The sequence below is a fragment of the Saccharopolyspora terrae genome (genome assembly GCF_004348435.1).
GTDB lineage: Bacteria > Actinomycetota > Actinomycetes > Mycobacteriales > Pseudonocardiaceae > Saccharopolyspora > Saccharopolyspora endophytica.
Map to the genome: position 1 here is coordinate 1 of NZ_SMKS01000007.1, position 168550 is coordinate 168550.

Sequence of the window (168550 nt, forward strand, 5' to 3'; positions counted from 1 at the left end):
GAGTCACAACCCCACACCCCCGAACTCCCCACCAGCCCGACGACACCCACGCCCCGATTACGGCAGTAATCCGTGTCCCGATTACGGCAGTAATCCGTGCACCGACCGGCAGTCGCACCGCCTCTCCCCCAGGTGGGCCTCCCGATTTCAGTGGAAATCCTCTGTCGGATTTCAGTGGAAGTCGGAACCCGGATTTCCACTGAGATCGGGAAGCAGGGTGACCACCGCGGGTCTGGACGGTCCCACCGACCGCGCCGACAACCACCCTGATCAGGGGCGTGATTGTCGGCGTGATCTGGTGTTCTGGACGGGACTAGCGGCTCTTCGGTGTCGACCGGTCTGGCCGTGGTCCACGTCCTGAGTTGGGGGTGTGGGGTTTCGGGGGGTGTCGGGTCAGGGCTTGGTGGTGGTTTCCAGGGCTGTTCGGGTTCCGAGGAGGAGCATCGCTGCGCCGGTGGTGGTTTCGAGGGTGCGGCGGACGGTGTCCCGGGCCAGGGCGGTGCGGATCGCGCCGACCAGCCAGGAGGTGATGCGCCACCAGAGCAGGGCCACTGCGACGAAGACCAGGGTCAGCACCGCCGAGGTGAGCGCTCTCGGTTCGGTGGGGCCGATGAACTGCGGCAGCAGGGTCAGGAACAGCAGCGCGATCTTGGGGTTGAGCAGGTCGCTGACGAAGCCCTGCCGGAACGCCGTCCTGCGGTCGATGCCAACGCCGTCGGCCGATCCTGCGCCGAGGGCGCTCGCGGGTTGGCGGCGGTCGCGCCAGGTCTTCCACAACGTGCTGGCACCGAGCCACAGCAGGTAGGCAGCTCCGGCGAGCTTGACCACCGCCTACGCCTCCCCCGAGGCCGCCAGCACCGCGGACAGGCCCACCACCGACGCCGCGGCGTGCACGAACATCCCGCGGCACACGCCCAAGCCCGTCCACCACATGGCGGTGCTGCCGCCGCGCAGGCTGTTGCGCAGGCCCAGTGCCGTGTCCGGTCCGGGGACCACGGTGAGCACGACCACCAGGACGAGGAACGGAAGCAGCTGCTCAGGAATCACTCCCCCGGTCACGGACGGCACCTTAGCAACGACGAATGCGGCCCCGCCTCGGACAGGCGGAGCCGCATTCGCGGGCTCGGTCAGGCCGGCTGCTTGACCGCCGGTTCCGGATCAGGGGTTCCCAGGACCTCGTGCTCGATGGCCTCCAGGCTCTTGCCCTTGGTCTCGATCAGTCCACGTTGGACGAACCAGAAGGACAGCACCGCCATCAGCGCGAAGAACAGGAACATCGCGCCCGGACCGGTGATGTCCAGCAGGACCGGGAAGACCAGGGCGACGGCCATGTTGAACAACCAGTTGAACACCAGGCAGATGCCCACCGCGGAACCGCGCATGCGCAGCGGGAACAGCTCGGGGAGCATCACCCACTGCACCGGCCCCCACGACACCGCGAACGAGGCGATGTAGACCAGGATGCTGCCCAGCGTGATCGCCACCAGCAGCGGACCGTAGGAGACGCCGACGACGTTGGCCACGCCGAGGACCAGCATCGACACGAGCATGCCGATGCTCCCCACCGCCAGCAGCGACTTGCGGCCGACGCGGTCGATCATGCGCAGCGCGGGCAGCGTCATCAGCACGTTGACCACGCCGATGCCGACGTTGGCCAGGATCGCCCCGGAGGTGCCGAAGCCCAGCGTCGTCAGCAGCGTCGGGGCGTAGTAGATGATGGTGTTGATCCCGATGAAGTTCTGGAAGAACACCAGCCCCAGGCCCAGCAGCACGACCCGGCGCAGCCTCGGGGTGAGCAGTTCCCGGACGCCGACGGCGTTCTCGGCTTCCTTCTCGCGATCAGCGGCCTGGATCTCGTCGAGCTCCTGCTCGACCTCCTCGGCGTTGGAACCGCGCAGGCTCGTCAGCACCGCGCGGGCCTGGTCGGCTCGACCGTGCTTGACCAGCCAGCGCGGGCTCTCCGGCTGGAAGTAGATGCCGATTCCCAGCAGCACCGCCGGGACCGCGCCGAGACCGAGCATCCAGCGCCACGAACCGGTGTCGGCCAGCGCGTAGTCGGTCACGTAGGCCACGAGGATGCCGACGGTGACCAGCAGCTGCATCGGGACGTGAGCCCGCCGCGCGACTGCTTCGGCGCGAGCTCGGTCAGGTACAGCGGAACCACCACCGAGGCGATGCCGACACCGATGCCGATGACGAACCGGAAGGCGACCAGCATCCACGCCGTGGTGGCGAGCATCGCGCCCACCGTTCCGGCGGTGAACACCACTGCGGCGCACAGGATCAGCCGGCGCCGGCCCCACACGTCGGCGAGGCGCCCGGACGCACCGGCACCCGCCATCGCACCGACCAGCAACCCGCTGACCACGAGTCCCTGCTGGAACGGGGTCAACGGGATGTCCTGCTTGATGAACAGCATGGCACCGGAGATCACTCCCGTGTCATAACCCCACAAGATCCCGCCCAGCGCCCCGAATATCCAGATCAGCGCGTTGCGCGTGCGCGAACGCGCCGGTGCGGGGGTGGTTGGCGTCATTGCACGAAACCCTTCGTCGAATTCACAGGAGGACGTCTCGCCACGCGCGCCGCGGCGGAGACGCCTAGGAGAGCTGTTGAGGAATGCGGCGGAGCCGCTGTTTCAGTTGTGGGACTCAGCCCGCACCGCCGCGCAAAGCAATTCCTCAAAAGCCTCTAGCGCGCGATCGGGGACACGTGGATCTTGTGGCCCTCTCCGGCGCGGAACTTCTTGATCGCCTCGGCGTAGTCCGCCAGCGGCAACGTCGCGGACACCAGCTGCTCGACGTCGAGCGCACCGGAGGCGATCAGTTCGATCGCCGGCTGAAAACCGTTGTGCACGGCCATCGAACCGAGGATGTCGATCTCCTCGTGGTAGACGCGGAACGGCGAGAAGCTCGCGGTCGCGTTGGGGTCCGAGACGCCGAACTGCAGGAACGTGCCGCCCTTGCGGACCCGTCCGAGACCGTCCTCGATCGCGGGCACCGCACCGGTGGCGTCGATGACCACGTCGTAGCCGTCGGGCTGTTCCAACTCGTCGGCCGAGGTGGTCGCGCGGTCGGCGGCGAAGGACTGCGCGAAGTCGAGGCGCGAGGCGTTGAGGTCGACCACCGACACCGACGCGGCCCCGGACCTGCGCACCAGCGCCGCCATCAGCAGGCCCATCGTGCCCGCGCCGTAGATCAGGTAGTGCGAACCGGGCAGCCTCGGCAACCGGCTCACCCCGTGGACCGCGCAGGACAGCGGTTCGACCATCGCCGCGGCCGTGTAGGAGACCCTCGAGGGCAGCGCGAAGCAGATGTCGGCGGGAACGGCGACGAGTTCCGCCGCCGCGCCCGACCGGCTCACGCCGATGGCGTCCCAGACCTGGCAGAGGTTTCCGCGCCCCGCCCGGCACCAGCGGCAGGTGCCGCACGGCAGGTTCGGGTCGACCGCGACGCGGTCGCCGACCGCGAGGCCGATCACGCCCTCACCGAGTTCGACGACCTCGCCGGCGAACTCGTGCCCGGGAGTCAGCGGGTAGTCGGTGGGCAGGACGCCGTCGACCAGGTGCAGGTCGGTTCCGCACAGTCCGCAGGCGTGCACCCGCACGACCACCTGCCCACCGGCCGGTGTGGGGTCTGCGACGTCCTTGACGACGGCCTGACCTGGTCCTTCGATCACTACGGCTTGCAAGATCACTCATTCCGATTCCGCGTGCCCTCGGCGCACGCACGCTGGTGCACACCCGACGGAGGGCCGCGGAATCCGCCCGCTCCGTCGCGATGTGCCGCACAAGCTAGCTTCGAGTTAAGCGCTTAGGCAAGCGCTTAACTCCATGTTAAATTCCCAGCCCGAAACCGGGAACGAGGGAGCTCCGCGAGGTGGAGATCGGAGATTTCGGGCGCGCGTCGGAGTCGGCGCCATCACGACTCGACGACACCCGGCAAGCGCGCCGGAGAACCTGAAAAGACCCGAGCGACAACGGGTTCAGGTCAGCTGGGGTTTCTCGACTTGCGCACCGCGGGGTCTGGCCGGGGGCAGTTCTGGTCCGGCATTTCGGACGTCATCCGTGGAGGGTTCGGACCAGAACCGCCCCCCGGCAACAGCTCGTGACGAGCGGGGCTACTTCTTGAGTCCGGTGCCGTGAATTCCGTGCTTCTCGACGACGGCGAGCTCCTCGTCCGTCAGCGGCGGGAACTCCAGCGCCTGGACGTTGTGGTCGAGCTGCCAAACCGAGCTCGCACCGATGAGCGCGGAGGTGACCTCCGGCCGCCGCAGGACCCACTGCAGCGCGAGCTGGGCCAGCGACTGTCCGCGCTGCTGGGCGAGCTCGTTGAGCGCCGCCGCGCGCTCGCGGTAGGTCTCGTCGATGACGTCGGGCGACAGGAACGCGCTGTTCTCCGCGCGCGCCCCGGAGGGGACGCCCTTCAGGTACTTGTCGGTGAGCAGGCCCTGCGCCAGCGGCGAGTACACGACCAGGCCGAAACCGTCATCAGCGGCGAGATCCAGCAGGCCGTTGTTCTCCGGCGTGCGGTCGAAGATCGAGTAGCGCGGCTGGTGGACCAGCAGCGGCACGCCCGCCTCGCGCAGCAGCTCGGCGGCGCGGTGGGCGCGGTCCGGCTGGTAGTTGGAGACGGCGACGTAGAGCGCCTTGCCCTGCTGCACCGCGCTGACCAGCGCACCCACCGTCTCCTCCAGCGGGGTGCTCTCGTCCGGGCTGTGGCTGTAGAAGATGTCGACGTGGTCGGTGCCCAGATCGCGCAGGCTGTGCTCCAGCGAGGACAGCAGCGACTTCCGGGAGCCGCCCTTCTGGTACGGGCCGGGCCCGATGGGGTTGCCCGCCTTGGTCGACAGGATCAGCTCGTCGCGGTGCGGCGCGAGGTCCTTGGCCAACACCTTCCCGAAGAACTTCTGCGCGGCGCGGTGCGGCGGGCCGTACCGGTCGGCGTTGTCGAAGTGCGTGATGCCCAGGTCGAAGGCGTGCAGCACGATCTCGCGCTGCGTCTCGTACGGGTAGTCGGTGCCGAACTTCTGCCACAGGCCGAAGGAGAACGCGGGCAGGTCCAATCCGGACGCCCCTGCGCGCCGGTACTCCATCTTCTCGTAGCGGTCCTCGCTCGCCGCGTAGGTCTTCTCGTAAGCCCCGTGGCCCATCGGTCGTCTTCCTCCGGTCTGTCGGGTTCAACTCCCCCCGGACCTCGCTCGGTCCAGGTCACGACCCGTCATGCAACCACTTCGGACGCCGGGGAGCAGCTCGATCGTCTCCGGTCTCACAGGGCAGCACGCGGCCGGCGGGTTCTCCCCGAACCCGCCGGCCGCCGGAGCTCAGCTCCGCTTCGCGTACTCGCTGGCGCCGTACCAGTCGACGAGGACGACGTCCTCGTCGCCCACCACCCAGGCGTCGTGGCCCTGCGGCAGGGAACTGACCCAGCCGGGGCCGACGTCGAACTCGTTGCCGTCCGACATCTTCACGTGCAACGTCCCCGAGACGTGGTACTGGAAGTGGGGTGCCTCGCACCAGTCGGTGCCGGCGATGGGTTTGACGTCCTTGCTCCACTGCCACCCGGGGTGCAGCACGAGACGACCGATCGTGCCGCCCGCCATCTCGAGCACCTCGGCGCGGCCGTGCTCGAACTCGCGCACGTCATCCGGCCGGTCGAAGCCGCGGCATTCGACCGCTTGCGTGCTGTGCATGGTCATGATCCGCTCCTTCCGAGCGCTACCCCACCAGCGTGGGCCCGCCGCGAACCAGGAGCCAGGGGCTTTCTGCCCCGCCCCTCACGCCGGCCCGACGGTGACGCGGAAGTTGCCGCGCTGGACGTGCATCGTCCAGAGCTTCTCGGCCAGCGCGTCCGGGGCGAACATCGGGTCTCCCCCGCCGATGGTCCCGGGAACGACGAGCTGCCCGACGTGGATCCGGGGCGCGAGGGCGTCGTGCAGCATCGTGCCGTAGGCGGACTCACCGGCGAACGCGACGGAGGTGCCCGCGACGTTGCCGTTGGGCGTCGCCGCGCTACCGCCGTTGACCAGCAGGACCGTGCCCTTGCCCAGCTCGGTCATCCCGGGCAGCACCTGCTGCACGGCGGTGACCGAGCCGTGCAGCGAGAACTCGACGGCGGCGGCGAAGTCGTCGACGCCGGTGTCGAGCACGGGCCGCAGGAACTCCCGGCGCGGTGCCGGGCTGTACTGCAGCACCTCGATGGGTCCGAGATCGTCGGCGGCGGATTTCAGCGCCTCCACCACGCGTTCCCGGTCCTGCACGTCGGCGGAGTACCCGCGAGCGCGGACCCCGCCGTCGCCGAGTTCGGCGGCGAGGCGGTCGACGTTGTCCTGGGTGCGCGAGATCAAGGCGGCGGAGAAGCCCTCCCGCCCGAACCTGCGCGCCGCGGCGGCGCCCAGTCCCGGACCGGCACCGATGATCGCGATGGTGGTCATGACTCCCCTTTCAGCGGACGAACGTCCGGCACGTCGTGCCTGCCCCTCGGATGCGCCGGGCCTCCATACAACACCTCCGAGGCCGCTCCGGCGAGGCCGTCAGGCCGGTACCTCCGCCGAGAGTTCGGCCAGGGTCTCGCGGATCGCGGTCATCCGCTCGCGGTACTTCTCGACCGCATCGAGCTTGATCTGCTCGTAGCCGCGGATCATGTCGGGCAGTCCGGCGAGTTCCACCGCCGCGGGCAGGGTGGTTCCGCTGAGGGCTGGCAGCGCTTCCTCGACGGCCGTGCGGTATTCGGCGATCAGGGCGCGTTCGACCTTGCGGACGTGGGCGTGTCCGAACGGGTCGAGGGCGCTGCCGCGCAGCCGCCGGAGTCCGCGCAGCACGCGGAACGCGGGGCGGAACCACGGGCCCAGCGCGATCTTGCGCCGCATGCCCAGGGCCCGGAGCACGGGCGGGTGCAGCCGGTAGCTCACCTTGGCGCCCGGTCCCCACTGCGCGCGCACGGCGTCGTCCAGCGCCGGGTCGAGCGAGAGCCGGGCGACCTCGTACTCGTCCTTGTAGGCCATGAGCTTGAACAGGTGGCGGGCCACCGCCTCGGTCAGCGCCGTGCTGCCCGGGACCACTTCGTCCTCACGGGCGCGGACGTGATCGACGAAGCGCCGGTAGTCGGCGGCGTAGCGGGCGTGCTGGTAGTCGGTGAGCTCGTCGGTGCGGTGCGCGATCAGCTCGTCGAGGCTCATCGGCTCGGGTTCGGGCGCGGCGTTGCCCACGAGGGCGCGGCGGCCGTGACCGAAGGCCAGCAGGTTCTCCTCGACGCGCACGCCGTTGAGGCGGATCGCCTGTTCGACCGCCTCGGCCGGCAGCGGGAGCGCCCCGGCCTGGAAGGCCGCCCCGACCAGCAGCATGTTGGCGAACTGCTCGTCGCCGAACAGCTCCAGCGAGAGCCGGTCGGCGGCGAGGTGGTGCGCCCGCGCCACGTGCTCGTCGACGGCCGAGCGGATGCTGCCCTGGTCGGGGAAGGTCGCGGTGGGGTCCACGACCATGCGTCCGGTGGGGACCTCCGCGGTGGACACGACCGCGATCGTGCAGTCCTGGCTGGTGGCCTTGAGCTGGCCGGGGTCGGTGGCCACGAGGGAGTCGCACCCCAGGTAGAGGTCGCATTCGCCGTCGGTGATCTTGGCGGCTCGTGCGATCGGGGTGGTGCTGATCTTGACGTCGGAGACGACCGCGCCGCCCTTCTGCGCCAGGCCGGTCTGGTCGAGGGCGCGCACGTGCCTGCCGTCGATGGCCGCGGCGGTGGCCAGCACCTGGGCCACGGTCACCACTCCGGTGCCGCCGACTCCGGTGATGCGCAGGGTGAAGTCGTCGACCGGGACCTGCGGCTCCGCCTCGGGCAAGGGACCCACCGGCGGCACGACCGGGGTCGCGGAGCGCTTCTCGGCGTCGGGGACGACGGTGACGAACGACGGGCAGTCGCCGTCCAGGCACGAGTAGTCGAGGTTGCAGGAGGACTGGTGGATCTGCGTCTTGCGACCGAACTCGGTGTCGACCGGGCGGACCGAGAGGCAGTTCGACTTCTGCCCGCAGTCACCGCACCCCTCGCACACCCGCTCGTTGATCATGACCTTGGTCGCCGGGGTCGGCTGCGATCCGCGCTTGCGCTTGCGCCGCTTCTCGGCCGCGCACTCCTGGTCGTGCACGAGGACCGTCACGCCCGGTTCGCGGGACAGCTCGGTCTGGACCTCGACGAGCTCGTCCCGGTGGCGCACGCTCACCCGGTCGCGGAGCACCCCGGCTCGGCGCAACGCCTTCCGCACGCGTTCCGGCCGGTCACCGGTCACGACGATGCGGGAGACCCCTTCTGCCAGCACGGTTTCCACCAGCTGCGGCAGGCCACCGCGAGCGCCGACCGCGTCCTGCCCGCCGGTCATGGCAACCGTCGAGTTGAACAGGATCTTGAACGTCATCGGTGACCCGGCGGCCACCGCCGCCCGGATCGCGAGGCTGCCCGAGTGGGCGAAGGTCCCGTCGCCGAGGTTCTGCAGGTAGTGGGTGGTGCGGACGAACGGCGCCATGCCGATCCAGTGCGCGCCCTCCCCACCCATCTGCGTGAGCCCGGTCACGGTGCCGACCTGCTCCTCCGGCATCAGCAGGACCATCGCGTGGCAGCCGATGCCACCGCCGACCAGCGCTCCTTCCGGAGGTTTCGTCGAGGAGTTGTGCGGGCAGCCGGAGCAGAAGTAGGGGGTGCGGGCGGCCAGCGGCAGCACGATCCGCTCGGGCCGCTTCGCGTCCTGCGTGGACTGAACGGGGAATCCGTTGTCGCGCAGGCGTCGTCGCAGCCCGGCCGCGGCTGCGCTCGGGTCGAGCTCGCCGACGTCGCTGAACAACCGGGCGCCGTGCGGGTCCCGCTTCCCGGTCACGCGGGGAGCACCCGGAATCCCGTAGAGAATCTCCTTGACCGCGACCTCCAGGAAGGCCCGCTTGTCCTCCACCACCACGATCTCGTCGAGCCCGCTGGCGAACTCGCGCACGATCTCCGGTTCGACCGGGACCACCGCCCCCAGCTTCAGGAGGCGCACTCCCAGTTTCTCGCAGGCGGATTCGTCGAGGCCGAGCTCGTCCAGCGCCTGCCGCACGTCGAGGTAGGTCTTGCCGGCCGCGACGATCCCGATCCGGGCCGGGCCGGCCGCGCCCAGGATCCGGTTGACGCCGCTGCGCCGCAGGTACTCCAGCGCGGTCGGCATCCTGACCTGGTGCAGGCTGCGCTCCAGCTCGGCGAGGTCGGGGCCGAGCAGTCGCGCGTGCGGGACGTGCGAGTAGGCCCGCAGGCCGCCGGGAAGCCCGTCCACGTCGGGCGCGGTCCACCGCGGATCGACGTGCGCGGTCGTGGCGCCGTCGGCGACGTTGGTGGCGACCTTCATCGCCGTCCACAGCCCGCTGGCGCGGGACAGCTCGACCGCGTGCAGACCGTGGTCGATGACCTCCTGGGAATCCGCCGGGTAGAAGGTCGGCATCTGCAGGTCCGCGAGCGCGGGTTCGGACGAGCAGGGCACGCTGGAGGACTTCGCGCTCGGGTCGTCGCCGACGAGCGCGACGACGCCGCCCTTCGGGGACGTGCCGATCAAGGCGGCGTGCCGGATCGCGTCGGTGGCCCGGTCCAGTCCCGGGGCCTTGCCGTACCAGAAGCCTGTGACCCCGTCGGTGGTCAGCTCGGCGACCTGCCCGGCGATCTGGGTGCCGACCAGCGCGGTCGCGGCGAGCTCCTCGTTGAGCGCCGGCGCGTGCACCACGCCGTGGTCGGCCATCAGCCGCGCGCGGCGCTGGATCTCCAGGTCGTAACCGGCCAGCGGTGATCCCTCGTAGCCGGTGACGTACAGCGAACCGCGGTGCCCTTCCCGCCGGTCGTGCCGGCTCCGGTCGAGCAGGACTCGCACGAGCGCCTGCACGCCGGTCAGGTACACCGCACCGTCCTCGGCCAGGTAGCGGGCGTCGAGCGAGAACGAACCGCGGGTCGGCGTGTCGATGGTCGTGCTCAAGCCGGCACCTCTTCCAGCGCGTCGAGACGAGACGCGGGTCACGTTAAGCCTGGTCACCCGGTTGTTCAACTGATGCAACATTTTCTAGGCCAACGGCCAGATTTCACCGTGTCGCGAGATCCACAATCTGTGCCAGCGGTCGCCTCAGATGTACTTCTGGTGCACAACCGAACGTCGAGGCGCGATTCACTGATCACCTGGCACCTCGTGGCCAGCAAAATCATGATCGAATTGCACAACTGGTCCAGAAATCGTCTCCACTATTTACGCACTGGACACCGGCGGTTACGTTCTCGCTCCACAACGGCCCAGCCGCAGCCCTCACGACAACGAGGTCCGATCGCTCAGCGCCGAGCGCGACATGGGGATGCAACCGCCATGACCAACAGCCTGATCCTGCTCAACACCGCGTTCGCGATCCTCGCCGCGGTACTGATGATCACCCGGTTCCGGGTCAATCCCGTGATCGCACTGCTGCTCAGCTCCTCCTACCTCGGAATGACCTCCGGTCTGGGCGTCGACGGCACCATCGAGGCCATCACTCGCGGCTTCGGCGACCTGATGGCCGAGATCGGCCTGCTCGTGGCCTTCGGCGTCCTCGCGGGATCGCTGCTGCAGCGGTCGGGCGCGATCGAGCGGCTGATCGAAGCCCTGCTCAAGCGGATCGGCCCGAAGCGCATGCCCTACGCGCTGTCGGTCAGCGTCGCGACCGTGCTCCAATCGATCTTCCTGGACGTGCTGGTCGTGATCGTGGCACCGCTGGCGCGCGGACTGGGCGTGCGCATCGGCAAGGCGGGCACGCCCCGGATGATCTCGGCGATGGCGATCGGCATGGAGGTCGGCGTCGTCATGGTCGTGCCGGGCATCGCCGCGCTCGCCCTTGCCGGCGTGCTCGGCGTCCCGCTGGGAACCATGCTGTCGCTCGGCCTGCTCGTCGCGGTTCCCACCACCGTCATCTCGGTGGCGATCATGCAGTTCGTGTTCCGCCACGGCTGGTGGGACGAGACCAAGGACGAACTTCCCGCATCCGCTGCGATCACCGGCAGCGGAACCGAGGGCGCATCGGACCCGCTGGGTTCGGGCGGTGCGCGGTCGACGAAATCCGTTGCGCCCAGCGCTGTCGCGTCCGAAGCGGGGGTCACCACGACCTCCCGGCCGCCGCTGCTCCTGCTGTTCGCCCCGGTCCTGGGTGCGCTGGTGCTGATCGCGACCGGTGCGTCCCTCGACGTCGTCGGGCTGGAGATCGCGCCGCTGGCCTTCGTGTGCGACCCGGTGATCGCGCTGCTGGTGGGTCTCATCGGCACGATCCTCGTCACCCGGCGCGCGGTCGGGAAGGCAGCGATGGACGAGGCGCTGGGCAACGGATTCCGCGAGAGCGGGCAGATCCTCATCCTCAACGGGGTCGGCGGCTCGCTTGCGCTGACGATCGAGAACATCGGTCTCGGCGACATCCTCGGCCGGCACTTCTCGGCGAGCACCGCCTTCCCGCTGCTGATGGTGTGGGTGATCGCGGCGATCCTGCACGTCGCGGTCGGCTCGGTGTCGATCTCGGCGATCACGGCGGCCGGGATCCTCGCGCCCCTCGCGCCGGTGATCGGGCTCGACGCGGTGTGGATCGCGCTGGCGGCAGGCGCCGGATCGCTGTTAACCATCCACGTCACCAGCAACACCTTCTGGCTGTTGCAGTCGTTGACCGGACTGACCACCCGCGGCACGCTCAAGACCTTCTCGGCCTCGGTCTCGGTGGCCTCCGTCGTAGCCATCGCGGTGATCGTTCCGTTGTCGATGGTGCTCGGATGAGGCGCTCAGCGGCCGAGTTCGTCGTGCAGCTTGCGGATGAGCAGCGAGATCCTCGGCATGATGCGGCGGCTCAGCACCACCTCGGTGGAGATCCGCTCAACGCCGTCCACGGCGATGATCTGCTGCAGCACCTCCTCCAGCCCCGCGTTGTCCTTGGCGACCACGCGGCACAGCAGGTCGGCGTCACCGGCGACCGCGTTCGCCTCGATGACCTCGGGAATCCGGCTGAGGCCGTCGAGCGCGCGGTCCAACTTGCCCTGCGCGAGGTTGAGCCGGACGTAGGCCAGGCCCTGGTAACCCATGGCGGCCGGGTCGAACTGCGGTCGCCAGCTGATCAGGACGCCCAGGCGCTGCAACTTGTCCACCCGGGACTGCACCGTCGCCCTGGCCACGCCGAGCCGGCGGGCGTACTCGCGCACACCGGCCCGGGGTTCCTCGGCGATCAGCCGGAGCACGGCCATGTCCAGCGGCTCGAAGGGGGATGACATGCGCGCTCCTCCAGGGGCGAGTGGTCCGACGGCCGGACGTTGGCATCCGACGTGGTCGATCTGTTGTACCAGATGTTCACACATCCGGTAATGAACTGATCCAGAGGTCAGCTGGACCCAGCCCGAACGAATCCGACGAGCTGAACGAGGAGGCCCCGTTGGCCCGGACCCTGGCCGAGAAGGTCTGGAACTCCCACGTCGTGCGCACCGACGGCGCGCAGGACCTGCTCTACGTGGACCTGCACCTGCTCCACGAGATCAACACCCCGATCGCGTTCGACGGCCTGCGCGCTGCGGGACGCGCGGTCCGCCGACCCGACCTCACCCTCGGCACCGAGGACCACCTGGTCCCGACGCAGAACCTGTTCAAGCGCATCGAAGAACCCGCGATGCGGCGGCAGGCCGCGCTGCTGGCCGAGAACTGCGCGGAGTTCGGCATCGAGGTCTACCGGCGCGGTGATCCCGAGCGGGGCATCGCCCACGTCATCGGCCCCGAGCTCGGACTCGTCCACCCCGGCATGACGGTCGTGTGCTGCGACTCGCACACCACGACGATGGGCGCGTTCGGCGCGCTGGCGATGGGCATCGGGACCTCGCAGGTCGAGCACGTGCTGGCCACCCAGACCCTACCGCTGACCAGGCCGAAGACGATGCGAGTCACCGTCACCGGGACGCTCGGCACGGGTGTCACCGGCAAGGACCTGATCCTCGCGCTCATCGCCCAGATCGGCACCCTGGGCGCGCAGGGGCACGTCGTGGAGTACCAGGGCCCGGCGATCGAGGCGCTGTCGGTGGAGGCGCGGATGACGGTGTGCAACATGACCGTCGAGGCCGGTTCCCGCGCAGGCATGATCGCCGCCGACGACACGACGATCGACTACCTCGCGGGCCGCCCGCACGCGCCCACCGGGGCGGAGTGGGAGGCCGAGGTCGCCCACTGGCGGACGTTGCGCTCCGACGACGACGCCACCTTCGACACCGAGGTAGTCGTGGAGGGCGACGAGATCCGCCCGTTCGTCACCTGGGGGACCAATCCCGCGCAGGGCGCGCCGATCGACGCGACCGTACCCGATCCCGCCTCCTTCGCCGACCCGCAGGAACGCACCGCGGCCACCAGGGCTCTGTCCTACATGGACCTCAAGCCGGGCACGCCCTTGCGCGACATCGAGATCGACGCGGTCTTCATCGGTTCCTGCACCAACGGCCGGATCGAGGACCTGCGCGCCGCCGCCGACGTGCTGCGCGGCCGCTCCGTCGCCGACGGGGTGCAGGTCTACCTCGTGCCCGGCTCGGACGCGGTGCGCGGGCAAGCCGTCGCCGAAGGCCTCGACGAGGTGTTCACCGCCGCCGGGGTGCAGCTGCGCACCTCCGGGTGCTCGCTGTGCGCGGCGGTCAACGAGGACCGGCTGCGTCCCGGGCAGCGGGCAGCGTCGACCAACAACCGCAACTTCGAGGGCCGCCAGGGCAAGGGGGCGCGCACGCACGTCGTCTCCCCTGCCGTTGCCGCCGCCAGCGCCGTCACCGGCCGTCTCACCTCCCCCGCGGACCTGGAGCGCTAGATGCAGGAGTTCACCGTCCACACCGGACAGGCAGCACCGCTGCGCGCCGGTGACGTCGACACCGACCAGATCATCCCGGTCCGGTTCCTCACCCGCCTGACCAAGGCCGGTCACGGGCAGGACCTGTTCGCCGACTGGCGCGACGACCCCGGTTTCGTGCTCAACGTCGAGCCCTACTCGGCCGCGACGATCCTGGTGGCGGGCCCGAACTTCGGCACCGGTTCGTCTCGCGAAGGCGCGGTGTACGCGCTCACCGACTACGGGTTCCGCGCGGTCATCGCACCGCGCTTCGGTGACATCTTCGCCGGCAACGCCCACCAGAACGGGCTGCTGCCGGTGGTCGTGCCCACTCCGGTCGTCGAACGGCTGTGGAGGCTGCTCGAAGCCGAGCCGACCGCGCCGGTGACCGTCGACCTCATCGCCCGGCGAGTTCGGGCACGCGGGATCGACGAGCCCTTCCCGATCGAGCCCGACGTGCGCGAACGCATGCTCGCCGGGCTCGACGACATCGGCCTCACCCTGCACCACACCGACGACATCGCGGGCTACGAATCCCGACGACGTCCGGCCTTGCCCACCACCGGCCGGAGGTGGGCGGCCGATCGCCGGTGATCGGTCAGGTGCTGCGGGCGAGGAGGGTTTCGGCGCGGAGGGCGATCTCCATGGTGAGGCGGTCCTCGGGGTCGTTGAGGCGGTCGCCGAAGAGCTGTTCCAGCTTGTTCATGCGGTAGCGGACGGTCTGCGGGTGCACGCCCAGGCGATCGGCGAGTTCCCTGGCGCTGCCGCGTGATTGGAGCCAGACCAGCAGGGTTTCGCTGAGCCTCGCCCGCTGCTTGACCGTGAGCTCGCCGAGCGGGGCGAGGCAGTGGGCACCGATCTGGCGGACCAGGAACTCGTCGCTGAGCAGCCACAGCGTGGTGAGGTGCTCGGCGCAGCGAGTCAGCGGGCGGTCCGGGAGGACTCCGCGCTGCACCAGGTCGATGGCTTGCCGCGCCCAGCGCAGCGAGCGGGCCGCATCGCCGAGCCGGACCTTCGGGCCGATCGCGGCGCGCCTCCCGCGGAGCTCGGCCGCCAGGCCCGCCGGGTCGGCCGGTTCGTCGGGAACGAGCATGCACGGCGTGCTGCCGTCGACGTTCGCCAGCACCTCGCCGAACGGTTGGGCGGGGTCCTGCGCCAGCTCGTCGGAGCTGGGTTCGAGGGCGATGAGGGTGACCCACTCCGGCACGTCCCACCGGGCGCTGTCGGCGAGGTCCCCGATGGCCTGCGGGGACGCCGGCGTGTCGGCCAGCAGCAGTTCCAGGAGTCGGCGCCTGCGCCGGGCCAGCGTTCCCACCTCGCGCTCCTGGGCGATGGTGTAGCCCTCGATCGACAGCTTGGAGAGGTCGTCGACGTAGGCGAAGATCGCCTCGGCGCACAGGCACAGCAGGTCGACCTGGACGTCGAGGCGCTTGCCGAACTCCGCGAAGTGCCGCCAGGCGACCCGGCCGCCCACCCGGTAGGCGGTCTGCAGGCTCTCCAGGCCGCGGCCCGCGGCGAACTCCAGCTTGCCCAGCAGGCGGAAGTACTGCGACCAGCTGTCGACTCCGTCCTCGCCGTCGTCGCGAATGTTGTTGAGCGGCTGCAGGATCGCGTGCTCGATCCCCCGCGTGAAGTACACGCCGAAGGCGGTGTCCAGTGGTTGCGCGTACTCCGGGACCACGCCCTGGATCTCGCGCACGATCGCCTTGGCCAACGGGGCGACGTAAGGCCGGAAGCCTTCGCCGATCTCCTTCGGCAGCGCGGTGAACAGCGTTCTGGCCCGGCCGATCTCGGCGATCCCCGGCCTCATCTCGTTGTGCGAAGCTGGAATCCGACGCCGGGGGTCCATCCGCTGGCCGACGCCGCCGAACTGGGTTCTCCCGCGCGACCCTCCTTCTCGGACAGCTCCGGACCCGACGTCGATCGGCATATCTCTCCCCCAAGCGGCGAATCGGGGCTCAACGCGTTTCATTCGATAACACGTTCGCAATCATGAGAACATATGGACGACAGCCGGAACTGTCAACGCATCACCCTTCCGGTTTGCGTCCGCACATGCCGCTTTCGGCTATTCGGGTGGTGATTCTTTTGGCGAGTGCCAATTTTGCGGATTCCGCTTGTGCCGGAGATGACAAAACCCGCTCGCGTCGTCGCGTTCACACCTGCGGACTCCCACTTAAGCATCATGACCAGGACTTCGCGAAGAAGATTCACATCACCGTTCTTCCCAGTTTTCTCGGCTGGACGCGCTCGGAGCAATTGATTCAAAGTGACTAATGGGTCCGTTTTGACGAATTCCGGTCCGGTCCGTAACCGATTCCACCGGGGGCGGAATTCAACCCGAGAGCCGGAGCGAGTACCGGCCAGGCGGATCTCAGTTCCCGCTGCCAGTAGGGCCAATCGTGCGTTCCGCTCCCGTAGAAGTGCGCGGTCACCGCAATTCCTTCGGCGGCCAGCCGATCGGTGAAGCTCTTCGACGTGGCCAGCGACGCCGACTCCAGCGGGTCCATCTGCCCCGGCGGATCCAGCGGTCCCGTCAGCCCGTTGCCGGACGAGATGTGCACACCGATGCCGCGCAGCTCCTCCACGTGGTCGAACGGGTTGTGCTCCGACCAGATCCGATGGTTGATCACCTCGTCCCCCCACAGCGCCAGCGGGTTGAGCCCCTCGCGCACCAGGAGCCCCTTGATCACCGAGGGCGCGCCGGGGTGCAGCGTGTTCGGGATCCCGCTGAGCGACGCCGCGGCGCCGAACATCCCGCGGTGCCGGAGGGCGTAGGCCAGGGCGCCGTACCCGCCCATGGACACGCCGGCCACCGCCCGCTCGGTGCCCGCGCGGTAGCCGCGCTCCAGGATCTGGCGCAGCTCGGTGACGTGGAAGGTCTCCCAGTCCGGCGTCCCACCCGCGCCGAAGTTCCACCACGGCGAGTACATCCCGGCCGGTCCGCCGCTGGGCATGACGACCAGCACGTCCTCGTCCGCGGTGAACTCCTCGACGTCGGTGAACCACGTCCACGCCTGGTAGTCGGCCGTTTCGCAGCAACCGTGCAGCAGGTACAGCACCGGCCACGCCCGGTCCGGCTCCGCCGCCCAGCGGGTGGGCAGCAGCAGCCGGACCATCGCGGTTCCGCCCAGCGCGGGCGAAGCGATCTCCAGGTCGACCTCACGATCGTCCACTCTGAACTCCCGGATCACCCTCGCCCCGTCGTCCGCCGCCGCGCCGGGCGGTGCCGCCGCGCTGGAACCGGCACCCAGCAGCATCGCTGCCACGACCAGCACCGCCAGCACCCTCGAGGAACGCGCTGCCCGCGTCACAGCGGCATGTTCCCGTGCTTCTTGGCGGGCAACGACTGCCGCTTGGTGCGCAGCATCCGCAACGCCCGCGCGACGTGGAACCGGGTCCGCGAGGGCTGCACGACCATGTCCACGTGCCCGCGCTCGGCCGCCCGGTAGGGGTTGGCGAACGCCTCCGCGTACTCCGCGGTGAGCCGCTCGTGCAGGGCGTCGCGCTGCTCGTCGTCGGCCTCCCCCAACTGCTTCCGGTGCAGGATCGCCGCAGCACCCCGGGCTCCCATCACGGCGATCTCCGCGGTGGGCCAGGCGATGTTGACGTCGGCGCCGAGGTGCTTGGAACCCATCACCGCATAACCACCTCCGTACGCCTTGCGCACCACCACGGTCACCTTCGGCACCGTGGCCTCCGCGTAGGCGTAGATCAGCTTCGCCCCGCGCCGGATGATCCCGCTGCGCTCCTGCGCCACGCTGGGCAGGTACCCGGGCACGTCGGCGAGGGTGAGCAGCGGGATGTTGAAGGCGTCGCAGAACCGCACGAACCGCGCCGCCTTCTCCGAGGCGTCGATGTCGATCACCCCGGCCAGCCTCTGCGGCTGGTTGGCCACCACGCCGACCGTGCTTCCCTCGATCCGCGCGAACGCGCAGATCATGTTGGGGGCGAACCTCCCGTGCGCCTCCAGGAACTCCCCGTCGTCGACGATGCGCTCGATGAGCTCGTACATGTCGTACGCCTGGTTCTCCGAGTCCGGGACCAGGCGGTCCAGCTCCTCGTCCGACGCGGCCGGCTCCTCGGGTTCGTACGCCGGGGGCGCTTCCAGGTTGTTCGCGGGCAGGTAGCCGAGCAGGGTCCGCACCCAGGAGAACGCGTCCTCCTCGTCGGAGGCCACGTAGTGGGCGTTGCCGGAGACCTCGCCGTTGGTGGCCGGGCCTCCCAGCTCCTCCAGTCCCGGGCGCTCACCCGACACCGCCTGCACGACATCGGGTCCGGTGACGAACATGTGCGAGCTGCCGTCGACCATCACGGTGAAGTCGGTGATGGCCGGCGAGTACACCGCGCCGCCCGCGCAGGGGCCCATGATCATCGACAGCTGCGGGACCACGCCCGAGGCGTGGGTGTTGAGCCGTCCCAGCTCCGCGTAGTAGGCCAGCGACTCGACGCCCTCCTGGATGCGGGCACCGCCCGAGTCGTTGATTCCGACGACAGGGCAGCCGATGCTCATCGCCAGCTCCATCACCTTGAGCACCTTGCGCCCGAAGGTCTCCCCCATGCTCCCGCCGAACACCGTGAAGTCCTGCGAGAACACGCACACCGGACGGCCGTCGACCGTGCCGTGGCCGGTGACCACGCCGTCCCCGAACGGCCTGCTGCGGTCCATGCCGAAATCGGTGCACCGGTGCCGGGCGAACTCGTCGATCTCCACGAACGAATCGGCGTCGAGCAGCAGGTCGATGCGCTCGCGGGCGGTGAGCTTGTGCTTGGCGTGCTGGCGGTCCCGCGCGCGCTTCTCGGCCGCCTGCGTGACCTCCTCGTGGCGAGCGGCCAGGTCGGCTATCCGATCCGCGGTGGTGGCGCGATCGACGGTCGCTTCGAACATGCCAGTTCTCCCTCCAGGTGTTGCGCGATCACCGAGACGTGCGGCGGGTCGATCATGGACACGTGGTCGCCGGGCACCCGCACGATCCGCAGATCGGAGCAGAACTCGTCCCACCCCAGCGAATCGTCGGTGCGCAGGTAGCGCGGGTCCAGCGAGGTCGTCAGCGGATGCGGTTCGCTGGAGCGGAACAGCACCACCCGGCCCGGGTAGGGGCGCGGCCGGTACCGCTCGGCGATGCGGGCGTCCACGTAGGACGTGTACTGGTGGTGCAGCACGGCTTCGCCCATGTCGGGAACCCGCTCGGCGATGCGGTCCATGACGAAGCGGATCTGCTCGTCCTCCGAGAGCCCGCCCAACTCCTCGACGCGGATGCCCAGGCTGGTGCCGTAGGTCTGCTCGACGTACTCCAGGAACCGGCCGTACCGGCTCAGCAGCAGGTCCTGCTGCGCGTTCTCCGCCGCGGGCAGCGGCAGGATGCTGTCGATCATGGCCACGAACTCGACCTGCTCGCCGAGTTCGGTGAGCCTGCGGCCGACCTCGTAGGCCAGGCAGCCGCCGAACGACCAGCCCGCGAGCCGGTACGGTCCGCCGGCCTGGATCTCGCGCAGCATCCCGATGTAGCGCTCGGCGATGTCCTCGACCGAGTTCGCCTCGTCCAGCCGCTCGAAGCCGTAGCAGGGCTGCTGGTCGTCGAGCAGGTCCACCAGCGGCCGGTAGACGCCGGTGGAGCCGCCTGCCGGGTGGAACAGGAACAACGGGGTGCGGTCGCCGCGATCGCGCAGGGCCAGCACCGGCTCCGCTGCGACCTCGACCTCCGGCCGCAGCAGGTCGGCCATCGCGGCGATGGTCGGTCTGGCGAACAGCTCCTCGTGACCGGGTGCCCCGGGGTGCTGCTCGACGACGCGCGCGTGCACCTGCTGGGACAGGGCCTCATCACCGCCGAGGGCGAAGAAGTCGTCGTGCACGTCGAGGGTTTCGACGCCGAGCGCCTCGCGCCACAAGGTCGCCACCCACCGCTCGACCTGCTCGCGGGGTTCCAGCACCGACCGCGCGGTCTCGGCCTGCTGGGGTTCCTCGGCCGGTCGCAGCCCCAGCTCGGCGGCCACGTGCGCGGCCACCTCGGCCAGGCTCGCGCCCCGGAGCAGCATCGGGATCGGGACCGTCATGCCGAAGTCGCGCTCGAACGCGGTTCTGGCGCGCATCGCCATCAGCGAGTCCAGGCCGAGCCGGGTCAGCGGTGCGCCGGTGTCGATGTCGGCCTCCGCCAGGCCCGTCAGGGCACCGATGCGACCGACCAGGGCGTCGAGGATCGTCCGGTGGGCCTGCTCGGGTTCCAGCCCTCGCAGCGCCTCGACGTCGGGTCCGGCCTCGTCGAACTCCGCCCCGTCCGGGCCGGCGGTGACCTCCGCGGCGAGTTCGCCGAACATCGGGCGCCGGGCCAGTTCGGGGAACAGCGCCAGCGTGCCCGCCACGTCCAGACGCGTGATGCCCGTCGCGGCCCGCCCGCTGGCCAGCACCGCTTCCAGCGCTTCCACGCCCTCGGCCGGGGTGAGCGGCCGCAGCACGGCCGAGTCGCGGCCGACGGCACCACCCAGCTCGTCCCACGGGCCCCAGTTGATGGTCGCCGCGGGCAGCCCCCGCGTGCGCCGCCACTGGACGAAGGCGTCCAGCCAGGCGTTGGCGGTGGCGTAGGCGGTCTGGCCGGGCGAGCCGAACAGCGCGGCCGCCGACGAGAACACCAGCCACCAGTCCAGTTCCAGTTCGGCGGTCGCGTCGTGGAGCCTGATCGCGCCGACGACCTTCGGCCGCCACACCCGGGCGAGATCGGACTCGGTCATGGTGCTGACCGTGGCGTCGGCCAGCACGCCCGCCGCGTGCAGCACGCCCCGCACCGGCATGCCGTCGGTTCCGGCCTCGCCGACGAGCTGTTCGGCCACGCCGCTCTCGGCGGTGTCGCCGAGGACCACACGCACGTCGGTCCCCCTGTCGCGCAGCTCCTCGAACACCGCCTCGGCCTCCACCGACGGGGCGCTGCGCCCGCAGAGCACGACCCTGCTCGCGCCGCGCTCGGACAACCAGCGCGCCACGAGCAGCCCCAGGCCGCCGAGACCTCCGGTGATCGCGTAGGCGCCGTCGCGCACCGCCGGAACCGCCGCGGATTCGGGGATCTCGGCCCGCGCGAGGCGGGCCGCGTACCGGGTTCCGGCCCGCCAGGCGACCTCGTCGTCCGGTGATCCCGCGTCGAGCTCGGACATCAGCGCACCGGGGCTGGCCAGATCCAGGTCGAGGTGGGTGACGTGCAGCTCCGGGTGCTCGAAGGCCAGGACCCGGACCAGGCCCCGCAGGAACGCCGCGCCGGGTGCTCCCGGCTCGCCGTCGCGCACCGCGACCGCGTCCTGGGTGACCAGCCACAACCTGCCCTCGGCGGCGGTCAGCTCGTTGGCCGCCGTGGCTGCGTTGAACAGCAGCCGCCGGGAGTGCTCCGAGGAGTCGTAGTGCTCGGACGATCCCGCCACCAGCAGCACGCCCGCCAGCGGCGCGTCAGAGCCCGCGTTGGACTTCGCCTCGCTCAGGCTCACGATGTCCGATGTGGACAGGATCAGCGGATCGTCGCCGCTGTCGGCGATCTCGGCGGCCAGTCGGGCGACCTCCGGGCCGGCCGTGCCGTCAGCGAGCAGCAACCAGCTCCGGCGAGGCCTGTCCCGCTGCCGCTCCGGCGGGTCCGCGACCTGCCAGCGGAGCTCGAAGCTCTTGTCCTCCAGCGGAACCGGGATCGGTGTCCGCAACCGGCGCAGGTACACCTCGGCGATCTCGACGACCACCTGGTCGGCGCGATCGACGAGCTGCACGGTGCCGACCAGCCCGTCCTCCTGCTCGTCGGCGGGGTCGAGGACGGCGTCGCAGCGCACACCGTCGGACGGGTCGCCGAACACCCGCACCGAACCGATGGACATCGGCAGGTAGAGCGCCTGCTGCTCGGTGACCCGGTCGGCGGCTGCCGCCGCCAAGGTGTGCAGGCAGGCGTCGGCCAGGGCCGGGTGCAGGGTGCAGCGCCTGCTCGGCGGTGCCGCGGAGGGCAGCGCGATGCTCGCCGAGGCCCGGCCCGGTGCCGCGCGGACGGTGCGCAGACCCCGGAACGCGGGGCCGTAGCGCTGCCCGATCTCGGCGAACTCGCGGTAGACGTCGAGCGGGCGCGATCCGGGGGTCTCGTCGGTGACCTCTCCGATGAGCACCGGGTCGGGCCGGTCGGGGGACTCGGCCCGCACGGTCGCCGCGGCGTGCCGGATCCAGCGGCCCGCCGCGGACTTGGCGTGCACGCCCACCTGCACGGAGTCGGGTCCGGTCTTGCGCAGCGACGTGTGCACCGTGGTGCTGCTGGTCAGCGGCAACGGCTGGCGCAGCTCCAGGTCCCGCACGCGCAGCGGCCGGTCGGCCCCGAACGCCACGCGCGCGGCGGACAGCGCCGCCTCCAGGTACGCCGTCGCGGGCAGCACCGGCACGTCGTGGACCACGTGGTCGGCCAGCCACGGCTGCACGTCGGTGCCGACCTCGACGCGCCACACGTGGTGGTCGCTGTCCGGGACCTCGATGTGCGTGCCCAGCAGCGGGTGCTCACCGGGTGCCGTCCGGCGCGGGCGCCGGACCCAGTGCGGCTGGTGCTCCCACACCGGTCCGGGCAGGTCGACCACCGGGGCCTGCGGGTACCGGCGCGCCAGCGCGGACGCGTGCCCGGTCACGTGCAGCGCGGCCAGTCCGCGCAGCAGGCTGATCTGGTCGTCGGCGTCGCGGACCAGCGTGGGGATCGCCGTGACCTGGTCGATCCCGGCTGCTCGGGCGGTGCCTTCGACGGCGAACCGCGCGATGGGGTGCGGGGAGATCTCCAGGAAACCGCGGTGGCCGTCGGCCATCGCGGCGGCCAGGGCCTGGGTGAAGCGCACCGGACGCCGCAGGTTGCTCGCCCAATAGTGCTCGTCGAACTCCGGCACTGCCGTGACGTCGTCGAGAACCGTGCTGTAGCAGGTGATCTCGGGTTTGGCCGGGTTGAGCTCGCCGAGGCGGACGACGAACTCGTCCAGGACCGGGTCGACGGCCGGCGAGTGCCCGGCACCCCGGACGTCGAGCGTGCGGGCCATCCGACCCATCGACTCCACACGCTCGACCAGGGCGTCGACCTGGGTCGCGTCGCCGGTGACGGTGCACTGGGTCGGCGAGGCGTGCACCGCGATGGACACGTCGGGGTAGTCCTCGGCGAGTTCGCCGAACTCGGCGCTGGAGAGCTCGATCGCGGCCATCCGGCCCGCGCCGGTGGCGTCGATGACGCCCAGCAGCCGGGAGCGGAGTGCCATCACCCGCAGGCCGTCGGCGACCGGCAGCGCACCGGCGACCACGGCCCCGGCGACCTCGCCCATCGAGTGGCCGACGATCGCAGCGGGTTCGACGCCGTGCGCGCGCCAGGTCTCCGCCAGCGCCACCTGCATCCCGAACAGGACCTGCTGCCGGGCGGCCAGATCCGGTGCCGGGGCATCGCCTCGGAGCACGTCGCTGAGCGAGAAGTCCGACTCCGACCGGAAGATCGGGTCCAGTCCGCTCACCGCGGAGCGGAAGGCGGGTTCGCTCTCCAGCAGTCGGCGTCCCATTCCCGGCCACTGCGATCCGTACCCGGAGAACACGAAGACGACTCCGGGATCCGCGGTGTCATCGACGAAGGCGTCCTCGTCCGGGCGGGCCCGCGCGACCGCCCGCAGCCGCTCGGCCAGTTCGTCGCGGTCGGCGGCGACCACGGCCGCGCGCTGCGCGAGGTGGTCCCGCCGCGTGGCCAGCGCTGCGGCCACGTCGCCGAGCCGGACGTCGTCGTCGAGCCAGTCGGCGAGGTCGGCGGCTCGACGGCGCAGCGCCGACGGGGTGCGCGCGGAGAGCGCGAAGACGTGCGGGACGCCGCCGGGTTCCGGATCGGGTTCGGCGTCCGGCCACTCCTCCAGCACGACGTGGGCGTTGGTGCCGCCGAACCCGAACGCCGACACGCCCGCTCGGGCGATTCCCGAGTAGCGCGGCCACCGCGCACCGGTGCCGGCCACGCGCAGCCGCTCGGCGTCGAAGTCGATGTGCGGGCTGGGTTCGTCGAGGTGCAGGCTCGGCGGGATCTTCCCGTGCACCATCGCCAGCACGACCTTGATCAGCCCGATGAGCCCGGCGGCGCCCTCCAGGTGCCCGAGGTTGCTCTTGACCGAGCCGAGCAGGAGCGGGCGGTCGGCGGAGCGCGAACCACCGAGCACCGCACCGAGCGCCTCCGCCTCGATCGGATCGCCCAGGGCCGTCCCCGTCCCGTGCGCCTCCACGTAGTCCACGACGGACGGATCGAGATCGGCGGCGGCGTAGGCGTCGCGCAGCAGCGCGCGCTGCGCGTCCGGGTTGGGCGCGACGATCCCGTTGGAGCGGCCGTCGGAGTTGGTCGCGGTGCCGCGCACGAGCGCCAGCACCCGGTCTCCGTCGCGACGGGCATCGGTGAGGCGCTTGACCAGCACGACGCCGCACCCCTCGCCCCGCACGATGCCGTCGGCGGAGGCGTCGAAGGGCTTGCAGCGCCCGTCGGGTGAGAGCACGCCCGCGCGGTGGAAGTTCGCGGTGATCCCCGGCGAGAGCATCAGGTTCACCCCGCCGACCAGCGCCAGGTCCGTCTCCCCGGCGCGCAGGCTCGCCGCCGCCTGGTGCACGGCGACCAGCGACGACGAGCACGCCGCGTCGGTGGTGAGGCTCGGCCCGCGCAGGTCGAGCAGGTACGACAGCCGGTTCGCGGCGATCGCCGCCGCGGCCCCGGTGCCCGTCCACGCGTCGACCCCGTCGAGCTCGCCCATCGTCAACGACCCGTACTCGCTGGAGGACAGCCCGACGAACACACCGGTCCTGCTGCCGCGCAACGACTTCGGCGGGATGCCCGCGTGCTCCAGGGCCTGCCAGGTCACCTCCAGCAGGATGCGCTGCTGCGGGTCCATCGCCGCAGCCTCCACCGGGGTGATGCCGAAGAACCCGGCGTCGAAACCGGCGACGTCGTCCATGAACCCGCCGCGCCTGGGCAGGTCGGTCCACTCCTCGGCCGGGGCGAAGTCGGTCCAGCGCCCCTCGGGCAGGTCCCGGATCGCCTCCTGGCCGTCGTCGAGGAGCCGCCAGAAGTCCTGCGGTGAGTTCACTCCCCCGGGCAACCGGCAGCCGAGCCCGACGATCGCGATCGGCTCGTCGCGACGGATCCGCGGTCGCGGGATCTCGATCTCCTCGTCGTCGTCATCGTCGCCGGACAGCCGCGTCGCCAGGGCCGCGATCGTCGGGTTCTGCCACACCAGGGTGGGCGACAGCCGCCTGCCGAGCCGTTGCCCCAGCTCCGCAGCGAGCGCGACCGCGTCCCGGGAGGACAGGCCGAACTCGTGCAACGGACGGTCCACCTCGACGCGGTCGGCAGGCAGGCCGCTCGCGTGCGCGATCCGCTCGACCAGCCACTGCCGAACCTCGGCTTCGCTCATCGTGTTTCGGGCGTTCATCACGAGCTCCCTCGCAGAGTTCCGGTGAGGTAGTGCTTGCGCGCCGCCGAGCGCGAGATCTTGCCGCTGGAGGTGCGGGGCACCTCACCGGGATCGAGGACGACGAGTTCGCGGACGTTGAGCCCGTGCCTGCCGGTGACCGCGCTGCGCACGGCCTGGCGCAGCGCGTCGAGGTCCACCTCGTGCTCGGCGAGCCGGCTGGCGCGCTCCACCGCCACCACGGCCGACTCGCCGTCGTCGGTGGGCACCGCGAACGCCGCCGCCGAGTGCCTGCGGACGGCCGGGTGCGCCTGCTCGACGGTCTCCTCCACGTCCTGCGGGTAGTGGTTCCGGCCGTCGACGATGATCAGGTCCTTGATCCGTCCGGTCACGTACAGCTCGTCCTCGTGGATCACGCCGAGGTCACCGGTGCGCAGCCAGTGCCCAGCGCCGTCGGCCGCGGGGACGAACGTGCACGCCGATTCCTCCTGCCTGCGCCAGTAACCGCGTCCCACGTTGGCGCCGCGGACCCAGATCTCGCCCACCTGGTCCTGCGGGAGCTCCTGCTCGGTGTGCTGGTCGACGATGCGCACCAGCTGGTCCACCGGAAGCCCGCAGGAGACCAGCGTGCTGACGTCCTCACCCGTCGCAAGCACCGCCCGGCCCGCGGCCAGCCGCTCGCGGTCGAGGTGCACGCGCCGCGGTGCGGCTCCGGCCGGGCTCGCCGAGACCAGCACGGTGGCTTCGGCGAGCCCGTAGGAGCTGCGGTGCACCCGGGCTTTGAGGCCGCACTCGGCGAAAGCCCCGTGGAAGCGATCGATCGCGCCCGCCTGCACCGGTTCGCTGCCGTCGATCAGCGCGCGCACGTGGTCCAAGCGCAACCGCACCTTGTCGGTGTCCTCGACGCGCGCCGCGCAGTAGGCGTAGGCGAAGTTGGGGGCCGCGCTGATCGCGCCCGGGTTCGCCGACAGGGCCTGCAACCACCGGACGGGCCGCTCGATGAACGCCACGGGGTCGATGAGCACCGAGCGGGTTCCGGCGACCAGCGGTGCGGCCAGCGCCAGCATCAGCCCCATGTCGTGGAACAGCGGCAGCCAACTCACCGTCGGGGTGCGGCCGGCGACGGCCTCGTAGGCCGACATCGCCTGCGCCGCGTTGGCCACCACGTTGCCGTGCGTGATCATCACGCCGGTCGGGGCCTTGGTGGAACCCGACGTGTACTGCAGGTACGCCAGCTCGCCCGGCCCCTGCTCGACGGGTTCCCAGTCGTCGGCGGCGGATTCGGGAACCTCGTCGACGGCGACGACCTGCGGGCCGTCGAGCTCGCGTTCGCGCAGGAAGTCCCGCACCGGGTCGAGCTTGTCGGCCACGGTGAGCACGACGCTCGGTTCGCAGTCGGCGAGCACTCCGGCGAGCCGGTCGGCGTGGCCCGGCAGGTCCGGTGCGAACAACGGCACCGCGACCATCCCGGCGCGACAGGCGCCGAGGAAGGCCACGAGGTAGTCGACCCGCTGCGGCACCAGCACCGCCACCCGATCTTCGGCGGACGAGAGCCGTTGCAGCGCACCAGCCACCGCGCTCGCCCGGCGGTCGAGCTCGGCCCACGTCAACGACACGGCGAGACCTTCCGGGCTCTCGCCGTAGTCGAGGTGCGTGACCGCCAGGCGGTCGCTCATCTCCTGCCCGCACCGCGCCAGCAGCGCGGACAGCGACGCACCTTCGACGTCCCGGAGCCACGAAGCGGGCGCGTCGGCGATGACCTCAGCAGTCGTTCGCATGATTCTCCAAACGGTTGTGCGGAAAATGCGGATCCGGGCAGGAATCGACCCGGAACGCATTCGACGGAAGAGGAGAAGAACAATTCCCGTTGGGCGAATTTCTCGGACGGGTCACTCGCCACCGGAATCGGCGGTTTCCCGGCGCTGGTCGAATTGGCGGGACCGGAAGCAGGCGAAGGTCACCGCGGCGGCCAGCAGTTCCACCACCGCAGCGGTGACCAGGCCGGCGGTGAATCCCGAGGCCAGCGCCTGCGGTTCGGGCGCACCGGCGGACAGCTCGGCGCTCTGGCGGACGGTGAGCACGAGCCCGATCAGGGCGACCCCGAGCGCGCTGGACAGCTCGCGGGAGGCGGTGAGCGCACCGGAGGCGATGCCCGCGTCCCGAGTGGCGACCACTTCCAGCGAGTACGACGTCAGCGGCGTGGTGAACGCCGACCCCGCACCGATGAGCAGCAACCCCGGGATGCGCGGCGGGATCGACGGGACGTGGTTGACCACAGCGATCGCCAGCAGCCCCGCGCTGACCAGGATCAGTCCGACCAGCACGGTGCTGCGAGGGCCCCAGCGGTCGACGGCCGGTGCCACCAGCGGTGTCGCGGCGACGATCGCGACCGCGACCAGCACCAGCGGCAACCCGGCCCCGGTGGGGGTCAGTCCCAGCGACTCCTGGTGCAGCAGCGGCGTGAAGAAGAAGACGCCGCTGACCCCCAGTCCCCAGAGCAGCTGCACCGACACCCCACCGAGGAACGCCCGCTCGGCCACCAGAGCGCGCGGCAGCATCGGGTGCGCGGTGCGGCGCTGGACCACCACGAACGCCACCAGCGCCAGCGCGCCCAGCCCGGCGGGGACGACGCGGCCGAGCAGATTCGGGGTCTGCTCGCCCGTGCCGACCAGCGCCATCAGGAGCAGGATCATCGCCGCGGTCACCAGCAGCATGCCCCAGACGTCGACCCGGCCCGGCGCGGATCGCCGGGTCGTCGCCGCGACGGGAGCCAGCGCGGCGGCGGCCACCGCGAAGGGCACGTTGCTGAAGAAGATCCAGCTCCAGTGCAGGTGTTCGCTGAGCATGCCGCCCGCGGCCGGTCCGACCGCGATCGCCACGGCCAGCGCCGCCGTCCAGATGCCCGCGCCGATCGCCCGGCCCCTGACGTCGAGGTTGGTGCGCAGCAGGCTCAGGGTCGCCGGCACCAGGACCGCCGCGGCGGCGCCCTGCACGACGCGGGCGGCGATGAGCGCGGCGGCGTCGCGGGCGAAACCCCCGGCCAGGGCCGCCGTTCCGAACACCAGCAGCCCGAGCAGCAGCGCGCGGCGCTGACCCCACCGGTCGACCAGGTTGCCCGCGACCAGCAGCAGACCCGCGAACGGCAGGATGTAGCCGAGGCTGATCCACTGCAGCTCGGTCAACCCCAGCCCCAGCTCCCTGCCGATGGAGGGAACCGCGGCCGCCACGATGTTGTTGTCCAGCGTCGTGACGAACGCGACCAGGGCGATGATCAGCAGCGTCGGCAGGGCCGCGCCGCGCGGCTGCGCGATGCCGATCGGCCCGGTGAGTCGGCCGGACACCATGATCACATCTCCACGTTCTGGTTCTCGGCGAGCGCGGCGTCGTCCTCGGCGCCGAACTGGTCCTCCAGGCGTTCCGGGCTGTAGTCGACGTCGATCGCGGCCACCTCCGCACCGCGCGCGGCCTCGATCGAGCTGAGCCTGCGGGCGGCCCGGTCGGTGGCGTAGCCGAACACATCGCCCAGGTCGAAGCCGAAGGGGTCGTCGTCGAGCTGGTCGAGCGAGTGCTGGATCTGGGTCATGACGTGCGGCAGGAGCACGTCCATCTGGTCCTGCACGATCGCCCAGTTGGCGTCGTCGGCGGCGACGTGCCGCCGGCAGGTGAAGGTGCCCCAGGCCATGTGCCTGCGCTCGTCATCACCGATCCGGCGGATGAGCTGCTGCATCCCGGGCAGGATTCCGGCGTGCTTGCACGCCTTGTTCCACACGAAGTAGCCGGTCAGGGCCAGCACGCCCTCGACGATGTGGTTGTAGGTCACCGAGGCGCGGATCTGGTTCTCCGGGCTCGGATCGTCGTGCAGCCGGCTCAGCGCCTCGGGCAGGGCGTCGAAGAAGATCGCCCGGTAGCCGGGGTTGTCGCGCACGTGGTGGTGCAGGTCGTCGGTGAGCCCGACCGCGTCCAGCCACAGCCGGAAGACCTGCGCGTGCTTGGCCTCCTCGAAGCAGAACTGGGTCAGGTACATCTCGTCGGCGATGCGCCCCTCGGCCCGCATCGCGGCCAGGAACGGCTGGATCTCCTCCGCGACGGCCTCCTCACCGCCGAGGAACTGGGCGCACAGCATGGTCCCGGCGAAGCGCTGCTGCTCGTCGAGTCCCGCCCAGTCGTCGGCGTCCTGGCTGAAGTCGAGCTCGGCGGGGTTCCAGAACTTGGCGTTGCCCTTGTCGAACAGGCGGAGCGGGAGCGAGTCCCAGTTCAGGCCGCCCTCCTGCAGCGAGTGGAAGCCCTCTCGGGAGCGCTCTCGCGGGCGGGCGTCGATCACGTTTCCGGTCACCGTGGTGTCCCCTCTCCACGTCCTACGGGAATGTCCACATGGGATGGATCCGCTTCCGGTGAGGTGAGCGCGACCCGCCCTCCGCCGGAGTTCCAGTCGATGAACAGCGGATCCTTGGTGTCGATCACCAGTCCCAGCCGGTGGTCGGCCGGGATGTCGTACGCCGTCGGCGAGAACCGCAGGTCGAAGGCCTCGGGCTCGCCCGGTGCGCCGTCGGTCCAGCTCATCGGCAAGTAGTTGATCAGGCGCCCGCCGTCGGCGGGGTCCACGTCGTAGAGGTAAGCGACGATCGTGCCGGTCGGGGCTGGCGGGACCACCGTCACGCGCACCGACACGGCCCCGCGCACCGGAAGCCGTTGCGGCAGTTCCGGGCTGGTCCACACCGCGCCGCGCTCGCGGTCGACGGCCGGCAGCCACGTCCTCGGGGGTTCGCCGGAGAGCGCCTCGAAGCTGTAGCTCGCCAGCGGCACCCCGCCGTAGGCCGCGGTGTCGCGGTCGGTGTCGATCTCGACGGTCCACCCCGGTCGCGGTGCATCGCCGATCACGCCTTCCGATTCGTCCTGGCCGGGACCGAGGTAGAAGCGCCTGGGCTCGCCTTCCGCGGACCGCCAGCCCGGGTGGAACTCGGGCTCGTGGGTGCCGGGCCGGGCCCGCAGCACCACCGGCTGCTCCCGGAGGATGGAGGGGTCGGTGCCGGCGACGGTGGCGTCGAACCACCGGTGGACGGTGTCCCAGGTCTCGCTGGGAAGGCCCAGCAGACCGCCGGATTCGGCCGAGGCGTGCTCGCCCGGGATCAGGTCCAGGCGCTTGACCCCGGCGTAGTCGTTGAACAGCTCGACCATCTGGTCCGGCGGGAACACCGTTTCGCTCCAGGTGTGCCCGATCAGCAGCGCCGGCCGGTTCTCGTTGAGCCGGCCGAGGTACCGGCGGGGCGAGCGGACCCGGGCCCACTCGTTGATCACCTCCCGGTCGACGGGGTCCGGGGTGGGGTCGAAGAAGGTGCGCAGCATCCAGTCGGTCTCGGGGCTGAGCCTGCCGTGCGCCCAGCCGGAGGTGTAGAGGATCAGCGCGACGAGACCGCGCCGGGTCTCGTTGCCGTACAGCGAGTGCACCAGGTCGTACCAGCCGCTGAGCGAGACCACCGAGCGGATGCGCTGGTCGAAAGCGGCTGCGATGAGGCCGATTCCGGCTCCGTAGGACACCCCGGCGAGCCCGATGCGGGCCGGGTCGGTCGCGGTGTTCGCGCAGGTCCAGTCGAGCACGGTGGTGACGTCGCCGATGTCCTCGGGACCGGCGGTGTCGACCTCGCCCTCCGATTCGCCGAATCCCCGCGCCCCGTAGGCCACCACGACGTATCCGTGGGAGGCCAGGGTGCGGGCGGGCATGACGTTCTGGGTGGATCCGCCTCCCCACGCGCTGACCAGCACCACGGCCGGATGTGGTCGCGGCGTGCGGGGTTCCAACACCATCGCTTTCAGCGCGACGCCGTCCGCGGCGATGATGTCGACGAAGCGCGTGGTGAAACCCGTCTCCGCTCGCGCTACGGGCGCGGCGGCGCCGAGGAGGGCCAGCGCCGAGACCGATACAAACGTCCTGCGGCTGTGCATTTCGTCCGCCTTTCGTTGTTCGCCATTCGCGACTCGCGGCGACGGGGCGGAACCATAAGCACGGAGTTCAACTTCCGGCAAGGACGCGCATTTCCGTTTCCGCGCACGTGACAAACGCCGAAAACGTTTTTGTCATGCGGCGTACAACTAATCGGTCAAGGCCTCGACATTGCGTTCAGCTCCGCTAATCTCGCCCATCCCAACCAGCTGAGCAATCGGAGGTCGGTAGTGCCTGAATTAGCACATCGCAAGCGGGTTGTCGCGTTGGTGGTGACCGCGCTGGGCGTCGCGTGCTGCACCGCAGCGGTCGCACCGGCGGCCACCGGCGAGAGCCCTGCCGGGGTCGCCCGGGCCGCGCAGCAGCCGGGTCCGTTCGACGACACCTTCTACGTGCCACCGGAAACGCTGCCGGCGGGCGAACCGGGTGACGTCATCCGGTGGCGGCCGGCGTTACCGGCGCTGAACTCCGCCAACGCCGACGCCTGGCAGGTCATGTACCTGTCGACGAACGCGCTCGGCGAGCGCAACGCCGTCACCGCAACGGTCCTGGTCCCGAAGAACGCGGATCCCGCGAAGGCACCGATCGTCGGCTACGCGCCCGGCACTCAGGGACCGGCGTTCAAGTGCACCGCGTCCAAGGCGATCGAGCGCGGAACCCTCTACGATCAGCCCGCCGTCAACGACCTGATCAGCCGGGGGACACCACCCACGACCCGCTGCCCACCCCGCAGTGGCAGGCGCGGATCGAGGAGAACCGGCTGGGCACCAAGGCGATTGAAGTCCCGGTGTTCCAATACCACGCGACCACCGACGAGATCGTCAACACCCCTCAGGCCGACGCGCTGCACCACCGGTACTGCGACATGGGCGTCCCGGTGACCTGGAAGACCTACGTCTCCGACCACCTCTCGGGGATCTTCGCGGGCAACGCCGACGCCGGGCAGTTCCTGGCCGACCGGTTCGAGGGCAAGCCGGCCGAACCGAACTGCTAGCACCTCACCTGGACGCCACCCCGGTTCCCCGTCCGGGGTGGCGTCTTCCAGCGCGAGCGCGTCAGTTCGCGTCGCCGAGGACTTCGTCGATGCCGTCGCCGCTGCGCCAGTCCCGGAGCAGCTGCTGGAACACGGCCGGGCCGGGGCCGAAGGTGCGGCGCGGTCGGGCCGCGCCCTCGTTGTTGTAGTAGCCCGGCGTGCACTCGGCGTCGAACCAGGCCCGCTCGGGCGAGGTGGCCTCGATCGTGGCGACCCAGTCGATCTCGGCTTCCACCGCGGGTTCGACGCACTTCACGCCGCGCTCGCGCGCTGCGGCGATGACCTCGCCGACGTGGATCGCCTGCTCGTCGAGCACGTGGACGAAGTTCACCGAGGGGGCGTTCTGCAGCGCTCCCAGGTGGAACAGGTTCGGAAAGCCGTTGCAGCAGAAGCCGTGCAGCGTCCGGACGCCGGTCTCGCGCCAGGCGTCCAGGAGCCGCGTGCCGTCCCTGCCGTGGACCGGGAGGCGGCCGGTCATGACGTCGGACTTGCCGACCTCGAAGCCGGTCGCGAAGATCACGCAGTCCACTTCGTACTCCTGCCCACCGACGACCACGGAGTTCTCGCTGAACCGCTCCACCCCGCCGTGGTCGGCGGTGTCGACGAGCGCGACGTTGGGCCGGTTGAACGCCTTCAGGTACTCGTCGCTGAAGGTGGGCCGCTTGCAGCCGTACCGGTACCAGGGCTTGAGCAGCTCGGCCGTGGCCGGGTCGTCCACGACCTCCTCGACCCTCGCGCGCAGCCGGTTCATCTTCTCGAAGTCGAGCAGCTCCTCGACCCGCTCCCACTCGTCGACGTCCCAGTCCGCGCGCGCGTCGGTGGCGATGATCTTGCCGAGCACGTTCGCGCTCGCCGTCCAGGCGTCGTCGACGAGGTCCACCTCCGCCGGTCGCCCGGTCACGACGGCCTGGAAGTTCTCCCGCCGCCGCGCGTGCCAACCGGGCTCCAGCGAGGCCGCCCACTCCGGATCGGTCGGGCGGTTGTCGCGCACGTCCACGGAGGACGGAGTTCGCTGGAAGACGTGGAGCTGCGCCGCGTCCCGCGCGACGTGCGGCACGACCTGGATCGCGGTCGCACCGGTACCGATGATCGCGACCCGCTTGTCGGCCAGCCCGTCCAGACCGCCGTCCGGCCCGCCTCCGGTGTAGCCGTAGTCCCAGCGGCTGGTGTGGAAGGTGTGCCCGCGGAAGGACCCGATGCCCGGGATGCCCGGCAGCTTCGGGTGGTCGAGCGTGCCGTTGGAGACGACGACGTAGGTGGCCCGCATCTCATCGCCCCGGTCGGTGCGCACGATCCACTCGCCGTCGTCCCATTGGAGCTCGGTGACACCGGTCTGGAAGCACGCGTCGCGGTAGAGGTCGAAGGTGCGGCCGATCGCCATCGCGTGCTGCCGGATCTCCTCCCCCGGCGAGTACTTCCACTTCGGCACGTACCCCACCTCCTCCAGCAGCGGGAGGTAGACGTAGGACTCGATGTCGCAGTGGATGCCCGGGTAGCGGTTCCAGTACCAGGTGCCGCCGAAGTCACCGCCCTTCTCGATGATCCGGATCCGCTCCAGCCCGGCCTGGCGCAGTCGCGCGCCCGCGCACAGGCCGCCGAACCCACCGCCGAGCACGATCGCCTCGACCCGGTCGTGGAGCGGTTCCCGGTCGAACTCCTCGGCGTGCGGGTCCTCGGCGTAGTAGCCGAAGCCGCCCTCGGCCCGCGCGTACTGCGCGCTGCCGTCGGGCCGCACCCGGCGTTCACGCTCCGCGCGGTACCGCTGACGCAGCGCGTCGACCTCGGCGTCGGAGAACTCGGGGATCGAGGGAGGGAGCGTCGACATCTCGGCCTTTCTCGCTGCGCGCCTGCGTCCGCGGGGCGCGACGACCTTGGATTTAAATCAGGTGACTTATTTCCAAGCTAGCACGTCACGCGCCGGCGATTCGCACCAGAGCCGACACACCGGGCACCGCGGTCCAGGAGGCGAGAAGACACCGGCGGTGGCCGGAGCGACCCGCAGGTGCTCGACGACCACCGCCGGTGGATGCGCGATCAGCGCATCGGCGAGGGAGCTTCACTCTCCGATCTGCGCTTGCGCAAGTCGTGGGCGCGCCGGGTCAACCAGTGGTTCAGGGCCAGCAGGAAGAAGGCGAGCAGGGCGAGGCCGAATTGAGTCCACTCCGGCAAGATGACCTCCATGAGCGTCCGGTCAGCCGTCGTTCTCGCGCGGCAGGCCGGGGTTGCGTTGTTCCAGTGCGTACTCGGTGGCGATCCGGAGCAGCATCTCCTTCTCCGTGCGCAGGAGCCTGTTCTCCTTGCGCAGCCATTCGAGCTCGCGGCGTTCGGTCGCGGACAACTCGCCGGTCGTCATCGCAACGGGTCGAAAGGCCGCAGCGCGGCGGGACGTTCGCCGGTCACGATCTGCTCGGACAGCAGGCGCCCGGTGATCGGTCCGAGCGTGAGCCCCCACATGCCGTGCCCTCCGGCGATGTGGACGCCGGGCATCTTCGACGCCCCGATCAGCGGCAGGCCGTCGGCGGTGACCGGCCGGGGGCCGACCCACTCGTCGTGGCGGCCGTCCCAGTCGACACCGCGCAGGAACGGCCGGGCGGACTGCACGATCGCCTCGATGCGGCGACCGTCGAGCGCCGCGTCAGGCGCGCGGAACTCCATGGTGCCCGCCACGCGCAGACCACCCTGGTACGGCGTGCAGGCGACCCGCACCGCAGGCAGGTAGATCGGGCCGGGCACGGGCTCGGAGACGGGCAGGGTGAACGAATACCCGCGCCCGGCGCGCACTTGCCGCTTGACGCCGGTCTTCACGGCGAGCTCCGGGAGCCACGCACCCGTGGCCAGCACGACCGAATCCGCTGAGACGTAGTCGTTCTGCGTCGACTTCACGAGCAGCCTGCCGCCGTCGCGGACGACGTCGCGCACGGTGAAGCCGGTGTGGATCCGCCCGCCCCGGCCCTCGACGGCCTCGGCGAGCGCCCGGGTGAACTCACCCGGGTCGATGTAGCGCTGGTCCTCGATCCGCAGCACCGTGCTCACCAGCGACGACAGCTGCGGAACCTCGGACGCGGCCGCGTCGGCGAACCAGGTCTCCTGGCCGCTGCGGCGGGCCCGCTCGAACTCCTCGCGCAGTTCTCGCGCCTGCTCGGGCTTTTCGAAGGCGGCCATGACCGGGGCGGTCTTGGTGGGCGCGCCGACCCCGTCCTTGGCGAGCTCGTCGAAGGCGTCGAGGCAGTCCTCGTTGAGGCCCGCCAGCGAGCGCATGGACCGCTGCCAGGTGCGGTGGGTGCAGTTCCGCGCGAAGCCCGCGAGGAACGCCCACAGGCCCGGGTCCACGGTCCGGGGCACGTACAGCGGGGCGTTGGGGTCGAACAGCGAGCGCAGCCCGTAGCGCAGCACGGCGGGTTCGGGCAGCGGAACGCTGAACGCGGGGGCGACGTAGCCCGCGTTGCCCCACGACGCCCCAGCGGCGACACCGCTGCGATCCACGACCGTCACGTCGACGCCGTGCTCCTGCAGGAACCACGCGGTCGACAGTCCGACCACACCGGCGCCCACGACGACGGCCGTGCTCGGCGCGCCGCCCACTGCAGACCCCATGACCACGCTCCTTCTCGTCGCCACGAAGCATGCTCGACCACGACGAGGAGGGCACTGTGGATTCCGCACAACCGGCTAGCGACCCGTTGTGCGGGTTCCACTACTGCTCGGCGGCGAGAGCGATGACCAACGCGAGCCGGGTGTCCGGGTCCTCCAGGTCGAGGGCTCCCACCTGCGTCACCTTGCGCATCCGGTTGCGCACCGTGTTCGGGTGGATCTCCAGGCGAGCGGCCGCGGCACCGAGGTCGCCCTGCACCTCCAGCCAGGTCCGCAGCGTCGTGATCAGCCGGGTCCCCTGCTCCTGGTCGTGGCGGCGCAGCTCGGCCACCGGACCGCGCGCGGGCGTGCGCCCGCCCGCGGCGACGTGCTGCAGCCGGCGCAGCAGGATCTCGTGCCAGGAGTCGTCGTAGACCACGACGGGCGATCCCGCCGGCTTCGCGGCGTGCACCGCCAGGCTCTCGTCCGCTTCCCGCCTGCTGTCGACGAGTTCGTCCGGACTCGCGGGACCGCCGATCCCGGCGAAGACCTCCACGCCCTCCGGCATCTCGCGCGCGAGCGCCCGCACCCATTCGCGCGCGGCCGCCCCGTCCTCGTGGGGCAGGATCGTGTAGACGGTGTTGGCGAACAGGGCGCTGCGCCCGGGCCGCGACCAGCCGAAACCCACGGTCGCGAGTTCGAAGACGAGCAGCGCCGCCGAGTCGTGCTCCCCCTGGTTGTGCGCCTGGACCGCGACAACGCGGAACCGGTCGCCGCGGAAACCGAGCCGGCTCAGCACGGTGGCGACGTCGGAGTGGCCCTCGACCAGCCCGATCACCAGGTCCGATTCGACCTGCCGCTCCAGGTCCGCGCTGGCGCGGGTGCGCAGCAGGTGCGCGGCGGCGGTGCGGGACGCCTGCACCAAGGCGCTCTGGCGCTCGGCGTCCAGCGGCGACGAGGTCCCGACCCAGATCGAGCCGAGCAGCGCCTTGCCCGCGCGAACGGCGACCACGGCCCGTCCCCGACGGGAACCGGAGGGCTCGACGAACACCGGTTCGTCGGACTCGGCAAGGTGCTGGAACACCCCGCGCTCGCTGAGCTCGCGGCGGACCTCCTCCGGCACCCTCCTGCCCAGGATCGTTTCCAGCCGTGCCTGGTCGGCGGTCTCCTGGCGCTGCGAGTAGGCCAGCACGCCCGAGCGGTGGTCCTCGATCGTGACCGGACCGCCGACCGATTCGGCCAGCGCGTCCGCCAGCGCGAACAGGTCCGTCGGTCCCCGGCCCGCCTCGGTCTCGCGCCCTTCGAGCACGAGCCCGTAGACCACACCCGCGAGCTGCCCCCAGGACACGGCGGGGTCGACGAGCAGCACCGCGACCTTCCGCTGCCTGGCGACGGCGAGCGCGTCGTCCTCGATCCGGTCGAGCCGGAACACCACGACCACGGCGCTGGTCTCCGACAGCACCTCCGCCGCTCGCCGCTCGTCGACGCCGACGGCGAGCAGCACCTCATCACCACCCGGCACCTGCTCGTCAGGGTCGTGCAGCGCCACCGCCCGCAACTCGGTCGACCGGCTGCGCGGCGAGCACACCAGCCGCGCCCCGTAACCACCGAGGACGTTGATCAGTCGGTCCAGCTTGACCATGCACCCATGATCAGGCTTGCAGCGCCGAGCGCAGGGCCGGGGTCGTCCCAGCCGGACCGGGTTAGACTTCGCCCATCGCCTGCGCGCGGTGCACCGGGCCTGCACCGCCCCGGACCTCCGCGAAGCGCAGTTCTGGCGATTCCGAACCACCCACCTCGCACTCGACGAGGTCTCCCCCGCGAGCGGCGAGTTCCACCCCGCACGTGGCCACCCGGCACGAGGAAATCACCCGTCCGGGTCCCGGTGGCCGATGCGGGCACCACCATCCGCGTGCTGTCCGCCAACACGAGACGCAGATCCACGAGCAGAATCGAGCCGAAGAATGACCTGGTCGATACCGCACATCATCACCGGAGCCGAACGCCACTTGCTCGAAGGCTCCCTGGACCGCAACCGAACCGAGCTGGTCAACACGGCGCGCGGCCTGTCCGAGGCCGACGCCCGCCGCCGGCTCGTCGCATCGCCGACCACCGCGATCGGTTTGCTCAAGCACGCCGCGGTCGCCGAGCGGATCTGGTTCCAGCAGGTCCTGGCACGGCTGCCCGCGAGCGAGTGCGACGGTGGCACGACGGCGGGCGACACGAGTTTCACCGTCGCCGACGACGAGACCCTGCCCGACGTGATCGCCGAGTTCGAACGAGCCAGCGAGCGCTCCCGCGCGCTCGCCGCCCACTTCGACCTCGACCACACCACCACCCACCCCGTCCTCGGCGAGGTCAACCTGCGCTTCATCTACCTGCTCCTCATCGAGGACTTCGCCCGCCACGCAGGCCACGGAGACATCCTCCGCGAACAGCTGAAAAACCCGAGCTGACGGCAACGCGCCTCTCGCCGGTTGAACTAGGTGTTGTTCATAGCCGCGGCGGTAGCCGCTGTTTCAGGTGTGGGACTCAGCTCGCACCGCCGCGGGTTCTGACACGTCTTCTGGGGAGGACAGCCGTAGCGCCGTGTATTGGCATACATCAGTCTCGGATCCCGGAGCCAGAAGACGTGTCAGGTTCCGCTACCCGCACCGCCACGCAAAACAACCCATCAAAAGATCTAGAGAGAGGTCGGGAGGATCACAGCAGCCCACGCCAGGAGTGGCGCACCCACGACGACGAGTCCGCTGAAGGCGAGCATCCTGCGTTGGAACGCCCGCCGGTCCTCGACCTGCGCCTGAGCGAGGACGATGATCCCGTTGGTGGAGAACGGACTCACGTCGACCACTGTGGAGCAGAAGCACAGCGCGACGATGAACCCGGCAGCGCCGAGACCGCCCAGTTCCAGCAGCGGCAGAGCCAGTGGCCTCGAGGACGAGATCGCCGTACTGGGCGCCCGGATCCTCGTCGACCACGCGCGACAGCGGTGCCGCCAGGCAGATCGCGGCGATCACGTCTCCCCGGTACCGCACCTGAGCGCTGACCGACCCGAGTCCGGGTGTCCGCTCGGAAACACTGGTGAACCAGGGCGAACCCGTCCGCGCAAACGGCGCGACGAGGGCCTGCGCAGCCGATCCCTTCGCCGACAGCGGCAGCGCGGTTCCGACCGGAACAGCCGCCCGCAGCTCGGCCGCGGACTCCTCGCTGGCCACGCACAACCGGTCCTCGCCGCGCAGCACCCACAGCTGCGCGGTCTCCCCGGTCTCCTCCCGAAGGCGACGGAGCACCGGCGCGGACGCCGCGGTGAGCGCCGACGAGGCGAAGCGGGGGCCGATGTGGTGGCGCCCGTTGTCGTCGCGGTTGAGCAGACCGTGCTTGACCATGGCCGACACGAGGCGGTGCGCAGTGGGAACCGACAGACCGAGCTCACGCGCGATGTCGCTTGCCCCGGCTGGGTTTTCCTCCACGGCGTCCAGGATCGCGACCACCCGGTCCAGCACGCCTACGCCAGTGGTCGTCCGCTCCCGCGGGCTCCGCTCATCGCTGTCCACGCGGACGACGATAGCGCTTGCACGATCGGAGTACCGGAGGTTGGGGACTGGACAACTTGCACAGCGCGATGCCGCTGTTGCTCGGCAGAGCGGACAACCTGAGCAGTGGAGAATCGCACTGTTGCACGGTCGGGGACCCGGTGCGCACTCTTTCGTTCATGGACGACGCAGATCTCCGCGAGCTCTTCCGCCTGATGGTGGTGACGCGCCGCCTCGACGAGGAGGCGGTCGCGTTGCAGCGGCAGGGCGTGCTGCCCGCCTACGCCCCGGTCAGGGGCCAGGAAGCCGCTCAGATCGGGAGCGCGGCAGCGCTGGACCGCGCCCGCGACTTCGCCTTCCCCACCTACCGCGAGCTCGGCGCGGCGGTCGCGCTGGGGGTGGATCCGGTCGCCTACATGGCGATGCACCTCAACATCTGGCACGGCGGCCTCTACGACCCGAACGTCGCCCGCCTCGCGCCGCCGAACGCCGTCGTGGGCGGACCCGTGCTGCACGCCGTCGGCTGGGCGATGGGCGCGAAGCTGGACGGCACCGGCGGGGCGGCGCTGACCTACTTCGGCGACGGCGCCAGCTCGCAGGGCGACGTGCACGAGGCGATGAACTTCGCCGGCGTCTACCGGCTGCCGGTGGTGTTCTTCTGCCAGAACAACGGCTGGGCGATCTCGCTGCCCACCGGCTCCCAGGTCGCGGGCGGTTCGGTGGCGGCGCGCGCCGCCGGGTACGGCATCGAGGGCCTGCGCGTGGACGGCAACGACGTCACCGCGGTGTTCGAGGCGACCCGGGCCGCGCTCGAACGCGGCCGCGCGGGCGGCGGGCCCACGGTGATCGAGGCGATGACCTACCGGCTCGGCCCGCACTCCACATCGGACGATCCGAGCCGCTACCGCAGCGCCGAGGAGGAACGCCTCCGCGCCGAGCAGGATTCGATCACCCTGGCGATGCGATCGGTGCCCGCCGAGGAGATCGCCGACGCCGAGGAGCACGCCGCGGCCGTCGTGCGCAAGACGACCGCGGGCCTGCACGCCATGCAGCCGCCACCGGCCGACGAGCTGTTCAGCTTCGTCTACCGGGAGCCGACCGCCGCCCTGCTCGATCAGCACCGCGCTTGGAAGGAGTCGCAGGATGCCTGAGCTTTCGCTGCAGCAGGCGCTCAACACCGCGCTGCGCCACGCTTGCGAGGACGACGACCGGGTGCTGATCTTCGGCGAGGACGTGGGCACGCTCGGCGGCGTGTTCCGGGTGACCGACGGCCTGCAGGACAAGTTCGGCGAGCAGCGGGTCTTCGACACCCCGCTTGCGGAGTCGGCGATCATGGGCATGTCGGTGGGTCTGGCGATGGCGGGCTGGCGCCCGGTCCCGGAGATCCAGTTCGACGGGTTCAGCTACCCGGCGATCGACCAGATCGTCAACCAGGTGGCCCGCATGCACTACCGCAGCCGGGGGACGCTGGGGATGCCGATCACGTTGCGGCTGCCCAGCTTCGGCGGGATCCGGGCACCGGAGCACCACGGTGAGAGCTTGGAGTCGCTGTTCGCGCACGTCCCCGGGCTCAAGGTCGTCTCGCCGTCGAGTCCGTCGGAGGGCTACCACCTGCTCCGCCAGGCGATCGCCGACCCGGACCCGGTGATCTTCATGGAACCCAAGTCCCGCTACTGGCAGCGCGAGAACTTCGACCCGGCCGAACCGGTCGAGGCGCTGCCGGTCGGACGCAGCCGGGTCGTTCGCCGGGGCAGGCACGCCACGCTCGTCGCCTGGGGCGCGATGGTGTCGCGCTGCGAGCAGGTCGCCGAGCTCGCCGCGGAGGACGGCGTCGAGCTGGAGGTGCTGGACCTGCGCTGGCTCAAGCCGATCGACGCCGAGGGGCTGGCCGAATCCGTCGCCCGCACCCGCCGCGCCGTCGTCGTGCACGAGGCTCCGCTGACCGCCGGTCTGGGCGGCGAGGTGTCCGCGCTGATCACCGAGCGCTGCTTCGGAGAGATGCGCGCCCCCGTTCAGCGCGTCGCGGGCTTCGACGTGCCCTACCCGTCGGGTTCGCTGGAGGACGAGTACCTGCCCAGCATCGACCGCGTCCTGACCGCCGTGCAGACCGCATTGGAGTACCGCCGTGGCTGAAGTGACCTTCCCGCTGCCCGACCTCGGCGAAGGGCTGATCAGCGCCAGGATCCTGGAATGGCTCGTGGCCGAGGGCGACTGGGTGGAGCGCAACGCCCCGCTGGTGGAGCTGGAGACCACCAAGTCCGCGGTCGAGATTCCCTCGCCGCAGACCGGCCGCGTGTCGCGGCTGCACGTCGGGGAGGACGAGGAGCTCGCCGTCGGCGCCCCGCTGGTGACGTTCACCGTCGAGGACCACGCGGGCATCGTCGGCACGGTTCCGGTCGACCACAAGCCGCAGCGTCGCGTCCGCCTGACCCCGCCGGAGGACTGACCGATGCCCGCGACCGCTCGTGACGGCGTGAAGCTCTGGTACGACGTCGAACCCGGTCCCCGGCCGGTGCTGTTCCTGCACGGGTTCGCCTCCGATTCGGAGCAGACGTGGGAGCGCACCGGCTGGCTCCGCGCGGTGGCCGATCGCGGCCACGTGGTCACCGACCTGCGCGGACACGGCCACAGCGAACGCGCCACGACGGGCTACTTCCCCGACGACCTCGCCCGCGACGTCCTCGCCGTGCTCGACGCGGCGGAGGTGCCGGTGGTGGACGTGGTGACCTATTCGATGGGCGGCGTCGTCGGCTGGGCGCTGGCCCGGCTGGCTCCCGAGCGGGTCCGCGCGCTCGCGCTCGGCGGGATCGGCGGCGGCCCGATCGAGCGCGAATCCATGCTCCGCGTCCAGCAGGCCCTCTCCGGCGAGGACCTCGGCCCGTGCGTCGAAGGCATGGCGGGCCAACGCCTCTCCGGCCGGCCCCCGGCACCCGTCCTGCTCGCAGCGGGGGACGAGGACGAAGTGGCCGCGGACGCGCGCTCTTGCGCAGCGACGCTGAACGCCCCGTACGTCTCGCTGGGCCGCCGCAACCACTTCAACGCCGTGTCGAGCCGAACCTTCAAGACCGCGGCCCTGGAGTTCTTCGACGGCTGAGACCGGTTTTCCGTTGCGGGAATGGGGATTTTATGGCCTCCGCGGCATGCCGTTAGCGTCCGATCCATGGATGAGAACTTTCGGCCGGCCGGAGAGCTGGCGGCCGCGTTGCGCGCTGGTGAGGTGTCCTCGGCGGAGCTGACCGAGGCGGCGATCGCCGGGATCGAGCGGCATGACGGGGAGATCAACGCGATCTGCGTGCCCGACTTCCATCGCGCCCGGGCGGCTGCTCGTCGTGCCGACCAGGCGCTGCGCCGTGGCGAGGACCGGCCGCTGCTGGGGGTCCCGGTCACGGTCAAGGAGTGCTACGACGTGGCCGGGATGCCCACGACCTGGGGCATGCCGCAGCACCGGGACTTCGCACCGGCCGAGGACGCGGTGCAGGTGTCGCGGCTGAAAGCCGCCGGTGCGGTGGTGCTCGGCAAGACCAACGTGCCGTTGGGCTTGCAGGATCTGCAGAGCTTCAACGAGATCTACGGCACCACCAACAACCCGTGGGATCACGGCCGCACGTCCGGCGGGTCCTCCGGCGGGTCGGCGGCGGCCCTGGCGTCCGGGTTCGGTGCGCTGTCCATCGGCTCCGACCTCGCCGGCTCGCTGCGCACCCCCGCGCACTTCTGCGGCGTCCACGCCCACAAGCCGACGCTCGGCCTGGCCGCGACCCGCGGCATGGTCCCGCCTCCAGGTCCGGCCTTGCCGATCGACCACGATCTCGCCGTCGTCGGTCCGATGGCGCGCACCGCCCGCGACCTCACGCTCCTGCTCGACGTCATGGTCGGACCGGACCCGCTGACGTTCGGCAAGGCGCACCAGCTGACGCTGCCGCCCCCGCGCCACGATCGACTCCGCGACTTCCAGGTCCTGGTCCTCGACGAGCACCCCTTCATCGCGACCAGCGCCGCGGTGCGAGCGGGCGTGAACCGGGTGGCCGACGCGCTCGCCGCCGGTGGCGCCCGCGTCGAACGGCACAGCCCCCTGCTGCCCGATCTCGCCGAAGCCGCGACGCTGTACACGCAATTGCTCTTCTCCGGCTCCGTGGCGCGCTTTCCGATCGACGAGTACGAGCAGCTGCGGTCCCGCGCGGCCGCGCTGAGCGCGGACGACCAGAGCCTCGACGCGGCGCGGCTGCGCGGGATGGTGTTGAGCCACCGCGACTGGATCGAGGTGAACAACCGTCGCGAACTCCACCGCCACGGTTGGCGGCAGCTGTTCGACGAGTTCGATGCCGTGGCGTGTCCGATCACGCCGACTCCGGCGTTCCCGCACGACCACAACCCGGGTCTGCTCGACCGCCTGCTCGACATCGACGGCGTCGAGCACCCGTACTTCGACCAGCTCGTCTGGGCCGGTCTCGCCACCATGCCCGGCCTGCCCGCCACCGCAATTCCCACGGGCTGCTCCACCGAGGGGCTTCCGGTGGGAGTACAGCTCATCGGTCCGACGTACGAGGACCGAACCCCGCTGCGCCTGGCCGAACTGCTCGAAGAACACCTCGGCGGCTTCCGACCACCGAACCGAGACGAGGCGGAGCAACCACTGAGGTAACCACCTGCGGCACACCCGATTCCAACGCGCTCCCTGGCGCAGCGTCCCCAAATCCCGCCAGACCCGTTCCCCAACCCCGATGCAGCTGAGACCCGAACGCGGCGGCACTCAGAACGAGGATTACTGCGGTATTCGGGTACCCGAATACCGCAGTAATCCGGTACCCGATTACGGCGGTATTCAGGGCAACTCGGTCTGGGGCGCTCCACCGCGAGGCGCGACGGACCGGGGTCGGGGAAACCTGGGTGCTTCGGCGGGCAGCGGTCCGGTAGCGTGCCCGTCATGTCGAGTCCTGAGTCGGACGAGGTGGGGGCTTTCGGTCACGCCGTCAGCCCCCTGAACCACTGAGCTCGTAGCCGCTGTGCGTCGCGCCGCTGCCCGCGGCGTGACGAGTGCGCGCTCGGGGCTGGCCGCGGTGACGAGATGACCCTCTCGTTCTCACCTCGGAGCCACTCGATGCCTCTCCCTCTGCACCTGCTCGCCGTGGCGGTCTTCGCCATGGGCACCTCGGAGTTCATGCTCGCCGGCCTCCTGCCGGACCTCGCCTCGGATCTCGACGTCACGGTCGGAACAGCAGGCGCCCTCACCTCGGCCTTCGCGATCGGCATGGTCGTGGGCGCTCCCCTCGTGGCCGCGCTCGCCCGCACCTGGCCCAGGCGCTCCAGCCTCCTCGGGTTCGTCCTCGCTTTCGCGGCAGCTCACGCCGTGGGCGCGACGACCTCGAGCTTCGCCGTCCTGTTCACCACCCGAGTCGTCGCCGCCCTCGCGAACGCGGGGTTCCTCGCCCTCGCCCTGACCGCTGCCACCGCGCTGGTCCCGCCCGACAGGAAGGGACGAGCGCTGGCCGTGCTGCTGTCGGGCACGACGGTGGCCACGATCGCCGGTGTCCCCGGCGGGTCGCTGCTGGGCGCGGTGCTCGGCTGGCGGGCGACCTTCTGGGCCGTCGCCGCCCTCTGCCTGCCCGCCGCTCTCGGCGTCCTGAGGGGAATCCCGGCCGGGCGCGACGAATGGGAGGCGACCGGCACGCCCGCCTTGCGGGCGGAACTCGCCCAGCTCACGAGGCCACCGCTGGTCCTGGTGATGTTGCTCGGCGCGCTGGTGAACGCGGCGACCTTCGCGAGCCTCACCTTCCTCGCCCCCGTGGTGACCGGCAGCGCGGGCTTGGGCGAGTTGTGGATCTCCGCGGCGCTGGTGCTCTTCGGCGCCGGTTCCTTCGTCGGCGTCACGGTCGCCGGTCGGCTGTCCGACCGGAGCCCCGGTCAGGTCATCGCGGTCGGCGGCCCGCTGCTGCTCGTCGGATGGCCGGCCACGGCGATGCTGGCCAGCGAGCCGGTCGCGCTGCTGATCCTCGTGCTCGTGCAGGGAGCGCTGTCGTTCGCGCTGGGCAGCACGCTGATCGCGCGAGTCCTCCACGAGGCCGAGGGAGCTCCCACCATGGCCGGCTCGTACGCGACCGCGGCGCTGAACGCGGGCGCCGTCGTCGGACCCGTCATCGCTGCGGCGTGCCTCGGCACCGAGGCCGGGGACCTCGGCCCGTTCTGGGCGAGCGGACTCCTCGTCGCGGTGGCGCTGCTCATCGCGCTCCCCCTGCGCACCACCATCACGGCCCGCAGGAGCACCGACGTGCTCCGCTGACGCGTGCGAACGTCCCTCGCCGCCGGGGGACGTTCGCACCCGCGGATCGGTGGATCAACGGCCCGTGCTGAGATGCTGCTCCAGCCACATGGTGTGGACCGGGCCCGCTGCCAGTTCCGGGTCGTTGGTGAGTTCTCGGTGCAGCGCTGCTGTGCTGGCCACGCCTTCCACGTGGAACTCGGTGAGCGCCTGCCGGGCTCGGGCGTAGGCCTGGTCCCGGTCCTCGCCCCAGCAGATGAGCTTCGCGATGAGCGAGTCGTAGAACGGGCTGATCCGGTCGCCCTGCGAGATGCCCGTGTCGACCCGGACTCCGGGCCCGCCCGGCAGTCGCAGGACGGCGATCTCGCCGGGGGTCGGGGCGAAATCGCGCTCCGGGTCCTCGGCGTTGATGCGCAGTTCGACGGCCGCGCCACGACGCTCGATCGAGGCCTGGTCCATCGACAGCGGCTCGCCTGCGGCGATGCGCAACTGCTCCGCGACGATGTCCACGCCGGTGATCGCCTCGGTGATCGGGTGCTCGACCTGGACCCGCGCGTTCATCTCGATGAAGTAGAAGTTGCCGTCACCGTCGACCAGGAACTCGACCGTGCCCGCACCGCGGTACCCGACGTGCTCGGCCAACCGCACCGCCGCGGCGGTGATGGCCTGCCGGGTCTCCTCGTGCAAGGCCGGTGCCGGCGCCTCCTCGATGAGCTTCTGCCTGCGCCGCTGCACCGAGCAGTCCCGCTCGAAGAGGTGCACCACGTTGCCGTGGTCGTCGGCGAGGACCTGCACCTCCACGTGCCTGGCGTTGGCCACGGCGCGCTCCAGGTAGACCGCCGGGTCTCCGAACGCCGAACGCGCCTCCGCCTGGGCGGCGGGAAGTGCGTCCAGGAGACCTTCGAGGTCGTGGACCGGCCGGATGCCGCGTCCACCGCCGCCTGCCGCCGCCTTGAGCAGCAACGGGAATCCGAGCTCCGCGGCCAGCCGGGGGACGTCGGCCGGATCCTCGATCGGGTCGGTTCCGGGCACCACCGGCACACCGGCCGAGGCGGCCGCACTGCGCGCGGCCGCCTTGTCACCCATCTGCTCCAGGACCGCCGGTCGAGGACCGATGAACACCAGCCCCGCCTCGTCGATCGCCCTGGCGAATGCGCCGCTCTCGGAGAGGAAGCCGTAACCCGGGTGCACCGCGTCGACCTCGGTGGCACGGGCCGCCTTGAGCAGCGCGTCCGGATCCAGGTACGACTTCTGCGCGGCGGAACGGCCGATGTGCACCGCATCATCGGCCATCCGAACCCATTTCGAGCGCTCGTCGGCGTCGGAGTAGACCGCCACCGCTTCGACACCCGCAACGTGGCACGCACGGATGATCCGAACCGCGATCTCACCGCGGTTGGCCACCATCACTCGCCGCAGGCCGCTCATACGTCATCGACCTCGAACATCGTCTGGCCGATGTCCACCTCGTCACCGTCGTCGAGCAAGATCTTGCTGACCCGGCACTCGCGGTCGGCCTTGATCTCGTTGAAGGTCTTCATCACCTCGATGAGCCCGATCGTCTGCCCGGACCGCACCACGGTTCCGGGCTCGATGTACGGGTCCGATTCGGGCGATGGACGCCGGTAGAAGACACCGGGCATCTGAGCATCCACTGTGGACATCGTTTCCCCCTCCGCCGGCTCTAGGCGCCGGCTACCGCCGCCCGCGCTTTTTCAAGACGTGCACGCCGCTCCGACCGGGCGGCCACCGCACCATCGATGTCCACCCGCTCGAACTGCACCTTGCTGCCGGTCCTGGCCTGCGCCATCCGATCGCGGTCCACCGAGATCACGGTGCCGATGGTCGCGTACCCGCCACCGGTGACCGCGTCGTTGAGCAGCACGATCGGCTCGTCACCGCCGGGAACCTGCACCGAGCCGACCGGGTAGCCGAGGTCGACGACGTTGGCCTGATCGCTCCCCGCGCCGAACGGCTGCTCCCGCTCGACGAACTCCAGCGAGCCGCCGCGCAACCGGTAGCCCACCCGGTCGGCGTCCTTGGTGACCTTCCACTCGGTGGTGAGGAACGACTCCAGCGCTCGCTCGGTCAACCGGTAGGCGCACAACCCGACGACCAGGCGAAGCACGGTCGCGTCCGGGAACTCCGGAATGAGTTCGGCGGGGATCTCGGTGCCCAGCGCGGGTGATTCGACCGCCCCGCCGAGCGGGAGCCGGTCGCCGTCGACCAGCGCGCGACCCTCGAAACCGCCGATGCCGGTGAGCATGTAGGTCGAGCGCGAGCCGAGGTAGAGCGGCACGTCCACCCCGCCGCTGATCGCGATGTAGGGCCGGGCACCCGCGCGCACGGCCTTCACCGCCAGGACGTCACCGGCCTTCACCCCCAGCGTCTGCCAGGTCGACGCCGATTCGCCGTTGATGGTGACGACGCTGTCGGCGCCGGTGACCGCGACGCTGCGGGAATCGGTGAACTCCAGCTCCGGCCCGATGTAGGTCGCCTCCAGCACGGCGGCGCCGTCGGGGTTGCCGACCAGCAGGTTCGCGACCGCGTAGGAGTACTGGTCCATCGCGCCCGAAGGCGGCATACCGATGGCGTACTGGCCGTCCCGGCCCGAGTCCTGGACCGTCGTGGACAGGCCGCTCGTGCGCACGATCAAGGAACTCATCTGTACAGCACCTCCAACAGCCCGCGGTTGACCGCGTCCGGGTCGGCGAGCAGTTCCGCCGGAAGGAGTTCCGCCTCGCGGATCCGGTAGCGGAACCGGCCCTCCTCGACCTCCACGCGCGTGCGGTCGTACTCGTCCCGGTCGATCGCCCGGTACCGCAGCACATCGCTGGGTCGTGGGAACGCGATGTCGTCGGCGAAGTCGGGAAGCCGCTGCGCCAGGTCGAAGACCGGAGCGGGGGCGATCCCGAACAGCTGGTACCCACCGGCTCCGCGCACCGGGTACACCACGGAGAACGCGCCGCCGTAGCCGAAAGCGCGCTCGGGCGTGTCGGTGCGCGGGCGCACGTACTTGGGCACCTCGATCTGCCGGTCGCGCGGAACCATCTGGTAGCAGAACGGAAGCCCCGGGACGAACCCGAGCATCGTGACCAGGAACGGCGCCGAGGTGATCGACTCGATCAGCGACGGCACATCGGAGAACCCGTTGATCCTGGCGGCGTATTCGAGGTCGGTGACCTCGGGGTCCTGGTGGCGATCGCGGAACCTCATCAGGGTTTCGCGCGTCCACGGGTCGTCGAAGAGCACCGGCACGTCCACGATCCGGGTGCTGACAGCGTCATCGCTGCGCAGCTCGCCGGCCGTGCGCTCCAGTCGGCGCAGTTCCTCGACGAGTTCGGTCGGATGCAGGCGATCCGGATCCAGCCGAACGAGGTATGAAGCGTTCGACGGGCAGATGTCGATGACCCCGTCGATGTTCTCCCGGCGCAACGCGCCGGTGATGGCCATGGCCTTGAGATTGGCCTCCAAGCTCATCTCGCGGTCGATTTCGACGAAGATGAACTCATCCCCGCCGAATTCGTACCGAGCCGGTGGTAGTTGAACCTCCATCACGGTCACGGCGCACCTCCGCATCCCCCGACGAGTGCCAGTCGAGAATGCGCCGCGGGACGGCTCGACGCAGCGCGTCGGTCACCAATCGACCACCTTCGAGTGAGAGGATAGGCTGATTGATCTGCGTGCGCAATCACCGGAAACTAAGGTGGGCGCCCGGATCCGGAGGTGAGTCCATGCGCACTCTCGTCGATCTCAACGCTGATGCCGGGGAGAGCTTCGGGCGGTGGCGTCTCGGTGACGACGCCCGCCTCATCCCCCTCGTGACGTCGGTGAACATCGCTTGCGGCTGGCACGCCGGGGACCCGGCGACGATGCAGCGGTCCGTCGAACTGGCACGCGACGGCGACACCGCGGTCGGCGCGCACCCGGGTTTCCCCGACCTCGCCGGTTTCGGCAGGCGGGCCATGGCCCTGAGCCCGGAGGACGCCGCGCGCGCCTGCCTGTACCAGTTCGGGGCGCTGCAGGCGATCGCCGCTCGGTGCGGTGAGACGATCCGGCACGTCAAGCCGCACGGCGCGTTCTACGGGCTGACGCTCAAGGACGAGGGGGTCGCCGAAGCCATCGTGGAGGCCATCGCGACCGCGGCTCCCGGCGTGCGGGTCGTGCTGCTGGCAGGGCCCGTGTCCGAACGCCTCGCCGAACGCGGGTTCCCGGTGGTGCGGGAGGCCTTCGCCGACCTCGACTACGACGACTCCGGGCACATCATCATCGAACCGGAGCCGCTGCCGAAGTCGCCGCAGACCTGCGCGGACCAGGCGGAGGCCGTCCTGCGGGGTGAGGTGCGCTCCGTGACGGGCAACCCCATCCCGGTGGACGCCGACACGATCTGCCTGCACGGCGACCGGCCGAACGCGGTGGACATCGCGGAGGCGATCCGCGAGCGGTTCGCCTCCGCGGGTGTCCGTCTGGCCCCGATGGCCGAAGTGGCGGACGCTCGGGGCTGAATCAGACTGCGGGCAGCAGCCTCTCGGATTCGGCCATCCGCGAATCGCTCAGGTGATCACCTTCCGGGCTGAACGGCGGCACCGCTTCCGGCAGGCAGTCGGCCAGCAGCAGCGAGTCCACCGCGCGTTCCTCCGGGCCCGCGCTGACCACCGGGGAGCCGTCCGGCGCCCAGATGCCGGAGTTGCCCCGGTACTCCCACTGGCCGCGGTCGGACACCTCCCAGCCGCGGCGGTTGGCGTAGGCCACGAAAACCCGCCAGACGGCGGCCATCGCGGGGATGATGTGCTCGGTGGCGTCGGGGTAGGCCACCAGCGTCGGGTTCCCGTTCTGGAGCGTGAAGTGCCGGTCGGCGGCCGTGGGACCGACGATCAGCCGCGCTCCCCGCCGCACCAGGCTCTGGTACAGCGGCGGGAACTCGCACTCGTAGCAGTTGAGCAACCCGACCGGGAACCCGTTCACCTGAAGGACGGGTGGCAGGTCGTGCCCCGGCGTGAAGTTCACCCGTTCGGCGTCACCGTAGAGGTGGGTCTTGCGGTAGTTGGCCTTGAGCTCTCCGTCGGCGACGAGGGCCACCGAGTCGTGCAGCGCATCGTTGGCGCCCCGTTCCACGTAGGGCAGGGCGACGGCGATCTCGTGCTGCGTGGACAGCTTCTTGGCCAGTTCGACGCTCCTTCCGTCACTCGGCTCGGCGAGCTGCTCGCAGAGCTCGCGGTTGAGCGCGTAGCCGGTGTTGAAGCACTCGGGGAAGGCGCACAGCTGGCTGCCGTAGCCGGCGGCGAGCGCCAACACCTCCTCCATCCGGAGGAGGTTCTCCGCCACCGCCTCGGGAGTGCCCGAGGGGTTCTCGCCCTGGAACAGCGCGAGGCGAATCCCGGTGCCGGCCCGCGGTGGTTCGCGGTCGGTCAACCGGCTGACGATTCGGACGGGACGCATGGATGTTCTCCTTTTCCGATCAGTTCGCGTGGGAAACGAATTCCTCGACAGCGGTCGCGAGGTTCTCGACCGCTTCCGACGTGAGATCACCGCGCACGACGATGCGCATCACCTCGACGTCGTCGAGCTTCGGCGGGAAGGTGTAGACGGGTACGGACCAGCCGATTTCGGCCAGTCGCTTGGACACCTCCCGCAGGTCGATGGGTCGTTCCGCGGTCACCACGACCACGGGTAACTCGCTGCCGTCGCCCAGCACCCGGAGCCGTCCGGTCGCCTGCAACCGCGTGGCCAGCCGCTGCGCGAGCGACCGGGACCGGGCGTGCACGGCGCGGAAACCGGCGAACCCGAGGCGCACGAAGTTGTAGTACTGGATGACCACGGGGGCCGCCGACCTGGAGAAGGTCAGCTCGTAGTGGGCGTCGTCGCCGCCGAGGTAGTTGATCCGAACCCCCAGTTCGGGACGGCGACGGCTGCGGTCCCGCCACAGCAACCAGCCCAGGCCCGGCAGCACCATGCCGGACTTGTGACCGGACGCGTTGATCGAGACCACTCGCGGGATCTGGAAGTCCCAGAGCAGCTCGGGATCCAGGAACGGTGCGATGAAACCGCCCGATGCGGCGTCGACGTGCAGCGGAACGTCGATACCGCGCTGCTCCTCCAGCTGGTCCAGCCTCTCCGCGATCTCGGCGATGGGTTCGTAGCGGCCGTCCAGAGTGGACCCCAGGATCCCGACGACTCCGATGGTCCGCTCATCGCAGAGCCGCTCGACCGCGCTGCCGTCGAGCGCGGGTCCGCCGCCGGTCGCCGGGGCGACGCGCGCCTCCACCCCCCAGTGGCGGCAGAACTTCTTCCAGCACGCGTGCGCGCCCGCCCCCATGACGATGTTCGGCCGGGTCCGCCGATCTCCGGTGCGGTCCTGCCAGGTCCGCAGCAAGGACGCACCGGCGAGCATCGCCGCCTCGCTGGACCCGGTGGTGGCACTGCCCACGACCTTGCTCGCATCTCCGTGCCACAGCGCACCGATGATGTCGACGCACTCGCGCAGCAGCGCGTCGATGGCCGGGTACTGCTCTCGGTCGACGAGGTTGTAGTTCAGGTACTCGCGGTACAGCCGGTGAGCCTCCGGTTCGATCGATGTGGTCAGGAAGGTCGCGAGGTTGCGTTCCGGCGGGCCGTCTCCGCTCAGCCTTTCCGTGACGGCGTTGAAAGCCTCATCCGCGTCCATTCCGAATAGAGGGATCCCGCCCCGAAGTTGCGTCGAGCAACCCGACGATTCCTCGAACGCCTTCGGCAAAGCAGACATCGTCGAATGCCCCTTTTCCTGGTTGTGTGCGGAACACGATCAACGCTACGACCAGGCAGGACCCAGGTGCCATGAACAATTCGCCCCAGATCTTCCGAACTAGTTCCAGGCCGCTGGGACTGGTCCACACGGGGCAATTCCCCACTCATACGAGGGATTCGCGGACAGGGTCGTAATTCGCGCGTAATGCTGTGGCGAAATGGGAAGTAGGAGAGGACGGGTGCAGGGTGCCCCCGGACGATCCGCCCGAGTGGAGGCATCTCATGGCCCGTTCCTCTGACCGGGCTCTGGACCGGGCGATCACCGCGTTGCTGCACGAGGCCGTCGAGCACTCGCGTGCGATGCGTCAGGTTCTGAACCAAGTCGGTCAGTTAGCTTCATTAAGGATCAACATGCTCGAATCATCGGACTCCTCCGAAACCACGCTGACCGAGGTGCTTTCGCCGCTGACCAAGCGGGAGCGCGAGGTCCTCGATCACCTCGCTCGCGGCTGCTCCAACAGGCAGATCGGACGATCACTGGGGATATCGGAACGCACGGTCAAGAACCACCTCCGAAACATCTTCACGAAACTCGGTGTGGGCGACCGGACTTCGGCCGTCGTGAAGGCGCTGGGCCGCATGGGCTAGCTCGTGGGAGTGGTACCGCCGAACCGCTCGAGGTCGACATCCAGCCCCTCGTACACCTCCGGGCGCCTCGCCCGGAGGTGTGCCGCGTGGGCGAACCCGCCGAGCGCGACGACCGGCAGCAGCCACGGCAGTGCGGTCACGTAGGACGCCTCGGATCCGGCCAGCAGTCCGAAATTGGCCACCGCCATCACCGAAATCGAGAGCAGGCCGAGGAAACCGAGCCCGGGTGCCACCAACGTGGACCACATCCGGGGATCGGCCGCGCGCCGGAAGTGCACGACGATCGACAGCGCGGCCAGCGCCTGCAGCACGATGATGCACAGCGTCCCGAAGCCGACCATGACCGGTACCAGCGTGGTGATCACGTCGAGTCCGAACGCGGCGAAAGCCCCCGCGACCACGGCGGCGAACACCGCGTTGACCGACAGCGCCCCCTGCGGCACGCCGTTGTCGCGGGTGCGCGCCAGCCCGCCGGGCAGCACTCCCGCGCGGCCGAGGGAGAACAGGTAGCGCCCGGCGACGTTGTGGAAGGCCAGCTGCGCGGCGAACAGGCTCACCACAAGCAGGACCACCACGACCCCGAGGAGGAACCCGCCCAGGTAGTCGTCGATCAGCGCGAACAGCAGGTCGCCGTCGGCCAGGTGCTGCTCGGCGACGCGCTGCGCGTCGGCCACGCCGACCGCGCTGACCACGGCCCACACCGTCACCCCGTGGATCAGCCCGATGAGCGCGATCGCGAGGTAGGTGGCGCGCGGGATGGTGCGTTCCGGTCGCCTCGCCTCCTCGCTGAACAGCGATGTCGCTTCGAAGCCCAGGAAGGCGGTGGAGGCCAGCAGCAGGCCGACGGCCGGCGCTCCCCCGGTGATGGCCTCGGTGCTGAACGCGTCGAAGCTGAACCCGGTTCGGATCAGCACCGAGGCGCTGAAGGCGACGAGCACGAGGACTTCGAGCACGAGCGCGATGCCCAGAGCCCGGGCGCTGATGCTGATCCCCGATCGGGCGAACAGGAACGCGGCCGTCATGATGACCAGGGCGCTGAGGTACCAGTGCACGTCGATCCCCAGCAGGTCGGCCAGCGCCGACGAGGTGTAGAACCCGGCCGTGCCCATCGCTCCGGCGACGAAGAAGTTGTAGCCCGTGGTGGCGATGAACCCGGCCACCAGACCCGCGGGCCGGCCCAGTCCTCGCACCACGAACGCGTAGAACCCGCCCGCGCTGACGACCTCTCGCGACATCTGGGCGTAGCCGACCGCGAAAAGCAGCAGCACGACCGCCACGGCCAGGTAGGCGACGACGGTTCCACCACCACCGCCGAGCCCGATCGCCAGGCCCGCGACGACGATGGCGGCGGTCAGCGGCGCGACCGCCGCCAGCACCAGGAACACCACTCCGGCGGTGCCCAGCTGATCCGGCACGAGCCTGCTCGACGATGCAGCGCTGGACGTGGCCACATCAGCTCCTTCCGACCGAACGGGATCAGACGAGTGGAGGTGGCGGGGAGCGGATCTCGAGGAGCAGAGCGCCACCGTCCGACAGAGTCGACCAGGCACCCGATCAGTTCAATACGGCAAGGAGGTGGTTGTCGGTTCTCAGGGCAGGGTTCCGCCTTCGACGCGCTGCGCTCGTGCGGTGCCGCTCAGGTCGTGGCCGCTGGTCTCGCTGAGGGCCAGCACGCACCCGACGGTGAGGGCGCAGAAGGCGGTGATCGTGCCGGAGAGCGCGATCGTGCCCGCTCCGCTGCTCTGCAGCTGCGCGAACAGCACCGGGGCGAGACCGCCGCCCAACCCCGCCAGCTGGTAGCCGAGGGAGGCTCCGGTGTACCGGCTCCCGGTGCTGAACAGCTCGGTGTACAGGGCGGCGAGCGGCCCGTACATCATCGGGTGCAGCACGCCCTGCCCGAGCACCAGCGCGATCACCAGCAGGGCGCCGCTCCCGCTGTCGACCATCGGGAACAGGGCGAAGCTGTAGACGGCCATGGCGATGGCTCCCACCAGCACGACCGGTCGCCTGCCGAGGCGGTCCGACGCGGCCGACCACGCGATGATGCCCACGACCGCGCACGCGGAGGAGATCGTGATCGCGTTGAGCACCGCCTGCCTGCTGAACCCGGCCTGCACGCCGTAGGCGAGCACGAAGGTGGTCAGGGTGGACTGCGCCACGAACGCCGAGAGCCCCACGCCGGCGCCGAGCGCGAGCTGCTTCGGCCTGGTGCGCAGCACCTCGATCAGCGGTGCCCTCCTGGCCGGCTCGGATTCCTGGAACAGCCGGGGTTCGGCGACCTTCAGCCGCACGAACAGCCCCAGCACCAGCAGCGCGATGCTGAGCAGGAACGGGATGCGCCAGCCCCAGGCCAGGAACGCGTCGTCGCCGAGGATCGCGGCCGTGCCGGTCAGCACCGCGGTGGACAGCACCATGCCGCAGGGCGCACCGGCGTTGGCGAAGCTCGCCCAGAGACCGCGTCGCGAGGTGGCGTGCTCGGCCGACATCAGCACCGCCCCGCCCCACTCACCGCCGACGGCAACACCTTGCAGGACCCGCAGCAGCACGAGTCCCAGCGGCGCCCACACGCCGATCTGCGCGTAGGTGGGCAGCAGCCCGATCAGCGAGCTGGCGATGCCCATCAGCAGCATCGTGAGCACCAGCATCCGCTTGCGGCCGAGCCGGTCTCCGAAGTGGCCGAAGACCAGACCGCCGATCGGGCGCGCCAGGTACCCGGTGGCGAACGTGCCGAAGCTGGCCACTGTCGCCACCAGCGGGTCGAGGTTGGTGAAGAACACCTGGCTGAACACGACCGCCGACGCCGTCGCGTAGAGCAGGAAGTCGTAGTACTCGATCACGCTGCCCAGGAAGCTGGACGCGACGGCGCGTCGCAGCTGCGCCGGTGGAGGTGTGGCCGAATCTGCCATGCTTGAAGACCCTCGTCGTCGGGGTGCCACCGGCACCAACGCGGATTGACCGTCCACATCGGATGGTTTGATCAGTCGTCGAGGTCGTGGGGGCGCGGGTAGGGGTCGGGTTGGTATGGGGCGTAGGCGTGGTCGGCGCCGGGTTCGGCCACTTCGGCGCGAGCGTTCATCGCAGCGGGCTCGGTGCTCCCCCACCGCCCGGTGTCGAGGCGGGTTTCCACGGTGTGCAGGGCGGCGAGCTGTTCGCCCGCGGTGAAGTTGCAGTGGCCGGGGCGGTCGACGTAGGACTGCCGCAGCAGCCGGGACGCCCCTGCCTCGCTCACCGCGTCGCGGTGGGCGCTGGCGACCTGCACGGGGACCAGGCCGTCACCCGTGGTGTGGATGTCCAGCTGCGGCTTGGTCAGCTCACCGGTGAAGGCCACGTTGCGGGTCATGTAGTCCACGGCCCCGGGTTCGGCGGTGATGCGCGGGCCGCCGGCCAGCGCGGTCAGGTCGTCGTGCAGCGACAGCCCGGCAGCGGCGTAGAGCCCTTCGACCTCAGCCGCGTAGGGCGAGTCGGTGAGCATCGCCGCGTAGTCGACGCCGGTGTTCCAGGACATGTTGCCGCCTGCGCGGGATTCGGCCTCCTGGCGCCACTCCATCGCCGTGGTGGGGAACCGCGTCATGACCTCGTACTGGTTGCGCTGCTGCGCTTCCCAGTCGCGGTCGCCCGGTTCGGGCTGGGCGGGGTCGTTGTGGCCGGGAATGTTGTGCAGCGCGGCGGCGAGGGCGATTCGCGCGCGCCCCTGCGGGGTCGACTGCGCCTGATCGACCACGCCGGTCATGGCGGTGGCGGCCCTGGAAGCCGCCACCTGGTCGGGGAAATCGACCAGCGGCAGGTCCGACCCGGGATCCAGCAGGGTTTTCACCGCGTACGCGGCGTCGAGCGTGCTGTTCCAGTTGGCGACGCCGCCGTGCACCAGTCCGCACATCGACAGAGTTCCGTCGATCCGATCGGCGTTGCGCTCGGCGATCGTGGTGGTGACCAGCCCGCCGTAGGACTGGCCCCACGCGATCGTCCGCCGCGCTTTCCCGAACCGCGTGGTGAATTCGTCCAATGTGGCCAGTTGATCGGGTACGGCCTGCTCGACGGCCCATCCGGTGGTGGCGTAGGACGAGCCGATGAGGGCGTAGCCCTGCCGCAGCGCGATCGCAGCCGTCTGCTCGCTCGGCGCGTTCTCAGCGGGATTGGGTTCACCGGAAGCCCGGTAACCGTGGCTGAACAGCAGGACGGTGCCGTTCCAGTTCTCCGGCACGTCCATCACCCAGGTGGCGCCGCTGGCCAGCGCACCCTCGACGTGGGCGGGTCCGTCCGCGGCGAAGGCCGGCACGGCCGCGGACGCCGTGAGCACTGCGGACGCAGCGAGCGTTGCGAGGCGGTGTCTCATCGCCCATCTCCTCAACAGCAGTGGCGCGGGGGCCTACTTCAGCCCGAGCAGAGTGACCGCGTTGTCCTTGAGGATCTTCGGACGGACGTGCGGTTTCATGTCGAGCTTCTCGAAGTCCGACAGCCACCGGTCGGGCGTGATCACCGGGTAGTCGGAGCCGAACAGGACCTTGTCCTGCAGCAGCGAGTTGGCGTAGTGCACGAGCTGCGGCGGGAAGTACTTCGGCGACCAGCCCGACAGGTCGATGTAGACGTAGGGCTTGTGCGTGGCCACCGCCAGCGCCTCGTCCTGCCACGGGAAGGACGGGTGCGCCAGGATGATCCGCAGCTCGGGGAAGTCGACGGCCACGTCGTCGACGAGCATCGGGTTCGCGTGCTTCATGCGGATACCGCCACCACCGGGCACTCCCGCACCGATGCCGGTCTGCCCGGTGTGGAACAGCGCCGGGACGCCGAGCTCCTCGATCGCCTCGTACAGCGGATAGGCCATCGGGTCGTTCGGCGAGAACCCCTGGATGCTCGGGTGGAACTTGAACCCTCGCACCCCGTGCTCGGTGACCAGGCGGCGCGCCTCCCGCACACCCGCCTTGCCCTTCCACGGGTCCACGCTCGCGAACGGGATCAGCACCTCGGGGTGCTCGGCGCAGCTCTCGGCGACCTCCTCGTTGGCGATGCGCGGGTGCCCGGTGGCGTGTTCGGCGTCCACGGTGAACACCACCGCCGCCATCCGCCGCTGCCGGTAGTGGTCGGCCATCTCGGTGATGCTCGGCTGCCGGTGCCCGTGGGCCTTGAAGTACTCCTCCGACGCTCCGAACAGCTCGGGGCTGAGCGATCCGTGCCCGTCCTTGGAGATCTCGGCGTGGGTGTGCACGTCGATGGCGACCAGTTCGTCGACGTTCATGGCGTGTCCGGTCATGGCAGTCGGAGGTCCCTTCCGCGAGCGTGCCGACCGGACTGAAAGTACGGCGATTTGATGACGGCCGTCAACATTGTGCCCAACATTGGACGTGACTACGCTGGTCACGTGACCACCTCCGCCGATGACGCGCTGACCTACTCGGCCCGGCCGCAGTCGCTGATGCTCAGCTTCCTGGGCCTGCACGTGCTCGGCCGCGGCACGGCGGTCTACTCGGGCAGCGTCATCGACGTCTTCGACCGGATCGACGTCTCGGAGGAGGCGGTGCGCTCGACGCTGAGCCGCATGGCCAAGCGCGGGCTGCTGACCCGCCACCGCCAGGGCCGCCGCGTCTACTTCGGACTCACCGAGCACGCCGGCCAGGTCCTCGAGGACGGCGAGCGGCGGATTTGGCACACCGGAGCGGTCAACCGCGACTGGGACGGCACCTGGACGCTCGTGGCCTTCTCGCTGCCCGACTCCCGGCGCAGCGACCGCCACGACCTCCGCTCCAAGCTGATCTGGGCGGGGTTCGGCCCGCTGCAGAACGGCCTGTGGATCGCACCGGGCGAGACCGACGTCGTCCGGATCGTCGACGAGCTCGGGCTCAACGACAACGTCACGGTGTTCACCGCGCAGCGGGCGAAGCCGACGGAGGCCGCGGACCTGGCCCGCAAGGCGTTCGACATCGACGCCATCGCCGAGCGCTACCGCGCCTTCCTCGCGCGCTGGGACACCCCGTCCCCGCTGCCCTCCGCCCCGGACGACCTGGCGCGACAGCTCGTGCTGCACACCGACTGGTTGCAACTGGTCCGCCAGGACCCGCACCTGCCGGCCGAACACCTCGACGCCGACTGGCCCGCCATCCGCGCGGAAGGCCTCTTCCGCGATCTCGCCCGCCACTACGACACGACCGCCTCTCCCCTGGCCGAGCAGGCGATCGAGCAGATCCGACCCGCCAGGCCGTGAGTCCCGCGCCGCTGGGGCGCTGCACAATGGGGGCATGGTCGAGCAGAGCGTGTGGATGCAGAAGGTGGCGGCTGACCCGGGACATTCCGCCTGGTACATCGGTCGGATGCGCGGTCTGGCCGAGGCCGGTGAGGACCTCGCGGGTGAGGCTCGGCTGATCGACTCGATGGCCGCGCGCGGCTCGCGCATCCTCGACGCCGGATGCGGTCCGGGCCGGGTCGCCGGTGCTCTCGCGGCGGCCGGTCACGACGTGGTCGGGGTGGACGTCGACGCGGCGCTGATCAAGGCCGCCGAGGAGGACCACCCGGGGCCGCGCTGGATCGTCGACGACCTCGCAGAACTCGATCTCGCCGCGCACGGCATCAGCGAACCGTTCGACGTGATCGTGTGCGCCGGGAACGTGATGACCTTCCTCGCCCCGAGCACGCGTCGCACCGTGCTGCAGCGGTTCCGCGAGCACCTGGCGCCGCGGGGCCGGGTGGCCATCGGGTTCGGGACCGGACGCGGGTACGAACCCGACGAGTTCTTCGCCGACGTGGAGGCCGCCGGGCTCACCCAGGACCTCGTCCTGGCCACCTGGGACCTGCGTCCGCGCCGCGCGGACTCGGACTTCCTCGTCGCGATCCTCAGCCCGGCCGAGTGATCTCGTCGGTGGTGCCGAGCACTCCCGCGTCGACGAGGCGTTGCACGTCCTCGTCGGCGATCCCGGCTTCCGCCAGGACCTCTCGGGAGTGCTGGCCCAGCAGCGGGGCCGGTCGCGGTGGTGGCGGGGGCGTTCCGAAGTCGATCGGTCGCCGGGCCAGCCGGACCGGGCCCACGCCCGGCTGATCGACGGTCTGGAAGAAGTCGGTCGCCACCAGCTGCGGATCCGCGAAGAGGTCTTCGATCGAGTTGACCGGCCCGTGCGGGATGTCGGCGCGTTCGAACGCCGCGCTCCACTCCGCCGAGGTGCGGTGGACCATCTCCTCGGCCAGCAGCGCGTAGAGCTCGTCGATGTGGGTCGTGCGGGCCCCGATGTCGTGGAAGCGGGGGTCGTCGGCGAGCTCCGGGCGGCCGACCAGGTCGAAGAACGCGATCCAGTGCTTGTCGGCGTACATCATGACGGCCAGGTGACCGTCCGCGGTGGCGTACGGGCGCCGGTGCGCGGAGTCGGTCCTCGGGTAGCCGGTGGGACCTGACGGCGGGTCGGTGAGCCAGCCGCCCTGCCGGTCGAGCAGCATGAACGACGCCATCCCCTCGAACATCGGGACCTCCACCGAGCGGCCGGCACCGTCGATCTCGCGAGCGCGGAGGGCGGCGCAGGTGGCCGCTGCGCCGTAGAGGCCCATCACCTTGTCGGACGCGGCCGAGCGCCAGTACTCCGGCTCACCGCCCGCGGCGGCCTGGGCGTCGGCGATGCCGGAGGCCGCCTGGATCACGTCGTCGTAGGCGGGCCGGTCGGCGTGCGGGCCGTGCCTGCCGTAGCCGCGGAACGCGCACAGCACCAGCGCCGGGTTGACCTCGCGCAGGTCGTCCCAGGTGAGTCCGAGCCGGGCCGCCGCCGGCGGGCGGATGTTGTGCAGCAGCACGTCGGCGTCGCGCACCAGCGCGTGCAGCACGTCGCGGGCGTCGTCGCTCTTGAGATCGACGGCGAGGGAGCGCTTGCCCCGGTTGGCGTTGACGAAGATCGGCCCCGCCCCGGCTCCCGAGGTGTCCCCGACGCCCCGCACCTGGTCGCCGCGCAGGGATTCGACCTTGACGACGTCGGCGCCCCACTCGGCGAGGACCTGCGCCGCGTAAGGCCCCATGAACACCGTGGACAGGTCGAGGACCCGCACTCCGGCCAGGAGTTCGCCGCTCATCGGTGACCTCCCGGGAGGGCGGGCGTGTCGGCCGAGCCGCCGAGGACGACGTCCCACAGCGACGAGGTCCTCGTGGTCTCGCCGAGGAAGCGGTCCCAGTCGCGGGTGGTGCCGAACTCGCCTCGCCAGTCGAGCGCGGGCAGCGTGAACAGCTGCAACGGGTGCTCCTGGGTCGTGCCGATCGCGCCGTGGACCTGGTGGGCGTTGCGCACCACGACCGACACCGCGTGACCGGCGCAGGACCGCGCCGCCGCGACCTTGACCGCCGAGAGCGCACCGGTCTCGGCGGCATCCAGCACGGCCGCGTCCACCGCAGCCCGCGCCAGCGCCGCTTCGGCGGCGGCATCGGCCACCAGGTGCTGCACGGCCTGGAACTTCGCGATCGGACGCCCGAACTGCACCCGAGTCCGGCTGTGCTCCACGCACAGCCGAACCACCGCGTCCAACGCCCCCACGACCTGCACCGCCCGGGCCAAAGCCCCCCGCAACACCAACTCGTCCAGAACCCCCGCACCCACCTCCACAACCCCAGGAGGTTCCTCAACCTCCCGCATTTCCCCCCGAGGCAACCCGGACCGGGCACCCGGATTACTCCCGTAATCAGGTACCGGATTACGGGAGTAATCCGGGGTTGGGGAGGGGGTTTCGGCTACGGCGTAGGTGCCGTTGGGGCGGCGGAAGAGGAGGACCGCGGGGACTTGGTCCAGCCACGGGACCGCGCGGGCTGTTCCGTCGGGTTCGACGATCGCCAGGGTCAGCGGCGTTGCCGGGTCGTCCGCGGGAGATCCGGCGGTGCGGAGGAGCCAGTGGGCCAGCAGGTCGCTCTCGGCGAACGGGAGATGTCGTGCTGCTGCCGCGCTTTCGCTCAACAGGGCTGCTGCTTCGAGCCAGCCCGCACCTGAGCCGCCCTGCTGCTCCGGGGCGGTCAGGGCGGTGAAACCGAGTCGGCTCAAGCGTTCCCACAGCTCCGCGTCGAAGGCGACGCCGCCGGTGGTCTGGTCGAGCCGGTCGTGGAGATCGCCGGCGAGGACCTCGCGCAGCACGTCGCGCAGCTCAGGGTCGACGGTGGTCATCAGCGCATCCCCAATCCGCGTGCGACGACGCCTCGCAGGATCTCGTTCGTCCCGCCGCGCAACGTGAACCCGGGCCGCTGCTGCACGGCGCGACGGGTCAGCGCGGCGACGTCGCCGGTCTCACCGGACGAAGTCTCGAGGTCGGCCAGCTCGGCGATGTCGCCTTCGAGGACGGTTCCGAGCACCTTCACCAGCGCTGCCGGAACGTCCGGCCGGTCTCCGCGCTGGAGCGCGGCGGCGATGGACAGCGACATCTGGTGCAGTCCCGCCAGCCTGCCGGTGATCCTGCCCGCTTCGGCCGGTTCCAGGCTCGCCACCAGGGATTTCGCCAGCTGGTAGGTCGACAGGAACCGCTCCGGCCCGGAGCGCTCGAACGCCAGCTCCGAGGTGACCTGGTGCCAGCCCGCCCCGATCTCCCCCACGACGTGATCGTCGGGCACCACGACCTCGTCGAGGTGGACCTCGTTGAAGTGGTGCGATCCGTTCGCCGAGATGACCGGCCGGATCTCCACGTCCGGGGAGTCCAGCCGCACCAGCAGCTGGCTCAGCCCACCGTGGCGGTCCTCCTCCTGCGGGGAGGTGCGGACGAGCGCGATGAAGGCGTCCGCGACGTGCGCACCGGACGTCCAGAGCTTGGTGCCGCGCACCCGCCAGCCGCCGTCGATCCGTTCCGCCCGCGTGCGCACGCTGGCCAGGTCGGAGCCCGAATCCGGCTCGCTCATCCCGATCGCGAAGAACATCTCACCGGTCACGATGCGCGGCAGGTACTCCCGCTTGAGCCGCTCGTTGCCGAAGCGCAGCAGGTTCGGCGCGACCTGCCGGTCGGAGATCCAGTGCGCGGCGACCGGCGCACCGGCGGCCAGCAGCTCCTCGGTGACCACGAACCGCTCCAGGAACGTCCTGCCGTGGCCGCCGTACTCGGTGGGCACGGTCATGCCCAGCCATCCCCGCTCGGCGAGCGCGCGCGTGAAACGCACGTCCCACCCGCTCAACCAGCTGTCCACGGTCGGCTCGAACACGCCCGCGGCGACCTGCTCGACGAGGAAACCCCGCACCTCCCGGCGCACCGCGTCCAGCTCCTGGTCCTCGCGAACGGGCGGCGGCATCAACGACGGCATCGACCACTCCTGCACTGGATCCGGAACGGTTGCGCACACCACGTAACCGGCACGCACGTCCCAGGTCAACGGGCCTTGCCGATGACCTGGTGGCGCACGTGCACGTAGGGTGTCGCCGAGTCAGGCCCGGCTGCTTTGGAGGAACGCTTCTCATGTCCGATGTGCTGCTGGTCGAGCGCGCCGATCACGTGGAGACCTGGACGATCAACCTGCCCGATCAGCGCAACCCGATCTCCGGCGGGGACCTGATCGAGGCGTTCGAGGACAACGCGCGGCGGGTGCAGCAGGACCTCGACGTGCGGTGCGTGGTGCTCACCGGAGCGGGCAAGGCGTTCTCCGCCGGCGGCAACGTCAACGACATGCGGGAGAAGGCCGGCATGTTCAGCGGAAGCCCGTGGGAGATGCGCAACGGCTACCGCGACGGCATCCAGCGGATCCCGCTGGCGCTGTCCGAGTGCGAGGTCCCGATGGTGGCCGCCGTCAACGGGCCCGCCGTCGGAGCCGGATGCGATCTGGCCATGATGTGCGACCTGCGGGTGGCCTCCACCAACGCTTGGTTCGCCGAGTCCTTCGTGCAGCTGGGCATCATCCCCGGCGACGGCGGGGCCTGGTTCCTCACCCAGGCCATCGGCCCGCAGCGCGCGGCGGAGATGGCGCTCACCGGCGACCGCGTCACGGCTGCGAAGGCTCTCGAATGGGGCATGGTCGCGCACGTCGTCGAACCGGAGCAGCTGCTCGACGAAGCTCGCGCGCTGGCAGCGCGGATCGCCAAGAACCCGCCGCACGCCACCAGGATGGCCAAGCGCCTCCTCAAGGAGTCCCGCACCAACGACCTGCGCCGCGTCTTGGAGCTCTCGGCCACCATGCAGGCCCTCTCCCACCACACCGCCGACCACGCCGAAGCCATGAACGCCGTGCTCGACAAGCGCCCGGGCAACTTCGAGGGCCGCTGACCGCCACGCCGGCGGCGAACCGGATTTCAGTGGAACTCCGGTCCCGACTTCCACTGAAGCCCGGCCCCCAAGTTCCACTGAAATCCGGTTCGCGGGTTCCACTGAAATCAGGGTTGGGGTGGGTTCTCCGGGGTCAGGACGCAGCGGGAGCCGGTGAAGATGGTGACCATGCAGCGGTTGTTGTGGTTGCACAGGGACCGGGTGCCGGAGTCCGCGGCGATGCGGTTGATCAGGTCGGGTTCGCGGAGGAGGGCCCGGCCCATCGCCACGAACTGGAAGCCCTCCCGCATGGCCGTGTCCATGATCTGCCGGTTGGTGACGCCTCCGAGCAGCACCATCGGCAGGTCCACCGCCGCGCGGATCTGCCGGGCGTCGTCCAGCAGGTAGCCGTCCTGGTAGGGGTATTCGCGCAGGAACCTGCTGCCGACCAGCTTCACGCCGGTGCGGATGGGTTCGCGCATCACCGAGGCGAACTCGCGCACCGGTGCGTCGCCCTTGAACAGGTACATCGGGTTGAGCAGCGAACTGCCCGCCGTCATCTCCAGCGCGTCGACGGTGCCCTCGGCCTCCAGCCACTGCGCCACCGCGATCGCCTCGTCCAGCCAGAACCCGCCGGGCACACCGTCATCCATGTTCAGCTTGGCCAGGATCGCGATCCGGTCGCCGACCGCTTCACGGACCGCGCGCATGATCCGCAGCGCGAACCGGGCCCGGTTCGCGAGGCTTCCGCCGTAGGAGTCGGTGCGCTTGTTGAGCTTGGGGCTGAGGAACGAGCTCGCCAGGTAGTTGTGTCCCAAGTGGATCTCGACGGCGTCGAAACCGGCTGCCACGGCCATCTTCGCGGCTTCGCCGTGCGCCTGGACGACCCGGTCGATGTCGGTCGGCGTCGCGGCCTTGACCGGGCGCAGCGATTGCAGGCTCAGCGACCTGCTCGGCCCGAGCGCGGGCAGCTTCGTCTTGGTGGAGTCGGCGACCGGCCCGGAGTGGCCGACCTGCGCGGAGATCGCAGCGCCCTCGGCGTGCACGGCTTCGGTCAACCGCCGCAGGCCCGGGACGGCCTCGTCGCGCCAGACGATCTGGTGCCCGTCGGTGCGCCCCTCGGGTGAAACCGCGCAGTAGGCGACCGTGGTCATGCCGACACCACCGGCCGCGTGCCGCACGTGGAAGTCGATCAGCTCGTCGGTGACCAGTCCGCGACGGGCCCTCTTCTCGTAGGTCGCGGCTTTGAGCACCCGGTTGCGCAGCCGCAACGGCCCCAGCACCGCCGGGGCGAGCACGTCGGGCATGACCTTCTCGCGCATCGCTACGTCCTCACCTCGTCGGAAGTCCCGCGTTGCGATCGGCACCCTACCAGCATTTTGGCGCATCCCGCCAAAAACTTCTGCCCGGCGGTTGACCAGCGCGGGGACCTCGGTCGACTATCGTCGGCGAGGTGAGCAACAGCGACGCCTCCGCACCGCAGCGCGGCCGCCCGACCGTGCTCGACCGCGCCGCCATCGCCACCGAGACCTTCCGGCTCTGGACCGAGCGCGGCTACGACGACGTGGGCTGGAAGGACATCGCCGAGGCCACCGGCGTCAGCGTCCGCACCCTCGTCCGGCACTTCGCGCGCAAGTCCGACATCGCCTGGATCGGCGTACCCGTCGCCACCCGCCGACTGCGCGACGCGCTCGGCGACACCCCCGCGGACGCTCCCGTCAGCGACGCCGTCCGCCGCGCGATCGTCGCGTCCATTTCGGACGATCCGATGACACCCGCAGGCCCCGACTGGATCCGGGTCGTGTGCGCCGAACCCGAGATCGCAGGCACCGCCCCCACCGCCTACCAGCCCTGGATCGCCGAACTCGCCCGCTTCATCGAGCACCGCGTCCCCGGCATCACCCCCGCCGCCGCCACCGCCCTGGCCAGCGGGTACCAGGCGGCCACCTTCGCCGCCCTGGTCGCCTGGAGCGAGAGCGGCTCCCACGAGCGCGCGGCCGCGGCGGCGGACGAAGCCCTCGCCTGGTTGTCGATCCCCGCGCCGTGAAGCCGCACCGGCGAATCCGGATCGATTCGCGTGAATCGCAAGTCCGGCGCCGTGGAAATCACAATTCAGAATGATTTCACCGCACACTCCAAAAGCTTCGAATGATGCCGGAATGCTTTCTGCTATACTACTGATGTACCAGAATTCGATGTGTCAGAACTCTGTTCTGATGAAGTCGGGGCGATGATGACTGCTGCGAGCGAGGAGCACCCGGGCAACCTGTCCATGGCGGAGAAGGCCTACCTGGCGATCAGAGACCGGCTGATCATGCTGGACATCCCGCCGATGACGGCCATCGACGACGCGGCGCTGGCGCGCTCGCTGGAGATCGGCCGCACCCCTGTGCGCGAGGCGCTCAAGCGCCTGGAGATCGACCGGCTGGTCGTGTCCTACCCGCGCCGGGGAACCTTCGCCACGGCCGTGGACATCACCGATCTGGCCTACATCTCCGACCTGCGCGTGCACCTCGAACCGCTGGCCGCCCGGCGAGCCGCGGAGATCGCCGTGGACGCCGACCTGGAGGAGATCGGCGGCCTCGTCGACCAGCTCGACGGCATGGACTTCCGCTCGATGGCGCGCGACGAGGTCATGCGCTGGGACCTGCACGTGCACCGCACGATCTATCACGCCGCGGGCAACCCGCACCTCGAGGACACCCTCATCCGCTACGACAACCTCGCAACGCGGATCTTCTGCGTCTTCCTGGACCGCATGCAGGACTTCGACAGCCACGTCATGGAGCACTCGGCGCTGCTGCGAGCCATCGGATCGCGCAAGCCGGACAAGGCGGAACAGCTGGCCAGGGAGCACGTCCTCAACTTCGACAAGGCGATGCGCTCCCTGGTGTGAGAGCTGTTGAGCGATTGCTCTGCTTGGCGGTGCAGGTGGCGGAACTGAGCGGCTTCGTGGACTCCGTGCGCCACGACTTGTGCATGTCCCATACACGGCGTCCCGGCGCATTCGCCGCGAAGCCGCTCAGAACCCGCGGCGGTGCCGGCTGAGTCCCACACCTGGAACAGCGGCTACCGCCTCATCGCTCAACCGGACGACAGGCGCTGCGCGAGCTTGCGGCGCCATTGGCCGAAGGGCCGGGCGCGATCGACCGCGAGCACTCCGACGGGCTCTTCCGCCGCGTCGAGGTAGAGGGCCAGGAAGTCGCCGGATTCGGGGTCGCCCTCCTCGATCTGAACGGCGCAGTCCTCGGTGCGGTGGCCGGCGAACTGGATCTTGTGCCCGTACTGGTCGGACCAGAAGTAGGGAACCGCGTGGTGCGCGGGCGCCGAGTGCTCCCGGCCGAGCAGCGCCGCCACCGCGGCAGCCGGTTGCTGCAGCGCGTTGGTCCAGTGCTCCAGCCGCATCGGACGCGCGGTGTAGTCGCGGTAGGAGTGCGCGCAGTCGCCCGCTGCCACGACCTCGGGCACCCCGGTCCGGCCGCGCGCGTCGGTGCTGACGCCGTGGTCGACGTCGAGCCCGGACCCGGCGAGCCATTCGGTGTTCGGCTCGGCCCCGATGCCGACCACGACCACGTCCGCGGGCAGCTCCCGCCCGTCGGACAGCCGCACCCCGGTCACGCGGGACTCGCCCAGCAGCTCGGCGACGCCGGACAGCGGGTGCACCCGGACGCCGTTGCGGGCGTGCAGCCGAGCGCACACCTCACCCATGTCGGCGCCCAGGGCTCGTCGCAGCGGAACCGGGCCGTTGTCGACGACGTCGACCTCGCACCCGAGCGCGACCGCCGTCGAGGCGACCTCGGCGCCGATGAACCCGGCGCCGACCACCACCAGCCGGGCTCCCGCGAACAGCTCCGCGCGCAGCGCCCGCGCGTCGTCCAGGGTCCGCAGGGTGTGCACGCCCTGGAGCTGCATTCCGGGCAGCTGCCGCGCCCGCGCACCGGTGGCCAGCACGACGCCGTCGGTGCCGATGCGGGTTCCGTCGGCGAGCACGACCGCGCGACCGGCCGTGTCGAGCGCGCCCGCGGGCTGCCCGAGCCGCCAGTCCACGTCGAGCTCGTCGTCATCGGAGTCGGTGAGCCGGATGTCGTCCTCGTCGATCGCCCCCGCCAGGAACTCCTTGGACAGCGGCGGCCGGTCGTAGGGGCGGTGCGGCTCGTCGCCGACCACCGCGATCTCGCCTTCGAAACCCTGCTCGCGCAGCGCGCGGACCGCCGAGAGCCCGGCCAGGGACGCGCCGACGACCGTGATGTGGCGCATCAACCGACCTCCTCCGCGACGGTGCTGCCGACGCGAGTCGACTCGTGCACGTAGACCATCCCGTCCTCGACCGTGACGGCGTGCGTGCGGACCGGCTTCTTGGCGGGCGGGCCGCTGGGCATTCCGGTTCGGAGGTCGAAACAGGCCGCGTGCAGCGGACATTCGACCGCGCAGCCCTCCAACCACCCGTCGGACAGCGACGCGTCCTGGTGCGAGCAGGTGTCATCGATCGCGTAGAGCTCCCCGTCGACGTTGAACACCGCGATCGCCACGTCGCCATGCACGCGGACCGACTCCCCCGGCGGCAGGTCGAGCAGCTCACCAACCAAGATCATTACGCCTCCTGTTGCAGATAGCGGAACACCGCGTGCTATGCGCAACAACAGGATGGGGGCCCGCCGCCCGCTCGTCAATGGGAGATTTTCGCCCGAAACAGGGATTTATCAAGGGTTTCCGACCCCCGGGCGCGCTCGATCGCGAGGCCGCGCGCTGCCGCGTCACGACCTCGTGGACGGGTGATGGGGGGTTGAGGTGTTGCTTCGGCGATGCCGAGGGGATACCTTCTCGCCAACAGATATATCAGTAGTGGGTCGCGGCCACAACCGCGACGTCGCCACTCCGGTGGCGGCATCCAGCGCACCGCGTCGCACCCGGGGGACCCATGACCGACCGCCCCAGACGGCCTCGGCGAGGTCTGAGACCGCCTGTCGTGCAGGAGGAACGCACGGTCCACCGCGCGGTCGCGGCCGCCTCGGTCGGCAACGTCGCCGAGTGGTACGACTTCGGGATCTACTCCTACCTGGCCGCCGGGGTGCTCGACCAGGTCTTCTTCGCCGACTTCGGCCCGTGGGCCGCGGTGTACACGCTCGGCGCGTTCGCCGCCGCGTTCGTGATGCGCCCGCTGGGCGGCTTCGTCTTCGGGCGTCTCGGCGACCGCTTCGGGCGCACCAAGGTCCTGTCCGCCACGGTGCTGATAATGGCGGCGGCCACGGTGCTGCTGGGACTCCTCCCCGACTACGGCGCGGCCGGCCTGCTGGCGCCCGTCCTCGTGCTGCTCGTGCGGATGCTGCAGGGCTTCTCCGCGGGCGGCGAGTACACCGGGGCGCTGACGCTGATCGCCGAGTACGCGCCGGACCGCCGCCGCGGCTTCTTCGGCAGCTGGCTGGAGTTCAGCACGCTGACAGGCTACGCGCTCGGCGCGGGCACCTGCGGCGCGGTGGTCGCCCTGCTGCCGCCGGACGCGCTGCTGACGTGGGGCTGGCGGGTGCCCTTCATGCTCGCGCTGCCGCTCGGGCTCATCGGGCTCTACCTGCGCATCCGCCTGGAGGACACGCCGGCGTTCCGGCAGCTCATGGAGCGCTCGCCGGTGCTGGCCACGATGACGACGCGGCGCGCGGGGCAGATCGTGCTGCGCCACTACCGGACTCCCGCGCTGGTGGCCGCCGGGATCGTCGTGGCGTGGAACGTCACCAACTACGTGCTCACCAACTACGTCCCGACCTACCTGACCAGCACGCTCCCCCGCCACGGCGAGGGCGACACCAGCAACGCGGTCGCGACGGGCATGCAGGTCGCGGTCATGGTGGTGATGCTGTGCGCCATCGTCGGCGTGGGCAGGCTCAGCGATCGCATCGGCCGCAAACCCGTGCTGATGACCGGAAGCGTCGCCCTGGTGCTGCTCGGGCTGCCCGCCGTGTGGCTGCTTCGCGCCGGAACAGGTGGTCAAGCGCTCGGGCTGCTCATCATCGGGTTGTGCCTGATGTGCTTCGCGGCGGTCTCACCGTCGACGCTGCCCGCGCTGTTCCCCACGATGATCCGCTACAGCAGCCTCGCGGTCATCTTCAACCTGTCGGTGTCGTTGTTCGCCGGCACCGCACCGACGATCATCGAGGCCGCCGTCACCGCGACCGGCAACCTGGACTGGCCGGGCTACTACCTGATCGGTGCCGGCCTCATCGGGATCGTCGCCACGCACTTCCTGCGCGAGCACGCGGGCAAGCCGCTGGACGGAGCCGCGCCGCTGACCTCCAGCGCCGAGCTACCACCCCCGCCGCTGTCCGAAGACGGCGTGCCGCTGGAACTACCGCGCTAGAACGACCTTCCGCTCGGCGGCGCCGGCGCGGACTGGTCACCAGAAGGACAACAACGCCCGGATTACCGCCGTGATCAGGTACCGCGGCGTCGGCCGAGGTCCTGGAACGCGCAGAAGTGGCCTCGCACCCGTCCGGTGCGAGGCCACCTCCTCAGCCGCGGTCAGCCGGTGCGTTCGCGGACCCAGTCGTGGAACTCGGCGATGTGGTGCTCACTGGGCACCAGCACGCCGCCGGAGGCGTAGGAGCGGGAGTCCATGGCCAGCTGGCAGCGCTCGCAGGCGTCGAAGTCCTGCTGGTTGACCCGGTGGAACAGCTCCACCGAGCGGTCGATGTCGGCACCCGAGTCGACGACCTCGGGCAGGTACAGCCAGTCGCAGCGCACCAGCGTGCGGTCGGGCGCCAGCGGGAACATCCGGTGGAAGACGACGTGGTCGGGCACGAGGTTGATGAACACCTGCGGCCGGACGGTGATGGCGTAGTAGCGGCGGTCCTGCTCCTCGTTGACGCCGGGCAGCTTCGCCAGCCCGGCCGAGCCGTCCACGGTGAACCCCTCGATGTCCTCGCCGAACTCGGCGCCGTGACCCACGAAGTACTGCGCGGCCAGGCCGTCGGCGAACTCCGGCAGGACCTCGGTGAGCTCCGGGTGGATCGTGGCGCAGTGGTAGCACTCCATGAAGTTCTCGACGATCTGCTTCCAGTTCGCCTTCACGTCGTATTCGATGCGCCTGCCGAGCTTGAGGTCGGCGACCTGGTAGCCGACGATCGCGTCCGGCGTGCCGAGGCGGTTGGTGACGTCGCCGATGACGGTGTCGTCGAACGACGGCGGTTCCTCGGCCAGGCACAGCCACACGTACCCGAGCCATTCCCGCACGTGCACTCCGCGCAGGCCGTACTCGGTGCGGTCGACGTCGTCCATGGCGTTGAGGTTCGGCGCGGCGATCAGCTCGCCGTCGAAGGAGTACGTCCAGGCGTGGTAGGGGCATTGGAAGGACCGGCGCACCTCGCCGGACTCCTCGGTGCACAGCCGCGCGCCTCGGTGCCGGCACACGTTGAGGTGCGCCTTGACGGCGCCGCTGCGGTTGCGGGTGACCAGCACGCTCTCCCGGCCGATCTGGACGGTCTCGAACTGGCCCGGCTTGGCCAGGTCGGCGCTGCGCACCGCGCAGAACCAGCCGGCCTCGAAGATCGTCGCCTGTTCCAGGCGGAAGATCCCCGGCTCGGTGTAGTAGTGCCCCGGCAGCGTCTCGCGCAGGCTCTCGGGCAGCTGGGACTCGGTGGTGGGAAGCTCACCGGTGGTCATGGGCACAGGCTCCTCAGCGCTGAAGTGGGTTCAGGGGAACACAACGGTGCTGTTGCCGTTGAGCAGGACGCGGTGCTCGCAGTACCACCGCACCGCGCGGGACAGCGCGAGCGCTTCGGCGTCGCGGCCCACGGTTTGCAGGGATCTCGGGTCGTGGGTGTGGTCGATGCGGATGACCTCCTGCTCGATGATCGGTCCCTCGTCGAGGTCCGGGGTGACGTAGTGCGCCGTGGCGCCGACGAGCTTGACGCCCCGGTCGTACGCCTGGTGGTAGGGCTTGGCGCCCTTGAAACCGGGTAGGAACGAGTGGTGGATGTTGATCGCCCTGCCGTGCAGCGCCTTGCAGGTCTGGTCGGAGAGCACCTGCATGTAGCGGGCGAGCACGACCAGGTCCGCGGCGTGGTCGTCGACCAACCGCAGCAGCCGCGCCTCGGACTCGGGCTTGGTCTCCGGCGTGACCGGCACGTGGTGGAACGGCAGGCCGGCTGCCTCGGCCATCGGGCGCAGGTCCTCGTGGTTGGAGACCACGGCGACGATCTCGGCGCCCAACGCGCCCGCGCGCCAGCGGTAGATCAGGTCGTTGAGGCAGTGCCCGAGCTTGGAGACCATCACCAGCACGCGGGCCGGACGCGCCGAGTGGAACGCGTAGTCCATGCCGAATTCCGTTGCCACCGGCTCGAACCCGCGCTCGAGCTCGTCGAGGTCGGCGTCGCCGCTGGCCTGCACCCGCAGGAACAGGCGTCCGCGCACGGCGTCGTCGAACTGGCGGTACTCGCCGATGTCGCACCCGTGCTGGAACAGGAACGAGCTGACGGCCTGGACGATGCCGGTGCGGTTCTGGCAGCTCAGGGTGAGGGTGAATGTCACGGGGTTCTCCTCAGCATTCCACGATGTTGAGCGCGAGGCCGCCGAGAGCGGTCTCCTTGTACTCGTCCTTCATGTCGGCTCCGGTGTCGCGCATCGTCTTGATGGCCTTGTCCAGCGAGACGTGGTGCTTGCCGTCGCCGCGCAGCGCCATCCGCGCGGCGGTGATCGCCTTGATCGCCGCGACCGCGTTGCGCTCGATGCACGGGATCTGCACGAGTCCGCCGATCGGGTCGCAGGTCAGCCCGAGGTTGTGCTCGATGCCGATCTCGGCGGCGTTCTCCACCTGCTCCGGCGTTCCGCCCAGCAGCTCGGCGAGTCCGGCGGCGGCCATCGAGCAGGCCGAACCGACCTCGCCCTGGCATCCGACCTCGGCACCGGAGATGGAGGCGTTCTCCTTGAACAGCGCGCCGACCGCCCCCGCGGTGAGCAGGAAGCGGACCGCCGCGTCGTCGTCGAAGACCGGCAGGAAGCGGTGGGCGTAGTGCAGCACCGCCGGGACGATCCCGGCGGCGCCGTTGGTCGGGGCGGTCACCACCCGGCCGCCCGCCGCGTTCTCCTCGTTGACCGCCAGGGCGTAGAGGGTCACCCACTCCATGGGGTCGGCGTCCTCGTCGAGGCGGGCGTGCAGATCCCTGGCGCGGCGGCGGACTTCGAGCCCGCCGGGCAGGACGCCGCCGGTGCGCACGCCCTGCTCGACGCACTCCCGCATCACCTGCCAGATGTGCAGCAGGTGCTCGCGGGTCTCGCTCTCCGGGCGCCAGCTCGCCTCGTTGGCCAGGACCACGTCGCTGATGCGCCCACCGGTCTCCGCTGCGCGGACGAGCAGTTCGGCGCCGGTGCAGAACGGGTGGGCGACCGGCGCGGCGTCCTCGACGAGCGCCGGGCGATCGGTCTCGTCCTCGTCGAGCACGAATCCGCCGCCGACGGAGTAGTACTCGCGGCGCACGAGCCGGGCTCCGCCGTCGTCGAAGGCCTCGAAGGCCATGCCGTTGGTGTGGAAGTCGAGCCGTTCACCGCGGTGCAGCACGATGTCGGCGTCCACGTCGAAGGTGATCTTGTGCTCGCCGCCGAGGCTGATGCGGTGCTCCTCGCGCACCGCGAGCACCTGCGGTTCGACGGCGACCGGGTCGACCAGGTGCGGTTGCTCCCCGGCCAGCCCGAGCACGACGGCCTTCACGCTGCCGTGCCCGTGCCCGGTCGCGCCCAGCGAGCCGAACAGCTCGCAGCTCACCCGGGTCGTGCGGGTCAGCGCCCCGGTCCGGCGCAGGTGGTCGACGAACCGGAACGCCGCTCGCATCGGGCCGACCGTGTGCGAACTCGACGGCCCGATGCCGACCTTGAACAAGTCGAAGACGGACAGGCTCATGCAGTGCTCCTGATCGGTTGGGGGCGGAGCGAAGTGCTCGATGCCCGGCAGGTGGCGGTGCTGGTCCGAAGTGCCCGGGCGACGCGGACATCGATCACGGGCGGTTCGGACCAGAACAGCCCTTGCTGCCGGGGGTTCAGCGGCGGATGCGGTGCATGTCGGGGTCCACCAGGGGCTCGGCCGCGACCGCGGCGTCGACCATGCGGTCGAAGTACTTGATCCGGACGCGGGTTCCGGGCACCGCCGTCGCCGGGAGCCAGGCGTAGGCGATGGGCACTCCGAGGGTGTGCGCGAAGGCCGCCGAGGTGACGTAGCCCGACGGCACCCCGTCGACGAAGACGGGTTCGGAACCCAGGACCACGCTGCGTCCGTCGTCGATGGTCAGGCACGACAGGCGCCGCGTCACCGCGTCGGGTTCGAGGCGCGCGAGGGCGTCGCGGCCCACGAACTCGCCCTTCTGCGGCCGGACGGCGAACCCGACACCGGCCTCGTAGGGGTTGTGCTCGGTGGTCATGTCCGCTCCCCAGGCGCGGTAGCCCTTCTCCAGCCGGAGGCTGTTGAACGCGGCCCGCCCGGCGGCCACCACTCCCAGGTCCCGGCCGGCTTCGAAGAGCACGTCCCACAGCCGCTGGCCGTACTCGGCGCTGGTGTAGAGCTCCCAGCCCAGCTCGCCGACGTAGGACACCCGCATGGCGGTCACCGGGATCCCGGCGATGCGGATCTGCTTGCAGCGGAAGAACTTCAGCCCCTCGTGCGACAGGTCGTCGCGGCTCAGCGGCTGCACCAGGTCGCGCGCCAGCGGCCCCCACGCGCCGATGCAGCAGGTGCCGCCGGTGATGTCGCGCAGGACCACGCTCCCGTCGTCGGGCAGGTTGCGCCGCAGGTGCTCGTGGTCGAGGTTGCCGTTGGCGCCGACCTGGAACAGCTGCTCCCCCAGCCTCGCGACGGTGAGATCGCTGCGCACGCCGCCGGCCTCGTCGAGCATCAGCGTGTAGGTCACCGAGCCGACCGACTTGTCCACCTTGTTGGTGGTGAGCCGGTCGAGGAACGCCAGCGCGCCGGGCCCGCTGACCTCCAGGCGCTTGAGCGAGGTCATGTCGTAGAGCGCGACGGCGGTGCGGGTCTTCCACGCCTCCACCGCGGCGACGGGGCTGTGGTACATCGCCGACCAGGCATCCCGCGCGGGCGGCTGCCACTCCATCGGCAGGTCCTTGACCAGCGGAGCGTTGGCCTCGAACCAGTGCGGGCGCTCCCAGCCGTGGGCTTCGAGGAACACCGCGCCGAGTTCCTTCTGGCGCGCGTGGAACGGGCTGACCCGCAGCTCGCGCGGCGAGAACTTCGGCTGCAGCGGGTGCTTGACGTCGTAGATCTCCACGAAGTTGCGCGAGGAGGTCTCCTCGACGTAGTCGGGAGCGGTCTCCAGCTCGTCGAAGCGGTGCACGTCGCAGCCGTGCAGCTCGACCTCGCTGCGGCCGTCGACCAGCAGCTGCGCCACGGATCGCGCGACACCGGCGGAGTGCGTGACCCACACGGCCTCGGCGATCCAGAACCCCTGCACGTCGGGGGATTCACCGACGAGCGGTCCGCCGTCGGGGGTGAAGGAGAAGACGCCGTTGAAGCCGGTGTCGATCTTGGCGGTCTCCAGCGCGGGCAGCAGCCGCTTGCTGTGCTCCCAGGAGGGGGCGAAGTCCTCCTCGGTGAACGGCAGCATCGACGGCATCGCCCGCTCCGAGGTCTCCTCGTCCTGCGGGAGGTCGCTCAGCCGCACCGGAATCGGGCGGTGGGCGTAGGTCCCGATGCCGAGGCGGTCGACGTGCTCGCGGTAGTAGAGGTCGCGGTCCTGGTGGCGCAGGATCGGCAGGTTGGCCTCGGTGCGCTCGTCGTTGCGCCCGGCGAGTTCGGGCAGCGGGTCGGTCTTGGCGTACTGGTGCGCCATGGGCAGCAGCGGCACGGTCATGCCGACCATCTCGCCGATGGCCTGACCCCAGAAACCGGCGCAGGACACCACGATGTCGGCGGGGATCTCGCCGTGGTCGGTCTCGACGCCGGTGACCCGGCCGTGGCTGTGGTTGATCCCGGTGACCGTCACCGCGCCCCGGAAGCGAGCTCCCCGCGCCACCGAGCGCCGGGCGAGCGCGACGACGGCGCGGGCGGCCTTGGCGAGCCCGTCGGTGGGCGTGTGGAACCCGCCGAGGACCTTCTCGGCGTCGAGCAGCGGGTGCAGCTTCGCGCACTCGTCGGGTCCGATGACCTCGCCGGGAACGCCCCAGGAGGTGGCCCATCCCTGCTTGCGGTGCAGGTCGGCGAGCCGTTCGGGGGTGGTGGCGATCTCCAGGCCGCCGACCTGGTTGAAGCAGCGGTCGCCGTCGTCGTCGAGGCCTTGCAGCTTCTCGACGGTGTAGGTGGCGAACTCGGTCATCGTCTTCGACGGGCCGGTCTGGTAGACGAGGCCGGGCGCGTGGGAGGTCGAGCCGCCGGTGAGCGGCAACGGCCCCTGGTCGACGACGGTGACCTGGTTCCACCCGCGACTCGTGAGCTCGTCGGCCAGGTTCGCGCCGACGATCCCGGCTCCGATGATGACGACGCGAGGGGTCGTGCTCATGGTGGTCTCCTAACGAGCGGATGTGAAGCTGGGGAGACTCCGCCTGCGACGAGGCGGGATGCGTTGCGAGGAGCTTTTCCGGCACCGAGTGGAGCCGCGCGGAGGTGATCGACGCCCTCTGACTGAGGACTGATATATCAACTGCACATCAAAAATAAGCGTCCTCGGTGGCGCGGTCAACACGCGGCGCCGAAATTCCACCGACGGGCACGACCCGCACCCCGCGCACCCGCCCTTCCGAGCGCTCCCACCAGCGCCAACGCCACACTCTCCAGCCCGACCGGGCTTCAGCCCTTGACCACGCGGCACGTGCTGCTACCTTTGGTATCCATCTGATATGTCAGTTGTCCATAAGTGCCTCTCCCCCTGTCGAGCACTCGCTCACCGCACATCGAACGGAGGGCTCTCATGCCGCGCACTCCCGGCGCCGACTTGCCTGAGCACCCGGACTGGCTCTGGGGCCCCGCCGACCCGAAACCGTCCTACGACGTGGTGATCGTGGGCGGCGGCGGTCACGGCCTGGCCACCGCCTACTACCTCGCCGTCAACCACGGCATCACCAACGTCGCCGTGCTCGAAAGCGGTTGGCTCGCAGGCGGGAACATGGCCCGCAACACCACGATCATCCGCTCCAACTACCTCTGGGACGCCAGCGCCGGGCTCTACGAGCACGCGCTGAAGCTCTGGGAGGGGCTGGAGGAGGAGCTGGACTACCCGCTGCTGTTCTCCCAGCGCGGCGTGCTCAACCTCGCCCACTCCCTGCAGGAGGTCCGCGACGGCGTCCGGCGGGTGGGGGCGAACCGGCTCAACGGCATCGACGCCGAGTGGCTCGATCCGCAGCAGGTGGCCGAGATCTGCCCGATCATCAACACCTCACCGGACCTGCGCTACCCGGTCATGGGCGCGACCTGGCAGCCCCGGGCGGGCATCGCCAAGCACGACCACGTCGCCTGGGGATTCGCCCGCGCGCTGGACCGGATGGGCGTGGACCTGGTGCAGAACTGCCAGGTCACCGGCTTCGACCGGGTGGGCGACAAGATCGTGGGCGTGCGCACCACGCGCGGTGACATCGCCACCGGCAAGGTCGCGCTGGCCGCCGCCGGGCACACCTCGGTGCTCGCCGACGAGCTCGGCCTGCCGCTGCCGCTGCAGAGCCACCCGCTGCAGGCCCTGGTCTCCGAACTGCTGGAACCGGTGCACCCGACGGTGGTCATGTCCAACGCGGTGCACGTCTACGTCAGCCAGGCGCACAAGGGAGAACTCGTCCTCGGCGCCGGCATCGACGCCTACAACTCCTACGGGCAGCGCGGGTCCTTCCACACCATCGAGCGCGAGCTGACCGCCGCGGTCGAGCTGTTCCCGATGTTCGCCCGCGCGCACGTGCTGCGCACCTGGGCGGGCGTGGTGGACGTGACCCCGGACGCCTCGGCGATCATGGGCCTCACCCCGTTCGACGGCCTGTACATCAACTGCGGTTGGGGCACAGGCGGTTTCAAGGCGACACCCGGTGTCGGCTGGTGCTACGCCCACACCATCGCCCACGACGAGCCCCACGAGCTCAACGCCCCGTTCAGCCTGGACCGCTTCACCACAGGCGCCCTGGTCGACGAGCACGGCGCAGCCGGCGTGGCGCACTAGTCCGTTCGAAAGTGGCGGAGCCACTTCCTCTTTTAGGTGAGCGCCATGCAACTTGCACCACCGGGGGTTCTGAGCGGCTTCGTGGCGAGTACGCCGGCCGGGACGCCGCGCATTCGAATACTCAAGGAGCGGCGCACGGAGTCCACGGAGCCGCTCAGGTTCCCCCACCCGCGCCCCCGAGCAGCTCAACCCCGCACATCCCACAAGGAGGCTCCCATGATGCTGATTCCCTGCCCGTGGTGCGGGCCGCGCAATGAGACCGAGTTCCACTACGGCGGTCAGGCCGACGTCGCCTACCCCGCCGATCCGCAGGCGGTGTCCGATGTGGACTGGGCTCGATTCCTGTTCTACCGCGCCAATCCGAAGGGCGCCTTCGCGGAGCGGTGGAACCACCAGGCGGGTTGCCGGCGCTGGTTCACCCTCCGCCGCGACACCAGGACCAACGAGATCCTCCACGACGACGGGGCGGTGACGAGGTGAGCAACGAGTTCAGGCTGGCCGAAGGCGGCCGGATCGACCGGGACCGCACCCTGCGCTTCCGGTTCGACGGACGGGAGTACGAGGGCTTCGAAGGCGACACCCTCGCCTCGGCGTTGCTGGCCAACGGCGTCCACCAGGTCACCACCAGCATCAAGCACGGCCGCCCGCGCGGGATCATGGCCGCGGGCCCCGAGGAACCGAACGCGCTGGTGCAGATCGACGAGCCGTTCCCGGAGCCGATGCTCACCGCGACCACCGTCGAACTGCGCGACGGCCTGGCCGCCACGGGGCTGCCCGGCCAGGGACGGCTGGCGACCGAACCCGACCCGGCCCGCTACGAGTCGACGCACGCGCACTGCGACGTCCTCGTGGTCGGTGCCGGACCCGCCGGTCTCGCGGCGGCGCTGAGCGCCGCGCGCAGCGGAGCCCGGGTGATCATCGCCGATGCGGGCACCGAGTTCGGCGGCCAGCTGCTGGGCAGCGGTGAGCAGCTGTCGGGCAGGCCGGCCGACAGCTGGGTCCAGCGGGTCGTGGCCGAGCTCGACGCCGCCCCCGAGGTGACCGCGCTGCCGCGCACGACCGTGTTCGGCCACTACGACCACAACTACCTCGTGGCCGTCGAGCACCACGGCGAGGACTCCTTCGTCCGGCAGCGCACCTGGCACATCCGGGCTCGCGAGGTCGTGCTGGCCACCGGTTCGCACGAGCGCCCGCTGGTGTTCCCCGGCAACGACCGCCCCGGCACGATGCTGGCCGGGGCCGCCCGCACCTACCTGCACCGCTACGGCGTGCTCGCGGGCGAGCGCGCGGTCGTGTTCACCACCAACGACAGCGCCTACGCCGCCGCGATCGACCTGCACGACGCCGGGGTCGCCATCGCCGCGGTGGTGGACGTCCGGCCGGTCGTGTCGACGGTGTGGGCCTCGCGCTGCGTGGAGCGCGGCATCCCCATCCGCAACGGCTCCGCCCTGATCGGCACTTCGGGCACCAGCCGCGTGAGCGGCGTGACGGTGCAGCGGAGGGGCGAGGAGGCGACCGACGAGCTGGACTGCGACCTGCTGCTGGTCTCCGGTGGCTGGAACCCGGCGGTGCACCTGCACAGCCAGTCGCGCGGAACCCTGCGCTACTCGGCGGAGATCGGCGCGTTCGTGCCGGACCGCAGCGCGCGCGGTGTGCGCTCGATCGGCGCCGCCGCAGGGGTTTTCGGCACCTTCGACTGCCTGCGCACCGGTTCCGAGGCGGGCAGCGACGCGGCGCGGGAGACCGGGTTCGACGCCGACTTCGCCGAGGTGCCCGCGGTGGCGTGCCCGCCGGTCGTCGCGCCGCAGCCGACGTGGCTGCTCACCTGCGCGTGCGAGGACGAGCAGTACGTGGACCTCGCGCGCGATGCGACCGTGTCCGACGTCCGCAAGGCCGTCGGCGCGGGCATGGACTCGGTCGAGCACATCAAGCGGTTCACCACCATCGGCACCGCCCACGACCAGGGCAAGACCTCCGGCATCCTGTCCTCCGGGGTGATCTCCCGGCTGCTGGGCGTCGAGCTCTCCGAGGTCGGCGCGACCACGTTCCGCCCGCCCTACACGCCGGTGGCCTTCGCCGCGTTGGCCGGGCGGGACCGGGGCGACCTCTACGACCCGGCCCGGGTCACCGCGATGCACGACTGGCACGTCGAGCAGGGCGCGCCGTTCGAGGACGTCGGCCAGTGGAAGCGGCCCTGGTACTACCCGCTGCCGGGCGAGGACATGCAGGCGGCCGTGCTGCGCGAGTGCGACGCGGTGCGCACCGGCGTGGGCATGCAGGACGTCTCGACGCTCGGCAAGATCGACGTGCAGGGCCCGGACGCCGCCGAGTTCCTCGATCTCGTCTACACCAACAAGATGAGCACCCTGAAGGTCGGCCGCATCCGGTACGGGCTGATGTGCACCGCCGACGGCATGGTCTTCGACGACGGCACGGTGATGCGCACCGGCGAGCACCGGTACCTGATCTCGACCACCTCCGGTGGTGCCGCCGGGGTGCTGGAGTGGCTGGAGGACTGGCTGCAGACCGAGTGGCCGCACCTGCGCGTGCACCTGACCTCGGTCACCGAGCAGTGGGCCACCATCGCGCTGGCCGGGCCCCGCTCCCGCGACGTGCTGGCGGCGGTGTCCTCCGGCTTCGAGCTGGACAACGAGTCGTTCCCGTTCATGGCCTGGCAGGACGGCCTCGTCGCGGGCCGCCAGGCGAGGGTGTGCCGGATCAGCTTCTCCGGCGAGCTGGCCTTCGAGATCAACGTGCCGCGCTGGTACGGCCGCGAGGTGTGGGAGGTGCTGCACGACGCGGGCGTGCCGTTCGGCATCACCCCGTACGGCACCGAGACGATGCACGTGCTGCGCGCGGAGAAGGGCTTCCCCATCGTCGGCCAGGACACCGACGGCACGGTGACCCCGCACGACCTCGGGATGAGCTGGGCCGTGTCGAAGAAGAAGGACGACTTCCTCGGCATGCGCTCGTTCACCCGCGCGGACACCACCCGCTCCGACCGCAAGCACCTCGTCGGTCTGCTCCCGCCCGCCGACTCCCCCGTCGTACCGGAGGGATCGCAGCTGGTGGCCACCGGTGAGCTGCCCGAACCGCCGGTGCCGATGCTGGGGCACGTCACCTCCAGCTACCGCAGCGCGGCTCTGGGCCGCCCGTTCGCGCTCGCGCTGGTCGCCGGTGGTCGCGACCGCATCGGGCAGACGATCTACAGCCACGTGGGCGACCAGCTGGTGCCCGTGGAGATCACCGAACCGGTCTTCTACGACAAGGAAGGAGCCCGCCGCGATGGCTGAGCCCTACGGCGAATCCCCGCTGGCCTCGCACGCCGACGTGCTGACCGACTCCTCGGTCCCCGGAGATCTGCGCCTGTCCGAGGTGTCCTTCACCGCCCAGGTCACGCTGCGCGTCGACCCGAAGAGCCCTGCCGCGGAACGCATCGGCACCGCGCTCGGCACGATGCTGCCCAACCAGGCCGGGCAGGTGTCGCGCACCGAACGGCTGCTCGTCGCCTGGCTCGGACCGGACGAATGGCTGCTGGTCGGCCCGGAAGGCGAGGCCGACCGGATCCAGGCGACGGTGGCCGAGGCGCTCGGCGACGAGCACGGCGCCGTCGTGGACGTCTCGGCGCACCGCACGATCATCGAGGTCGCCGGGCCGAAAGCGCCTGAGCTGCTGGCGAAGGGCTGCGCGCTGGACCTGCACCGGCGCAGCTTCGGACCGGACCGCTGCGCGCAGACCCTGCTGGCCCGCACCGGTGTGGTGCTGCTGTGCCGCGACACCGAACCGCCGAACTACTGGATCTTCGTGCGCGCCTCGTTCGCGCGCTACCTCGCCGACTGGCTCCGCGACGCGGCGGCCGAATACCACCAGAACCGTTGAACAGGAGCGTTGACGTGATCGAAGCTCGTGCGGTCGTGTCCACCGGGAAGGGCAAGCCGGTCGAGGTCACCACCATCCTCGTGCCCGATCCGGGCCCGGGTGAGGCCGTGATCCGCGTGCAGGCGTGCGGTGTCTGCCACACCGACCTGCACTACCGCGAGGGCGGCATCAGCGACGACTACCCGTTCCTGCTCGGCCACGAGGTGGCCGGTGTCGTCGATTCCGTCGGCGACGGGGTGAGCAACGTCGAGCCGGGCGACTTCGTCGTGCTGAACTGGCGGGCGGTGTGCGGGAACTGCCGCGCCTGCAAGCGCGGTCGCCCGCAGTACTGCTTCGCCACCCACAACGCCTCCCGGCCGATGACGCTCGCCGACGGCACCCCGCTCTCGCCGGCGTTGGGCATCGGCGGGTTCGCCGAGCGCACGCTCGTCCACTCCGGACAGTGCACGAAGGTGGACCCGGCGGCGCGACCGGCGGTGGCCGGGTTGCTGGGGTGCGGTGTGATGGCCGGGATCGGCGCCGCCGTCAACACCGGGCAGGTCGGGCCGGGCGATTCGGTGGCCGTCATCGGCTGCGGCGGCGTCGGCGACGGGGCCATCGCCGGGGCGGCCATGGCGGGTGCGCGGCGGATCATCGCCGTCGACAAGGATCCCGAGAAGCTGGAGTGGGCGCGGGGTTTCGGCGCCACGCACACCGTCAACGCCTCCGAGTCCGACACCGTGGAGGCGATCCGCGAGCTCACCGGTGGTCACGGAGCGGATGTGGTCGTGGACGCGGTGGGAGTGCCCGCGACCTACGAGCAGGCGTTCTACGCCCGCGACCTGGCGGGCACGGCCGTGCTGGTCGGCGTGCCGGACCCGTCGATGCGGCTGGACCTGCCGCTGCTGGACGTCTTCGCCCGCGGCGGGGCGCTGAAGTCCAGCTGGTACGGTGACTGCCTCCCCGAACGGGACTTCCCGATGCTCACCGAGCTCCACCTGCAGGGCCGGCTGCCGCTCGAGAAGTTCGTCAGCGAGGAGATCTCCCTTGATGATGTCGAAGCGGCCTTCGCGAAGATGGGCCGCGGCGAAGTGCTGCGTTCGGTGGTGACGTTCCCATGAGCATCCGGCTCGACCACGCCACCGTCGAGGGGAAGTTCTCCCTCGACGGCGAGGTCCACGAAGTCGAGAACAACCTGTGGGTCGTGGGTGACGACCACCAGTGCCTCGTCATCGACGCGCCGCACGACGTCGACGCCGTCCTCGACCTCGTCGCGGGCCGCGAGGTGGTCGCGGTGCTGGCCACCCACGCCCACGACGACCACGTGCGGGTGGCCCCGCAGCTGGCCGACGCCGTCGGGGCACCGCTGTACCTGCACCCGATGGACCGGCCGGTGTGGGAGCTGACCCACCCGGACCGGGCACCGGACGGGCGCCTGGTGGACCGCCAGACGTTCCACATCGGGCGGTTGAGCCTGCAGGTCGTCCACACCCCCGGCCACACCCCGGGGTCGGTGTGCTTCTACTGCCCGGACCTGGCGACCGTGTTCACCGGCGACACCCTGTTCGCCGGCGGGCCGGGCGCGACCGGGCGCTCGTTCTCCGACCGCGACGCGATCATCGACTCGATCCGGAACCGGCTGCTGCCGCTGCCCGCGCGGACCAGGGTCCGCCCCGGGCACGGTCCGGGCACCACGATCGGTGAGGTCGTGGCGCAGTTCGACGAGTGGGTGTCCCGGTGAGCGCGGCGCTCACCTCCGCGCTGCGCAACGCCTCCTACGAGGTGCTGCCCTTCGCCAGCACCGAGGAGAAGGTCCTCGCCCACGTCCCCCGGGACGTGGTGCTGACCGTCACCACCACCGAGGCCAGGGGGCTGGAGCCGACGGTCGACCTGGCCGTCCGGCTCGGCAAGAACGGCTACGCCGCCGCCCCGCACCTGGCCGCCCGGCTCGTGCGCGACCGGGCCGAACTGGACGAGATCGCCGCGCGGCTGCTGGAGTCGGGCGTGGACCGCCTGTTCGTCGTCGGCGGTGACGCCGCCGAGCCCGCCGGCGAGTTCCCCGACGCCGAGAGCCTGCTGGTCGCGCTCGCCGAGGGCGGGCACGACTTCTCCCACATCGGGATCGCCGGGTATCCCGAGGGCCACGGCACGATCCCGGACTCGGTGATCGCCGAAGCGTTGCGGCGCAAGACGGTTCACGCGAACGAGATCGTCACCCAGCTGTGCTTCAACCCCGCGACCACCATCGACTGGGCAGGGGGCCTGCACGAATCCGGCATCACCACGCCGATCCGGGTGGGGGTTCCGGGCAGCGTGAACCGGCAGAAGCTGATCCGGGTCTCGGCGGGTCTCGGCCTCGGCCAGTCCGCGCGGTTCCTGGCCAAGCAGTCGGCGATGTTCTGGCGGTTCTTCCTGCCCAGCGGCTACCGACCGGACAAGCTGGTCACCGGCCTGACCGACCAGATCACCTCACCGGCCAACGCGATCAGCGGATTCCACCTGTTCACCTTCAACGACCTGGCCGGAACCGAGCGCTGGCGGCAGGCCCGGCTCGCCGAGCTGTCCTAGGAGTTGTTTAGGAAGGCGGCGGTAGCCGCTGTTTCAGGTGTGGGACTCAGCTCGCACCGCCGCGGGTTCTCAGCGGTTCTCTGGGGAGGACAGCCGTAGCGCCGTGTATTGGCATACATCAGTCTCGGATCCCGGAGCCAGAGGACCGCTGTGCCTTCCCCGTTCGGGGGTTTCCGCCACCCGCACCGCCGAGCAAAGTAATTCCTAAACAGCTCCTAGCCCTCCTGCTCGCGGCGGCGCTGCTCCTCGCGGTAGCCGTAGGCGGCCTGGCGCACGGCCTGATCGGATTCGAGGCTGGAGCCCAGGGCTCCCGCGACCACTCCCATGGTGGTGAATCCCCAGGCCAGCGCCAGGTAGCGGGTGAAGTCGGCGGGATGGCCGAGGCTGCTGGCCAGCAGGTTCGGTGGCACGAGGAACAGAGCCACGACCAGGTTGATCACGAACAGCCCGAGGTACATGACGCCGATCCCGATGGTCAGCGTCGCCACCGTGGAGGTGTTGTAGAGCAGCACCTGATCGCGGTCGTTCTCGCTGTTGTCGCGCCGCTTCTCCCACAACCCGTGCGCGAGGATCATCCAGCCGACCAGCAGCGCCACCGACAGCACCGCGGCGATGACCTGCCGGAACGCTCCGAGCTGGTCGCCGATCTGCCAGATCGTGCTGGACGACAGGCCGAAGGCGCTGGTGGCCACGGCGGCGGCCAGCGCGCTGCGCAACCCGAAGACCAGCTGCGCGGGTTCGTTGGAGCGCACCATGCCGCTGAGCAGCCGCAACCGGCCGCGCCTGCGGGTGGTGGTGTAGCGGACGTCCGCTTCGTGCTCGCCGTCGTGCTCCTGGCGCTGCACGGGCGCCAGGAGTCTGGAGAGCGTGCTGTCCAGGCCGTAGCGGTTCTCGCCACCGCCCTCGCGGCCGGTGAGCTCGTCGACCATCTGCAGCATGACCTGCTTGGACCGCCGGTACACCTGGGTACCGCCCAGCGCGGGCAGCGACACCACGGCCACGTCGCGGTCGAGGTCGGCCTCGGCCACCACCGGGCGGCCGTTGGCGCGCACCGGGAGATCGGTCAGGCAGATCGCGAGGTCCCACTGGTGGTGGTCCATCCGCTCGCGGGTGGAGGCCAGGATGTCGCGGGTGTTGTGCCTGCCGGCGGTCACCGGGTCGACATCGACCTCGACGGCCCACGACAGGTCCTCGTCGCTGAGCAGTTCGGGCAGGTCGCGGGCGAGCCGCCGGGTGACGCGCTCGGGCATGTCCGGGTCGGCCACCAGCCCGAGGCGTCGATCGGGCGGCTCCGACTCCGGCTCGCCGCGTTCAGCGAGGGGTTCGGCCTCCTGCTGGTCCTCGGAGCGCTCGTCGTGCTCTTCCCCGCCCGGGTCGCCGGCTTCACCGGAGGCTTCACCCCGGTCCCGCTCGGCCATGCTCGGTCCCCTCTCGGTGTTCGTCGCGCCTGGTGCGTCGCGTCCGACCGGTGCGCACGTCGGCGCTGGTCGTTCCAACGACGGCAGTCGCGACGTTACAGATCGTCCCCACTGCTCGCAGGGGTGCCCCGCTGGGGGCGGAAGTGGTCGGTGGCCCGCACGAGGGCCTCGGCCAAACTGCCTGCGGCGCGGTGACCGGCGTCCACGAGCTCCAGTTCGGCTCCCGGCCAGGCGGCTTCGAGCTGCCACGGGGTGCCGAGGAGGTTGCCCAGGTCCAGCACTCCTTGGAGGAGCTTCGCGGGAATGCCCGCCAGAGCGCCGGTTCCGCTCAGGAGCTGCTCGTCGTCCAGCCAGGAGCCGTGCCGCCAGAAGTGGGTGACGACGCGCGCGAACCCGAGGGCGAAGTCCGGGTCGTCGAACATCGAGTTCGGCGGGGAGCCCGGGACCAGCGCCTCCTCCCAAGCGGCCCAGTTCCGCGCCGCTGCGCGGTGCACGGCGGGATCGGGGTCCATCAGCAGCCGGTGGTAGGCGTCGGCGAGGTCGCCGTCGCGGTCGGGTTCGGGCACGCCGTCGCGGAAGCGTTCCCACGCCTGCGGGAAGATCGCGCCGAGTCCGCGCGTGAGCAGGTCGGTTTCGGCGCGCCGACCGGTGGCCAGGCCGCACAGCACCATCGCCGACACGCGGTCCGGGTGCCGCTGGGCGTAGGCCAGCGCCAGCACGCAACCCCACGACCCGCCCTCCACCAGCCAGCGGTCGACGCCCAAGTGCTCGCGCAGCCGTTCCACATCGGCGATCAGGTGCTCGGTGGTGTTCGCCGACAGGTCGGCGCCGGATTCGGCGGCGTGCGGAGTGCTGCGACCCGACATGCGCTGGTCGAACAGCACGATCCGGTATGCCGAGGGATCGAAGAACCGGCGCATCCCGGGCGTGCAGCCCGAGCCGGGACCGCCGTGCAGCACCAACGCCGGCTTGCCGTTCGGGTTACCGCACACCTCCCAGTACACGCGGTGGCCGTCGCCGACCTCCAGCATCCCAGAATCGAACGGCTCGATCACCGGATACACGTCGTCTCCTCTCCCAGCACCCCCGAGGCTGCCACTCCACCAGCTTCCCCGGAGTGACATCGACGGAGTGGGCACCCGCTGCCTACGCACGCGACCACCGACGGCCCTGCAACCGACGCCGTCCCCGCTCTCACTCGCGCTGGGAGCGGCGATGGGCGGGGTCGGTGGTTCGCGGCGGGCGGTTCGGGTCCGAGCCGGCCTTGATCGGTGTCCGGTGTGCCCGGTCGGTTCGGAGCGAAATCGGCCGTGGTGGGCTCAGTTCTCCAGGTGGCGGGAGAGGTTGAGGATTCCGAGCTCGTCGATGGTGTCGGGGTCCGGGTCGACGCAGGACTGGAGCCGCCGGGTGAGGTCCTCGGTGTCGAGGTCGGTGCCGATGAGGACGAGGCTGGTGGCCCGCGGGCCCTTCCACCTGGTCTTCTCGAACGCGGCGTAGACGCCGACGGTGTGGAGCATGAAGCGGCGGTCGTCGCCGGACGGGCCGAAGTCGATGGGGCCCTTGATGCGGTAGACGCCCCGGCTCCGCTCGTTGAGGAAGCGGAGGAACGCCGAGGGATTCAGCGGCCGGTCGGAGATGAACTCCATCGACTCGTAGGCCGCGTGCATGTGCTGGTCGTGGTCGTGATCGTGCTCCTCCAGGTCGGCGAAGGACAGCTGCCTCGCCCCGAAGTCGCGCACCTCGACGTCGTCGAAGAGGATGCCCGGCGAGATCCTGCCCCGCTCGGCGGGCAGCACGGCGCCGTCGGCGATCTCGCGGACCGCACCGATCACCCGGTCCCGGTCGGCCTCGTCGACGCGGTCGATCTTGTTGACGACCACCAGGTCGGCGAGCCGCACGTGATCGTCGAGCTCCGGGTGCCGGGCCCGCGTGTCGTCGAACTCGGCGGCGTCGACGACCTCCACCAACCCGCCGAACTCGATGTGCGGGTTCTGCGAGGACAGCACCATCCGAACCAGCTGCCGGGGTTCGGCGATGCCGCTGGCCTCGATCACGATGACGTCCAGCGGGGCGCCCGGGTAGGCCAGCCGCTCCAGCATCGGGTCCACGCCGTCGGCGTCGACCGCGCAGCACAGGCAGCCGTTCTCCATCGACATCGCGATGTCGACCTGCCCGGCGACGTTCATGGCGTCGATGTTGATGCTGCCGAAGTCGTTGACCAGCACGCCGATCCGGCGTCCGTCGTCGTTGCGCAGCAGGTGGTTCAGCAGGGTGGTCTTGCCCGAGCCCAAGTAGCCCGCCAGCACGACCACCGGAATCCGCGCCGTCACAGCTCCCCCACGTTCATCAACTCGCTCACCGGCGGTCATCCTCGCACGCCACCGCTCCCCAGCCGCGAAGGCCCTGACCAGGGACTCTGCCTAGCAGCTGGTTGAGAACGCGGCTGAGCCGCATCCTCTTCCACCACCCGAAGCACTGGTTCTGATCGCCTTCATGGCCCACGAAGGCGGTCAGGTTCCGCTACCCGCACCGCCACGCAAAGCAATTCCTCAACAGCTCTCAGCGGAGCGGGATGTCGAGGCCGCGTTCCGCCTCCGGGCGGGGTCCTCGGAGGCGGCGGTCGGCCTCGTCGATGGCGACGTCGTTGATGCTGGCCTCGCGGCGTCGCATGAGGCCGTGCTCGTCGAACTCCCAGAGCTCGTTGCCGTAGCTGCGCCACCACTGGCCGGCGGCGTCGTGGCACTCGTACTGGAAGCGGACCGCGATGCGGTCCTCCCCGAAGCTCCAGAGGCTCTTGCGCAGCGCGTAGTCGAGCTCGCGCTCCCACTTGCGGGTCAGGAAGTCGACAATCTCCTCCCTGCCGCTGAGGAACACGTCCCGGTTCCGCCACTGCGAATCGGGCGTGTAGGCCAGCGCCACGCGCTGCGGATCACGCGTGTTCCAGGCGTCCTCGGCCGCCTGGACCTTCTGCAGCGCGGTCTCGCGGGTGAACGGCGGGTAGGGCGGGCGATCCTCCGGCACGACGACCTCCTGAAGACGGGGAACCCCCATTCTCGCCCCAGCCCCGGACGAGGCGGAGCGGACACGCCCGCGGGTCAGCGCCGCGTGAGGCGGAGGTGGTGGCGGGACCGGAGTTCGATCTCGACCACCGCTCTGCCCGTGGCATCCGCGGTGACTTCCCGCGCGGTGGCTCCGTCGACGGTGTAGGTGCGGTGCGGGATCAGGCGGTCGAAGCCGAGCCGGTGGCGGCGCTGAGCGGCGTCGGTGCCGCGGAGGATCGCCTCGTGGGACCGGCCGTCGGTGGTCGCGGTGACGACCGCGATGTCCGGCCAGGGCACTTCGGTGAGGCGCGGGCCGGGGTGGCGCGACGGGGTGAGCAGCATGTCCCGCCAGGTGCGTTCGTCGGTGACCGCGCCCAGGCCGAGGATCCCGTTGGCGTGCACCGACGCGTCGAACATCCGGAACTCCGCGGGCGGGTTCTCCAGGTTCCGCGCGGCGTCGCGGAGCCTGCGGTACCAGGGCGCGCTGCGAGCCCGGGCGAGGAACATGCTCCAGCCCAGGGCGTTCGCGCGGTTCGCGCCCCCGCCCCAGTCCGCGTCGGTCGGGGACGGGCTTCCGGCTCGGTCGGTGCGCGCGTAGTGGCGCTGACAACCCGTCAGCAGACCGGCCACGACCGCCAGCAGCACGACGAGGTTCAGCAGCAGCCACGGCACGAGCTCGGCGGACCAGTCCGGCGTGGGCGTCGCGTAGACGATCCCGAAGCCCGGGACGAGCCCGGCGGCTCGAAGCCACACCGGGCCGCCGAGCAGGGCCGGCAGCAGCCCCAGCAGCACGAGCGAGCCGCCGAGCGCACCGGTCCGCACCAGGCGGCGCCGGGTGAGCGGGCCGCGCAGGCCCGGTGGCCGAGGCAGAGTGGTCCCCGCGGAAACGCGCCCCATCGCGTCGTCCTCCCCCAGGAGTTGTCCGGCGACTCGTTCGAAGAGCCGCGTTGACGCGATGCCCCGCGTGCGGCCCACTCGGTCGCATGTGCCCCGTGTGCGCGGCGATCGCGATCCCCTCACTCACGGTGGTGTGGTGGCGCTGGATGCGGCACCGCCGTGCGCGTGAAAGCGAACCCGACGTTGCGCCGGTCGCCCTCCCGCGCCCGGCGAGGCTTCGCAGGTACGGCTCCTGACCTGGAACGAAGGTGCGGGCCCGCCGATCGGACGTCGGCGGGCCCGCACCGCGCGGATTTCGACTCCGGCAGGCCGCGGGTCACCTCGGCGCCCGCCGCTCGCGTCCGGCGGAGGAGTCTGACCGGCTTATTGACCGGATCACGATCCAGCCTCTAACTTGTTCTGCGGCTCCACCCGGACGTTGTCCGAAATACCGAACATTCAATCCCGGAGATGTGCGCGTCGCGAACCGAACGCTGAGCCGAGGAGCGAAGATGGCGAGAGATCTCCCCCGTCCGTCGCGCAGGTCGAGAATGCGACCGAGAGCCGTTCCCGCCGTGGGCGTCCTGCTCGCGACCGCCCTGATCGCCCCGCACGCGGCGAGCGCGCAGGACTCCGCCTACACGCTGACCGTTTCCCCCGACGCCACCGGGCCGATCGTCGACGACACGATGTACGGGGTCTTCTACGAGGACATCAACCGCGCCGCCGACGGCGGTCTCTACGCCGAGCTGGTGCAGAACCGGTCGTTCGAGTACGACCCGGCCGACAACGACGACTACGTCCCGCTGACCTCGTGGGAACCCACTGCGTCGGGCGGGGCGACGGGGACCGCGGAGGTGGTCGACGACGACGGCCGGCTCAACGAGCGCAACCGCCGCTACCTGAGGCTCCAGTCGGACGCCCACGGCGATCCGCAGGCGCGGTTCGGCGTCACCAACACCGGCTACAACACCGGAATCGCTGTCGAGGAGGGCGCTCGCTACGCCTTCTCCGCCTGGGCTCGCACCGACCAGGAGGCCGGCACTCCGCTGACCGCGACTCTTCGCGACCCGTCTGGGAAAGCGCTCGCCGAGCCGCTGGAGCTCACCGTCCGAGGCGACGGCTGGGCGAAGTACTCGGGAGTGCTGACCGCGACCGCTGCGAGCACGACCGCGCGCCTGGAGGCGGCCGCAGGTGATACCGGAACCCTCGGGCTGGACGAGGTGTCGCTGTTCCCCGAGGACACGTTCAAGGGGCGCCCGAACGGGATGCGCCGGGACCTGGCCGAGAAGATCGCCGCGCTGAAGCCCGGTTTCCTGCGCTTCCCCGGAGGCTGCCTGGTCAACACCGGCAGTCACGAGGCGTACGAGGCGCCGGACTGGCCGCGCCGCAGGTCCTACCAGTGGAAGGACACCGTCGGCCCGGTCGAGCAGCGCGCCACCAACGCCAACTTCTGGGGCTACAACCAGTCCTACGGGCTCGGCTACTTCGAGTACTTCCAGTTCGCCGAGGACATCGGGGCGATGCCGCTCCCGGTGGTGCCGGCGCTGGTCACCGGGTGCGGCGAGAACCAGGCCACCGATGACCCCGAGCTGCTGCGACGCCACGTCCAGGACACCCTCGACCTCATCGAGTTCGCCAACGGCCCGGCCACCTCGGCTTGGGGCGCCAAGCGCGCGGAGATGGGCCACCCGGAGCCGTTCGGCCTCACCCACATCGGGGTGGGCAACGAGGAGAACCTGCCGGACGAGTTCATGGCCCGGTTCACCGAGTTCCGCGATGCGATCAAGGCCCACCACCCCGAGATGACCGTGATCAGCAACTCCGGGCCCGACGACAGCGGGCCGACGTTCGAGCGGGCGTGGGAGCTCAACCGGCAGCACGCCGTCGACATGGTCGACGAGCACTACTACAACGACCCGCAGTGGTTCCTGGACAACAACCACCGCTACGACACGTACGACCGCAACGGCCCGAAGGTCTTCCTCGGCGAGTACGCCTCCAAGGACGACCGCTGGGGCAACTCGCTCGCCGAAGCCGCCTACATGACCGGGTTGGAACGCAACGCCGATGTGGTCGAGATGGCGTCCTACGCGCCCCTGCTGGCGAACGAGGACTACGTGCAGTGGCGTCCGGACATGATCTGGTTCGACAACCACCGGTCGTGGGGGTCGACCAGTTACGAAACCCAGAAGCTGTTCATGAACAACGTCGGTGACCGCGTGCTGCCGAGCGCGGCGACCGAATCGCCGGTGTTCCGCCAGGTCGTGACCCGTGACGACGCCACCGGCGAACTCATCGTCAAGGTGGTCAACGCCCAGTCCGCGCCCGCCCCGACCACCGTCGAGCTGGGACGCGAGGTGGCCCCGGCCGCGCGGGTGACCACGCTGCGGGGCGATCCGGCGGCGGTGAACACGCCTGACTCACAACCGATCCGGCCGGTCGAGGCGACCTTCGACGGCGCCGCCGCCACCTTCACCTACACGTTCCCGCCGAACTCCGTCACGTTCCTGCGGATTCGTCCCACCCAGCCCTGATCGCCCGGCGTCGCGCGGGAGCAACCACGCGGCGCCGCCTCTCACCAGGAGCACAACGATGAGCGGTCCTGTGATCTCCCGTCGCGGCGCGCTCGCCGGCGTGGCGGCCGCCGGTGCGGCGCTGGCGCTGCCGGGTTCGGCGTCGGCGGCGCCGCACTACCCGAACCCGCTGGCCCGGCAGCGCGCCGATCCGCACATCACGCGGCACGCCGACGGCTTCTACTACTTCACGGCCACGGTCCCGGAGTACGACAGGATCGTCCTGCGCCGGGCCCGCGCGCTGCGCGACTTGACCACCGCCCCAGAAGTCGAGCTGTGGCGGCGGCACGAGACCGGGGAGATGGGCGGGCACATCTGGGCTCCGGAGATGCACCACATCGACGGCCGGTGGTACGTCTACTTCGCCGCCGGGCGTTCGGAGAACCCCTTCGACATCCGGATGTACGTGCTGGAGAACGACGATCCCGATCCGTTCGCCGGAACCTGGTGCGAGAAGGGGCGGATCGTCACGGCGTGGGACACCTTCTCGCTGGACGCCTCGACGTTCGCCCTCGGTGGAGCCCGCTACCTGGTGTGGGCGCAGCGGGAACCCGGGATCGACAACAACAGCAACCTCTACATCGCCAGGATGAGCAGTCCCTGGAGCATCGAGGGCCAACCGGTCCGGTTGTCCTCACCCACGCTGGAGTGGGAGACGCGGGGTTACGCGGTCAACGAGGCACCGGCGGTCATCCAGCGCAACGGCCGGGTGTTCATGACCTACTCCGCCAGCGCCACCGACAGCAACTACTGCCTGGGACTGCTGACCGCCCGCGCCGACGGCGACCTGCTCGACCCGGCGTCCTGGACGAAGTCCCCGGGACCGGTGTTCACCAGCAACGACGCCACCGGCCAGTACGGTCCCGGGCACAACAGCTTCACGGTGGCCGAGGACGGCCGCACCGACGTGCTGGTCTACCACGCGCGTCCGTACGAGGAGATCGAGGGCGACCCGCTGTTCGACCCCAATCGGCACACCCGGGCCCAGCCCTTCGGGTGGACACCGGAGGGGACGCCGGATTTCGGCGTCCCCGTAGCGGATTCGCCCTGAGCTCGTCGCCGAGCTTCCCCGAACGAGATCGTTCCCGCACGTCGGTAAACCGGACAACGGTGTCACGGAGGTCGAATTGGTGAGCGGACGCGGAGTGAGCCGAAGAACCCTGCTCGGCGCAGCGGCTTTGGGCTGCGCGGGGCTGGCGGGCGGGTGCGGTTTCGCGCGGGGCGGTGACTCGCTGCGGTACTGGAACCTCTTCAGCGGCGGTGACGGCGAGACGATGAAGACGATGCTCGACGGCTACCGCACCACGCATCCCGGGGTCGCGCTGGAGGACGTGACCCTGGAGTGGGGCGACCGCTACTACACCAAGCTCGCGATGGCCGGCGCCGCCGAACGCGCACCCGACATCGCCATCCTGCACCTGGGACGGCTGCCCGCGTTCGCCCCGGGCGGGCTCATCGACGAGATGCGCCCGGACCTGCTGCGGCAGGCCGGGATCGGGCCCGAGCACTTCCCGCCGGGCCTGTGGCGGCGCTCGGCGCACGGCGGGCGGCTCTTCGCGATCCCGCTCGACACGCACCCGTTCGTCCAGTACTACAACACCGACGTCTGCCGAGCGGCCGGGCTGCTCGACGACCAGGGCCGTCTGCGCACCCTCACCGGCCGCGACGATGTCCGGGAAGCGCTACGCGCGGTCAAGCGCGTGACCGGGTCCACCGGGCTGCTACTGGAGACCACCGGTGACGGCGTGGGCCCGTGGCGCCTGTTCTGGAGCCTCTACCGGCAGGCCGGCGGCGAGCTGCTCACCCCGGAGGGCACCCGGTCCGCGCTGGACGAGCGCAAGGTCTCCGACGTGCTCGGATTCGTCCAAGGCCTGCACGAGGAGGGCCTGGCCGCCGGTGAGATGGACGCCGACGGGGCGATCGCGCTGTTCAGCAGCGGCCGGGCGGGGTTCTTCTGGTACGGCGAGTGGGAGGTGCAGACCTTCCTCACGGCGGAGATGAACTTCGGCATGACCCGCTTCCCAGGGATCTTCGGCCCACCGCTCGCCGAGGCGGATTCGCACGCCTTCGTGCTGCCGCACCGGGACCGGACCGACCGCGACCACCTGCTCGTCTACGACTTCATCGCCACCCTGCTGCGCGACAGCACGAGGTGGGCTGAAGGCGGGCACATCCCGGCGTACCTGCCGGTGACCAACAGCGACGCCTACGCGCGGATGCACCCGCAGTCGGAGTACCGCTCGGTGATCGACGACGTCCAGCTCGACCCCGACGTGTGGTTCGCCGGTTCCGGCTCGCGGCTGTGGACGGAGCTCAACGCCGTGCTGGGACCGGCGATGGACGGCCGGCTGCGGATCGACCGGGCGGTGGCCCAGATCCGGCACGTCATCGAGGACCTGCTCGCCACACCCAACCCCACGGCATGATCGGAGGTCGCATGTCCACGCGCAGAGCCGGCTCGGGTTTCGCGTTCGTGACGCCGTTCCTGGCCGCCTACCTGCTGTTCCTGGTGCTCCCTCTCGGAATGGGGCTCCTCGCGAGCCTCACCGACGCCGGGTTGACCGGTGCGAGCACCGACTTCGTGGGGCTGGCGAACTTCGCCGAGGCGCTCACCGATCCTGCGATGTGGCGGTCCTTCGGCGTCACCGTCGGTTTCACGGCCGCCAGCACTCCCCCGCTGATCCTGGTCGGGCTGGTAATGGCGCTGCTCACCCACCACCTCGCCCCCGCGCGCTGGTTGTGGCGGCTGGCGTTCTTCGCGCCCTACGTGCTGCCGTCCTCGGCGATCGCGCTCATCTTCGTGTGGATGTACCAGCCCGAGTTCGGGCTGGCCGACTCGCTGCTGTCCTGGCTCGGGATCGGGCCGATGGGGTGGCTCTCGCACCCGGTCGCGGCGATGCTCGGCGTGGTCGTGGCGACGGTGTGGTGGACCGTCGGCTTCAACTTCCTGCTGTACCTGGCCGCGCTGCAAGCGATTCCGCACGACCTCTACGAGGCGTCGTCGCTGGACGGCGCGGGCGGGTGGCGCCAGCTCTGGCACATCACGCTGCCGCTGCTGCGGCCGACCACCGGACTGATCGCGGTGTTGCAGGTCCTGGCCTCGCTGAAGGTCTTCGACCAGTTCTACCTGATCACCAACGGCGGTCCGCAGCACAGCACGAGGCCGATCCTGCAGTACGTCTACGAGTCCGGGTTCACCAACTACCGCACGGGATACGCCTCGGCGGTGTCCTACGTGTTCTTCGCGGCGATCCTGCTGTTCACGCTCGCGCACTTCAGCATCCAACGCCGCCGGGCGGGAGGAGACCGACCATGATCGCGCGATTCCCCTGGGGCACGGCCGTTCTGGGCGTCGTGACGGTGGCGCTGGCGGCGCTGTGGTCGCTGCCGTTCGCGTGGACCCTGCTGACGTCGCTGAAGCCGGAGTCCGAGACGACCGAGGTACCGCTGCGCTGGCTGCCCAGCGAGTTCACGCTCGAGGCCTACCGCAGCGTGCTGACGACGGACGACATCTGGATCTGGCTGTTCAACAGCGTTTTCACCGCCGGCATGGTGACGGTGCTGGTGGTGCTGCTCTCCAGCATGGCCGCCTACGGGTTCTCCCGAACGGATTTCCGCGGCCGCAAGGCGCTCCTCGGGTTCGTCGTCGCGGGAGTGCTGGTGCCCACCGAAGTGCTGATCGTCCCGCTGTTCCACGAGATGGTGTTCCTCGGCATGGTGGACACGCCGTGGGGTGTCATCCTCCCGCAGGTGGTGCTGCCCGCGATGGTCTACATCCTCAAGGTGTTCTTCGACGGCGTTCCGCGCGAGCTGGAAGAGGCCGCGATCGTCGACGGCGCGAGCCGCTGGCGGATCTACTGGCGCATCGTCATGCCGCTGTCCCGACCGGTGCTGGCGGCCGTCGCGATCTTCACGTTCATCACGACGTGGAACAACTTCCTGTGGCCGTTCATCGTCACCGCCGATCCGGGTTCGATGACCCTGCCGGTCGGGCTGGCGACGGTCCAGGGCAGTTACGGCGTCCGCTACGCCGAGGTGATGGCGACCGTGGTCATCGCCGGGTTGCCGCTGTTGCTGCTGTTCGTGCTGTTCCAGCGCCACATCGTGCGCGGCGTCGCGCACACCGGTTTGGCGGGACGATAGGGAGGGGACCAGACCATGACCCACGGCGAGAGCGCGCGTGCGAGCTTGACGATCGACCCGGCCTTCCAGGTCGGTGAGGTCAACCCGCGGTTGTTCGGCTCGTTCGTCGAGCACTTGGGCCGGTGCGTCTACACCGGCATCCACGAACCGGGGCATCCCGCGGCGCGAGAGGACGGGCTGCGGCAGGACGTGCTGGACCTCGTGCGCGAGCTCGGGGTGACGCTGGTGCGCTATCCCGGCGGCAACTTCGTGTCCGGCTACCGGTGGGAGGACGGCGTCGGGCCGTTGACCGAGCGGCCGAGGAGGCTGGATCCGGCGTGGTGCTCCGTGGAGACCAACGAGTTCGGGCTCAACGAGTTCATGCGGTTCGTCGAGGTCGCCGGGGTGGAACCGATGATGGCGCTGAACCTGGGCACGCGCGGGCCGCAGGAGGCCCGCGAGCTGCTGGAGTACTGCAACCACCCGGGCGGCACCGCGTGGTCGGACCTGCGGCGCTCGCACGGCCACGACGAGCCGCACCGGATCGGTTTCTGGTGCCTGGGCAACGAGCTCGACGGCCCGTGGCAGATGGGGCACAAGACCGCCGAGGAGTACGGCCGGATCGCCGCCGAGACGGCACGGGTGATGCGCATGGTCGACCCCGGGGTGGATCTCGTGGCCTGCGGCAGCTCGAACTCGGCCATGCCGACGTTCGCCGCGTGGGAGAGCACCGTGCTGGAGCACACCTACGAGCACGTCGACCACATCTCCTGCCACGCCTACTACGAGGAGTCCGGCGGGGACGTCGACAGCTTCCTCGCCTCAGCGCAGGACATGGAGCACTTCATCGACTCGGTGGTGGCCACCTGCGACCACGTGCGAGCCAAGGTGCGCAGCACCAAACGGCTGGAGCTCTCCTTCGACGAGTGGAACGTCTGGTACCGGGGCCTGCGCGATCCCGCCACCGAGCCGGAGTGGGAGGTGGCGCCGCGGCTGCTGGAGGACAACTACACGCTCACCGACGCGGTCGTGGTGGGCAGCCTGCTGGTGACGTTGCTGCGGCACTGCGACCGGGTCACGGCGGCGTGCCTGGCTCAACTGGTCAACGTGATCGCGCCAATCATGACCGAGCCGGGTGGGCCGGCGTGGCGGCAGACGACGTTCTTCCCGTTCGCCGACGCCGCCCGGCACGGACGTGGCCGCGTGCTGCGCGTCGAGCCGCACTCGACCAAGCACGACACCGCCCAGTACGGCGAGGTCGACCTGCTGCACGCCACGGCGGTGCAGGAGGACGAGGACACCGTCACCGTGTTCGCGGTCAACCGCGCTACCGACCGGCCGCTGGAGCTGGTCGCCGACGTCCGCGGGGCGGGCAGCACGCGGGTCCTGGAGCACCGTGTCCTCGCCGATCCCGACCGCCACTCCCGCAACACCGCCGCCGAACCCGACCGGGTGCGACCCCGGAGGCTCGACGGTGCCGTGGTGGAGGGCGGCACCCTCACCGCGACCCTGCCACCGCTGTCCTGGAACGTCCTGCGGCTGCAACGCTGAGATCGGGCCCTTCCCGCATCAGAGCGCGGCTGTGCCGCTGTTTCAGGTGGGACTCAGCCCCGCACCGCCGCGGGTTCTGACACGTCTTCTGGCGAGGACAGCCGTAGCGCCGTGCAGTGGACCGGAGCCAGAAGACGTGTCAGGTTCCGCCACCCGCACCGCCACGAACGAGCCCCTAGAGCTGCCGGGTCACGTCGGTGAGGGCGTCGTCGAGGATCGACAGGCCGCGGTCGATCTCGGCCTCGGTCGCGGTGAGCGGTGGTGCGATGCGGAACGTGCCGCCCATGCCGGGCAGCTGGACGATGTTCATGTGCAGTCCGAGCTCGGTGCAGCGACGAGTGACCGCGGCACCGAGCTCGTCGACGTCGCCGCCGTCTTCTCCGGCGGTGAGCTCCAGGCCGAGGAGCAGCCCCCGGCCCCGGACGTCGCCGATCACCGGGTGCTTCCCGGCCAGCTCGCGGAGGCCACCGGACAGCCGCTCCCCCAGCTCGCGGGCCCGCAGGTCGAGGCGGTCGCGGGTGAGCACGTCCAGGACGGTGTTGCCGACGGCGGCCGGGAGCGGGTCGTTGACGTGGGTGGTGAAGAACAGGAATCCGCGGTCGTGGGCCTGCTGCTCGATGTCGGCGCTGGTGAGCACCGCGGCCAGCGGCAGCCCCGCGCCGAGGGTCTTGGACAGGGTGAGGATGTCCGGCACTACGCCGTCGCGCTCGAAGGCGTACCAGGCACCGGTGCGGCACAGGCCGGTCTGCGCCTCGTCGAGGATCAGCAGCATCCCGCGCTCGCGGCACTTGTCCCGCAGCGCGGCCAGGTAGCCGGGCGGCAGGTCGACGACGCCGCCGGAGCTCAGGATGGGCTCGACGATGCAGGCCGCGAGGCTGCCGACCGACTGCGCGTCGATCAGGTCGAAGCCGAGGTCCAGCTGGCGCCGCCAGTCGAGCGCGCCGTCCGCGTCGACGATGTCGGGGTGGAAGGAGTCGGGCACGGGCAGCGCGAAGTTGCCCGGAGCCGCTGGGCCGTACCCGACCCGACCCGCGCTGTAGGTGGCGTTGGCGGCGGCCAGGGTCATGCCGTGCCAGGAGCGGGCGAAGGAGACGACCTCGTGCTTGCCGGTGACGAGCTTGGCCATCCGCAGCGCGGCCTCGTTGGACTCCGCGCCGGTGGTCAGGAACATGGCCTTGTCCAGCGGTTCCGGCAGGGTCTCGGCGAGGCGCCGGGCCAGGTCGATGACCGGCCGGCTGAGCATCCCGCTGTAGAGGTGGTCGAGCTTGGCGGCCTGGTCCCGGACGGTGCTGACGATCTCCGGGTGGGAGTGCCCGAGGATCGCGCTCATCTGCCCGGAGGTGAAGTCGAGCAGCTCGCGCCCGTCCTCGGTGAAGACCGAGGCGCCCTCGGCGCGCTCGATGATCCCGGGGCTGAAAGCACCGTGCCCGGAGTAGCGGATCAGATCACGTGTGGCGAGGTCGTCCATGCCCCGAAGCTACGTGCTCACACCCATGAGCGGGAGCCCCTGGGAGGGGGTGGCGGTTCCCTCGGGAAGCGCCACCACCTCCTCGTCGGGATCAGGGTTCGACGGGACGGTCGTAGACGGAGAAGCGCAGGTACATGCCGATGTCGGCGGGCTCGTCCGGGGACGTCGTGCGGAACGCCAGGAGGTCCTGGAGGCCGGTAGTGGTCGACGGGTGCTGGGGTGCGAGAGCGTTGATCGCCGACAGGTAGGGCCTCGGGTCGAGGCCTTCCTGTCTCATGAGGACGGCAGTGCGCTCCGCGGCGTCCTCATCGGACACCGCGTTCTCCGGTAATCGGAAGTACAGGTTGGCTTCCTCCGGTCGCGCCGAACCGCGGCGAAAAGCGAGGCAGACCATCGGTTCCTCGCCCTCGGCCTTGTCCTGACCGTGATACAGCGACCGCCACACCCGGGCCGCCCGCTCCGAATCGTGCCCGGCGGCGAGAGCGGCCACCGAATTCAGGTCCTCCCACGCGCGACTGGTGATCCGGAAATAGACCTTCACCCGCGCCCTATCCGAATTGGTCAAATCGAGAGCCGCGAATTCAACTTCATTTCCCCGGTCCATCATCTCCGGCATCCACATTCGGACCCAGCCCCACGGGCGCTCCAATCCGAGTCGTCCCATCGCCTCGGTCATCCTGTCCTGGACGTCGACCGGATCCGTGCTGTCCGCCTGCGGGTTGAAGTACGCCTTGTACCGCGTGGATTCGCCCGGGCGCCAGGCCAGCGAATGCCAGATGGTGGGACGGTTCACCCGCGGATCGTCGCTGACGAAGAGGTCTTCCACACGGTGGTAGCGGCTGAGGTCGACGCCCGGCCGATCGGCCAGCCGCTCGGTGAGCGCGCGCCCGGCGCGCTGACAACCCGCAGGTGTCGCGTCCTCCCCGAGGGATTCGAAGAGGATCCGGAGCTCGGGTTGCCGGTCTCGCCAGCTGATGGACATTTCGGCCGGAAAACCGTCCGCCGAAACAAAAGAGGGAACCTCCGGACAAGATCCGATCGGGTGATCGCCCCAGGGGCTCAACGCAACGCTGAGTTCTGTGACGAGGGTCTCCACATCGGAGGGCGAGAACCCGAGATGTTCGGCAACGGTTCGGTACTGGCTGGTCAGGAACTGTGTGAATGACACGCCGTGCGTGGGAAAGACTCCCCACCGGCGAACGGACGACGATCCCGCTCGTGAACTTGGCACTACCCCGACCTTCCGCATCGCGGTTACTCTTGATCGCGGCATGGCGCCTGTCAGCAACATCAACACGATCTCATCCAGACGACGAATTGGGAATGGGTCTCCACGCGGAGAGGGTTCGATGGGCACTGTGGACGGTCGTGGAAAGAAGACAACTCCCCAGGTTGATACCCGTGATGTGTGCGTGATCGGCGCCGGCATTTCCGGATTGGCTATGATGCGTTCGCTGCATCGCCGCGGAATCGACTTCGTCGGCCTGGAACGCGATGACGCCGTGGGCGGCGTGTGGAACTTCAGCCCTGCCGGTTGGCAGAGCTCCCACCCGGCCTACGGGTCCCTGCACCTCAACACCTCCAGCAAGGTCACCGGGTTCACCGGATTCCCCGTGCCCGAGGACTTCCCGCGCTACCCGCGCCACGACCAGGTCGCCTCCTACCTGGAGCGCTTCGCCGACGAGCACGGCCTGACCGGCCGCATCGAGTTCGGCACCCACGTCCACCAGGTGGAACCGGCGCCCGGCGGCGGATGGCTGGTCACCAGCCGCAGCGGGGGGAACACGCGGACGCGGCACTTCCGGGAGGTCGTGATGGCCTCGGGTTATCACTCCGCGCCACGACTTCCCGACCCGGCGATCACCGGTTCGGAGGTGTTCCGGGGCATGCAGCTGCACTCCGCCGACTACACCGACCCAGAACCGTTCCGCGGCAAGAAGGTCACGGTCGTGGGATTCGGGAACTCCGCCTGCGACATCGCCGTCGAGCTCTCCCGCGTCGCGGCCCGCACGGTCCTGTCGATCCGGCGGGGCGCGCACGTGGTGCCGAAAACCCTGATGGGACTGCCGATCGACGAGATCGCCGCCAGCCGATGGTGGTCGTTCCTGCCGTTCCGGGTGCAGCGCAAGCTCATCGAGGTGCTGCTGTACCTCTCGCGCGGGCGCATCGCCGACTACGGCCTGCCGGAACCCGACCACCGGGTGATGGACGCGCCGATCACCATCTCGGACGAACTGCTCAGCCGGCTCTCGCACGGCGAGATCGCCGTCAAACCGGGCATCCGGGAGTTCACGTCCGACGAGGTCGCCTTCACCGACGGCAGCACCGAAGAGGCCGACGCGGTCGTCCTCTGCACCGGCTACGACATGTCACTGCCGCTGCCCGACGAGGTCGTCTTCGACGGCGACGGCCGGCTCTCGCTGTTCCAGCGAATCGTGCCGCTGGGCCACGAGGGGCTCTACTTCGCGGGATTCCTGCGCCCGGTGGGGGCGCTGACCCGGCTCGCCGAACTGCAGGCGGAGTGGATCAGCGATCTCATCAGCGGCGAGGCCAGGCTCCCCGGGCGCGACGAGATGGCCGCGGAAGTGCGCGGCCACCTCGACCGGATCGCCAAGCGCTACGGCGCGCAGCGCCCGGAGGACGCCCTCAACGTCGACGTCGGCAGCTACGTCCGGGGGCTCAAGCGGGAGCGCCGCCGGGGCGCGGACCGCCCGGCGGCTGACGCTCACCCGAACAACCGGGTCACTGACCTGCGCCGACGGTCTGCTGAGTGGCCATCTGCGTCATGACGTGCTCCAGCAGCCGGGCCAGGACGTCCTTGACGTCGGCGCGCTGCCGGGCGTCGAAGTTGATCACCGGGACCTTGGCGGTGTCGATCTGCAGCGCGTTGGCGATGTCCTCGGGCTGGTAGCGCTTCGTGCCGTCGAACTCGTTGACCGCGACCACGTAGGGGATGTTGCGGTCCTCGTAGAAGTCCAGGCTGGAGAAGCAGTCGTCCAGCCGGCGGGTGTCGGCCACGACCACGGCGCCGAACGCGCCGTGGGTGTGGTCGTCCCACACCGACCAGAAGCGGGACTGGCCGGGCATTCCGAACAGGAACAGCGGCGTGCCGTTGCTGAGGTTGATCCGGCCGAAGTCGATGCTGACCGTCGTGGTCGTCTTCTCCGGAACACCCGTGAGCGCGTCCACCGAGGCGCTGGCGTCGGTGATCGGCTCGTCGGTGAGCCGCACGTACCGGTCCGGGTCCGCCACGCTCTTGATCAGTGTCGTTTTGCCGCAACCGTATCCACCGGCGATGACGAGCTTGACCGGCGGCCGCTCAAAGCTGTTTAACACTGTCCAGAACCCCCTGTAGGTATTCCAGTGTGGCATCGGAAACGGCTTCTTCCGGGTTGCTCTCACCGTCGAGGGTGAGGACTCCCCGGCGGAGCAGCGCACCCACCAGGGCGCGGGCGGTCAGCACCGGGGTGCCCAGGCTCCCCGCCACCTCCGCTATCGCGACCGGGTTCTTCGCCAGCTCCAGCGCGGCGCTGTCGCTCATCGACAGGTCTCGGTACCCCTCGCCACCGGGCTTGGCGACCACCTGGGTCGCCAGGTCCAGGTCCAGGTCGGACTTCTCCGGGGCACCGGCCACGACGAAGGGCCGGACACCCGCGACGGGGTCCTCTGCGTGGACGTTCTGCTGATCGGACATGGGTTACGGCCTCGTCCCGGTCAGCGGGCCGGCGGAACCGCCGCGGCCCTCGGTCACCAGGTGCTCGCCGACCTGCGCGAGCAACCGGTCCAGCTCGACGTTGACGATCAGCGGGTCGGCGGCGGTGTCGACGACCACGGTGATCCCGGTGCGCTCGGCTGCCAGCGCGAGGATCACGAACCGGTTCGCGCCCTCGATGACCGTCTTGCTCAGATCACCGCCCCCACCGATGACGCTGACCCGCTTCGACGAGCTGAACGCCGACGCCGACATCGCGGCGAGGTCTTCCGCCTGCTCCTCGGACACACCTTCGGAGGCCCCGCGGGGGAATCCGTCCGACGACCACAGCACGACGCAGTCCACGTCCGCGACGCGCTGTGCGAAGTCGGTCAGCACCCAACTCAAGTCATCCCGGCCATCGCTCATTGTGTTCACCCCTCACCTGTGTCGCTGCTGTGGTTCTGGCGTCCGGACACGAAGCCCATGGCCCCGCCGCCGCCCGGGCTGCGCCGGGTTCCGGTGTTGTCGTTGGCGGAACCGGACTGGGCCTTCTTCTCCTCGTCGAGGGCCCGGCCGACCGCCGAGGCGCCCCTGCGCCGCACCGGGAGGCCCACCGACGAGGTCTCCAGCGGCTCCTGCTCGACGGGCTCGGCGCGCGGCCTCGGCGGTTCCGGTCGCGTCTGGGTGCGGGTCTCGGCGGGGTCGGCCAGCAGCGCGGTCGCTCCGCTGAGCGTGCCACGCGCGCTGGAAACGCCTACCGGGGCGGACCTTTCGATCTCCGTCTCGCGCAGGAGGTCGGACGGGATGGACACCTCGGCGCGGATGCCGCCGGACTCGCCCGCGGCCAGGGTGACCTCGATGTTCCACTGCTGGGTGATCCGGGAGACCACCGGCAGGCCGAGCTGCATGTGGCGCTGCACGCTGCCGAGCGCGAAGTCGGCCTCGGTGCCCAGGATCGCGTTGGCCTCGCCGAGCTTCTCGGCCGGCATGCCCAGACCGCGGTCCTCGATGATGACCACCAGCGATCCGCTGCGCTCCTCGGTCCAGACCCGGGCCTTGCCCTGCGGGGAGCTGTAGTTGGCGGCGTTGTCCATCAGCTCGGCGAGCGCGCGGATCAGGTACGGCGCGGCCTGGCCGTCGACGGCCACCGCGCCCGGCTTGCGGGTGTGGATGCGGCCGTAGTGCTCGATCTCGGCTCGCGCCGATTCGAGGATGACCTCCATCGGCGTCGGACCGCGGTGGTAGCGGGCGAGCCGGTTTCCCGACAGCAACCGCAGGTTCTCCGCCAGTCGGCGGGCCCGCAGCAGGAGGCTGTCGAGGACGAGCAGCGCGCGGTACCGCGGCGCGGCCTCACCGGCTTCGCGCTCCTCGGTGTCGACGATCTGCATGGCGCTCTGCACGATCTGCTGGACTCGCGCGGCCATGCCGACCACGACGCGGGTGAACGCGTCGCTCGTCCGCTTCTGCTTGATGCGCTCCTGCACGGCGACCTGGTAGGCGTCGGCGAAAGCGTCCGCCACCTCACCGATCTCGTCCTTGCCGAAGTCCAGCGAGCGCAGCGATGCGGTGGCGTCGACGTCCTCGCCGCGCTCCACCCTGCGGAACAGCTCGGGGACGTCCTCGTCGGCGATCTTGCGCACGGCGTCGCGCAGTTCGACCAGTCGCTGCGGCACCAGGGAGACCAGGTGACGTCCGGCGAACCACCACAGCAGCAGGGCGGCACCGGCGGTGGCGACGAGCACGAGGCCGGCGAACAGAGCGGTGCGCAGCAGCGCGGCGCTGCCGTTGTTGAGGCCGAGTTCGGCGCCGTAGCGGGCCTGCTCGACGGCGATCTCGGTGAGCTGCCCGCCGACCTGGTCGCTGATCTGGTGCCACTGCTGGATCGTCACGCCCCGCACCTGGCCGTGGGCGATCAGCTCCTGCTCGACGACCTGCAGCTGCTTCCAGCTCTGGGAGCGGGTGAGCTCCTCGTAGCGCTGCTTGACCAGCGGTGAGGCGTTGGAGATCTGCTCTTCGAGCTCGTCGTGGTAGGAGCCGACCAGGACCGCGAAGTTGACCTGCTCGTCGGGCTGCAGCCGGGTGACCACACCCCGGGACGCCAGCAGCGCGGTCTGCGCCATCTGGTCACCGGCGCGGAAGAACTCGGTGGCGGTGATGCCTGCCTGGCCGGCCTTGGCGTCCTCGACGGCGCGGGCCTGCCCGTCGAAGAGGTCGGCTCCGGCGTCGAGGACCTCGTTGTAGCGCTGGAGGGTCTCGCGCTTGCGGGTCGGGTCAAGCGGGAAGTCGGGACGGGACTTCGGAAGCCGCCCGATCAAGGTGTTGACGTCGTCGATCTTGACCTTGAGGTCCGGCGGCGTCGCGGAGTTCCCGGACAGCTCGGTGAGCTTGCCGGAGAGCTCGGCGATGGCCTGGTCGGTGGCGGCGTAGCGCTGGCCGAGGGTGTCGGGGGTGGCGTCCCCGTCGAAGGCGCGGGCGACCAGCTGGCGTTCGGACTGCACGGCGGCGAAGGTCCGCACGGCCGGGATCGAGGTGTCCTGCACGGTGACGGCGACCGCGCGGACGATGAACGCGTCGACGAACGCGGGCGCGAAACCGGCGAGCACGACCACGAAGAACAGCGCGACGATGGCGATCAGAATGTTCCTGATCCGCCGCCGGAGACTCGTCCTGTCCGGTTCGCGCGTTCTGTCCCTGGTTAACTTCACGTCGACCGCGCTCCTTCGGTTGTGCTCTCCACGAGACAGGCCCCCGCCCCCCGGCGGCCTCGGCGCGAATTGCGCGAAGCACGAGCTCCGCTGGAATTCCCCGACATTGGGCGATGTCACCGATGCGAGCGGGCGCGCCGCACTCCCAGTTCCGTGATCATCCGCGCTTGGCCGGGACAGTACCAGCACGGTTTTCGCGGTTGATCAGTGATCCGAAGAGGTCTTCGCGTTCATCCGAAATGAACAGCAGCACTGAATTTCGGTTACGTTCTTCTTTCGATCACCGCACGGATCTTCTCGGAGCGCGGGACTGCGGCGGTCATTCGCGCGTCCGCAGATTCCCCCACGCTTGTCCGATTGTCATTTTCGCCCGATATTGCACGGCCTCGGGCTGATCGCTACGTTGGGAAGATCCTGGTCTAGACAACGTTGTCAATCGGGAGGTCTTCCTTGCGACGCCAGCACGACGTCAAGACCGTTCGACGCTCCAACGTTCCCAGCCGGCTCGCGGCCCTCGCGGTCGCCGCGGCCACCGCGCTCGCCATCGCCCCCGCCGCCGAGGCGCAAGACCGGATCGACGATCCGGCCCAGCACGTCAACCCGTTCGTCGGAACCAAGCCCGGTGGGCCGGACTTCGGGCACGGCGGCGGAGCGGGCAACACCTTCCCGGGAGCGGTGGCGCCGTTCGGGATGATGCAGTTCAGCCCGGACACCGCGACCTACCAGCACGGCGGCTACTCCTACGACGACAACCGGATTCGCGGGTTCAGCCTCACCCACCTCTCCGGGGCCGGGTGCGGGGACTTCGGCAACGTCCCGTTCATGCCGGTCCTCGGCGACTCCCCGGTGAGCGACTACTCCTTCTCGCACGACAACGAGTCGGCCTCCCCCGGTTCCTACGACGTCACCTTCGACAACGGGCTGCGGACCGAGCTCTCGGCGATCCAGCGCTCCGGCATCGCGAGGTTCACCTACCCGCAGGGGCAGCAGGCGGCGCTGTCGGTGGACGCGGCGAAGGCGTTCAACGACGCGAGCGGTTCCGTGCAGGTCGGACCGAACACCATCAGCGGTCACAGCGACAGCGGCGGCTTCTGCGGTTCCGACAACACCTACCGCGTGTACTTCCACGCGACCTTCGACCGCGACTTCACCGCCCACGAGGTCAACGGCGGCCAGGCGTTCGTCAAGTTCGACACCGCCCAGTCCCCGCAGGTCGTGGCGCGGGTCGGGATCTCGTTCGTCAGCGCGGACAACGCCAGGGCCAACGCCGAAACCGAGCAGAGCGGGCGCGGTTTCGACGAGGTCCGCGACGGAGCCCGCGCGGCGTGGAACGGCATGCTCGGGCGCATCGACGTCGGCGGCGGCAGCGACGAGGACCGGCGGCGGCTCTACACCGGCCTCTACCACTCCCTGCTGCACCCGAACGTCTTCAGCGACGTCAACGGCCAGTACGCGGGTTTCGACGGCCAGGTGCACACCGCCGCCGAGGGACACGCCCAGTACGCCAACTACTCCGGGTGGGACGTCTACCGCTCGCAGCTGCCGCTGGTGGCGCTGATCGCCCCGGACGTCGTCTCCGACATCGCGCAGTCGGCGGTGAACCAGTCCGCGCAGGGCGGCTACTTCGACCGCTGGACGGTCGCCAACGGCGGCACCGGGGTGATGGTCGGCGATCCGCTGCCGATCATGGTGGCCAGCGCTCACGCCTTCGGCGCCACGGATTTCGACACCGCGGCCGCGCTGCGGGAGATGCGGGAAGGCGCCACCAACACCGACGAGCGGCCCGGCCACGAGGAGTACGACTCGCTCGGCCACATCCCGCCGGGCGTGCCGGACGTGTGGGGGTCGGCGGCCACGACGCTGGAGTACAACAGCGCCGACTTCGCCGTGTCGCAGTTCGCCGCGCGACTCGGTGAGACCGAGGTGCACGACCACTTCCTGGCCCAGGCGCAGAAGTTCAAGAACCTGTTCAACCCCGCCAACTCCTACCTCCAGCCGCGCAACGCCGACGGCTCGTGGCCGTCGTTCGATCCTGTGCAGACCGAGGAGTACACCGAGGGCAACGGCGCCCAGTACACCTGGATGGTGCCGTTCAACCACCGGGCGCTGTTCGACCTGATGGGCGGCGACGAGCAGGTGGTGTCGCGGTTGGACGAGTTCTTCACCGAGCTCAACGGCGGCCCCGACAAGCCCTACGCCTACCTGGGCAACGAGCCGTCGCTGAACACCCCGTGGGCCTACGCCTACGCGGGCCGGCCGGACAAGACCCAGGACGTCGTGCGGCGGGCGTTGACCTCGCTGTTCAAGTCCACACCGGACGGTGAGGTCGGCAACGACGACCTCGGGCAGATGTCGTCGTGGTCGGTGTGGGCCTCGATCGGCATGTACCCGCAGGTCCCGGGCAGGTCGGAACTGGTGCTGGCCAGCCCGATCTTCTCCTCGGTGACCATCGACCGCGGCAACGGCACGAGCATCACCGTCAACGCGCCGGAGGCCTCCGAGGGCACCGCGTACGTGCGGAACCTGAAGGTCAACGGCACCGACAGCACCAAGCCGTGGGTGGGCGAGGACTTCGTCGCGGCGGGCGGCACGCTCGACTTCACCCTCAGCGACCAGCCCGATCCCGCGTGGGGCAGCGCCCCGCAGGACGCACCGCCGTCCTACGACGTCGGGAGCTGAGGTCAGGCGTCGGCGCCGCGCCAGCGCAGCACTTCCAGCGCGGCGCCGACCCCGATCACGTCTTCGGCCAGCGGACGCGGCAGCAGCTCGTCGGCGCGCGCCAGGCGCCGCAGCACGGTGTTGCGGTGGGTGTAGAGGCGTTCGGCGGTGCGGGAGGCGTTGCACTGCTCGCGGATGTAGGTCCGCACCACCTGGCGCACCTCGGGGTCGGCGTCCCGAAGAGCGCCGAGCGCTTCGGCGACGAACTCGTCGGCGTGGGCGGGATCGGCCGTCATCAGGGCCACCAGCTGGACGTCCTCGTAGCGGGCCACCTGACGACGGGAGCTGAGCCTCGCCAGCATCCGCTGCGCGGTCAGCGCGTCGAGGTGGCTGCGGCGGAAGCCGTCCACCTCCCGCCCCGGTCTGCCGATCGAGACCCGCACGTGCGGGTGGGAGCCGAGGTGCTCGGACAGCTCCTCGATGCCCGCGGTGGTCGCCACCGGCAGCCAGACCCACAGGGTTCCTGCGGTGGCCACCACGGTCAGCCTGCGGCGCGCACCGGTGAGGCACACCAGCTCCTCCGCCGCGCTCTCCAGCTCCTCCAGGCCGACGTGGGCGGTGCTCCACACCACGGCGGCCGTGTGCGGCCCGGTCAGGCCGTACCCGAGCTTGAGCTCGGCCCTGCGCGCGCTGATCGGCGAACCTTCGAGGATGAGCGCGACCGCGGCGCGGCGGTCGGCGTTGGTGCCGCGGATGAGGGTGTCGAGCTCCGCCTGCATCCGCTCGCTGATGCAGGCGATGGTGTCGTTGACGTAGGTCGAGATCGACAGCGCCGTGACGTCGAGGAGTTCCCGCAGCTCGTCGGGGTCGGAGGTCAGCGAGAAGCAGATCTCCATCCAGTACCGCCAGGCGACGTTCTGCCCGGCCCGGTAGGTGTCGAGGGCGTGGGCGTCGAGCCCGCGGCGGACCAGGTCCCGCGCGGTGTCGAGCGCCTGCCTGCCGAGGTGCGGTGGGACGCGGCAGCCGGGGTCCTGCACGTTGGCCGCGGCCCAGTGCACGACGTTGTCGACGTTGGTCTGCCGCAGCCCGTCGGCCAGCACCGGATCGGCCGCGATGGCCTGCGTGCGGTCGGTGGCGAGCACCGCGGCGTGCAGCTCATCCGCCCAGCGCGCGGGCGGTTTCAGCGCCGTCTCCGCGCCGAGCCGGATCAACTCCCGAACCCGAGCGGACGGACAGGGCCACGATCGAGTCACGGCAGGCACTATGCCCGAAAAGGCCCCGTTTGTGGAGTGCCGGTGACGGGAGCTCGTGAGGAGTGCGGCGGAGCTGCTGTTCCAGGTGTGGGACTCAGCTCGCACCGCTGCGGGTTCTGCTACCCGCGCCGCCGAGCACAGCACTTCCTCGACAGCCCCTAGCGGGGTGATTCGTGTTGGGAGCCTCGGACGTTGATGGGGCTGCCCGGGGGTTCCGCGCAGTGGGCTCGCAGGTTGGCGGGGACTTCGGCGAGGTCGGTGCCCGCTCGCTGGTGGGTGCTCTGGTAGCCCCGGGTGCAGACGAACGGGTCGAAGCTGTTGAGGACCAGGCCGAACCGGGCTCTCCCGTCGCCGGGGACGGTGGTCTTGGTGCCCTGCGCGAGGCTCGGGTAGGTGACCAGCAGCTGCTCCACGCCGTCGAGCCGGGTGCGGTAGACGTTGGCGGTGGTCAGCAGGTTCGAGAACAGCCCGCCGAGCTGCGGCCCGGATTCCCGCAGCAGCCCGCTGACCTGCTCGGCGGCGTCCGGTGCTGCGCCGATGACGCGGCGCAGGTCGGGGTCGGAGGCGCGCAGCTGCCCGGCGAACAGGTGGAGGTCCCGGCTGAAGGAGGCGATCTCGGCGCCCTGCTCCCGCTGCGTCTCCAGCACCCTCCGGCCGCTGGAGATCAGGTCCAACGTCTGCGGCAGGTGGTCGGTGGCGTGCCGGGTGTAGGCGTTGGAGGTGTCGAGCAGCGTGCCGAGCGGTCCGTTGAGGCCGGTGAACGCCAGGTCCAGTTCGGTGACCACGGTCTGCAGCGAGCCGATCGGGATGCTGCGCACCGTGCGGTCCAGGTTGGCCAGCAGGTCCTCCGGCGGCACCGGGATCGAGGTGCGATCGCTGGTGATCACCGAGCCCTCCCCGAGATGCGGACCGCCGTCGGATCGGGGGCGGAGGTCGACGTACTGCTCCCCCACCGCCGACCGGTTGGTGACCACGGCGTCGGTGTCGGCCGGGATCTTCGGTGCGCTGTCCTCGATCTCCAGCGACACGTCGACGCCCTCCGGCGTCAGCCGCAGCGGTCCGACCCGGCCGATGGGCAGTCCTCGGTAGGTGACCTCGGCGTTGGTGAAGATGCCGCCGGAGTCGCGGAACCGGGCGATGGTGGTGTACCCGCGGGAGGACACCAGCCGGTCCAGCCCGGCGTAGGTGGCGCCGACGTAGGTGATGCCGACCAGGGCGATCAGCACGAACGCCCCGATCTGCAGCTTGACCCGCTTCGAGATCACCGGACACCTCCGAGCACTGCGTCGAACGGTCCGCCCGGTCGCGGCGGTGGCGGCGCGGCAGGTGCGGGCGCGGGTGCCGGTCCGGGCAGCGGGAGCGGGAGCGGGAGCTCGCCGGGCCCGGCGCCGCCGGTGGGCGGCGGGCGTCCCTGCAGCACGTTGTCGACGATGGTGCTCAGGTCGAGGTCCAGCTGCAGGTCCAGGTTGGTGTAGTCGCCCTTGATCGCGTTCACCGTGTAGTCGGTGAACGGGAAGGTGACCAGGATTTCCAGCGATTTGGGGAGGTCCTCGCCCGCTTCCGCCAGCTTCTGCAGGATCGGGCTCAGCGACCGCAGGTTCTCCACGGTGTCCTGCTGGCTGCGCTCGGTCGTTTCCACGGCGACCTCGGAGAGCCGGTCCATCTGCTGGAGCATGGTGACCAGCTGCCCCCGTTGCTCGTTGATGACCTTCAGGCCTGGGCCGAGGTTGTCCAGCGCGAAGGCGATGTCGTGCTTCTGCCCGACCAGCGAGGTGGCGAGCCGGTTGAGCCCGTCGATGGCGCGGGTGATCTCGTCGCGCTGGCCGTCGAGCTCCCGGGTGAAGACCTCCAGGTTCCGGTGCAGCGAGCGGATGTCGGCCTCGTTGCCGGACAGGGCGGCGCCGAGTTCCTGGTTGATGTGCTGGAGCTGGCCGATGCCGCCGCCGTTGAGCAGCATCGACAGCGCCCCCAGCACCTCCTCGACCTGCGGGTGCCGGTTCGTGCGCGACAGCGGGATGCGGTCGCCGTCGGACAGCAGCGCTTGCCCGTCCGTCGCGGAACCGTCGAGCTGGACGTACTTCTCGCCGAGGAGGCTGGACTGGCGCAGCTGGGCGATCGCGCTCGCCGGCAGCCGCACGTCGCGGTTGATCTCCAGGGTGACCTCGGCGGTCCAGCCGTCCGGGGCGAGCCGGATGCCGGAGACGCGGCCCACGGCGACGTCGTTGACCTTCACGCTGGCCTGCGGCACCAGGTCCAGCACGTCGGCGAGCTGCGCGGTGACCCGGTACGGGTCGTCGCCGAGGTCGGCGCCGCCGGGCAGCGGCGCGTTGTACAGGCCGGTGAACCCGTGCTGGCCGCATCCGGCGACCAGCAGGAAGCTCAGCAGCGCCACCGCGATCCGCATCAGCGACCACCTCCCGGGTGCGGTGTGCCGGTGTCGCGCATGGCGTCGACCAGCGGGAGCGGGATGTCCGGTGCGCGTCCGTGCTCCAGCGAGGTGATCGCCTCGGCCGGGGAGGGCAGCGGGACCGCTCCGGTGACGACCGGTTCGATGCGCTCGCAGGCGTCGGCGAGCACGGGCGGCACCGGGCGCTCCGGGGGCGACTGCCGCAGCAGCTTGCAGACGATGACGATCGGCGGGTGGGTCAGCTCGTTGATGTTGCCGCGGGTGCGGGTGGAGCCGGTGGAGGCGTCGTAGGTGTTGGCGAGGTTCGACAGCCCCAGCGGTGCGAGGTCGGTGACCTCCTCCAGCGCCGCCTTCTGGTCGACGAGCACCTGCGTCACCGCTTGGAGGTGGTCGACGTTGGTCCGCAGCACGGCGCGGTTGTCGCGGATGAACCCGGCGGTCTCCGACAGCGCGGGCCCGAGTTCCCGCAGCGCCGCGCCGAGTTCGCCGCGTTCGGCGGCCAGGAACGCGGCGGTGTCGGACAGCTGGGTGTTGAACCGGCGCACCTGCTGGTCGCTGTCGGCGAGCGTGCGGTTGAACAGCTGCAGGTTGTCGACGGTGGCGAACATGTCCTCCTTGGACCCCGAGAGCGTGCTCGTCGCCTGGCTCAACCGGTGCAGCATGTCGTTGAGCTCCGCGCCGTGCCCGCCCAGGTTGGCGGCCTGCACGTCGAGGAAGTCCGACAGCGCGCCCTCCTCGTTCGCCCCGTCCGGTCCCAGCATCCGCATCGTGCGGTCGGTGTTGCGGTTGATCTCGTCGAGCTCCAGCGGCGTCGCGGTCCGCTCGCGCGGGATCACGGCGCCGTCGGCCAGCTCCGGTCCGCCTTCGTAGACCGGTGTGAACTGCACGTACCGGTCGCTGACCAGGCTCGGCGCGACCGCGACGGCCTTGGCGTCGGCCGGGATCGGCGTGCCGTCGTCGATGCGCATCTCGACCCGCACCCGGGTGCCCTCCGGGACGACCTCGGTCACCGAACCGACCCGCATGCCCAGCACGCGCACGTCCGAGCCGGGGAACAGCCCGACGGTGGCGCCGAAGTGGGCGGTCACGGAGGTGCGCGCGGCCAGCGACACGGCCCACCACGCACCGCCGGTGATCAGCATCGCGGTCGCGAGGACGATGGCCACAGCGCGCTTGCTCATCGCGGACCTCCCCCGGCGCCGCCCGCGATCGGTGGGCGGCAGCCTTCGTCGTTGGACGTCACCGGGCCGGCGTGCAGCATCGGCGGGACCTGGCCGCACACGTAGCTGTCGAACCAGCGCCCGTTGCCGACCGTGTTGCTGAAGTACCTCGCGAACGGCGCGAGGTTCTGCAGACCCCGGTCGAGGTTGTCCTGGTTGCGGTGCAGCACCTCGGTGACCCGCTCCAGCGTGGTCAGCGCAGGTCGCAGCTGGGCGTGGTTGTCGGCGACGAGCCCGCGCAGCTGCTCGGAGAGCTGCCGGGTGCTGCGCAGCAGCGTGCTGATCGCTTCGCGCCGGAAGCGGATCTCCTCCATCAGCAGGTTGCCGTCGGCCAACAGCTTCGCGAAGACCTCGTCGCGGTCGCCGAGCACCTGGCTGACCTGCCGGGTGTTGCTCAGCAGCTGCTTGAGCTGCTGATCGCGGCTGGAGATGACCTGGGAGAACGCCGAAAGCCCGCGCAGCGCCTCGCCGACGTGCGCCGGGGTGCCGCGGAAGGTGTCGGCCATGGTCTGGAAGCTCAGCGCCAGCGCGGCGGTGTCGACCTCGCCGGAGGTGCGGCCCAGGTCCTGGAAGGCTTCGGTGACGTCGTAGGGCGAGCGGGTGCGGTCGGCGGGAATCGTTGCGGCGGAGTCCTGTTCGCGATCGCCCTGCGGGTCCAGCGACAGGTACTTCTGGCCGAGCAGGGTCTTGATCTCGATGGAGGCGGTGGTGCGGTCGCCGACCCAGGCGTCGTCGACGCGGAAGGCGACCTCGACGTGCTTGCCGCGCAACGACATCGAGGTCACCTCGCCGGCCTTGACCCCGGCGATGCGGACCTCGTCGTCGGGTTTGAGCCCGGCCGCCTCGGTGAACTGCGCGCGGTAGGTGGTGCCGCCGACCACCGGCAAGTCCTCGAAGTAGAACGCCAGCAGCGAGAGCGCGGTGATCAGCACCAGGCCCACCACCCCGGCGGCGGCCGGGTCGCGCCGTTTGAGCCGCTCGATCATCTGCACCTCTCGGGCATCTGCTCGGGGGACGTCGCGGGCAGCGGTGCGGCCACGCCGAGGCTGGAGATGCGCACCTGCCCGGAGCTGCGGCACAGGAAGTAGTTGAACCACGACCCGTAGCTGGCGGTGCGGTTGATGGTGTTGAGCTTGTTGGGCAGGCCCGCGGCGAAACGCTCCACCAGCGGCCGGTGGTTGTCGAGGTGGTGCGAGAGCACGCCCAGGTGCGCGATGCTCTCGCGCAGCGGCTGCCTGCCCTCGGCGAGCAGCCCGGCGGTCGCCTCGTTGACCTGGCCGATCCCTTCCACTGCCGAGCCGATCTGCTCCCGGTCGGCGGCCAGGCCCGAGACGACCTGCTGGGTCTGCACCAGCACCTCGTCGAGCTCGGCGTTGCGGCTGTTGACGGTGCCGAGGACGTCGTTGAGGTTGGTGATGACGTCACCGATCACCTGATCCCGGGAGGCCAGGGTCTGGGTCAGGGAGCCGATGTGCGCCAGCAGGCTCTGCACGGTGCCGCCCTCCCCTTGCAGGGTCTGGATGATCGCGTGCGACAGCTTGTTGACGTCCTCGGGTGAGAGCGCCTGCAGCAGCGGCTTGAAACCGTTGAACAGCACCGTGAGGTTCAGCGCCGGCCGGGTGCGCTCGATCGGTATCGTCGAGTCCTCCGGCAGCATCGCCCCGGAGCCCTCACCTCTCTCGACGGCGAGGTAGCGCTGTCCGACGAGGTTGCGGTACTTGATCGACGCGGTGGTCGAGGCGGGCAGCGCGCGGTCGCCGAAGAGCGTGAACTCCACGTGTGCCTGCCGCTTCTCGGCGATCTCGATCGAGCGGACCTGGCCGACCTTGACCCCGGCGATGCGCACGTCATCGCCCTCGTTGAGCCCGGTGACGTCGGTGAAGCGGGCCGAATACCCCGTGGTGGGGCCGAAGCTGGTGTTGGCGATGGTGACCCCGAGCAGCCCGGTGGCCAGCAGGGTCACCGCGATGAACGCGACGAGCTTGGTCAACGACGGCGTGATCGACCTCATCGCACCTGCACCTCCGCTCCTCGGTACAGCGGTCCGACCAGCAACGTGCTCCACGCCGGAACCTCGTCCGGGCGCAGCCTGGTCGCCGGTGACAGCAGGGCCGCGATGAGGCGCTGCTCGGCCGGTGAGTGCTGCATCGAGCCCGCGGTCCCGGTGAACGAGCTCGGGCTGGTCGAGGCCGGTGGTGTGCGCTGCTCGCGCTGCGGCGGGTGCGTCGAGCCGTCGCGCGGCGGTCCGCCGCCGGGCAGGTCGGCGGGCATCGGGACCTGGTCGTAGCAGCGGGGGCCGCGCCGGTCCTGCCAGCTGGGTTCGTCGTGGCCGGGCAGGTACTTGTCGGCGCTGTCGCTGATCTGCACTCGCAGGCGGATCACGCCCGGGGTGTCGGTGCCCTTGCCCGCGACCTGGTCGAGGCGGGGCACGGCATCGGCGAGATCGTCGAACAGGCAGGGGTATTCGGGCGAGTACCGCGCCAGCAGCCGCAGGTGCTCGCGGCTGGCCGCGTTGAGGCCGATGATGTTCTCCTTGTTGGCGCGCAGGAATCCGTCGAGGTCCCCGGCTCCGGTCGTCACCGTGCGGTAGAGCCGGTCGAGGCCCGCGCGGTTGTCGGCGACGGTCCGGTGGTTGACCGCCAGGTCGCGCAGCGCCTGCGTCAGCTCCGGCGTGGTCTCGGCGTAGAGGTGCGCGACGTCGGCGAGCGCCTGGATGTTGCCCTTGAGCTCGGGCAGCGCCGGGTTGAACTGCTCCAGGTAGCGGTTGGTGGCCACCAGCGTCTCGCCGAGCTGCTCGCCTCGTCCGTCCAGCGCCATCGAGACGGTGTTGAGCGTGGTGGCGAGCTTGTCGGGCCGGACGGCCTGCAGCACCGGCATCAGGTCGCTGAGCACCTTCTCCAGCTCGATCGACGCCTCGCTGCGGTCCTGCTCGATGACGGCGTCGTCGCGCAGCGACTCGCGGGAGGGCTCGGGCGGCGGGACGAGGCTGACGTAGCGCTCGCCGAAGAGGGTCTTGGGCAGCAGCCGCGCGGTGACCCCGGCCGGGATGAGGTGCGCCTTGTCCGGGTGCAGCGCCAGGTCCAGCTCGGCTCCGGAGGCGGTCGCGCGGACCTCCCGCACCTCGCCGACCACCAGGCCGCGCACCTTGACGTCCGAGGGCGGTTGCAGCTGGTTCCCGACGCGGTCGGTTCGCAGCAGCACGTCGACCACCGGCGTGAACGCCTTCTGGTACACCGCGACCGTCGAGGCCAGGAACAGCACGATCACGCTGATGAACACCGCCCCGACCACGCGGCGGCGCACCACCTCGGCCCGCTCGCCCGCCCTCATCCGGCGATCCGGACGGTCGTGGTGGCGCCCCAGATGGCGAGGCTGAGGAAGAAGTCCAGCACGTTGAGCGCGATGATCGCGGTGCGCACGGCCCGGCCCACCGCGCTGCCGACCCCGGCGGGGCCGCCGGAAGCGCGGAAGCCGTAGTAGCAGTGCACCAGGATGATCATCAGGCTGAACAGCAGCACCTTGCCGAAGGAGAACAGCACGTCCTCCGGCGGCAGGAACAGGTGGAAGTAGTGGTCGTAGGTGCCCGCCGACTGGCCGTAGAAGTAGACCGTGATCACCCTCGACGCCAGGTAGGACGACATCAGCCCGATCACGTACAGCGGGATCACCGCGCCGATCCCGGCCAGCACCCGGGTGGTCACCAGGAACGGCACGCTGCGCACGGCCATGACCTCCAGCGCGTCGATCTCCTCGGAGATGCGCATCGCGCCCAGCTGCGCGGTGAACCCGCAGCCGACGGTCGCCGACAACGCCAGGCCCGCCACCAGCGGCGCGACCTCGCGGGTGTTGAAGTAGGCCGAGACGAACCCGGTGAAGCTGGCCGTGCCGAGCTGGTTGAGAGCGGTGTAGCCCTGCATCCCGACGACGGTGCCGGTGAACAGCGTCATGCCCACCATCACGCCGATCGTGCCGCCGAGCACCGCCAGCGCACCGCTGCCGAAGGTCACCTCGGCCAGCAGCCGCAGCACCTCCTTGGAGTAGCAGCGCAGCGTGCGCGGAGCCCACGCGATGGCGCGCAGGTAGAACATCGCCTGGTCACCGGAGGTGTCGAGCACCCGCAGCGGGGCGTTGATCAGCCGCCGGACCCTGCCGGTCGCCACGACCACGGCTCACATCCCCTTCGCCGGGACGAGCTGCAGGTAGATCGCGGTGAGCACCACGTTCACCAGGAACAGCAGCATGAACGAGATGACCACGGCCTGGTTCACCGCGTCCCCAACGCCTTTCGGCCCCGGTGCCGGGTTGAGCCCGCGGTGCGCGGCGACCACCCCGGCGATGAACCCGAAGATCACCGCCTTGATCTCGCCGATCCACAGGTCGGGCAGCTGGGCGAGGCCGTTGAAGCTGGCCATGTAGGCGCCGGGAGTGCCGCCCTGCATGATGACGTTGAAGAAGTAGCCGCCGAGGACGCCGACCACGCTGACCACGCCGTTGAGCAGGGTGGCCACCAGCATCGCCGCGAGCACGCGCGGCACGACCAGCCGGTGGATCGGTGAGACGCCCAGGGTTTCCATCGCGGCGATCTCGTCGCGGATGGTGCGCGCGCCCAGGTCGGCGCAGATCGCCGAGCCGCCGGCCCCGGCGATGAGCAGCGCGGTGATCAGCGGGCTGGCCTGCTGGATGATGGCCAGCACGCTGGAAGCGCCGGTGAACGACTGGGCGCCGATCTGCTTGGTCAGCGAGCCGAGCTGCAGCGCGATCACCGCCCCGAACGGGATCGACACCAGAGCGGTGGGCACGATGGTCACGCTGGCGACGAACCAGGACTGCTGGACGAACTCGCGCCACTGGAACGGCCGGGCGAACACCGCCCTCGCCACGTCCACGGCGTGCAGGAACAGCCGTCCGGTCTCGCTGAGCGGACCGGTACCGGCCGGTCGCGCCACTCCAACACCCATCGCGGCTCCCCGAGGTCTCGACAGGGCATCCAGAGTGATCAGCCACACACCTCGCAACCAGGGGCACTCTGCCCCGCGATTCCCCCACACTGGTGCACATCACCCGTAACCCGAACCCGCCCCGGGAGCGATAGACATATCCGGGTTCGCGGAATTCGTTCCACCCCAACGGCATCCACGGTCCCAAGTGGAACAACCCCGTCCACCTTCCCGTCCGGCCCCGGTTTGGCCGGTGCAGAGCGGGTACTCCCCGAGCGGAGGTCGGTTGGAGCACGAGGGGAGGTTCGCCGGTGGTGAGCTGGCAGGCTCGGGCCGTCATCGCGAAGTACTGGGTGACGCGACGCAAGCAGGTCTTCGCCGATCCCGGGAAGTTGCGGGACAGCGCGGAGAGCCATCAAGCCGAGAGCGTGCAGGTGCCCAGCTGGGTGCACCGGCGCTTCGACGTCGTGGAGTCCGACGTGCTCGGGCACCGCTGCTACACCTTGCACCCCCACGAGCCGGAGAACTCGCAGCACATCCTCTACCTGCACGGAGGCGCCTACGTGCACCAGGTCGAGCTGGCGCACTGGAGGTTCCTGGCCCGGCTGATCGACTCGACCGGTTCGGTGGTCACCGTGCCGATCTACCCGCTGGCCCCCGCGCACGCCTACGACGAGACGCTGGCGATGATCTGGGAGACCTACCAGCGGTTCCTCGGCGACCTCCCGGCCGAGGACCAGATCATCATGGGCGACTCCGCGGGCGGCGGGCTGAGCCTGTTCGTGGCCCAGCGGATCAGGCACCACGGCCGGACGCAGCCACGACGTCTGGTGCTGTTCGCGCCCTGGTTGGATCTCACCACGACCGATCCGGGCATCACCGAGCGCGAGCCGCACGACCCGTTCCTCAGCGGGCCGGGGTTGCGGGAAGCCGCCCGGCTCTACGCCGACGGCCTCGACCTGCGCGATCCGCGGGTGAGCCCGCTGTTCGGCGACCTGTCGGGGCTGGCGCCGATCAGCGTGTTCACCGGGACCCGCGACGTGCTGCTGACCGACTCGCGACGGCTGCGCGATCGGGTCCGCGCGACCGGCGCCGACCTCGACTACGAGGAATACCTCGGGATGTTCCACGGCTGGATGCTGCAATCCCTGCCGGAGGCCAGGCACGCGACCGATCGGATTGCGGCGCTCGTCGGTGATTGAAGGGTCCGGTTTCGGGGAAACCACCACCCAGAGCCTGCCCGGACACGCCGAAGACGAGGTGAGCCGTCATGACCCATCCTCCGGACCCGGACCGCGTGCAGCCGTTCCTGCGGGAGGTGCACTACCCGGTCAGCAAGCGGGAACTGGTGCACATCGCCGAGCAGCAGGGCGTGGACGGCGAGGTGCTGCGCGCGCTGCGCATCGTCCCCGACCGCACCTACGAGAACCAGGAGGAGGTCAACGACGAGGTCGCGCTGGGAAGCTAGGCCGTTGAGGAGTTGCATTCCGGGGCGGTGCGGGTAGCGGAACCTGAGCGCCTCCGTGGTCTCCCGTACACGTTCTAGCCGTGGCGGCTCAGGACAAGCAGCGTGACGTCGTCCCCGGCGGACGCCGCGGTCACCAGGCGGTTCGTGACGGTGGTGCAGACCTCGTGGGCGGGCGCGCACTCGATCGCCTCGCACAGCGAGTTCATCCCGACGTCGATGGACTGCTGGCGGCGCTCGATGAGGCCGTCGGTGTAGAAGCACAGCACCGAGTGCTCCGGCAGCTCAACGGTGGTGGTGCGTCGCTCGCGCCGCGACACCTCCACCCCGACGGGCGGGTCCACCGGCGCCTTGACGAGGTCACCGCCATCGTCGGGCAGCGCGAGCACGGGTGGCAGGTGCCCGGCCAGCGAGAGCTCCAGCCGCGCCGTGTCCGGGTCGTAGAGCGCGTAGGAGACGGTGGCCATCGCGTCCGGCTCGAAGTGGGTGACCTTGCGGTCGAGCTTGTGCAGCACGCGGGCCGGGTCCTCGTCGTCGAGGGCGTACGCGCGCAGCGCGCTGCGCAGCCTGCCCATCACGACTGCGGCCAGCAGACCGTGGCCCACGACGTCGCCGATCACGATGCCGACCCGGCCGGAGGGCAGTTCGAACACGTCGTACCAGTCACCGCCGATGCCGTGGTCGGCGCCGGCGATGTAGCGGCCGTCCATCGACACACCGGGAACGGACGGCAAGCGGCTCGGCAGCAGGCTGTGCTGCAGCACGGTCGCCGCGATGCGTTCCGCGCGCGAAGAACCGACCTTCGAGACCGAGGCGATGCGGTCAGCGGCGATGCGCACCAGACCGGCGTCCTGGTCGGTGAACCCGTGCTCGCCGAACGCGCCGACGCACAGCACGCCCAGCGTGTCCCCGCCCGCGACCATCGGGGCCCCGACGAGCGATCGTACCCCCTTCTGCTGCAACGGCGTGCTGATGAGTACGTCGGCGTCGACCCGGTCGAACACGACGGCTCGCTCGGAGTTGAGCACGGCGGCGGCGAAATCGTTGCCCACCGGGATCCGGACGCCCTGCCGGACCTCGTCCTCGATGCCCACTGAGGCGGTCGCGATCAGCTCCTCACCGCCCGGATCCAGCAGCATGGCCGTCGCCATGTCCACACCGAGGACGTCGCGCACCCGCGCCAGGATCTCGCGCAGCAGCTCGTTGACGTCCAGGTGAGCCAACGAGGTGTCCGTGACCAGTTCGATGCGTCGCAAACGCTCCTCGGCGGAAGGTCCCGCGGAAGCATGCATGCGTTCAGCATAACCGCCGCGCTGCCGAGGGTCTTTGCCAACGAAGCTCACCGGTCCCATCATGGGTTCATGGCTTCCGACATCAACGAGAGTCCGACGCCGTTCGGCGCGGTGGCCGAGTGGTCGGGCCGCACGCTCTTCGTCACCGCGACCGGCGAAGTCGAACTGGTCAACTCACCACAACTCGAATCGGTGCTCAACCAGGCACTCGCCGACAAGCCCGACGTCCTGGTGCTCGACCTCATGGACGTCACGTTCCTGTCGTCGGCTGGACTGGCCGTGCTGGTGCGCGCACACCGCGACGCGGAAGCGGTGGGCACCCGGTTCCGGGTCGTCGCAGCCAACGCCGCCACGCTGCGCCCGATCCAGCTCATGGGCCTGGACCAGGAGTTCGACGTGTACGCCGACCGCGAAGACGCACTGTCCGGTGCACCGGGTTTGTGAGAGCTCCCAGTCGCCGAACCTAGGAGCTGAACCTCGGTTGTCCGAGAACCGTTAGGAAGCGACCTATGGCACCCGCTCAGTCAAGCGGGCCGGAGCCCGGAGCCGTGGAGACCCTGCGCCGCCACGGCATCCCGGCCTCCGCCGGCAGCTTGCCTGTGCTGCGCGACGAACTGGACGAGTGGGCCCGCTCCGCCGGGCTCGGTGACAGCCTCGCCGGCGCGCTGGCGCTGGCGACCTACGAGGCCATGGCGAACGCGGTGGAACACGCCTACGGCGGTGCCCCGGGCCCACTCGACGTGGAGGCCGCGTTCCTCGATCACGGCGTCGAGGTGACGGTCACCGACCACGGGGCGTGGCGCTCGCCGCGCGACAGCGGCCAGGAGCGCAGGCGCGGCCTCCCGCTCATCCGCCGGCTGGCCGACGAAGCGGTCGTGTCCGCCGGGGAGAAGGGCACGCGGGTGCGGATGCGGTGGGAAGTCCGGCGCCAACTCTCCGACGGCGACCTGTCCGCCGCGGACGCCTCCGGTTAGTCACGCGGCGACGAGGAAGTCCTCGACCGCGCTCCCCAGGGCCTCGGGCGCCGCGAACGGCACCATGTGCGCCGCGCCGGGCCAGACCAGCAGGCGCGCTTCCGGCAGCAGCCGGGTGACCCGCTGCGCCCAGTCCTGCGGCACCAGCGCGTCGTGCTCGCCGCGCACGACCAGCGCGGGCGCACCGACCCGGGGCAGCTTGTCCTCGACGTGGTCGTGGATCGACTCGGCGAAGCTGGTCACCACGCGGCGGAGCCCGGCTTCCCGGTAGTCGCGGAAGGTCAGCGGCGCGAGCCGGCGCGGTTCGCAGCGGGCGTTGCGCAACCACCTGCGCACCTGCCCCTGCCAGGTGCGGGCGCGCGGATCGCTGGTCGGACCGACCAGCACGAGCCCGCGCACGTGCTTCGGGGCCAGCAGCGCCGCCTCGACGGCGATCTGGCACCCGAAAGAACACCCGAGCAGGTTCACCTCCGGCAATCCCACCTGCTGCCGCCACACGTCCAGGGCCTGCGCCAGGTCGTGGAGCCCGAGCGGGCGCCCGGAACGGCGGCTGGACCCGAAGCCGGGCAGGTCCACCGCCCACGTCTCGCGCACACCGGCACGTCCTGACACGAACGGCAGCAGTTCTCGGCTGGAGACCCCGGCGCCGTGCACGCACACCAGCGGAGGGCCCGGGCCCTCGACGTGCCACGCCACGACGCCGGCCTCGGACAGGTCCGGGCGGTCCAATTCGGTCCTGGTGCGCTGCATCAGCTCGGGGCTACCCGAAAACGCTCGGTCCGAACCGGGCCCTGCCATGTGTGAATCGAGCGTCCTTCGGGTAATCCGATGATCGACCGAATGATCAACCTCTGCAGCACGGAGGTGCGAATGACCGCCACGGAGCGCCTTCCGAAACCCAACAGCGACTCCTGGCACTGGCAGCTGCGCGCCGCGTGCCGGGATCTCAGGACCGCTCGGTTCTTCCACCCGGACAACGAACGCGGCGAGCGCCGAGCCCAGCGGGAGCGCCAGGCCAAGGCCGTCTGCCGACGTTGCCCGGTCATCGCCCAGTGCCGCGAGCACGCGCTGAGGTCCCACGAGCCCTACGGCGTGTGGGGCGGCCTCGGCGAGCAGGAGCGCCGCAGCCTGCTCCGGAAGGCGAGCTGAGCGCGGGGGATTCGCCTTCCACCGCAACGGGTATCGCTGAAGCGGGCGAGCCCGCCGACCGTGGAGGTCCACATGCACCAGGACAGGACCCGCAGACCCCCGGACGACGACGAGGACGCCCCGGAACCGACGACGTCCGGCCAACAGCGCCGCGAGCAGCTCGACGAGGACACCGACGAACTGCTCGACGACATCGACGACGTCCTCGAGGACAACCCGCAGGACTTCGTCCGGGGCTACGTGCAGAAGAACGGCCAATGAGAACCGCGTTGCCGCGCCGGGAGGACGATCTCCCCGGCGCGGCAACGCTTTTCGTCGCTCACACGTGGTCGCGCGGGATGCGGCGGTCCCAGTTCTTGGAGAACACCCGCTCCCCGCCCAGGTAGGCGTCGAGTTCGGCGTGCAACCGGAACTCGGTGGCCGTGGACGTGAGCGCCGTGCGGGTGCTGGTGCGCACCGACCAGTCGCCGCGGGTGAAGCCCATCGTCCACTCGATGTCCCCGCGCACCGAGTCGAAGTCCTCCCCGACCCAGCTGTAGAGCTCGGTCGCGCGCCGGCGGACGTCCAAGTCGATGTCGTCGAAGTGGGCCAGCCCCAAGTCCTTGATCACCTCCAGCGACGAGCTGTAGTCGGCCAGGTCCCTGCTGACCTGCCACTGCTGCTCCCCCGGGGTGATCTGCTTCGCGGGCGCCGGTGGTGCTCCCTCGGGTTCGCCGAACAGCGGCGTGGGCAGCTCATCGGCCTCGTCCGCCGGCCGGATGGGCAGTTCCAGCTCGCTGTCGGCCGGATGCACGGTCAGCCGCACCGGTTCCGGCGGCGGCCACGCCAGCGGCCAGTACGAAGTGGACAGCGCCAGCCGGATGCGGTGGCCCTCCGGGAAGGCCTGCGCCACACCGTTCAACCGGACCCGAACCTGGTACCGCACACCGGGTTCCAGCGGTTTCGGGTCGTCGTGCCCGTCGCGGTGGGTGAGGTTGAGCAGGCCGTAGGTCACGCGCGTGGCCTGCCCGGTCGGGCTGACGTCGGAGAGCCGCGCGGCCAGCATCGCCACCGGCCGGTCCACCTCCACGCACACGTCCAGCAGCGGTCCCCCCAGGATCTCGGAACGCTCGGTCAGCGGTTCGGTGTCGAACACCAGCGACCCGCCGTCCTCCTCGCGCTGGTCGTAGGGCAGGTCCGGGGGTGCGTTGTAGGAGCACCACTTCCCGGCGTACTGCCCGACCGACAGCGGAGAGGCGACCGTCAGCGGCCGCGCGTCGCGCTCCTCCCCCGGGCGCTCGATCCTGTTCTGCCCCAGCGGGAACCGGGTGCGGCGCACGTGCGGCGACGGCCACGACGGCTCGCCGACCCAGCGACCGTGGCGCTCCTCGTAGCTGGTGGACGGCGGCATGCTCTCCTGCATCCAGGTGCACAGCATCGGGCCGTCCATCGCTCCGTTGTCGATGCCCTTGAGCCAGTGGTCCCACCAGCGCACCAGCTCCTGCAGGAAGCCGATCGCGGGACCCGGTCGCCCGAGGTGCGGGTACTTGTGCGACCACGGCCCGATCAGCCCGCGGCGCGGCGCGTCGAGGTTCTGCATCAGCCGGAACACGGCGTTGGAGTAGCCGTCGGCCCAGCCGCTCACCGCCAGCACCGGGCACTCGACCGCGGAGAAGTCCTCGCAGATCGAGCCGTGCCGCCAGTAGTCGTCGCGACGCTGGTGGCGCAGCCAGGTGTCGATCCACAGGCCGCTCTCCTCCATGCGTTCGCGCCACATCTCCTCCCAGCGGTCGCCCACGACCTCCGGGTCGGGCGGGCAGGAGGTGTAGGCGAACATCGTGCTCGCCCAGGACAGGTTGTCGCTGAGCAGACATCCGCCCATGTAGTGCACGTCGTCGGCGTAGCGGTCGTCGGCGCAGCACACCGCCGCGATCGCCCCCAGGCTCGGCGGTCTCCTGGCCGCCACCTGCAGGGCGTTGAATCCGCCCCAGGAGATGCCCATCATGCCGGTCCGCCCGGTGCACCACGGTTGTTCCGCCAGCCAGGCCAGCACCTCCTCGGCGTCGGCGAGCTCCTGCTCCAGGTACTCGTCGGCGAGGATCCCGTCGGAGTCGCCGCTGCCGCGCAGATCCACGCGGGCGCACGCGTAGCCGTGCCCGGCCAGGTACGGGTGGTGGATGGAGTCGCGCAAGGACGTGAGGTCCCGCAGCCGGTAGGGGATGAACTCCAGCACCGCCGGGACGGGTTCGGTGTCGGAGGAGACCGGCCGCCAGATGCGTCCGGCCAAGCGGGTGCCGTCGGACATCGGGATCCAGATGTGCTCCTCCTGCTTGATCTCGCAGGGCAGCTCGTCGACCTCGCGCACGCGTCCTCCTCGTTCGCCTCGACTGTCCCGGGCGTCACTCGTTGACTACCCACCAACCGATGCGGCCATGCCCCGGCGCGCGCACGTTTCACCGCACCGCTGCGCGGTTACTCGCGGACAGAACTGGCGAGCACCGGAGGGCGGGGAACATGGTTCGGTTCGGGTACACGCTGATGACGGAGCAGTCGGGGCCGCGCGAGCTGGTCAGGCAGGCGGCCGCGGCGGAGCGCGCGGGGTTCGACTTCGCGGTGATGAGCGACCACTACTCGCCGTGGCTGGACGAGCAGGGCCACTCCCCCTACGCGTGGAGCGTGCTGGGGGCCGTCACGCAGATGACCGAGCGGATGGACCTGCTGAGCTTCGTCACCGCGCCGATCATGCGCTACCACCCGGCCGTCGTGGCGCAGAAGGCCGCGACGATCGGGTTGCTCTCCGACGACCGGTTCACGCTCGGCGTGGGTGCCGGGGAGAACCTCAACGAGCACGTCATCGGCCAGGGCTGGCCCCCGGTCAACGTGCGCCACGAGATGCTCACCGAGGCGCTGCGGATCATCTCCTCGCTGTTCGACGGCGGCCACGTGAACTTCACCGGCGAGCACTACCGGGTCGACTCGGCGAAGCTGTGGGACCTGCCCGAGCAGCGGGTGCCGGTGGCCACCGCCGTGTCCGGCGACCAGTCGGTGCAGCGCTTCGCGCCGTTGTCCGACGCGATGATCGCCGTCCAGCCCGAACCCTCGCTCTGCCGGGGTTGGGACTCCGCGACCGGCGGTGACCAGCGCAAGTACGGCCAGCAGCCGATCTGCTGGGACCCGTCGGCCGACGCCGCCGCCCGGCGCGCCTGGGAGCAGCTGCGCTGGTTCGCGGGTGGTTGGAAGGTCAACGCCGAGCTGCCCGGGCCCGCCGGCTTCGCCGCCGCCACCCAGCACGTGCGGATCGACGACGTCACCGCGGGCATCCCGTGCGGCCCCGACGTCGATCCGATCGTCAAGACCGTGCAGTCGCACTGGCAGGCGGGTTTCACCGACATCGCCCTGGTCCAGGTCGGCGTGGACGCCGATCCCGCCGGCTTCTTCGGCTTCGCGCGGGAGAAGCTGCTGCCCGCTCTGCGCGCGGCGGCGAGCTGAACCGAGTTCGAGCGAATTCCACTGCCTCCACGGGGTTTCACGCCCCTCCACGATGTCAATCCGATGGATGCGAGCGGAATGCCCGTGATGAGGAGGAAACGATGACCGGCGAACCCGACAGCCCGGTGAAGGACAAGAACTACAACCTGATCACCGTGTTGCAGCTGTCCTTGCACCACGCGTGGATGCTGGACCAGTACGTCAAGGACGCCGAGTCGCAGGGCGACGAAGAACTCGCCAAGTGGCTGCACCGCATTCAGGACAACAACCTGAAGGCCGGTGAGCAGGGCAAGCAGATGCTGCTGAAGCGACTGCAGTACGAGAACGGCTGAAAGGAATCCCAGCGATGACCCGTGCCCGCATCCGTCACGTGACCAAGCGAATGCGCGACGAGGTCGCGCAGCACAACCCGATGAAGCCGAAGAACGAGGCTTCCGCCACCGACGACGCACAGCAGCGACGTCGCTTGGGCCGGGCGAACTCGCTGCTCAACACGGGTCCGCGGGTTCCTCCGCAGTGGGGTCCGCGCAAGAACCGGTGATCGTGGCGCCCCGGGAGACCGGGGCGCCACTTCGTCGTGCCGGGTCAGCGACGGCGCGGGAGGAACTCCTGGGCCTTGGACTTCACGCCCTCGGTGACCACCGACCACGCGTCGGGGTCGCCCTTGAGCATGGCCTCGGCCATCGACTCGACCTGGCTCCAGTCCGCCTGCGGCGGGATCGGTGGCACGGCCGGGTCGGTGACGAAGTCGATCAGGCAGGGCCGGTCGCTGCTCAGCGCTTCGGCCCACGCGTCGGCGACGCTGCCCGGATCGGCGACCCGGATGCCCCGGAAACCCGCGCTGCGCGCGAACTCCGCGTAGTCGAACTCCGGGAGCCGTTGCGAGGGAAGGAACTGCGGAGCGCCGTTGAGCGCCCGCATCTCCCAGGTGACCTGGTTGAGGTCGCCGTTGTTGAGCACCCCCACGACCACCCGCGGGTCCTGCCACTCGCGCCAGCACTGCCCGATGGTGATGAGCTCGTTGATGCCGTTCATCTGCATCGCCCCGTCCCCGACCAGCGCGATCACCGGCCGGTCCGGGTGGGCGAACTTCGCGCCGGTGGCGTAGGGGGCTCCCGGCCCCATGGTCGCCAGCGTCCCGCTCAGCGAGCAGCGCATGCGGCCGCGCACGCGCAGGTGCCGGGCGTACCAGTTGGCCGCCGAACCGGAGTCGGCGGTGATGATGGCGTCCTCGGGCAACTGCGGTGACAGCTCGTGGAACACGCGTTCCGGGTTGAGCGGGTCGGCGTCGACGCCGGCGCGGCGCTCCATCACCTCCCACCAGTCCCGGACACCGGATTCGACCTTCTCCCGCCAGGCGCGGTCCTGCTTGCGGCGCAGGCGCGGCAGCAGGGCCGACAGCGTCGCCTTCGCATCGCCGAGCAGGTTCACCTCGAACGGGTACCGCATGCCGATCATGGTCGGATCGATGTCGATCTGCACCGCGCGGGCCTGCTCGTACTCGGGCAGGAACTGGCTGTAGGGGAAGCTCGCGCCGATCATCAGCAGGGTGTCGCAGTCGCGCATCAGCTCCCAGGACGGCCGCGTCCCCAGCAGTCCCGCCGCACCGGTGACCCACGGCAGGTCGTCCGGCAGCACGTCCTTGCCCAGCAACGCCTTCGACACACCGGCTCCGAGCACGTCGGCGACGGCGGTGACCTCGCCCGCAGCCTTCCGGGCGCCCTGGCCGACCATGATGGCCACGCGTTCGCCGGCGTTGAGCACCTCGGCGGCGCGCTCCAGGTCCGCCTCCGCGGGCGTGGTGACCGCCTCGGAGATCCCGACGCTGGAGGGCACCATCTTGAACGCGTGCGTCGGCGGCGAGTAGGTCATCTCCTGCACGTCGTTCGGGATGATCAGGGCCGTGACGGTCCGGCGCGCGAACGAGGTGCGCATGGCGCGGTCCAGCGCGTTGGGCAGCTGCTGCGGGGTGGAGACGAACTGCACGTACTCGGCGACGTCCTTGTACAGCGAGGAGAGGTCGACCTCCTGCTGGTAGGCCCCGCCGAGGGAGGTGCTGGCCTGCTGCCCGACGACGGCCACCACGGGCACGTGGTCGAGCTTGGCGTCGTAGAGGCCGTTGAGCAGGTGGATGGCGCCGGGTCCGCCGGTCGCCGCGCAGACCCCCACCTCCCCGGAGAACTTCGCGTAGCCCACGGCTTCGAACGCGGCGAGCTCCTCGTGCCGGGCCTGGATGAACCGCGGGTCGTCGTCGGCCCGCTCCCAGGCGGCGAGGATCCCGTTGATGCCGTCGCCGGGGTAGGCGAAGACGTGCTCCACGCCCCAGGTCCGCAGTCGTCGCAGCAGGTAGTCGGCCACCGTGTCGGCCATGCCGCACCCTCCGATCGTCCGTGTTGGCGTCGTCCCCACCCACCTACCCGGATGTCCGCGCGCTCAACCGGGGATTGATCGATCTCCTCGGGCGCGGTCAGCCGGGGTGGGTCTCGCCGCCGACCGGTGCCAGCACCTCGCCGGTGTAGTAGCTGGACAGGCGGTCGGAGGCGAAGAAGACGTAGGACGGCGCGATCTCGTCGGGATGCCCCATGCGCCCCATGGGCGTCTGCTCGCCGAAGCCCCCCACCTTGTCCTCCGGCAGCGTCGCCGGGATCAGCGGTGTCCACACCGGACCGGGCGCCACGCAGTTGACGCGGACACCGGAACCGGCCAGGGACTGGGCGATCGACTGCGTCAGCACGTGCACCGCGCCCTTGCTGGCCGAGTAGTCCATCAGGTCCTTGTTGCCGCGCAACCCGTTCACCGACCCGGTGTTGATGATCGCCCCGCCCTCGGGCAGGTGCCGCAGCGCCGCCTTGCACAACCAGAACACCGCGAAGACGTTGACCTCGAAGGTCCGCTTGAACTGCTCGGTGCTGATCGACCGCAGGTCGTCCTGCGCCGCCTGCGTCCCGGCGTGGTTGACCAGCACGTCCAGGCCGCCGAGCCGTTCGGCGGCGTCGTCGACCAGGCGCGTGCAGAAGCTCTCCTCGGCGACGTCGCCGCGGAACAGGTGGCATGCGCGACCTTGCTCGCGCACCAGCTCGGCGGTGCGCTCGGCGTCGGCGTCCTCCGAGGTGTCGAAGTAGGCGAGCGCGACGTCGGCGCCTTCCTTGGCGAAGGCCACCGACACGGCTCGCCCGATCCCGGAGTCCCCGCCGACCACCAGCGCCCGCTTGCCCGCGAGGTGCCCGGAACCGACGTAGTCGCGCATCTCGTCGCGCGGGCGCGGTCGCATCGGCTCGGTGGTGCCGGGCGGGGTCTGCTGCTGGGCCGGCGCGCTGGGTGGCTGTTCCATGACGTCCTCCACGTCGGGTGTCCTCGGCGCCCAGGCGAATACCCGGGGTGCCCCCGGGTTCAACCACGGGCTCCCCGGGGTACGCGGAGGGGTGTGATTGAACGGTCGAAGAACGTGTTCCTGCTAGGACTCGACGAGCGCAACCTCGCCCTGATGCACGAGCTCGAGCACCTGGCGCCGTACCGGTTCCACACGCTGCTCGACAAGGAGCAGCTGATGTTCGGCGACATCGGATTGGAGGAGCTGCTGGAGAAGGCGCAGCAGCGCCTCGACGACTTCCCGGACCCGATCGACGCGATCGTGGGCTACTGGGACTTCCCGGTGAGCTCGATGGTCCCGATCCTGGCCACCGACAACGGCCTGCCGGGGCCGAGCCTGGAATCGGTCGTCAAGTGCGAGCACAAGTACTGGAGCCGCCTGGTGCAGCGCGAGGTCACCGACGCGCACCCCGGCTTCGCCATCGTCGACCTCGTCGAGCCGGAGACGCCGCCGGGGCTCCAGTTCCCGATGTGGCTCAAGCCGGTCAAGTCCTTCTCCTCCGATCTGGCGTTCAAGGTCGACGACGAGGCGCAGCTGCGCTCGGCGGCGGTCGAGATCCGGGAAGGCATCGGCCGCATCGGCCGTGCCTTCGACTTCCTGCTCTCCAAGCTGGAACTACCACCGGCGATCGAGGAGGCCGGGGGCATGGCCTGCCTGGCCGAAGAAGCCGTGCGCGGCGAGCAGCTCACCGCCGAGGGCTACGTCCACGACGGCCGCGCGCACGTCCACGGCATCATCGACTCGCTGTGCTACCCGGACTCCTCCAGCTTCCTGCGCTACCAGTACCCCTCGCAGGCGCCGGAGGAGGTGCAGCACCGGATCACCGAGATCAGCCGGGACGTCATCGAGCACATCGGGCTGAACGACTCCACGTTCAACATCGAGTTCTTCTGGGACCCAGAAACCGACGTGGTGAACGTCCTGGAGGTCAACCCGCGCCTGTCCCAATCGCACGCACCGCTGTTCGAGCTCGTCGACGGCATGCCCAACCACCAGGCGATGGTGCAGCTGGCGGTCGGCGAGGAGCCGACCATGCCCAGCCGCGAAGGCCCGCACCGCATCGCCGCCAAGTGGTTCCATCGCGTCTTCGACGACGCCGTGGTCAACTCCACCCCGTCGGAGGACGACCTCGCGCGGCTGGCCGAGGAGCTCCCCGGAGCCACTGTGGACATCATCGCCGAGCAGGGATCGCGGCTCTCGGAACTGCCGGCGCAGGACAGCTACAGCTACGAGCTCTTCGCCGTCTACCTGGGAGCGGCCGACGAGGACGAGCTGCGGGCCAAGTTCGACCGCTGCGTGCAGCTCCTCCCCTTCGACCTCAGCTGAGGCGCGACCCTAGGGCTCCAGGAGGATCTTGATCGCCCCGTCGACCTTGCGCTGGAAGATGTCGTAGGCGTTCGGGGCCTCGTCCAGCGGCAGGTGGTGGGTGGTCAGGTCGCGCACGCCGAGCGGGTCGGACTCGTGGCCGACCAGCGGCAGCAGGTCCGGGATCCACCGCTTCACGTGGGCCTGCCCCATCGCGATCCGGACGCCCTTGTCGAACAGGGTGAGCATCGGCATCGGGTCGGCCATGCCGCCGTAGACGCCGCTGAGCGAGATCGTGCCCGCCCGGCGGACGCTGTCGATGCACTCGTACAGCGCGGAGAGCCGATCGATCCCGGCCTTGGACATCAGCGGCTCGGCGACGGCGTCGGGCAGCACCCCGGCGATCTTCTGCCCCAGCTCGGCGACGGGTGAGCCGTGCGCCTCCATGCCGACGGCGTCGATCACCGAGTCCGCCCCGCGACCGTCGGTCAGCTCGCGCACGGCATCGGCGACGTCGTCCCGCTGCGCGGCGTCGATGGTGCGAACTCCGTGCCGCTCGGCCATGTTCAGCCGTTCCGGCACCCGGTCGACGCCGATGGCGCGGAATCCGTGGTGCAGGGCGATCCGGGCCGCCATCTGCCCGATGGGGCCGAGCCCGAACACCGCCACCGTGCCGCCCTTGGGCACGTCGGCGTACTCGACGGCCTGCCACGCGGTGGGCAGCACGTCGGAGAGGTAGACGAACTGCTCGTCCGGTGGTCCTTCCGGCACCTTGATGGGACCGAACTGGGCTTGGGGAACCCGCAGGTACTCGGCCTGGGCGCCGGGAACGCTGCCGTAGAGCTTGGTGTAGCCGAACAGCGCGGCGCCGCTGCCGTGCTCGCGCACCTGCGTGGTCTCGCACTGGGCGAACAGGCGTCGCTCGCACATCCAGCAGTGGCCGCAGGCGATGTTGAACGGCACCACGACCCGGTCCCCCGGCGCGATGTCGGCCACCGCGGACCCGGTCTCCTCCACCACGCCCATGGGTTCGTGGCCGAGGATGTCACCGGGGTCGAGGAACGGGGCCAGCACCTCGTAGAGGTGCAGATCGGAGCCGCAGATCCCGCTGCTGGTGACGCGGATGATCGCGTCCGTGTCGGCCTCCAGCTTCGGATCGGGCACGTTCTCGACGCGCACGTCGCGCGGTCCTCGCCATGTCAACGCCTTCACCTGGCACCTCCTCGGTAGCTCACCACCACGTTCTTTCCGGTGGCGGCACCGGGCAAACCCCGCACCTCGGCGACGCGTTTGTGCCGCGGCCTGCGGGGAACCCGTGGTGGGGAGACCGTCCGGACCGATGGCAGGAGTCCTCATGGCAGCGTCCGCGAGTTCCCGACGAGTCGCGATCGTCGGCGCCACCGGCAACATCGGCACCAGCGTGGTCGACGCGCTGCGCGGCGACTCCCAGGTGGAGGCGATCACCGCGCTGTCCCGGCGACAGCCGCCCGAGCAGGGCCAGGGGGTCCGGTGGGAGCGCACCGACGTCCGGGAGGACGACCTGGTCGGCCGGTTCGCCTCGGTGGACACGGTGGTTCACCTGGGCTGGCTGTTCCAGCCGACCCACGACCCGGTGACGACCTGGCGCACCAACGTGCTCGGCAGCATCCGGGTGTTCGAAGCCGCTGCCGCCGCCGGGGTGCGCCACCTCGTCTACGCCTCGTCCGTGGCCGCCTACTCCCCCGGGCCCGCCGGGCGCTCGGTCAGCGAGACGTGGCCGACGCACGGGTGGCCGGCCGCGGCCTACAGCCGGGAGAAGGCCTACCTGGAGCGGTTCCTCGACGCCTTCGAACGGCAGCACCCGGACATCCGGGTGGTCCGGATGCGCACCGCGTTCTGCTTCAAGCCCGAATCCGCCGAGCAGCAGCGACGTCTGTTCATCGGACCGTTCCTGCCCAACAGCCTCGCCCGGCCCGAACTCCTCCCGGTGCTGCCGCTGCCGACCGGGCTGCGCTTCCAGGCGGTGCACAGCGACGACGTCGGCGAGGCCTACCGGCTCGCGATCCTCTCCGACAGCCGGGGCGCGTTCAACGTCGCGGCGGATCCGGTGGTGGACTTCAGCGCGCTGGCGGATCTGCTGCAGGCCCGCACCGCAGCGGTTCCGGCACCGCTGGTGCGCGCGGTTCTGGCGACGGCCTGGAACCTCCACCTCGTGCCCGCGTCACCGGACCTGTTCGACGCGTTCCTGCGGTTGCCGATGATGGACATCGGGCGTGCCCGCGAGGAGCTCGGCTGGAGACCGCGGCGCAGTTCCACCGATGCGGTCGCCGACTTCCTGCGCGGTTTGCGTTCCGCCACCGGCGATTCCAGCCCTCCGCTCCGTTCCCCTCTCCCGGGCGGCAGGCTCGAGGAACTCCGCACGGGCGTCGGCCAACGCCCTTGAGCGCTGGTCGGTCCCCCGCCGTGCGGGGAGTCGAACCGGGGAACCCGCGTGCGCATCGCGAAGCTTCAGGTGTGGATCGAACGTGATGTCGCCTCTGCTGGTGCGCCGTCGTGCGAGCGGCGAGGCGACGCTAGGTGAAGTTGCGAAAGTTCCTTCCTGCGACCAGTTTGCCCCGAGGTTCACCGAGTAGTCAAAAATGTCTACGTTAGCCCGGATCTTCTCGTTGCGGGAGAGCATGTCTCGGGTCCAGGAACGCCGAGCGCGTTCATGCAAGCAGGCCAACCCGCACCCGCTCCTCGCCCGGCCCCCGAAGGCGTGCACTGATCATCAACGCCGAACGTGAGCCGCTGGCCCTGTCCAGAGCACCGGACGATCACGGCGGTGCTCCGTGTCGCGGGATCGTCCAGACGCGTGGTGGTCACCCAGCGTCCCGGATTTCAGTGGAAATCCGAGTTCCGATTTCCACTGAAATCGGGAAACCCGGCTGGAGATGAGACGGGGGCTGTTCTCCGGGTCTCCCCCGCCGGGCGGTCCTAGCCGGTGCCGCGCCAGTGCAGGGCTTCGAGTGCCGCCGCCACCGCGAGGGCGTTCTCGGCGAGCGGGCGCGGCAGCAGCTCGTCGGCCCTGGCGAGCCGGCGCAGCACGGTGTTGCGGTGGGTGTAGAGGCGTTCGGCGGTGCGCGTGGTGCTGCCCAGCTCGCGCACGTAGGTCAGCACCGCTGTGCGCGTCTCGGCGTCGGCGTGCCGCAGATCGCCCAGGGTGTCGGTCAGGAACTCGTCGGTCTGGGTGGGCTCGCTGGTCAGCAACGACACCAGCTGCACGTCCTGGTAGCGGGCCACCTGCTGCGGTGAGGTGAGCCGGGCGACCATGCGCTGCGTGGTGGCGGCGTCGAGGTGGCTGCGGCGGAAGCCCTCGACGCCCGTGCCGGGACGACCCACCGCGACCCTCACGTCGGGGTGGTCGGCCAGGAGCGCTGCCAGTTCATCCACGGGTGGCGCGGTGGCCACGGGCAGCCAGACCCACAGGGCCGCGGCGCTGGCGATGACGGTGAGCCGGTGGTCGGCACCGGCCGCGCGGGTCACCGCCTCCGCGGCGGCCTCGATCTGCTCGGACCCTTCCGCGCCGCTCCAGAGGATGGCGGCGGTGTGCGGTCCGGAGAGCCGGTAGCCGAGCCTGCTCTCGGCCCGCGCCTGCCCGATCGGCGCGCCTTCCAGCAGCAGCGTCACCGCCGCGCGGCGCTCCGCGTGCGCGCCCCGGGTGAGCTCGTCGCGCTCGTGCTGCATGCGCTCGCTGACGGCGGCGACGGTGTCGTCGATGAAGGTGCCGATCGACACGGCGGAGACGTCGAGCAGCTCGCGCAGCTCGTCGGGGTCGTCGGTGAGGCCGAAGACGATCTCGATCCAGCGCCGCCACGCGACGTTCTGCGCGGTTCGGTAGGAGTCCAGCGCGGTCTCGTCCAAACCCCGTCGCACCAGGTCGCGGGACGCTTCGAGCAGTTCGGAGCTGGTGTTGGCCGGAACCCTGCGCCCGGGGTTCTGGACGTTGGCGGCCGCCCAGTGCAGCAGGTTCGCGAGGTTGGCGCGGCGGGTCGCGGCGGCCAGCGCGGGGTCCTCGGCGACCAGCCGGACCCGCGCACCGCCGAGGGCGGCGGCGTGCAGCTCCTCGACCCACTCGGCGTGCGGGTTCAGCGCGATCTCGGCACCCCGCCGGAACAGCTCCCGCACGCGCGGGGACACCCTCGGCCACCCGGACGCAGCATTCGGCACCATCTCCGCATGATCCTGGTGCATGTCGCTGTGGCGCAAGTCCGCGGGCGCCGGGCATGCTCCCGGGGAGAGCAGTCGGTCCGCGCGGGGAGCAAGCACGATGACCACCACCGAAACACCGGTCGAGCACCTGGACGTCCTGATCGTGGGGGCCGGGATCTCCGGCATCGGCGCAGGTCGCTACCTCAAGACCTCGCACCCGGCGAAGTCCTTCGCGATCCTGGAGGCGCGCGGCGCCTCCGGCGGGACGTGGGACCTGTTCCGCTACCCCGGCATCCGCTCGGACTCCGACCTGCACACCTTCGGCTACGAGTTCAAGCCGTGGCGGGACGAGGAGTCGATCGCCTCGGCACCGCGCATCCTCAACTACCTGCGCGAGACCATCACCGAGAACGACCTCGAAGCGCACATCCGCTTCCACCACAAGGTGGTGGGCGCCGAGTGGTCCTCGGCGCAGGCGCGCTGGCTCGTCGACGTGGAGAACCCCGAGACCGGCGCTCACCACCAGCTCAGCGCGCGCTGGGTGTTCAGCGCGGGCGGCTACTACCGCTACGACGAGGGGTTCACCCCGCACTTCGAGGGCCGGGAGCGCTTCTCCGGCCCGATCGTCCACCCGCAGCACTGGCCGGAGGACCTGGACTACTCCGGCAAGAAGGTGCTCGTGATCGGCAGCGGCGCGACGGCGGTCACGCTCGTCCCGGCGATGGCGGACACGGCCTCGCACGTGACGATGCTGCAGCGCACGCCGACCTACATCATGCCGGTGCCCAAGAAGGACGCCGTCGCCAACATCGCGGGGCGGTTCTTCGGTCCCGAACGCGGTTACGCGATCGCGCGGCGCAAGAACATCCTGCAGCAGCGCCTGATCTGGAGCTTCTGCCAGCGCTTCCCGAAGACCGCGCGCAAGCTGATTCGCTACGTCAACAGCAAGGCGCTGCCCGAGGGCTTCCCGGTCGACACCCACTTCAACCCGCCCTACGACCCGTGGGACCAGCGGCTGTGCGCGGTGCCCGACGGCGACCTGTTCAAGGTGATCCGGCGGGGTCAGGCCTCGGTGGTCACCGACCGGATCGAGACGTTCACCGAGCGGGGCGTGAAGCTGGTGTCCGGCGCGGAGCTGGAGGCGGACGTCATCATCACCGCCACCGGCCTGAACCTGCAGCCCTTCGGCGGAGTGCCGCTGGTGGTCGACGGCGAACCGGTGCACCTGCCGGACACGATCGCCTACAAGGGCATGATGCTCTCCGGCGTGCCGAACCTGGCGTTCGCGATCGGCTACACGAACTCGTCGTGGACGCTGAAGATCGGGTTGCTGTGCGAGCACTTCTGCCGCCTGCTGACCCACATGGACGCCTACGGGCTCGACATCTGCCGGCCGGTTCCCAGCGACCCGGCGATGCCCAAGCGGCCGTTCCTGGACTTCGGCGCCGGCTACATCCAGCGCTCGGTCGACCAGCTGCCCAAGCAGGGCGACCGAATGCCGTGGCTGACCTCGCTGAGCTACCACTCCGACGTCAAGCTGCTGCGCTCGGACAGCGTCACCGACCCCGAGCTGCGGTTCTCCCGCGCCGAGGCCCGCGCGGAGGTGACCCGGTGAGCGAGGACCTCTTCGTCGACCTGCCCGCGGGACCCCGGATCTGCTACCGCGTCGACGGCCCGGCCGACGGGACCTCGCTGGTGCTCATCGCCGGGCTGGGCCGACCTCGTGGCCGCAGCGGCCGGTCGACGGGTTCACCGAGCGCGGTTTCCGCGTGGTGCGCCTGGACAACCGCGACGCCGGCCGCTCGTCGCGGATCGGCACGCCACCGCCGGGCAGGCTGCGCCAGCTGTTCGCCCGGCCCAGGCCGGACGCCTACGACCTCGGTGACATGGCCGCCGACACCGTCGGTCTGCTCGACCACTTGGGGCTCAAGCGCGTGCAGCTGCTGGGGATGTCGATGGGCGGGATGATCGCCCAGACCGTCGCCGCCCGGCACCCCGACCGGGTCGAGTCGCTGACTTCGATCTTCTCCACCACGGGTGCGCGCTCGGTCGGCCAGCCGGCGCGGTCGACGCTGGTGCGCATGGCCAAGGGCCCGACGCACACCGTCGAGGAGTCGGTGGAGCGGCACCTGTGGATGTTGCGGCACATCGGTTCCGCGTCGTTCCCGCCGGACGACGACCTCGAACGCGCGTGGGCCGCCGGGCTGTGGGAACGCGGTGGCGGCGCCCGGGCCAAGGAGGGCAGGCCGCGCCAGATCAGCGCGATCCACGCCAGCGGCGACCGCACGGCGGAGCTGCGCCGGATCACCGCGCCGACGCTGGTGATCCACGGCGACACCGACCGCATGGTGCACGTCAGCGGCGGTCGCGCTACGGCCGCGGCCATCCCCGGCGCCCGCTACGTCGAGATCGACGGCATGGGCCACCACATCGCGCCCGGCCTGATCGACCGGCTGGTGGCGATGACCACCGAGCACATCACCACCGCAGCAGAGGAGTCGGCCCGATGAGCGAGGTTCGCGGCAAGGTCGCCGTGGTCACCGGTGCGGGGTCGGGCATCGGGCGAGAGGTCGCGTTCGAGCTGGCCCGCCGCGGCAGTCCTACGCGGCGTCGGTGGCCGCGGACTTCGGCGTCGTGCACCAGGTCTACAACAACCCCGGGATCGCCGCCGGCGGCTCGGTGGCCGACAACGACTGGGAGACCTACGAGCGCGTGCTCGGGGTCAACCTGTTCGGCGTGATCCACGGCAGCAAGGCCTTCCTGCCCCACCTCATCGCCTCCGGCGACGGTCACGTGGTCAACGTGTCCAGCCTCAACGGCATCATGGGCCAACCGCGCAGCACCGCCTACTGCGCCAGCAAGTTCGGGGTGCGCGGGTTCACCGAGAGCCTGCGCGCCGAGATGCGCCTGGACGGCCACCCGGTGCAGGTCACCGTGGTGCATCCCGGAGGGGTGCGCACCAACATCGCCTCCGCCGGTCTGGAGGACGCGCGCAAGCGCGGTGAGGTGACCCCCGAGGACGAGGCGCGCGTGCGCACCTACAACGAGAAGCTGCTGAAGATGCCGCCGCAGCAGGCGGCCCGCATCATCGTCGACGGCGTCGAGGCGGACAAGCAGCGGGTCCTGGTCGGCAACGACGCGAAACTGGTGGACCTGCTGGTCAGACTGCTGCCGCGACGCTACCCGGCGCTGGTGGCGCAGTACGAGCGCCGGCGGTTCTCCCGGGGTTGAGCGCGCGGCGGATCTCGGCGTGGTCGAGGTCGGCCCAGCCGAGCCGTTCGAGGGTCCTCCCGCTGCGGCGGAAGGACTTTCCGGACAGCGTGGACATCACGTTGATGATGGAACCGACCATCGGCGTGGCCACTCCCGCCTTGTCGGCGAGGGCTTCCAGCGGCACCAGGGTCGAGGCGATGTCCTCGTGCAGGAACCGGTGGTCCAGAGACCCGGGCGCGAGGATGGTCTTGTAGGGCGCTGCGCTGCGCATCGCGTCCAGCAGGCTCGTGGTGGTGCAGCCGTAGTAGCGGTCGAGGACTTCGGGCATGGGCATCAGGGCGGCGCCGTAGGCGGTGGCGACCTCGCGGAACTCCCGCTCGACCTCGCGCAGCAGCGCCACGGTCCGGTCGGAGACGCCGTCGAGGTAGAACAGCAGTTCCTCGCCGCGGTCGATGGTGCCGAGGTTGGCCAGCGCGATCGGCGCGTGGGCGACCGCGCCGAAGTCGGTAAGTCCTCTGTGGACGAGGTTGGTGGCGGTCTCCAGCCAGGGGAACCACTCCCGGACGACCGGCGCGCTGCGCTCGACCGCACCGGGCGTGGCGCCGGAGACGAGGTTCCACCGCTTCGTGCCGAGGACCCGCACTCCGTCGTCGCCGTCGGGACGGGCGGCGAACAGGGCGTCGGTCTCCACCACGTCCACCTCCGGAGCTCCGGCACCGCTCAGCGCAGCGGCGAATTCCGCGCTGCCGCAGAGCTTCCCGGAGAACAGCACGATCACGTGGTCCGCGGTGAGGTGCGGCGCCAGCGACGCGGCGATCTCCGGGTAGGCGGTGGTGATCGCGGCGATCACCACCGCTCGGCAGCGCTGCGCCAGCTCCGCCGGGTCGGCGGTGACCTGCGCGACCGGGAAGGTGCCCGCCAGCTCACCGGTCGCCCGAATCTCACCTCCGTCCCGGATGCCCGTCACCCGCTGCGGGTTTCGGGTGCACAGCCGCACCCGGTGCCCCGTCGAGGACAGGTGGGCGACCACGGCCAGCCCTTCGCCACCGGCCCCGATCACACCGATCTCGTCCACCGCACCACTGCTCCTCGCGATCGATCCCACGTCCCAGTGGTCGGAGAGATCACCACTGCAGTTCCCACCGCACCTATGACCTGTCGCACATCACAAGGTGCGCTGCAAGAACTCCCGGGTGCGGGCATGGGCCGGGTTGCTCAGAACCTCCACCGGCGGACCGGATTCGACGATCTCGCCACCGTCGAGGAACACCACCGAGTCGGCGGCCTCGCGAGCGAAGCCGATCTCGTGGGTGACCACGACCATCGTCTGCCCGGCCCGCACCAGGTCGTGCATCACCGCCAGGACCTCGCCCACCAGTTCCGGGTCCAACGCGCTGGTCGGCTCGTCGAACAGCAGCAGCTCGGGTTCCATCGCCAGCGCCCGCGCGATGGCGACCCGCTGCTGCTGGCCACCCGAGAGCTGTCGCGGGTAGGCGCCCTCGCGGCCGTCGAGACCGACGCGCCGCAGCGTGTCACGCGCTCGCCGCGCCGCCTCGACCTTCGACAGCCCGAGCACGCCCACCGGTGCCTCGATCAGGTTCTCCAGGACGGTGAGGTGGCCGAAGAGGTTGAAGTTCTGGAACACCATGCCGATCCGGGCGCGTTGCCGGGCGACCGCCCGATCCGGCAGTTCGCGCAGCCGGCCACCCGACTCCCGGTACCCCACCAGCTCGCCGTCGATCTCGATCCGCCCGGAATCGACCTTCTCCAGGTGGTTGACGCAGCGCAGCAGGGTGCTCTTGCCCGAACCGGACGGACCGATCACGCACGACACCTCACCGTGCCGAACGGTCAGGTCCACCCCGCGCAGCACCTCGGCCTGCCCGAAGCTCTTGCGCAGATCACGGATTTCGAGCATCGTTCTTCCCCTTCTCCAGAACTCGCCGCAGCCGCTGAAGCGGGGTCGGCGGCAACTCGCGCTGCGCACCGCGGGCGTAGTGGCGTTCGACGTAAAACTGCGCGGTGGTCAGCAGCGAGGTGATCACGAGGTACCAGACGGTGGCGACCAGCAGCAGCGGGATCACCAGGTAGTTCCGGTTGTAGATCAGCTGCACCGAGTAGAGCAGATCGTGCACCGCGATCACGCTCACGATCGAGGTGCCCTTGAGGGTGCCGATCAGCATGTTCCCCGCGGGCGGGATGATCGAGCGCATCGCCTGCGGCAGCACGATCCGGCGCAGGACGCGCAGCCGGGTCATGCCCAGCGACTGCGCCGCCTCGCTCTGGCCGGCGTCGACGGACAGGATCCCGGCCCGCACGACCTCACCCGCGTAGGCGGCCTCGTGCAGCACCAGCCCGATGACCGCGGTGGTGGTGCCGCCGATCAGGTCGACGGTGTTCACCGAGTACCACGGGCCGATGCTCAGCGACGGGTAGAGAGCACCGATGTTGAACCAGAACAGCAGCTGCACCAGAAGCGGGATCGACCGGAAGATCCAGGTGTAGAGCCAGCTGAGCGCGTTGAGCACGGGATTGCCGGACAGCCGCATCACCGCCAGGACGGTTCCCAGCGCAAATCCCAGGACCATCGTGACGACGGTGAGCCACAGCGTCAGCCACAGCCCGTGGAGCACGGCGGGCAGCGTGAAGTACGCGGCCACGATCGGCCACTGGAAGTTCGGGTTGGTGGCCACCGACCGGACCACCAGCGCCAGCATCACGACGGCGACGGCCGCCGCGCACCACCGTCCGACGTGCCGCGCGGGCACGACCTGAGTCGGCGCAGCGACTCCACCGCGCCCGACCTCGACAACTGAAGAGCGGGTCATGAGGGGACTTTCCTCCTCCGGAGGGAAGCCTCGCCCGACCGCCACCGACGTCAACGGTATCCCGCAGCGACGGCGAGTCAACCGCGTCCCACGGACTGATCGGCGTTGACATCCGCGGTGGCCGGGAACGATTCTCGTCCGGTGTCCCCTCGATCCCGCTTGGTGAAGCGCCACCACATCGACCTGGCCCTGGTGTGGTCGGCGTCGTGTCGCGGTTGATCTCGTCCTCCCTCGCCGGCCGCTGAGCCGGATCTCTCTCCCACTTCCCTCGCCCAGGGCACCGCCACCACCTCGTTCTCGTTGCCCCAGAAGGGAATTCATGATCATGCTCGCGCGCCTGAGAACCGCCGCGACACTGCTCCTCGCGAGTGCTCTGCTGGCCGGGTGCTCGTCCGGACTCGCAACCGACCCCGCTCCGGGTCTCGACGTGAACACCGATGTGGTGTCGGCGATCCCGAAGGACGAGGCGATCGCCGCGCTGCTGCCTCCCGGTGCCCGGCAGGCCGGTTCGCTGACGGTCGGCAGTTCGGTCGGTTCTCCCCCTTCGGCGTTTTACTTGGCCGACAACCGCACCGTCGTCGGCCAGGACGTCGAGATCACCGATGCGGTCGGTCGCGTGCTCGGCATCCGCATCGACCGCCGGGATGCGGCGTTCGAGGCGATCCTGCCCGCGCTGGGCAGCGGCAAGTTCCAGCTCGGAACCGGCAACTTCGGCGTGACCGAGGAGCGCAAGAAGACCATCGACTTCGTGACCTACATCGACGACGGCCAGGGTTTCGCGGTTCGGCAGGACAGCGACCTGGGCGCGGTCACCGACGTGACGCAGCTGTGCGGCCGGAACATCGGAACCGGGGCCGGTACGACGTTCGAGGCCACCCTCAACGCCGCCCGCGATCGCTGCGCCCAGACCGGCCGGCCTCCCTACGAGGTGCAGGTCTTCGCCGAGCAGAGTGCCATGTACTCGGCGTTGCAGCAGGGCAAGGTGGACGTGCTGATGAGCACCATCAACGGCCTCCGCTACGCCACCAGCCAGCAGCCGGGCCTGCGCTTCCTCAACGAGTTCCGCAGGCTCGACGTCGGTTTCGCCCTCCCCAAGGGCTCCCCGTTGGCGCCCGCGCTGCAGGCAGCGGTCAACAAGCTCATCGCCGACGGCACCTACCAGCGAATCCTCCACAAGTGGGGCACGACCGCTTCGGCGATCCCCTCCGCCCAGATCAACCCCACCGAGACCCGCTGACGCAGGGATCCGCGTTTCGCGCGAAATTCGAAGGCCCGTCGGAACCTTCGAATTTCGCGCGAAAGCGCGGGGTGATGCGGAAGGCTCCGCGGTGCGACTCCGCTGGGAGGCGGGGGCCGCAGTCGGTGAAGAGCTTCTCGCGGAAAGGGCCCGGGGCGTACTCGGACTGCGCCAGACCGCGGCGGCGGAGTTCGGGCAGCAAGCCCTCGATCACCTCGTCGTAGCTGCCCGGGATGACGTGGTTGATGACGTTGATGCCGTCGATTGCCGCGTCCTGCCACCGTTCCAGCTCGTCGAACCGGTGCTGCTGGGCGTCCGGTCGCCGCCACTGCCCATCCAGGATGGCGAGGTCGTGGCCATCACGAAAGCGCTCAGCCGGAGTCGTCCCCTGGCGCTCAAGTGCTCGTTCCCATCAGTGCGCGGGTTTCCAACCGAGCCGCGGGCCGAGCCCGGTGGCGATGTCGGTGAGGATCTGGACGTAGTCGTCGTGGTCGAAGGTGAACGGCAGCGCGAACGCCACCTCCTCGACCTCGCGGAAACCGGCGTGGGCGTGGAGCTGCTCGGCGATCTGCTCGGAGGTGCCCAGCAGGTCGCGCGCGAACAAGAGCCGTCCGGGTCCTTGTGGCTCGGCGCTGCGCGGCGTTCGGCGCGCCACGTAGTCGGCGTACTTGGCCCGCTGCCGGGGCGTGGCCGAATCCGTGGGGATGACCACGAGGCCTTGGGAGACGCGCGCCCGCTCACCGTCCGGGTGGTGGGCGCGGAAGGTGCGGATCAGCGACCGCTGGATCTCGGCGAAGTCCTCGGGCTCCTCCGCCTTGACGACGCTGCTGGTCAGCAGGTTCATGCCGTGCTCGCCCGCCCACCGGGCCGAGCCGAGGCTGCCCCCGCCGTACCAGAGCCGCGAGGCGAGACCGGGCGAGTGCGGCTGCACCCGGTCGGAGAACTCCTCGAAGCCCTCCGTCCCGCTCCACCCGGTCACCGGTTCCCCGCGCACGTGCGCGAGCAGCCGCGCCACGCGCTGGTGGCTGAAGTCCTCGTGCTCGGCGCTGTCCGGGTACAACGCCCCCTTGACCTCGTCGTACGCGCGCGGCGGACCGACGCTGATACCCGGGTTGAGGCGACCGCCGGAGAGCACGTCGACGGTGGCGAGGTCTTCGGCCAGCCGCAACGGGTTCTCCCAGCCCAGCGGGGTGACCGCGGTTCCCAGCTGGATGCGCCGCGTGCGCTGCGATGCCGCGGCCAGCACGGCGACGGGCGAGGAGATCCCGAACTGCAGGTGCCGGTGCCGCACCCAGGCGCTGTCGAAGCCGAGCCGCTCGCCCAGTTCGATGATCCGCAGCGTGGTCTCGTGCCCGGCACCGGGATCGACCTCGTCGAACAGACCGATGGTCAGGAATCCGAGGTGGCGCAGGGGCTGGGATTCGGTCGGCACGGCTCCTCCAGGTCAGTTCACGGTTCCCGGCGTCCACCGGTAGATCGGATCGGTGCCGTTGATCGCCCAGTCACCGATGCCGCGTGTCTTGTACAGCACCGGGTTGTGCACGGCGAGGGTGCGAGCATTGCGCCAGTGCCGGTCGAGCGCGAGTTCGCGGCCCACGATGGACGCGCCTCCGACGTCGAACGTCCTGGTGATGGCTGCGAGCACCTGCTCGACGATCACCACGTGCGCCTTCGAGACCGCGATCTCGGCCCGGTCCAGTTCCTCGTCGGTGACGTCTCCGGCCCGCAGCGCCGACAGCGCCCGCTTCAGCGGGGTCACGGCGGCGTGCAAGGTGGCTTCCGCGGCGAAGTTCGTCGCGTGCAGCCCACCCACGAGCTGCTGCACCAGCGGATCGTCCTTGGGCAGTTCCGCGCTGGCGTGGCTGTAGGAGCGGCGGCGCCTGCGCACGAAGTGCGTGGCGTCGGCGGCCGCGTTGCGGGCGATGCCGACGAGACAGCTCAGCAGCACCAGCTGCGCCACCGCCGGACGCAGCGTGCGTCCCGATTCCCCCACCGCTACGTCCGCCGGATCGACTGCGACATCGGTGAACTCGATGGTGCCGCTGCTGGTGGTCAGCTGCCCGAACCCGTCCCAGTCGTCGCGCTGCGCCACCCCGGGCGCGTCGGCGCGGACGAGCACGCGCACGGATTCGCCGCTGTGGCGCTCGGCGGAGACCTGAATCCAGTCGGCGTAGAGGCTGCCGGTCGTGTAGAACTTGGTGCCGTTGAGCAGCAGTCGGCCGTCGCGTTCGGTGATGCGCGTGCTGACCCGCCCGACGGCGGCCGACCCGGTCTCGCTGATCGCGTTGCCCACCAGCGCACCGCTCTCCAGCAGCGCGAGCCAGCGTTCCCGCTGCGGCGAATCCTGCTGGTGCAGCACTGTTTCGTTGAACATGATGTGCGCGCGCAGCAGCTGCGGGAAGTTCGGGTCGGCCTCGCCGAGCTCCACCAGCAGCCGGAACAACTCGTCCAACGTCAGCCCGGCGCCGCCGCGTTCGACCGGTAGCCGCACCGTGGTGATGCCGGCCTCGCGCAACCACCGCACCTCCTCGAAGGGCAGCCTGCGCCGGCGGTCGCGGTCGGCGGCGGTGTCGGCGATGCGCGCGAGCAGCGGGCGAAGGCGGGCCATGATCGCGTCGTGGGACTGCGCGGTGGAAGCGGTCACAGGATGCTCCTGAGCAGGTGCCCGGTTCTTCGCGAACCGGCGAGGTGAGAGTTCCCGGAAGAACGGGGAAGAGACGAGCGCTCAGACCGAACAGGAAGCCGACGTCACGCGGCGCAGGTCGACGTGCAGCCGCACGAACAGCTTCGGTTCATCCACGCGGTTGACGGTGCCAGCCGCTGATCGGAGGTGTCAACGACACTCACCTGGTGGGAAACCGCCGGTGTCCGCGGGGAGTTCTCACTCGCTGGACGACCTTGGCCGGTTCACCCTCGGCCGCTCATACTCTCGGCCATGGTCCAGCTGGTCGCCCGTCGGCACATCGATCTCGCACGCGTGACCGCTGCCTCCTGTCGTCCCTGATCCGCACACCTCGGCGGATTTCGCCTCCGCAGCAACGGAACTCGTACTCAGGGACGGCACACCATGAACAGCGCTCTGCGCGATCCGGCCACCAAGGCCGGTATCGGCGGCTTCGTTGGCACCACCATCGAGTGGTACGACTTCTACCTCTACGGCACGGCGACGGCACTGGTCTTCGACCGGATGTTCTTCCCCGACATCAGCCCCACGGCCGGCACGCTGGCGGCGTTCGCGACGTTCGCCGCCGGTTTCGGCGCCCGGCCCATCGGAGCTCTGGTGGCCGGGCACCTCGGCGACCGGGTGGGTCGCAAGCCGATTCTGGTCAGCTCGCTGCTGCTGATGGGCATCGCCACGCTCGCGATCGGTCTGCTGCCCACCTACGTCCAGGTGGGCCTGGCCGCCCCGGCGCTGCTGGTGACCGTGCGGTTGCTGCAGGGCCTCGCGGCCGGCGCCGAGTGGGGCGGTGCCGCGCTGCTGGCGGTGGAGCACGCCACACCCGGCAAGCGAGGTTTCTACGGCAGCCTGGTGCAGGTCGGCTCGCCGGCCGGAATGCTGCTGGCCTCGGGTGGTTTCGCGACGGTGCGCTGGCTGATCGGCAACGACTCCTTCGACGCCTGGGGCTGGCGGCTGCCGTTCCTGGCCAGCATCGTGCTCATCGCGGTCGGCCTGGTCATCCGCATGAAGCTCGACGACGGCCTGGTGTTCACCGAAGTTCGGGAGCGCGACGAGCTCGCCCGCTGGCCGCTGCTGGAGGTCGCTCGCACCCAGCAGAAGAACCTGTGGCTGACCGCGGGCATGCGGCTGTCGCAGAACGGCGGCTACACGATCTACACGACCTTCGGCCTGACCTACATCGCCCAGCACTTCGGCACGCACAACGACGTGGGCCTCACCGCGATCCTGGTCTCCTCGGCGCTAGGCCTGATCAGCACACCCGCGTGGGCGGTGCTCTCGGACCGAGTCGGTCGCAGGCCGCTGTACCTGTTCGGCGCGATCGGCGGCGGGTTGTTCCTGCCCGCTTACTTCCTCGCGGTCGGCTCCGGGTCTCCGGTGCTGGTGGTGCTGGCGGTCGTGGTGGGCATCAACGTGTTCCAGGACGCCATGTACGGGCCGCAGGCCGCGTGGTTCAGCGAGCTGTTCGGCACCCGCGTGCGCTACAGCGGCGCCTCCATCGGCTACCAGTTCGGTTCGGTGGTCAGCGGTGGTCTGGCTCCGCTCATCGCCGCGAGCCTGCTCATCGCCGGTGGCGGTCAGCCGTGGCTGATCGTGGCGTTCTACGCGGTGCTGTCGGCGATCACCGCCGTCTCGGCGTACCTGGCGGCGGAGACGCACCGGCTGCCGACGTTGTCCGGCCGTCCCATCGCCGTCACCGCCTGATCTGGAGCCGACATGAGACAGCTGCACCTCGGCGTGAACATGTACAACGCCGGAATCCACGCGGCGGCGTGGCGGACCCACGACGACCCGTTCGCCTACCTCGACATCGACTACTACCGCGACCTCGCCCGCACCGCCGAGCGCGGCGCCCTGGACGCGGTGTTCCTCGCCGACATCCCCGGATTGCGGGAGGATCCCCGGGTCCGGCCGACGCTCGGGCTGGAGCCGACCGTGCTGCTGACCGGCATCGCCTCGGCGACCACCCACATCGGCCTGGCGGCCACCGCTTCGACCACCTTCAACGACCCGTACAACCTGGCGCGCAGGTTCTCCTCGCTGGACCACATCAGCCGGGGCCGGGCGGCGTGGAACGCCGTGACCACCTACGATCCCGTGGTGGCCCCGAACTTCGGGCTTCCTGAGCTGCCCGACCACGACGACCGCTACGGCCGCGCCGAGGAGTTCGTCGACGTCGTCAACGCGTTGTGGGATTCCTGGGAGGATTCCGCGCTGGTCGGCGATCGACGTGGGGATCTCGCCGACGCCGACCGGATTCACACCATCGACCACCGGGGCCCGCACTTCTCGGTGCGCGGCCCGCTGCCGCTGCCCCGATCGCCCCAGGGCCGGCCGGTGGTGGTGCAGGCCGGCGGCTCGGAACCGGGCAAGCGATTGGCGGCCCGCACCGCCGACGCGGTGTTCGCCGCCCAGACCACCTTCGCCGACGGCAAGAGGTTCTACGACGAGATGAAGCGCCGGGCCCGCGAGTTCGGCCGAGACCCGTCGACGCTCAAGATCCTGCCGGGGCTGTGCACCGTCATCGCCTCCACCGAGGCCGAGGCGCGGTCCCGCAAGGCGGAACTGGACGAGCTGGGCGGCCAGGAGTGGGCCATCGCGAGACTCGCCGCCAACCTCGGCGTGGCCCCGGAGGAACTCGACCTGGACGCACCGGTGCCGGAACACCTGCTGGCCAACCTCGACGAGAAGCGCGGTTCCCGCGGATTCGCGCGCGCGGTGGCCGGTTACGCCCGTGAAGGCGGTCTCACGGCCCGGGAGCTCGCCCTGCTGGGCGGCGGCGGTCACCGCTACGCCATCGGCACGCCCGAGGACATCGCCGACACCATCGAGCACTGGTTCCGCAACGGAGCGGCAGACGGTTTCAACCTCATGCCGGACGTCCTCCCCTCAGGTCTCGAAACCTTCGTGGACCACGTTGTCCCCGAACTCCGGAGACGAGGAATCTTCCGCCACGACTACAGCGGAAGGACCCTCCGCGAGCACTTCGGCCTCCCACGGCCTCCCAGCCGCCACGAACCCGCCGTCCGAGCTGTCTGACCCGCCGGGGCAATGTCGGCCGTGGGCGGTTCTGGTCCGAACCGTCCACGATCGAAGTCCTCCTTGCCCGGACGGTTCAGCCAGAGCTGCCCGTTGCCGCGGCACTCCACGCCCGGACGCGGGAGGCCGAGCGCGGGTGAAGCGGGGGTGCGGACCAGTGGCCCGCACCCCCGCTTCGCGGTCCGGTCACGTGTACCAGGTGGGTTCGGGAACCTCCCCCAGGAGCGCGTACCGGCCGACCTCGACCCGCTTGTAGGCCACCGGGTCGTGCAGGCTGTGCGTGCGCAGGTTGCGCCAGTAGATGTCCAGGCCCACCGAGTTCGACGACGCGCGAGCGCCGGTCAGCTCGAACACGCGGGTGGCGATCTCCAGGCCCACGTCGATGACACGCTGCTTGGCCGCGGCGATCCGCACCGCGACGTCACCGCGCTGCTGCTCGGTGAGCGCCTCCCGCTCGGCGTGCAGCACCGCCGAGATCTCCTCGCCCGCCTTGTCCACCAGCGCCTCGACCGCCCACAGCTTGGCCTGCAGGTCGCCGTAACCGTCCAGGACGTAGAACTCCTCGCCGGCGGACTCCTTGTTGTCACCGCCGTAGGGCCAGGCGCGGGTGTTGCCCGCGGTGTAGGACAGCCCCGCCTCCAGCGCGGCTTGGGCGATGCCGAGGTAGAAGTTCGCGAACACCAGCTGGATGGTGGGCACGTTGAGGGTGTTGTAGGTCAGCGCCTGGAACTGCTTGTCCACGAACCCGGCCGCCGACGCCCACGGCACGCGGACCCCGTCGATGCGCACGCTGCCGGACTCGGTGAGCCGCTGACCGAGGTTGTCCCAGTCGTCGCCGTAGACGATGGCCTCCTGCTGGGAGGGCACGATCGCGAAGACGTGCGTGTCGGTTCCCTCCAGCACGCCTTCCAGCACGGTCAGGTCGGAGACCTTGCTGCCGGTGGAGAACGACTTGCGCCCCCGGTACACCAGGGTGTCGCCCTCGTCGGTGATGACGAGGTCGTCGTCGCGCGGGTTGACCGCGCCGCCGAAGAAGAACTCGTTGCTGGTGTAGAGCTGCTCGACCTCGGCGATCTGCTCGGGTGTGGCCACCAGACGCGCGGCCCAGGCCCACAGGTAGTGGTAGCCGAGGAGCTGGCCGATGGAGCCGTCGCCCTTGGCGACCTCGCGGATCACCCGGTACGCGGTCTGCCAGGTCTCGCCCGCGCCGCCGTGCTCGCGCGGCCCGAGCAGCGTGACCAGCCCGGATTCCTTGAGCAGCCGCACCTCCTCGTGCGGTGTCTCGTTGGCCCGGTCGCGGCTCAGCGCGGTCTCGGCGAGAACCCCGGCGACCTCGCGGGCGCGGTCCAGCCAGCCCTGCGCGGTGTCGGGCCTGGTGGTGAAGCGGCGTTGTTCGGTGGTGGTCATGACTCTCCTTCTCTCGGTGTTCCCGGGATTTCAGCGAGCGTTTCCCACACCGATCGGGTCACCGGTGCGGTCCAGGTCCGCTTCGAGTTCGCGGACGATCGGCAGGATCTTCTTGCCGAAGTGCTCGACGTCTTCGAGGTAGTGCAGGAATCCGAGCAGCAGGAGGTTCGCGCCGCGCTTCTTGTACTCGACGATGCGGTGCGCTATCTGCTCGGGAGTGCCGATCAGCCCGGTGCGGAACCCGTCGTTGTACTGCACGAGATCGGCGAATTCGGAGTCGGCCCACATGCCCTTGCCGTCCGATGTGGAGTTCCCGGCCTGCTGCACGGACTTGCGGAACCCTTCGACGGCACCGGCGTCGGCCTTGTCGACGATCTCGCGCAGCACGTCGCGGGCCTCGGCCTCGCTGTCGCGGGCGATGACGAAGCCGTTGAGCCCGAAGCGCACGGCGTGGTCGTTGTCGGCCGCGAAGCCCCGGACGTCGGCGACCTGCTCGGAGAAGCCGTCGAAGTCCTTGCCGTTGCTGAAGTACCAGTCCGACACGCGTCCGGCGAGCTTGCGCGCGGCGGTGGAGTTGCCGCCCTGGAAGATCTCCGGGTGCGCCCGGCCGGGCACGTCGAAGGGTTGCGGGCGGAGGCTGAAGTCGTGGATGCGGTAGAAGTCGCCCGAGAACTCGAAGTTCGGCTGCGTCCACAGCCCGCGCAGCACGCGGATGAACTCCTCGGTCCGGCGGTAGCGCTCGTCGTGTTCGAGCCAGGGCTCGCCGAGTCCGGTGAACTCGTCCTTGAACCAGCCGCTGACGATGTTCACCGCGAACCGGCCCTCGGAGATGATGTCGGCGGTGATGCCGAACTTCGCCAGGATCGCCGGGTGCCACAGGCCGGGGTGGGCGGCGACGATGAGCTTGAGCCGTTCGGTGGCGGTGAGCAGGCCGAGGCTGAACGCGGCCGGGTCGTGCTGCTGCGCGGCTCCGTAGCTCGATGCGTAGCGCACCTGGCTCAGGGCGTACTCGAACCCGCTGTTCTCGGCGAGCACGGCGAGCTTCTTGTTGTAGTCGTAGGTGAATTCGGTGCGCTGCTCGATGGTGCTGGTGACCAGGCCGCCGCTGACGTTGGGGACCCAGTAGGCGAACTTCAGCGGTGCGTTCTCGGACATGCGAAGAGCTCCAATGCGGACGTGGATCGGGCATGCGGGATCGACGCGCGTGGATCACGCGCGTTCGGCGGGAAGTCCCGCTCTGAGGCGGGTTTTCAGGAAGGGTGCGTCAGCTGGGCGACGGTGCGCCGGCGCGGGCGAGGTCGCCTTCGGTCAGGTTCCGCGCGTCGAACGCGGTGAGCCCGTGGTCGGCGGCGAAGGCGCGCAGCTCCTCGCCCGTGGCCATGCGGGTCTCGTCGGCGGGGCTGACCAGGTGGGCGAACACCGCGGCCGGCGCGTGCCCGGCCAGGGTGACCAGGCGCAGCGCGGCTCGCGCGAGCCCGGGCTTCGGGGAGTCGGGGTCGACCGCGACGGGGACCAGGTGTCCGGGCCGGGTGAGGTCGGCCGCCACCGCCGCCGGGTCGGCGAGCACGCGCGCGGCCCGGGCGCGGTCGGCGGCGGAGATGCCGGTGCTCACCCCGACGGCGGCGTCCACCGTCACGCACACCGTGACGCCGGATTCGCGACGTGTCCGGGGCGACATGGGCGGCAGAGCCAGTTCATCGCACCGGCTTTCGGGGAGCGCGACGCACAGGAAGCCCGACGAGTGCCGGACGGCGAAGGCGGTGTTGGCGACGCCGGCGCGTCCGGCGGCGAAGACGACTCCCCCTTCGCCACCCGCGTCGTGCACGACGACGGCTTCTCCTGCGGCGACCGCCGTCAGGGCCACGTCCTGCTCTTCGATCAGCATGGGGTCCTCGTCTCAGATCTGGCCGTGGCGGGGCGGGAGGGTGCCGTTGAGGGTGTACCGGCCGATGTGCTGGATCTTCCAGCGCACCGGGTCGTGCAGGGTGTGGGTGCGGGCGTTGCGCCAGTGCCGGTGCAGGTTGGTGGAATCGAGGCTGGACCGCGCTCCGGAGACCTCGAACAGGGCGTTGGTCAGCTCGATCGCGGTGGCGTCGGCGAACGCCTTGGCGGCGGCCACGGCGATGGAGGCGGCTCCGGCGGAGTCCTCGGTCAGGTCGGCTCGCGCGTCGTCGATGGCGGTACCGGCGGAGGCCAGCAGCGCTTCGGCGGCGCGCAGCCGGATGCCCAGTTCGCCGAAGCGCTGGATGGTCAGCGGGTCCTCGGCCGCGGTGTCCACTCCCGCTTCACCCCACGGGCGGCTGCGGGTGCGCACGAACTCCGCGGCGTCGGCCAGGGCTCCCCCGGCGATGCCGACGTCGATCGCCGCGTGCAGCGCCTGGGCCAGGGCGCCGTGCAGCTGCGGGCGCTGGAAGGTCAAGTGGTGCGGCACGATCCGCTCAGCCGGCACCCGGACGTCGTCGAGCTCGACGGTGCCGCTGGCGGTGGTGCGCTGACCCATGCCGGCCCAGTCGTCGATCACGGTGACGCCGTCGGCGTCGCGCGGCACGTAGGCGACCTGGAGGCGGTCGGCGTCGTCCTTGGCCAGCACCGGGATCCAGTGCGCCAGCAGGGCCCCGGTGGAGTAGCCCTTCTTCCCGTTGAGCGCGAAACCGCCTTGTCCGGTGGGCCGCAGCCGAGTCTCGATGTCCTGCACGGTGCGGCTGCCGGTCTCGGACTGCGCGTTGCCGAAGCGCTTGCCCGCCAGCACTTCCGCGAAGAAGAAGCTCTTCTGCTCCGGTGTCGCGCTCTCGCGCAGCACGTTGACGTAGGCGAAGTGGCTCTGCGGGATCTGCGCGATGCTGGGGTCCGCGGCGGCGAGCAGCCGGAACACCTCCAGCAGCGTGCGGGTTCCGACGTCGGCGCCGCCGTGGTCGGCGGGCACGGTGGCGGCCAGCAGGCCGCTGGCGGAGAGCTCGTCGAGCTCGGCGCGCGGGATGCGGCGCTCCCGGTCCCGGTCAGCGGCCTCGACCGCGAACGAGTCGGCCAACCGGCGTGCCTGCACGAGCGCGTCGGCGTCGTCGCGCAGCACGGCGGCCACCGGGAGGGGAGCGGTGGACGTGAATGCCATGGGAGAGCTCCTCGAAGGCAGCGAAAAACGGCGCGCGGCAGCCTTGATCAGACGCGGCTGCGCCGAATGAGAAGAGGGAGAAGAGCGCTGCGGATCAGCGGACGCGACACGCCTGCGCGGCCACGCGAACGAGGTCGACGTGGCGGCGCTTGGTCAGCAGATCCGCGGGGAGCACGCACTCATGCCACCAGGACCCCGTCGGGGTGTCAACAGCAGGATCGGCCGTCTCATCCAGCGGACGCACGCGGTCCGCAAGGCCCGCGTGGGCTCGTTCTCCACCGCCGACCTCGACGCGGGGTTGCGCGAGCGCGGGGTGAACACCCCGTCGCCGGCGGGATCTCGACCAGCTGCGTGGTGCTGTCGACCGGGACCACCGGGTCCGGGTGCCGGACCTGTGCGCCGACCCGGACCCGGTGATCCGCGACTTCTCGACCGGTCGGATCCGCACCGCGCACGGCCGGACGATCACGACCGGGGACTCGACCGATGAGTCAGACCTGCCCGACTCCCCCATCGGCGGCGAGCACCGAGCCGTTGACGTAGCTGGCGGCGTCCGAAGCCAGGAAGACCGCGGCCGCCGCGATCTCCTCGGGCTTGCCGTGGCGGCCCAGCGGGATCGTTCGCTGGGCCTGCTCCCGGGTTTCGGCGTCGACGAGGTCGAGCAGGCCCGGTGTGGGGACCATGCCGGGCGAGACCACGTTGACCCGGAACTCGCGCGCACCGGAGCTGTGCGCCCAGCCGCGCGCCAGGTGGTGCACCGCGGCCTTGGTCGCCGCGTAGATCTCCAGGCCGGGCTGCGGGTGCGTCGCGGCGGTCGATCCGGTGAGGATGATCGACGCGCCCGGCCTCAGCAGCGGCAGCGCCTTCTGGACGGTGAAGACCGTTCCCTTGACGTTGACGCCGAACAGGGCGTCGAACTGGTCCTCGGTGACCTCGCCGAAGGGCGCGTCGATGCCGATGCCGGCGTTGGCGACCACCACGTCGACGTGCCCCGCCCGCTCTCGGACCGCCTCGTAGAGGGCGTCGAGATCCGCGAGCTTCGAGGAGTCGCAGACCACGGCGGTGACGTCCTCGCCGAGCTCGGCGATCGCCTCGTCGAGCGCCTCCTTCCGGCGGCCGGTGATGAACACCGTCGCGCCCGCGTCGCGGAACGCTCGCGCGATCGCGAGCCCGATTCCGCTGCTACCACCGGTGACCACGGCGACCTTGTCCTGCAGGACGGCCATGCCGCCCACCTCCCTGAGTTATGGACCGTTCCGTCCACAACCCTGCCCGTTCTGGACCGACCAGTCAAGAAGCCGTATTCTCGTGCCGTGCCACGACCCCGGGAGTTCGACGAAGCCGGTGTCGTCGCGGCGGTCCGCCAGGAGTTCTGGGACAAGGGCTACGCGGCGACGTCCCTGGACGACCTCATGCGTGCCAGCGGACTCGGCAAGGGCAGCCTCTACGGCGCGTTCGGCGACAAGCGGAGCCTGTTCCTGCGCGTGCTGCGCGACTACGACGAGACCAACGACCGCATGCTCCGCGAGCGCCTGGCCGAGGCGGAGCGGGGCGTGGACTTCGTCCGCGACTTCGTGCGCGGTCCGGGGCGCGACGCGACGGGCGCCCGGCGCGGCTGCCTGCTGGCCAACACCACCGCCGAGCTGGCCATGAGCATGCCCGACGTCGCCGCAGAGGCCCGCCGCAGCTACGAGGCGACCACGCGGGTGCTGACCGACGCGCTCGACCGCGCCCAGCGCGAGGGCGACGTCGACCCCGACGCGGACACCGAGGAACTCGCCCGGGCCGTCCTGGCCGCCCAGCTCGGCATCGTCGCGCTCGGGCGCACCGGCATGGACCTCGACGAGCTCGCCACGGCCGCCGACTGCGCCCTGCGCAGGCTGCTGCCCGCTACTGGCTGAGCAGACCCATCGTCGTGGTGGCCAGGGCGACGACGAGGATCGTCGAGCAGGTGCCCAGCGCGAACGCGCGCGGTCCCGTGCGCAGCAGCGCCTCGACGCGGACCGCCGTGCCCAGCGCGAACAGCGCGGCGGTGAGCAGCAGCGTGGTGACCGGCCGGGACACGTCGACGACGAACTCCGGCAACACCCCGCTGCTGCGCAGCGCCACGGTCGCCAGGAATCCGGCCACGAACATCGGCATGATCGGCGGTCGCGTCGCCGTCGCACGCCGCCGGCTGAGCAGGCTCACGCCGGTCACCAGGGGGGCCAGCAGCACCACGCGGCTGAGCTTGACCACCACCGCCAGCGCCACCGCCGAAGCACCCAGCGGCGAGGCGGCGGCCACGACCTGAGCGACCTCCTGCACGCCCGCCCCGGCGATCCGCCCACCGAGGTCCGCGCCGATACCCGTGGCCGCGAAGGTCACCGGCAGCGCGATCATCGCGACGGTGCCGAACACCGTCACCATCGCCACGCTGGTCGCCACGTCCTCGTCCTCGCGATCCACCACGCCCTCCACCGCCGCCACGGCGGACGCCCCGCAGATCGAGAACCCGGTCGCCACCAGCATCGACAACCCTCGCGAGACTCCCAGCACCCGGCCGAGCCACAGCGTCCCGGCGAAGGTCACCGCCACGGTGATGAGCACGGCCAGCACCGTGCCCGCACCCAGCCCGAGGACCTGCCCGATGCTCAGCTGCAACCCGAGCAGCACCACGCCCGCGCGCAGCGGTGTGCGCGCCACCCACGCGAGTCCCGGCCGCACCCGCTCGGGCAGGCGGGGGAGGTTCCCGACGACCACGCCCAGCGCGACCGCGACGGTCAGCGCGCTGAGGACCGGGACCTGCGAGGACACCAGCATCGACACCGCCACGGCCGCGCCGGTGAGCACGAGTCCCGGAACGAGGTGGGCGTCAGCGCTGGTCAGCATCTTCACACCGGTCAGGTTCGCCGACCGCGCGGCGACCCGGTAGCCGTCGCCCGAGCAGGTCGTCATAGCCGAGTGGAATGCCCGCTCCCCATCGCAGGTGTCCAGGACCTACCCTTCGGGCATGACCGCGCCCGATTCGGAATCCCTGCGCCTGCTGGTGCTGGTGGGCGAGCTGGGCAGCATCGGGGCGGCGGCCGCCGAGCTGCGCATCAGCCAGCCCTCGGCGAGCAAACGGCTCAACCGGCTGGAACGCCAGCTCGGCCTGGCGCTGCTGGAACGCACCCGCCAGGGCTGCACGCCCACCCCCGCCGGGGAGATGGTGTGCGGCTGGGCGCGCGAGGTCCTCGCGCACGTCGACGGGCTGATGAACGGCGTCCGCGCGCTGCGCGCCCAGCAGGAGTCCAAGCTGCGGGTGGCGGCGAGCATGACCGTCGCCGAATACCTCGTGCCGCGCTGGATCAGCCTGCTGCGCGAAGCCCTGCCCGAGGTCCACCTGGAGCTCGACGTCACCAACTCCGCGGCGGTGGCCGAAGCGGTCCGGCACGGCCAGGCCGATCTCGGCTTCATCGAAACCCCCGACCCGCCCGAGGGCGTCTCGGTTCGCTACGTCGCCCGCGACCGCATGGTCGTCATCGCCCCGCCCGGACACCCCTGGTCGACGCTGCGGCGACCGCTGACCCCCAGCGAACTGGCCGCCACCCCGGTGATCGTGCGCGAACACGGCTCGGGCACGAGGGAAACGCTGCACCGGGCGCTGGCCGACGTCGGCGCGACGCCGGTCGCCCCGCTGCTGGAATTGCGCTCGACCACGGCGGTGCGCAACGCGGTCGTCGCCGGCGCAGGCCCGGCGGTGCTCAGCACGCTCGCGGTGGCCACCGACCTCGCGGAGAAGCGCCTCGTGGAGGTCCCGGTCGCCGACCTGGACCTGCGCCGACCGCTGCACGCGGTCTGGCGCTCAGGGCTTCAGCTCACCGGCCCGGCTGCCGCGCTGCTGGCCACCGCCATGCGCGCTCCCGACTGACGGCGGCAGCGCGCGCGTCGGTGCGGCGGCCTTGAGCAGCATCTCGTCGAACTCGGCCTCCGGATCCGACGCCAGCACGATCGCGCCACCGGCGCCGACCTGCCAGCGGCCGTCGACGAGCACCATCGTGCGAATGACGATGTTGAGGTCGGCCACGCCCGAGCACCCCAGGTAGCCGATCGCGCCGGAGTACACGCCGCGCGCCCGGTCCTCCAGCTCGCCGATGATCTCCATCGTGCGCGGTTTGGGCGCCCCGGTCATCGATCCGCCCGGGAAGCAGGCGCGCACGCAGTCGATCGCGTCGTGCTCGGGGCGCAGCGCACCGCGGATCGTGGAGACCAGCTGGTGCACCGTCTCGTAGGTCTCCACCGCCATCAGCTCGGGCACGTGCACGGTGTCCACCGCGCACACCCGGCCGAGATCGTTGCGCATCAGGTCGACGATCATCAGGTTCTCGGCCCGCGTCTTCGGGTCGGCCGCCAGCTCCCGCCGGATGCGCGCGTCCTCCTCGGGGGTCTCGCCGCGCGGCGCGGTGCCCTTGATCGGCTTGGCCTCCACGACCCGGTCGGGGGTGATCTTGAGGAACCGCTCCGGCGAGGAGCACGCCACCTCGACATCGCCCACGCGCAGGAAAGCGGAGTACGGCGCGGGATTCCGGCGGCGCAGGCGCCGGTAGGTCCGCAACGCCGATTCCGCGGCGGGCAGGTCCGCCGAGTTGGTCAGGCAGATCTCGTAGCTCTCCCCCGCGAGCAGGTGCTGCTTGCACTGGAGCACGTCGCGCACGTACTCGGCGCGGTCGCGGGCCAACGCGGGCTCGATTCCGTCGGCCTCACCGTCATCGGGTTCGTCGAGCCGGACCGGGTCCGACAGCAGCGCGGCGGTGTCGGCGAGCCAGTCGACGGCACCGGATCGGTCCTCGCCCTCGCTCAGCGCCACCAGGTAGGTGCGCTGCTGCTGGTGGTCGACCGCGACGAAGCGATCGGCGAAGGTCCACACCGCGTCCGGGGTCGGCGAGCGGTGCCGGTTGGGCGAGCCGCAGTCGGCCTTGAGCTCGTATCCGAAGTAGCCGACGTACCCACCGGTGAAGTCGAACGGCAGCGGCGGCGCTTCGACCTCGCGGCGTGCCAGCTCCCGCTGCAACCGGTCGAGGACCGGCTCGTCACCGGAGCCGACGCGGTAGACCAGGGTTTCGCTGAGCGGACCGGAATCGTCGCCGAGGAAGGAGAACCGCGACAGGCCCTCCTCGACCCGGGAGCTGTCCAGCCAGAACGCGTTCTCCGACTCCGAGAACAGCTGCGTGAACGCCGATTCGGTGTCGACCGCCCCGTCGAGCTCCACGACGTTGGCGCGGAACCTCCTCCGCGGCAGGGCCCGTCGCGGCGCCCGTCGCGCGGTCCGAGGGGTGCTGCGGGTGGCGAGGTCGCGGAAGTTGGCGAGCAGCCGCTCGCCGTGCTCGGACTCGACGGACTCCGGGTGGAACTGCACGCCCCAGCGCGGCAACCGCCTGTGCCGCAACGCCATCACCACCCCGTCCTCGGCGCGCGCGGTGACCAGCAGCTCCTCGGGAAGGGGCTCGGCCACGCACAGCGAGTGGTAGCGCACGGCGCCGAAGCCGGTGGGGATCCCGGCGAACATCTCGTCGCCGTCGTGCTCGACGCGGGTGATGTGACCGTGCCGCGCGACCGGGGCCGGCACGACGCGCGCGCCCTCGCTCACCGCCAGGCCCTGGTGGCCGAGGCAGACCCCCAGCACCGGCACGGTCGCCCTGGCCAGGACGTCGGCGCAGATGCCGAAGTCGCGCGGACGTTCCGGAGTGCCGGGTCCGGGCGAGAGGACGACGTTGTCGTAGTCGTCCAGGTCGACGGCGGCGTCGTTGGTGACCACGTGCGGCTCGCAGCCGTTGACCCGGGCCAGCAGGTGGAACAGGTTGTAGGTGTAGGAGTCGTGGTTGTCCACGAGCAGCGTGCGCACGACTCCACCCTCCCGTCCGGGGGTTGCGAGGATCAGCTGTCCTCGCCCTTCTTGTCCTCTTCGCCCTTGCGGTCCTCGTTGCCCTTGTTCTCCTCCCGCTTCTCCTTGCCGGGCGGCTCGGGGCGCTCGGTCCGCGCCGGCGGCGGAGGTGGCGTGCTGGTCGAGGAGTTCAGGACGGCGTCCGAGACGATCAGCGGCTGCTGGGCGCCGCGCAGTCCGAGCTGGTGGTGCTCGGTGATGCGCACCCCGTCGGCCATGACGAGTTCGACCCCGACCAGGACGGTGTTGGGCGCGCTGGTCCTCGGCGGCTCGATGACGCGCACGTCGGCCACGCTCGACCAGAAGCCCTCGTAACCCGCGCGGCCCTGCGCCTGCAGCCCGGTGCCCAACCGCGTCCACGCGTTGCCGGGGTGCTCGGGCAGCAGCGCGTAGTAGTCGGAGACGACGCGTTCGAGCTCGGCGGCCGTGGCGGACCGCTCCACCGGCTGCTCCCGCTCGCCCGAGGGCAGCAGGAAGGCCAGCAGGACCAGCACCACCGCGGCGGCACCGGCGGCCGCGTAGATCCAGCGCCGCGAGCGAGCGGGCCGCTGCGCCGGGACCGGAACGTTGTTCAGGCGCGTGCCCTGGCTCGGCGAACCGGCCGGAACCCGGGCCACCGGCTGCGTGATGTCCGGGTCGGTGACCGGCGGGAGCGGCGACGGAGCTCCGGCGACCACGGCCTGCATCGCCTCGCTCGCCTGCGCGGGCGTGGGCCGCTGAGCGGGGTCGACGTGCAGCATCCGGGTCAGCACCGGGGCCAGCACACCGGCCAGCTGCGGCGGGCGGATCTCCCCCGCCGCGACCTCGTGCAGCAGGGCGATCGAGTTGTCGGCGTCCGCGCCGAACGGGGGCACGCCCTCGACGGCGGCGTAGAGCGTCGCGCCCAGCGAGTAGACGTCCGAGGCCGGCGTGGGCGCGTGCCCGCGAGCGACCTCGGGAGACAGGTAGGCGGGCGTGCCCGCGATGATGCCGGTCTGGGTGACCGCGACGTCGTCGACGGCGTGCGAGATGCCGAAATCGGTGATCTTGGCGGTGCCGTCGTCGCTGAGCAGGATGTTGCCCGGCTTCATGTCGCGGTGGGTGATCCCGGCGGCGTGAGCGGCGTCGAGGGCGGCGGCCGTCTGCGCGCCCATGCTCGCCACCGCGCCGGGCGTCATGCGCCCCTTGTCCTCCAGGACCTCGGCGAGGCTGCGGGAGGGCAGGTACTCCATGATCAGCACGGGGAAGCCGTCCTGCTCGATCACGTCGTGCACGGCCACCGCGTTCGGGTGGTGCAGGCGCGCGGCGATGCGGCCCTCGCGCATCGCCCGCTGCCGGGCCTCCTCGACGAGCTCGGGGTTCGACACCGCGCTCGGGTTGAGCTGCTTGACCGCGACGGGGCGTCCCAGCAGCTCGTCGGCGGCCAGCCACACCACGCCCATGCCGCCGCTGCCCAGTCGCCGCTCCAGCCGGTACCGGTCGGCGAGCAGCGCGCCCACCTCTGCCACGCGTAGCCCTTCTGCTCGGGAAAAACCCAGACCAGGCTAACCCGGACGTGTGATCAGCCCTGGACCCCCGGGCACCTCCGCAGCCTCCGAGCTGGGAAAACGGGTACTTCCGGAGCAACACCATCCGGTTCACGGGCCGGTGCGGAGGAAATCCTGACGGCGCGTGACCGATGCGTGACACTGTGGTCCGACCGACCACGGGGAGGAACGTGATGGAGTACCGGACCGTCGGGGCGACCGGCGTTCGCGTGTCGCCGCTGTGCCTGGGCACGATGTCGTTCGGCGCGGACGCCGACGAGCAGACCTCGGCCGAGATGTTCCAGCAGGCGCGCGAGCTCGGCCTCAACTTCTTCGACACCGCCGACGTCTACGCGGGCGGGCGCTCCGAGGAGATCCTCGGCAGGCTCATCGCCGACTGCCGCGACGAGGTCGTGCTCACCTCCAAGGCGTTCTTCCCCACCGGCCCCGACATCAACGCCCAGGGCTCCTCCCGCCGGTACCTGGTGCGCGCGGTGGAGGCCAGCCTGCGGCGCCTGGGCACCGAGTGGATCGACTTCTACTTCGTGCACGCCTTCGACGAGCACACCCCGATCGAGGAGACCCTGCGCGCGCTCGACGACCTGCAGCGGCAGGGCAAGATCCGCTACCCGGCGGTGAGCAACTGGGCGGCCTGGCAGATCGCCAAGGCGCTGGGGGTCTCGGCCAAGGACCGGCTGGCGCGCTTCGAGCTGATCCAGCCGATGTACAACCTCGTCCGCAGGCAGGCCGAAGTGGAAATCATGCCGCTGGCCGAATCCGAGAAGCTCGGCGTGATCACCTACAGCCCGCTCGGCGGCGGTCTGCTCACCGGCAAGTACGGGACCAGCCGCCGTCCCGAGACCGGGCGCCTGGTCGACAACGAGCGCTACGCCCGGCGCTACGGGCAGGAGTCCGACTACGTCACCGCCGAGAAGTTCACCGACTTCTGCGCCCAGCAGGGCGTCGCGCCGGCCACGCTGGCCGTCGCCTGGGCGATGGCGGCCCCGGCGGTCACCGCGCCCATCATCGGCGGCCGCGATCTCGACCAGCTCGCCGATTCGCTGGCCGCGCTCGACATCGACATGACCCCGGACCTCCGCGAGGAGATCTCCCAGCTCTCCCCTCCCCCGCCGCCGGCGACGGACCGCACCGAAACCCGCGACGCCGCTCTCACCTGAGGCCGGAAAGTTCGCCGGGCGCGGGAAGACCGCGACGACGGGGGCGTTATCGTGCTTCTCGTCGTGGCGTTTTCGCTTCGCTCGGAGGGGATGGCCTTGAGCAGCAACGAGATTTCACGTTGGGCCGAACAGCCCAGGCCATCGTCCGCCGAAGGGTGGATCGCGCGAGCCCGTGACGTCGCGGGGGTTCTCGCCGCCGACGCCGTCGAGCGCGACCGGGCCGGTGCGGTGCCGACGCGAGAAGTCCAGCTGCTCAAGGACTCCGGCCTCGTCACCCTGCTGGGGCCCGCGGAGCACGGTGGCGCGGAGCAGCACTGGACCACCGCCTGCCGCGTGGTGCGCGAGGTCTCCGCCGGGGACGGCTCGATCGGGCAGCTGCTCGGCCACCACTACGTGTGGGCGTGGGCGATGCGCCTGGTCGGCACGCCCGAGCAGATCGCCGAGGTCGACGAGCTCTACACCACCCGCGGCCACTTCTTCGGCGGCGTGGTCAACCCGCGCGACCACGACCTCGTGGTCACCGATGAGGGCGAAACCCTGCTCTACCGCGGCAAGAAGTTCTTCTCCACCGGCAGCAAGGTCGCCGACCTGCTGGTGATGGAGGGAACGCTGGAATCCAGCGGGAACAGCGTGTTCGCGGTCGTGCCCGCGCAGCAGGACGGCATCGCCTTCGGCGACGACTGGAACAACCTCGGCCAGCGGCTCACCGTTTCCGGCAGCGTGGAGATCACCGACGTCCGGGTGCCGTGGTCCGGCGCCGCCGGGTACGTCGACAAGCAGTTCCGCCCCTCTGCTCTCAGCACCCTGCACGTGCCCGCGCTGCACCTGGTGTTCGCCAACCTCTACGTCGGCATCGCCCAGGCGGCGCTGCGCGCCGGCGTCACCTACACCCGGGGACACACCCGCGCCTGGCCCTACGGCGGTGAGGGCAAGAACTCCGGGACCGAGGAGTTCTACGTGCTGGAGGGGTACGGCGACCTGCAGTCCAAGCTGTGGGCCGCCGAGACGCTCACCGACGCGGCGGGGGCCAACCTCGCGCAGCTGCTGCACGCCGACCGCGAGTCGGTGACGCGCGAACAGCGGGGCCGCGCAGCGGTTCTCGTCTCAGCCGCCAAGCAGCGCGCGATCGACGTGGGCCTGGAGATCGCCAACCGGGTCTTCGAGCTGACCGGCGCCCGCGCCACGGCCAACTCGGTGGGCATGGACCTCTACTGGCGCAACCTGCGCACGCACAGCCTGCACGACCCGGTGGCCTACAAGCGGGTCGAGGTCGGCCGGTACACCCTGCGCGGTGACCTGCCGACCCCGTCGCCCTACAGCTGAGCTACTCCGGCGCTTCGCCGTCGGCCCAGGTGCGCGGCACGACCACGTGCAGGGCGTTGCGCGCGACCTCGAAGGCCTGCGGAGTGCTGGAGACGACCTCGCCGTCGATGTTGATCGGCAGCTCGCCCTCGGTGTCGATCCGCACCGCGCGGGTGCGGATGTGCTCGACCTGATCGCTGGACTTGCCGGTCTTGAGCCCGCGCACGACGTCGGCGAGCTGGCGGAGGTTGCCCTGCCGGATGACCGTGATGTCCAGCGCGTTGTCGTCGATGCCGGAGTCGCTGGCGGCCAGCTGCCCGCCGCCGAAGTAGCGACCGTTGGCGACCGAGACCTGGAGCAGCTTGTCGAACTCGCGGTCCTCGTGATCGCCGTCCGGGAAGGTCAGCTTGGCGCCGAAGGGACGGTGCTTGAAGAACGCCTTGGCGGTGGCCACCGGGTAGGCCAGCGGGCCGACGTAGCGCTTCAGCCGCGGCGACATGGCCTGCGCGACCTCCGCGCCGATGCCGACCGAGGCGCGGTTGACGTAGTAGTTGTCCCCGCAGAGCCCGAGGTCGACGTCGACGATGTGGCTGCCCAGGATGGTCTGGCAGGCCCCGTCGAGGTCATCGGGGATGTGCATGGTGCGGGCGAAGTCGTTGGCCGTGCCCAGCGGCAGCAGCGCGAGGGGGACGTCGCGGTGCGCGAGGCAGTCGACCACCGAGCTGACGCTGCCGTCCCCACCACCGATGATGATCAGGTCGTGGCCGCTCCTGGCAGCCGAGTCGACGGTCTCGACCAGCCGCGAGGGGTCCTGCAGCGGGTAGGTGGCGCCCAGGGGTACGCCGAGCTCGCGCAACCGGTCGAGGGCGTAGGCGTAGGCCTTGCCTCCGGTGCGCGAGTGCACGTTGACCACCAGGGCGGCTTTGGTGACAGGCCGCTCGATGCGAATGGTCCGCCTCCTGCGAAGTTCGGGGACACCGATGGCGTCCTTTCTACCGCCGTCGGGTCGCGGACCACACCCCAGAGGGGTGTCCAGGACCGGGCGGCGCCGCCGCGAGGCGTGGAACCGGCCTCGCGGCCTTCACCTCACCACAGGAAGGATCGGTCAGGCGCGGGCGCCGACGTCGGCGGTGACGACGCCGGTCGAGACCAGGCGGCGCTTGGCTCGGCGGGTGCCCCACGGACCGTGCAGGGCGATCATGTCGGACGGGAGCGGACAGGTGCGCCCACCTTCGGCGATCCGGGAAATACCGGCCTCCGGGCGGGGCTGAGCGTGCTTGGACACAGTTCTCACCAGCGAAAAGTAGGTAAAGAGCGATACTTGGGCAGGAGAGCACGCGCTGCCGGAATCAATTATGCGCCATCCGATGTCGATCTTCACGGCGGGGTCCACCTGTTCCGAATGCAGCGAATTCCATTCGCATTCCATTGTGGATCGAATTGCGATTTCCGCGAGTTCACCGAATTTTAGGGTTGATTTCACTTCCCACTGAAGCGATAGGCATCATCGCCACGTGCACGACCCCTCGGCGGGTCGCCTTCATCCGGGCATGCCATGGTTTGGTCATGACCGCCGGGCAGCAGGCCGAGCCGACCGCACAGCAGTCCCAGCCCGACCGAGGGCAGCGGTTCCACGCCGCGATGGAAGCCGTGACGCGAAGACTTCCCTTCGGGCTCTCCCGCGTCGTCGCGCCGAGCCTCCTCGGCTTCGCGCTGATCAACGGGTCCACCTTCGCCTTCGACCTGCTGCTGCTCACCCTGTTCCGCAGCGTGCTGCACTGGCCGGTCCCGGTGGCGTTCACCGTCGCCTACCTGATCGCCTTCGCGCTGAGCTTCGTGCTCAACCGGGCCCTGAACTTCCGCTCGCACGCACCCGTCGGACCGCAGGCCGCGCTCTACGCGGTGGCGATCCTGATCAACTACCTGGCCTTCATCCTCGGCCTCGGCAGCGGCCTGGCGGCGCTGGGCACGCAGTACCACGTGTCGCGGCTCCTCGCGGGCCTGTGCGAAGCGGTGTACATGTACAGCGTCATGCGCTGGGTCATCTTCCGCGACACCGACGGTCGCTGAGCTCCAGCCGCACCGGCTAGTGTCTCGACGTGCTCAACAGCGTTCGCGTGATCCGTCGGCTGAAGTCAGCGGACCACGGCTTCGTGCTGCGTTCGGCGTCGTGGCCGCGCAGCACCGCGGACCCGGCCTTGCGCCGGCTCACCCACCTCGCCGACCACAGCAAGCTGTGGCTCGGCATCGCCGCCGTGCTGGCGACCAGGCGCGGGCGGCTGCGGCGAGCGGCGCTGCGCGGAGCCAGCGCCATCGCGTTCACCAGCGCCGTGACCAACGGCCTCGGCAAGCCGCTGCTCCCCCGCCGCCGTCCGGCCGCCAACCTGCTCCCCGTGCGCCGCAGGCTCAGCGCGCCGCCGTCGTCGTCCTCGTTCCCGTCCGGTCACGCGGCCTCCGCGGCCGCGTTCACCACCGCGGTGTGGATGGAGTCCCCCGAGCTGGGAATGGCGCTGCTCCCGCTGGCCGGGGCCGTCGCGTACTCGCGGGTGCACACCGGGGTCCACTGGCCGACCGACGTGCTCTTCGGCGCCGCGATCGGCACCGGCATCGCCGCCGCCACCAGCCGCTGGTGGCCGGTGCGGCCGTCCACGCCGAGCATCGCCAGGCCCAGCGCTCGCACCGTCGCGATGGAAGAGGGCGACGGGCTGGTGCTGCTGGTCAACCCCTCCTCCGGTGATCCCGCCCGGGACCCCACCGCCGAGCTCGCCGGACTGCTGCCGCGCGCCGACTTCGTCTACCCGCTGCCCGGGGCCGATCTGGCCGATCAGCTGCACGAGCACCTCGACGCCACCGGGGACGCGAAGGCGCTCGGCGTCGCCGGCGGGGACGGCAGCGTCGCGGCGGCGGCCGCGGTGGCCGCGGTGCGCGGGCTGCCGCTGCTGGTGGTGCCGAGCGGGACCCTCAACCACTTCGCGCGCGATCTCGGCGTGAACAGCACCTACGACTCCGTGCGGGCGCTGCGCGCCGGTTCGGCGGTGAACGTGGACCTGGGCACGGTCAAGGTCGACGACGTGCCGCAGCAGTGGTTCGTCAACACCGCGAGCCTCGGCGGCTACCCGGACATGGTGCGGCTGCGCGAGAAGTGGGAGCACCGCTGGGGGAAGTGGCCCGCCGGAGCGGCGGCGCTGGTGCGGGTGCTGGCCAGCGCCGAGCCGATCCCGGTGCGGATCAACGGGATCGACCGCAAGATCTGGCTGTTCTTCGCCGGCGGCAACGGGTATCAGCCCAAGGGGCTGGCTCCGACCTGGCGGCCGAGGCTGGACACCGGCGTGCTGGACGTCCGCTACATCCGCGCGGACCTGCCCTTCTCGCGGACCCGGTTCGTGGCGGGAGCCCTGACCGGGGCGCTGTTCCACAACCGCGCCTACGTGCAGGAGGAGCGGGACCGGGTTCGGGTCGAGGTGCTGGGCGCGCCCGTGGCGTTGGCCCGCGACGGCGAGGTCTCGCTCAAGGGAACCGTTTTCGAGTTCGCAGCCCGTGACGGCGCGCTGCACGTCTACCGGCCGGACTGAGCGCGAGGACCCGGGGGCGCCGTGTCCCGTGTTCGGCGCCCCCGGGACCTCCTCGATCGTTCGTCAGGCGCCGATGGTGGCGGTGTCGATGACGAAGCGGTAGCGCACGTCACTGCCGGTGACGCGCTCGTAGGCGGCGTTGACCTGGTCCGCCGAGATGGTCTCGATCTCCGCGCCGATGCCGTGCTCGGCGCAGAAGTCCAGCATCTCCTGGGTCTCGGCGATGCCGCCGATCATCGAACCGGCCAGCGACTTGTTGCCGCCGATCAGCGAGAACGCGCTGTAGGACAGCGGCGTGCCCGGGGCACCGACGTTGACCATGGCGCCGCCGACGCGCAGCAGGCCCAGGTAGGAGTCGATGGGCAGCTCGGCCGAGACCGTGTTGAGGATCAGGTCGAAGCGGCCCGCCAGCGTCTCGAAGGTCGACTCGTCGCTGGTCGCGTAGTAGTCCTTCGCGCCGAGCCTCAGGCCGTCCTCCTGCTTCTTCAGGCTCTGGCTGAGCACCGTCACCTCGGCGCCCATCGCGGCGGCCAGCTTGACCGCCATGTGGCCGAGACCGCCCAGGCCGACGACGGCGACCTTCTTGCCGGGGCCGGCACCCCACTGCCGCAGCGGCGAGTACGTGGTGATGCCCGCGCACAGCAGCGGGGCGGCGACGTCGAGGCCGATGCCCTCCGGGATGCCGCAGACGAACGCGTCCTTGACCACGACCTGCTGGCTGTAGCCGCCGTAGGTGTTCTCGCCGTCGAAGCCGACGCCGTTGTAGGTCTGGACGTTGCCCTTGACGCAGAACTGCTCGGTCCCGGCCTGGCAGTACTCGCACTCACCGCAGGAGTCGACCATGCAGCCGACGCCGACGCGGTCGCCGACCTGGTACTGGGTGACCGCCGATCCGACGGCGGCGACGGTGCCCGCGATCTCGTGGCCCGGGACCATCGGGAAGATCGCGGTGCCCCAGTCCTCGCGGGCCTGGTGGATGTCGCTGTGGCAGATGCCGGCGTAGGCGATGTCGATCAGCACGTCGTCCGGCCGCAGGTCACGTCGCGTGATCGTCGTCTGCTCCAGGGGTGCCCCCGGGGACGGAACGGCGATAGCGTTCGTGATCGTGCTCATGAACCCTCCATGGAACAGCTTGTGCACGAGCTCTCGATGTAAGAGCCTTCTTACATTGGGACGTAAGAGGGCTCTTACATATTCCGATCGAAAGATGTGATCCAGGACATGGGCGGCAAGTACCACCACGGCGACCTCCGCGCCGAGCTCGTTCGGGTCTCGCTGGAGGCCATCGCCGAACGCGGCGTCGAGAGCTTCTCCGTCGCCGAGGCCGCCCGCCGCGCCAAGGTCAGCCCCGGCGCTCCCTACCGGCACTTCCCCGAGCGGGAGAGCCTCGTCGCCGCCGTGGCCACCGAGGTCGCCCACCAGCTGGCCGACGAGGTCGAGCAGGCCGCCGGCGAGCACGACGACCCCGTCGAGGGGCTCGCCGCCGCCGCGGGCACCTACACCGGGTACCTGATCCGGCAGCGGGTCGGCATGGACCTCATCAACGCCGAGGTCCTGCAGGGCGCCCGCTACGCGGAGCTGCACGACCAGACCCGCCGCCTCACCGACCAGTTCCTCCTGCGCACCATGGCGGTCGCTGCCCCGGCCGACGCCCTGGAGCTGATGGAGCAGCTGTTCACCCAGGCCCACGGCTACGGAACCTTCTGGCTCAACGGCGTCTTCACCAAGCACGGCTACACCCCGGACCTCGTGGTCCGGAAATCCGCCCAAGCCGCCCGGGTCGCCGTCGAGGGCTACCGCCACACCTCCCCCTGACCC

141 protein-coding genes and 3 pseudogenes are annotated in these 168550 nt (G+C 70.5%); 58 read left to right on the forward strand and 86 right to left on the reverse strand.

What is annotated here, in order from left to right; translation table 11 throughout:
• Window positions 1-393 precede the first annotated feature (393 nt).
• The 7 genes and pseudogenes from E1181_RS06780 to E1181_RS06810 all read right to left on the reverse strand — a co-directional run bounded on the left by E1181_RS06780 (window position 394) and on the right by E1181_RS06810 (window position 9975).
• Window positions 394-1068 (reverse strand): annotated as a pseudogene (locus tag E1181_RS06780) (LysE family translocator).
• Window positions 1069-1127: 59 nt separating this feature from the next.
• Window positions 1128-2416: pseudogene (locus tag E1181_RS06785) on the reverse strand (sugar porter family MFS transporter); the annotation flags it as partial.
• Window positions 2417-2691: 275 nt separating this feature from the next.
• A complete protein-coding gene (locus tag E1181_RS06790; RefSeq protein WP_132673084.1) occupies window positions 2692-3690 on the reverse strand; it encodes a zinc-dependent alcohol dehydrogenase family protein in 999 nt (332 codons plus the stop codon).
• Between the two features lie 429 nt (window positions 3691-4119).
• Window positions 4120-5151: an aldo/keto reductase gene (locus tag E1181_RS06795; RefSeq protein ID WP_132673085.1), complete on the reverse strand. Its 1032-nt coding sequence runs from the start codon at window positions 5149-5151 to the stop codon at window positions 4120-4122.
• A 171-nt stretch (window positions 5152-5322) separates the two neighbouring features.
• Window positions 5323-5697, reverse strand: a complete 375-nt coding sequence (locus E1181_RS06800; protein WP_235876522.1) for a cupin domain-containing protein — start codon at window positions 5695-5697, stop codon at window positions 5323-5325.
• 78 nt (window positions 5698-5775) lie between these two features.
• Window positions 5776-6432: an SDR family NAD(P)-dependent oxidoreductase gene (locus tag E1181_RS06805; protein ID WP_132673086.1), complete on the reverse strand. Its 657-nt coding sequence runs from the start codon at window positions 6430-6432 to the stop codon at window positions 5776-5778.
• Window positions 6433-6531: 99 nt separating this feature from the next.
• Window positions 6532-9975 carry an indolepyruvate ferredoxin oxidoreductase family protein gene (locus tag E1181_RS06810; protein WP_235876524.1) on the reverse strand — a complete coding sequence of 1148 codons (3444 nt, stop codon included), beginning with the start codon at window positions 9973-9975 and terminating at the stop codon, window positions 6532-6534.
• Window positions 9976-10353: 378 nt separating this feature from the next.
• On the opposite strand from E1181_RS06810, the gene E1181_RS06815 reads away from it, so the two are divergent.
• Complete coding sequence (locus tag E1181_RS06815; RefSeq protein WP_132673090.1) at window positions 10354-11775, forward strand: GntP family permease; 1422 nt, start codon at window positions 10354-10356, stop codon at window positions 11773-11775.
• 5 nt (window positions 11776-11780) lie between these two features.
• Here E1181_RS06815 and E1181_RS06820 read toward each other — a convergent pair whose 3' ends face one another.
• Window positions 11781-12263 carry an Lrp/AsnC family transcriptional regulator gene (locus E1181_RS06820; RefSeq protein ID WP_132673091.1) on the reverse strand — a complete coding sequence of 161 codons (483 nt, stop codon included), beginning with the start codon at window positions 12261-12263 and terminating at the stop codon, window positions 11781-11783.
• 158 nt (window positions 12264-12421) lie between these two features.
• On the opposite strand from E1181_RS06820, the gene leuC reads away from it, so the two are divergent.
• The gene (gene leuC / locus E1181_RS06825) at window positions 12422-13822 is read left to right on the forward strand and encodes a 3-isopropylmalate dehydratase large subunit (protein WP_132673092.1); all 1401 of its coding nucleotides are present in this window, start codon (window positions 12422-12424) and stop codon (window positions 13820-13822) included.
• Window positions 13823-14434: a 3-isopropylmalate dehydratase small subunit gene (leuD, locus tag E1181_RS06830; RefSeq protein WP_132673093.1), complete on the forward strand. Its 612-nt coding sequence runs from the start codon at window positions 13823-13825 to the stop codon at window positions 14432-14434.
• Window positions 14435-14438: 4 nt separating this feature from the next.
• Here the strand turns inward: leuD and E1181_RS06835 are convergent, their stop codons facing one another.
• The 8 genes from E1181_RS06835 to E1181_RS06870 form a co-directional block, all read right to left on the reverse strand.
• Window positions 14439-15650, reverse strand: coding sequence for a helix-turn-helix domain-containing protein (locus E1181_RS06835; RefSeq protein WP_207922038.1), 1212 nt, complete (start codon window positions 15648-15650; stop codon window positions 14439-14441).
• Between the two features lie 463 nt (window positions 15651-16113).
• Complete coding sequence (locus tag E1181_RS06840; protein ID WP_132673211.1) at window positions 16114-17100, reverse strand: alpha/beta hydrolase; 987 nt, start codon at window positions 17098-17100, stop codon at window positions 16114-16116.
• Between the two features lie 50 nt (window positions 17101-17150).
• A complete protein-coding gene (locus E1181_RS06845; protein ID WP_132673096.1) occupies window positions 17151-18728 on the reverse strand; it encodes an acyl-CoA carboxylase subunit beta in 1578 nt (525 codons plus the stop codon).
• Window positions 18683-25258, reverse strand: a complete 6576-nt coding sequence (locus E1181_RS06850) for a type I polyketide synthase (RefSeq protein WP_132673098.1) — start codon at window positions 25256-25258, stop codon at window positions 18683-18685. Before E1181_RS06850 ends, E1181_RS06845 begins: the two co-directional genes overlap by 46 nt.
• Window positions 25258-27015: a fatty acyl-AMP ligase gene (locus tag E1181_RS06855; protein WP_132673099.1), complete on the reverse strand. Its 1758-nt coding sequence runs from the start codon at window positions 27013-27015 to the stop codon at window positions 25258-25260. Before E1181_RS06855 ends, E1181_RS06850 begins: the two co-directional genes overlap by 1 nt.
• Before the next feature lie 111 nt (window positions 27016-27126).
• Window positions 27127-28581, reverse strand: coding sequence for an MFS transporter (locus tag E1181_RS06860; protein ID WP_132673101.1), 1455 nt, complete (start codon window positions 28579-28581; stop codon window positions 27127-27129).
• Between the two features lie 2 nt (window positions 28582-28583).
• Window positions 28584-29570: a R2-like ligand-binding oxidase gene (locus E1181_RS06865; RefSeq protein WP_235876526.1), complete on the reverse strand. Its 987-nt coding sequence runs from the start codon at window positions 29568-29570 to the stop codon at window positions 28584-28586.
• Complete coding sequence (locus E1181_RS06870) at window positions 29567-31177, reverse strand: alpha/beta fold hydrolase (protein WP_132673102.1); 1611 nt, start codon at window positions 31175-31177, stop codon at window positions 29567-29569. Before E1181_RS06870 ends, E1181_RS06865 begins: the two co-directional genes overlap by 4 nt.
• Before the next feature lie 228 nt (window positions 31178-31405).
• On the opposite strand from E1181_RS06870, the pseudogene E1181_RS33050 reads away from it, so the two are divergent.
• A pseudogene (locus E1181_RS33050) lies at window positions 31406-32169 on the forward strand (lipase family protein).
• Between the two features lie 61 nt (window positions 32170-32230).
• On the opposite strand, the gene E1181_RS06880 reads toward E1181_RS33050, so the two are convergent.
• From E1181_RS06880 to E1181_RS06890, 5 genes are all read right to left on the reverse strand, one after another.
• Complete coding sequence (locus E1181_RS06880; protein ID WP_132673104.1) at window positions 32231-34033, reverse strand: flavin-containing monooxygenase; 1803 nt, start codon at window positions 34031-34033, stop codon at window positions 32231-32233.
• 209 nt (window positions 34034-34242) lie between these two features.
• Entirely contained in the window at window positions 34243-34377 is a 135-nt protein-coding gene (locus E1181_RS32525; RefSeq protein ID WP_268952438.1) for a hypothetical protein, read from the reverse strand.
• A 22-nt stretch (window positions 34378-34399) separates the two neighbouring features.
• On the reverse strand, window positions 34400-34561 hold the full coding sequence (locus E1181_RS31325; protein ID WP_165944007.1) for a hypothetical protein: 162 nt from the start codon (window positions 34559-34561) through the stop codon (window positions 34400-34402).
• Window positions 34558-35802 carry an NAD(P)/FAD-dependent oxidoreductase gene (locus E1181_RS06885; RefSeq protein WP_132673105.1) on the reverse strand — a complete coding sequence of 415 codons (1245 nt, stop codon included), beginning with the start codon at window positions 35800-35802 and terminating at the stop codon, window positions 34558-34560. Before E1181_RS06885 ends, E1181_RS31325 begins: the two co-directional genes overlap by 4 nt.
• A 100-nt stretch (window positions 35803-35902) precedes the next feature.
• Window positions 35903-37420 (reverse strand): PucR family transcriptional regulator, encoded by a 1518-nt coding sequence (locus tag E1181_RS06890; protein ID WP_132673106.1) that lies wholly within the window; start codon window positions 37418-37420, stop codon window positions 35903-35905.
• Window positions 37421-37742: 322 nt separating this feature from the next.
• On the opposite strand from E1181_RS06890, the gene E1181_RS06895 reads away from it, so the two are divergent.
• Entirely contained in the window at window positions 37743-38234 is a 492-nt protein-coding gene (locus tag E1181_RS06895) for a DinB family protein (protein WP_132673107.1), read from the forward strand.
• Between the two features lie 189 nt (window positions 38235-38423).
• Here E1181_RS06895 and E1181_RS06905 read toward each other — a convergent pair whose 3' ends face one another.
• Window positions 38424-39332: an IclR family transcriptional regulator gene (locus E1181_RS06905; RefSeq protein WP_235876538.1), complete on the reverse strand. Its 909-nt coding sequence runs from the start codon at window positions 39330-39332 to the stop codon at window positions 38424-38426.
• Between the two features lie 158 nt (window positions 39333-39490).
• On the opposite strand from E1181_RS06905, the gene E1181_RS06910 reads away from it, so the two are divergent.
• The 6 genes from E1181_RS06910 (at window position 39491) to E1181_RS06935 (ending at window position 45585) form a co-directional block, all read left to right on the forward strand.
• Window positions 39491-40462, forward strand: a complete 972-nt coding sequence (locus tag E1181_RS06910; protein ID WP_235876540.1) for a thiamine pyrophosphate-dependent enzyme — start codon at window positions 39491-39493, stop codon at window positions 40460-40462.
• Window positions 40455-41444: an alpha-ketoacid dehydrogenase subunit beta gene (locus tag E1181_RS06915; protein ID WP_132673109.1), complete on the forward strand. Its 990-nt coding sequence runs from the start codon at window positions 40455-40457 to the stop codon at window positions 41442-41444. The genes E1181_RS06910 and E1181_RS06915 overlap by 8 nt, the downstream gene beginning before the upstream one ends.
• On the forward strand, window positions 41437-41757 hold the full coding sequence (locus tag E1181_RS06920) for a biotin/lipoyl-containing protein (RefSeq protein WP_132673111.1): 321 nt from the start codon (window positions 41437-41439) through the stop codon (window positions 41755-41757). Before E1181_RS06915 ends, E1181_RS06920 begins: the two co-directional genes overlap by 8 nt.
• Before the next feature lie 3 nt (window positions 41758-41760).
• Complete coding sequence (locus E1181_RS06925) at window positions 41761-42405, forward strand: alpha/beta fold hydrolase (protein WP_132673112.1); 645 nt, start codon at window positions 41761-41763, stop codon at window positions 42403-42405.
• Window positions 42406-42471: 66 nt separating this feature from the next.
• Window positions 42472-43950: an amidase gene (locus E1181_RS06930; protein WP_132673114.1), complete on the forward strand. Its 1479-nt coding sequence runs from the start codon at window positions 42472-42474 to the stop codon at window positions 43948-43950.
• A 456-nt stretch (window positions 43951-44406) separates the two neighbouring features.
• Window positions 44407-45585 (forward strand): Cmx/CmrA family chloramphenicol efflux MFS transporter, encoded by a 1179-nt coding sequence (locus E1181_RS06935; protein WP_132673116.1) that lies wholly within the window; start codon window positions 44407-44409, stop codon window positions 45583-45585.
• A gap of 54 nt (window positions 45586-45639) precedes the next feature.
• Here E1181_RS06935 and E1181_RS06940 read toward each other — a convergent pair whose 3' ends face one another.
• From E1181_RS06940 to E1181_RS06955, 4 genes are read right to left on the reverse strand one after another with little or no spacing between them, the layout of a single operon-like run.
• Complete coding sequence (locus E1181_RS06940; protein ID WP_132673118.1) at window positions 45640-46992, reverse strand: acetyl-CoA carboxylase biotin carboxylase subunit; 1353 nt, start codon at window positions 46990-46992, stop codon at window positions 45640-45642.
• Entirely contained in the window at window positions 46989-47228 is a 240-nt protein-coding gene (locus E1181_RS06945) for an acetyl-CoA carboxylase (protein WP_132686119.1), read from the reverse strand. Before E1181_RS06945 ends, E1181_RS06940 begins: the two co-directional genes overlap by 4 nt.
• Before the next feature lie 20 nt (window positions 47229-47248).
• A complete protein-coding gene (locus tag E1181_RS06950) occupies window positions 47249-48229 on the reverse strand; it encodes a 5-oxoprolinase subunit C family protein (protein ID WP_132673120.1) in 981 nt (326 codons plus the stop codon).
• Window positions 48226-49119, reverse strand: a complete 894-nt coding sequence (locus E1181_RS06955; RefSeq protein ID WP_207918939.1) for a 5-oxoprolinase subunit B family protein — start codon at window positions 49117-49119, stop codon at window positions 48226-48228. The genes E1181_RS06950 and E1181_RS06955 overlap by 4 nt, the downstream gene beginning before the upstream one ends.
• Before the next feature lie 179 nt (window positions 49120-49298).
• Between E1181_RS06955 and E1181_RS06960 the strand changes: the two genes are divergently transcribed.
• On the forward strand, window positions 49299-50069 hold the full coding sequence (locus tag E1181_RS06960; protein ID WP_132673123.1) for a LamB/YcsF family protein: 771 nt from the start codon (window positions 49299-49301) through the stop codon (window positions 50067-50069).
• 1 nt (window position 50070) lies between these two features.
• On the opposite strand, the gene E1181_RS06965 is transcribed toward E1181_RS06960, so the two are convergent.
• Together E1181_RS06965 and E1181_RS06970 are read right to left on the reverse strand one after the other, a co-directional pair.
• Entirely contained in the window at window positions 50071-51003 is a 933-nt protein-coding gene (locus E1181_RS06965; protein WP_132673124.1) for a nitrilase-related carbon-nitrogen hydrolase, read from the reverse strand.
• 19 nt (window positions 51004-51022) lie between these two features.
• Entirely contained in the window at window positions 51023-52306 is a 1284-nt protein-coding gene (locus tag E1181_RS06970) for a glutamate decarboxylase (RefSeq protein ID WP_268952439.1), read from the reverse strand.
• Between the two features lie 263 nt (window positions 52307-52569).
• Between E1181_RS06970 and E1181_RS32720 the strand changes: the two genes are divergently transcribed.
• Window positions 52570-52935: a response regulator transcription factor gene (locus E1181_RS32720; RefSeq protein WP_281420736.1), complete on the forward strand. Its 366-nt coding sequence runs from the start codon at window positions 52570-52572 to the stop codon at window positions 52933-52935.
• Here E1181_RS32720 and E1181_RS06980 read toward each other — a convergent pair.
• From E1181_RS06980 to E1181_RS06995, 4 genes are all read right to left on the reverse strand, one after another.
• The gene (locus E1181_RS06980) at window positions 52932-54386 is read right to left on the reverse strand and encodes an APC family permease (protein WP_132673126.1); all 1455 of its coding nucleotides are present in this window, start codon (window positions 54384-54386) and stop codon (window positions 52932-52934) included. The genes E1181_RS32720 and E1181_RS06980 overlap by 4 nt on opposite strands.
• Before the next feature lie 138 nt (window positions 54387-54524).
• Window positions 54525-55841 (reverse strand): MFS transporter, encoded by a 1317-nt coding sequence (locus E1181_RS06985; RefSeq protein WP_132673127.1) that lies wholly within the window; start codon window positions 55839-55841, stop codon window positions 54525-54527.
• A gap of 71 nt (window positions 55842-55912) precedes the next feature.
• Window positions 55913-57268 carry an alpha/beta hydrolase gene (locus E1181_RS06990; RefSeq protein WP_132673128.1) on the reverse strand — a complete coding sequence of 452 codons (1356 nt, stop codon included), beginning with the start codon at window positions 57266-57268 and terminating at the stop codon, window positions 55913-55915.
• 33 nt (window positions 57269-57301) lie between these two features.
• Window positions 57302-58168, reverse strand: coding sequence for an amidohydrolase family protein (locus tag E1181_RS06995; protein ID WP_132673216.1), 867 nt, complete (start codon window positions 58166-58168; stop codon window positions 57302-57304).
• A 123-nt stretch (window positions 58169-58291) separates the two neighbouring features.
• Here E1181_RS06995 and E1181_RS07000 point away from each other — a divergent pair, with 123 nt between their 5' ends.
• A complete protein-coding gene (locus E1181_RS07000) occupies window positions 58292-59131 on the forward strand; it encodes a PaaX family transcriptional regulator (protein WP_235876541.1) in 840 nt (279 codons plus the stop codon).
• A 34-nt stretch (window positions 59132-59165) separates the two neighbouring features.
• Window positions 59166-59774, forward strand: a complete 609-nt coding sequence (locus tag E1181_RS07005) for a class I SAM-dependent methyltransferase (protein WP_132673129.1) — start codon at window positions 59166-59168, stop codon at window positions 59772-59774.
• Here the strand turns inward: E1181_RS07005 and E1181_RS07010 are convergent.
• From E1181_RS07010 to E1181_RS07020, 3 genes are read right to left on the reverse strand one after another with little or no spacing between them, the layout of a single operon-like run.
• A complete protein-coding gene (locus E1181_RS07010; protein WP_132673130.1) occupies window positions 59758-60972 on the reverse strand; it encodes a CaiB/BaiF CoA transferase family protein in 1215 nt (404 codons plus the stop codon). The two genes, E1181_RS07005 and E1181_RS07010, sit on opposite strands and share 17 nt — an antisense overlap.
• A complete protein-coding gene (locus E1181_RS07015) occupies window positions 60969-62045 on the reverse strand; it encodes an acyl-CoA dehydrogenase family protein (RefSeq protein ID WP_132673131.1) in 1077 nt (358 codons plus the stop codon). The genes E1181_RS07010 and E1181_RS07015 overlap by 4 nt, the downstream gene beginning before the upstream one ends.
• On the reverse strand, window positions 62045-63163 hold the full coding sequence (locus E1181_RS07020; RefSeq protein WP_207922039.1) for an acyl-CoA dehydrogenase family protein: 1119 nt from the start codon (window positions 63161-63163) through the stop codon (window positions 62045-62047). The genes E1181_RS07015 and E1181_RS07020 overlap by 1 nt, the downstream gene beginning before the upstream one ends.
• Before the next feature lie 152 nt (window positions 63164-63315).
• On the opposite strand from E1181_RS07020, the gene E1181_RS07025 reads away from it, so the two are divergent.
• Entirely contained in the window at window positions 63316-64116 is an 801-nt protein-coding gene (locus E1181_RS07025; protein WP_132673132.1) for a crotonase/enoyl-CoA hydratase family protein, read from the forward strand.
• Window positions 64117-64223: 107 nt separating this feature from the next.
• Here E1181_RS07025 and E1181_RS07030 read toward each other — a convergent pair whose 3' ends face one another.
• The gene (locus E1181_RS07030; RefSeq protein ID WP_132673133.1) at window positions 64224-65417 is read right to left on the reverse strand and encodes an NADH:flavin oxidoreductase; all 1194 of its coding nucleotides are present in this window, start codon (window positions 65415-65417) and stop codon (window positions 64224-64226) included.
• Between the two features lie 131 nt (window positions 65418-65548).
• On the opposite strand from E1181_RS07030, the gene E1181_RS07035 reads away from it, so the two are divergent.
• On the forward strand, window positions 65549-66142 hold the full coding sequence (locus tag E1181_RS07035; protein WP_132673134.1) for a TetR/AcrR family transcriptional regulator: 594 nt from the start codon (window positions 65549-65551) through the stop codon (window positions 66140-66142).
• Window positions 66143-66328: 186 nt separating this feature from the next.
• Window positions 66329-66991 carry a GntR family transcriptional regulator gene (locus tag E1181_RS07040; protein WP_132673219.1) on the forward strand — a complete coding sequence of 221 codons (663 nt, stop codon included), beginning with the start codon at window positions 66329-66331 and terminating at the stop codon, window positions 66989-66991.
• A gap of 188 nt (window positions 66992-67179) precedes the next feature.
• Here the strand turns inward: E1181_RS07040 and E1181_RS07045 are convergent, their stop codons facing one another.
• Window positions 67180-68352 carry an NAD(P)/FAD-dependent oxidoreductase gene (locus tag E1181_RS07045; RefSeq protein WP_132673135.1) on the reverse strand — a complete coding sequence of 391 codons (1173 nt, stop codon included), beginning with the start codon at window positions 68350-68352 and terminating at the stop codon, window positions 67180-67182.
• Window positions 68352-68687, reverse strand: a complete 336-nt coding sequence (locus E1181_RS07050; RefSeq protein ID WP_132673136.1) for a bifunctional 3-phenylpropionate/cinnamic acid dioxygenase ferredoxin subunit — start codon at window positions 68685-68687, stop codon at window positions 68352-68354. The genes E1181_RS07045 and E1181_RS07050 overlap by 1 nt, the downstream gene beginning before the upstream one ends.
• A gap of 374 nt (window positions 68688-69061) precedes the next feature.
• Between E1181_RS07050 and E1181_RS07055 the strand changes: the two genes are divergently transcribed.
• Window positions 69062-70444: an MFS transporter gene (locus tag E1181_RS07055; RefSeq protein WP_328590855.1), complete on the forward strand. Its 1383-nt coding sequence runs from the start codon at window positions 69062-69064 to the stop codon at window positions 70442-70444.
• 161 nt (window positions 70445-70605) lie between these two features.
• Here the strand turns inward: E1181_RS07055 and E1181_RS07060 are convergent, their stop codons facing one another.
• From E1181_RS07060 to E1181_RS07075, 4 genes are all read right to left on the reverse strand, one after another.
• Window positions 70606-71745 (reverse strand): aromatic ring-hydroxylating oxygenase subunit alpha, encoded by a 1140-nt coding sequence (locus tag E1181_RS07060; protein ID WP_132673138.1) that lies wholly within the window; start codon window positions 71743-71745, stop codon window positions 70606-70608.
• Window positions 71746-71775: 30 nt separating this feature from the next.
• The gene (gene purU / locus E1181_RS07065) at window positions 71776-72612 is read right to left on the reverse strand and encodes a formyltetrahydrofolate deformylase (protein ID WP_132673139.1); all 837 of its coding nucleotides are present in this window, start codon (window positions 72610-72612) and stop codon (window positions 71776-71778) included.
• Window positions 72613-72622: 10 nt separating this feature from the next.
• Complete coding sequence (locus E1181_RS07070) at window positions 72623-73978, reverse strand: L-serine ammonia-lyase (protein ID WP_132673140.1); 1356 nt, start codon at window positions 73976-73978, stop codon at window positions 72623-72625.
• Between the two features lie 136 nt (window positions 73979-74114).
• Window positions 74115-76580, reverse strand: coding sequence for a GcvT family protein (locus tag E1181_RS07075; RefSeq protein ID WP_132673141.1), 2466 nt, complete (start codon window positions 76578-76580; stop codon window positions 74115-74117).
• Between the two features lie 408 nt (window positions 76581-76988).
• Here E1181_RS07075 and E1181_RS07080 point away from each other — a divergent pair, with 408 nt between their 5' ends.
• The 7 genes from E1181_RS07080 to E1181_RS07110 all read left to right on the forward strand — a co-directional run bounded on the left by E1181_RS07080 (window position 76989) and on the right by E1181_RS07110 (window position 84644).
• Window positions 76989-78218, forward strand: coding sequence for a sarcosine oxidase subunit beta family protein (locus tag E1181_RS07080; RefSeq protein ID WP_132673142.1), 1230 nt, complete (start codon window positions 76989-76991; stop codon window positions 78216-78218).
• 216 nt (window positions 78219-78434) lie between these two features.
• The gene (locus E1181_RS07085) at window positions 78435-78698 is read left to right on the forward strand and encodes a sarcosine oxidase subunit delta (RefSeq protein ID WP_132673143.1); all 264 of its coding nucleotides are present in this window, start codon (window positions 78435-78437) and stop codon (window positions 78696-78698) included.
• Complete coding sequence (locus E1181_RS07090; RefSeq protein WP_132673144.1) at window positions 78695-81511, forward strand: sarcosine oxidase subunit alpha family protein; 2817 nt, start codon at window positions 78695-78697, stop codon at window positions 81509-81511. The genes E1181_RS07085 and E1181_RS07090 overlap by 4 nt, the downstream gene beginning before the upstream one ends.
• Window positions 81504-82097 carry a sarcosine oxidase subunit gamma gene (locus E1181_RS07095; RefSeq protein ID WP_132673145.1) on the forward strand — a complete coding sequence of 198 codons (594 nt, stop codon included), beginning with the start codon at window positions 81504-81506 and terminating at the stop codon, window positions 82095-82097. The genes E1181_RS07090 and E1181_RS07095 overlap by 8 nt, the downstream gene beginning before the upstream one ends.
• Before the next feature lie 14 nt (window positions 82098-82111).
• Window positions 82112-83197, forward strand: coding sequence for an S-(hydroxymethyl)mycothiol dehydrogenase (locus E1181_RS07100; protein WP_132673146.1), 1086 nt, complete (start codon window positions 82112-82114; stop codon window positions 83195-83197).
• The gene (locus E1181_RS07105; RefSeq protein ID WP_132673147.1) at window positions 83194-83817 is read left to right on the forward strand and encodes an MBL fold metallo-hydrolase; all 624 of its coding nucleotides are present in this window, start codon (window positions 83194-83196) and stop codon (window positions 83815-83817) included. Before E1181_RS07100 ends, E1181_RS07105 begins: the two co-directional genes overlap by 4 nt.
• Window positions 83814-84644 carry a methylenetetrahydrofolate reductase gene (locus tag E1181_RS07110; RefSeq protein WP_235876544.1) on the forward strand — a complete coding sequence of 277 codons (831 nt, stop codon included), beginning with the start codon at window positions 83814-83816 and terminating at the stop codon, window positions 84642-84644. Before E1181_RS07105 ends, E1181_RS07110 begins: the two co-directional genes overlap by 4 nt.
• Window positions 84645-84859: 215 nt before the next feature.
• Here E1181_RS07110 and E1181_RS07115 read toward each other — a convergent pair whose 3' ends face one another.
• From E1181_RS07115 to E1181_RS07135, 5 genes are all read right to left on the reverse strand, one after another.
• Window positions 84860-86062, reverse strand: coding sequence for an SLC5/6 family protein (locus tag E1181_RS07115; protein WP_235876546.1), 1203 nt, complete (start codon window positions 86060-86062; stop codon window positions 84860-84862).
• A gap of 95 nt (window positions 86063-86157) precedes the next feature.
• Entirely contained in the window at window positions 86158-87126 is a 969-nt protein-coding gene (gene pip / locus E1181_RS07120) for a prolyl aminopeptidase (protein WP_132673148.1), read from the reverse strand.
• Between the two features lie 255 nt (window positions 87127-87381).
• Window positions 87382-88392, reverse strand: coding sequence for a CobW family GTP-binding protein (locus E1181_RS07125; protein WP_235876548.1), 1011 nt, complete (start codon window positions 88390-88392; stop codon window positions 87382-87384).
• Between the two features lie 229 nt (window positions 88393-88621).
• Window positions 88622-89083, reverse strand: a complete 462-nt coding sequence (locus E1181_RS07130; protein WP_132673150.1) for a nuclear transport factor 2 family protein — start codon at window positions 89081-89083, stop codon at window positions 88622-88624.
• A gap of 74 nt (window positions 89084-89157) precedes the next feature.
• Window positions 89158-90000 carry a hypothetical protein gene (locus E1181_RS07135; protein ID WP_132673151.1) on the reverse strand — a complete coding sequence of 281 codons (843 nt, stop codon included), beginning with the start codon at window positions 89998-90000 and terminating at the stop codon, window positions 89158-89160.
• Between the two features lie 530 nt (window positions 90001-90530).
• Between E1181_RS07135 and E1181_RS07140 the strand changes: the two genes are divergently transcribed.
• From E1181_RS07140 to arfA, 6 genes are all read left to right on the forward strand, one after another.
• Window positions 90531-92516, forward strand: a complete 1986-nt coding sequence (locus tag E1181_RS07140; protein ID WP_132673152.1) for an alpha-L-arabinofuranosidase C-terminal domain-containing protein — start codon at window positions 90531-90533, stop codon at window positions 92514-92516.
• A 58-nt stretch (window positions 92517-92574) separates the two neighbouring features.
• Entirely contained in the window at window positions 92575-93606 is a 1032-nt protein-coding gene (locus E1181_RS07145) for a glycoside hydrolase family 43 protein (protein ID WP_132673153.1), read from the forward strand.
• Between the two features lie 94 nt (window positions 93607-93700).
• Window positions 93701-94981 (forward strand): extracellular solute-binding protein, encoded by a 1281-nt coding sequence (locus tag E1181_RS07150; protein WP_235876549.1) that lies wholly within the window; start codon window positions 93701-93703, stop codon window positions 94979-94981.
• An 11-nt stretch (window positions 94982-94992) separates the two neighbouring features.
• Window positions 94993-95871, forward strand: a complete 879-nt coding sequence (locus tag E1181_RS07155) for a carbohydrate ABC transporter permease (RefSeq protein WP_235876552.1) — start codon at window positions 94993-94995, stop codon at window positions 95869-95871.
• Window positions 95868-96698, forward strand: coding sequence for a carbohydrate ABC transporter permease (locus tag E1181_RS07160; protein WP_132673156.1), 831 nt, complete (start codon window positions 95868-95870; stop codon window positions 96696-96698). The genes E1181_RS07155 and E1181_RS07160 overlap by 4 nt, the downstream gene beginning before the upstream one ends.
• A gap of 15 nt (window positions 96699-96713) precedes the next feature.
• On the forward strand, window positions 96714-98228 hold the full coding sequence (arfA, locus tag E1181_RS07165) for an arabinosylfuranosidase ArfA (protein ID WP_132673157.1): 1515 nt from the start codon (window positions 96714-96716) through the stop codon (window positions 98226-98228).
• A 175-nt stretch (window positions 98229-98403) separates the two neighbouring features.
• Here arfA and E1181_RS07170 read toward each other — a convergent pair whose 3' ends face one another.
• Window positions 98404-99696 carry an aspartate aminotransferase family protein gene (locus E1181_RS07170; RefSeq protein WP_132673158.1) on the reverse strand — a complete coding sequence of 431 codons (1293 nt, stop codon included), beginning with the start codon at window positions 99694-99696 and terminating at the stop codon, window positions 98404-98406.
• A 91-nt stretch (window positions 99697-99787) separates the two neighbouring features.
• Window positions 99788-101125 (reverse strand): tryptophan dimethylallyltransferase family protein, encoded by a 1338-nt coding sequence (locus tag E1181_RS07175; protein ID WP_328590856.1) that lies wholly within the window; start codon window positions 101123-101125, stop codon window positions 99788-99790.
• Between E1181_RS07175 and E1181_RS07180 the strand changes: the two genes are divergently transcribed.
• Window positions 101046-102485 carry a flavin-containing monooxygenase gene (locus E1181_RS07180; RefSeq protein WP_132673159.1) on the forward strand — a complete coding sequence of 480 codons (1440 nt, stop codon included), beginning with the start codon at window positions 101046-101048 and terminating at the stop codon, window positions 102483-102485. The two genes, E1181_RS07175 and E1181_RS07180, sit on opposite strands and share 80 nt — an antisense overlap.
• Here E1181_RS07180 and E1181_RS07185 read toward each other — a convergent pair.
• Genes E1181_RS07185 through E1181_RS07200 form a run of 4 tightly spaced genes read right to left on the reverse strand, consistent with a single transcriptional unit; the run spans window position 102439 to window position 106095 of the window.
• Window positions 102439-103032: a GTP-binding protein gene (locus tag E1181_RS07185; RefSeq protein WP_235876564.1), complete on the reverse strand. Its 594-nt coding sequence runs from the start codon at window positions 103030-103032 to the stop codon at window positions 102439-102441. The genes E1181_RS07180 and E1181_RS07185 overlap by 47 nt on opposite strands.
• A complete protein-coding gene (locus E1181_RS07190) occupies window positions 103016-103390 on the reverse strand; it encodes a DUF742 domain-containing protein (RefSeq protein ID WP_132673161.1) in 375 nt (124 codons plus the stop codon). Before E1181_RS07190 ends, E1181_RS07185 begins: the two co-directional genes overlap by 17 nt.
• A gap of 3 nt (window positions 103391-103393) precedes the next feature.
• The gene (locus E1181_RS07195; RefSeq protein ID WP_132673162.1) at window positions 103394-103816 is read right to left on the reverse strand and encodes a roadblock/LC7 domain-containing protein; all 423 of its coding nucleotides are present in this window, start codon (window positions 103814-103816) and stop codon (window positions 103394-103396) included.
• Between the two features lie 5 nt (window positions 103817-103821).
• Window positions 103822-106095, reverse strand: coding sequence for a sensor histidine kinase (locus tag E1181_RS07200; RefSeq protein WP_165944539.1), 2274 nt, complete (start codon window positions 106093-106095; stop codon window positions 103822-103824).
• 450 nt (window positions 106096-106545) lie between these two features.
• Between E1181_RS07200 and E1181_RS07205 the strand changes: the two genes are divergently transcribed.
• A complete protein-coding gene (locus tag E1181_RS07205) occupies window positions 106546-108774 on the forward strand; it encodes a GH92 family glycosyl hydrolase (protein ID WP_235876567.1) in 2229 nt (742 codons plus the stop codon).
• Between the two features lie 2 nt (window positions 108775-108776).
• On the opposite strand, the gene E1181_RS07210 is transcribed toward E1181_RS07205, so the two are convergent.
• From E1181_RS07210 to E1181_RS07250, 9 genes are all read right to left on the reverse strand, one after another.
• On the reverse strand, window positions 108777-109964 hold the full coding sequence (locus E1181_RS07210) for a PucR family transcriptional regulator (RefSeq protein WP_235876570.1): 1188 nt from the start codon (window positions 109962-109964) through the stop codon (window positions 108777-108779).
• Between the two features lie 200 nt (window positions 109965-110164).
• A complete protein-coding gene (locus E1181_RS07215) occupies window positions 110165-111271 on the reverse strand; it encodes an MCE family protein (RefSeq protein ID WP_132673165.1) in 1107 nt (368 codons plus the stop codon).
• On the reverse strand, window positions 111268-112410 hold the full coding sequence (locus E1181_RS07220) for an MCE family protein (protein WP_235876571.1): 1143 nt from the start codon (window positions 112408-112410) through the stop codon (window positions 111268-111270). The genes E1181_RS07215 and E1181_RS07220 overlap by 4 nt, the downstream gene beginning before the upstream one ends.
• Window positions 112410-113594, reverse strand: a complete 1185-nt coding sequence (locus tag E1181_RS07225) for an MCE family protein (RefSeq protein WP_132673166.1) — start codon at window positions 113592-113594, stop codon at window positions 112410-112412. The genes E1181_RS07220 and E1181_RS07225 overlap by 1 nt, the downstream gene beginning before the upstream one ends.
• Window positions 113591-114616, reverse strand: a complete 1026-nt coding sequence (locus tag E1181_RS07230; RefSeq protein ID WP_408009387.1) for an MCE family protein — start codon at window positions 114614-114616, stop codon at window positions 113591-113593. Before E1181_RS07230 ends, E1181_RS07225 begins: the two co-directional genes overlap by 4 nt.
• Window positions 114616-115644 carry an MCE family protein gene (locus tag E1181_RS07235; RefSeq protein ID WP_132673168.1) on the reverse strand — a complete coding sequence of 343 codons (1029 nt, stop codon included), beginning with the start codon at window positions 115642-115644 and terminating at the stop codon, window positions 114616-114618. The genes E1181_RS07230 and E1181_RS07235 overlap by 1 nt, the downstream gene beginning before the upstream one ends.
• Complete coding sequence (locus E1181_RS07240) at window positions 115641-116963, reverse strand: MCE family protein (protein ID WP_132673169.1); 1323 nt, start codon at window positions 116961-116963, stop codon at window positions 115641-115643. The genes E1181_RS07235 and E1181_RS07240 overlap by 4 nt, the downstream gene beginning before the upstream one ends.
• Window positions 116960-117799 carry an MlaE family ABC transporter permease gene (locus E1181_RS07245; protein ID WP_235876572.1) on the reverse strand — a complete coding sequence of 280 codons (840 nt, stop codon included), beginning with the start codon at window positions 117797-117799 and terminating at the stop codon, window positions 116960-116962. Before E1181_RS07245 ends, E1181_RS07240 begins: the two co-directional genes overlap by 4 nt.
• A 3-nt stretch (window positions 117800-117802) precedes the next feature.
• On the reverse strand, window positions 117803-118591 hold the full coding sequence (locus tag E1181_RS07250) for an MlaE family ABC transporter permease (protein WP_132673170.1): 789 nt from the start codon (window positions 118589-118591) through the stop codon (window positions 117803-117805).
• 293 nt (window positions 118592-118884) lie between these two features.
• Here E1181_RS07250 and E1181_RS07255 point away from each other — a divergent pair, with 293 nt between their 5' ends.
• Together E1181_RS07255 and E1181_RS07260 are read left to right on the forward strand one after the other, a co-directional pair.
• Window positions 118885-119772 carry an alpha/beta hydrolase gene (locus E1181_RS07255; protein ID WP_235876573.1) on the forward strand — a complete coding sequence of 296 codons (888 nt, stop codon included), beginning with the start codon at window positions 118885-118887 and terminating at the stop codon, window positions 119770-119772.
• A 68-nt stretch (window positions 119773-119840) separates the two neighbouring features.
• The gene (locus E1181_RS07260; protein ID WP_132673172.1) at window positions 119841-120038 is read left to right on the forward strand and encodes a DUF2795 domain-containing protein; all 198 of its coding nucleotides are present in this window, start codon (window positions 119841-119843) and stop codon (window positions 120036-120038) included.
• Between the two features lie 74 nt (window positions 120039-120112).
• Here the strand turns inward: E1181_RS07260 and E1181_RS07265 are convergent, their stop codons facing one another.
• Entirely contained in the window at window positions 120113-121327 is a 1215-nt protein-coding gene (locus tag E1181_RS07265) for a PP2C family protein-serine/threonine phosphatase (RefSeq protein ID WP_132673173.1), read from the reverse strand.
• Between the two features lie 69 nt (window positions 121328-121396).
• Here E1181_RS07265 and E1181_RS07270 point away from each other — a divergent pair, with 69 nt between their 5' ends.
• Together E1181_RS07270 and E1181_RS07275 are read left to right on the forward strand one after the other, a co-directional pair.
• A complete protein-coding gene (locus E1181_RS07270) occupies window positions 121397-121771 on the forward strand; it encodes an STAS domain-containing protein (RefSeq protein WP_165944540.1) in 375 nt (124 codons plus the stop codon).
• Window positions 121772-121836: 65 nt separating this feature from the next.
• On the forward strand, window positions 121837-122301 hold the full coding sequence (locus tag E1181_RS07275; RefSeq protein ID WP_132673175.1) for an ATP-binding protein: 465 nt from the start codon (window positions 121837-121839) through the stop codon (window positions 122299-122301).
• Here E1181_RS07275 and E1181_RS07280 read toward each other — a convergent pair whose 3' ends face one another.
• Window positions 122302-123051, reverse strand: a complete 750-nt coding sequence (locus E1181_RS07280) for an alpha/beta fold hydrolase (RefSeq protein WP_165944541.1) — start codon at window positions 123049-123051, stop codon at window positions 122302-122304.
• Between the two features lie 120 nt (window positions 123052-123171).
• Between E1181_RS07280 and E1181_RS07285 the strand changes: the two genes are divergently transcribed.
• Together E1181_RS07285 and E1181_RS07290 are read left to right on the forward strand one after the other, a co-directional pair.
• Complete coding sequence (locus tag E1181_RS07285; RefSeq protein WP_132673177.1) at window positions 123172-123450, forward strand: WhiB family transcriptional regulator; 279 nt, start codon at window positions 123172-123174, stop codon at window positions 123448-123450.
• A 72-nt stretch (window positions 123451-123522) separates the two neighbouring features.
• Entirely contained in the window at window positions 123523-123711 is a 189-nt protein-coding gene (locus tag E1181_RS07290; RefSeq protein ID WP_132673178.1) for a ubiquitin-like protein Pup, read from the forward strand.
• 58 nt (window positions 123712-123769) lie between these two features.
• On the opposite strand, the gene E1181_RS07295 is transcribed toward E1181_RS07290, so the two are convergent.
• Complete coding sequence (locus E1181_RS07295) at window positions 123770-125794, reverse strand: CocE/NonD family hydrolase (protein WP_132673179.1); 2025 nt, start codon at window positions 125792-125794, stop codon at window positions 123770-123772.
• A 149-nt stretch (window positions 125795-125943) separates the two neighbouring features.
• Between E1181_RS07295 and E1181_RS07300 the strand changes: the two genes are divergently transcribed.
• The 3 genes from E1181_RS07300 (at window position 125944) to E1181_RS07310 (ending at window position 127459) form a co-directional block, all read left to right on the forward strand.
• The gene (locus tag E1181_RS07300; protein ID WP_132673180.1) at window positions 125944-126918 is read left to right on the forward strand and encodes a TIGR03557 family F420-dependent LLM class oxidoreductase; all 975 of its coding nucleotides are present in this window, start codon (window positions 125944-125946) and stop codon (window positions 126916-126918) included.
• Window positions 126919-127019: 101 nt separating this feature from the next.
• Window positions 127020-127250 (forward strand): hypothetical protein, encoded by a 231-nt coding sequence (locus E1181_RS07305; protein WP_132673181.1) that lies wholly within the window; start codon window positions 127020-127022, stop codon window positions 127248-127250.
• Window positions 127251-127264: 14 nt separating this feature from the next.
• Entirely contained in the window at window positions 127265-127459 is a 195-nt protein-coding gene (locus tag E1181_RS07310) for a hypothetical protein (protein ID WP_132673182.1), read from the forward strand.
• Window positions 127460-127503: 44 nt separating this feature from the next.
• Here the strand turns inward: E1181_RS07310 and E1181_RS07315 are convergent, their stop codons facing one another.
• Window positions 127504-129288: a thiamine pyrophosphate-requiring protein gene (locus tag E1181_RS07315; protein WP_132673183.1), complete on the reverse strand. Its 1785-nt coding sequence runs from the start codon at window positions 129286-129288 to the stop codon at window positions 127504-127506.
• 97 nt (window positions 129289-129385) lie between these two features.
• Window positions 129386-130249: an SDR family oxidoreductase gene (locus E1181_RS07320; RefSeq protein WP_132673184.1), complete on the reverse strand. Its 864-nt coding sequence runs from the start codon at window positions 130247-130249 to the stop codon at window positions 129386-129388.
• Between the two features lie 93 nt (window positions 130250-130342).
• Here E1181_RS07320 and E1181_RS07325 point away from each other — a divergent pair, with 93 nt between their 5' ends.
• On the forward strand, window positions 130343-131614 hold the full coding sequence (locus tag E1181_RS07325) for an ATP-grasp domain-containing protein (RefSeq protein ID WP_235876579.1): 1272 nt from the start codon (window positions 130343-130345) through the stop codon (window positions 131612-131614).
• A 9-nt stretch (window positions 131615-131623) separates the two neighbouring features.
• On the opposite strand, the gene E1181_RS07330 is transcribed toward E1181_RS07325, so the two are convergent.
• Window positions 131624-132805, reverse strand: a complete 1182-nt coding sequence (locus E1181_RS07330) for a zinc-dependent alcohol dehydrogenase (protein WP_132673185.1) — start codon at window positions 132803-132805, stop codon at window positions 131624-131626.
• A 142-nt stretch (window positions 132806-132947) separates the two neighbouring features.
• Here E1181_RS07330 and E1181_RS07335 point away from each other — a divergent pair, with 142 nt between their 5' ends.
• Window positions 132948-134015: an NAD-dependent epimerase/dehydratase family protein gene (locus E1181_RS07335; protein WP_132673186.1), complete on the forward strand. Its 1068-nt coding sequence runs from the start codon at window positions 132948-132950 to the stop codon at window positions 134013-134015.
• A 533-nt stretch (window positions 134016-134548) separates the two neighbouring features.
• Here E1181_RS07335 and E1181_RS07340 read toward each other — a convergent pair.
• Window positions 134549-135739: a PucR family transcriptional regulator gene (locus E1181_RS07340; RefSeq protein ID WP_235876581.1), complete on the reverse strand. Its 1191-nt coding sequence runs from the start codon at window positions 135737-135739 to the stop codon at window positions 134549-134551.
• Window positions 135740-135881: 142 nt separating this feature from the next.
• Here E1181_RS07340 and E1181_RS07345 point away from each other — a divergent pair, with 142 nt between their 5' ends.
• The 3 genes from E1181_RS07345 to E1181_RS07355 all read left to right on the forward strand — a co-directional run bounded on the left by E1181_RS07345 (window position 135882) and on the right by E1181_RS07355 (window position 138994).
• On the forward strand, window positions 135882-137378 hold the full coding sequence (locus E1181_RS07345; protein WP_132673188.1) for a flavin-containing monooxygenase: 1497 nt from the start codon (window positions 135882-135884) through the stop codon (window positions 137376-137378).
• A gap of 40 nt (window positions 137379-137418) precedes the next feature.
• Window positions 137419-138273 (forward strand): alpha/beta fold hydrolase, encoded by an 855-nt coding sequence (locus E1181_RS07350; protein ID WP_235876587.1) that lies wholly within the window; start codon window positions 137419-137421, stop codon window positions 138271-138273.
• A gap of 103 nt (window positions 138274-138376) precedes the next feature.
• Window positions 138377-138994, forward strand: coding sequence for an SDR family NAD(P)-dependent oxidoreductase (locus E1181_RS07355; RefSeq protein WP_328590858.1), 618 nt, complete (start codon window positions 138377-138379; stop codon window positions 138992-138994).
• Here the strand turns inward: E1181_RS07355 and E1181_RS07360 are convergent.
• The 3 genes from E1181_RS07360 to E1181_RS07370 all read right to left on the reverse strand — a co-directional run bounded on the left by E1181_RS07360 (window position 138924) and on the right by E1181_RS07370 (window position 141804).
• Window positions 138924-140051, reverse strand: a complete 1128-nt coding sequence (locus E1181_RS07360) for an NAD/NADP-dependent octopine/nopaline dehydrogenase family protein (RefSeq protein WP_132673189.1) — start codon at window positions 140049-140051, stop codon at window positions 138924-138926. The two genes, E1181_RS07355 and E1181_RS07360, sit on opposite strands and share 71 nt — an antisense overlap.
• A gap of 90 nt (window positions 140052-140141) precedes the next feature.
• Window positions 140142-140894, reverse strand: coding sequence for an amino acid ABC transporter ATP-binding protein (locus E1181_RS07365; protein WP_132673190.1), 753 nt, complete (start codon window positions 140892-140894; stop codon window positions 140142-140144).
• Window positions 140878-141804 carry an amino acid ABC transporter permease gene (locus E1181_RS07370; protein WP_132673191.1) on the reverse strand — a complete coding sequence of 309 codons (927 nt, stop codon included), beginning with the start codon at window positions 141802-141804 and terminating at the stop codon, window positions 140878-140880. The genes E1181_RS07365 and E1181_RS07370 overlap by 17 nt, the downstream gene beginning before the upstream one ends.
• A 319-nt stretch (window positions 141805-142123) precedes the next feature.
• Here E1181_RS07370 and E1181_RS07375 point away from each other — a divergent pair, with 319 nt between their 5' ends.
• The gene (locus tag E1181_RS07375) at window positions 142124-143041 is read left to right on the forward strand and encodes an ABC transporter substrate-binding protein (protein WP_132673192.1); all 918 of its coding nucleotides are present in this window, start codon (window positions 142124-142126) and stop codon (window positions 143039-143041) included.
• A gap of 412 nt (window positions 143042-143453) precedes the next feature.
• Here E1181_RS07375 and E1181_RS07380 read toward each other — a convergent pair whose 3' ends face one another.
• The 3 genes from E1181_RS07380 to E1181_RS32845 all read right to left on the reverse strand — a co-directional run bounded on the left by E1181_RS07380 (window position 143454) and on the right by E1181_RS32845 (window position 145841).
• Window positions 143454-144473 carry an LLM class flavin-dependent oxidoreductase gene (locus tag E1181_RS07380; RefSeq protein WP_132673193.1) on the reverse strand — a complete coding sequence of 340 codons (1020 nt, stop codon included), beginning with the start codon at window positions 144471-144473 and terminating at the stop codon, window positions 143454-143456.
• A gap of 12 nt (window positions 144474-144485) precedes the next feature.
• Entirely contained in the window at window positions 144486-145685 is a 1200-nt protein-coding gene (locus tag E1181_RS07385) for an acyl-CoA dehydrogenase family protein (protein ID WP_207922040.1), read from the reverse strand.
• 81 nt (window positions 145686-145766) lie between these two features.
• Entirely contained in the window at window positions 145767-145841 is a 75-nt protein-coding gene (locus E1181_RS32845) for a putative leader peptide (protein ID WP_408009390.1), read from the reverse strand.
• A gap of 267 nt (window positions 145842-146108) precedes the next feature.
• Here E1181_RS32845 and E1181_RS07390 point away from each other — a divergent pair, with 267 nt between their 5' ends.
• Entirely contained in the window at window positions 146109-147422 is a 1314-nt protein-coding gene (locus E1181_RS07390; RefSeq protein ID WP_132673194.1) for an MFS transporter, read from the forward strand.
• A 12-nt stretch (window positions 147423-147434) separates the two neighbouring features.
• Entirely contained in the window at window positions 147435-148757 is a 1323-nt protein-coding gene (locus E1181_RS07395; RefSeq protein ID WP_132673195.1) for an LLM class flavin-dependent oxidoreductase, read from the forward strand.
• A gap of 186 nt (window positions 148758-148943) precedes the next feature.
• Here the strand turns inward: E1181_RS07395 and E1181_RS07400 are convergent, their stop codons facing one another.
• From E1181_RS07400 to E1181_RS07420, 5 genes are all read right to left on the reverse strand, one after another.
• Complete coding sequence (locus E1181_RS07400; RefSeq protein ID WP_132673196.1) at window positions 148944-150164, reverse strand: acyl-CoA dehydrogenase family protein; 1221 nt, start codon at window positions 150162-150164, stop codon at window positions 148944-148946.
• A gap of 30 nt (window positions 150165-150194) precedes the next feature.
• Window positions 150195-151319, reverse strand: a complete 1125-nt coding sequence (gene sfnG / locus E1181_RS07405; protein ID WP_132673197.1) for a dimethylsulfone monooxygenase SfnG — start codon at window positions 151317-151319, stop codon at window positions 150195-150197.
• Window positions 151320-151428: 109 nt separating this feature from the next.
• On the reverse strand, window positions 151429-152049 hold the full coding sequence (locus E1181_RS07410; RefSeq protein ID WP_132673198.1) for a 3,4-dihydroxy-2-butanone-4-phosphate synthase: 621 nt from the start codon (window positions 152047-152049) through the stop codon (window positions 151429-151431).
• Between the two features lie 12 nt (window positions 152050-152061).
• Window positions 152062-153273, reverse strand: a complete 1212-nt coding sequence (locus E1181_RS07415; RefSeq protein WP_132673199.1) for an SfnB family sulfur acquisition oxidoreductase — start codon at window positions 153271-153273, stop codon at window positions 152062-152064.
• Between the two features lie 491 nt (window positions 153274-153764).
• Window positions 153765-154499 (reverse strand): SDR family NAD(P)-dependent oxidoreductase, encoded by a 735-nt coding sequence (locus E1181_RS07420; RefSeq protein WP_132673200.1) that lies wholly within the window; start codon window positions 154497-154499, stop codon window positions 153765-153767.
• A gap of 87 nt (window positions 154500-154586) precedes the next feature.
• Here E1181_RS07420 and E1181_RS07425 point away from each other — a divergent pair, with 87 nt between their 5' ends.
• Entirely contained in the window at window positions 154587-155174 is a 588-nt protein-coding gene (locus tag E1181_RS07425; protein WP_132673201.1) for a TetR/AcrR family transcriptional regulator, read from the forward strand.
• On the opposite strand, the gene E1181_RS07430 is transcribed toward E1181_RS07425, so the two are convergent.
• The gene (locus tag E1181_RS07430) at window positions 155164-156144 is read right to left on the reverse strand and encodes a YeiH family protein (RefSeq protein WP_132673228.1); all 981 of its coding nucleotides are present in this window, start codon (window positions 156142-156144) and stop codon (window positions 155164-155166) included. The genes E1181_RS07425 and E1181_RS07430 overlap by 11 nt on opposite strands.
• 121 nt (window positions 156145-156265) lie before the next feature.
• Between E1181_RS07430 and E1181_RS07435 the strand changes: the two genes are divergently transcribed.
• Window positions 156266-157165 carry a LysR family transcriptional regulator gene (locus tag E1181_RS07435; protein ID WP_132673202.1) on the forward strand — a complete coding sequence of 300 codons (900 nt, stop codon included), beginning with the start codon at window positions 156266-156268 and terminating at the stop codon, window positions 157163-157165.
• On the opposite strand, the gene pabB is transcribed toward E1181_RS07435, so the two are convergent.
• Both pabB and E1181_RS07445 read right to left on the reverse strand, forming a co-directional pair.
• Complete coding sequence (gene pabB / locus E1181_RS07440) at window positions 157100-159136, reverse strand: aminodeoxychorismate synthase component I (RefSeq protein ID WP_132673203.1); 2037 nt, start codon at window positions 159134-159136, stop codon at window positions 157100-157102. The two genes, E1181_RS07435 and pabB, sit on opposite strands and share 66 nt — an antisense overlap.
• Window positions 159137-159168: 32 nt before the next feature.
• Entirely contained in the window at window positions 159169-160662 is a 1494-nt protein-coding gene (locus tag E1181_RS07445; protein WP_132673204.1) for a serine/threonine-protein kinase, read from the reverse strand.
• Between the two features lie 212 nt (window positions 160663-160874).
• Here E1181_RS07445 and E1181_RS07450 point away from each other — a divergent pair, with 212 nt between their 5' ends.
• Window positions 160875-161858, forward strand: a complete 984-nt coding sequence (locus tag E1181_RS07450) for an aldo/keto reductase (protein WP_132673205.1) — start codon at window positions 160875-160877, stop codon at window positions 161856-161858.
• Window positions 161859-161954: 96 nt separating this feature from the next.
• Window positions 161955-163181 (forward strand): acyl-CoA dehydrogenase family protein, encoded by a 1227-nt coding sequence (locus E1181_RS07455; RefSeq protein ID WP_408009383.1) that lies wholly within the window; start codon window positions 161955-161957, stop codon window positions 163179-163181.
• Window position 163182: 1 nt separating this feature from the next.
• On the opposite strand, the gene E1181_RS07460 is transcribed toward E1181_RS07455, so the two are convergent.
• On the reverse strand, window positions 163183-164073 hold the full coding sequence (locus E1181_RS07460; RefSeq protein WP_235876582.1) for a diacylglycerol/lipid kinase family protein: 891 nt from the start codon (window positions 164071-164073) through the stop codon (window positions 163183-163185).
• A gap of 192 nt (window positions 164074-164265) precedes the next feature.
• Complete coding sequence (locus tag E1181_RS07465; RefSeq protein WP_132627042.1) at window positions 164266-164454, reverse strand: hypothetical protein; 189 nt, start codon at window positions 164452-164454, stop codon at window positions 164266-164268.
• Between the two features lie 347 nt (window positions 164455-164801).
• Here E1181_RS07465 and E1181_RS07470 point away from each other — a divergent pair, with 347 nt between their 5' ends.
• Together E1181_RS07470 and E1181_RS07475 are read left to right on the forward strand one after the other, a co-directional pair.
• Window positions 164802-165230, forward strand: a complete 429-nt coding sequence (locus tag E1181_RS07470; protein ID WP_132673229.1) for a GtrA family protein — start codon at window positions 164802-164804, stop codon at window positions 165228-165230.
• A 29-nt stretch (window positions 165231-165259) separates the two neighbouring features.
• A complete protein-coding gene (locus E1181_RS07475) occupies window positions 165260-166732 on the forward strand; it encodes a bifunctional phosphatase PAP2/diacylglycerol kinase family protein (protein ID WP_165944542.1) in 1473 nt (490 codons plus the stop codon).
• Between the two features lie 63 nt (window positions 166733-166795).
• On the opposite strand, the gene E1181_RS07480 is transcribed toward E1181_RS07475, so the two are convergent.
• Window positions 166796-167845 (reverse strand): NAD(P)-dependent alcohol dehydrogenase, encoded by a 1050-nt coding sequence (locus E1181_RS07480; RefSeq protein WP_132673208.1) that lies wholly within the window; start codon window positions 167843-167845, stop codon window positions 166796-166798.
• 96 nt (window positions 167846-167941) lie between these two features.
• Between E1181_RS07480 and E1181_RS07485 the strand changes: the two genes are divergently transcribed.
• Entirely contained in the window at window positions 167942-168547 is a 606-nt protein-coding gene (locus E1181_RS07485; protein ID WP_132673209.1) for a TetR/AcrR family transcriptional regulator, read from the forward strand.
• Window positions 168548-168550 lie beyond the last annotated feature (3 nt).

What these genes read in the sequence shown, in the direction of transcription:
- E1181_RS06855 (WP_132673099.1), bottom strand. Translation starts at nt 27,015, where the DNA reads ATGCGAACGACTGCTGAGGTCATCGCCGACGCGCCCGCTTCGTGGCTC.
- E1181_RS07225 (WP_132673166.1), bottom strand. Translation starts at nt 113,594, where the DNA reads ATGAGCAAGCGCGCTGTGGCCATCGTCCTCGCGACCGCGATGCTGATC.
- E1181_RS06990 (WP_132673128.1), bottom strand. Translation starts at nt 57,268, where the DNA reads ATGAGACACCGCCTCGCAACGCTCGCTGCGTCCGCAGTGCTCACGGCG.
- E1181_RS06820 (WP_132673091.1), bottom strand. Translation starts at nt 12,263, where the DNA reads ATGTCATCCCCCTTCGAGCCGCTGGACATGGCCGTGCTCCGGCTGATC.
- E1181_RS07415 (WP_132673199.1), bottom strand. Translation starts at nt 153,273, where the DNA reads ATGGCATTCACGTCCACCGCTCCCCTCCCGGTGGCCGCCGTGCTGCGC.
- E1181_RS06880 (WP_132673104.1), bottom strand. Translation starts at nt 34,033, where the DNA reads ATGTCGACGCTCCCTCCCTCGATCCCCGAGTTCTCCGACGCCGAGGTC.
- E1181_RS07180 (WP_132673159.1), top strand. Translation starts at nt 101,046, where the DNA reads ATGGGCACTGTGGACGGTCGTGGAAAGAAGACAACTCCCCAGGTTGAT.
- E1181_RS07040 (WP_132673219.1), top strand. Translation starts at nt 66,329, where the DNA reads ATGACTGCTGCGAGCGAGGAGCACCCGGGCAACCTGTCCATGGCGGAG.
- E1181_RS06845 (WP_132673096.1), bottom strand. Translation starts at nt 18,728, where the DNA reads ATGTTCGAAGCGACCGTCGATCGCGCCACCACCGCGGATCGGATAGCC.
- arfA (WP_132673157.1), top strand. Translation starts at nt 96,714, where the DNA reads ATGACCCACGGCGAGAGCGCGCGTGCGAGCTTGACGATCGACCCGGCC.
- E1181_RS07265 (WP_132673173.1), bottom strand. Translation starts at nt 121,327, where the DNA reads ATGCATGCTTCCGCGGGACCTTCCGCCGAGGAGCGTTTGCGACGCATC.
- E1181_RS07075 (WP_132673141.1), bottom strand. Translation starts at nt 76,580, where the DNA reads ATGAGCACGACCCCTCGCGTCGTCATCATCGGAGCCGGGATCGTCGGC.
- E1181_RS07175 (WP_328590856.1), bottom strand. Translation starts at nt 101,125, where the DNA reads ATGCCGGCGCCGATCACGCACACATCACGGGTATCAACCTGGGGAGTT.
- sfnG (WP_132673197.1), bottom strand. Translation starts at nt 151,319, where the DNA reads ATGTCCGAGAACGCACCGCTGAAGTTCGCCTACTGGGTCCCCAACGTC.
- E1181_RS06800 (WP_235876522.1), bottom strand. Translation starts at nt 5,697, where the DNA reads ATGACCATGCACAGCACGCAAGCGGTCGAATGCCGCGGCTTCGACCGG.
- E1181_RS06835 (WP_207922038.1), bottom strand. Translation starts at nt 15,650, where the DNA reads ATGAGGCCGGGGATCGCCGAGATCGGCCGGGCCAGAACGCTGTTCACC.
- E1181_RS07250 (WP_132673170.1), bottom strand. Translation starts at nt 118,591, where the DNA reads ATGGGTGTTGGAGTGGCGCGACCGGCCGGTACCGGTCCGCTCAGCGAG.
- E1181_RS32720 (WP_281420736.1), top strand. Translation starts at nt 52,570, where the DNA reads ATGGCCCGTTCCTCTGACCGGGCTCTGGACCGGGCGATCACCGCGTTG.
- E1181_RS07375 (WP_132673192.1), top strand. Translation starts at nt 142,124, where the DNA reads ATGATCATGCTCGCGCGCCTGAGAACCGCCGCGACACTGCTCCTCGCG.
- E1181_RS07290 (WP_132673178.1), top strand. Translation starts at nt 123,523, where the DNA reads ATGCACCAGGACAGGACCCGCAGACCCCCGGACGACGACGAGGACGCC.
- E1181_RS07345 (WP_132673188.1), top strand. Translation starts at nt 135,882, where the DNA reads ATGACCACCACCGAAACACCGGTCGAGCACCTGGACGTCCTGATCGTG.
- E1181_RS06985 (WP_132673127.1), bottom strand. Translation starts at nt 55,841, where the DNA reads ATGGCAGATTCGGCCACACCTCCACCGGCGCAGCTGCGACGCGCCGTC.
- E1181_RS07135 (WP_132673151.1), bottom strand. Translation starts at nt 90,000, where the DNA reads ATGGGGCGCGTTTCCGCGGGGACCACTCTGCCTCGGCCACCGGGCCTG.
- E1181_RS07020 (WP_207922039.1), bottom strand. Translation starts at nt 63,163, where the DNA reads ATGCCGTCGTTGATGCCGCCGCCCGTTCGCGAGGACCAGGAGCTGGAC.
- E1181_RS07470 (WP_132673229.1), top strand. Translation starts at nt 164,802, where the DNA reads ATGGAAGCCGTGACGCGAAGACTTCCCTTCGGGCTCTCCCGCGTCGTC.
- E1181_RS07235 (WP_132673168.1), bottom strand. Translation starts at nt 115,644, where the DNA reads ATGAGGTCGATCACGCCGTCGTTGACCAAGCTCGTCGCGTTCATCGCG.
- E1181_RS07085 (WP_132673143.1), top strand. Translation starts at nt 78,435, where the DNA reads ATGATGCTGATTCCCTGCCCGTGGTGCGGGCCGCGCAATGAGACCGAG.
- E1181_RS07320 (WP_132673184.1), bottom strand. Translation starts at nt 130,249, where the DNA reads ATGGAACAGCCACCCAGCGCGCCGGCCCAGCAGCAGACCCCGCCCGGC.
- E1181_RS31325 (WP_165944007.1), bottom strand. Translation starts at nt 34,561, where the DNA reads ATGACGACCGGCGAGTTGTCCGCGACCGAACGCCGCGAGCTCGAATGG.
- E1181_RS07105 (WP_132673147.1), top strand. Translation starts at nt 83,194, where the DNA reads ATGAGCATCCGGCTCGACCACGCCACCGTCGAGGGGAAGTTCTCCCTC.
- E1181_RS06805 (WP_132673086.1), bottom strand. Translation starts at nt 6,432, where the DNA reads ATGACCACCATCGCGATCATCGGTGCCGGTCCGGGACTGGGCGCCGCC.
- E1181_RS06955 (WP_207918939.1), bottom strand. Translation starts at nt 49,119, where the DNA reads ATGGAGGTTCAACTACCACCGGCTCGGTACGAATTCGGCGGGGATGAG.
- E1181_RS07160 (WP_132673156.1), top strand. Translation starts at nt 95,868, where the DNA reads ATGATCGCGCGATTCCCCTGGGGCACGGCCGTTCTGGGCGTCGTGACG.
- E1181_RS06910 (WP_235876540.1), top strand. Translation starts at nt 39,491, where the DNA reads ATGGACGACGCAGATCTCCGCGAGCTCTTCCGCCTGATGGTGGTGACG.
- E1181_RS07275 (WP_132673175.1), top strand. Translation starts at nt 121,837, where the DNA reads ATGGCACCCGCTCAGTCAAGCGGGCCGGAGCCCGGAGCCGTGGAGACC.
- E1181_RS07010 (WP_132673130.1), bottom strand. Translation starts at nt 60,972, where the DNA reads ATGAGCGGCGAACTCCTGGCCGGAGTGCGGGTCCTCGACCTGTCCACG.
- E1181_RS07115 (WP_235876546.1), bottom strand. Translation starts at nt 86,062, where the DNA reads ATGGCCGAGCGGGACCGGGGTGAAGCCTCCGGTGAAGCCGGCGACCCG.
- E1181_RS06950 (WP_132673120.1), bottom strand. Translation starts at nt 48,229, where the DNA reads ATGAGTTCCTTGATCGTGCGCACGAGCGGCCTGTCCACGACGGTCCAG.
- E1181_RS07220 (WP_235876571.1), bottom strand. Translation starts at nt 112,410, where the DNA reads ATGCGGATCGCGGTGGCGCTGCTGAGCTTCCTGCTGGTCGCCGGATGC.
- E1181_RS06870 (WP_132673102.1), bottom strand. Translation starts at nt 31,177, where the DNA reads ATGCACAGCCGCAGGACGTTTGTATCGGTCTCGGCGCTGGCCCTCCTC.
- E1181_RS07270 (WP_165944540.1), top strand. Translation starts at nt 121,397, where the DNA reads ATGGCTTCCGACATCAACGAGAGTCCGACGCCGTTCGGCGCGGTGGCC.
- E1181_RS07335 (WP_132673186.1), top strand. Translation starts at nt 132,948, where the DNA reads ATGGCAGCGTCCGCGAGTTCCCGACGAGTCGCGATCGTCGGCGCCACC.
- E1181_RS06935 (WP_132673116.1), top strand. Translation starts at nt 44,407, where the DNA reads ATGCCTCTCCCTCTGCACCTGCTCGCCGTGGCGGTCTTCGCCATGGGC.
- E1181_RS07400 (WP_132673196.1), bottom strand. Translation starts at nt 150,164, where the DNA reads ATGACCACCACCGAACAACGCCGCTTCACCACCAGGCCCGACACCGCG.
- E1181_RS06860 (WP_132673101.1), bottom strand. Translation starts at nt 28,581, where the DNA reads ATGGTGTCCGGCCGACTCACCGGGCCGATCGGCATCGCGCAGCCGCGC.
- E1181_RS06850 (WP_132673098.1), bottom strand. Translation starts at nt 25,258, where the DNA reads ATGAACGCCCGAAACACGATGAGCGAAGCCGAGGTTCGGCAGTGGCTG.
- E1181_RS06960 (WP_132673123.1), top strand. Translation starts at nt 49,299, where the DNA reads ATGCGCACTCTCGTCGATCTCAACGCTGATGCCGGGGAGAGCTTCGGG.
- E1181_RS06885 (WP_132673105.1), bottom strand. Translation starts at nt 35,802, where the DNA reads ATGGGGTCTGCAGTGGGCGGCGCGCCGAGCACGGCCGTCGTCGTGGGC.
- E1181_RS07395 (WP_132673195.1), top strand. Translation starts at nt 147,435, where the DNA reads ATGAGACAGCTGCACCTCGGCGTGAACATGTACAACGCCGGAATCCAC.
- E1181_RS06965 (WP_132673124.1), bottom strand. Translation starts at nt 51,003, where the DNA reads ATGCGTCCCGTCCGAATCGTCAGCCGGTTGACCGACCGCGAACCACCG.
- E1181_RS06795 (WP_132673085.1), bottom strand. Translation starts at nt 5,151, where the DNA reads ATGGGCCACGGGGCTTACGAGAAGACCTACGCGGCGAGCGAGGACCGC.
- E1181_RS06970 (WP_268952439.1), bottom strand. Translation starts at nt 52,306, where the DNA reads ATGTCTGCTTTGCCGAAGGCGTTCGAGGAATCGTCGGGTTGCTCGACG.
- E1181_RS07300 (WP_132673180.1), top strand. Translation starts at nt 125,944, where the DNA reads ATGGTTCGGTTCGGGTACACGCTGATGACGGAGCAGTCGGGGCCGCGC.
- E1181_RS07170 (WP_132673158.1), bottom strand. Translation starts at nt 99,696, where the DNA reads ATGGACGACCTCGCCACACGTGATCTGATCCGCTACTCCGGGCACGGT.
- E1181_RS07005 (WP_132673129.1), top strand. Translation starts at nt 59,166, where the DNA reads ATGGTCGAGCAGAGCGTGTGGATGCAGAAGGTGGCGGCTGACCCGGGA.
- E1181_RS06925 (WP_132673112.1), top strand. Translation starts at nt 41,761, where the DNA reads ATGCCCGCGACCGCTCGTGACGGCGTGAAGCTCTGGTACGACGTCGAA.
- E1181_RS06940 (WP_132673118.1), bottom strand. Translation starts at nt 46,992, where the DNA reads ATGAGCGGCCTGCGGCGAGTGATGGTGGCCAACCGCGGTGAGATCGCG.
- E1181_RS07030 (WP_132673133.1), bottom strand. Translation starts at nt 65,417, where the DNA reads ATGCGCGAGAAGGTCATGCCCGACGTGCTCGCCCCGGCGGTGCTGGGG.
- E1181_RS07025 (WP_132673132.1), top strand. Translation starts at nt 63,316, where the DNA reads ATGTCCGATGTGCTGCTGGTCGAGCGCGCCGATCACGTGGAGACCTGG.
- leuD (WP_132673093.1), top strand. Translation starts at nt 13,823, where the DNA reads ATGCAGGAGTTCACCGTCCACACCGGACAGGCAGCACCGCTGCGCGCC.
- E1181_RS07050 (WP_132673136.1), bottom strand. Translation starts at nt 68,687, where the DNA reads ATGATCTTGGTTGGTGAGCTGCTCGACCTGCCGCCGGGGGAGTCGGTC.
- E1181_RS06995 (WP_132673216.1), bottom strand. Translation starts at nt 58,168, where the DNA reads ATGAACGTCGACGAACTGGTCGCCATCGACGTGCACACCCACGCCGAG.
- E1181_RS07190 (WP_132673161.1), bottom strand. Translation starts at nt 103,390, where the DNA reads ATGTCCGATCAGCAGAACGTCCACGCAGAGGACCCCGTCGCGGGTGTC.
- E1181_RS07315 (WP_132673183.1), bottom strand. Translation starts at nt 129,288, where the DNA reads ATGGCCGACACGGTGGCCGACTACCTGCTGCGACGACTGCGGACCTGG.
- E1181_RS07140 (WP_132673152.1), top strand. Translation starts at nt 90,531, where the DNA reads ATGCGACCGAGAGCCGTTCCCGCCGTGGGCGTCCTGCTCGCGACCGCC.
- E1181_RS07430 (WP_132673228.1), bottom strand. Translation starts at nt 156,144, where the DNA reads ATGCTGACCAGCGCTGACGCCCACCTCGTTCCGGGACTCGTGCTCACC.
- E1181_RS07260 (WP_132673172.1), top strand. Translation starts at nt 119,841, where the DNA reads ATGACCCATCCTCCGGACCCGGACCGCGTGCAGCCGTTCCTGCGGGAG.
- E1181_RS07060 (WP_132673138.1), bottom strand. Translation starts at nt 71,745, where the DNA reads ATGACCACCGGTGAGCTTCCCACCACCGAGTCCCAGCTGCCCGAGAGC.
- E1181_RS07450 (WP_132673205.1), top strand. Translation starts at nt 160,875, where the DNA reads ATGGAGTACCGGACCGTCGGGGCGACCGGCGTTCGCGTGTCGCCGCTG.
- E1181_RS07280 (WP_165944541.1), bottom strand. Translation starts at nt 123,051, where the DNA reads ATGCAGCGCACCAGGACCGAATTGGACCGCCCGGACCTGTCCGAGGCC.
- E1181_RS07365 (WP_132673190.1), bottom strand. Translation starts at nt 140,894, where the DNA reads ATGCTCGAAATCCGTGATCTGCGCAAGAGCTTCGGGCAGGCCGAGGTG.
- E1181_RS07045 (WP_132673135.1), bottom strand. Translation starts at nt 68,352, where the DNA reads ATGCGCCACATCACGGTCGTCGGCGCGTCCCTGGCCGGGCTCTCGGCG.
- E1181_RS06895 (WP_132673107.1), top strand. Translation starts at nt 37,743, where the DNA reads ATGACCTGGTCGATACCGCACATCATCACCGGAGCCGAACGCCACTTG.
- E1181_RS07370 (WP_132673191.1), bottom strand. Translation starts at nt 141,804, where the DNA reads ATGACCCGCTCTTCAGTTGTCGAGGTCGGGCGCGGTGGAGTCGCTGCG.
- E1181_RS07145 (WP_132673153.1), top strand. Translation starts at nt 92,575, where the DNA reads ATGAGCGGTCCTGTGATCTCCCGTCGCGGCGCGCTCGCCGGCGTGGCG.
- E1181_RS06890 (WP_132673106.1), bottom strand. Translation starts at nt 37,420, where the DNA reads ATGGTCAAGCTGGACCGACTGATCAACGTCCTCGGTGGTTACGGGGCG.
- E1181_RS07435 (WP_132673202.1), top strand. Translation starts at nt 156,266, where the DNA reads ATGACCGCGCCCGATTCGGAATCCCTGCGCCTGCTGGTGCTGGTGGGC.
- E1181_RS07310 (WP_132673182.1), top strand. Translation starts at nt 127,265, where the DNA reads ATGACCCGTGCCCGCATCCGTCACGTGACCAAGCGAATGCGCGACGAG.
- E1181_RS06915 (WP_132673109.1), top strand. Translation starts at nt 40,455, where the DNA reads ATGCCTGAGCTTTCGCTGCAGCAGGCGCTCAACACCGCGCTGCGCCAC.
- E1181_RS07155 (WP_235876552.1), top strand. Translation starts at nt 94,993, where the DNA reads ATGTCCACGCGCAGAGCCGGCTCGGGTTTCGCGTTCGTGACGCCGTTC.
- E1181_RS07480 (WP_132673208.1), bottom strand. Translation starts at nt 167,845, where the DNA reads ATGAGCACGATCACGAACGCTATCGCCGTTCCGTCCCCGGGGGCACCC.
- E1181_RS07070 (WP_132673140.1), bottom strand. Translation starts at nt 73,978, where the DNA reads ATGAGCCTGTCCGTCTTCGACTTGTTCAAGGTCGGCATCGGGCCGTCG.
- E1181_RS07095 (WP_132673145.1), top strand. Translation starts at nt 81,504, where the DNA reads ATGGCTGAGCCCTACGGCGAATCCCCGCTGGCCTCGCACGCCGACGTG.
- E1181_RS07080 (WP_132673142.1), top strand. Translation starts at nt 76,989, where the DNA reads ATGCCGCGCACTCCCGGCGCCGACTTGCCTGAGCACCCGGACTGGCTC.
- E1181_RS07015 (WP_132673131.1), bottom strand. Translation starts at nt 62,045, where the DNA reads ATGACCACCGTCGACCCTGAGCTGCGCGACGTGCTGCGCGAGGTCCTC.
- E1181_RS06815 (WP_132673090.1), top strand. Translation starts at nt 10,354, where the DNA reads ATGACCAACAGCCTGATCCTGCTCAACACCGCGTTCGCGATCCTCGCC.
- E1181_RS06840 (WP_132673211.1), bottom strand. Translation starts at nt 17,100, where the DNA reads ATGCTGCTGGGTGCCGGTTCCAGCGCGGCGGCACCGCCCGGCGCGGCG.
- E1181_RS07195 (WP_132673162.1), bottom strand. Translation starts at nt 103,816, where the DNA reads ATGAGCGATGGCCGGGATGACTTGAGTTGGGTGCTGACCGACTTCGCA.
- E1181_RS06945 (WP_132686119.1), bottom strand. Translation starts at nt 47,228, where the DNA reads ATGTCCACAGTGGATGCTCAGATGCCCGGTGTCTTCTACCGGCGTCCA.
- E1181_RS06930 (WP_132673114.1), top strand. Translation starts at nt 42,472, where the DNA reads ATGGATGAGAACTTTCGGCCGGCCGGAGAGCTGGCGGCCGCGTTGCGC.
- E1181_RS07410 (WP_132673198.1), bottom strand. Translation starts at nt 152,049, where the DNA reads ATGCTGATCGAAGAGCAGGACGTGGCCCTGACGGCGGTCGCCGCAGGA.
- E1181_RS07305 (WP_132673181.1), top strand. Translation starts at nt 127,020, where the DNA reads ATGACCGGCGAACCCGACAGCCCGGTGAAGGACAAGAACTACAACCTG.
- E1181_RS07420 (WP_132673200.1), bottom strand. Translation starts at nt 154,499, where the DNA reads ATGGCCGTCCTGCAGGACAAGGTCGCCGTGGTCACCGGTGGTAGCAGC.
- E1181_RS07390 (WP_132673194.1), top strand. Translation starts at nt 146,109, where the DNA reads ATGAACAGCGCTCTGCGCGATCCGGCCACCAAGGCCGGTATCGGCGGC.
- E1181_RS07285 (WP_132673177.1), top strand. Translation starts at nt 123,172, where the DNA reads ATGACCGCCACGGAGCGCCTTCCGAAACCCAACAGCGACTCCTGGCAC.
- E1181_RS07240 (WP_132673169.1), bottom strand. Translation starts at nt 116,963, where the DNA reads ATGAGGGCGGGCGAGCGGGCCGAGGTGGTGCGCCGCCGCGTGGTCGGG.